At 70.7% G+C, this 227327-nt stretch carries 217 protein-coding genes, 7 tRNA genes, 1 other RNA gene, 2 pseudogenes and 1 riboswitch (2 of these 228 only partly in view); of the genes and pseudogenes, 83 read left to right on the forward strand and 144 right to left on the reverse strand.

The window, feature by feature from the left end; genetic code table 11:
• Window positions 1-924, forward strand: partial view of a 4-hydroxyphenylpyruvate dioxygenase gene (gene hppD / locus ACXDC7_RS00510; protein WP_459220828.1) — the 3' portion only. The gene continues 282 nt to the left of window position 1, outside the view; 924 of the gene's 1206 nt are visible here — the last part of the coding sequence; its start codon lies beyond the left edge, outside the window; its stop codon occupies window positions 922-924.
• A 24-nt stretch (window positions 925-948) separates the two neighbouring features.
• Here hppD and ACXDC7_RS00515 read toward each other — a convergent pair whose 3' ends face one another.
• The 3 genes from ACXDC7_RS00515 to ACXDC7_RS00525 all read right to left on the reverse strand — a co-directional run bounded on the left by ACXDC7_RS00515 (window position 949) and on the right by ACXDC7_RS00525 (window position 3811).
• The gene (locus tag ACXDC7_RS00515; protein WP_459220829.1) at window positions 949-1710 is read right to left on the reverse strand and encodes a sulfite exporter TauE/SafE family protein; all 762 of its coding nucleotides are present in this window, start codon (window positions 1708-1710) and stop codon (window positions 949-951) included.
• 86 nt (window positions 1711-1796) lie between these two features.
• A complete protein-coding gene (gene fahA / locus ACXDC7_RS00520) occupies window positions 1797-2999 on the reverse strand; it encodes a fumarylacetoacetase (protein WP_179445326.1) in 1203 nt (400 codons plus the stop codon).
• Entirely contained in the window at window positions 2996-3811 is an 816-nt protein-coding gene (locus tag ACXDC7_RS00525; RefSeq protein WP_459220830.1) for a hypothetical protein, read from the reverse strand. The genes fahA and ACXDC7_RS00525 overlap by 4 nt, the downstream gene beginning before the upstream one ends.
• Window positions 3812-3899: 88 nt before the next feature.
• On the opposite strand from ACXDC7_RS00525, the gene ACXDC7_RS00530 reads away from it, so the two are divergent.
• On the forward strand, window positions 3900-5147 hold the full coding sequence (locus ACXDC7_RS00530; RefSeq protein ID WP_459220831.1) for a homogentisate 1,2-dioxygenase domain-containing protein: 1248 nt from the start codon (window positions 3900-3902) through the stop codon (window positions 5145-5147).
• A gap of 16 nt (window positions 5148-5163) precedes the next feature.
• Here the strand turns inward: ACXDC7_RS00530 and ACXDC7_RS00535 are convergent, their stop codons facing one another.
• The gene (locus tag ACXDC7_RS00535) at window positions 5164-5553 is read right to left on the reverse strand and encodes a VOC family protein (RefSeq protein ID WP_179445323.1); all 390 of its coding nucleotides are present in this window, start codon (window positions 5551-5553) and stop codon (window positions 5164-5166) included.
• 226 nt (window positions 5554-5779) lie between these two features.
• Here ACXDC7_RS00535 and ACXDC7_RS00540 point away from each other — a divergent pair, with 226 nt between their 5' ends.
• Complete coding sequence (locus ACXDC7_RS00540) at window positions 5780-7489, forward strand: MFS transporter (protein ID WP_459220832.1); 1710 nt, start codon at window positions 5780-5782, stop codon at window positions 7487-7489.
• 6 nt (window positions 7490-7495) lie between these two features.
• Here ACXDC7_RS00540 and ACXDC7_RS00545 read toward each other — a convergent pair whose 3' ends face one another.
• Entirely contained in the window at window positions 7496-7717 is a 222-nt protein-coding gene (locus ACXDC7_RS00545) for a hypothetical protein (RefSeq protein WP_179445321.1), read from the reverse strand.
• Window positions 7718-7755: 38 nt separating this feature from the next.
• Between ACXDC7_RS00545 and ACXDC7_RS00550 the strand changes: the two genes are divergently transcribed.
• Window positions 7756-8514, forward strand: a complete 759-nt coding sequence (locus tag ACXDC7_RS00550; RefSeq protein ID WP_459220833.1) for an SDR family NAD(P)-dependent oxidoreductase — start codon at window positions 7756-7758, stop codon at window positions 8512-8514.
• Window positions 8515-8735: 221 nt separating this feature from the next.
• Here the strand turns inward: ACXDC7_RS00550 and ccsB are convergent, their stop codons facing one another.
• From ccsB to ACXDC7_RS00645, 19 genes are all read right to left on the reverse strand, one after another.
• Window positions 8736-9719: a c-type cytochrome biogenesis protein CcsB gene (gene ccsB, locus ACXDC7_RS00555; protein WP_459220834.1), complete on the reverse strand. Its 984-nt coding sequence runs from the start codon at window positions 9717-9719 to the stop codon at window positions 8736-8738.
• Window positions 9716-11287 carry a cytochrome c biogenesis protein ResB gene (gene resB, locus ACXDC7_RS00560; RefSeq protein WP_179445318.1) on the reverse strand — a complete coding sequence of 524 codons (1572 nt, stop codon included), beginning with the start codon at window positions 11285-11287 and terminating at the stop codon, window positions 9716-9718. Before resB ends, ccsB begins: the two co-directional genes overlap by 4 nt.
• Window positions 11287-12045, reverse strand: a complete 759-nt coding sequence (locus tag ACXDC7_RS00565) for a cytochrome c biogenesis CcdA family protein (protein WP_459220835.1) — start codon at window positions 12043-12045, stop codon at window positions 11287-11289. The genes resB and ACXDC7_RS00565 overlap by 1 nt, the downstream gene beginning before the upstream one ends.
• A gap of 2 nt (window positions 12046-12047) precedes the next feature.
• Window positions 12048-12602 carry a TlpA family protein disulfide reductase gene (locus tag ACXDC7_RS00570; RefSeq protein ID WP_459222787.1) on the reverse strand — a complete coding sequence of 185 codons (555 nt, stop codon included), beginning with the start codon at window positions 12600-12602 and terminating at the stop codon, window positions 12048-12050.
• Between the two features lie 8 nt (window positions 12603-12610).
• Window positions 12611-13279, reverse strand: coding sequence for a histidine phosphatase family protein (locus ACXDC7_RS00575; RefSeq protein ID WP_459220836.1), 669 nt, complete (start codon window positions 13277-13279; stop codon window positions 12611-12613).
• Window positions 13272-14597, reverse strand: coding sequence for a glutamate-1-semialdehyde 2,1-aminomutase (gene hemL, locus ACXDC7_RS00580; protein ID WP_459220837.1), 1326 nt, complete (start codon window positions 14595-14597; stop codon window positions 13272-13274). The genes ACXDC7_RS00575 and hemL overlap by 8 nt, the downstream gene beginning before the upstream one ends.
• Window positions 14598-14661: 64 nt before the next feature.
• The gene (locus ACXDC7_RS00585; protein WP_459220838.1) at window positions 14662-15453 is read right to left on the reverse strand and encodes an alpha/beta hydrolase; all 792 of its coding nucleotides are present in this window, start codon (window positions 15451-15453) and stop codon (window positions 14662-14664) included.
• A 109-nt stretch (window positions 15454-15562) separates the two neighbouring features.
• On the reverse strand, window positions 15563-16042 hold the full coding sequence (locus ACXDC7_RS00590) for a DUF805 domain-containing protein (protein WP_179445312.1): 480 nt from the start codon (window positions 16040-16042) through the stop codon (window positions 15563-15565).
• A 71-nt stretch (window positions 16043-16113) separates the two neighbouring features.
• Window positions 16114-16995: a DUF805 domain-containing protein gene (locus tag ACXDC7_RS00595; protein ID WP_459220839.1), complete on the reverse strand. Its 882-nt coding sequence runs from the start codon at window positions 16993-16995 to the stop codon at window positions 16114-16116.
• A 56-nt stretch (window positions 16996-17051) separates the two neighbouring features.
• Window positions 17052-18044, reverse strand: a complete 993-nt coding sequence (gene hemB / locus ACXDC7_RS00600) for a porphobilinogen synthase (RefSeq protein ID WP_218843817.1) — start codon at window positions 18042-18044, stop codon at window positions 17052-17054.
• 2 nt (window positions 18045-18046) lie between these two features.
• Window positions 18047-19663, reverse strand: coding sequence for a bifunctional uroporphyrinogen-III C-methyltransferase/uroporphyrinogen-III synthase (locus tag ACXDC7_RS00605; protein WP_218844125.1), 1617 nt, complete (start codon window positions 19661-19663; stop codon window positions 18047-18049).
• A gap of 193 nt (window positions 19664-19856) precedes the next feature.
• Complete coding sequence (gene hemC, locus ACXDC7_RS00610; protein ID WP_459220840.1) at window positions 19857-20837, reverse strand: hydroxymethylbilane synthase; 981 nt, start codon at window positions 20835-20837, stop codon at window positions 19857-19859.
• Entirely contained in the window at window positions 20834-22102 is a 1269-nt protein-coding gene (locus tag ACXDC7_RS00615) for a glutamyl-tRNA reductase (protein ID WP_459220841.1), read from the reverse strand. Before ACXDC7_RS00615 ends, hemC begins: the two co-directional genes overlap by 4 nt.
• Entirely contained in the window at window positions 22099-22830 is a 732-nt protein-coding gene (locus ACXDC7_RS00620; protein ID WP_179445308.1) for a redox-sensing transcriptional repressor Rex, read from the reverse strand. The genes ACXDC7_RS00615 and ACXDC7_RS00620 overlap by 4 nt, the downstream gene beginning before the upstream one ends.
• Window positions 22831-23027: 197 nt before the next feature.
• The gene (locus ACXDC7_RS00625) at window positions 23028-23273 is read right to left on the reverse strand and encodes a glutaredoxin family protein (protein ID WP_459220842.1); all 246 of its coding nucleotides are present in this window, start codon (window positions 23271-23273) and stop codon (window positions 23028-23030) included.
• A gap of 30 nt (window positions 23274-23303) precedes the next feature.
• Entirely contained in the window at window positions 23304-24320 is a 1017-nt protein-coding gene (locus ACXDC7_RS00630) for a lysophospholipid acyltransferase family protein (protein ID WP_459220843.1), read from the reverse strand.
• Window positions 24313-25350 (reverse strand): NAD-dependent epimerase/dehydratase family protein, encoded by a 1038-nt coding sequence (locus ACXDC7_RS00635; protein WP_459220844.1) that lies wholly within the window; start codon window positions 25348-25350, stop codon window positions 24313-24315. Before ACXDC7_RS00635 ends, ACXDC7_RS00630 begins: the two co-directional genes overlap by 8 nt.
• A 19-nt stretch (window positions 25351-25369) precedes the next feature.
• Window positions 25370-25471 (reverse strand): 30S ribosomal protein bS22, encoded by a 102-nt coding sequence (locus tag ACXDC7_RS00640; protein ID WP_042842924.1) that lies wholly within the window; start codon window positions 25469-25471, stop codon window positions 25370-25372.
• A gap of 172 nt (window positions 25472-25643) precedes the next feature.
• The gene (locus ACXDC7_RS00645) at window positions 25644-26186 is read right to left on the reverse strand and encodes a CGNR zinc finger domain-containing protein (RefSeq protein ID WP_179445305.1); all 543 of its coding nucleotides are present in this window, start codon (window positions 26184-26186) and stop codon (window positions 25644-25646) included.
• Window positions 26187-26322: 136 nt separating this feature from the next.
• Here ACXDC7_RS00645 and ACXDC7_RS00650 point away from each other — a divergent pair, with 136 nt between their 5' ends.
• Window positions 26323-27273, forward strand: coding sequence for an EamA family transporter (locus ACXDC7_RS00650; RefSeq protein WP_246293346.1), 951 nt, complete (start codon window positions 26323-26325; stop codon window positions 27271-27273).
• Here the strand turns inward: ACXDC7_RS00650 and ACXDC7_RS00655 are convergent.
• From ACXDC7_RS00655 to purU, 5 genes are all read right to left on the reverse strand, one after another.
• Entirely contained in the window at window positions 27258-27446 is a 189-nt protein-coding gene (locus ACXDC7_RS00655) for a helix-turn-helix domain-containing protein (protein WP_459220845.1), read from the reverse strand. The genes ACXDC7_RS00650 and ACXDC7_RS00655 overlap by 16 nt on opposite strands.
• A gap of 175 nt (window positions 27447-27621) precedes the next feature.
• Window positions 27622-28776 carry an acetoin utilization protein AcuC gene (locus ACXDC7_RS00660; RefSeq protein ID WP_459220846.1) on the reverse strand — a complete coding sequence of 385 codons (1155 nt, stop codon included), beginning with the start codon at window positions 28774-28776 and terminating at the stop codon, window positions 27622-27624.
• A gap of 2 nt (window positions 28777-28778) precedes the next feature.
• Entirely contained in the window at window positions 28779-29594 is an 816-nt protein-coding gene (proC, locus tag ACXDC7_RS00665) for a pyrroline-5-carboxylate reductase (RefSeq protein ID WP_343045927.1), read from the reverse strand.
• Window positions 29591-30622 (reverse strand): aspartate-semialdehyde dehydrogenase, encoded by a 1032-nt coding sequence (locus ACXDC7_RS00670; protein ID WP_179445301.1) that lies wholly within the window; start codon window positions 30620-30622, stop codon window positions 29591-29593. Before ACXDC7_RS00670 ends, proC begins: the two co-directional genes overlap by 4 nt.
• Before the next feature lie 69 nt (window positions 30623-30691).
• A complete protein-coding gene (purU, locus tag ACXDC7_RS00675) occupies window positions 30692-31570 on the reverse strand; it encodes a formyltetrahydrofolate deformylase (RefSeq protein WP_179445300.1) in 879 nt (292 codons plus the stop codon).
• A 272-nt stretch (window positions 31571-31842) separates the two neighbouring features.
• Between purU and ACXDC7_RS00680 the strand changes: the two genes are divergently transcribed.
• Together ACXDC7_RS00680 and ACXDC7_RS00685 are read left to right on the forward strand one after the other, a co-directional pair.
• On the forward strand, window positions 31843-32709 hold the full coding sequence (locus ACXDC7_RS00680) for a bifunctional 5,10-methylenetetrahydrofolate dehydrogenase/5,10-methenyltetrahydrofolate cyclohydrolase (protein ID WP_459220847.1): 867 nt from the start codon (window positions 31843-31845) through the stop codon (window positions 32707-32709).
• 143 nt (window positions 32710-32852) lie between these two features.
• A complete protein-coding gene (locus tag ACXDC7_RS00685; protein ID WP_459220848.1) occupies window positions 32853-34292 on the forward strand; it encodes a hypothetical protein in 1440 nt (479 codons plus the stop codon).
• A 31-nt stretch (window positions 34293-34323) separates the two neighbouring features.
• Here ACXDC7_RS00685 and ACXDC7_RS00690 read toward each other — a convergent pair whose 3' ends face one another.
• The 4 genes from ACXDC7_RS00690 to ACXDC7_RS00705 form a co-directional block, all read right to left on the reverse strand.
• Complete coding sequence (locus ACXDC7_RS00690; protein ID WP_459220849.1) at window positions 34324-35106, reverse strand: CPBP family intramembrane glutamic endopeptidase; 783 nt, start codon at window positions 35104-35106, stop codon at window positions 34324-34326.
• Window positions 35093-36022, reverse strand: a complete 930-nt coding sequence (locus ACXDC7_RS00695) for a proline dehydrogenase family protein (RefSeq protein ID WP_459220850.1) — start codon at window positions 36020-36022, stop codon at window positions 35093-35095. Before ACXDC7_RS00695 ends, ACXDC7_RS00690 begins: the two co-directional genes overlap by 14 nt.
• A 64-nt stretch (window positions 36023-36086) precedes the next feature.
• Window positions 36087-37022, reverse strand: coding sequence for a sugar phosphate isomerase/epimerase family protein (locus ACXDC7_RS00700; protein ID WP_459220851.1), 936 nt, complete (start codon window positions 37020-37022; stop codon window positions 36087-36089).
• Between the two features lie 9 nt (window positions 37023-37031).
• Complete coding sequence (locus tag ACXDC7_RS00705; RefSeq protein ID WP_179445294.1) at window positions 37032-37949, reverse strand: Ppx/GppA family phosphatase; 918 nt, start codon at window positions 37947-37949, stop codon at window positions 37032-37034.
• Window positions 37950-38009: 60 nt separating this feature from the next.
• Between ACXDC7_RS00705 and ACXDC7_RS00710 the strand changes: the two genes are divergently transcribed.
• The 3 genes from ACXDC7_RS00710 to hisC all read left to right on the forward strand — a co-directional run bounded on the left by ACXDC7_RS00710 (window position 38010) and on the right by hisC (window position 40605).
• Window positions 38010-38771, forward strand: coding sequence for a hypothetical protein (locus ACXDC7_RS00710; protein ID WP_459220852.1), 762 nt, complete (start codon window positions 38010-38012; stop codon window positions 38769-38771).
• 119 nt (window positions 38772-38890) lie between these two features.
• The gene (locus ACXDC7_RS00715; RefSeq protein ID WP_179445293.1) at window positions 38891-39526 is read left to right on the forward strand and encodes a VOC family protein; all 636 of its coding nucleotides are present in this window, start codon (window positions 38891-38893) and stop codon (window positions 39524-39526) included.
• On the forward strand, window positions 39523-40605 hold the full coding sequence (hisC, locus tag ACXDC7_RS00720) for a histidinol-phosphate transaminase (RefSeq protein ID WP_459220853.1): 1083 nt from the start codon (window positions 39523-39525) through the stop codon (window positions 40603-40605). The genes ACXDC7_RS00715 and hisC overlap by 4 nt, the downstream gene beginning before the upstream one ends.
• A gap of 28 nt (window positions 40606-40633) precedes the next feature.
• On the opposite strand, the gene ACXDC7_RS00725 is transcribed toward hisC, so the two are convergent.
• The 8 genes from ACXDC7_RS00725 to ACXDC7_RS00760 are packed head-to-tail and all read right to left on the reverse strand — an operon-like array spanning window position 40634 to window position 47544.
• Window positions 40634-40969, reverse strand: coding sequence for a hypothetical protein (locus ACXDC7_RS00725; protein WP_179445291.1), 336 nt, complete (start codon window positions 40967-40969; stop codon window positions 40634-40636).
• A gap of 12 nt (window positions 40970-40981) precedes the next feature.
• On the reverse strand, window positions 40982-41431 hold the full coding sequence (locus ACXDC7_RS00730; RefSeq protein ID WP_179445290.1) for a type II toxin-antitoxin system Phd/YefM family antitoxin: 450 nt from the start codon (window positions 41429-41431) through the stop codon (window positions 40982-40984).
• Between the two features lie 56 nt (window positions 41432-41487).
• Window positions 41488-42888, reverse strand: coding sequence for a DNA repair protein RadA (gene radA, locus ACXDC7_RS00735; protein ID WP_179445289.1), 1401 nt, complete (start codon window positions 42886-42888; stop codon window positions 41488-41490).
• A gap of 60 nt (window positions 42889-42948) precedes the next feature.
• Complete coding sequence (locus ACXDC7_RS00740; protein WP_459220854.1) at window positions 42949-43770, reverse strand: carbohydrate ABC transporter permease; 822 nt, start codon at window positions 43768-43770, stop codon at window positions 42949-42951.
• Entirely contained in the window at window positions 43767-44690 is a 924-nt protein-coding gene (locus ACXDC7_RS00745; RefSeq protein WP_179445287.1) for an ABC transporter permease subunit, read from the reverse strand. Before ACXDC7_RS00745 ends, ACXDC7_RS00740 begins: the two co-directional genes overlap by 4 nt.
• An 8-nt stretch (window positions 44691-44698) precedes the next feature.
• Window positions 44699-45937: an extracellular solute-binding protein gene (locus ACXDC7_RS00750; RefSeq protein ID WP_459222788.1), complete on the reverse strand. Its 1239-nt coding sequence runs from the start codon at window positions 45935-45937 to the stop codon at window positions 44699-44701.
• Window positions 45938-45973: 36 nt separating this feature from the next.
• Entirely contained in the window at window positions 45974-46867 is an 894-nt protein-coding gene (locus ACXDC7_RS00755) for a dihydrodipicolinate synthase family protein (RefSeq protein ID WP_459220855.1), read from the reverse strand.
• Complete coding sequence (locus ACXDC7_RS00760) at window positions 46864-47544, reverse strand: FCD domain-containing protein (protein ID WP_179445284.1); 681 nt, start codon at window positions 47542-47544, stop codon at window positions 46864-46866. Before ACXDC7_RS00760 ends, ACXDC7_RS00755 begins: the two co-directional genes overlap by 4 nt.
• 99 nt (window positions 47545-47643) lie before the next feature.
• Here ACXDC7_RS00760 and disA point away from each other — a divergent pair, with 99 nt between their 5' ends.
• Genes disA through ACXDC7_RS00790 form a run of 6 tightly spaced genes read left to right on the forward strand, consistent with a single transcriptional unit; the run spans window position 47644 to window position 51936 of the window.
• Window positions 47644-48702, forward strand: a complete 1059-nt coding sequence (disA, locus tag ACXDC7_RS00765; protein WP_459220856.1) for a DNA integrity scanning diadenylate cyclase DisA — start codon at window positions 47644-47646, stop codon at window positions 48700-48702.
• A gap of 37 nt (window positions 48703-48739) precedes the next feature.
• Window positions 48740-49600: an EamA family transporter gene (locus tag ACXDC7_RS00770; protein WP_459220857.1), complete on the forward strand. Its 861-nt coding sequence runs from the start codon at window positions 48740-48742 to the stop codon at window positions 49598-49600.
• A gap of 57 nt (window positions 49601-49657) precedes the next feature.
• On the forward strand, window positions 49658-50041 hold the full coding sequence (locus ACXDC7_RS00775; RefSeq protein ID WP_459220858.1) for a hypothetical protein: 384 nt from the start codon (window positions 49658-49660) through the stop codon (window positions 50039-50041).
• Entirely contained in the window at window positions 50038-50385 is a 348-nt protein-coding gene (locus ACXDC7_RS00780) for an ABC transporter permease (RefSeq protein ID WP_459220859.1), read from the forward strand. The genes ACXDC7_RS00775 and ACXDC7_RS00780 overlap by 4 nt, the downstream gene beginning before the upstream one ends.
• Window positions 50372-51226: an ABC transporter ATP-binding protein gene (locus tag ACXDC7_RS00785; protein WP_179445265.1), complete on the forward strand. Its 855-nt coding sequence runs from the start codon at window positions 50372-50374 to the stop codon at window positions 51224-51226. Before ACXDC7_RS00780 ends, ACXDC7_RS00785 begins: the two co-directional genes overlap by 14 nt.
• Entirely contained in the window at window positions 51223-51936 is a 714-nt protein-coding gene (locus ACXDC7_RS00790) for a DUF6270 domain-containing protein (RefSeq protein WP_459220860.1), read from the forward strand. Before ACXDC7_RS00785 ends, ACXDC7_RS00790 begins: the two co-directional genes overlap by 4 nt.
• A 7-nt stretch (window positions 51937-51943) precedes the next feature.
• Here the strand turns inward: ACXDC7_RS00790 and ACXDC7_RS00795 are convergent, their stop codons facing one another.
• Entirely contained in the window at window positions 51944-52858 is a 915-nt protein-coding gene (locus ACXDC7_RS00795) for a hypothetical protein (protein ID WP_459220861.1), read from the reverse strand.
• A gap of 127 nt (window positions 52859-52985) precedes the next feature.
• On the opposite strand from ACXDC7_RS00795, the gene galE reads away from it, so the two are divergent.
• Entirely contained in the window at window positions 52986-53981 is a 996-nt protein-coding gene (gene galE, locus ACXDC7_RS00800) for a UDP-glucose 4-epimerase GalE (protein WP_459220862.1), read from the forward strand.
• Window positions 53982-54102: 121 nt separating this feature from the next.
• On the opposite strand, the gene ACXDC7_RS00805 is transcribed toward galE, so the two are convergent.
• From ACXDC7_RS00805 to folP, 7 genes are all read right to left on the reverse strand, one after another.
• Complete coding sequence (locus ACXDC7_RS00805) at window positions 54103-56646, reverse strand: ATP-dependent Clp protease ATP-binding subunit (protein WP_179445261.1); 2544 nt, start codon at window positions 56644-56646, stop codon at window positions 54103-54105.
• A 262-nt stretch (window positions 56647-56908) separates the two neighbouring features.
• Window positions 56909-57238, reverse strand: a complete 330-nt coding sequence (locus tag ACXDC7_RS00810) for a histone-like nucleoid-structuring protein Lsr2 (protein ID WP_179445260.1) — start codon at window positions 57236-57238, stop codon at window positions 56909-56911.
• A 145-nt stretch (window positions 57239-57383) separates the two neighbouring features.
• Entirely contained in the window at window positions 57384-58064 is a 681-nt protein-coding gene (locus ACXDC7_RS00815) for an intermediate filament family protein (protein ID WP_179445259.1), read from the reverse strand.
• A gap of 57 nt (window positions 58065-58121) precedes the next feature.
• Window positions 58122-58640, reverse strand: a complete 519-nt coding sequence (locus ACXDC7_RS00820; RefSeq protein ID WP_179445258.1) for a DUF3180 domain-containing protein — start codon at window positions 58638-58640, stop codon at window positions 58122-58124.
• 1 nt (window position 58641) lies between these two features.
• The gene (gene folK / locus ACXDC7_RS00825; protein ID WP_179445257.1) at window positions 58642-59202 is read right to left on the reverse strand and encodes a 2-amino-4-hydroxy-6-hydroxymethyldihydropteridine diphosphokinase; all 561 of its coding nucleotides are present in this window, start codon (window positions 59200-59202) and stop codon (window positions 58642-58644) included.
• Window positions 59199-59591: a dihydroneopterin aldolase gene (gene folB / locus ACXDC7_RS00830; protein WP_459220863.1), complete on the reverse strand. Its 393-nt coding sequence runs from the start codon at window positions 59589-59591 to the stop codon at window positions 59199-59201. Before folB ends, folK begins: the two co-directional genes overlap by 4 nt.
• 34 nt (window positions 59592-59625) lie before the next feature.
• Complete coding sequence (folP, locus tag ACXDC7_RS00835; protein ID WP_179446545.1) at window positions 59626-60444, reverse strand: dihydropteroate synthase; 819 nt, start codon at window positions 60442-60444, stop codon at window positions 59626-59628.
• A 159-nt stretch (window positions 60445-60603) separates the two neighbouring features.
• Here folP and ACXDC7_RS00840 point away from each other — a divergent pair, with 159 nt between their 5' ends.
• Window positions 60604-61680 (forward strand): DUF7691 family protein, encoded by a 1077-nt coding sequence (locus ACXDC7_RS00840; protein WP_459220864.1) that lies wholly within the window; start codon window positions 60604-60606, stop codon window positions 61678-61680.
• A 32-nt stretch (window positions 61681-61712) separates the two neighbouring features.
• Here ACXDC7_RS00840 and folE read toward each other — a convergent pair whose 3' ends face one another.
• From folE to ACXDC7_RS00865, 5 genes are all read right to left on the reverse strand, one after another.
• Window positions 61713-62285, reverse strand: a complete 573-nt coding sequence (folE, locus tag ACXDC7_RS00845) for a GTP cyclohydrolase I FolE (RefSeq protein ID WP_179445254.1) — start codon at window positions 62283-62285, stop codon at window positions 61713-61715.
• Window positions 62285-64387, reverse strand: coding sequence for an ATP-dependent zinc metalloprotease FtsH (ftsH, locus tag ACXDC7_RS00850; protein WP_179445253.1), 2103 nt, complete (start codon window positions 64385-64387; stop codon window positions 62285-62287). The genes folE and ftsH overlap by 1 nt, the downstream gene beginning before the upstream one ends.
• Window positions 64388-64500: 113 nt before the next feature.
• A complete protein-coding gene (gene hpt / locus ACXDC7_RS00855; protein WP_179445252.1) occupies window positions 64501-65052 on the reverse strand; it encodes a hypoxanthine phosphoribosyltransferase in 552 nt (183 codons plus the stop codon).
• A 6-nt stretch (window positions 65053-65058) separates the two neighbouring features.
• Entirely contained in the window at window positions 65059-66036 is a 978-nt protein-coding gene (tilS, locus tag ACXDC7_RS00860; RefSeq protein WP_459220865.1) for a tRNA lysidine(34) synthetase TilS, read from the reverse strand.
• 29 nt (window positions 66037-66065) lie between these two features.
• Window positions 66066-67553: an MFS transporter gene (locus tag ACXDC7_RS00865; protein WP_459220866.1), complete on the reverse strand. Its 1488-nt coding sequence runs from the start codon at window positions 67551-67553 to the stop codon at window positions 66066-66068.
• 92 nt (window positions 67554-67645) lie between these two features.
• Between ACXDC7_RS00865 and ACXDC7_RS00870 the strand changes: the two genes are divergently transcribed.
• Window positions 67646-68281 (forward strand): TetR/AcrR family transcriptional regulator, encoded by a 636-nt coding sequence (locus tag ACXDC7_RS00870; RefSeq protein ID WP_459220867.1) that lies wholly within the window; start codon window positions 67646-67648, stop codon window positions 68279-68281.
• Here ACXDC7_RS00870 and ACXDC7_RS00875 read toward each other — a convergent pair whose 3' ends face one another.
• Window positions 68282-69286 (reverse strand): zinc-dependent metalloprotease, encoded by a 1005-nt coding sequence (locus ACXDC7_RS00875; RefSeq protein ID WP_179445248.1) that lies wholly within the window; start codon window positions 69284-69286, stop codon window positions 68282-68284.
• An 86-nt stretch (window positions 69287-69372) separates the two neighbouring features.
• A complete protein-coding gene (gene dacB, locus ACXDC7_RS00880; RefSeq protein WP_459220868.1) occupies window positions 69373-70854 on the reverse strand; it encodes a D-alanyl-D-alanine carboxypeptidase/D-alanyl-D-alanine endopeptidase in 1482 nt (493 codons plus the stop codon).
• A 183-nt stretch (window positions 70855-71037) separates the two neighbouring features.
• Here dacB and ACXDC7_RS00885 point away from each other — a divergent pair, with 183 nt between their 5' ends.
• From ACXDC7_RS00885 to ACXDC7_RS00905, 5 genes are read left to right on the forward strand one after another with little or no spacing between them, the layout of a single operon-like run.
• On the forward strand, window positions 71038-71550 hold the full coding sequence (locus ACXDC7_RS00885; RefSeq protein WP_179446544.1) for an inorganic diphosphatase: 513 nt from the start codon (window positions 71038-71040) through the stop codon (window positions 71548-71550).
• An 11-nt stretch (window positions 71551-71561) separates the two neighbouring features.
• Complete coding sequence (locus ACXDC7_RS00890; RefSeq protein ID WP_179445246.1) at window positions 71562-71966, forward strand: fluoride efflux transporter FluC; 405 nt, start codon at window positions 71562-71564, stop codon at window positions 71964-71966.
• Window positions 71966-72325, forward strand: coding sequence for a fluoride efflux transporter FluC (locus ACXDC7_RS00895; RefSeq protein ID WP_459220869.1), 360 nt, complete (start codon window positions 71966-71968; stop codon window positions 72323-72325). The genes ACXDC7_RS00890 and ACXDC7_RS00895 overlap by 1 nt, the downstream gene beginning before the upstream one ends.
• A complete protein-coding gene (locus ACXDC7_RS00900; protein ID WP_459220870.1) occupies window positions 72325-73293 on the forward strand; it encodes a TRM11 family SAM-dependent methyltransferase in 969 nt (322 codons plus the stop codon). The genes ACXDC7_RS00895 and ACXDC7_RS00900 overlap by 1 nt, the downstream gene beginning before the upstream one ends.
• 45 nt (window positions 73294-73338) lie before the next feature.
• Window positions 73339-73818 (forward strand): SixA phosphatase family protein, encoded by a 480-nt coding sequence (locus ACXDC7_RS00905; protein WP_459220871.1) that lies wholly within the window; start codon window positions 73339-73341, stop codon window positions 73816-73818.
• On the opposite strand, the gene ACXDC7_RS00910 is transcribed toward ACXDC7_RS00905, so the two are convergent.
• Complete coding sequence (locus ACXDC7_RS00910; protein WP_459220872.1) at window positions 73819-74871, reverse strand: LLM class flavin-dependent oxidoreductase; 1053 nt, start codon at window positions 74869-74871, stop codon at window positions 73819-73821.
• Between the two features lie 247 nt (window positions 74872-75118).
• Between ACXDC7_RS00910 and ACXDC7_RS00915 the strand changes: the two genes are divergently transcribed.
• The 7 genes from ACXDC7_RS00915 (at window position 75119) to ACXDC7_RS00945 (ending at window position 82205) form a co-directional block, all read left to right on the forward strand.
• Window positions 75119-76564 (forward strand): MinD/ParA family ATP-binding protein, encoded by a 1446-nt coding sequence (locus ACXDC7_RS00915; RefSeq protein ID WP_459220873.1) that lies wholly within the window; start codon window positions 75119-75121, stop codon window positions 76562-76564.
• 31 nt (window positions 76565-76595) lie between these two features.
• Window positions 76596-77837: a low temperature requirement protein A gene (locus tag ACXDC7_RS00920; RefSeq protein WP_459220874.1), complete on the forward strand. Its 1242-nt coding sequence runs from the start codon at window positions 76596-76598 to the stop codon at window positions 77835-77837.
• Between the two features lie 48 nt (window positions 77838-77885).
• The gene (locus ACXDC7_RS00925) at window positions 77886-78965 is read left to right on the forward strand and encodes an ATP-dependent DNA ligase (protein WP_459220875.1); all 1080 of its coding nucleotides are present in this window, start codon (window positions 77886-77888) and stop codon (window positions 78963-78965) included.
• A gap of 96 nt (window positions 78966-79061) precedes the next feature.
• The gene (locus ACXDC7_RS00930) at window positions 79062-79913 is read left to right on the forward strand and encodes a fumarylacetoacetate hydrolase family protein (protein WP_459220876.1); all 852 of its coding nucleotides are present in this window, start codon (window positions 79062-79064) and stop codon (window positions 79911-79913) included.
• A 7-nt stretch (window positions 79914-79920) separates the two neighbouring features.
• Window positions 79921-80799, forward strand: coding sequence for a DUF4031 domain-containing protein (locus ACXDC7_RS00935; RefSeq protein ID WP_459220877.1), 879 nt, complete (start codon window positions 79921-79923; stop codon window positions 80797-80799).
• 36 nt (window positions 80800-80835) lie between these two features.
• A complete protein-coding gene (locus ACXDC7_RS00940) occupies window positions 80836-81312 on the forward strand; it encodes a GatB/YqeY domain-containing protein (RefSeq protein WP_459220878.1) in 477 nt (158 codons plus the stop codon).
• An 86-nt stretch (window positions 81313-81398) separates the two neighbouring features.
• Window positions 81399-82205 (forward strand): LLM class F420-dependent oxidoreductase, encoded by an 807-nt coding sequence (locus ACXDC7_RS00945; protein ID WP_459220879.1) that lies wholly within the window; start codon window positions 81399-81401, stop codon window positions 82203-82205.
• Between the two features lie 27 nt (window positions 82206-82232).
• Here the strand turns inward: ACXDC7_RS00945 and ACXDC7_RS00950 are convergent, their stop codons facing one another.
• The 24 genes from ACXDC7_RS00950 to ACXDC7_RS01065 form a co-directional block, all read right to left on the reverse strand.
• Complete coding sequence (locus tag ACXDC7_RS00950; RefSeq protein ID WP_179445236.1) at window positions 82233-83501, reverse strand: sn-glycerol-3-phosphate ABC transporter ATP-binding protein UgpC; 1269 nt, start codon at window positions 83499-83501, stop codon at window positions 82233-82235.
• A 14-nt stretch (window positions 83502-83515) separates the two neighbouring features.
• Complete coding sequence (locus ACXDC7_RS00955; protein ID WP_179445235.1) at window positions 83516-84352, reverse strand: carbohydrate ABC transporter permease; 837 nt, start codon at window positions 84350-84352, stop codon at window positions 83516-83518.
• Window positions 84352-85284: a carbohydrate ABC transporter permease gene (locus tag ACXDC7_RS00960; protein WP_343045923.1), complete on the reverse strand. Its 933-nt coding sequence runs from the start codon at window positions 85282-85284 to the stop codon at window positions 84352-84354. Before ACXDC7_RS00960 ends, ACXDC7_RS00955 begins: the two co-directional genes overlap by 1 nt.
• Entirely contained in the window at window positions 85281-86630 is a 1350-nt protein-coding gene (locus ACXDC7_RS00965; RefSeq protein WP_459220880.1) for an extracellular solute-binding protein, read from the reverse strand. Before ACXDC7_RS00965 ends, ACXDC7_RS00960 begins: the two co-directional genes overlap by 4 nt.
• Window positions 86631-86716: 86 nt before the next feature.
• On the reverse strand, window positions 86717-87139 hold the full coding sequence (locus tag ACXDC7_RS00970; protein ID WP_459220881.1) for a hypothetical protein: 423 nt from the start codon (window positions 87137-87139) through the stop codon (window positions 86717-86719).
• 155 nt (window positions 87140-87294) lie between these two features.
• Complete coding sequence (locus ACXDC7_RS00975; protein WP_459220882.1) at window positions 87295-87768, reverse strand: OsmC family protein; 474 nt, start codon at window positions 87766-87768, stop codon at window positions 87295-87297.
• A gap of 35 nt (window positions 87769-87803) precedes the next feature.
• A tRNA-Thr gene (locus tag ACXDC7_RS00980) sits at window positions 87804-87879 on the reverse strand.
• A 115-nt stretch (window positions 87880-87994) separates the two neighbouring features.
• On the reverse strand, window positions 87995-89596 hold the full coding sequence (locus ACXDC7_RS00985) for an alpha/beta hydrolase (RefSeq protein WP_459220883.1): 1602 nt from the start codon (window positions 89594-89596) through the stop codon (window positions 87995-87997).
• A 61-nt stretch (window positions 89597-89657) separates the two neighbouring features.
• Complete coding sequence (locus ACXDC7_RS00990) at window positions 89658-90809, reverse strand: DoxX family membrane protein (protein ID WP_459220884.1); 1152 nt, start codon at window positions 90807-90809, stop codon at window positions 89658-89660.
• Between the two features lie 89 nt (window positions 90810-90898).
• Complete coding sequence (locus ACXDC7_RS00995) at window positions 90899-92101, reverse strand: DNA polymerase III subunit delta' (RefSeq protein ID WP_459220885.1); 1203 nt, start codon at window positions 92099-92101, stop codon at window positions 90899-90901.
• Complete coding sequence (gene tmk, locus ACXDC7_RS01000) at window positions 92098-92760, reverse strand: dTMP kinase (RefSeq protein ID WP_459220886.1); 663 nt, start codon at window positions 92758-92760, stop codon at window positions 92098-92100. The genes ACXDC7_RS00995 and tmk overlap by 4 nt, the downstream gene beginning before the upstream one ends.
• Window positions 92730-94118 (reverse strand): hypothetical protein, encoded by a 1389-nt coding sequence (locus tag ACXDC7_RS01005; RefSeq protein ID WP_459220887.1) that lies wholly within the window; start codon window positions 94116-94118, stop codon window positions 92730-92732. Before ACXDC7_RS01005 ends, tmk begins: the two co-directional genes overlap by 31 nt.
• A gap of 2 nt (window positions 94119-94120) precedes the next feature.
• Complete coding sequence (gene topA, locus ACXDC7_RS01010; protein WP_459220888.1) at window positions 94121-96889, reverse strand: type I DNA topoisomerase; 2769 nt, start codon at window positions 96887-96889, stop codon at window positions 94121-94123.
• Window positions 96890-96978: 89 nt separating this feature from the next.
• A complete protein-coding gene (locus ACXDC7_RS01015; RefSeq protein ID WP_459220889.1) occupies window positions 96979-98457 on the reverse strand; it encodes a DUF7059 domain-containing protein in 1479 nt (492 codons plus the stop codon).
• A 570-nt stretch (window positions 98458-99027) separates the two neighbouring features.
• Complete coding sequence (locus ACXDC7_RS01020) at window positions 99028-100905, reverse strand: propionyl-CoA synthetase (RefSeq protein ID WP_459220890.1); 1878 nt, start codon at window positions 100903-100905, stop codon at window positions 99028-99030.
• Window positions 100906-100951: 46 nt separating this feature from the next.
• Window positions 100952-103336, reverse strand: coding sequence for a sodium-translocating pyrophosphatase (locus ACXDC7_RS01025; protein WP_179445222.1), 2385 nt, complete (start codon window positions 103334-103336; stop codon window positions 100952-100954).
• Between the two features lie 180 nt (window positions 103337-103516).
• On the reverse strand, window positions 103517-103912 hold the full coding sequence (locus ACXDC7_RS01030) for an Rv3654c family TadE-like protein (protein ID WP_459220891.1): 396 nt from the start codon (window positions 103910-103912) through the stop codon (window positions 103517-103519).
• Window positions 103909-104298 carry a TadE family type IV pilus minor pilin gene (locus tag ACXDC7_RS01035; protein WP_459220892.1) on the reverse strand — a complete coding sequence of 130 codons (390 nt, stop codon included), beginning with the start codon at window positions 104296-104298 and terminating at the stop codon, window positions 103909-103911. The genes ACXDC7_RS01030 and ACXDC7_RS01035 overlap by 4 nt, the downstream gene beginning before the upstream one ends.
• A 102-nt stretch (window positions 104299-104400) precedes the next feature.
• Complete coding sequence (locus ACXDC7_RS01040) at window positions 104401-104709, reverse strand: DUF4244 domain-containing protein (protein WP_459220893.1); 309 nt, start codon at window positions 104707-104709, stop codon at window positions 104401-104403.
• Window positions 104710-104964: 255 nt separating this feature from the next.
• Window positions 104965-105708 (reverse strand): type II secretion system F family protein, encoded by a 744-nt coding sequence (locus tag ACXDC7_RS01045; RefSeq protein ID WP_459220894.1) that lies wholly within the window; start codon window positions 105706-105708, stop codon window positions 104965-104967.
• Window positions 105705-106538, reverse strand: coding sequence for a type II secretion system F family protein (locus ACXDC7_RS01050; protein WP_459220895.1), 834 nt, complete (start codon window positions 106536-106538; stop codon window positions 105705-105707). The genes ACXDC7_RS01045 and ACXDC7_RS01050 overlap by 4 nt, the downstream gene beginning before the upstream one ends.
• Window positions 106535-107674, reverse strand: a complete 1140-nt coding sequence (locus ACXDC7_RS01055) for a TadA family conjugal transfer-associated ATPase (protein ID WP_459220896.1) — start codon at window positions 107672-107674, stop codon at window positions 106535-106537. The genes ACXDC7_RS01050 and ACXDC7_RS01055 overlap by 4 nt, the downstream gene beginning before the upstream one ends.
• Window positions 107671-108720, reverse strand: coding sequence for a septum site-determining protein Ssd (ssd, locus tag ACXDC7_RS01060; protein ID WP_179445215.1), 1050 nt, complete (start codon window positions 108718-108720; stop codon window positions 107671-107673). The genes ACXDC7_RS01055 and ssd overlap by 4 nt, the downstream gene beginning before the upstream one ends.
• Before the next feature lie 369 nt (window positions 108721-109089).
• Complete coding sequence (locus tag ACXDC7_RS01065; protein ID WP_459220897.1) at window positions 109090-109797, reverse strand: oxidoreductase; 708 nt, start codon at window positions 109795-109797, stop codon at window positions 109090-109092.
• Window positions 109798-109851: 54 nt separating this feature from the next.
• Here ACXDC7_RS01065 and ACXDC7_RS01070 point away from each other — a divergent pair, with 54 nt between their 5' ends.
• From ACXDC7_RS01070 to ACXDC7_RS01080, 3 genes are all read left to right on the forward strand, one after another.
• Complete coding sequence (locus ACXDC7_RS01070; RefSeq protein ID WP_459220898.1) at window positions 109852-110604, forward strand: class I SAM-dependent methyltransferase; 753 nt, start codon at window positions 109852-109854, stop codon at window positions 110602-110604.
• 140 nt (window positions 110605-110744) lie between these two features.
• On the forward strand, window positions 110745-111095 hold the full coding sequence (locus ACXDC7_RS01075; protein WP_179445212.1) for a DUF485 domain-containing protein: 351 nt from the start codon (window positions 110745-110747) through the stop codon (window positions 111093-111095).
• A gap of 11 nt (window positions 111096-111106) precedes the next feature.
• The gene (locus ACXDC7_RS01080) at window positions 111107-112702 is read left to right on the forward strand and encodes a solute symporter family protein (RefSeq protein WP_179446539.1); all 1596 of its coding nucleotides are present in this window, start codon (window positions 111107-111109) and stop codon (window positions 112700-112702) included.
• Window positions 112703-112741: 39 nt separating this feature from the next.
• Here ACXDC7_RS01080 and ACXDC7_RS01085 read toward each other — a convergent pair whose 3' ends face one another.
• From ACXDC7_RS01085 to ACXDC7_RS01110, 6 genes are read right to left on the reverse strand one after another with little or no spacing between them, the layout of a single operon-like run.
• Window positions 112742-113875 carry an ABC transporter ATP-binding protein gene (locus tag ACXDC7_RS01085; RefSeq protein ID WP_459220899.1) on the reverse strand — a complete coding sequence of 378 codons (1134 nt, stop codon included), beginning with the start codon at window positions 113873-113875 and terminating at the stop codon, window positions 112742-112744.
• A complete protein-coding gene (locus tag ACXDC7_RS01090) occupies window positions 113872-115002 on the reverse strand; it encodes an ABC transporter ATP-binding protein (RefSeq protein ID WP_179445210.1) in 1131 nt (376 codons plus the stop codon). The genes ACXDC7_RS01085 and ACXDC7_RS01090 overlap by 4 nt, the downstream gene beginning before the upstream one ends.
• Window positions 115002-115871 (reverse strand): carbohydrate ABC transporter permease, encoded by an 870-nt coding sequence (locus tag ACXDC7_RS01095; RefSeq protein ID WP_459220900.1) that lies wholly within the window; start codon window positions 115869-115871, stop codon window positions 115002-115004. The genes ACXDC7_RS01090 and ACXDC7_RS01095 overlap by 1 nt, the downstream gene beginning before the upstream one ends.
• A 2-nt stretch (window positions 115872-115873) precedes the next feature.
• Entirely contained in the window at window positions 115874-116842 is a 969-nt protein-coding gene (locus ACXDC7_RS01100; RefSeq protein ID WP_459220901.1) for a carbohydrate ABC transporter permease, read from the reverse strand.
• 39 nt (window positions 116843-116881) lie between these two features.
• Window positions 116882-118276, reverse strand: coding sequence for an extracellular solute-binding protein (locus ACXDC7_RS01105; protein WP_459220902.1), 1395 nt, complete (start codon window positions 118274-118276; stop codon window positions 116882-116884).
• Complete coding sequence (locus tag ACXDC7_RS01110) at window positions 118273-119397, reverse strand: alcohol dehydrogenase catalytic domain-containing protein (RefSeq protein ID WP_246292599.1); 1125 nt, start codon at window positions 119395-119397, stop codon at window positions 118273-118275. Before ACXDC7_RS01110 ends, ACXDC7_RS01105 begins: the two co-directional genes overlap by 4 nt.
• 129 nt (window positions 119398-119526) lie before the next feature.
• On the opposite strand from ACXDC7_RS01110, the gene ACXDC7_RS01115 reads away from it, so the two are divergent.
• Window positions 119527-120516, forward strand: a complete 990-nt coding sequence (locus tag ACXDC7_RS01115) for a sugar-binding transcriptional regulator (protein ID WP_459220903.1) — start codon at window positions 119527-119529, stop codon at window positions 120514-120516.
• A 9-nt stretch (window positions 120517-120525) separates the two neighbouring features.
• Here the strand turns inward: ACXDC7_RS01115 and ACXDC7_RS01120 are convergent, their stop codons facing one another.
• From ACXDC7_RS01120 to ACXDC7_RS01160, 9 genes are all read right to left on the reverse strand, one after another.
• Window positions 120526-122022 (reverse strand): FGGY family carbohydrate kinase, encoded by a 1497-nt coding sequence (locus tag ACXDC7_RS01120; RefSeq protein ID WP_218843812.1) that lies wholly within the window; start codon window positions 122020-122022, stop codon window positions 120526-120528.
• Between the two features lie 84 nt (window positions 122023-122106).
• Complete coding sequence (locus ACXDC7_RS01125; protein ID WP_459220904.1) at window positions 122107-123261, reverse strand: VWA domain-containing protein; 1155 nt, start codon at window positions 123259-123261, stop codon at window positions 122107-122109.
• Window positions 123258-125519 carry a DUF5682 family protein gene (locus ACXDC7_RS01130; RefSeq protein WP_459220905.1) on the reverse strand — a complete coding sequence of 754 codons (2262 nt, stop codon included), beginning with the start codon at window positions 125517-125519 and terminating at the stop codon, window positions 123258-123260. Before ACXDC7_RS01130 ends, ACXDC7_RS01125 begins: the two co-directional genes overlap by 4 nt.
• A complete protein-coding gene (locus ACXDC7_RS01135; RefSeq protein ID WP_459220906.1) occupies window positions 125519-126595 on the reverse strand; it encodes an ATP-binding protein in 1077 nt (358 codons plus the stop codon). The genes ACXDC7_RS01130 and ACXDC7_RS01135 overlap by 1 nt, the downstream gene beginning before the upstream one ends.
• Window positions 126592-127839 carry a DUF5691 domain-containing protein gene (locus tag ACXDC7_RS01140; RefSeq protein WP_459220907.1) on the reverse strand — a complete coding sequence of 416 codons (1248 nt, stop codon included), beginning with the start codon at window positions 127837-127839 and terminating at the stop codon, window positions 126592-126594. The genes ACXDC7_RS01135 and ACXDC7_RS01140 overlap by 4 nt, the downstream gene beginning before the upstream one ends.
• The gene (locus tag ACXDC7_RS01145) at window positions 127836-129137 is read right to left on the reverse strand and encodes an SWIM zinc finger family protein (protein WP_179445202.1); all 1302 of its coding nucleotides are present in this window, start codon (window positions 129135-129137) and stop codon (window positions 127836-127838) included. The genes ACXDC7_RS01140 and ACXDC7_RS01145 overlap by 4 nt, the downstream gene beginning before the upstream one ends.
• 105 nt (window positions 129138-129242) lie before the next feature.
• Window positions 129243-130055 (reverse strand): zinc metalloprotease, encoded by an 813-nt coding sequence (locus tag ACXDC7_RS01150; RefSeq protein WP_179445201.1) that lies wholly within the window; start codon window positions 130053-130055, stop codon window positions 129243-129245.
• A gap of 213 nt (window positions 130056-130268) precedes the next feature.
• Window positions 130269-130952, reverse strand: a complete 684-nt coding sequence (locus tag ACXDC7_RS01155) for a potassium channel family protein (protein WP_343045920.1) — start codon at window positions 130950-130952, stop codon at window positions 130269-130271.
• An 8-nt stretch (window positions 130953-130960) separates the two neighbouring features.
• Window positions 130961-132283 (reverse strand): TrkH family potassium uptake protein, encoded by a 1323-nt coding sequence (locus ACXDC7_RS01160; RefSeq protein ID WP_459220908.1) that lies wholly within the window; start codon window positions 132281-132283, stop codon window positions 130961-130963.
• A 144-nt stretch (window positions 132284-132427) separates the two neighbouring features.
• Between ACXDC7_RS01160 and acs the strand changes: the two genes are divergently transcribed.
• On the forward strand, window positions 132428-134395 hold the full coding sequence (gene acs, locus ACXDC7_RS01165) for an acetate--CoA ligase (RefSeq protein ID WP_459220909.1): 1968 nt from the start codon (window positions 132428-132430) through the stop codon (window positions 134393-134395).
• 79 nt (window positions 134396-134474) lie between these two features.
• Here the strand turns inward: acs and ACXDC7_RS01170 are convergent, their stop codons facing one another.
• Window positions 134475-135410: a hypothetical protein gene (locus ACXDC7_RS01170; RefSeq protein WP_179445198.1), complete on the reverse strand. Its 936-nt coding sequence runs from the start codon at window positions 135408-135410 to the stop codon at window positions 134475-134477.
• Between the two features lie 318 nt (window positions 135411-135728).
• Between ACXDC7_RS01170 and nhaA the strand changes: the two genes are divergently transcribed.
• Both nhaA and ACXDC7_RS01180 read left to right on the forward strand, forming a co-directional pair.
• On the forward strand, window positions 135729-136949 hold the full coding sequence (gene nhaA, locus ACXDC7_RS01175; protein WP_459220910.1) for a Na+/H+ antiporter NhaA: 1221 nt from the start codon (window positions 135729-135731) through the stop codon (window positions 136947-136949).
• 100 nt (window positions 136950-137049) lie between these two features.
• On the forward strand, window positions 137050-137601 hold the full coding sequence (locus ACXDC7_RS01180; RefSeq protein ID WP_459220911.1) for a phage holin family protein: 552 nt from the start codon (window positions 137050-137052) through the stop codon (window positions 137599-137601).
• Here ACXDC7_RS01180 and ACXDC7_RS01185 read toward each other — a convergent pair.
• From ACXDC7_RS01185 to nth, 5 genes are all read right to left on the reverse strand, one after another.
• Window positions 137592-138203 (reverse strand): HdeD family acid-resistance protein, encoded by a 612-nt coding sequence (locus ACXDC7_RS01185; RefSeq protein WP_179445195.1) that lies wholly within the window; start codon window positions 138201-138203, stop codon window positions 137592-137594. The two genes, ACXDC7_RS01180 and ACXDC7_RS01185, sit on opposite strands and share 10 nt — an antisense overlap.
• 48 nt (window positions 138204-138251) lie before the next feature.
• Complete coding sequence (locus tag ACXDC7_RS01190; protein WP_459220912.1) at window positions 138252-139979, reverse strand: glycerol-3-phosphate dehydrogenase/oxidase; 1728 nt, start codon at window positions 139977-139979, stop codon at window positions 138252-138254.
• 93 nt (window positions 139980-140072) lie between these two features.
• Window positions 140073-140714 (reverse strand): NUDIX hydrolase, encoded by a 642-nt coding sequence (locus ACXDC7_RS01195; RefSeq protein WP_459220913.1) that lies wholly within the window; start codon window positions 140712-140714, stop codon window positions 140073-140075.
• A complete protein-coding gene (locus tag ACXDC7_RS01200) occupies window positions 140714-141346 on the reverse strand; it encodes a TlpA family protein disulfide reductase (protein ID WP_459220914.1) in 633 nt (210 codons plus the stop codon). The genes ACXDC7_RS01195 and ACXDC7_RS01200 overlap by 1 nt, the downstream gene beginning before the upstream one ends.
• Complete coding sequence (gene nth, locus ACXDC7_RS01205) at window positions 141343-141996, reverse strand: endonuclease III (RefSeq protein WP_218844106.1); 654 nt, start codon at window positions 141994-141996, stop codon at window positions 141343-141345. Before nth ends, ACXDC7_RS01200 begins: the two co-directional genes overlap by 4 nt.
• A gap of 190 nt (window positions 141997-142186) precedes the next feature.
• On the opposite strand from nth, the gene ACXDC7_RS01210 reads away from it, so the two are divergent.
• Both ACXDC7_RS01210 and ACXDC7_RS01215 read left to right on the forward strand, forming a co-directional pair.
• On the forward strand, window positions 142187-142864 hold the full coding sequence (locus ACXDC7_RS01210; protein ID WP_343045919.1) for a Crp/Fnr family transcriptional regulator: 678 nt from the start codon (window positions 142187-142189) through the stop codon (window positions 142862-142864).
• A 91-nt stretch (window positions 142865-142955) separates the two neighbouring features.
• On the forward strand, window positions 142956-143813 hold the full coding sequence (locus ACXDC7_RS01215) for an endonuclease/exonuclease/phosphatase family protein (protein ID WP_459220915.1): 858 nt from the start codon (window positions 142956-142958) through the stop codon (window positions 143811-143813).
• Here the strand turns inward: ACXDC7_RS01215 and ACXDC7_RS01220 are convergent.
• Genes ACXDC7_RS01220 through ACXDC7_RS01235 form a run of 4 tightly spaced genes read right to left on the reverse strand, consistent with a single transcriptional unit; the run spans window position 143806 to window position 145874 of the window.
• Window positions 143806-144570: an MBL fold metallo-hydrolase gene (locus ACXDC7_RS01220; RefSeq protein ID WP_459220916.1), complete on the reverse strand. Its 765-nt coding sequence runs from the start codon at window positions 144568-144570 to the stop codon at window positions 143806-143808. The two genes, ACXDC7_RS01215 and ACXDC7_RS01220, sit on opposite strands and share 8 nt — an antisense overlap.
• The gene (locus ACXDC7_RS01225; RefSeq protein ID WP_459220917.1) at window positions 144567-145232 is read right to left on the reverse strand and encodes an NUDIX hydrolase; all 666 of its coding nucleotides are present in this window, start codon (window positions 145230-145232) and stop codon (window positions 144567-144569) included. The genes ACXDC7_RS01220 and ACXDC7_RS01225 overlap by 4 nt, the downstream gene beginning before the upstream one ends.
• A 12-nt stretch (window positions 145233-145244) precedes the next feature.
• Entirely contained in the window at window positions 145245-145706 is a 462-nt protein-coding gene (locus ACXDC7_RS01230; RefSeq protein ID WP_179445187.1) for a RidA family protein, read from the reverse strand.
• Between the two features lie 12 nt (window positions 145707-145718).
• The gene (locus tag ACXDC7_RS01235; protein WP_179445186.1) at window positions 145719-145874 is read right to left on the reverse strand and encodes a DUF4177 domain-containing protein; all 156 of its coding nucleotides are present in this window, start codon (window positions 145872-145874) and stop codon (window positions 145719-145721) included.
• A gap of 44 nt (window positions 145875-145918) precedes the next feature.
• Between ACXDC7_RS01235 and ACXDC7_RS01240 the strand changes: the two genes are divergently transcribed.
• The 4 genes and pseudogenes from ACXDC7_RS01240 to ACXDC7_RS01255 all read left to right on the forward strand — a co-directional run.
• Entirely contained in the window at window positions 145919-146887 is a 969-nt protein-coding gene (locus ACXDC7_RS01240; protein WP_459220918.1) for an ArsA-related P-loop ATPase, read from the forward strand.
• Complete coding sequence (locus tag ACXDC7_RS01245; protein ID WP_179445184.1) at window positions 146884-148011, forward strand: ArsA family ATPase; 1128 nt, start codon at window positions 146884-146886, stop codon at window positions 148009-148011. Before ACXDC7_RS01240 ends, ACXDC7_RS01245 begins: the two co-directional genes overlap by 4 nt.
• Before the next feature lie 34 nt (window positions 148012-148045).
• Window positions 148046-148552, forward strand: coding sequence for a helix-turn-helix domain-containing protein (locus ACXDC7_RS01250; protein WP_459220919.1), 507 nt, complete (start codon window positions 148046-148048; stop codon window positions 148550-148552).
• Between the two features lie 63 nt (window positions 148553-148615).
• Window positions 148616-149116: pseudogene (locus tag ACXDC7_RS01255) on the forward strand (PIN domain-containing protein); the annotation flags it as partial.
• Between the two features lie 25 nt (window positions 149117-149141).
• Here ACXDC7_RS01255 and ACXDC7_RS01260 read toward each other — a convergent pair.
• Window positions 149142-149402 (reverse strand): WhiB family transcriptional regulator, encoded by a 261-nt coding sequence (locus ACXDC7_RS01260; protein ID WP_179445181.1) that lies wholly within the window; start codon window positions 149400-149402, stop codon window positions 149142-149144.
• A 192-nt stretch (window positions 149403-149594) separates the two neighbouring features.
• Between ACXDC7_RS01260 and ACXDC7_RS01265 the strand changes: the two genes are divergently transcribed.
• From ACXDC7_RS01265 to ACXDC7_RS01290, 6 genes are all read left to right on the forward strand, one after another.
• A complete protein-coding gene (locus tag ACXDC7_RS01265) occupies window positions 149595-152042 on the forward strand; it encodes a transglycosylase domain-containing protein (RefSeq protein WP_179445180.1) in 2448 nt (815 codons plus the stop codon).
• Entirely contained in the window at window positions 152035-152961 is a 927-nt protein-coding gene (locus ACXDC7_RS01270) for a metallophosphoesterase (protein ID WP_343045918.1), read from the forward strand. Before ACXDC7_RS01265 ends, ACXDC7_RS01270 begins: the two co-directional genes overlap by 8 nt.
• A 75-nt stretch (window positions 152962-153036) precedes the next feature.
• A tRNA-Pro gene (locus tag ACXDC7_RS01275) sits at window positions 153037-153110 on the forward strand.
• Window positions 153111-153238: 128 nt separating this feature from the next.
• Window positions 153239-154069 carry a glycerophosphodiester phosphodiesterase family protein gene (locus ACXDC7_RS01280; RefSeq protein ID WP_179445179.1) on the forward strand — a complete coding sequence of 277 codons (831 nt, stop codon included), beginning with the start codon at window positions 153239-153241 and terminating at the stop codon, window positions 154067-154069.
• Window positions 154070-154129: 60 nt separating this feature from the next.
• Window positions 154130-154945 (forward strand): CoA transferase subunit A, encoded by an 816-nt coding sequence (locus tag ACXDC7_RS01285; RefSeq protein ID WP_179445178.1) that lies wholly within the window; start codon window positions 154130-154132, stop codon window positions 154943-154945.
• Entirely contained in the window at window positions 154945-155574 is a 630-nt protein-coding gene (locus tag ACXDC7_RS01290) for a CoA transferase subunit B (RefSeq protein ID WP_179445177.1), read from the forward strand. Before ACXDC7_RS01285 ends, ACXDC7_RS01290 begins: the two co-directional genes overlap by 1 nt.
• Before the next feature lie 157 nt (window positions 155575-155731).
• Here the strand turns inward: ACXDC7_RS01290 and ACXDC7_RS01295 are convergent, their stop codons facing one another.
• Together ACXDC7_RS01295 and ACXDC7_RS01300 are read right to left on the reverse strand one after the other, a co-directional pair.
• Window positions 155732-156076: a hypothetical protein gene (locus ACXDC7_RS01295; RefSeq protein ID WP_459220920.1), complete on the reverse strand. Its 345-nt coding sequence runs from the start codon at window positions 156074-156076 to the stop codon at window positions 155732-155734.
• Window positions 156077-156101: 25 nt separating this feature from the next.
• Window positions 156102-157370 (reverse strand): aspartate kinase, encoded by a 1269-nt coding sequence (locus ACXDC7_RS01300; RefSeq protein WP_459220921.1) that lies wholly within the window; start codon window positions 157368-157370, stop codon window positions 156102-156104.
• A gap of 86 nt (window positions 157371-157456) precedes the next feature.
• Between ACXDC7_RS01300 and ACXDC7_RS01305 the strand changes: the two genes are divergently transcribed.
• Together ACXDC7_RS01305 and ACXDC7_RS01310 are read left to right on the forward strand one after the other, a co-directional pair.
• Entirely contained in the window at window positions 157457-157933 is a 477-nt protein-coding gene (locus ACXDC7_RS01305; RefSeq protein ID WP_459220922.1) for a DUF1707 SHOCT-like domain-containing protein, read from the forward strand.
• Window positions 157911-158594 (forward strand): DUF998 domain-containing protein, encoded by a 684-nt coding sequence (locus ACXDC7_RS01310; RefSeq protein WP_459220923.1) that lies wholly within the window; start codon window positions 157911-157913, stop codon window positions 158592-158594. Before ACXDC7_RS01305 ends, ACXDC7_RS01310 begins: the two co-directional genes overlap by 23 nt.
• On the opposite strand, the gene ACXDC7_RS01315 is transcribed toward ACXDC7_RS01310, so the two are convergent.
• Window positions 158591-159364 carry an IclR family transcriptional regulator gene (locus tag ACXDC7_RS01315; RefSeq protein WP_459220924.1) on the reverse strand — a complete coding sequence of 258 codons (774 nt, stop codon included), beginning with the start codon at window positions 159362-159364 and terminating at the stop codon, window positions 158591-158593. The genes ACXDC7_RS01310 and ACXDC7_RS01315 overlap by 4 nt on opposite strands.
• Before the next feature lie 135 nt (window positions 159365-159499).
• On the opposite strand from ACXDC7_RS01315, the gene ACXDC7_RS01320 reads away from it, so the two are divergent.
• Window positions 159500-160420 (forward strand): MBL fold metallo-hydrolase, encoded by a 921-nt coding sequence (locus ACXDC7_RS01320; protein ID WP_459220925.1) that lies wholly within the window; start codon window positions 159500-159502, stop codon window positions 160418-160420.
• 87 nt (window positions 160421-160507) lie between these two features.
• Entirely contained in the window at window positions 160508-161512 is a 1005-nt protein-coding gene (locus ACXDC7_RS01325; protein ID WP_179445170.1) for a Gfo/Idh/MocA family protein, read from the forward strand.
• Between the two features lie 857 nt (window positions 161513-162369).
• Here the strand turns inward: ACXDC7_RS01325 and ileS are convergent.
• The gene (ileS, locus tag ACXDC7_RS01330; RefSeq protein WP_459220926.1) at window positions 162370-165522 is read right to left on the reverse strand and encodes an isoleucine--tRNA ligase; all 3153 of its coding nucleotides are present in this window, start codon (window positions 165520-165522) and stop codon (window positions 162370-162372) included.
• A 248-nt stretch (window positions 165523-165770) separates the two neighbouring features.
• Complete coding sequence (locus ACXDC7_RS01335; RefSeq protein ID WP_179445168.1) at window positions 165771-167177, reverse strand: MFS transporter; 1407 nt, start codon at window positions 167175-167177, stop codon at window positions 165771-165773.
• Window positions 167178-167320: 143 nt separating this feature from the next.
• On the opposite strand from ACXDC7_RS01335, the gene ACXDC7_RS01340 reads away from it, so the two are divergent.
• Complete coding sequence (locus tag ACXDC7_RS01340) at window positions 167321-168220, forward strand: helix-turn-helix transcriptional regulator (protein ID WP_179445167.1); 900 nt, start codon at window positions 167321-167323, stop codon at window positions 168218-168220.
• On the opposite strand, the gene ACXDC7_RS01345 is transcribed toward ACXDC7_RS01340, so the two are convergent.
• The 7 genes from ACXDC7_RS01345 to ACXDC7_RS01375 all read right to left on the reverse strand — a co-directional run bounded on the left by ACXDC7_RS01345 (window position 168160) and on the right by ACXDC7_RS01375 (window position 175699).
• Window positions 168160-169140 (reverse strand): bile acid:sodium symporter family protein, encoded by a 981-nt coding sequence (locus ACXDC7_RS01345; RefSeq protein ID WP_179445166.1) that lies wholly within the window; start codon window positions 169138-169140, stop codon window positions 168160-168162. The genes ACXDC7_RS01340 and ACXDC7_RS01345 overlap by 61 nt on opposite strands.
• Before the next feature lie 64 nt (window positions 169141-169204).
• On the reverse strand, window positions 169205-169804 hold the full coding sequence (recR, locus tag ACXDC7_RS01350; RefSeq protein WP_179445165.1) for a recombination mediator RecR: 600 nt from the start codon (window positions 169802-169804) through the stop codon (window positions 169205-169207).
• A gap of 85 nt (window positions 169805-169889) precedes the next feature.
• Window positions 169890-170267 carry a YbaB/EbfC family nucleoid-associated protein gene (locus ACXDC7_RS01355; RefSeq protein ID WP_179445164.1) on the reverse strand — a complete coding sequence of 126 codons (378 nt, stop codon included), beginning with the start codon at window positions 170265-170267 and terminating at the stop codon, window positions 169890-169892.
• 107 nt (window positions 170268-170374) lie between these two features.
• Complete coding sequence (locus ACXDC7_RS01360) at window positions 170375-172630, reverse strand: DNA polymerase III subunit gamma and tau (protein ID WP_179445163.1); 2256 nt, start codon at window positions 172628-172630, stop codon at window positions 170375-170377.
• 97 nt (window positions 172631-172727) lie between these two features.
• Window positions 172728-174221: a metallophosphoesterase family protein gene (locus ACXDC7_RS01365; protein WP_179445162.1), complete on the reverse strand. Its 1494-nt coding sequence runs from the start codon at window positions 174219-174221 to the stop codon at window positions 172728-172730.
• A gap of 123 nt (window positions 174222-174344) precedes the next feature.
• An RNA gene (gene ffs, locus ACXDC7_RS01370) (signal recognition particle sRNA small type) lies at window positions 174345-174440 on the reverse strand.
• A gap of 8 nt (window positions 174441-174448) precedes the next feature.
• The gene (locus tag ACXDC7_RS01375; RefSeq protein WP_459220927.1) at window positions 174449-175699 is read right to left on the reverse strand and encodes a DUF418 domain-containing protein; all 1251 of its coding nucleotides are present in this window, start codon (window positions 175697-175699) and stop codon (window positions 174449-174451) included.
• A gap of 140 nt (window positions 175700-175839) precedes the next feature.
• Here ACXDC7_RS01375 and ACXDC7_RS01380 point away from each other — a divergent pair.
• Window positions 175840-175927, forward strand: a tRNA-Ser gene (locus tag ACXDC7_RS01380).
• Between the two features lie 53 nt (window positions 175928-175980).
• Here the strand turns inward: ACXDC7_RS01380 and metE are convergent.
• From metE to ACXDC7_RS01405, 5 genes are all read right to left on the reverse strand, one after another.
• The gene (gene metE / locus ACXDC7_RS01385) at window positions 175981-178266 is read right to left on the reverse strand and encodes a 5-methyltetrahydropteroyltriglutamate--homocysteine S-methyltransferase (protein ID WP_459220928.1); all 2286 of its coding nucleotides are present in this window, start codon (window positions 178264-178266) and stop codon (window positions 175981-175983) included.
• 152 nt (window positions 178267-178418) lie between these two features.
• Window positions 178419-178559: riboswitch (cobalamin riboswitch) on the reverse strand.
• A gap of 380 nt (window positions 178560-178939) precedes the next feature.
• Window positions 178940-180256, reverse strand: coding sequence for an ISL3 family transposase (locus ACXDC7_RS01390; RefSeq protein WP_459222789.1), 1317 nt, complete (start codon window positions 180254-180256; stop codon window positions 178940-178942).
• Window positions 180257-180571: 315 nt separating this feature from the next.
• Window positions 180572-181450, reverse strand: coding sequence for an SDR family oxidoreductase (locus tag ACXDC7_RS01395; protein WP_459220929.1), 879 nt, complete (start codon window positions 181448-181450; stop codon window positions 180572-180574).
• 41 nt (window positions 181451-181491) lie between these two features.
• On the reverse strand, window positions 181492-182256 hold the full coding sequence (locus tag ACXDC7_RS01400) for an ABC transporter permease (protein WP_459220930.1): 765 nt from the start codon (window positions 182254-182256) through the stop codon (window positions 181492-181494).
• A complete protein-coding gene (locus tag ACXDC7_RS01405; protein WP_459220931.1) occupies window positions 182253-183251 on the reverse strand; it encodes an ATP-binding cassette domain-containing protein in 999 nt (332 codons plus the stop codon). Before ACXDC7_RS01405 ends, ACXDC7_RS01400 begins: the two co-directional genes overlap by 4 nt.
• A 61-nt stretch (window positions 183252-183312) precedes the next feature.
• Here ACXDC7_RS01405 and ACXDC7_RS01410 point away from each other — a divergent pair, with 61 nt between their 5' ends.
• The 3 genes and pseudogenes from ACXDC7_RS01410 to ACXDC7_RS01420 all read left to right on the forward strand — a co-directional run bounded on the left by ACXDC7_RS01410 (window position 183313) and on the right by ACXDC7_RS01420 (window position 184703).
• Entirely contained in the window at window positions 183313-184272 is a 960-nt protein-coding gene (locus ACXDC7_RS01410) for a helix-turn-helix transcriptional regulator (protein ID WP_459220932.1), read from the forward strand.
• Between the two features lie 48 nt (window positions 184273-184320).
• A pseudogene (locus ACXDC7_RS01415) lies at window positions 184321-184569 on the forward strand (transposase); the annotation flags it as partial.
• Window positions 184566-184703, forward strand: a complete 138-nt coding sequence (locus ACXDC7_RS01420; protein ID WP_459220933.1) for a hypothetical protein — start codon at window positions 184566-184568, stop codon at window positions 184701-184703. The pseudogene ACXDC7_RS01415 and the gene ACXDC7_RS01420, both read left to right, overlap by 4 nt.
• A 220-nt stretch (window positions 184704-184923) precedes the next feature.
• On the opposite strand, the gene ACXDC7_RS01425 is transcribed toward ACXDC7_RS01420, so the two are convergent.
• Together ACXDC7_RS01425 and ACXDC7_RS01430 are read right to left on the reverse strand one after the other, a co-directional pair.
• Window positions 184924-185799 carry a siderophore-interacting protein gene (locus ACXDC7_RS01425; protein ID WP_179445158.1) on the reverse strand — a complete coding sequence of 292 codons (876 nt, stop codon included), beginning with the start codon at window positions 185797-185799 and terminating at the stop codon, window positions 184924-184926.
• 71 nt (window positions 185800-185870) lie between these two features.
• Entirely contained in the window at window positions 185871-187478 is a 1608-nt protein-coding gene (locus tag ACXDC7_RS01430) for a helicase HerA-like domain-containing protein (RefSeq protein WP_218843810.1), read from the reverse strand.
• Between the two features lie 139 nt (window positions 187479-187617).
• On the opposite strand from ACXDC7_RS01430, the gene ACXDC7_RS01435 reads away from it, so the two are divergent.
• Together ACXDC7_RS01435 and ACXDC7_RS01440 are read left to right on the forward strand one after the other, a co-directional pair.
• Window positions 187618-187911 (forward strand): type II toxin-antitoxin system VapB family antitoxin, encoded by a 294-nt coding sequence (locus ACXDC7_RS01435; RefSeq protein WP_133755753.1) that lies wholly within the window; start codon window positions 187618-187620, stop codon window positions 187909-187911.
• Between the two features lie 2 nt (window positions 187912-187913).
• The gene (locus ACXDC7_RS01440) at window positions 187914-188468 is read left to right on the forward strand and encodes a LytR C-terminal domain-containing protein (protein ID WP_459220934.1); all 555 of its coding nucleotides are present in this window, start codon (window positions 187914-187916) and stop codon (window positions 188466-188468) included.
• 9 nt (window positions 188469-188477) lie between these two features.
• On the opposite strand, the gene ACXDC7_RS01445 is transcribed toward ACXDC7_RS01440, so the two are convergent.
• A complete protein-coding gene (locus tag ACXDC7_RS01445) occupies window positions 188478-190007 on the reverse strand; it encodes a potassium/proton antiporter (protein ID WP_179446532.1) in 1530 nt (509 codons plus the stop codon).
• A 128-nt stretch (window positions 190008-190135) separates the two neighbouring features.
• Between ACXDC7_RS01445 and ACXDC7_RS01450 the strand changes: the two genes are divergently transcribed.
• From ACXDC7_RS01450 to ACXDC7_RS01460, 3 genes are all read left to right on the forward strand, one after another.
• Window positions 190136-190223 (forward strand) — tRNA-Ser (locus ACXDC7_RS01450).
• Window positions 190224-190547: 324 nt separating this feature from the next.
• Window positions 190548-191093: a CHAP domain-containing protein gene (locus ACXDC7_RS01455; RefSeq protein ID WP_459220935.1), complete on the forward strand. Its 546-nt coding sequence runs from the start codon at window positions 190548-190550 to the stop codon at window positions 191091-191093.
• A 61-nt stretch (window positions 191094-191154) separates the two neighbouring features.
• Window positions 191155-191694 (forward strand): hypothetical protein, encoded by a 540-nt coding sequence (locus ACXDC7_RS01460; RefSeq protein WP_179445154.1) that lies wholly within the window; start codon window positions 191155-191157, stop codon window positions 191692-191694.
• A 54-nt stretch (window positions 191695-191748) separates the two neighbouring features.
• Here the strand turns inward: ACXDC7_RS01460 and ACXDC7_RS01465 are convergent, their stop codons facing one another.
• The 6 genes from ACXDC7_RS01465 to ACXDC7_RS01490 are packed head-to-tail and all read right to left on the reverse strand — an operon-like array spanning window position 191749 to window position 195991.
• Window positions 191749-192774 carry a sulfate/molybdate ABC transporter ATP-binding protein gene (locus ACXDC7_RS01465; protein ID WP_459220936.1) on the reverse strand — a complete coding sequence of 342 codons (1026 nt, stop codon included), beginning with the start codon at window positions 192772-192774 and terminating at the stop codon, window positions 191749-191751.
• Window positions 192775-192818: 44 nt separating this feature from the next.
• Window positions 192819-193595 (reverse strand): ABC transporter permease, encoded by a 777-nt coding sequence (locus tag ACXDC7_RS01470; RefSeq protein ID WP_343045916.1) that lies wholly within the window; start codon window positions 193593-193595, stop codon window positions 192819-192821.
• Window positions 193596-193651: 56 nt separating this feature from the next.
• A complete protein-coding gene (gene modA / locus ACXDC7_RS01475) occupies window positions 193652-194434 on the reverse strand; it encodes a molybdate ABC transporter substrate-binding protein (protein ID WP_459220937.1) in 783 nt (260 codons plus the stop codon).
• Window positions 194431-194844 (reverse strand): TOBE domain-containing protein, encoded by a 414-nt coding sequence (locus tag ACXDC7_RS01480; protein WP_459220938.1) that lies wholly within the window; start codon window positions 194842-194844, stop codon window positions 194431-194433. The genes modA and ACXDC7_RS01480 overlap by 4 nt, the downstream gene beginning before the upstream one ends.
• A gap of 52 nt (window positions 194845-194896) precedes the next feature.
• On the reverse strand, window positions 194897-195328 hold the full coding sequence (tadA, locus tag ACXDC7_RS01485) for a tRNA adenosine(34) deaminase TadA (RefSeq protein WP_459222790.1): 432 nt from the start codon (window positions 195326-195328) through the stop codon (window positions 194897-194899).
• Between the two features lie 30 nt (window positions 195329-195358).
• Window positions 195359-195991, reverse strand: coding sequence for a tRNA adenosine deaminase-associated protein (locus ACXDC7_RS01490; RefSeq protein WP_459220939.1), 633 nt, complete (start codon window positions 195989-195991; stop codon window positions 195359-195361).
• A gap of 109 nt (window positions 195992-196100) precedes the next feature.
• On the opposite strand from ACXDC7_RS01490, the gene upp reads away from it, so the two are divergent.
• From upp to ACXDC7_RS01530, 8 genes are all read left to right on the forward strand, one after another.
• Window positions 196101-196742 (forward strand): uracil phosphoribosyltransferase, encoded by a 642-nt coding sequence (upp, locus tag ACXDC7_RS01495; protein ID WP_459220940.1) that lies wholly within the window; start codon window positions 196101-196103, stop codon window positions 196740-196742.
• 81 nt (window positions 196743-196823) lie between these two features.
• Window positions 196824-197669: a MurR/RpiR family transcriptional regulator gene (locus ACXDC7_RS01500; protein ID WP_459220941.1), complete on the forward strand. Its 846-nt coding sequence runs from the start codon at window positions 196824-196826 to the stop codon at window positions 197667-197669.
• Window positions 197666-198547 (forward strand): ABC transporter permease subunit, encoded by an 882-nt coding sequence (locus tag ACXDC7_RS01505; protein ID WP_179445147.1) that lies wholly within the window; start codon window positions 197666-197668, stop codon window positions 198545-198547. Before ACXDC7_RS01500 ends, ACXDC7_RS01505 begins: the two co-directional genes overlap by 4 nt.
• Window positions 198544-199356, forward strand: coding sequence for a carbohydrate ABC transporter permease (locus ACXDC7_RS01510; RefSeq protein WP_459220942.1), 813 nt, complete (start codon window positions 198544-198546; stop codon window positions 199354-199356). Before ACXDC7_RS01505 ends, ACXDC7_RS01510 begins: the two co-directional genes overlap by 4 nt.
• A gap of 92 nt (window positions 199357-199448) precedes the next feature.
• A complete protein-coding gene (locus ACXDC7_RS01515) occupies window positions 199449-200726 on the forward strand; it encodes an extracellular solute-binding protein (protein ID WP_459220943.1) in 1278 nt (425 codons plus the stop codon).
• A gap of 2 nt (window positions 200727-200728) precedes the next feature.
• Window positions 200729-201754, forward strand: a complete 1026-nt coding sequence (locus ACXDC7_RS01520; protein ID WP_179445144.1) for an ABC transporter ATP-binding protein — start codon at window positions 200729-200731, stop codon at window positions 201752-201754.
• On the forward strand, window positions 201744-202589 hold the full coding sequence (locus tag ACXDC7_RS01525) for a Cof-type HAD-IIB family hydrolase (protein ID WP_459220944.1): 846 nt from the start codon (window positions 201744-201746) through the stop codon (window positions 202587-202589). The genes ACXDC7_RS01520 and ACXDC7_RS01525 overlap by 11 nt, the downstream gene beginning before the upstream one ends.
• Window positions 202586-203395, forward strand: a complete 810-nt coding sequence (locus ACXDC7_RS01530) for a metallophosphoesterase family protein (protein ID WP_459220945.1) — start codon at window positions 202586-202588, stop codon at window positions 203393-203395. Before ACXDC7_RS01525 ends, ACXDC7_RS01530 begins: the two co-directional genes overlap by 4 nt.
• A 57-nt stretch (window positions 203396-203452) precedes the next feature.
• On the opposite strand, the gene ACXDC7_RS01535 is transcribed toward ACXDC7_RS01530, so the two are convergent.
• A complete protein-coding gene (locus ACXDC7_RS01535; RefSeq protein WP_459220946.1) occupies window positions 203453-204364 on the reverse strand; it encodes a 1,4-dihydroxy-2-naphthoyl-CoA synthase in 912 nt (303 codons plus the stop codon).
• Between the two features lie 56 nt (window positions 204365-204420).
• Here ACXDC7_RS01535 and ACXDC7_RS01540 point away from each other — a divergent pair, with 56 nt between their 5' ends.
• Window positions 204421-205740: a DNA polymerase IV gene (locus tag ACXDC7_RS01540; protein ID WP_459220947.1), complete on the forward strand. Its 1320-nt coding sequence runs from the start codon at window positions 204421-204423 to the stop codon at window positions 205738-205740.
• 76 nt (window positions 205741-205816) lie between these two features.
• Window positions 205817-206857, forward strand: coding sequence for an ABC transporter substrate-binding protein (locus ACXDC7_RS01545; protein WP_459220948.1), 1041 nt, complete (start codon window positions 205817-205819; stop codon window positions 206855-206857).
• Window positions 206858-206876: 19 nt separating this feature from the next.
• Here ACXDC7_RS01545 and ACXDC7_RS01550 read toward each other — a convergent pair whose 3' ends face one another.
• Together ACXDC7_RS01550 and ACXDC7_RS01555 are read right to left on the reverse strand one after the other, a co-directional pair.
• Entirely contained in the window at window positions 206877-208625 is a 1749-nt protein-coding gene (locus tag ACXDC7_RS01550; RefSeq protein WP_179445138.1) for a BCCT family transporter, read from the reverse strand.
• A gap of 164 nt (window positions 208626-208789) precedes the next feature.
• Window positions 208790-208862: transfer RNA gene (locus ACXDC7_RS01555), tRNA-Arg, on the reverse strand.
• 364 nt (window positions 208863-209226) lie between these two features.
• Here ACXDC7_RS01555 and ACXDC7_RS01560 point away from each other — a divergent pair.
• The 4 genes from ACXDC7_RS01560 (at window position 209227) to ACXDC7_RS01575 (ending at window position 214316) form a co-directional block, all read left to right on the forward strand.
• The gene (locus tag ACXDC7_RS01560) at window positions 209227-211068 is read left to right on the forward strand and encodes a phosphoenolpyruvate carboxykinase (GTP) (RefSeq protein WP_459220949.1); all 1842 of its coding nucleotides are present in this window, start codon (window positions 209227-209229) and stop codon (window positions 211066-211068) included.
• 110 nt (window positions 211069-211178) lie between these two features.
• Window positions 211179-211269 (forward strand) — tRNA-Ser (locus ACXDC7_RS01565).
• A 106-nt stretch (window positions 211270-211375) separates the two neighbouring features.
• A complete protein-coding gene (locus ACXDC7_RS01570) occupies window positions 211376-212557 on the forward strand; it encodes a cutinase family protein (RefSeq protein ID WP_459220950.1) in 1182 nt (393 codons plus the stop codon).
• Between the two features lie 73 nt (window positions 212558-212630).
• Window positions 212631-214316: an LCP family glycopolymer transferase gene (locus tag ACXDC7_RS01575; RefSeq protein ID WP_459220951.1), complete on the forward strand. Its 1686-nt coding sequence runs from the start codon at window positions 212631-212633 to the stop codon at window positions 214314-214316.
• 7 nt (window positions 214317-214323) lie between these two features.
• On the opposite strand, the gene ACXDC7_RS01580 is transcribed toward ACXDC7_RS01575, so the two are convergent.
• Together ACXDC7_RS01580 and ACXDC7_RS01585 are read right to left on the reverse strand one after the other, a co-directional pair.
• The gene (locus tag ACXDC7_RS01580) at window positions 214324-214818 is read right to left on the reverse strand and encodes a hypothetical protein (RefSeq protein ID WP_459220952.1); all 495 of its coding nucleotides are present in this window, start codon (window positions 214816-214818) and stop codon (window positions 214324-214326) included.
• A 24-nt stretch (window positions 214819-214842) separates the two neighbouring features.
• Window positions 214843-214929: transfer RNA gene (locus ACXDC7_RS01585), tRNA-Ser, on the reverse strand.
• Window positions 214930-214985: 56 nt separating this feature from the next.
• Between ACXDC7_RS01585 and ACXDC7_RS01590 the strand changes: the two genes are divergently transcribed.
• The 3 genes from ACXDC7_RS01590 (at window position 214986) to ACXDC7_RS01600 (ending at window position 217400) form a co-directional block, all read left to right on the forward strand.
• Complete coding sequence (locus ACXDC7_RS01590) at window positions 214986-215957, forward strand: NAD(P)H-quinone oxidoreductase (RefSeq protein WP_459220953.1); 972 nt, start codon at window positions 214986-214988, stop codon at window positions 215955-215957.
• Between the two features lie 46 nt (window positions 215958-216003).
• The gene (locus ACXDC7_RS01595; protein WP_179445132.1) at window positions 216004-216615 is read left to right on the forward strand and encodes a bacterial proteasome activator family protein; all 612 of its coding nucleotides are present in this window, start codon (window positions 216004-216006) and stop codon (window positions 216613-216615) included.
• A gap of 200 nt (window positions 216616-216815) precedes the next feature.
• A complete protein-coding gene (locus tag ACXDC7_RS01600; RefSeq protein WP_459220954.1) occupies window positions 216816-217400 on the forward strand; it encodes a WhiB family transcriptional regulator in 585 nt (194 codons plus the stop codon).
• Window positions 217401-217409: 9 nt separating this feature from the next.
• Here ACXDC7_RS01600 and ACXDC7_RS01605 read toward each other — a convergent pair whose 3' ends face one another.
• Window positions 217410-218216: an HAD family hydrolase gene (locus ACXDC7_RS01605; RefSeq protein WP_459220955.1), complete on the reverse strand. Its 807-nt coding sequence runs from the start codon at window positions 218214-218216 to the stop codon at window positions 217410-217412.
• Window positions 218216-219490: a serine--tRNA ligase gene (gene serS / locus ACXDC7_RS01610; protein WP_459220956.1), complete on the reverse strand. Its 1275-nt coding sequence runs from the start codon at window positions 219488-219490 to the stop codon at window positions 218216-218218. Before serS ends, ACXDC7_RS01605 begins: the two co-directional genes overlap by 1 nt.
• A 45-nt stretch (window positions 219491-219535) precedes the next feature.
• Between serS and ACXDC7_RS01615 the strand changes: the two genes are divergently transcribed.
• Window positions 219536-221152, forward strand: a complete 1617-nt coding sequence (locus ACXDC7_RS01615; protein WP_459220957.1) for a bifunctional phosphatase PAP2/diacylglycerol kinase family protein — start codon at window positions 219536-219538, stop codon at window positions 221150-221152.
• On the opposite strand, the gene pheA is transcribed toward ACXDC7_RS01615, so the two are convergent.
• From pheA to mptB, 3 genes are read right to left on the reverse strand one after another with little or no spacing between them, the layout of a single operon-like run.
• A complete protein-coding gene (pheA, locus tag ACXDC7_RS01620; protein WP_459220958.1) occupies window positions 221153-222058 on the reverse strand; it encodes a prephenate dehydratase in 906 nt (301 codons plus the stop codon). It abuts the gene before it with no gap.
• A 53-nt stretch (window positions 222059-222111) separates the two neighbouring features.
• Window positions 222112-223047, reverse strand: coding sequence for a DUF2510 domain-containing protein (locus ACXDC7_RS01625; RefSeq protein ID WP_459220959.1), 936 nt, complete (start codon window positions 223045-223047; stop codon window positions 222112-222114).
• Window positions 223048-223050: 3 nt separating this feature from the next.
• On the reverse strand, window positions 223051-224781 hold the full coding sequence (mptB, locus tag ACXDC7_RS01630) for a polyprenol phosphomannose-dependent alpha 1,6 mannosyltransferase MptB (RefSeq protein WP_459220960.1): 1731 nt from the start codon (window positions 224779-224781) through the stop codon (window positions 223051-223053).
• Window positions 224782-224958: 177 nt separating this feature from the next.
• On the opposite strand from mptB, the gene ACXDC7_RS01635 reads away from it, so the two are divergent.
• Window positions 224959-226236: an arginine deiminase gene (locus ACXDC7_RS01635; RefSeq protein WP_459220961.1), complete on the forward strand. Its 1278-nt coding sequence runs from the start codon at window positions 224959-224961 to the stop codon at window positions 226234-226236.
• A gap of 134 nt (window positions 226237-226370) precedes the next feature.
• Here the strand turns inward: ACXDC7_RS01635 and ACXDC7_RS01640 are convergent, their stop codons facing one another.
• Window positions 226371-227327: the 3' portion of a purine-cytosine permease family protein gene (locus tag ACXDC7_RS01640; protein WP_179445126.1), read on the reverse strand. It continues 393 nt past the right edge of the window; 957 of the gene's 1350 nt are visible here — the last part of the coding sequence; its start codon lies off the right edge, out of view; its stop codon occupies window positions 226371-226373.

A 227327-nucleotide genomic window follows, 5' to 3' on the forward strand; every position in this document is an offset into this window, starting at 1 on the left:
AACGGCGCCGTCGATCCGGACTCGGTCCTCGCCGATCATCATCGCCGGCACGGCGACGGAGTGATCGACATCGCGCTCGAGGTTCCCGACGTCGACAAGTGCATCGAGCAGGCCCGCCGCGCGGGAGCCACGGTGCTGGTCGAGCCGCACGACGCCTCCGACGAGCACGGCACCGTGCGTACCGCCGCGATCGCCACCTACGGCGAGACCCGGCACACCCTGGTCGACCGGAGCCGCTACGACGGCCCGTATCTGCCGGGCTACCGGCCGGCCGAGTCGAGCCGGGTACGCCGGCCAGGCGAGCCGAAGCGACTCTTCCAGGCCCTTGATCACATTGTCGGCAATGTCGAGCTCGGCAGGATGGACGAGTGGGTCGGCTTCTACAACAAGGTGATGGGCTTCGTGAACATGGCGGAGTTCGTCGGCGACGACATCGCCACCGACTACTCCGCGCTGATGAGCAAGGTCGTCGCCAATGGCAACCACCGGGTGAAGTTCCCGCTCAACGAGCCGGCCGTCTCCAAGCACAAGTCGCAGATCGATGAGTACCTGGAGTTCTACCGAGGCCCCGGCGCCCAGCATCTGGCCGTCGCCACCAACGACATCCTCGCCACGGTCGACGCGCTGCGCGCGAACGGCGTGGAGTTCCTCGACACCCCGGACTCCTACTACTCCGACCCCGAGCTGCGCGCCCGGATCGGTGAGGTACGCGTACCGATCGAGGAGCTGCAGTCGCGCGGCATCCTGGTCGACCGCGACGAGGACGGCTACCTGCTGCAGATCTTCACCAAGCCGCTCGGCGACCGGCCGACCGTGTTCTTCGAACTGATCGAGCGGCACGGCTCGCTCGGCTTCGGCAAGGGCAACTTCAAGGCGCTGTTCGAGGCGATCGAGCGCGAGCAGGAGCGCCGCGGCAATCTGTGAGGCGTACCCCACTGGTGTTGCGCGTCAGGTGATCACCAGATAGACGATCGCGGCAATGCCGATGATCACGATCAGGATCCGCAGCGCCAGCGGGGGAAGCTTGCGTCCGAACTTCGCGCCGAGCAACCCGCCGACGATCGAACTCACCGCGATGATCGCCACGACACGCCAGTCGACCGGCGCGACGAAGGCATAGATCACGCCGGCGACCAGATTGACGATCGCCGAGAGCACGTTCTTGATCCCGTTCAGCCGCTGCAGTGGCTCGCTCAGGAACAGGCCGAGCGCACCGATCAACATGATCCCCTGGGCGGCGGTGAAGTAGCCGCCGTAGATGCCGATCAGGAAGATCAGGAAGTACACGATCGGAGAGGTACGCCCCGGCGCAGCCGCCTCGCCCTGCCGCTTCTTGGTCCAGCGCGAGATCAGCGGCTGCACGGCCACCAGCAGCACCGAGAAGCCGATCAGGAACGGCACGATCGCCTCGAACCAGGTGTGCGGCAGCAGCAACAGCAGGGCGGCGCCGCAGATCGCGCCGAGGAAGGACGCCACGCCGAAGCGGATGATCCGGGAGCGCATCCCGGTCAGCTCGTGCCGATAGCCCCAGGCACCGGTCATCGAGCCGCTGATCAGCCCGATCGCGTTGGAGGTGGTCGCGGTCACCGGCGGATAGCCGAGCGCCACCAGCGCGGGGAAGGTGACCAGGGTGCCCGAACCGACGACGGTGTTGATCGCGCCGGCCCACAGCCCGGCCAGCGCGATCAGGACGATGTGTTCGATTGGCACCGGCCCAACCTAGGGGATCGCCGCCGCGGCGCTCACCCGGAGGTACGCTCGCCCGGCGCCCGCACCCTCCGAGCCTCCCGCCCGTCTCAGCGGGCCGGCAGGATCGTCCCGCTGACCTCGCCGAGGCCGATCCGCGCGCCGTCGGGGCCGGGCGCCCAGCCGGTGATGGTGACGGTGTCGCCGTCGGCGAGGAAGCTGCGGGTCTCGCCGCCACCCAGCTCGATCGGCTCGGTGCCGTTCCAGGCCAACTCGAGCAGGCTGCCGCGCTCGCCCGGCCGGCCGCCGGAGATCGTGCCTGAGGCGAACAGGTCGCCGGGCCGGATCGAGGCGCCGTTCACGGTCAGATGGGCGAGCATCTGCGCCGGCGACCAGTACATCTCGGCGTACGGCGGCCGGCTGACCACCGTGTCGTTGATCCTGACCTCCAGCCGCAGGTCGAGGCCGAACAGCCCCTCGCCCCGCAGGTAGTCCAGGGGTTCAGGCTCCTGTGCCGGCAGCGGCACCCGGGCGTAGCGCAGCGCCTCCAGCGGCGTCACCCACGGGCTGATCGAGCTGGCGAACGACTTGCCGAGAAATGGCCCGAGCGGCACATACTCCCAGGCCTGGATGTCGCGCGCCGACCAGTCGTTGAACAGTGCCACCCCGAACAGATGATCTTCGGCGGCGGCCACGCCGACCCGCGAGCCCAGCTCGGTGCGCCCACCCACCACGAAGCCCAGCTCGGCCTCGATGTCGAGCCGGACGCTCGGGCCGAAGACCGGCGCCGGGTCGCTCGGCGCCTTGCGCTGACCGACCGGCCGGGCGATCTCGGTGCCGCTGACCACGACGGTGCCTGACCGGCCGTGGTAGCCGATCGGCAGGTGCTTCCAGTTCGGCGTCAGCGCGTCGGCATCCGGCCGGAAGATCGAGCCGACATTCGTGGCATGGGCCTCGCTGGCATAGAAGTCGACGTAGTCGCCGACCTCGATCGGCAAGATCAACTCGACCTCGGCCAGGTCGAGCAGGTGCGGCTCGATCTCCGCGCGCCGCGACTCGTCGGCGAACGCGGTGATCAACCACGCGCGCGCCGCCCGCCAGGTCTCGGGATCGGCGGCCAGGAAGGCATTCAGGCTGGGGTACGCCCAGGCCTGCGCGAACGGCGTACCCTCCGCCGCCCGGGAGGCATCGAGCACCCGATCGCCGATCCGCACCCCGACCCGGGGCTCCTGCCCCGGCGCGCGGAACACCCCGTAGGGCAGGTTGTCGACGCCGAAGAGATCGTCGGCGGGCAGGTCGAGCCAGGTCTTCACGAAAGCTCCTCAGGGGTGGGGATCAGGTCGAGCCGACGCAGCGCGCCGATCGGGTCGGCCACCTCGCAGCAGCCGTAGGAGGTGAATCGCGCGCGCACCGCGCCGGCACGCTCGGCGCCCAGGCCGGCCACCTCCGCGGCCAGCGCGCGGGCGTCCTCGCCGACGAGCGCCTCGGCCACATCGCCGCCGGTCAGCGCGGCGTCAACCGCCAAGATCAGATTCAGGAAACCGAACTCGTGGGTGCCGTCCGGCAGCCGGCGGTACGCCGGGTGGTGCAGCCCGCCGGTGAACTTCACCGTCGCGCCGCTGCCGACGGTCGCGACCAGGAACCGGGCAACCTCGCTCGCCGGGGGAACCGCGTACGCGGGGGTGGCGCCGAGTCGCAACTTCGCCCTGGCGCCGGCCGCGGCCAGCGCCGGCACGTGCTGCAGGTCCTCGGCGGCGATCTCGACGGCAAGCGGTACGCCGAGGTCGAGGCCACGCCGCCACTCCGAGTCCGCTGCCAGCTCGATGCCCGCCAGGGTGTGCACGGGCGAGCCGGCCGCCGCGCGGGCGGCGCCCAGCACTTCATCCAGGTCGGAACCGGGCCGCCCGATCACGCCGATCGCCAGTGGTTCGGGGGCGGCGAGGGCGTCGGCGACCAACGCCGGCGGAAGCAGCAACGGCCCGACCAGCGCCGCGTCCGCCGTGCCCTGCCGGGCCAGCCACGCTCGTACCGCCTCGGGCCCGGGATGATTGCCGGGCGGGAACACCGCGGCATCGTCCAGCAGCCTCGCGAAGAGGACGTCGTCCGGCGTTGACATGGCGCTCACGCTACTGCATCCTGACCGCGAAATCATTACAGCTTCGTCCGATTACCGGACATCCGCCGGGACCGGGCGATCACCCGAGGAGGGCGCCGTGGCCCACTACCTGACCCAGGGAGCCGTGCCGCCGAAGCGACACACCCAGCACCGCACGCCAGACGGTGCCCTCTACTTCGAGGAGCTGATGGGCGAGGAGGGCTTCTCCTCGGACTCCTCGCTGCTCTACCACCGGGCGATCCCCTCCGCCCTGGCCGAGGTCGCCGCATGGGACCTCGGCGACTCCCTCGCCACCACCCCGAACCACCCGCTCAAACCGCGCCACCTGCGCCTGCACGACCTGTTCGAGGTCGGCGACGACGGACCGGCCGATGATCATGACGTGGTCACCGGCCGGCGGCTGGTGCTCGGCAATGCCGATGTCCGGATCTCCTATGTGGTGGCGAACCGGCCCAGCCCGTGGTACCGCAATGCCATCGGCGACGAGTGCCTCTTCGTCGAGCGCGGTCACGCCCGGGTGGAAACGATCTTCGGCGCATTCGAGCTCGGCCCCGGCGACTACTTGATCATCCCGCGCGCAACCACCCATCGCTGGCTCCCGCGTACCCCGGAATCCGACGGGTACGCCGAGCCCCTGCGGGTGTACGCCATCGAGGCCAACTCCCACATCACGCCGCCGAAGCGCTATCTCAGCCGGTTCGGCCAGCTTCTCGAGCACGCCCCCTACTGCGAGCGTGATCTTCGGCAACCGGCCGGCCCGCTGCTCGCCGAGGACATCGGCGCCGACCCGGCCGAACCGACCGAGGTCCACGTCAAGCACCGCGGCAACGGCCCGTCCGGCATCGTCGGGTCGATCCACACCCTGCCGCAGCATCCGCTGGACGTCGTCGGCTGGGACGGCTGCCTCTATCCGTACGCCTTCAATGTCGCCGACTTCGAGCCGATCACCGGGCGCGTGCACCAGCCGCCGCCGGTACACCAGGTCTTCGAGGGGCAGAACTTCGTGATCTGCAACTTCGTGCCGCGCAAGGTCGACTACCACCCACTGTCGATCCCGGTGCCCTACTACCACTCCAACGTCGACTCCGACGAGATCATGTTCTACGTCGACGGCGACTACGAGGCGCGCAAGGGCTCCGGGATCGGCAAGGGCTCGATCTCCGTGCATCCCGGCGGCCACCCGCACGGGCCGCAGCCGGGGGCGTACGAGAAGTCGATCGGCGTCACCGAGTTCGACGAGCTGGCCGTGATGGTCGACACCTTCCGCCCGCTGGAGCTGGGCGAGGGCGGCGCCGCCGCGGACGACGGGGTCTATGCCTGGAGCTGGGTCGGCGGCCGGTCCTGAGCGCGCCGCGAGGTGATCACTCGTCGACGTGGCTGACGATGTTGATCACGTTCCCGTCCGGATCCCGGACGAAGAACCGGCGTACCCCCCACTCCTCGGTGGTCAGTGGGTGGACGATCTCCAGGCCGAGCCGGCCCGCCTCCTCCCAGGCCAGATCGATCTTGTCCCCCACGTGGACCGAGATCACCGAGTCCTCCGTGGCTGTGGCGTCGCGGCTGACCAGTTGCACCGACGCGCGGCCGTCGGGGGTCTGCAGGTTCACCACCCAGCCCAGGTCGAAGGCGTCAACGTCGAGGCCGAGGAAGTCGGCATAGAAGGCTCGTGATCGGGCCGGGTCGCTCGTCGGCAGGTTCGCCACGATGCCGGTCGCGCGTACTCGATTGTTCGCTGTCGTGTTGTCGCTCATGGCCCCACTGTTCAACGATCCGGGGCCGCCTGCGTGGACATTTGGGCGCTCCGGCCGACGGATCGGCCGACGCTTCGGCATCTGCGCCCAGGGCCGCCGAAAGTTTCCTGTCGAGCGATTCATCTGGTGATCCGCGAGCTGTCGACGGTGTTCGTGGCGCATGTCACAGTGACCCGTCGTATCAGTGTGCGGGCGCCCGCCCGCTTGGCAAAGGAGCCGACAAGACATGACCGCTGCACCGTCCGCCGAGCGGGCATCGCACGACGCGGCGACGCCCAGCTCGCCGCTGTCCGCGCTGTGGAAGCGCCAACTCCCGCACTATCCGTCGAACGGCCGGCGCTACCTCTATCTGGGCGTGACGGTTCTCGCCACGATCATCTTGTACTACGAGCTCTACATCCAGGGCGCGGTCGCGACGCAGGTGATCACGGCCTTCGGGATGTCGTTCATGCAGTTCGTCTATGTCTCCGTGATCGGCAACTTCGTCGGCGCGTTCGGATCGCTCGGCGCCGGGCTCGCCGACCGCTGGGGGCGCGCCAACCTGGTGGTGGTCGGGCTGTTCATCACCGCCGCGATCGTCCTGTTCGCGTTGCCGCATGCGGGCAGCGCGGTCGTCTACACCTTCTGGTTCGCGGTGCTGAGCATCGTCGAGGGTGTCATGCTGGTGGCCACTCCGGCGCTGATCCGCGACTTCTCGCCGCAGCTCGGGCGGGCCAGCGCGATGGCGTTCTGGACGATGGGCCCGGTGCTCGGCAGTCTCGCGGTGACCATGATCACCAGCAGCACGCTGGGCGTCCTGCCGAGCTGGCAGACCCAGTTCTACCTGTGCGGCATCATCGGTCTGGTCGTCGCGGTGATCGCGGCGTTCACCCTGCGCGAGCTGTCGCCGGCCCTGCGCGACCAGTTGATGGTCAGCCTCCGCGACCGCGCCGTGCTCGAGGCGCGGGCGCGCAACCTGGACGAGACGAAGCTGCACCGCAACACCTGGCGGCAGATGCTGCGGTTGGACATCATCGGCGCGGCGATTGCCGTCAGCCTGTTCCTGGTCTTCTACTACATCGCGGTCGGCTTCCTGGTCGTCTACTTCGCCTCGATCTTCGGCTACTCGGAGTCCCAGGCGAACAGCCTCGCCAACTGGTACTGGATCGCGAACGCGGTCGGCATCTTGTTGGCCGGCGTGATCTCGGACAAGTTGTTGGTACGCAAGCCGTTCATGCTGGTCGGCGCCATCGGCAGCATCGTCACGTTGTCGATCTTCGCGATGCGGTCGACCGACCTGTCGACCTCCTACGACACCTTCCGGATCCTGTTCATCGTCACCGCCTTCTTCGCCGGCGTCGCGTTCTGCGGGTGGATCGCGTCCTTCACCGAGACCGTGGAGCGGCACAACCCGGCCGCCACCGCGACTGGCCTGGCGGTCTACGGCTGGATCATCCGGACCACCATCACGATCACCTTGATCGCGTTCGGCTTTGCGCTGCCGGCGACCACGACCCTGATGGACAAGGGCACCCGGGTGGCAGAGATCGCCGAGGTGATCGCCCCGGAGACCCTGGCCGAGCTCGCCGCCAACCCGGCCGACAAGGAGGCCGCCGCCGCGGCGATCGACGACCTGATGACCGTGCCCGACCCGAAGACCGGGCAGCCGCTGGCCTCCACCGTGGAGGAGGCGACCGAGGAGCTCACCTACTTCGGCGAGAACGCAGCCGAGGTCACCCAGGCGGCCAAGGACAGCCCCGGCCAGTGGCAGCGCTGGTGGTGGATCTCCGTGCTCTGCCAGGTCGTGTTCATCCCGTTCATCTTCGTGATGAACGGCCGATGGCGGCCATCGCGGGCGCGGCGCGACGTCGAGGCCCACGAGGCCGCGATGGACATCGAACGCAAGGCGCTGGAGGAAGAGGAGGCGGCCAAGTCCTCCGGCAACACGAGCGACTGAGCCCGGTCACGGGGCGGTCCGCGCGACAGGCGTGCGCGATGCCGCGAGCGAGGTCAGGATGCGTACCTGATCTCGCGCCACCGCGGACCGCCCCGGGTGCAGCACCACCAGCCGCTCGGCGATGAGCTCGCGCAGCCGCCGGTCGTCGGGGGGCCGGGCGATCGGATCGGTGAACAAGAACCTGGCCAGGTTGCCCTCGGGTTGCGCGACCAGCTCCGCGCCGCCCACACCGGGGAGTGAGCGTGCCGCTGCCCTAGGCTGCGCGCATGGACTTCGCTCTCGTGACCGGCGCCAGTGGCGGCCTCGGCGAACACTATGCGCGCTATCTCGCCCGCCGGGGCAACAACCTGATCATCGCGGCCCGCAGCGCCGAGCGGCTGGGCGAGCTGGCCGAGGAGCTGGCAACCGCGCACGGCGTACGCGTCGAGCCCGTCGCGGTCGACCTCGCCACCGCGGAGGGACGCGAGCATCTGGTCGCACGGGCCGCCGAGCTCGGCCATGTGCACACCCTGGTGAACAACGCGGGCTTCGCCACGGTCGGTGAGTTCGCCGATGTCGACCCGGCCCGGATGGCCGACGAGATCACGCTGAACTGCGTCACGCTGACCCTGCTCACCCGTGCCCTGCTGCCGGCGATGATCGACCGCCGCGCCGGGGCGGTGATCAACATCGCCAGCACCGCGGCGTACCAGCCGATCCCGACGATGGCCGTCTACGCCGCCACCAAGGCCTACGTACTCAGTCTCACCGAGGCCCTGTGGTCCGAACTGCGCGGTTCCGGGGTACGCGCGATCGCCGTCTGCCCGGGACCCACCGAGACCGGCTTCTTCGCCGCCGCCGGCGACGACTCGCTGATGTCGCGCAGGCGTACCCCCGAACAGGTCGTGCAGAGCACCTTCCGCGCACTGCGCCGCGGTGCCCCGAGCGTGATCGACGGCGCCGCCAACTCGATCATGGCCAACCTGGCCAAGCGGCTGCCGAGCCGACTCGTCCTGCCGGTCTCCCAGCGGGTGATCCGGTACTGAACCCGGACGCACCCACCTGCCACGGATAGCGGTACGCCCGGCCATCCGCGAACCCAACCGGCACCCGCGAACGTTACTCGGCCCGCACCTGCCGATTCAGCCCGCGGATCCAGGTACGCCCGCATCCGCGAACCCAACCGGCACCCGCGAGCGATACTCAGCCCGCACCTGCCGATTCAGCCCGCGGATCCAGGTACGCCCGCGCGGTCAGATGGCGACCGTCACATGGCGTAGGAGTGGAGTCCCGACACCAGGAGGTTGATCCCGACGAAGTTGAACCAGAAGGAGATCGCGCCGATGATCGCGATCACGGCGGGCACCACCGTCCGCCAACCGGCGGTCAGCCGAGCGTGCAGATAGCAGGCATAGATCACCCAGGTCACCAACGCCCAGGTCTCCTTCGGATCCCAGCCCCAGAATCGGGCCCAGGCGTACTGCGCCCAGATCGCCCCGGCGGTGATCGTGAACGTCCACAGCGGGAAGGCGAAGGCCAGGCACCAATAAGAGATCCGGTCCAGCTTCTCCGCCGATGGCAGCCGCGACAGATAGCCCTTGGCCCCGCCCTTGGCGTCCGCGCGCCGGCGGAGCAGGTAGAGGATCGAGGTGATCGCGGCGATGTTGAATGCCGCGGCACAGATCGCCGCCGCGCTGATGTGGAACTCGAACCAGACCGACTGCAACGCCGGAATCAGCGGGACGATGTCGACGTAGAACCAGGTCACCGTCGCGCCCAGCCCCAGGGTGAGCAGCAGCGTCACCGGCAGCCCGAGGAAGGTCATCTTGTAGCGCAGGTTCAACACCAGGTAGAACACCGCGACAACGAGCATCGCCATCGAGCAGAACTCATACATGTTGGACAGCGGCAGCCGCTGCGCGGCCACCCCGCGGGTGATCACCCCGGCCAGCACCAGCGCGGTCGCGACCAGGCTGAGCGCGAGGCCCATCCGACCGAACCGGCCGGTCCGCTCCTCCGCACCGGCCGGGTCCGGACCCGGGTCGTCGCCGCTGTCCGCCTCAGCACCCGGCGCGGAGACCGTCTCGCCCGCCCCGCCTCCGGCCGCGACCAGCGCCGGCTCCCGCAGGGCGGCGGCGCGGCGCTGCCGGCGTACCCCCGCCGACGCCCACTCGACGGCGTGCAGCATGGCAGCGAACAAGAACACCACCGCGGCAGTGATCGTCGCCAGATAGGAATACTCCGCGATCATCGTTCTTCCTTCCCGCCCTCATCCTGCAGTGCGGCCCGCACGGCCGCCAGTTCGTCATCAATGTCGGCCCGACCACCGACGCGGTCCAGGCCCGCGACCTCGACCTCGGCGGGCCCGTCCCCGCCCGCCCGGGCGCGGACCCAGATCCGCCGCGGCCGGACGAACAGCGACACGCACAATCCCGTCACGGCCAGCCCGATCGCCCCCAGCATCCCCACGGCGGCGGGGGTACGCGAATACTGCAGCCGCACCCAGCGCGTCCAGCCGTCGAAGGAGATCCGGCCCGCGCCGTTCGGCAGGTCGTAGAACTCGCCGGGCTTCAACCGCAGCCGCAGCGGTTCGCCGTCGGCGCTGCGGAACTGTTCCAGGCCGGTCGGGTTGAGCTGGTAGACGTTCTCCGGGATGCCGGTCTCCACGACCGGGGGCCCGGACCACGCGTTCAGGAACAGTTCGGGTGAGTAGGCGTCCGGGAAGACCGAGCGCGGGCCCGCCTCGTCCACCGTCGCCGTCGGCAGGAAGAACCCCTGGAAGGCCAGCCGCTGCGGGCGGGCATCGGGGACCTTGATCACCCCGGCCGAGGTGAAGTTGCCGTCCTGGGGCAGGAAGATCACCGGGCCGGAGTAGCCGACATTGCCCCGGGCATCGGTGACGGTGACGATCGGGGCGTACCCGTAGCCGAGCAGGTGGACATCGATACCGTCGATGGACAGCGGCTTGTTCACCTCGATCGAGGCCTGCCGGGGCGGTTCCCCCGGCCCCTCGATCACCGTGGTGTCCGCGCGGAAGGACAGTGGGCGGCCGGCGGTCGCGGGGTCCAGCCCGTACCTGACGTCGAAGCCGTCGACGCGCACGGTGAACGGCGGCAACTGGTCGGTGCGGAACAGCGCGCCGGCGCTGACATCGTCGTAGAAGCTCAGGTTGTTGGAGAAGCCGCGGCCGATCAGCGTCGCCGAGGTGCCGCGAAAACCCCACAGCACGCTGATCGCGACCGTGACCAGGATCAGCACCAGCGCGACGTGGAAGACCAGATTGCCGGCCTCGCGCAGATAGCCGCGTTCGGCGCTCAGCTCGTCACCGCGCCGCAGCACGCGGAACCGCTTCTTCCGCAGGTACGCCTCCGCGCGCTCGAGCGCCTGCGGGGCATCGGTCACGGTGCCCGCCAGATGCCCGGGCAGGCGGTTCAGATTGCGCGGGGCACGCGGCGGCTCGGCGCGCAGCGCGCGGGCGTAGGTGCCGATCCGCGGCACGATGCAGCCGACCAGCGAGATCAGCAGCAGCAGATAGATCGCGGAGAACCACGGCGAGGTGTAGACCGAGAACATCCCGATCGCGTCGTAGAACGCCCCGAGCTGCGGATTGTCGGCGATGAACTGGTCCACCTCGAACGGGCGGATCGAGCGCTGCGGCACGAACGAACCGGGGATCGCGGCGAGCGCGCCGAGGAAGAGCAGGGCCAGCGCGGTCCGCATGGCGGTCAGTTGGCGCCAGATCCAGCGCACCCAGTCCACCAGCCCGAACTTCGGGCCGGTCGGCGCGCTGCCGACCCGTTCCGGTGCGTCGACGACCATCAGATCACCGTCATCCCGAACGCGCCGACCCATTGCCGGACCAGGCCGAGCAGCCAGCCCCAGACGCCGCTCACCATCAACAGCCCGATCGCGATCATGGCCACACCGCCGATCCGCTGGATCAGCCCGCTGTGTAGGCGCAGCCAGGCGACAGAGCGGTTGAACCTGGCGAAGGCGAGGCCGGCGATCACGAACGGTACGCCCAGCCCGAGTGCGTAGATCGCCGACAGGGCGGCCCCGCGTACCGCCGAGGCTTCCGTGTAGGCCAGCGTCAGCACCACCGCCAGGGTCGGCCCGATGCACGGGGTCCAGCCGAGCCCGAAGAGCACCCCGAGCAACGGCGCGGAGGCCAGCCCGATCGCGGGCACCCGGCTCAGCCGCAGGTCGCGCTGCCCGAACGAGACGAATCCGGCGAAGATCAGCCCGACGATGATCATCACCACTCCGAGTACGCGGGTGAGCGGATCGGCGAAGCGCTGCAGCGCCAGCCCGACCCCGCCGAAGGCGGCCCCGGCGCTGACGAAGACGAAGGCGAAGCCCGCGACGAAGAGCACGGTACCGACCAGGATGCGACCGCGCGGCGCCTCTCCGCGGACCACCTCGCTCGCCGACATGCCGGAGGCATAGGACAGATAGCCGGGCAACAACGGCAGCACGCACGGCGAGAAGAAGGAGACCACCCCGGCAAGCAGCGCGATCGGCACGGCGACCAGCAGGCTGCCCTGCGCGAGCTCCTGGGCGATGGCGCCGAGCTCCATGATCAGCGCCCCGCCGCGGTGTCGTCGATCAGTCCGACCAGGGTCGCCTTGGTGGTCGGACCCAGCACCCGGGCGGCGATCCTGCCCTCGGCATCGATCACCAGGGTGCTCGGGATGCCGTTCGGCGGCAGGGTTCCGGCGAAGCTGACCACCGCGACGCCGTCGCCGTCGAAGATCGACGGGTAGTTCAGCCCGAACGCGCGTTGGAAGGCAAGGGCGGCCTGCGGGGCCGGGTCGCGCGTATTGATCCCGATGAACTGCGCCCGGTCCTTGGTCGCTGCGGCTGCCTCGACCAGCTCCGGCGCCTCCTTGCGGCACGGCGCACACCACGAGCCCCAGACGTTGATCACGATGATCTTGCCGGGATAGTCCGCGGTGGAGATCGGCTTGCCGTCGAGCGTGGTGCCGCTCACCACGGGCGCCGGCTCCCGCTCGCCCGGCGGCACGCGGGTCAGGCCGGGTTCGGCGGAGACGAAGCCGGTCGTACCGGAACCCGACGAACAGCCGACCAGCAGCAGGGCGGCGGCGACGGCGAATGCGGCGGCGCGGGAAACGATCGCGCTCATCAGGCTCCCGCGACGAACTTCCGCCGGGAACGCTTCACCGGCAACAGATCGGCGGCCGGCTCGGCATAGCTGACCGCGGCGATCCGGCCGTCGCGCAGCACGAACGACGTGATCGAGGCCAGGCTGGTCTCGCGGCGGCGCGGGTCATGCACCAGCCGGCGGCCCTCGGCCGCGCTGCGGGCCATCCAGATCGGCAACTGGTGGGAGACGATCAACGCCTGCCCGCCGGGCCCGGCGGCTTCCGCGGCATCGCGGATCGCCGTCCGCATCCGGGCGACGATCGAGCGGTACGCCTCGCCCCAGGACGGGCGCAGCGGGTTGCGCAGGTGCCACCACACTCGCGGATCGCGCAGCGCGCTGGCGCCGGCGGAGAACACGCGACCCTCGAGTCGGTTGGCCGCCTCGATCACCCGGTCGTCGGTGACCACCCGCAGGTCGGGGCGCAGGGCGGCGATCGGCGCCATGGTCTCCTGGGCCCGCTCCAGCGGCGAGCTGCGCAGATGGGTGATCGGCCAGTCGGCGGTGTGCTCGGCGACCCGCTCGGCCATCTCCCGGCCCCGCCCGGACAGGTGGTAGTCCGGCAGCCGGCCGTAGAGAACGCCGTCGGGATTGTCCACCTCGCCGTGCCGGACGAGGTGGACGACGACGCGATCGCCGGCATCAGTCATGATCATTTCCTTGCTTCGGCTGGGGGTCCTCGGCGGCCCGGGCGGCGGCCCGGGCGGCCTCCGGCAGGGCCGTGATCACCTTGTCGATGGCCGCGTCGTCGTGCGCGGCCGACAGGAACCACGCCTCGAAGGCGCTCGGCGGGAGGTGGACCCCCGCGTCGAGCATGGCGTGGAAGAACGCCGCGAAGGCGGCGGTGTCCTGACCGCTGGCGCCGGCATAGTCGACGACCTCGTCGGCGTCGGTGAAGAAGAAGCTGAACATGCTGCCGGCGGACTGCACCAGGTGAGGTACGCCGGCGCCGCGCAGCGCCTCGGAGACCGCCGCGCGGAGCTGGTCGGCCCGGGCCCCGAGGCCCGCATAGACCTCGTCGGTGGCCAGCCGCAGCGTGGTCAGGCCGGCGGCGGCCGCCACGGGATTGCCGCTCAGCGTACCGGCCTGGTAGACCTCGCCGACCGGCGCGAGGTGGCCCATCAGCTCGGCCCGGCCGCCGAATGCGGCGCACGGGAAGCCGCCGCCCATCACCTTGCCGAAGGTCATCAGGTCGGGCGCGACACCGTCCAGCCCGAACTGCCCCGAGCGGGAGACCCGAAACCCCGTCATCACCTCGTCGGAGACGAACAGGGCGCCGTGCGCGCGGGCGGTCTCGGCGAGGAAGGCGTTGAAGCCCTCGGCGGGCGGGACCACGCCCATGTTGCCCGGGCTGGCCTCGGTGATCAGCGCCGCGATCTCGGGCCCGTGCTCGGCGAAGGCGGCGGTGACGGCCGCGCGATCGTTGTAGGGCAGCACGATGGTGTCGGCGGTGGTGCCCGCGGTGACGCCCGGCGTACCCGGGATGCCCAGGGTGGCCAGGCCCGACCCCGCGGCGGCCAGCAGCGAATCGGCATGCCCGTGGTAGCAGCCGGCGAACTTGACGATCTTGTCCCGGCCGGTGATCCCGCGGGCCAGTCGCAGCACGCTCATCGTGGCCTCGGTGCCGGAGTTGACCAGCCGGGCCTGCTCGACCGGCGTCCGGTCGACGATCTCGGCGACCAGGTCGATCTCGGCCGGCGTCGGCGCACCGTAGCTGGTGCCGCGGGCGGCGGCCTCGGTGATCGCCGCGACCACCTCGGGGTGGGCGTGGCCGAGCAGCATCGGCCCCCAGGAGCAGATCAGGTCGACCAGTTCGTTGCCGTCGGCATCGGTCAGGTACGCCCCGCTGGCCGAGGTGATGAAGCGCGGCGTACCGCCCACGGAGTTGAAGGCCCGGACCGGCGAGTTCACGCCGCCGGGGATGACCCGGCGCGCAGCATCGAAGAGGGCTGCGGAGCGCGCGGTCATGGTCCCCATTTCTACGCGCTGTAGTGGAAAACGCCAAACCCGGCAATGACACCGGGCATCGGCTTCAGCGATGCGCGTCGGTGAAGGCCAGCAGGTCGGCGAGGACCTCGTCGCGATTGGTCTCGTTGAGGATCTCGTGCCGAGCGTCGGGATAGGTCCGGGACTCGGAGTCGTCCGGCGCGATCTGCTCCCAGCCGGCCCGGGTGGCCTCGATCGGGACGAGCTGGTCGTCGGATCCGTGCAGCCAGATGGTGGGGACGCGCAGGCGGCCGCCGTCGTTGATCCGGTCCAGCGAGGTCTGCAGCGCGTCGAGCATCGGCCGCTTGAACGGGCCGTGGTAGACGAGCGGATCCTCGGCATAGGCCCGACCGATCTCGGGGTCGCGCGACAGGGTGTCCGGATCGATCGGAAGGTCGGGGATGTCGTCGACCCCGCGCAGCTGGTCCAGCACCGGCCAGGAGCCGAGCACCGGCCCGGTCAGCGCGGCGGCGGCGATGTCGTCGGGATGCAACTGCAGGTAGCGGGCCGCGATCATGCCTCCCATCGAGTGGCCGATCAGCACCACCGGCAGCCCGGGGTGCTCGGCGCGGGCGGTCTGGACCAGGCTGCGGACATCGCCCACGACGGCGTCGAAGTCATCGATCACGGCCCGATCCCCGGAGGACTTGCCGTGGCCCTGGTGGTCGACCCCGTAGACGGCGGCGCCGTGTTCGGCCAGCCGCCCGGCGACCCATTGGTAGCGGCCCAGGTGCTCGCCGTAACCGTGCACCAGGACCGCGATCCAGGTCGGTTCGTCGCCGTTGTGCCAACGGTACGCCGTGAGCTCCCCCGCATGCCCGTGCTGGCTGAACTCCATCGTTGCCTCCCCGTCGCGGCCGCGCCGGGCGGAGACGCGCCGCGCCCGGCGGGGCCCACGCTAGCGGGCCCGCGCCGGGCGCGGTGTGCGAAACGCTCAGGTCAGCGGCTCAGCGGTCGAAGCGCGCCCCGGCCGGGTTGGAGCCCATGGCCAGCAGGATCAGCAAGATGATGCCGCCGACGAAGGGGATCAGGCCGATCAGGATGAACCAGCCCGACTTGTCCGTGTCGTGCAGCCGGCGCACGGTCACGGAGAGATTCGGGATCAGGATGGCGAGGTAGATCAAACCGAAGATTCCGGAAACGGCAACCGCGGCCGCGGGCATCGCTCCGTTCGACATCGCCTCGGCGTTGGTCGCCCCGGTCGCGGTGAGCAGAATGTTGAAGAGGATCCCGAGGAGGAGGATCGCGAGGAACACCCACCAGTACTCTCCGCGGCTGGCGCGCCCGGTGAACACGGCGTACTTGGCGAAGAAGCGCTTGATGGCGGCACCGAAGCCGATGCCGTACCACGGGAGAGCGAGGTTGCCCGGATCGCCGGTGGTGGCGGGCACGTCGCCGCCGGTGTAGCCGCCGTATGCCTGGCTCATGGTTTGTTTCTCCTTGATTGTCGGGACGTCTGGACAACGGTAGAGCGCGCCGGGGTCACCGGCGCCGGGCGTCAGCGCCAGGTCTCGGGACCGCGGCCCGGATCACCTTGTCCGGGCTCGCCCTGCCCCGACTGCCCGTAGCCGGACTGGCCCGAGCCGTACTGCCCGTAACCGGGCTGGTTGTAGTCCGTCGGCCCCGACTGCCCGTAGCCGGACTGGCCCGAGCCGTACTGGCCGTAGCCCGACTGCCCGTAGTCCTGCTGCTGCCCGTAACCGGTCTGCCCGTAGTCGGGCTGCTGCCCGTAACCCGGCTGCTGGTCGTAGCCGGACTGGGCGTACCCCTGCTGGGCGTAGGGATCGCCGCCATACTGCGAGATCGCCCGGGTCGCGCCGACCGGATCGAACCGCGTACCGGCGGGATGGGTCGGCAGCAGGCCGAAGACGATCGGGGCGATGCCGCCGACATAGGGAATCAGGGCCAGCAGGTACAGCCAGCCGGACTGGTTCGCGTCGTGCAGGCGCCGGATGGTGAGCCCGATGCTGGGCAACACGTTCGCCAGGGCGAAGAGGATGAGCAACCCGAAGCCGAGCACGGCCCCGACCGGCATGTCGTCGGAGCTGCTGCTGTTGGCGGCGCCCACCGCCAACCCGATCATCGCCACGACATACAAGACGGTCATCACGACGCCGATGAAGAGCATCACCCACCAGAACTCGCTCTGACTGGCGCGCCCGTTGAAGTTCACGTAGTTGCCGTAGTAGCGCTTGACCGCGTCCACGGGACCGATCCCGTACCAAGGGAGGTCACGGGTGCCCGGATCGCCCTCCGGCTTGAAGGGGGCCGACATCCCGTAGCCGGACGGCGGGTAGGCGGGCTGGGCCGGGTAGGCCGGCTGCTGCTGGTAGCCCTGTTGGCCGGGCTGTTGCCCGTAGGGGTCGAACTGCTGACTCACCGATTCCTCCAGATTGCGTGGAACGACACGAACACACTAGGCGCGCGGGGGTCCGCTCAGGGGCGATTCCGCAGGGCATATTCCAGCGCCCAATAGGTCAGGATGATCGAGGCGCCGGACCGCCGGATCGACAACAGCGTCTCGTCGATCGCGCGTTCGCGATCCAGCCAGCCGTTCGCGGCGGCCGCCTCGATCATGGCGTACTCGCCGGAGATGTTGTACGCCGCGACGGGCACGTCGACGTGGTCGCGGACCGCGCGGATCACATCCAGGTACGCCAGCGCCGGCTTGATCATGACGATGTCGGCACCCTGTTCGAGATCGAGGTCGACCTCGCGCAGCGCCTCCCGGGCATTCGCCGGATCCTGCTGGTAGGCCAACCGGTCGCCGGTCAGCGAGGAGTCGACGGCCTCGCGGAAGGGGCCGTAGAACGCGCTGGCGTACTTCGCCGAGTACGCGAGGATCACCGTGTCGAGATGACCGGCGGCATCCAGCGCCGCCCGGATGGCGCCGACCTGGCCGTCCATCATCCCGCTCGGGCCGACCACATGGGCACCCGCATCGGCATGCCGGACCGCCATCTGCGCATAGAGCTCGACGGTCGCGTCGTTGTCGACCCGGCCGTGATCATCGAGCACCCCACAGTGGCCGTGGTCGGTGAACTCGTCGAGACAGACGTCGCTCATCACCAACAGGTCGTCGCCGACCTCCTCGCGTACCTCGCGCAACGCGACATTCAGCACGCCGTCCGGGGCCAGCGCACCGGATCCGGTGGCGTCCTTGTGTTCGGGTACGCCGAAGATCATCATCCCGCCCAGGCCGGCCTCGACGCAGCGCCGGGCCTGCGCCCGCAGGCTCGCCATCGTGTGCTGGACGACGCCGGGCATGGACGAGATCGGACGCGGTTCGGCCGCACCCTCGGCGACGAAAGCCGGCAGGATCAACTGCTCGGGCCGCACCGCGGTCTCGGAGACCAGCCCCCGCAGCGCCCGGCTGGTCCGCAGCCGGCGCGGCCGGATCGCGCCTTCCATGATCAGCGACTCGTCCATGATCAACGGCGGCGCTGGCGGCTGCTGCGGACCTCCGACGGCCGCAACACCGGCTCGCCGTCGGCCACCAGCGCGTCGCGCCGCTCCGCCGCGAAATTGGCCAGGGCATCGGCCAGTTCGATCGCCGACGGCTTGCCCGCCATCACGTCGACGGCCAGCCCGTGCTCCTCACAGGTCTGCGCGGTGGCCGGGCCGATCGCGGCGATCACGGTCGACGGATGCGGCTTGCCGGCGATGCCGACGAGATTGCGTACCGTCGAGGACGAGGTGAAGACGACCGCATCGAACCGGCCGGTCTTGATCGCCTCGCGGACCTCCGGCGCGGGCGGCGCGGCCCGGACGGTGCGGTAGGCCGTGATGTCCTCCACGGCCCAGCCGAGCCGGGTCAGCCCGGCGGTCAGTGTCTCGGTGGCGATGTCGGCGCGCGGCAGGAAGACGCGGTTGATCGGGTCGAGCACCTCGTCATAGGGCGGGAACTCCGCGGCCAGCCCGGCCGCCGACTGCTCGCCGGCCGGCACCAGATCGGGCTCGATTCCCCAGGCCTGCAGCGCGGCACCGGTGGTGTTGCCGACGACGGCGACCTTCAGGCCGGAGAAGGCGCGGGCATCCAGGCCGTAGGACTCGAAGCGCTCGCGAACCGCCCGGACGGCATTGGCGGAGGTGAACACGATCCACTCGTAGCGGCCCTCGACCAGCCCGCGTACCGCCTTGTCCATCTGCAGCGGGCTGCGCGGCGGCTCGACCGAGATCGTCGGCACCTCCTCGCTGTGCGCGCCGTAGGTGCGCAGCCGGGTGGTCATCGGGCCGGCCTGGTCCTTGGTCCGCGGAACCAGCACCCGCCAGCCGAACAGCGGCTTGGTCTCGTACCAGGACAGGTCCTCGCGCAGGCTGACCGCCGGCCCGACCATCACATGCACCGGATCTTCGGGATCGGTCCCGGCGTCGGCGATCGCGGCCGTGATGTCCTCGGCGAGCTCGGAGAGCACGCTGGTGATCGAGTTCTGCTTCGTCGAGCCGCCGTCGAAGGTGACCAGCACGGCGTCCTCGCCGGGTCGCCCGGCGGCCAGCGCCGATTCCGCCAGTTCGGCGACCAACCCGGCGACGGTGGAGACGACCATCGTGCCGGTCGTCGACCACTGCGCGGCCTGGGTCTTGGTGATCTTGTCCGGGGCGGAGGCGAAGTGGATGCCGCCGGCGTGCTGCATGGCGATGCCGGCGTACTCCGGCACGGCGGTCAGGCTGGACACGCCCGGGACCACCTCGAAGTCGATGCCCCCGCGGACACACGCGGCCGCCTCGTCGGCGATACCGCCGTCCAGGAAGGGGTCCCCGGCGACCAGCCGGATCACCCGCTTGCCGCCGGTGGCCAGCTTGAGCACGGTCCGGGCCCGCGCGGACGGCGGCTGGAGCTTGCCCGAGGGCTGACGGCCGACAACGGTGACGGCGATGTCGTCGGCGACCGTCACGGAGGGGTGGTCGAGGATCGCGCGCAGATCGTCGTGATCGAGCACGACGGCATCGGCATCGGCGATCGCGGCGACCGCGCCGAGCGTCAGCAGGTCGGGGTCGCCGGGACCGGTGCCGACGAAGATCACCCGGCCGCGGGCCGGCGGGGCCAGCGCGGCATGGTCGGTGCCGGCCTTGGCCTTGCCGCGCGACGGCGTACCGTTACGGCCGTTCGCGGTCGAGGAACTCCTCGTCTGCTTGCGCGCCGCGGACCGGGAACCGTTCGAAGCCGCCTTGCGGGCCGTGCTGGTCACTTCAGGTCACGCTTCCTTTCGCCCGCCGGGAGGTCTCAGACCTCGCGCCGGATCACGGAGTTGGCCGGTCGAGTCGAGCCAGCAATTCGCCCGCAAGTGTTGCCCCCAGGGCGGTTGCCTCGCCCGCCGGCGCGGTGCCGTCGACCCGCAGGAGCGGATCGGCCGGGGCCGCCTCGTCGAACGTGCTCGGATACGTTCTCCCAATTACGGCGGCGAGAGTCAAATCGGGCCCACTATCACGCCGCCTGATGAGACTCGCGAGCACCCCCACCGGTGCCGTGCATCCCGCCTCCAGCGTCGCCAGCAGCGCGCGTTCGGCGCCGACCCGGGCGCGGGTCTCGGCATCGTCCAGTCCGGCGGCGGCCGTGGCGGCGGCGGTGCCGGGCACCGCCTCGACCGCGAGCGCGCCCTGGGCCGCGGCGGGCAGCATCACCTGCGGCGACAAGATCTCGGCGGGTACGCCGGACACCTGCGCCCCGTCCTCACCCTCTGCCAGGTCCAAGCGGTCCAGGCGGCGCAGGCCGGCGGCCGCGAGCAGGGTCGCCGCGAGCTCGCCGTCGCGGACCTTGCCGATCCGGGTGTCGACATTGCCGCGGATCGGCACGATCTCGAGGGTGATGCCGCGCCCGGCCGCCCAGGCGGCGAGCTGTGCGGCGCGGCGCGGCGATCCCGTGCCGATCCGATCCCCGTCGCGCAGCTCCTCCAGCCGGGCGCCGACCAGGACATCGCGCGGGTCCTCGCGGGCCGGGTGGGCCACCACCTCGAGTCCGGGCTCGGGGACCGTCGGCAGGTCCTTGGCGGAATGCACGGCGAGGTCGATCTCACCGTCGCGAAGGGCCCGGCGTACCGCCCCGGCGAAGACGCCGGTGCCGCCGATCTGGGTGAGTTCGCGTGGGTCGGTGTCACCGTGGGTGGTGATCCCGACCAGCTCGGTGGCGATCCCGCGGTCGGCGAGCCGGTCGGCGACCCAGCGGGCCTGGGCCACGGCGAGCGGGGAGCGGCGGGCGCCGATCCGCAGCGTCCGGTCGGTCATCGCGGCGGGGGTTCTGCGTCGCTGACGGCGCGTACCGCGTCCGCATCCAGTGCGAACAACTCACGCAGCGCGCCCGCGTAGTCCATCTCCGCGGTGTCGGTGGCGAGCTGGCGGACCCTGACCGTCGGCTGGTGCAGCAGCTTCTCCACCACCCGGCGCATCGCCTGGGCGACCTCGGCGCGCTCGGTCTCGCCGAGACCACGGGTCCGCGCGTCGAGGCGGGCCAGCTCGGTGTCGAGGATCTCGCCCGCCATGGTGCGGAGCGCGACCACGGTCGGCGTCACCGCGGCCGCATGGCGGGCGGCGAGGAAGTCGCTGACCTCGTCGGCAACCAGGCGCTCCGCGTCGGCGAGCTCGGCATCGGAGGCGGTGTCGAAGCCGCCGTGGGCCAGGCTCTCCAGGTTGATCAACTCGACCCCGGGCAACTGCGCGACTGCCGGGTCGATGTCGGCCGGCAGGCCGAGGTCGATCGCATGGCGGACGGCGCTGCCGGCAAGATCATCGGGGCGCAACAGCGGGTCGCGGCCCCCGGTGCAACTGATCAGCACGTCCGCCTGTGCGACGGCGGTGCGCAGCTCGGAGAGCGCGAACACCTTGCCGGCAACGGATCCCGCAAGGTTCTCGGCCTTGCTGCGGGTGCGGTTGACCAACCCGATCTCGGCGCCGCGGGCGTAGGCGGTGCGAGCGGCAAGGGAGGCCATCGCACCGGCGCCGACGATCAGGACCCGACGGCCGGCGACGGTCGGTACCCGGTCGAGCGCAGCCGTGATCAACGATCGGCCGGCCGAACCGGCCGACGTCTCGTGCTGGACCCGCTTGCCGACGCGCAGGGCCTGCTGGAACAGGGCGTTCAAGGCGGTGCCGACCGTTCCGGCTTGCTGGGACTCGGTGAGCGCGGCCCGTACCTGGCCGAGGATCTGCTGCTCGCCGCGGACCATCGACGCCATCCCGGAGGCGACGGAGAACGCGTGTTGCACGGCACGCTCGTCGTAGGAGACCGCGCAGGCGTCCTGCAGGCGGTGCAGGGGTACGCCGGAGACGGTCGCGAGCGCGGTCGTCACCTCCTCGAGGCCGCCGTGGAACTTCGACACCGCCGCATAGATCTCCGTGCGGTTGCAGGTGGACAGGACCAGCACCTCGTCCACGAACTCGCTGGCATACACCTCGGTGGCGAGCTTGCCGCGGGCGGGCGCGTCGAGGGTGAGCGCGGAGAGCAGCTCCACCGACGCGGTGTGATGGGAGGCGCTGAGGACGAGGACGCTCATGGCTTCGGCACGCTCACGTTCTGGCTCGGTTCGACCTGGCTCGCCGCGACCGGTGGCAGGCTGGCGGTGATCGGTTCGACGGCGGTACGCGAGGCGGGGCCGCGCCGATGGTGGTAGGCGAGGATCTGCAGCTCGGAGCCGAGGTCGACCTTGCGTACCGTCACGGAATCGGGAACGGACAGCGCCGCCGGCGCGAAGTTCAGGATGCCCGTGATGCCGCTCGCGACCAGCCGGTCGGTGACCGACTGGGCCGCCTGCCCCGGCGTCGTGATCACGGCGATGCTCGCCCCGGTCTGGGCGATCAGCTCCTCGAGCGCGGACTCGGGCGCGATCGGCAGCCCCTCGACCCGCTCGCCCGCCAGCGCCGGATCCGAGTCCACCAGGCCGACCACCCGGAAGCCCCGGGACGAGAAGCCCGCGTGGTTGACCAGCGCGCGGCCGAGATTGCCGACGCCGACGATGATCACCGGGACATCCGGGCCGGCGCCGAGATGCTGGTCGAGCTGGACCAGCAGGTACGCCACGTCGTAGCCCACCCCCCGGACCCCGTAGGAGCCGAGATGGGAGAGGTCCTTGCGCAACTGCGCCGGGTTGGCGCCGGCCGCCTCGGCGAGCTCATTGCTGGAGACGGTGGTGACGCCCTGGTCGGACAGCCGGGTCAGCACCCCGAGATAGGCCGCGAGTCGGGCGACCGTGGCATCCGGGATGTGCGCATCCGGCTCGCTCACCCGGCGCCTCCTCGACCTGCTGACGTCACCCGGGTCATGGGCACCGGGCCGCTTGCCATGTTATGACCTTGTGAACGCGGGAACAAAGCAGGGCGCCCTGTCCTCCCGCCGCAACCGCGAACCGAACCGGCAGATGCGAACGTTGCACCACCCGCGGCTGCCGATTGAGACCGCGGCTGCCGGTTCAGCCCGCGTCGTCAGGGAGCCAGTGCGGCGCGCAGGCGGGCGGGGTCGACCCGCCAGTAGTCGTGCTGGGTCCCGTCGACGAAGGTCACCGGGACCAGATCGGTGAAGCGGTCCGCGAGCTCGGGGTCGGCGTCGATGTCGGTCTCTGCGTACCGCTCCCCCAGCTCGGCGCACACGTCCCGGACGATCGCCAGGGCGTCCTCGCACAGGTGACAGCCGACGCGCGTGAAGATCTCGACCCGGGGTGCCTCGCTCACGTTTCGCGAGGGTACGCCGGGCGCCGCCGGTCAGGTGAAGGGGTTCCCGCGTTCGGCGAGCAGGACGTGCAGCCGGCTCTGCACCAGCTCCCGCACCCGATCGGTGGTCTCGAACACGGTCGACGGGTCGTCGGCGTCGGCCGGATCGAAGGCATCGCCCGGGAGCGGTTCGCCGAACTCGATGATCCACTTCGACGGCAACGGGATCATCCCGAGCACCCCGAGCCACGGGAAGAACGGGGTGACCGGCAGATAGGGCAACCCGAAGGCCCGCGCCAGGGCCGGCGCGCCGGTGATCATCGGATAGACCTCCTCGGAGCCGACGATCGAGACGGGCACGATCGGTGAGCGGGTACGCATGGCCGTCGCCACGAACCCGCCGCGCCCGAACCGCCGCAGCCGGTAGCGATCGGCGTACGGCTTGCCGAGTCCCTTGAATCCCTCCGGGAAGACGCTGACCAGCTCGCCCGTCTCGAGCAACCGGGTGGCATCGGGCTGGCAGGCCACGGTCGCGCCGATCCGACGGGCGAAGTCGTGGCTGAACGGGGTGCTGAACACCAGGTCAGCGGCCAGCACCCGCGGATGTCGCCCGATCGCGTCGTGCACCACCGAATGCAGCACGAGCGCGTCCAGCGGCAGCGCTCCGGCGTGATTGGCGACCAGCAGCGCGGAGCCGTCGCGCGGCAACCGGTCCAGCCCGCGCACCTCGACCCGGAACCACTTCTCGACCAGCGGCCGCAGCATGGGCAAGAAGAACTGCTCGGTGAACTCCGGGTCGAAACCGAAGGTGTCGACCGAATAGTCGCCGGACATCCGGGTACGCGCGAAGGCCAGCAGGTCCTCCCGCGACCGCTCCCACTGCACGCCGAGCTGCGTGGCGATCGCGGCGACCACCCCGAGCGGGTCGTCGCCCAGCCGGGCCAACTCGGCCGGCGGATGGTCGGCGACGTGTTCGGCGAGCCGCTGCCCCGCACGGACCAGATCGACCACCAGCTCTCCGAGGTCGCCCGGTTCGTCGACCGGCCGGGTGCCGTCGCGCTCAGCCATGGCCCCCATCGTTCCACGCGCCCGGCCGGCGCGTCCGCCCCGCCGCCCGGGCGAAATCGGCGACGGCCTCGCGGGAGCTGTAGCGCGGTCGCCAACCGGCCGCCCGGATCGCGGCCGAGTCCAGCACCGCGGGGCTGGCGAGCGCCTGCACCTGGGCCGCGGTGCTGCAGGTCAACCCGAGCCGGCGTCCGATCCCGGCCGCCAGTGGGGCCAGCGGCCCGGGCAGGGCAAGATCCCGCCGGCCGAGAATGATCAACGCCTGGCCGAGCGTGATCACGTCGTCGGGTGCCACGTTGTAGACGCCGTCCAGCTCGCCGCGCACGGCAAGATCAAAAGCCCGCTGCGCGTCGACCGGATGGAGGAACTGCAGCCTCGGCTCGAATCCCGCCACGCTCGGCACCGTGGCCTGGGTCAGATGGTCGGTCAGCGCCGTACGCACGCCGGCCCCGATCAGGGGCGCGGGACGCAGGATGGTCAGCGCCACATCGCTGCGCCGCTGAGCAAGATCACGGGCATAGGACTCGATCTCCAACGCATCGCGCCCGTGTGCGCTCAGGCGTACTCGGGCCGACGGGATCGGCATCCCACCCGAGCGGGCGCCGGCTGCCCCGGCGAGGTTCTCGGTGAAGACGGCCGGGGCGAGCGGCCCGGCCGGGTACACCTCGGGGCTCGAGGCCAGCACGACGCGCCGGATGCTCGGCGCGCGGTGCGCGGCGGCGAGCAACTGCATCGCGCCGATGACATTGGCCTCCTTGACGGCCGCGCGCTGGCCGCCGCCGACATGGCCGTGGCCCGTCGAGCCGTCGGCCGTGGCCAGGTGCACCAGGGTGTCGACGTCGTTGGCGGCCAGCACCCGCCGCATGGCGGGGCTGCGGATGTCGACGCGAATCGTCCGGATCTCCCGGGCAGGGCCCGCGGGTGCGGCCAGATCGGCGCCGATCACCTCGACATCGGGCAGCCGCGACAGGGCGCGCGCGCAGGCCAGCGCGGCGGGACGCGCGACTCCGGTGACCAGGACTACCCGCGACATGGCCGCCCGCGAGGGGGAGTTACTTGCCGGCGCGGCGGCGCTGGATGCGGGTGCGCTTGAGCAGCTTGCGGTGCTTCTTCTTCGCCATCCGCTTGCGGCGCTTCTTGATCACAGAACCCACGTGGAGCCTCTTTCGTATCTTCGATGTGCGGGGTACGCCGGGATCGGCGCGCGCCGCAGGGTCGGTGTCGGCTGCCGGTGCCTCGCGCCGGGGTGCCCCGGGCGTCGGCGCCGACCGGCCGATGCGCAAGCGTACCCGCGCCCGGCGCGGATCGCCCAATCGCGGGCCGCTCTCAGCCGGCCGCGGCGGAGCGTCGCGCGCGATAGGCGGCGACATTGACCCGGTTGCCGCAACCGCTCTCGCAGTAGCGTCGCGACCGGTTGCGGGACAGGTCGGCGACCACGCCGGAGCAGTCATCGGCGGCGCAGAATCCGAGCCGGTCCCGCTCGCCGGCACGCAACACATCGGTCATTGCCATGGCAAGTTCCACGGCGATCCGGGCGGCCAGGGGGCGATCGGCGGCGGTGGCGTGGATGTGCCAGCCGAATCCGTCGTGGCGGGTCAGTTGCGGGAGCGCGGCGTACTCGGCCAGCACGGCGTTGACCCGCTCGACCAGCAGCTCCTCGTCGTCGACCCAGAATCCGCGCAGCACGGGTCGCAGCGCGCGGACCTCGCGCAGTTCGGCGTCGGTGGCGTCGCGCCGACCGGTGAACGGGTGCTGGGCCAGAAAGGCGTCCAGGTCGTCGAGGTCGGTCAGCGTGTCCGGCGGTTCGGCGGAGTTGACCAGCGCCGCGCCGGCCCGCAGCGCGAGCATCGTGTCGTGGGCGAATGTCATCGGTCCTCCTCGCCGCCCCAGCGTACCCGGCGACAGGGGCAACCCGCCCATTGACTCATGACCGGCGGCCGCCTAGCGTTAGCAGTCAACAGCGGTTTTGCTCCTGACATCCGGCCCCGAACGAGACGAGGTGACCATGCGTGCGGCGTCCCCACACCCCGCGACCTGGCTGGTCGTGGCCCTGGTCTCGGCGGCCGGCTTCGGCACCGCGGGCAGCTTCGCCTCCGCGCTGATGGAGGCCGGCTGGACGCCCGCCGCCACGACGACCGTCCGGCTGGCGCTCGGCGGCCTGCTGCTGGCTCCGATCGCGGCCTGGCAGCTGCGCGGCCGGTACGCCACCCTGACCCGGCACTGGCGGACGATCGCCGCCTTCGGCCTGATCGCCTGTGCCGGCACCCAGTTGCTGTTCTTCCTGGCGATCACCCGGCTGCCCGTGGGCATCGCGCTGCTGATCGAGTACCTGGCACCGGTGCTGGTCGTCGGGTGGACCTGGGCGACGACGCGGGTCCGGCCGGGCGTGCTGGTCGGCGTGGGCACGCTGCTCGCGATCGCCGGCCTGCTCGGAGTGATCGACGTGTTCGGTGAGGTACGCGTGGACCCGCTCGGGGTGCTCTTCGGGCTCGGCGCGGCGGCCTGCCTGGGCGCCTACTTCGTGATCTCGGCCGACAGCCCGGTCGAGCTGCCTCCGCTGACGCTGGCCGCGGGTGGGCTGCTCGTCGGCGCCGCCGGCGTCGGCCTCGTCGGCGCGCTCGGGCTGCTGCCGATGCGTGCCTCACTGGACCCGGTGACGATCGCAGACACCACCGTTCCGGCCCCCGTGTCGGTGCTCGGGCTCGGCCTGCTCGCGACGGCGCTGGCGTACCTGACCGGGATCATCGCCACCCGGCATCTCGGCTCGCGGCTGGCTTCGTTCGTCGGGCTGACGGAGGTGCTGTTCGCGGCGGCGTGGGCGTGGTTGCTACTCGGTCAGTCGCTGCGCCCGACCCAGCTCGCGGGCGGGGTCGTGATCATCGTGGGCGTGTTGCTGGTCCGCCTCGCGGAACCGCGGGCGCGCGAGACTCCGGTCGACGTTCAGCCGACGTCGTAGTACGCGCCGCGCAGGTAGGCGTCGACCGCCGTCTCGGGGACCCGGAAGTTGCGGCCGAAGCGGACCGCCTCGAGCTCGCCCGCGTGGATCATCCGGTAGACCGACATCTTCGAGACCCGCATCAGCGATGCGACCTCGGCCACCGTGAGGAACTTGGCATTGATGCCACTCACGGGCTCACGGTCAGTCATCGGCTCCCCCTGGGTGCGTGGTCCGGATTGCATGCTCGTCGTGCAAGGCGGGCAGAGCCGGAACGACTCGGTCTGCAGGCGTGAGCCTAGTGGCCCGTGTGAACAGATGGAAGAGGAAAGATCACAGATTCGTCACGAACCGGCGTGTCTGCGCGATTCAGAAGACGTCCGGGTCCAGGCCGAGCTCCGGGAAGACCGCTCGGCGGGTCGCCAGGATCGCCTGATCGACCCGGCTCGACGGGTCCAGCCCCTCGGTGATCGGGGTGAACTCCGGCGCCGGATCGCCGACGGTCGCCGGCGGCGGGCCGGAGCGCTCGCGCCAATCCTCGGGCAGCCAGCCGCTCGGCAGCGGCGTCGCCGGGTCCACCTCGACGTCGGCGGCCACCCCGAGCAGTTGGGCCCAGGCCTGCGGCAGCACCCACGGCATCGCGTACCCGCCGCCGCCGGTGATCACCCACCTTCCGTGGGCGTACCGCTCGGCCAGTTCGGCCAGCCGCCGATAGCTGGCCACCTGGCCGCCCAGGGTGAGCTGCAGATCGGTCAGCGGATCGGCGGCGTGGGAGTCGCAGCCGTGCTGGGTGATCAGGATGTCGGGCGCGAAGGCCTCCAGCACCGGCGGCACGACCGCCTCGAAGGCCCGCAGCCAACCGGCATCGCCCACCCCCGGCGGGAGCGCCACGTTCACCGCCGACCCCTCGGCGCCCGGACCGCCGGTCTCGGTCGGGTAGCCCGTGCCGGGGAAGAGGTACGCCGGGGACTCGTGCAGGCTGACGGTCAGCACACTCGGGTCGTCGTAGAAGATCGCCTGCACCCCGTCGCCGTGGTGGGCGTCGACGTCGACATAGGCGATCTTCTTCGCACCGGCCGACTGCAGCCAGCGGATCGCCACGGCGATGTCGTTGTAGACGCAGAACCCGCTGGTGCCCATCGGCATCGCGTGGTGATGTCCGCCCGCGATGTTGATCCCGCGCGCGACCTCGCCGCTCCAGACCGCACGCGCCGCCTCGGTGGTCGCAGCGCTGATCCCGGCGGCGATGTCGTGCATCCCGACCACGAGCGGGTTGTCCGGCGTACCTATCCCGAAGATCGTCGAGGTCCGATCCGCCTTCACCGCGGCGATGTAGAGCTCGTCGTGCACCGCACGCAACAGATCCTCGTTCGCGGCCGGCTCCGGCGCCACCTGGAGTTGATCAAGGATGCCGAGCTCGCGGGCGAGCGCCAGGGTGAGCTGGACCCGGCCCGGCCCCATCGGATGGTCCGGACCGAAGTGGTAGCGCTCCAGATCCGGGGAGTGGATCAGCCGGGCGACCATGATCAGGATCCCGGTTCGGTGCGGCCGAGCTCGCGGCTGCGGTCGCGGGCGGCCTCGATCGCGGTGATGAAGGCCGCGCGTACCTTGTGGTCCTCGAGCTGGCGGATCGCCGCCGCGGTCGTTCCGCCGGGCGAGGTGACCTGCTCGCGCAGCACCGTCGGGTGCCCGCCGGACTCGCGCAACAGCTTCGCCGAACCGAGCATCGTCTGCACGACCAGCTCCGTCGCGGTCACCCGCGGCAGGCCGAGGTGCACACCGGCCTCGATCATCGCCTCCACGACGAAGAAGAGGTACGCCGGTCCCGAGCCCGAGATCGCCGTCACCGCGTCCTGATAGGACTCCGGGACCGTGACGCTGCGGCCGATGGCATTCAGCAGCTCCTCGACGCGGGCGACATGCGCGGCATCGGCGTACCGACCCGCGGAGATGGCCGCCATGCCCTCGTCGACCTGCGCGGGCGTGTTCGGCATCACCCGCACCACCGGCTGACCATCGGGCAGGCCCGCCTCCAGCCGGGCGGTGGGTACGCCCGCGCACAGCGAGACCAGCATCGCGCCGGGGCGGATCCGGCCGGCCAGCTCGGCGAGCACGGCGTCGGCGTCCTGCGGCTTGACCACCAACACCACGGTCTCGGCCTGTCCGGCGGCGTCGAGGCCGGCGAGCGCCTCGATCCCGTGCCGCTCGGCCAGCTCGGCGCGTCGTTCGGGGCTGCGTTCGCTGGCCAGGATCCGCTCGGTCGGCCAGCCAGCGCGCAGCAGGCCCGAGATCAGCGTCTCCCCCATCACGCCGCCGCCGACGACGAGCAGGCGATCGGTCACGCCGAGACCCGGGCGGCGATCAGCTCCGCGATCTGCACCGCATTCAGCGCGGCACCCTTGCGGAGGTTGTCGTTGGACACGAAGAGCACCAGCCCGCGGCCCTCGGGGGCGGACGCGTCGGTGCGGATCCGGCCGACATAGACCGGGTCGGCGCCCGCGGCCTGCAGCGGCGTCGGGATGTCGGACAGCTCGACGCCGGGCGCGCTCGCCAGCAGCTCGGTCGCCCGGGCCGGGTCGATCGCGTCGGCGAACTCGGCGTGGATGGCGAGGCTGTGCCCGGTGAAGACCGGTACGCGAACGCAGGTGCCGGCGACCGGCAGGTCCGGGATGTGCAGGATCTTGCGCGACTCGTTGCGCAGCTTCTGCTCCTCGTCGGTCTCGCCGGACCCGTCGTCCACGAGCGATCCGGCCAGCGGCAGCACGTCGTGGGCGATCGTCCGGGCGTACTTCTCCGGCGCCGGGAAGTCGATCGCCGAGCCGTCGAAGGCGAGCGGCGTCGGATCGGGCGCGGCCGCGAGCTGGGTCGCCAGCTCGGCGACACCGGCGCCGCCGGAGCCGGAGACCGCCTGGTAGGTGGCAACGACCAGCCGGCGCAGCCCGGCCGCGTCGTGCAGCGGCTTGAGCACCGGCATCGCGGCCATCGTGGTGCAGTTGGGGTTGGCGATGATGCCCTTCGGAGCGACGTCGATGTCGGCGCCGTTGACCTCGGCGACCACCAGCGGCACCTCGGGATCGCCGCGCCAGGCCGAGGAGTTGTCGATCACGGTCGCGCCGGCGGCGGCGACCTTGGGGGCGTACTCCAGGCTCATCGTCTTGCCCGCGGAGAACAACGCCAGGTCGAGGCCGGTGAAGTCGGCGGTCGCGGTGTCCTCGACGAGCACCTCGCGGTCGCCGAACGGCAGCGGCGTGCCCGCCGATCGCGCCGAGGCGAAGTAGCGGATCTCGTCGACGGGGAAGTCGCGCTCCGCGAGCAGCGTACGCATCACCCCGCCGACCTGACCGGTGGCACCGAAGACTCCAACACGCATGGGCACGAGCCTACGTGCTGGGCGGGCGCGGCGCCTCCTCGTTCGGCGGCCGAGACCCGGCGGCGTGGATCAGAGCACGACGGTGCTGTTGCCGTCGCGGAACACCCGGTCCTGGCAGTGCCAGGTGACCGCGCGGGACAGCACGGAGCGCTCCACGCCGGCGCCCTTGCGCCGCAGGTCGGCAACCGTGTCCTCGTGCGAGGCGCGTACCACGTCCTGCTCGATGATCGGGCCCTCGTCGAGGTCCTCGGTGACGTAGTGCGCCGTGGCGCCGATCAACTTCACGCCGCGTTCCTTGGCCCGTTGGTAGGGATTGGCGCCGACGAACGCCGGCAGGAAGGAGTGGTGGATGTTGATCACGGGTACGCCGACGCGCTCCAGGAAGTCGCCGGACAGGATCTGCATGTAGCGGGCCAGCACCACGAGGTCCACCTGGCCGTCGAGCAGCCGGAGGTGTTCGGCCTCGGCGGCCGCCTTGTCGCCGCCCACCGGGACATGCACGAAGGGGATGCCGAAGCCGCGGACGTCGTCGCCGAGATCGGGGTGGTTGGAGATCACCAGCGGGACGGTCATCTCGATCTCGCCGCGGCGCTGGCGCCAGAGCAGGTCCAGCAGGCAATGATCGGACTTCGAGGCGAAGATCGCCACGCGCTTGCGTTCGCCGGCATCGACGAGCCGTGCCTGCATGCCGAGGCCGCCGACGATGCGCCGCTCGATCGCGTCGGCCACCTCGTCGCGGCGCCGGGCAAGTTCGGGCAGGTAGAACACCGTCCGCTGGAAGAACCGGCCGCCCGAGCGGTCCGAGCTCGCCTGGTGCAGCGCGACGATGTTGCCGCCCAGCTCGGTGATCAGGCCGGAGACGGCCGCGACGATGCCCGCCCGGTCGTCGCCGGAGACGACCAGCCGCGCGTGGTCGACCTGCTCGGCGCCCGCGGTCTCCCCTGCCATGCCCGTGCCCTTCGTCTCGTGCGTCTTGTTCGTCTCGTGCGCCCGGCGTCCGGATCGGCGGGCCGCTCGGATCGTAGGCGCCCGGGCCGGCGCGGGGCGAACGGGTCCGCGATGCGGGGTCGGTCGTCGCGGTCGCGGCGCACCAATCTGGCGCTCGCGCGCCTTCCCGCGGCCTGCGACCGCGCGGTGGCGCGGGATCGACCGACCGGCCGGTCCGCGAGAGTCAGGATGGTGCGGAGCCGGGGCGCCGAGGCCCCGATATCCTGCCCGCGATGCCTGCTCAGTTGCTTTCCGGCCGCCCCGTCGCCGATGCCGTCTTCGCCGAGATCCGCCCCCGCATTGCCGCCCTGCGCGAGGCCGGTCATCCGGTCGGGCTGGGCACCCTGCTCGTCGGTTCGGACGACGCCTCGGCCGGCTACATCCGGATGAAGATCGACAAGGCCGAGGAGCTGGGCATGACCGCCCCGCACATCCACCTCGGCGACGACGCGAGCCAGGCCGAGGTCGAGGATGCGGTACGCGCGCTGAACCAGGACCCCGAGGTGACCGGCGTACTCGTCCAACATCCGACCCCGCCGCAGATCGACTTCGAGGCCGCCATGCTGCGCGTCGACCCGGACAAGGACGTCGACGGCCTGCACCCGGTGAACATGGGCCGGCTCGCGCTCGGCATGCCCGGCATGGTCGCGTGTACGCCGGCGGGGATCGAGCGCCTGCTCGCCCACCACGGGATCGAGGTCTCCGGACGCGATGTCTGCATCCTCGGCCGCGGCACGACGCTCGGCCGGCCGCTCGCCCTGCTGTTGTCGCAGAAGCGGCCGACGGCGAATGCGGCGGTGACCGTGGTGCACACCGGCGTACCGGACTGGGCCGAGCACACCCGCCGGGCCGACATCGTGATCGCCGCCGTCGGCGTGCCGGGGATCGTCCGGCCCGAGCACGTGCGGCCGGGTGCGGTGGTCGTCAGCGGCGGAGTGCGGTACGCCGGTCGCAAACTGCTGCCCGACGTGGACGAGTCCGTCGCCGAGGTGGCCGGCGCGATCACCCCCCGGATCGGCGGCGTCGGCCCGACCACCATCGCCATGTTGTTCAAGAACTGTGTGGACGCCGCGGAGCGGCTGGCCGCAGGCGGTGCGTAGAGCCGGGACGGGCCGGCGCCGGGTCCACCCGATCGCCTGCTGATCACGGAGTCGGACAACGCCGTCGAGGCCCACGGGAAACGCGGAGCTATCCCGCGTGGCGACGATGTGCTGAACGATCGGGCTGGCATAGCATCCTGCCCGTGGGCGACGACGATGCGCTTGAACGCCGCTCAGTCGTGGCGGGAGCACATGGCGGGGTGGTGCCCTTCGCCCGAAGCTGGGTTCTCTCGCTCGGGCCTCCCGCGATCTTGTCCAAGTCGATCGGCTCGTTCTGGGTCCAGCGGGCGCTCGGCCCCGCCGCCTTGTGGCACGATCCGTGCCTCGAGGTCCGGGTCGCAGGAGATCACGACCGCGGGATGGCACTGCTCGGACTGGCCATCGATCCCGACCTCACCGATCAGACCGACCTGATCGACCGCCTGTCGGCGGCCTGGCGCGCGGGCAGCCTCGATGATCATCTCGACCGGCTCAATGGCCGCTGTGTCTGTGCGTACTGGAACGCAGACGGCTTCTGGCTCCAGTCGGATGCGGTCGCCATGCGCGGGATCTACTGGCACGCACACGAACCCGTCGCCGGCGGCAACTCGCGATTGGTCGCCGAAGCCGTCGATGACGTGCGGCCCTCCTACTACGGCCAGCGGGAGACCTCACCCAAGGTGTGGACCACGCCGGGACGGCGCACCCAGATGCTGAATGTCTGGCGCCTCGGCCCGAACGTGGAACTGGAGCTCCGCGGCCGCACGGCGAGGCGGGTCGGCCCCGTGCCCCACACGCCATCCACGGTCGACGACGCCGCCGACAAGGTGCGGGACGAAGCGGGCCGGTTCCTTGATCAACTGTGCCGCACGGAACGGCCGATCGTCGCCTCGCTCACGGCGGGGTTCGACAGTCGGGTCACCTTGGCACTGACCAGACGCACGGCGGAGCGGATGTCGTGGTTCACCTACCAGCTCGAGCGGCCCACCATGCAGGCCGACGTGGACCGTGACGTGACCGTGGCGACCGAGCTGGCGGCGCGATTCGGGCTCGACCATCGGGTCCTGGACCTGTCCGACTCCTGGCCGACGAAGGCGCAAGCGGCCATCTTCGCGAGAAACACGCATCGCCAACACGGCCGACAGGTGTCGGTGAAGTACGCGGCGACGTTCCCGCTGGACGCGATCCACGTGCGATCGAACCTCTACGAGCTCGGCCGTTTCTACTACGGCGCGTTCCCGATCGACGCACCGATCGCGGAATGGATGGCGACCCGCTTGCTCAAGGGACGGTCGGTCGACGCCTCCATCATCGCCGACTACTCCGACCAGTTGCACTTCTCCGACTACGCCGCCGTGCCCGAGGAGTACGCGGTGCAGGACATGTTCTACTGGGAGACCCGCCTGGGCGGCTGGATGCAGAACATGCTGATCGAGTCCGACGTCGCCTTCGACACCGTCATCCCGATCAATTCGCGTCGAATCATCCGCACCCTGTTGTCCGTGCCGACGAAGCAGCGTGCCGAGTGGGAGACCTTCCACGCCATCATCCGCGGCGCGTGGCCCGAGGTTCTCGAATACCCGATCAACGGGCGTCGGATCTGATCCCCGCGATCGTGATCGTTCGACGCCGGGGTCACAGCCAGTCGAGGTGCGGCGCGGCGAGGGCGTACCCGACGAAGGAGGCGATGTCGAGCAGGGTGTGCGCGACGACGAGCGGGCCGATCCGCTTCCAGCGGTAGTAGAGCAGCCCGAAGATCAACGCCATCAGGAAGTTCGCGACGCCCTGCCCGAATCCCTGATAGAGGTGGTACCCGCCGCGGATCACCGCGGCCAGCAGCCACATCTGCCACCACGCCCAGCCGAGCTGGCGGGCCCGGATCAGCAGGTAGCCGATCATCACGACCTGCTCGAGTACGCCGTTCTGGGCCGCGGCCAGTACCAGCACCGGAATCGACCACCAGGCATCGGACAGGTTCGCTGCGGCGATGGTGGTGTTCAAGCCGAGCTGGCGCGCCGCGAGATAGAACCCCAGTCCGGGGATGCCGATCGCGGCGAAGATCAACACGCCACGACTGAGATCGAAGCCGGGCCGACGAAGATCAAATCCCAGCGCGCGGCGCGGAGTCATGCCCCAGACCATCGGTCCGGCACGGAATACCAACAGATAGAGCACCAGCGCCACCGGCGCCAGCGCGAAGATGATCTGGGCGAGCTGATAGGCAAGATCGAGCCACGGCCGGTCCGGAGTGATCGCCTGGTTCATCGACGTCGTCTGCTCCGACAACGCCTCCGGCCGGGTCAGGCGCTCGATCAGGTTCAGGACGGCATAGGTCGCCGAGCGCCCGAGCGACAGCGCCAGGACGATCGCGATCTCGATGCCGAAACCGCGGGTGGCGCGATCGTCAGTTGCGGTCAACGAGGCCCCGCACGAAGAGCCCGAGATTGGCGGGCTTCTCGGCCATCCGGCGGACCAGATAGCCGTACCAGTCCGTGCCGTAGGGCACATAGATCCGCATCCGGTGGCCGAGCCCCGCCAGCTTGGCCTGGGCATTCGGGCGTACCCCGCGCAGCATCTGGAACTCGAAGTCGTCATTGCCGCGACCGGCGCGCTGCGCGATGTCCTGGGCGACCGCGATCAGCCGCGGCGAGTGGGTGGCGACCATCGGATAGCCCTCGCCGTACATCAGCACCTTCAGGCAGCGCACATAGGACAGCTCGACATCGCGTTCATCGGGGTAGGCCACGGACTCCGGCTCGGCATAGGCGCCCTTGCACAGGCGTACCCGCGAGCCGGCGTGGGTCAGGTCGCGGCAGTCGGCCTCGCTGCGCCGCAGGTACGCCTGGATCACCGCCCCGGTGTCGGGAAAGTCGGCGCGCAACTCGCGCAGGATGCCCAGCGTCGAGTCGGTGGTGGTGTGGTCCTCCATGTCCAGGGTCACCGTCGTGCCCGCCTCGCGGGCGGCCTGACAGATCTGGCGGGCGTTGTCGAGCGCGACCTTCTCGCCGTCCCGACCGAGGAACTGTCCGATGGCCGACAGCTTCAGCGACACCTCGACCCGATCGGCGATGCCCGCCTCGGCCAGGGCGGCCAGCGCGCCGACATACTCCCAGGTGACCGCCGCGGCCTGCCCCAGATCGGCGGTGTCCTCGCCCAGGTAGTCCACGGTGCCCAGCAGCCCGTCGTCGGTCAGCCGCCGACACACCTCCACCATCTGCGGTGTCGTCTCGCCGGCCACGAATCGATCCACCACGGACCGGGTCATCGGCAGCCGGGTGGCGATATCGCGCACACCCTTCGCCCGGGACAACATGATCAGAAACTGGTTGGCCACCTCAGTCCTTCCCGGCCGGGCCCGCGGCCTGTGTCGTACTCGGCCACGCGCCGACCGGCGGATGCTAGCGCGCGGCGGGAACCTTCGGGGGTGCACCCGCCGCGAGATGGGTACGCGTGAACGCCAGCGCCTCGCCGAGGTCATTCTCGCGCTGCTCGCGGCTGCCGCTGCGGCGGGTGTTCACCTCCAGCACCACCTGCCCGGCGTACCCCTCCGCGGCCAGCAGTTGCAACACCCGGTCGGCCTGCTGGTCGCCGTGCCCGGGCAGCAGGTGCTCGTCCTTGATCGATCCGCGGCCGTCGGTCAGGTGCACGTGCTGCAGCCGCGGGCCCCAGGCGCGGGCCAGCTCGACCGAGCTCTGATGGGCGGTCGAGGCGTGCGACAGGTCGAGTGTCAGGTGATCGAAATCGTGGTGGGTCGGATCGAAACCGGGCTTGTAGGCCTTGAACTTGCGGCCGCCGTGCAGCCCCTGTTTCGGCGCCCGCCACGGGTACATGTTCTCGACGCAGAACTTCACGCCGGTCTCCTCGTGCAGCTCCCGAACCCCACGAACGAACGTCTCGGCGTACCCCCGCTGCCAGCGAAACGGCGGATGCACCACGACCACGTCGGTGCCGAACCGCTGCGCGGCGCGCGCGGATCGGCGCAGCTTCTCCCACGAATCGGTGCCCCAGGTGCGGACGGTGAAGATCAGACAGGGCGCATGGATCGACAAGATCGGCACCTGGTGGTAGTCGCGCAGCCGCTCGACCTCGTCCTCGCTCACCGACGCGGCGTCGATGCCGACCATGATCTCCACGCCGTCGTAGCCGAGCCGGCCCGCCAGCTCGAATGCCGTCGCGGTGCCCTCGGGGTAGACCGAGGAATTGGAGAGCCCGACCGGATTCGGCCGGCGCCGGGGAACCGAACCGTTGCCCGCGGCCGTGGCCGTGGCCGGTGCCGCACCGTCCGGGGTTGCCGCGGTGTCGCCGGCGCTGTCCGGGCCGTAGCTGTGGCTCACCGGTCCAGACTAGCCCGCGCCGTTGGTCAGGTGATCCATGTGCCGCAGCAGTACGCCCTCGCGCAGCGCCCACGGGCACAGCTCGAGCCGATCCACGCCGGCGAGGTCCATCACGGCGTCGGCCACGACCGCGCCGGCCAGCAGTTGGCCCGCCCGGCCGGCGGAGACGCCGGGCAGCTTGGCCCGCTCGGCCGGCTTCATCTCGGCGAGCCTGGGCAACCACTCGGCGAGTTCGGCGCGATCCAGGAACCGCGGCACGAACGGCCCTTCGCTGCTCGGCGCCGCTCCGGTCAGCCGCCCGAGGGTTCGGAAGGTCTTCGACGTGCCGACCGCACGGTCGTAGGGGCCGCGCCGCGACAGATCGCCGATCACCGCCCCGATCCCGGCCCGCACGTGGCGGCGCATCCCGGCCAGGTCGGTGCCGAACTCCCGGGTCAGCCGGCCGGCACCGAGCGGCACCGAGAGGGCGATCTCGGGATCCTCGTCGGGGCCGCCGGCGATCTCCAGCGAGCCGCCGCCGATGTCGAAGACGGCGAGCCGTCCGGCCGACCAGCCGAACCACCGGCGTACCGCGAGAAACGTCACCCGCGCCTCGTCCCGGCCGGTCATCACCTCCAGGTCGAGCCCGGTGCGACGGCGTACCGCCTCGAGCACCTGCTCGCCATTGGTCGCCTCCCGGATCGCCGAGGTGCAGAACGCGAGCAGGTCGGCGCAGCCGGAGTCCTCCGCGCGTCGCTGGGCCTGCTCGATCGTGGCGACGAGGGCGTCGACGGCGGCCGGGGCGATCCGGTTGTCGTCATCGATGTGCTCGGACAACCGCAGCACCCACTTGTCGGAGGCCGCCGGGGCGGGCGCACCGCCGTGGCGCGCGTCCACCACAAGAAGATGCACGGTGTTGGAACCGACATCGAGTACGCCGAGCCGCATGGCCGCTCACCCTAGCGTTGATCATCGGCGACGGGGCTGGGCACCGTTACGCTGGCCGGCATGCCCGAGGTGTCGTCCAACTTCCCCCGCGCCTTCGTCGAGTTCGCCGACCCGGCCGATGACGAGCAGGTGTTCCGGTGCGACCTGACCTGGCTGACCTCGCGCTGGAACTGCATCTTCGGGCAGGGCTGTCCCGGGATCTATGCCGACGCGCCCGATGTCGGGTGTTGCACGCTCGGCGCGCATTTCGCCGACCGCGACGACGAGCGGCGGGTGGCGAAGGCGGTGAAGCGGCTGACACCGGAGCTGTGGCAGTTCCGCAAGGAGGGCAGGCGCGGCGGCTGGGTCGAGGAGGAGGCCTCCGACGACGGCTCGGTCGAGCGCAAGACGCGGGTGGTGGACGGCGCCTGCATCTTCCACAACCGCCCGGGTTTCCCGGCGGGCTCGGGCTGTGCGCTGCACCTGCTCGCGATCGAGGAGGGCCGCAGCTTCGTCGAGACGAAGCCGGACGTCTGCTGGCAACTGCCGATCCGCCGGCAGTTCCGCGAGGTCGAGCGCAATGACGGAACCTCCTACACCGAGGTCTCGATCGGTGAGTACGTCCGCGAGGGCTGGGGTCCCGGCGGCCACGACCTGGACTGGTACTGCACCTCGAACACCGAGGCGCACGGCGGCAAGGAGCCGGTCTATCTGGCCAATGCCGACGAGCTGACCGAGCTGATGGGTTCGCAGGGGTACGCCGAACTGGTCGGGCACTGCGAGCGCTTCGAGGCCGCCCGCGGTGCCGGGATGCGCCATCCGGCCACCGTCCGGCGCCGCTGATCGGCCCGGCCGGCGGGCACCGTCGGGCGCCGCGAGAACGTGGCGCGTATCACATCGCTCCGCCGGCTCGAAGCGACCCCGGAAATCTGGCCGAAACGTTCCCGGCCACAATGACGGTCATGCGTGTGGACCATCTTTCCTTTGCCGCCGGTCCGGACGGTCTCCAGGCCACGGCGGATCAGCTCAGCAAGACACTCGGCACCGACTCCCGAGACGGTGGTTTCCACCCGCGGTTCGGCACCCGGAACCGGCTCATCCCGCTGACCGACTCCCGCTACGTCGAGGTCGTGGAGGTCCTTGATCATCCGGCGGCGGAGAAGGCGCCCTACGGCCAGATCGTCCGCGCCCGCTCCGAGCTCGGCGGCGGCTGGATCGGCTGGGTGGTCTCGGTCGACGATCTCTCCCCCTTCGAGGACCGGCTCGGCCGTGAGTCCGTGCCGGGCAGCCGCCACCTGCCGGACGGCCGCAAGCTGGAGTGGCGCCAGATCGGCGTCAAGGGCACCCAGGCCGACCCGCAGTTGCCGTTCTTCCTGAGCTGGTTGAGCGAGGCCTCGGTGCTGCCGAGCGCGCTGCACAGCGAGGTGAAGCTGATCAAGCTCGACATCGCCGGCGATCGGGCGCGGCTGGAGGACTGGATGGGCGGCCCGGTCGACTCGTTGATGGCCGATCTGGAGATCGACTGGGTCGCGCCGAACGGGCAGCCCGGGATCCTGGCCGCGCACTTCGAGACCCCTGCCGGGCCGGTCCGGCTGTGAGCGGAGTCCGGATCCGGCCGGCGATCGCCGCGCTGCCGCCCTACCGCCCGGGCAAGCCCGCCCCGCTCGGGCCGGGCGGGGTGTCGTGGAAGTTGTCCAGCAACGAGAATCCCTATCCGCCGCTGCCGGGAGTGCTCACCGAGGCGCATGCCGCGCTGGAGCGGATGAACCGCTACCCGGACATGGCGAATGTCGACCTGACGGCGGCGCTCGCCGAGGATCTTCGCGTCGCGCCGGACCAGTTGGCGCTCGGCACGGGGTCGGTGTCGGTGATCGGACACCTGGTCGGCGCGGTGTGCGAACCGGGCGACGAGGTGATCTTCGCGTGGCGGTCGTTCGAGGCGTATCCGATCACGGTGCTGAGTCACGGCGCGGTGCCCGTGCAGGCGCCGCTCGGCCCGGGAGCCGTGCATGATCTTGACCGAATGCGCGAGGCGATCACCGACCGGACCAGGGTGATCATGATCTGCACGCCGAACAACCCGACGGGTCCGACGGTGCCGCAGGCCGAGTTGGAGGCGTTCATCGCGGATGTCCCCGATCACGTGTTGATCATGATCGACGAAGCCTATGTCGAGTTCGTCACGGACCCGAAAGCGGCGCGCGGGCTGGAGCTGGCCGAGCGCTACCCGAATGTGGTCGTGCTGCGGACGTTCTCCAAGGCATACGGCCTGGCCGGCCTGCGGGTCGGATTCTGTGTGGGTACGCCGGAAGTCGCCGCGGCGGCGCGGGCGCTGACCCCGGCCTTCTCGGTGTCCCTGCCGGCCCAGGTCGCCGCGGCGGCATCGCTGGCCGCGAAGGCGGAGTTGTTGGAGCGGGTGACGGCGATCGTCGCGGAGCGGGAAACGCTCGGCGCCGGCCTGCGCGATGCGGGCTTCGAGGTCCCGGACAGCCAGGGCAATTTCGTCTGGCTGCCCGCGGGTGAGCGGACCGCCGAGTGGGGCGAGACGTTCACCGCCGCCGGGATCATGGTCCGCAGCTACCTCGCCGGCGATGCGTTCGACGGCATCCGGATCACGGTCGGCGAGCCCGAGGCCAACCGGCTCGCCGTCGAGGTGGCCCGCACGCTGCCGCGCTGACCGGGCGAGACGAGCACGGCCGGTATCGCTACTTGGTCTGGTTGGGATGCCGAGTGTGCACGTTCTCGAGCACGACGGTGCGCTCGGTCACGAAGTACCAGATCCGCGCACCTCCGGAGAGCTCATATTGTCTGCGTTGGTGTGCCCGGCCGTCCCGCTCGATGTCGGCCAGCGCACCCCTCAGCGGGTGCATCGTGGGCGTGATCGCGTTCGGGTCCCGGACCAGGTCATCCCAGGCTTCCGCCAACCTGTTGCGCTGGTTGGCCAGCAGCGCCTGCCACCCGCGCTCGGCCTGCCGCGTGCCGAACACGATGGCGTACTCGGTGGTCCGAACCGGCCTGGGGACCGCGCCCTTCCTTCCCACGTCGGCCCCTGCTCAGGGCCGCTCGACCGGCAAGGGCTCGGCGAGCCAGTCGAGTTCCGTGGCGCGCAGGCCTTCGGCCAGGGCAATCGCGGTGGATCGCCACGAGGCCAGCTCGGCTACGGCCAGATGCGCGCGTCCCGTCGCGAACGCCGCCCTGGACGCCTCGACCAGAGCTCCGGCGCACCGCTCCCGATCGTCCGCATCGAGGGCGAGCATCCAGTCGAAGCGCTCGGCGAACCGATCCCCGAGCGAATCTTCGCCGGCGCGGGTGGTGATCGCGATGATCTGCCCGGCCAGGGCGAGCAACTCATCGCGCTCGTCGGACTCGTCGGCAGACATCAGCACCAGCGGTCGCCCATCGCGACGGGTCACCTCCACGGGCGCGTCTTCGGCCGCGTCGAACACGGGCGCGGGATGACGGGACAACTCAGACGACTGGAACATCTTGCGGCGACCGGACATGGCATCACCTTACTTCAGAACACAATCAGAAGATGAATCGCATCGGGGCCAGCGGGTCATGACGCGCGTCGCCGCCCCGGGAAGCCGAGCTCCTCCATCGCCTCCATCACGGTGGCGACCGGCTTGATCGTGATGCCGAGGCGCTCGTCGCGGTGACCGCGGCCGGGCGGCAGGTCGAGGCTGGCGGGCACGATCGCGGTGTCGAAGCCGAGCCGGCCGGCCTCGGCGATCCGCCGCTCGAGCCCGGGCACCCGGCGCAGCTCGCCGGCCAGCCCGATCTCGCCCAGCGCGACCACCCGGCCGACCCCGACCGGCGCGGCGTCGACGTAGCTGGAGGCGATGGAGACCGCGAGCGCGAGGTCGGCGCTCGGCTCGGTGACCCGCGCCCCGCCGACCGACGAGGCGTGGCAGTCCTGGTTGTGCAGCGGCATCCGGCAGCGCTTCTGCAGCACCGCCAACACCATCGCCAGGCGCTGCCGGTCCAGGCCGGCACTGACCCGGCTGGGATTCTGCTGCGGGGTCGGGGTGACCAGCGCCTGGACCTCCGCCAGCAGCGGCCGGCGGCCCTCCATGGTCACCGTGATCGCCGTGCCGGGCACCGCCACCGACTGCGAGACGAACAGGCCCGAGGGATCGGGCACCTCGGCGATCCCGGCGTCGACGAGCTCGAAACAGCCGACCTCGTCGGCCGGCCCGAAACGGTTCTTCGAGGCCCGCACCATCCGGAAGCCCGAGTGCCGGTCGCCCTCGAACGCCAACACGACGTCGACCAGGTGCTCCAGCAGCCGCGGACCGGCGATACTGCCGTCCTTGGTGACGTGACCGATGATCAGCACCGCCATCCCGCGCGACTTGGCGATCCGCACCAGCGCGCCCGTCACCTCGCGGACCTGGGTCACGCCGCCGGGCGAGCCGTCGGCATCCGGCGTACCGATCGTCTGCACCGAGTCGACCACCAGCAGGCTCGGGTCGGTCTGCTCGATGTGGCCGAGCACCGTGCCGAGATCGGTCTCCGCGGCCAGATACAGCTCGTCGGCGAGGGCATCGGTACGCCCCGCGCGCAGGCGCACCTGCGCCGCCGATTCCTCGCCCGAGACATAGAGGGTGCGCCGCCCGGCGCGCGCCCAGCGCGCCGCAACCTCCAGCACCAGCGTCGACTTTCCGACGCCGGGCTCTCCCGCGAGCAGCACGACCGCCCCCGGCACCAGGCCGCCACCGAGCACCCGGTCCAGTTCGCCGACGCCGGTCAGCGCCCGGGCCGACCCCTCGCTCGGCACCCGGGCGATCGGCACCGCGCCCGAGGTGGGCGCCTGGGCGCGCACCTCACGCAGCTTCGGTGCGCCGACCTCCTGCACGCTCCCCCACGCCTGGCACTCCCCGCACCGACCGACCCAGCGCACGGTGGCCCACCCGCACTCGCTGCACCTGAAACCCGGTTTCGCCGCTGCCTTCGCCATGGGTTGCACCCTAGGTCGTGCCACCGACATCGCCGGCCGCTCGGCGCGCCGGGCGCCGCGTCAGTCCTTGATGGCGCCCTCGGAGATCCCCGCCACGACGAAGCGCTGCAGCACGATGAACCCGATCACGATCGGCAGGGCGATCACGGTCGACACCGCCATCAGATTCGTCCACTGGGTGCCGAACTGTGCGATGAAGCGGTTCAGTACCACCGTGACCGGCTGGGTGGCGTCGCTGGTGGCCAGGGTCAGGCCGAAGACGAACTCACCCCAGGTCATCACGAAGGTCAGCGTCGCGACCATGATCAACCCCGGCCGGACCAGCGGCAGCCCGATCTGCAGGAATGCCCGCCACCCGGTGCAGCCGTCCAGCATCCCGGCCTCGATCAGATCCTGCGGAATGCCCAGCATGTAGGGCCGCAGCATGATCACCGCGAACGGCAGCGCCAGGGAGGTGTTCGCGATCACCAGTCCGGCGTAACTGTCGACGAGCCCCCATTCGCTGAAGATCGCGAACATCGGCAGCGCGAGGCTGATCGTCGGCAACATCTGCGCCAGCAGCATCAACAAGATCACCGCCCCGGCGGCGCGCAACCTGAAACGGGCCAGGCCATAGGCGGCGGGCACGGCCAGCAGCAGGGTCAGCACCAGGGTCGGCACGGTGATCGCGATGGAGGACCGGATCCCCTGGAGCACCGCCTCGTTGTCCAGTACCGCATCGACGTAGGCCTGGGTCGTCGGGGGGTTCGGCACCAGGGCCGGCGGGATGGCGAACACGTCCTCGCTGCGTTTGAGCGACGTGGCGACCATCCAGTAGACCGGCACCAGGTACACCAGCGCGACCAGCAGTCCGACGACCTGCACCACGCGGGCGCGCATCATCGGACGTCCTCGCTACGGGTGGCGCGGAAGTAGAGCAGCGCGAGCACCGTCGGGATGATCAGCATCAGCGTGTTGATCGCGGCGCCGCTGCCGAGATCGAAGCTCACGAACGCTTGCTGGTACGCCATGATCGGCAGCACCGTCGTGGCATCGCCCGGGCCACCGCGGGTCATGATGAAGATCGTGTCGAAGGTCCGGAAGGTGTAGATGAAGCCGAGCAGCGCGACCACCAGGGTCACCGGGCGCAGCAGCGGCAGCGTCACGGCGAAGAACCGCCGGATCGCCCCGGCGCCGTCCAGCGCGGCTGCCTCGTGCAGGCTCGCCGGGATGCCCTGCAGCCCGGCCACCAGCAGCAGCATCGCGAAGGGCGCCATCGTCCAGGCCGTGGCGATGATCACCGCGAGCAGCGCGGTGTCGGGGTTGCCCAGCCAGAACACGGGGGCGCGGATGATCCCGATCCGCAGCAAGAGCTCGTTGAACAGGCCGTAGGAGCCGTCGAGCAGCCATCGCCAGACATTGGCGCCGACCACCGACGGCAGCACATACGGCAGGAACAGCATGGCTCGGATCAGGTTGCGGCCCGGATAGGGGCGCTGCAGCAACAACGCCAGTGCCATCCCGATGATCAACATCAAGACGATGGTGCCCAGGGTGTAGATCAGCGATGTCCGCAGCCCGACCCACAGGCTGCCGTCGGCCAGCACCGTGGCGTAGTTGGCGGCGCCGATGTAGGAGAGCCGACCCGCGACGAAGTTCTGCATCGTCGCGTCGTAGAGGCTCAGGCTGACGTTGTAGTAGAGCGGGTAGATCGTGGTGGCGGCGACGAACAGCACCGCCGGCGCCAGATAGAGATAGCGGCCGAGCCCGCGCGTTCGCGGCCGCCTGCGGCGCTCGGGCACTGCCGGCGCTGTGCTGGTCACCGCAGACCTCAGGCCAGCGCCTTGTCCACGGTCGCCTGCGCCCGCGCGAGCGCATCCGCCGGGGAACTGCTACCGGAAAGGGCCGCCTGCAAGGCGCCCTGGGCCGCGGTGAAGATCTCGGCGGATGCCGGCGCGGTCTCCTCGTCCGGCGCCCAGGCGACATCCAACTGATCCACGAAGACCCGGATCGTCGGGTCGGACCACTGCGGGTCCTCGGCAGTGTCCGAACGCACCGGCAGCTTGTTGCGTTCCGGCAGGTATTCGTTCATCACCTCCGGTCGCTGCAACCAGGTGATCAACTCCCAGGCGGCGTCGGGATTGCCCGAGTCGCGGGTGATCGTCAGATTCTCCGCGGAGAGGAAGGACACCTGCTCCCGATCGGCCGGCATCGGAGCCACCCGCAGGTCGACGCCGGCTTCGCGCAGTCCCGACAGGTAGGACGCGCTGTTGATCATCATCGCCGCCGTGCCGTTCTGGAACTGGGTCGTGACATCGTCCTCGATCCAGGTCAGCACGCCCTCGCTCACCGCCCCGGACTCGACCATGCCGCGCAGCGACTCCAACGCCGCCAGTCCGGCCTCGGAGTCGAGCTTGCGGATGTCGCCACCCGCGGCCAGGAAACGCAGGATGAACGCGGTCGAGCCCTCGACACCCTCGATCCCGCTGAACGCGAGCCCGCTCACGCCGTCCTTGGCGACCGAGCCGGCGGCGCGCTCGACGTCGGCCCAGGTCTCGACGCCCGCATCCGGCAGCAGCTCGTTGTTGATCCACAGCGAATAGGTGTCGGCCACGTGCGGGACGGCGTAGGTCGCCCCACCGACCTGGGTCGTGGCCCACGGGCCACTGAAGTACTGGTCGCTCTGCCCCCATGTGTTCACCCGGGAGGACAGGTCGGTGATCATCTCCGACTGGGCGAACAGTGCGGTGTCGAAGGCATTGACCAGGGCGATGTCCGGCAGCCCGGCGGCCGTGGCCGCCTGCAGCAGCGTCCGGTTGAAGTCACCGAACGGGATCAGCCGGGGCGTGACCTGCACCCCGGTCTCCTCGCTGTAGCGCGCCAACAGCTTCTCCAGCGGCGCGGTCGCCCCGCCGCCGTAGTAGTGCCAGAAGGTCAGCGAGCCATCGCCCTCGCCGGCGGGCGCCGGGGCGCTTCCGCCCCGCGGCGCGCAGGCACCGAGTGCGCCCGCGGCGGCAGCGCCGAGGGTGGCGGCGAGCAGGGTGCGTCGAGACATGGCAGACAACGGCATCGGGTTCACGTCAGACTCCTTCGGTTGGCGTGGTGATCAGGCGCGCAGTGCGCGCCACAGGTCGGCGACCTGTTCGCGTTGGGGTGCACCGAGGCCGCGGTGCGGAGGACGGGGCTCGCCCATGGCGTACCCGCTGAGGCGGAGCAGTTCCCGCAGGCCGGGCATCACTCCGACGCCGACGAGCGCGGCGACCAGGTCGGTGACACGGCCCTGCAGGGCCCGGGCGGTGGACAGATCTCCGGCGCGGTACGCCCGGAGCAGCTCGGTGTACAGCCCGGGGGCGACGCCGAACGTCGAGCCGATCGCGCCGGCGGCGCCGGCCACCAGGCCGCCCAACAAGACCTCGTCGTGGCCGTTCCAGACGATCAGCGAGCCGCCGCGCAGCCGGGTCAGCCGATTCAGCGTGTAGAGGTCCAGTGAGGTGAACTTGACGCCGGCCACCGACGCCGGAGCGACCATTTCGGCGAGGAACGCCAGGTCGAACTCGACCCCGGACCGCTTGGGGAAGTAGTAGGGGATGAACGGCACCGGCGCCGCGTCGGCCACAGTGGTGAAGTAGCCGAGAAGTTCGGCGCGCTCCAACGGGATCGGCGGTGCGATCGCGGACACGGCGCTCGCGCCCGCGTCAGCGGCGGCCTCGGCGAGTCGAATCGTCGAGGCCGTGTCCGGCGTACCGACATGGGCGATGACCGGCACCTGACCCCCGCATTCGGCGGCCACCGCCGCGATGCAGGCGACGCGCTCGTCGTGGGTCTGCATGATGCCGTCGCCGGTGCTGCCCCCGACGTAGAAGCCGTCGACGCCGGCGTCCAGCAGGTCGCGGGTCAGCGCAGCCAACACGCGCAGGTCGGGCGCACCGTCCGCGGCGTACGGCGTCGGCAGCGCCGGAACGATGCCCTTGGCGCGATCCAGCGGGGCCGGAGCGCTCACGAGGCGTCCTCCCCCGACGTCATCTCGGTCACCCGGGCCTGGATGTCGGTGAAGTGCTCGTCCATTGCCCGGACCGGGTCTCCGTCGCCCCGGAGCGCGCGGACGATCGCGCGGTGCCGCTCGGCGAGATCGTCATAGCGCAGCGGCGGGAGCTCTCGGCGCATCCGGGTGCTGAGCTCCCAGAAGGTGTCGAGCACGTCCAGCACCAATCGGTTGCCGACGACCACATAGAGCGCCCGGTGAAAGCGGCGGTCCTGCTCGGGGAAGGCACGGCCGGCCCGCTCGAGGGCATCCATCTCGTCGACGATCGCGTCCAGCTCGGCCAGTTTGTCGTCGGTCAGCTCGGCGGCGACCCGGTCGATCAGCCCGCGCTCGAGGGCCGCTCGCAGCTCCAGTAGTTCCTTGAGCTCTGCTCCCGAGGCGATGGCCCGGTAGGGCAGCATCCGGATCACCGGATGCAGCGAGAAGGCCTGCACGAACAGGCCCTTTCCCGCGCGGGCCTCCAGCACGCCCATCGACTGCAGGCTCCTGGTCGCCTCGCGCAGCGACCCTCGGCTGACGCCGAGCCGGACCGCCAGCTCGCCCTCCGGCGGGAGCGCGTCACCGGCCCGCAGCCGCTCGTCGGCGATCAGCTCCAGGAGCTGGTCCTGGACGGCCTCGAACAACACCTTCGTCACGCCGTGAACCTATCACATATCTGACAGGTCAGACAGGTCAGACCGGCCGGTCGCCGATTCCGTCCGGGGCGGACCTGATCCGCTGCTACGTTCGATCGCGTGGAGACCCCCGACCCCGAGACGCTGCATCGATATCTGGCGATGCTCGCGCCGGGTACGCCGCTGCGCGACGGCATCGAACGGATCCTCAAGGGCCGCACCGGCGCACTCATCGTGCTCGGCCACAACCGCGCGGTGGACCAGGTCTCGACGGGCGGGTTCAGCATCGATGTGTCCTTCACCCCGACCAAGCTGCGCGAGCTGGCCAAGATGGACGGCGCGATCGTGTTGTCCGGGGAGGCCGAGCGGATCGTCACCGCCGGCGTGCACCTGATGCCCGACGCCTCCTACCCGACCGAGGAGACCGGGACCCGGCATCGCACCGCCGACCGGGTCTCCCAGCAGACCGGCAAGCCGGTGATCACGGTCTCGGCGGCGATGTCGACGATCACGCTCTTCCTGCGCGGAACCACCCGGGTGCTGGAGCGCAGCGAGGTGCTGCTCGCCCGGGCCAATCTCGCCCTGCAGACGATGGAGCGCTACCGCGCCAGGCTGTTCGAGCAGACCAACAAGCTGTCCTCGCTGGAGGTGCAGGACCAGGTCACGGTCAAGGACGTGACCTTCGTCACCCAGCGGCTGGAGATGGTGCGCCGCCTCGACGCCGAGACCGCGGCCTACGTGATCGAGCTCGGTACGCTCGGCCGGCTGCTGGAGATGCAACGCCAGGAGTTGACCGGTCGCCTCGACGAGCTGGGAGACCTGCTCGAGCTCGACTATTCCGATCCGGAGCACCGCATCCACCTGGACGGCCTCACCGAGCTGTCCGCGGCCGACCTGCTGGAACCCGTGCAGGCCGCCCGCGCGCTCGGCTTCGGCGGGAATGATCATCTCGACACCCGGGTGAGCACGCACGGCTACCGCCAGCTCGCCCAGATCAACCGCCTGCCGACCTCTTTCGCGAGCCGACTGATCGATCACTTCGGCAGCCTGCAGGAGCTGTTCGCCGCGACGATCAACGACCTGTTGGCCGTCGAGGGCATCGGCGAGCAGCGGGCCCGGGTGATCCGGGACGGGCTGGTCCGGCTGGCCGAGTCGGCCTATGCCGACCAGATGGACTGACCACCGGAGGACCGGCGCCGTCTGCGAGGCTGTCCGGGTGTCCCGATTCGCCGCCCTGCGGCGCATACCCGCGACCTGGCTGGTGATCGCCGGGATCTGCTCGGTGCAGCTCGGCGCCGCGCTCGGCAAGGGCCTGTTCGGGGTGACCAGCCCGGATGTGATCGTCTGGCTCCGGCTGGCGACCTCCGCGACGCTGCTGCTGCTCATCGCCCGCCCCGGGCTCTCTCGGCGTACCGGTCGGGACTGGCTGCTCGTGCTGGCCTTCGGCGCCTGCCTCGGCACGATGAACTGGGCGATCTACCAGAGCTTCGCCCGAATCCCGCTCGGGCTGGCGGTGACCATCGAGTTCCTCGGACCGCTCGGGGTCGCCCTGATCGGCTCGCGACGGCTGCGGGACGTGACCTGGGTCGTGCTGGCCGCGATCGGCGTCGTGCTGCTCGGCTTCGGCCCGGTCCGGCTCGACCCGATCGGGGTGGGGTACGCCGCACTCGCCGGCGCGTGCTGGGCGGGCTACATCCTGCTCGGCGCCCGCCTCGGCCGCGGCTGGTCGGGGCTGTCCGGGCTGACGGTGGCGAGCGCCTTCGCCGCGCTCGGGATGACCGTGCTGGTGACCGTCCGGGGCGAGCTGACCGAGCTGCAACTGTGGGTCGTCGGCATCGGCATCGCGATCGGCATCCTCTCCTCGGTGATCCCCTACTCGTTGGAGATCACCGCGCTGCGGACCATGCCACCCAAGGTCTTCGGCATCCTGATGAGCCTCGAGCCGGCGGCCGCGGCCGTGTTCGCGCTGGCGCTGCTGGGCGAGGTGCTCGGCGTGATCGAGTGGGTCGCCATCGCCTGCGTCGTGGCCGCAAGCATCGGCGCCACCCGATTCTCTGGCCGATCGAAGTCGATATAGGTATAGTTCGCTCGCCGGTCCCGCGCAGTGTGGCGCGACGGACGGAGGGGGCTCGACATGCGGATGATGCGGGTGGCCGCGATCGCGCTGGTCTGTGCCCTCGTTGCGACCGCCTGCGGCACCCGCGGGGCGCGAAATCCGGACGACAACACGCTGCTGGTCTGGTCGATGGAGGTCCAGCCCGACCGGATCGAGGCGACCGAGCGGGTCTTTGCGCGGTTCACCGAACGGACCGGCATCAGCGTCGATCTCGTGCCGGTCGAGGACGCCCAGGTCGGCCAGTTGCTGGCCTCCGCCGCACTGGCCGGAGAGATGCCGGACGTGATCACCGCGCTGCCGCTCGGCCTGGCCTGGTCATTCGCCGAGGACGAGTTCCTGGACACCGCGGCCAGCACGCGGGTGATCGACTCGCTCGGGCCGCAGACCTGGACCCGGCGGTGATCGCCATCCAGACCGTGTTCAACCTCGGTCTGAGCTTCATCGTTGCCCGGATCACCGACGCGATACCGGACCTGCGCAAGATCATCGGCTTCGTGACCCGGCTGTGGTTGTTCGTCTCCTGCGTCATGTTCGGGCCCGAGCGCGTGCTGCGACTTCCTTACGGCGAGATCATCCTGAACATCAATCCCGCCTTCCAGGTGCTCGACATCTCGCGCAAGTTGTTGATCTACGACACGATGCCCGAGCCGCGGTCGTGGATCATCCTGGCGGCGTGGTCGGTCGTCTTGTTCCTGATCGGCTTCGTCTACTTCTGGCGGGGCGAGGTGAACTATGGCCGAGCGTGACGTACGCCTGCACCGCACCGTCGAGGTGGACAACGTCAAGGTCACCTACAGCAGCCGGACCACCTCGCTTTCCCAGGTGGCCAAGCGCCACCGGATCCGGGCCCGGATCGGTCGGACGTTCGGCATCTCACCCACCACCCAGGTGCACGCCGTCAAGGGGGTTTCGTTCGCCGTGCACGAGGGCGAGCAGGTCGGGATCATGGGCCAGAACGGCTCCGGGAAGAGCACCCTGCTGCGCATCATCGCGGGCGTGGAGCCGCCGACGAGCGGTGAGGTTCGTTCGACCTCGACTCCGGTGTTGCTGGGGGTGAACGCCGCGTTGATCAACTCGCTGAGCGGAGAGGGCAACATCCGGCTCGGGCTGTTGTCGCTGGGCATGTCGCCGCCGCAGGTCCAGGCTCTGATGCCGGCGGTGGCCGACCTCGCGGGCATCGGCCCCGCGTTGAAGCGCCCGATGGGCACCTACTCCTCCGGCATGGCGGCGCGGCTGCGGTTCGCGATCGCGGCGGCGTACAACCCGCACATCCTGTTGATCGACGAGGCCCTCGGCACCGGCGACGCGGCATTCGCGAACCGCAGCCAGAAGGTGATCGAGCGGCTCCGGGAGAGCGCCGGAACGATCTTCCTCGTCTCGCACGCGGCGAAGACGGTCGAGGACACCTGCACCCGCGCGATCTGGTTGCACAACGGCGAGATGATCGCGGACGGGCCGGCGCGCGAGACCGCGCGAAAGTACCGCTGGTGGGCGCACAACATCGCCCAGGACAAGCCGGAGGTGGCCGACAAACTGCTCGCCGATGCCCGGGCGCAGTTCGCGGCCGAGCAGGAGATCGAGGCGTGACGCGCACCTTCATCATGGGCTCGTGCGTGTCCCGGGACACATTCGAACACCTGCCGGAGCGGTTTCGCCTGGCCGGTTACGTCGCCCGCCAGTCGCTGGTCAGTGTGGGCCGCCCGGTGCCCGATTCGACGCTGCCGTACGCCGAACTGGACAGCGCCTTCCAGCGCCGGATGCTCGCCGGTGACCTGGCCGGGAATGCCATTGATCAACTGGACGCCGCGAGCACCGTCGACCTGGTGCTGTGGGACCTCACCGACGAGCGGCTCGGCGCCCATCGTGCGGGGGACGGGTGGTTCACCCGGACCATCGAGGGCATCGGCGCCGACTTCTACCCGGCCGGACTGCCGCATGTCGCCTACGGGACCGATGAGCACTTCGCGGCCTGGTCACGCGCGCTGCCTCGTTGGATCGGCGCCCTGGCCGACCGCGATCTGCTCGGGCGGACCGTCTTCCTGCAGGTGCCGTGGGCCGCGATCACCACGGAGGACCATCCCACCCCGGTCAGCTTCGGGCTGTCGGCGGAGGCGGCGAATGCCGCGACGTTTCGCTATCAGCGCGCGATCATGGACGCCGCGCCGGAACTGACGATGATCCGTCCGCGGGACCGGGTCCGCGCCCGCCCGGGACACCAGTGGGGCCTCGCGCCGTTCCACTACACCGAGGACGTCTACCGCGACCTGACCGACCAGTTGGATGCCCTGACGCGCTGACCCGGGTTCAGGGAGTCGGCGCCACCATCTCGTCCGTGGCCCCGGGCTCGCCCGGGCCAGCCCCGCCGGTCTCACCGGTGCCGGGGTCGCCGCCGTCGCCCGGGTCCGGATCCCCGCCGCCATCGCCGGGACCGGGATCGCCGCCGCCCGGGTCCGGGGCGCCGCTGCCATCACCGGAGCCGCCGCCATTGCCCGAACCGCCGTCGCCGTTGCCGGAACCGGAGCCGCCGTCACCATTGCCGGAGCCACCGTCGCCGTTGCCCGAGCCGCCGCCGTTCCCCGAGCCGCCGTCACCGTTGCCCGAACCGCCGCTGCCCTTGTCGTCATCGGAGTTGCGGTCGCCGCCACCGTTGTCGGGCCGCTGGGAGTCCGGCTGCCGCGGCCGCGGCGCGGGCTCGCCGTAGTCGCCCTGGCCGCCGGAGCCCGTGCCGGAATCGGCATCGGCCTCGTCGTCGCCCCCGCCCGAGTTGTCCGAGGTCTGGCTGGGGCTCGGAGTCGGGCTGGGGGTCGGGGTGGGAGTCGGGGATTCGCTCGGCGTCGGCGTCTCGCTGGGGGTCGGTCGCGGGGACGGCGTCGCGACGACCGCCGGGATCGGCGCCGCCTGGCCGAGACCGAGGCCGAGGGCCGAACTGGCGACGAGCATCGCGAGCCCCACGCCGATCAGGCCGACCTGCACGGGGCCCGGACGTCGTCCACCCTTCGCGGCACGGCGCGCCCAGGTGAAGATGCCGAGCCCGAGCGGGATGATGGCGAGCATCAGCAACGCGAACCAAGGACCGACCAGCCACCCGCAGGCCGCGGCATAGGCGACCAGCGCGAGAAGACCCAGCGCGATCTTCCATCCCGAACCGCGTGCCAGGACGTCAGGGTTGGCGAGCCGGTCGAGGATCTCGTCCGCCTCGTCCCTCGTCTCCTCCGTCACGGCCCTCCCCGTGGTTGATCCCCGATCCGAAATCCCGGCGATTCTACCCCAGCGACCCTCAATCTCCGATCGACAGTCGCCCGGGCCGTAGGCTGACCGGCGTACCCGAACGGCCGAGAGGACCCCGATGACCCCCGATCCGAACCACACCTGGCTGATCACCGGCGGCGCCGGCTACATCGGCGCGCATGTCGTCCGCGCGATGCGTGACGCCGGCCTCGGCGTGGTGGTGCTCGATGACCTGTCGAGCGGGTTCGCGGCGTTCGTGCCCGACGGCGTACCGCTCGTCCGCGGCAGCATCACCGACACCGATCTGGTCCGCGACACGCTGCGCGAGCACGACGTGGCCGGCGTGATCCACATCGCGGGTTACAAGTACGCGGGCGTGTCGGTCGAGCGGCCGCTGCACACCTACACCCAGAACGTGACCGGCACGGTCAGCCTGCTCCAGGCGATGGCCGACGAGGGTGTCGACAAGATCGTCTTCTCCTCCTCGGCGGCCACCTACGGCACCCCCGACCCCGATCTGGTCACCGAGCAGACGCCGACCCGGCCCGAATCGCCCTACGGCGAGTCGAAGCTGATCGGTGAATGGCTGCTGGCCGACGCGGCGCGGGCGACGGGGTTGCAGCACACCTCGTTGCGCTACTTCAACGTCGTCGGATCGGGTACGCCGGAGATCCACGACGCCTCCCCGCACAACCTCTTTCCCAAGGTGTTCGAGGCGCTGCTCGCCGGGCGTACCCCCATGATCAACGGCGACGACTACCCCACCCCCGACGGCACCGCGGTCCGCGACTACCTACACGTCGCCGATCTGGCGCAGGCCCACGTGGTGGCGGCCCAGCGGCTGGCGGCCGGTGATCAGCTCGAGCCGGTCTACAACCTGGGCAGCGGCACCGGCTCGTCGGTGCGCGAGATCATGACCGCGATGGCCCGGGGCACCGGCATCGACTTCACGCCCGAGATCGCGCCGCGACGCCCGGGCGACCCGGCCCGGATCGTCGCCAGCGGCCAGCTCGCCGCCCGCGATCTGGGCTGGAAGATGCGCCACACCCTCGATGACATGGTCGCCAGCGCCTGGGCGGCCGCCGAGGCAGCAAAGTCCGCGACCGCTTCCTGAGGGTTGTACCGACGTTTGCGTCACTATTGACGCAAACGTCGGTACAAACACTTCCCAATCCACGGACGAGAAAGGGCCCCGCGGAGCTGCTGCTCCGCGGGGCCCTCCTCGCGCTCGGTGATCAGGCCGACTGCTCGCCCTCGTCGCCGCCGGAGCCCTCCAGCTCCACCGGGGGGCTGTCCGGCAGCTCGCTGCGCGGATTGCCCGTGAAGGTGAACGGCTGGTCCGACTGCGGGTCGTCGACATCGACCACGACGATCTCGCCCGACTTCAGCTCGCCGAACAAGATCTTCTCGGCCAGCACGTCCTCGACGTCGCGCTGCAGCGCGCGGCGCAGCGGGCGTGCACCCAACACCGGGTCGAAGCCGCGCTTGGCGACCAGCTCCTTCGCGGCCTGGGTGAGCTCGATGCCCATGTCCTTGTCCTTCAACCGGGTCTCGATCTCGGCGACCATCAAGTCCACGATCCGCTCGATGTCGGCGGGCGTGAGCTGGTGGAAGACGACGATCTCGTCGATCCGGTTCAGGAACTCGGGACGGAAGTGGGTCTTCAGCTCGTCGGCGACCTTGGCCTTCATCTTCTCGTAGCTGGACTCCTCGTCCCCCGCGCGGGAGAACCCGAGGTTGACCGCCTTGGAGATGTCGCGGGTGCCGAGGTTCGTGGTCATCACGATCACGGTGTTCTTGAAGTCCACCGCGCGGCCCTGCGCATCCGTCAGCCGCCCCTCGTCGAGGATCTGCAGTAGCGAGTTGAAGATGTCCGGGTGTGCCTTCTCGATCTCGTCGAAGAGCACCACCGAGAACGGCTTGCGCCGCACCTTCTCGGTCAACTGGCCGCCCTCCTCGTACCCGACGTAGCCGGGCGGGGAGCCGAACAGCCGCGAGGCGGTGTGCTTCTCGGAGTACTCGGACATGTCGAGCGTGATCAGCGCGTCCTCGTCGCCGAACAAGAACTCGGTCAGCGCCTTGGTCAGCTCGGTCTTGCCGACGCCCGAGGGTCCGGCGAAGATGAACGAGCCGCTCGGCCGCTTCGGGTCCTTCAACCCGGCACGGGTACGCCGGATCGACCGGCTCAGCGCCTTGACGGCGTCGTGCTGGCCGATGTAGCGCTTGCCGAGCTCCTCCTCCATGTGCAGCAGCCGGCTGGACTCCTCCTCGGTCAGCTTGAAGACCGGGATGCCGGTGGCGCTGGACAGCACCTCGGCGATGGTCTCCTCGTCGACCTCGGCGACCACATCCATGTCGCCGCTGCGCCAGGCGCGCTCCTTCTCCTCGCGCACGCCGATCAGCTTCTTCTCGTCATCGCGCAGCGACGCGGCCTTCTCGAAGTCCTGCGCGTCGATCGCCGCCTCCTTCTCCAGGCGTACCGTCGCGATCTTCTCGTCGTACTCGCGCAGGTCCGGCGGCGCCGTCATCCGACGGATCCGCAGCCGGGCACCGGCCTCGTCGATCAGGTCGATCGCCTTGTCCGGCAGGAACCGGTCCTGGATGTAGCGGTCGGCCATGTTGGCCGCCGCGGCCAGCGCCTCGTCGGTGATCGTCACCCGGTGGTGCGCCTCGTAGCGGTCGCGCAGGCCGCGCAGGATGTCGATCGTGTGCCCGATCGACGGCTCGGCGACCTGGATCGGCTGGAACCGGCGCTCCAGCGCGGCGTCCTTCTCGATGTGCTTGCGGTACTCGTCGAGCGTCGTCGCGCCGATCGTCTGCAGCTCACCGCGGGCCAGCATCGGCTTCAGGATCGAGGCCGCATCGATCGCGCCCTCGGCCGCGCCCGCGCCGACCAGCGTGTGGATCTCGTCGATGAACAACACGATGTCGCCGCGGGTCTTGATCTCCTTGAGCACCTTCTTCAGGCGCTCCTCGAAGTCGCCGCGGTAGCGCGACCCGGCCACCAGCGCGCCCAGGTCGAGCGTGTAGATCTGCTTGTCGCGCAGCGTCTCCGGCACGTCGCCGCGGACGATCGCCTGGGACAGGCCCTCGACCACGGCGGTCTTGCCGACGCCGGGCTCGCCGATCAACACCGGGTTGTTCTTGGTACGCCGGGACAGCACCGTCATCACGCGCTCGATCTCGGTCTCCCGGCCGATCACCGGGTCGAGCTTGGCCTCGCGCGCGGCCTGGGTCAGGTTGCGGCCGAACTGGTCGAGCACCGTCGAGCTGGAGGGGGTCGAGCCGGACTCGGCGCCGACGCCGGCACCCACCGGGCCGCCGCCCTCGGCCTTGCCGCCCTGGAAGCCCGACAGGAGCTGCAGCACCTGGTTGCGGACGCGGTTGAGGTCGGCGCCGAGCTTGACCAACACCTGCGCGGCGACGCCCTCGCCCTCGCGGATCAGGCCCAACAAGATGTGTTCGGTCCCGATGTAGGTGTGATTGAGCTGCAACGCCTCACGCAAGCTGTATTCGAGCACCTTCTTGGCGCGCGGCGTGAAGGGAATGTGGCCGGTCGGGCTCTGCTGTCCGTGGCCGATAATCTCCTCGACCTTCTCCCGGACCGCCTCCAGCGAAATCCCGAGTGACTCGAGCGCCTTCGCGGCAACACCCTCGCCCTCGTGGATGAGACCCAACAGGATGTGTTCTGTTCCGATGTAGTTGTGATTGAGCATGCGAGCTTCGTCTTGAGCCAGCACGACGACCCGTCGCGCCCGGTCGGTAAATCGCTCGAACATCTGGTCTCCTCATCGGTTGCCGGGGGACTTCCGGCCCGCCCCACTCGGCGGCGGCCCGGTCCCGGCAGCGTACGAACAGTCTAGTGAGCGCTCCGGTCCGCCGAAGTGTTCCCGGATGCCGGAGCCGTTCGCCCTTGGCGCAATCGCGACCGGGCGCGCCCGCGGGCGGTCGGTACGCCAAACGGCCGGCCCCTGTCCGGGACCGGCCGCCGTGGCGTACCAACTGCTCAAGAGCTCCAACTGCCAAAGACTGTGCGCCGCCTCAGTGCGCGCGGTCGTAGGCCTCCTGGATCTCGGCGGAGATCCGCCCGCGGGCCGAGACCTTCATGCCCTGGGCCTGGGCCCATTCGCGGATCTCGCCGGCCCGCGAATTCCGCGAGCCGGACGATGCCGTCGAGCGGCCGGTGCGGCGACGCCCGCCGGTCCGCCGACCATGGGCAACCCACGGCGCCAAAGCGTCGCGCAGCTTGCCAGCATTCTTCTCCGAAAGATCAATCTCGTAATCGACGCCATCGAGACCGAATCGCAAGGTCTCGGCGGCCTCGCCGCCGTCGATGTCGTCTTCGAGGATTACCTGCACACGCTGAGCCATCTTTTCCTCCCCATCTCGGAGCCCCCCGAGATCGTTTGTCCGCGGCAAACATAACACGCGTCATCCGAACCACCACAAATCGGAAGGTACGCAAAAACTCCCGCCCGTTGTGGGCGGGAGCTATTGCTGAATTGGGTCGACGGGCTCAGGCTTCGCGGGCCCGCGGCTGCTGCGCCGCTTCGCGCTCGGCATCCTTCACCGCCGCCATATTGGCAACGGTCGGATGCTCCTCGTCCCCGTCCTCGTCCGTCGCCGGCGCGGCCGCGATGGCCAGCACGGCACCGGCCGGCCCGGGCTCCTCACCGCGCATTTCGGCGAGCTCGGCCTCCTTGGCGACGAGCGCGTCCTGCAGCGCCTCGAGGTTGGCGATGCGGTCGGCGAGCTCGATCTTCAGCGCCGTGTTGTTGCCGCGCAGGCCGGAGACCTCCGACTGCAGGCTGCCGATCCGGCGCTTCAACCCGGTGATCTCCTGGTGCGCCCGGCGACGCTGGTCCTCAAGGCGGTCATTGCTCGCCGCCAGCTCGTCGTTGTAGGCCGACATGGTGTCGAGCACCTCGCGAGCATCCTTGCGCTCGGCGCTGCGGGCGGCGACCTCGGTCCGGATCGCCTCGCGACTCGCGTCGGCCGAACGCTTCAGGGCCGCGCGGGCCTGCCGGGCAGCGAGCCAGAGGGCGGCGGCACCGGCGATGATCGCGATCGCGACTCCGGCCCGGACCACCCAGACCTCCCCGATCGCGGCGACGGCGGCCAGGATCGCGCCGGCGGCAAGGACGACCAGCGCCGTCCATCGGATGGCTGCGGGGGCACTGTTGCGTGGTGTGCTCACGAGTGCATTGTGTCACGTGATTCACCGAACGACAGCGCGACTCGGCCTCGCGCGGGCTCAATTTTCCTGATTGTTCGCTGAGTCGTCATCGGGTACGCGGCAGGCCCGCTCCAGCACCAGCCCGGCGATCATGATTCCCACTCCCCCGACCACGGCGACCAGCGAGGTGATCACCCGAAGTCGCGGGGCCGGTGCGGCAATGGCGCCCAGCGACAGCAGCGCGAACACGAGATAGCCGCCCGCCAGCAGCGCCCCGGCGAGGGCGGCGGACTTGCCCAGCGCCAGCAGGGCGACGGCACGCTCGGGCTCGACCGGCCGCCGATCGGTCCGCAGCCGCCGCCACGCGCCGATGGCGATGGCCGCGACACAGCCGGCGATCGCCAGCAGCGCGACCGGGCCGGCCCACGACAGTTGCAGGGGTACGCCGGTGATCAGCTCGGCGAGCTTGCCCAGCGCGAACGCTCCCGCCCCGCCCAGCACCGCGGCGATGATCAGCACCCGCGTGGACGTGGGCTGCAGCCGGCCGCCCTCCGGGCCCGGCTCGGGCCCGCCCGGTGCCGAGCCCGGGTCCGTCATCTCAGCGATCCAGCTCCACGTCGTCGAGCCGGCGTACCCCGGAGGCGTCCAGCGACGTCAGGAGTTCGGCGATCGCACCGTGACCGGGCAGCTCGCCCGCCGGCTCGATCTCGGCCCACGGCACCAGGACGAAGGCGCGCTCGTGCGCGCGCGGGTGCGGCAGGGTCAGCGTGTCGTCGTCCACCCGGTCCTTGCCGACCATGATCAGATCCACGTCGAGGGTGCGCGGCGCGTTCTGCTCGTCCTCGCGGGACCGGCCGAACGCGTCCTCGATCGCGTTGGCGCGTTCCAGCAGCGTGCGCGGCTCCATCGTGGTGTCGGCGATCACCACGATGTTGTAGAAGTCGGGATCGCCCTCCCCGCCGCCGACCGGCGTCGTCTCATAGACCGACGATATGTCGACCACCCGCAGGTCGGGCGTGTCCTCCAGCGCCTGCACCGCGCCGGAAAGAGTCGCCTGCCGGTCCCCCAGGCTGGAACCCAGCGAGAACACCACCTGTCGGATGGGCTTCATCCCGCTCAACGTGTCGGCGTCGATCGCGAAGGGATTGGGGCTGGTCATCGATCGGCACTCCTCTGAATCGTGACGGCGACGTCGGTCACCGGCACCGGCATGTCGACATCCGGTTTGTGGACGGTCACCGAGACCCGGCGTACCCGGGAATCGGCAAGACAACTCGCCGCAATCCGCGCGCCGAGAGCTTCCAGCAGGTCGAGCGGCTCGCCTTCGATGTCTGCCACCACGGCCTGCGCCAAGCCAGCGTAGTCGATCGTGTCGGCAAGATCATCGCTCGCGGCGGCCGGCGAAAAGTCCAGCCAGCAGGTCACATCGGCGACAAATCGCTGCCCGTCGCGGCGTTCGTGCGGATGGACGCCGTGGCGGCCGAAACCGGTGATCCCGCGCAGCTCGATCCGGTCGGTGAGCGCCGGGTCGGCGACGAAACCGGTCACTGATCACCTCCTGGTCGGCCGGGCGTCCCCGACCCTAGCGGAGCCCGCCGCCACGGCCCGAGGCGGCCGTTCGCCACGCCTGCCCGACCGCCACGGCGTCGCGGTGCTCCGCGACCGTGTGCGTCCGCACCCCCCAGATGCCGCGTTCGGCGAGCAGTGCGGTGATCGCGGCGGTGGCGGCATCGCGCTCGGCCGGCGGCCGGTCGCCGGCGCGGTCGGCGAGCAGCGTACCCAGGAAGCGTTTCCGGGAGGCGCCGACCAGTAGCGGGTGACCAAGATCGGCAAGGGCGTCGAGGTGGGTGAGGAGTTGCCAGTTGTGTTCGGCGGTCTTGGCGAATCCGAGCCCGGGATCGAGGATGATCAACTCACCGGGGATGTCGGCGGCGAGAGCCGCGTCGCGGCGGCGGGCGAGCTCGTCGCGTACCCGGGCAACGACGTCGTCGTAGTCGGCCAGATCGGCCATCGTCGCCGAGTGTCCCCGCCAGTGCATGCAGATCAGCGGTACGCCGAGATCGGCGACCGTCGGCAGCATCGCCGGATCGGCGAGGCCGCCGGAGACATCGTTGACGATCCGCGCGCCGGCGGCGACGGCGGCCCGCGCCACCTCGGCGCGCATGGTGTCGATCGAGATCGGTACGCCGGCCGCGGACAGCTCGCGGATCACCGGCAGGACCCGGCGCAGCTCCTCGGCCGGATCCGCGCGGGTGGCGCCCGGGCGGGTGGACTCGCCGCCCACGTCGACCAGGTCGGCCCCGTCGGCGGCCAGGCGCAGCCCGCGCTCGATCGCCCGCGGGTGGTCGAACCACATGCCGCCGTCGGAGAACGAGTCCGGCGTGACGTTGACGATGCCCATCACCCGGGTCGGGCCCGGGGTCAGCAGCGGATCGAGGCTCGGCACCCGGGCATTGTGTCCCGAGTCCGGACGCCGGTCGAGCCGGGGCGCGCCGCGGCGTCGTGCGGATGGGCACCGGTTCTGCGAACCGTTCGCCCGGCGGTGCCCTACGGTGTCGCCATGGGCGAGATGCTCCGGGTGTATGCCGCATCGGCGGCGGAGGTGCGCTCGCTGGTGCTGCGGGCCGGCGAGAGCAAGGCCATCGCGGAGCGGCTCGCCGCAACGGTCCGGCCACACCTGGACGACGATGTCGCGCCGGGCGTGCTCGACGAGCTGCTGTCCGGCGAGCGCCTCGAGGCCGGCGAGGACCCGACGCCGCGCTGGCGTGCGCTCGAGACGGTGATCGCCGCCACGGCCTGGGCCGCCGGGGCGACCGGCCCGTACAACCGATCGTGGCTGCCCGACTTCGACCGGCAGCTCGCGCGCGGCGGCGTACCGGCCGACCTCCGGCTGGAGTCGTTGATGGAGCTCGCCGGATTGCCCGGCCTGGATCTGCGCCGCGCACCCACCGGCGTCGCGACCGTGCTGCCGGCCGCGGCGGCCGACCGGCTGGTCAGCACCTGGGCCGCGGCGCGGGAGCGGATGACCGAGCCCGATGTCACCGACGACGTGCTGGCCGTGGCCCGCCAGGTCACCCCGCTGGCCGAGCGCGCCGCCACCCTCGGCCGCCCCGCCCCCGATCTGATCCTCGTCTTCGGCGGCGCCGGGCCGCACGCCGAGCTGGGCCGCCCGGAGCGTTGGGCCGATCATGTACGCCGGGCGGCATTCGAGCCCGAGCGGCTGGCCGGCGTACCGGAGACCGAACTCGGCACCTACGCCTTCGCCGACGGACCGGACCGGCAGTACATCCTGCAGTGGCGGTTCACCAACGGCGACGTGTCCGCGCGCTGGCAGACCCGCGACGCCGCCCAGACCTGGGACGGTCAGCTCGCCCCGGCCTGGGGCGCGCAGTTCGAGCAGGCGATGGCCGCCACGCGGTTCCCGACACCCCCGGCGGACCCGGGCCCCCGGAACTTCCTGCTCCGGTTCGGCGCCGTCGACACCGGCCGCGAGGTCGTCAGCGATGTCGACGCGACCCTCGCCGACCCGGCCTGGGCCCGCGTCCTGGGCCTGCTGGACGGAGCCATCGCGACCCTGTGCGGGCGCGAGGTGAACGGCGCCCGCGGCGACCGGAGCTGGCTCGAACCGCTGCAGTAGCCGACGGTTCCCGCGACCGGGGTACGCCCGGACTAGCGTCGGCCGTGGATCAGCGCGAGCGCCTCGGCGCGGGTGGTGGCATCGCGCAACTGGCCGCGCACCGCGCTGGTGATCGTCTTGGCTCCGGGCTTGCGGACGCCGCGCATGGTCATGCACAGGTGCTCGGCCTCGATCACCACGATCACGCCCCGCGGCTGCAGCCCCTCGACGAGCGCGTCGGCGATCTGGGTGGTCAGCCGCTCCTGCACCTGCGGCCGCTTGGCGTACAGGTCCACCAGGCGGGCCAGCTTCGACAATCCGGTGATCCGGCCGTCCGGGGCCGGCACGTAGCCGACATGCGCCACCCCGGTGAACGGCAGCAGGTGATGCTCGCAGACGCTCCACAACTCGATGTCGGTGACCAGCACCAACTCGTCGTGGCCGAGGTCGAAGGTGGTGCTCAGCGCCTCCTCCGGCTCGGCGCCGATCCCGGCGAACATCTCGACATAGGCCCGGGCGACCCGCCCCGGGGTCTCTCGCAGGCCCTCGCGGTCGGGGTCCTCGCCGATGCCGATCAGGATCTCGCGGACCGCGGCGACGACCCGCTCGTGATCGACCTGCCCCATCAGTTCACGCCGGTCGGGCCCTGCGGGCCGCCGCTGCCGGGCGGGCCGGGCGGGCCCGGCTGCGGACCGGGATAGGGACCCGGGTAGCTCGGCCCCGGGTGGTCGCCACCCGGCGCTCCGCCACCGATCCCGTGGCCGGGCGGCAGCGGGGCGCCGGCCGGCACGTGCTCGATCTCGGGCTGCACCGGCCGCGGCGGCGGCTGCACCGGCGGGATGTCGCTCGGCTGCCGGTCCTCCGAACCGGTCCAGGCGGGCCGGGTGGGCCAGCGCCGCAGCCGCTCGAACACCGCGGCGACCTGGGCCTTGTCCAGGGTCTCCTTCTCGAAGAGCTGGCGGACCAGCTCGTCCAGCACATCGCGATTGGCCTCCAGCACCCGGAACGCCTCGTTGTGCGCGGTCGAGACCAGGTTGGCGACCTCGGCGTCGACGATCGCCGCGATCTGCTCGGAGTAGTCGCGGCCCCCGCCGCCGCCCATCTCGCGGCCGAGGAAGGGCTCGTGTTCGCCCGAGCCGAGACGGATCGCGCCGAGCCGCTCGGTCATCCCGTACTCCGTGACCATCGCCCGGGCCACCTTGGTGGCCTTCTCGATGTCATTGGACGCGCCGGTGGTCGGGTCGTGGAAGACCAGCTCCTCCGCGGCGCGGCCGCCCATCATGTAGGCGAGTTGATCAAGGAGCTCGTTGCGGGTGTTGGAGTACTTGTCGTTGTCCGGCATCACCATCGTGTAGCCCAGCGCCCGCCCGCGCGGCAGGATCGTCACCTTCTGCACGGGGTCGGTGCCGGGCATCGCGGCGGCGACCAGCGCGTGGCCGGCCTCGTGATAGGCCGTGATCAACTTCTCCCGGTCGTTCATCAGCCGGCTGCGCTTCTGCGGGCCGGCGATCACCCGGTCAATGGCCTCGTCCAGGAACTCGTTGGTGATCATCTGTCGGTTGGACCGCGCGGCCAGCAGCGCCGCCTCGTTCAGCACATTGGCAAGATCAGCACCGGTGAATCCGGGGGTACGCCGGGCCACCGACGCAAGATCGACCGCGTCCTCGATCGGCTTGCCCTGGGAATGCACCTGCAGGATCCGGGTACGCCCGGCCAGGTCCGGCGCCTCGACGGCGATCTGCCGGTCGAAGCGGCCCGGCCGCAGCAGCGCCGGGTCGAGCACGTCGGGCCGGTTGGTCGCCGCGATCAGGATCACGCCGCCGCGCACGTCGAAGCCGTCCATCTCGACCAGCAACTGGTTCAGGGTCTGCTCGCGCTCGTCGTGGCCGCCGCCCATGCCCGCACCGCGGTGCCGGCCGACGGCGTCGATCTCGTCGATGAAGATGATCGCCGGCGCGTTCTCCTTGGCCTGCTCGAACAGGTCGCGCACCCGGGAGGCGCCGACACCGACGAACATCTCGACGAAGTCGGATCCGGAGATCGAGAAGAACGGGACCTTCGCCTCGCCGGCCACGGCGCGGGCGAGCAGCGTCTTGCCCGTCCCGGGCGGCCCGTAGAGCAGCACGCCCTTGGGGATCTTGGCGCCGACGGCCTGGAACTTCGCCGGCTCGGACAAGAACTCCCGGATCTCCTGCAGCTCCTCGATCGCCTCGTCGGCGCCCGCCACGTCGGAGAAGGTGTTCTTCGGGGTGTCCTTGTTCGCGACCTTGGCCTTGGACTTGCCGAACTGCATCACCCGGCTGCCGCCGCCCTGCACGGAGTTGATCAGGAAGAAGAACAGCACGCCGATGATCAGCAGCGGCAGCAACCACGGCAGCACGGCGGTGAAGAAGTTGGGCTGCGGGTTGGTCACCCGCCAGGTCTGCAGCGTACCGTCGCTGACCCGCTGCTCCAGCCGCTGCACGATCTGGTCGGCCTGCCCGCCGACCCAGTTCGTCTTGATCTTGCGCGGCTCCGGCCCGGCCGTGGTCACCCGGATCTCCTGCTCACCGTTGATGAGCTCCACCTCGGCGAGCGGCTCGGGCGAATTGATGATCTGCACGACCTGGGAGGTCGGCTGTTCCTCGAACCCGGTGGCCCGGCCGGCCAGATCGAACACGATGACCAGCGCCAGCAGGGCGAGCAGGATCCACAGGATGGGACCCCGGAACAGCTTGGAAAGATTCATGGGCAGCCTTGACGGTGACGGGTGAGCACCACGAGACTACCCGGCCGCGCGGGCCCGACCCGCATCGCTTCGCCCACGGCTGACAAGAGCCGCGGCGGGCGATCCGGCCCGGGTCAGGAGTAGACCTCGGGCTTCAGCGTGCCGAGGCCGGTGTAGTTGCGGTAGCGACCGTCGTAGTCCAGCCCGTAGCCGACGACGAACTCGTTGGGGATGTCGAAGCCGACGTACTTCACGTCGACGCTGTTCTGCAGCGCCTCCGGCTTGCGGAACATGGTCATGATCTCGAGGCTGTTCGGCTCGCGCGAGCGCAGGTTCGAGACCAGGTAGGACAGCGTCAGGCCGGTGTCGATGATGTCCTCGACGACCAGCACGTCGCGCCCGGAGATGTCGGTGTTCAGGTCCTTCAGGATGCGCACGACGCCGGAGCTCTGCGTACCCGACCCGTAGGAGGAGATCGCCATCCAGTCCATCGTGCAGTGGGTACGCAGCGCGCGCGACAGGTCGGCCATCACCATCACGGCTCCGGTCAGCACGCCGACCAGCAGCGGGTCGGAGTCGGCGTAGTCGGAGTCGACCTGCTCGGCGAGTTCGCGCAGCCGCTCCTGGATCTGCTCGGGGGTGTAGAGCACGTGTTCGATGTCACCGGAGATGTCGGAGATGTCCACGAAGGCTCACTCTGGCACAACCTGCAGCATTCCGGCACTGCGCCCGATCCGCAGCCCCGGGACCTCGACGAAACGCTGCCCGGACCAGTCGGTGACGAGCCGGTCGACGGCCGCGATGTTGGTCGCGGACAGGTCCGCCGCGCCCCGGCGCAGCAGCCAGGCCCGCAGCATCCGCCGCCGGATCGCGGGGTGCTCGCCGGCGAGCAGCGCGACGGGCAGCACCTCGATCTCGGCGAGCTCGCCCGCCCGGCCGCCGAGCAGGTCCTCGTCCTGGGCGAGCTGATCGGCGGTACGCGCGAGCGCCTCGGCCACCCCGGGCCCGAGCTCGGCCTCCAGGACGGGCAGGACGCGGGTACGCACCCGCACCCGGGCAAAGCTCGGGTCGGCGTTGTGCGGGTCGTGCCACGGCTCGAGCCCGAACTCGGCGCAGGCGGCCTCGGTCTGCGCGCGCCGCAGGCCGAGCAGCGGGCGGCGGTAGGGCCCGCGGGCCGCGGGCATGCCGGCGAGCGAGCGCGTCCCCGAGCCGCGGGCGAGGCCGAGCAGGACCTGTTCGGCCTGATCGTCGAGGGTGTGGCCGAGCAGCAGTACGCCACCGCTCAGCGCGAGCGAGTCCTCGAAGACACGGTAGCGGGCCCGTCGCGCCGCGGCCTCCGGCCCGCCCCGTCCGCCGGTGCCGGTGACCCGGGCGAGCAGGATCTCCAGCCGCGGGGGCCCGCCGGGGGCGTCGGCCAGCGGCCCGTCGGCCTGCCAGGCGCGGAGCTGTCGGCGTACCGCCTCCGCGACGGCGTCCGAGCCCGGCTGCAGGCCGTGGTCGACGATCAGCACCCGCAGCTCGCGGACCGCATGCGCGGCGGCCGCGGCCAGCGCGAGCGAATCGGGGCCGCCGGAGCAGCCGACGGTGACCGGGCCGGGCTCGCCGTCCAGCCCCGCGCGGACCGCCTGCACGACCGCCAGCGCGTTCGGTCCGAGCGCCCGGCGAGCCATGCCGACCATTGTGCCGCCCCGGCCTCGCCTCAGTCCCGGCCGACCGGATCGCGCGGCAGGATGCGGGATGCCAGCGCCAGCGCCGCGAGCACCAGCACCAGGCTGACCCCATACGCCGCGGCGGCCCCCGCGGCGTAGCCGGCGAGGCCCGAAACCGCGAACAGCACGGTGCCCAGCACGGCCACCCCGGTGGCGCCGCCGATCTGCTGGGTGGCGTTGAGTACGCCGGAGGCCGAGCCGGTCTCGGCCTCGTCCACGCCGCCGATGATCACATCGAAGATCGGGCCCATCGCGGCTCCGGAACCGATGCCGGTGATCAACAGGCCGGGCGCGAGCCACCATGCCTGCAGGGCCGCGCCGCCGAGCAGCAGGGTGGCGGCCAGGGTCGCCTGGCCGAGACCCGCCACGGCGAACCCGGCGAGCAGCCGGGAGCGGCCGGAGACCAGCTTGCCCGAGCCCTTGAGCCCGACGATCATGCCGACGGCCTGCGGCAGCATGGCGAGCGCCGAGAACAGCGGGGTCAGCCCGAGCCCGATCTGGAACAGCACCGCCAGGACGAACGACGAGGCCATGAAGGCGGTGAAGAAGAACATGCTGATCCCCAGGCCGCCGGTGAAGGCGATCTTGCCGAACAGCGACGGCAGGACCAGCGGATCGCGCCCGGCCGCGGAGCGCCCGCGCTGCTGGACCACGAAGATCACCACGGCCAGCGCGGCGGCGCCGAACAGGGCGAAGCACCACCACGGCCAGCCGAGCTCGGGCCCCTCGACCAGGGGGAAGACGAGGCAGACCATGGCGAGCACGCCGAGGGCGCAGCCGAGGTAGTCGATGCCGAGCGTGCGGTCGGGCCGGGACGCGGGCAGGAAGCGCGTACCGATCAGCAGGCCGGCGATGCCGAGCGGGATGTTGATCGCGAAGATCGCGCGCCAGCCGAGGCCGAACAGGTCGGCGCTGACCAGGGCGCCGGCCAGCAGCGGCCCGGCCAGTGCCGACAGCGCCATGGTCACGCCGAACGCCCCGAATGCCGCGCCCAGGCGCTCGCGGGGGACGACATCGCGGATCAGCCCGAAGCTCTGCGGCAACATCAGCGCGCCGAGCAGCCCCTGCACGCAGCGGGCGCCGAGCAGCACGTCGAGACTGGGCGAGAGCGCCGCAATCAGCGAGGCGGCGACGAAGCCCGCCATGCCGATCAGGAACAGCCGCTTGCGTCCGAACCGGTCGCCGAGCCGGCCACCGATCAGCACGCCGCCGGCCAGGGCGAGGGTGTAGCCCGCGGACAGCCACTGCAGCCCGGCGGGCGTCCCGCCGAGGTCGCGCAGGATCGGCGGCCCGGCGACGGTGGTGACGAGGGTGTCGAGGAGGTCGAGGATCTCGCCGAGCAGGATGCCTGCGAAGGCGAGCCAGAACACGGCGCCGAGCCCGGCGCTCCTGGCCGACGTGGCTTCGGGGGCCGGCGGTGCCGCTCGGCCGGGAAGCTCGTCGTTGGTCAGGGAATCTGTGGTGTCGGATGCGTTCATGGGATTCTCCGGGTCGATGTTTCCTAACGCTGTTAGGTTGACGCTCATCACTATGCACCTAACAGCGTTAGGAGGCAAGTACGATGTCGGTCATGGCCCGAGAGACCCGCGAACCGGTGACGCGCGACCGCATCGGCCGCGTCGCCCTGGCGGTGATCGACGCCGAGGGCACCCGCGCCGTGACCATGCGGCGGGTCGCCGGCGAGCTCGGCATCCAGGCCCCCAGCCTGTACGCCCACGTCACCGGTCGCGACGAGATCCTCGGACTCGCGCATGCGGTCGTGATGGCCGAGGTCGGCCCATTCCGGGGCACGGGCGACTGGCGGGGCGATCTCGAGGACTACTACCGGCGGATGCACCGGGTGCTGGTCGCCCACGGCGACATCGCGTCGGTGCAGTTCGGCTCGATCATCACCACGGAGCGTTCCCTGGCGGCCTTCGAGCAGACCATCCGCATGCTCGTCGACGCCGGCCTGCCGAGCGGCATCGCGGCGGCCGCCATCGAACGGCTCTCGCTGTATGTGACCGCCGACGCCTACGAGCAGTGGGAGTTCCGCCAACGCGGCGGCGATCCGGCGGCACAGGCCAGCGAGTTGATCTCCGAGGCGGCGCCCGGGCTCGCCGAGCTGCTCGGCGACTTCGACCTGGGCGAGCACGGGCCGTTCGGGTTCGGCCTGGAGTTGATCATCGCCGGAATCGGCGCCCTCGCCGACCGCGCGGCCGACTGATCAGGCACGCGGCAAGTGCCGCATCCGATCCAGCCACAGCTTCGGATCGGCGATCTCGGCCGCGCCCGGCAGGGTGTTCGGCGACGTCCAGACGTGATTCAGCCCGGCCATGCCGACCTCGGCCAGCACCGCTCGGCAGAAGGCCGCGCCCTCGGCGTACTGGCGCATCTTCGCCTCCATGCCGAGCAGTCGTCGGGCCAGCCCGGACCAACCGCCGGCGCTGCGACGCGCGTCGAAACGGCGCCGGATGGTCGCGACGGAGGGGACCACCGCCGGACCGACCTCGTCCATGATCACGTCGGCATGGCCCTCGACCAGCGACATCACCGCGATGATCTGGTCGAGTTGGCGCTGCTGGCGCTCGTCGGTGACCAGATCCAACAGGGAACCGGTCGCGCCGGCGCCGCGGCGTACCCGTTCCATGATCATGGCGATCATGGACGCGTCGACGTCGATCCCGTCGAGGAAGGAGCGCAGCAGCCCGCGCAGGTGATCGGCGAGCCACGGCGCGTGGGCGAACTGCACCCGGTGGGTCTCCTCGTGCAGGCAAACCCAGAGCCGGAAGTCCGCCGGATCGACCTCGAGCCGGCGCTCGACGTGCACGACATTCGGGGCGATCAGCATCAGCCGGCGCGGACTGCCGAACGGGTCGAACTGTCCGAGCACCCGCGTGGACAGCCAGGCCAGCATCGCGCCGACCTCGACGGCCGACAGCTTCGCCACCAGGCCGCCGGGCTCGCCGTCGCCCTCGCCGAGCAGACCGCGCAGCGTCGCCAGATTCGCCCGCAACCAGCCCGGCCGGTCGATCACCACCACCGGCGGATCGCCGGCCGGCACCCGCAGGCCGGTGGTCTCGCCGACGTGCGCGCCGGCCCGCCCGGCCGCGTCGCGCAGCTCGGCGACCACGGCCCGCGCCTCCGCGGCACCGAGTGCCGGTCCCGGTGGAACGAGCCGCAGCGCCGTCGCCAGCGCCGCGTCGTAGTCGATCGCCCCGGCGATGTCCATCCGTGCTCCGTTCGGCGCAGTCCGCCCGCGTGCGGTTCCGCGGGCCGGGCAAGAACGGGGTACGCCGAGGCGTACCCCCGGCCAACCTAGCGACAGCCGCAACCGGCCAGCGCGGCGGACATCTTCTCCAGCCAGGTCCGGTTGGCGTAGTCGTTCTGCACGGCGTCGTTGTTGACCATGAACGCGAAGACCAGCAGGGTCCCGTCGCGGGCCACCACATAGCCGGCCAGCGTGTGCACCTGACGCAGCGTGCCGGTCTTGGCACGCACCTCGCCCCGTCCGGCGCTCGTGCCGTCCTCGACGAAACGCTGGCGCAGCGTGCCCTCGGCGCCGGCCACGCTCATCCCGGTCAGCAGGCTGCGGAACTTCGGGTCGCCGGAGACGCCCAGCCCGAGCGCGCGGGTGAGCACCTCGGTCGGCAGCCGGTTCTCCCGCGACAGCCCGGATCCGTCGCGCATCCGCACGGCATCGGACCAGGCGCCGAGCGGGCGCAGCACCCGGGCCGCCGCGGCCTCCCCGTCGGCGAACGAGCCGTCTCCCCCGCCCGCGACGGAGACCTGGCGGAGCAGGATCTCCGCGGCATTGTTGTCGGAGGTGCTGATCACCCGTTCGACGATCAGCGCCAGCGGCATCGACTCGACCCGGGCGATCGCCTCGGCCCCATCGGGGGCGGCGCCGGCGGCGACCTTGCCCACCTCGATCCCGCTGCCGCGCAGGGCCTTCGCGAACGCGTCGGCGGCCTCCTTCGCGGGATCGCCGGGCCGCGTACCGTCCGACCGCACACCGCCGTCCAGCCACAGCGCGCTGATCGGAGTGACCTGGTCGCGATAGCCGTCCGGCCAGGTCTCGTTCCACGCCGGCCCCGCGAACAGCGACGTGTCGAAGTCCAGGTCGACCTTCGTCGCCCCCGCCGCCTTGAGCGCCTCGGCGGTCTCACCGGCGAGCTCGCCGATGCTGCCGCGGTCGGTGCGCGGGTCGCCGCCGGCGAGATAGGGGTCTCCCCCGCCGACCAGCACGATCCGGCGCGGCGGTGCGGGCGTTGCGCCGGGAGTGGCATCGGCGGCCGGCTCGGCGCCGTCGCCCAGCACCACCGACGTGGCGAACCGGTGCTCGGGCCCGAGCGCGCCGAGCACGGCCGCGGTGGTCAGCAACTTCAGGGTGGACGCCGGGATCATCGGCCGGTCGCCGTCGGCGGCATACACCTGCTCGCCCGAGCCGGCATCGATCACCACCGCGCCGGTCTGGCCTCCGGTACGCCCGGCGGCCGCCAGCCGCTCGCGTACCCGATCGGCGTCGGGCGGCCCCGCGGGGGTGACGGCCGGCAGCACCGGATCCGGGGTGGCCGCCGCGGACGGGCCGGGCGCCGCCTCGTCGAAGAGCGTCGGCGCCACGGTCGGCGCACCCCGCGGGGCGACCAGGCCGGCGGCGCGCGCTGCGCCCTGGATGCCGGCCGGCAGCGCACCGGTCGCGAAACCGACCAGCAGCGCGATCGCGAGCACCGAGGCGGCGGCGAGCGACGCGGCGCGCAGGGCCCAGCGCCCGGCGGATCGGGTGGCGGGATCGGGCACGGCGGTCCTCTCGGGTGCGGCGCGACGGGCGGGCGCGGGACTGATCACCGCGGCCGCCATTCTGCGATAGCACAGTCGGCCCGCTACTCTCGAGCCGGAGACCAGAATGGTAGAGAAAGGTTACGGGTGACCGAAGAATACGAGTCCAGCGAGTCCGACGAGCAGCAGGCTCCGCCGACGGCGATGACCTTCGATGTGACCATCGAGATTCCCAAGGGCACCAAGAACAAGTACGAGCTGGATCACCAGACCGGCCGGATCCGGCTCGACCGGACGCTGTTCACCTCGACCCAGTACCCCTCGGACTACGGATTCATCGAAGGGACCCTCGGCGAGGACGGCGACCCGCTCGACGCGCTGGTGCTGGTGCCCGAGCCGACCTTCCCCGGCTGCCTGATCGAGTGCCGCGCCATCGGCATGTTCCGGATGAAGGACGAGGCGGGCGGCGACGACAAGGTGCTGTGCGTGCCGACCGCCGACATCCGCCGCAACCACCTGCGCGATCTCGACGACATCCCGGAGCTGGCCCGGCTGGAGATCGAGCACTTCTTCACGGTCTACAAGGACCTCGAGCCCGGCAAGTCGGTCGAGGGCGCGCACTGGGAGAACCGCGAGTCCGCCGAGGGTGAGATCCGCAACAGCGTCGAGCGGGCCAAGGGCACGTCCTTCGAGCACAAGCACGTCAACCACTACTGAGCGGCGCTGCGGTGGACGGCTCCGGCTCGGCCGGGTCCGGTGACCGGCCGGGCCTGCCCGTCCGGACGCTGGCCCTCGTCGGGATCGGCGGCGCCGCGGGCGTGGTCGCCCGGCAGGCACTGAGCACGCTCGGCGACCCGACCCTGGTGGTCGCCGCGATCAATGTGGTCGGCGCCTTCGGGCTCGGTCTGCTGGTCGGCGCGCTGCGTGATCACCGGGCTGCGGCGTGGGCGCTGCCGCTCGCCGGCACCGGCTTCCTCGGCGCCTTCACCACCCTCTCGGGCATGACCGGCCTGTTCGCGGCCCGCCCCGACCCCTGGTTGCTGCTGTTGATCATCGGCCAGGTGGTTCTCGGTGTGATCGCGGCCTGGGGCGGGCTGGAGGCCGGGTTGCGACTGCGCGGTCGGGGGCGTTGATGGCGTTCTGGATCCTGCTGGCCGTGTGCGGCGCATTCGGCGCGATCTGCCGGGCGATGCTGGACGCGCGCTTCGCGAGCGATGATCCCGGCGTACTCCCCCGCGGAATCCTGATCGCCAACCTGCTGGGGAGTCTGATCTTCGGCGCAGCGGCCGGGATCTCGGACCTGAACGGCTACTACCTGCTGACCAGCGGTTTCTGCGCGGCGCTGACCACGTGGTCGACGTTCTCGCTGGACAGCGCGCGGTTGCTGCGCAGCGGGCGCCACCGACTCGCGTTGATCAACATCGCGCTGAACCTGGTCGGCGGCTGGCTGGCGGCGCTGGTCGGCATGGGGCTGGCGGTGATCATCTTCTGATGCGGTACGCGATGCTGCTCTCCCCCTCGGCGAACCGGGCCTACGGCGAATCCGTCGCCGAGCTGGCCGCGGCCGAGCTGGAGATCTGCCGGCCCGAGGCACGCGAGGTGCACACCCGGGCGATCGGCGGGGTGGACTATCTGATCTTCGATCTGGAGGACGTGCCGACCCGGCTGTCGGGGACCTTCGCCATGTTCGCCCTGCTGCCGGACGATCTGTTGCGCCCGGTGACGCTGGAGCGAGACGGCGTACTCGACGAGGACCTGGTGACGATCCCGAAGTACCAGGGCAAGACCAACGAGCAGTTCACCCGGCTGCTGCTCGACGTCACCCTGGCCGCCGTCGACCGACCGCCCGGCCCGCGCAGCGTGCTGGACCCCATGTGCGGGCGCGGCACCACGCTGACGACGGCCTGGCGGGCCGGTCACGATGCGGCCGGGGTGGAGGCGGACCCGAAGTCCGTGGAGCAGTTCTCGGCCTTCCTGCGTACCTGGCTGCGGCGCAAGCGGCTCAAGCACCGGGTCGAGCAGGTTCCGGTACGCCGGGAAGGCCGGTCGCTGGGCAAGAAGCTGGAGGCGACGGTGCGGCCCGAGGGCACGCGGGAGCTGTCGCTGACGGTGTTCACCGGTGACACCCGCGACTCGGCGGCGCTGTTCGGCAAGCGGCGGTTCGACGCGGTGGTGGTGGATGCTCCCTACGGCGTCGTGCACGGGTCGAGCACGGGCCGCGACCGGGAACGCTCGCCGGCCACCCTGCTGGGCGAGGCCGTCGGGGTCTGGGCGGGACAGTTGCGGGCCGGCGGCGCGCTGGGCATCTCGTGGAACACCCACGGGTTGCGGCGCGAGGACCTGGCCGGCCTGGTCGCCGCCGCCGGTCTCGAACCGCAGGACCACGGCCCCTGGCGGCGCCTCGCCCATCGGGTGGACGCCTCGATCCGGCGCGACGTGCTGGTGGCGCGCAAGGCCTGACCCGCCCGTCGCACGCGCCCGATCGGGCCCACATAGGCTCGGGCCATGGCACGACTGCACCTGCTCCGCCATGCCAAGGCCGCGGAGTTCTCGCCGGGCCGCACCGACCATCAGCGGCCGCTGACCGAGCGCGGCCACGCGCAGGCCGCGGCGCTCGGCGAGTACCTGCGCGACTCTGGGATCCGGATCGATCAGGTGCTCTGCTCGACCGCCACGCGCACCCGCGAGACGCTGGCCGGACTGGGTCTCGGCGCGCCGGTCGAGTTCAGCGACGCCGTCTACCAGGCCTCACCCGACGAGCTGCTGGCCGAGATCGCCGCCATGCCGCCGGGCTCGCTGCTCGTCATCGGGCACGCGCCGGGCATCCCCGGACTGGCCCACCAGTTGGCCGGCCCCGGCTCGGACCCGACCGCCCTCGGGGCGATCGACAGCCGCTACCCGACGGCGACGCTGGCCACCCTCGACACCGACGCCGATTGGGCCGGGCTCGACTCCGCCCGGCTGACCGGTGTCCGGATCGGCTGATCACGCGCCGGCCAGCAGCTCCAGGGTCCGCTCGCGATCGGGCACCCGATCGGCGGGCGCTTCCGCGCTCGCCCCGGCAATCGGGTTGATCATCACCTCGTCCACCCCGTAGCGCTCGGCGAGGTCGGCGATCCGGGCCCGGACCTGCTCCGGCGTACCGATCAGCCACGACTGCGCCATCGACTCCGCGAGCGGCGTGTGCGCCGACGGGATCGCCGTCAGCAGCGCCTCCTCCACGCTCAGTTGCGCGCGCAGCGGCTGATTGGTCCGCAGGGCGATCATCGACAGCAACTGCGGCCGAGCCAGGCGTACCGCCTCCTCCTCGGTCTCCGCGACGACCGCATTCACCGTCAGGAACGTCTGCGGCTCCGCCACCTCGCCCGGGGTGAACAGCGAGCGGTAGAGATCGAGCGCCTCCCCGGTGCCGCGGCCCGCGAAGTGGTGGGCGAACACATAGGGCAGGCCGAGCTTGGCGGCCAGCCGCGCGGAGTAGTCCGACGACCCGAGCAGCCAGACCGGCGGGGCGGTGCTGGCGCTGGGCGTGGCGCTCAGGTGGTACGCCCGCCCGGCGAGGTCCAGGCTCACCCCGCCCGGCTGCAGCCAGGCGATGACGTCGTTGACATAGGAGTCGAACTCGGCGACGGCCTCGTCACTGCGCCCCTGCCGCAGCGCGTAGCTGGTCACCGGGTCGCTGCCCGGCGCCCGCCCGATGCCGAGGTCGATCCGCCCGGGGTAGGCGGCCTCCAGCAGCGCGAACTGCTCGGCGACGACGAGGGGCGTGTGGTTGGGCAGCATCACGCCGCCCGACCCGACGCGGATCCGTTCGGTACGCGCGGCGATCAGCGAGATCAGCACGGGCGGGTTGGTGGCGGCGACCGCCGGCATGTTGTGGTGCTCGGCCACCCAGTAGCGCCGGTAGCCGAGCCGGTCGGCGACGCGCGCCAGCTCGGTGCTGGCAGCGACCGCCTGGCCGCTGCTCTGGCCCTGCCGGACCGGGACCAGGTCGAGAACGGACAGTGCCGGAGAAAGTTCGCCCATGTCGGGAACAACCATCCTCCCCGTTCGTTATTCCAAGCAAGGAATCCCCTCCGTCGGAGTCCCCCACTCCGACACCCCTTGCGGGGCCCGCCCGAAGGATCGGGACGTCACTCGGGCGGGCCCCACCCCTTTCCTTCCTTCCCCCTCCTTCCCGCCCCCTTCTTTCCCGCCGGATGCACCGTTGCGCGGCCCGGGTGCGCGCAGGCATTACGGTTGGCGAAGCACTCGGACCGGTACGCACGGAAGCGGGAGGCCCAACCAGATGACCCAGCCGAATCAGCCGAACTCGCCCTGGCCCCAGACGCCCTGGGGCGATGACGGACCGGCGGCTGGTCGGCGCGCCCTCCAGGACCCGGCACAGCCGCCGCGCCCCGACGACCAGCCGCGTTCGCAGGACACGCCGTCGCGGGCGCCGGAGGATCGCTCGCCCCGCTCGCACGCCTGGCCGCCCGGCCCGCAACAACAGCCCCAGCAGCCGGCGCCGCCCCGCCAGGGTGCGTCGTGGCAACCGGGGCCCCAGCAACCCCGGCACGTCGCGCCGGGCCCGGTCCCGCACCGGCAGCCCTCGCCGCCGGACCCGTCGCCGACCCCGTCGCCGCGGCACGGCTTCGACCAGGCGCCCACCACGCCGGTCGGTGAGCCCGATCCGCCGCCGCCCTCGCCGTTCGGCCCGCCCTCCCGCCAGCCGCAACGACCGACCGCCGAGCCGGCCGCGCGCCGCGGATTGTTCGACCGGATCGCCGATGCCTTCGGCGGGGGGCGTCGCCGGCGCGAGGAGGAAGAGGCCCAGGCCCGCGCCCTCGCCGACCAGCGCGCCGCCGAGCAGCGCCGGCGCGAGGCCGAGGCCGCGGCCGCCCGGGAGGAGCGTCGGCGGGTGATCGACACCCCGGTCGATCATCACCTGATCACCGTGTCGTCGCTCAAGGGTGGCATCACCAAGACCACCATCGTGCTCGCCATCGGCACCGCGCTGGCCCTGCACCGGCGCGATCTGGTGCTGGCGATCGACGGCAATGCCCATCGCGGTACGCTCGCCCGCCGGCTCGGCGAGGAAACCGGACTGACCGTTCGTGATCTTGTCGCCGACGCCGAGGATGTGCGTACCGCCAAGGACTTCCGGCGGTTCACCTCCCAGGCCGCGAGCCGCTTCGAGGTGCTGGCGTCCGAGCCCAACCCGGCCGAGGCGCAGGGCTTCTCCGCCGAGGAGTACGCCACCGTCCTGGACATCGCCAAGACCTTCCGCAGCGTGATCATGACCGATACCGGCACCGACCTGACCCTGCCGCTGATGTCGGAGGTCTACGGCAATACCGACACCCTGGTGGTACCGGCGACGACGGCCCATGACGGCGCCGACCTGGCCTGGGAAACCCTGGACTGGTGGGAGGAGCACGCCGATCCGGCCCTGGTCCGGAATGCGATCGTGGCGATCACCCAGATCGAGCCGTTCTCGCTGCCGCCCGCCGAGCAGATGCCCGCCGAGCGGATCGCCGAGCTGCGCGCCGCGTTCATCCGCCGACAGCGTCAGCGCGAGGCCGAGCTGACCGAGCGATTCGCCGGCCGGGTCGGTGAGGTGATCTTCGTCCCCTACGACCCGTCGCTGCACGTCGGCGGCCTGTTCGCCTGGGATCGACTCTCCCCGGAGACGGCCGCCGCCTACGAGGACCTGGCCTACGCCGTCGCCCGCCGGTTCGCCGCCCGCGACTGACGGCATACCGCACACGATCGAGGGGGACCCGATGACCGAGACATCCGGTACGCGGGGCCTGTCGCACCGGCTGGTACCGATGCGCGGGCGCGATCCCGAGGAGCCGCATCGCGCCGCGACCCCGTTGGAGCTGCTCTTCGACCTCGTCTTCGTGGTCGCGGTGGGGATCGCGTCGTCGACATTCGCGCACTCGCTCGGCGAGGCACACTGGGCCTCGGCGATCCTCGCCTTCGCGTTCGTGATGTACGCGATCGTCTGGGCGTGGTTCGGCTGGACGACATTCGCGTCGGCCTTCGACACCGACGACTGGCTGTACCGGTTGTTGACCATGCTGCAGATGTGCGGCGTGGTGGTGCTGGCGCTCGGCGTACCGCCCGTGTTCAGCTCCCTCGACGCCGGCCAGGTCGTCGACAACCGGGTCCTGGTGCTCGGCTACGTGATCATGCGCATCGCGATGGCGCTGCAATGGCTGCGGGTCAGCCGCGGGCCCTACCGGCGGGTCGCGCACACCCACATCGCGACCATCGTGATCGCGCAGGCCGGCTGGATCCTGACCGCGATCCTGCCGCTTCCGCTGCCGGCGCTCCTTGCGCTGATCGCGGTCCTGTACGCCGTCGAGCTGGGCGGCCCGGCGCTCGCCGAGCGGCGCCAGGCCACCCCGTGGCACGCCCATCACCTGGCGGAACGCTTCGGGCTGCTGACGATCATCATGCTCGGCGAGTGCGTCGTCGGCACGATCGCCGCGGTGAGCGCGGCGGTCGGCGAGCAGGGCTGGACGCTCGATGCCGCGCTGGTCACCTTCGCCGGGGTCGGTCTGACGTTCGGCATGTGGTGGATCTACTTCATCGTGCCGCACGCCGAGACCCTGGAGCGGCGGCGCGGCGCGGCGATCCGGTGGGCGTACGGCCATTTTGCGATCTTCGCCCCGATCGCCGCGGTCGGCGCCGGGCTGGACGTCGGCGCGTACGAGATCGAGGGCAAGAACGTGATCGGACCGATCGAGTCGATCCTCACCGTCGCGGTGCCGCTGGGGATCTATCTGATCGTGCTGTTCTGGTTCTACCGGATGCTTTCGGGGTCCTCGGGCCCCTACGCCTGGATGCTGGTCGGCGCGCTCGTGGTGATCGCGGCGGCGGTGGCGATCGTCGCTGCGGGCGTACCGTTCACCGTCGGGCTGGCCATCCTGACGCTCGCGCCGGTCGTGGTGATCGTCGGCGACGAGGTGATCGGGCACCGCCACCGCGAGGCCCACGTGGCCCGGCTGGAGTCCTGAGCCGGTCGATTCGGCCCACTCGCCGGCACCGTTCACTACCGTGGTCACATGGACCTGCCCGTGATGCCGCCGGTGAAGCCGATGCTGGCCAAGCCGCAGAAGACGATCCCGGCCGGCATGGCCTACGAGCCGAAGTGGGACGGCTTCCGGTCGATCATCTTCCGCGACGGCGACGAGGTGGAGATCGGCTCGCGCAACGAGCGGCCGATGACCCGCTACTTTCCCGAGGTCGTCGAAGCGGTACGCCGCAACTTTCCCGAGCGCGCGGTGATCGACGGCGAGATCGTGATCATCGACCCCGACCGCGACGGCCTGGACTTCGAGGCGTTGCAGCAGCGGATCCACCCGGCCGAGTCCCGGGTGCGGCTGCTGGCCGAGCGCACGCCGGCCGGCTTCGTTGCCTTCGACCTGTTGGCGCTGGGCGATCGCGACCTGATGGGCGAGCCGTTCAGCACCCGTCGGGACCTGTTGGAGCAGTGTCTCGCCGACGCCCGGCCGCCGATCTGGGTGACCCCGGCGACCGATGATGTCGAACGGGCCCGGGACTGGTTCGACCGCTTCGAGGGCGCCGGCCTGGACGGCCTGATCGCCAAGTCGCCGGGCAGGGCGTACCAACCCGACAAGCGCGTGATGACCAAGATCAAACACGAGCGCACGGCCGACTGCGTGGTCGCCGGATATCGCACCCACAAGAGCGATCCGGAGGCGATCGGCTCGCTGCTGCTCGGCCTCTACGACGACACCGGGAGCCTGTCCAGCGTCGGCGTGATCGGCGCGTTCCCGATGGCCCGGCGGCGCGAGCTGTACGCCGAGCTGCAGCCGCTGGTGACCAAGATCGAGGATCATCCCTGGAACTGGGCCGCCGAACTGATGACGACCGATTCCGGCGCCCGCTCGCCGCGCAAGTCCGAGGGCAGCCGGTGGAATGCCGGCAAGGATCTGAGCTTCACGCCCCTGTCGCCGGATCTGGTGGTCGAGGCGCGCTATGACTACATGGAGGGCACGCGTTTTCGGCACACCGCGCAGTTCGTCCGCTGGCGGCCCGACCGCGACCCCGCGTCCTGCACCTTCGACCAGCTCGAGCGCCCGCTGCGCTTCGAGCTCGGCGACATCCTGCCGCCGGGATGATCCGGGCGTACCGGCGTACCGGCCGAAGGCGTAGCCTCAGGCCTGCGACCGCGCCGGACCTGACCCAGCCGGACCCGACCTAGGAGAGATGGAATCGTGAAACTGGCCAACCTCGGCGGACGCGCCGCGCTGATCACCGGCGCCGGCCGAGCCCTGGACGTGCACGCGGCGAGCGACGGGCGGTTCGGTCCCGAGCCGGCCGGCATCTACGACGCGTGGCCGGAATTCGTCGACTGGACGCGCGAGATCGGCGCCGGCCGCGATGACCAGGCCGTGGAGTTCGATCCGGCCGAGCTGGGCCCGCCGTCGCCGCAGCCGCGGCAGATCCTCGCCATCGGGCTGAACTACGCCGAGCATGCCACCGAATCCGGCTTCGACTCCCCCACCGGCCTGCCGCCGGTCTTCCCGAAGTTCCTCAGCGCGCTGTCGGGTCCGGTCACCGAGGTGGCGCTGCCGGAGGGCGGCAATACCGATTGGGAGGTCGAGCTGGTGGCGATCATCGGGACCGAGGCCTCGGCGGTGTCCGAGGAACAGGCGTGGGACCATGTCGCCGGCCTGACCGTCGGCCAGGACCTGTCGGAGCGGGTGATCCAGCTCGCCGGTCCCGCGCCGCAGTTCGGCCTCGGCAAGTCCTATCCCGGCTTCGCCCCGACCGGGCCGTGGCTGGTCACCCCCGACGAGCTGCCCGACCGCGATGATCTTGCCCTGCGGGCCGAGCTGGACGAGGAGGTGGTCCAGGACGCGCGTACCCGCGAGTTGATCGTCTCGGTGCCCGGGTTGATCGCCGGGCTGTCGAAGATCATCACCCTCTACCCGGGCGATCTGATCTTCACCGGTACGCCGTCCGGGGTCGGCCTCGGCCGCGATCCGCGGCGCTGGATCCAGCCCGGCCAGACCCTGGTCAGCACCATCGAGGGCATCGGCGAGCTTCGGCAGCGCTTCACCTGAGCATGTCGTGGCCGTACTGATCGACCGGCCGATCTGGCCCGCGCACGGGACGCTGTTCTCCCACCTCGTCTCCGACGCCTCGCTGGCGGAGTTGCACCGCTTCGCCCACCATGCCCGGGTGCCGGCCCGGGCGTTCGACCGCGACCACTACGACGTTGCCGAGCATCGTCATGCCGAGCTGGTCGCGGCGGGGGCGGTGCCCGTCGCGGGCGGTGAGCTGGCGGCCCGGCTGCGGGCGTCGGGGTTGCGGGTGACGAAGCGGCGGCATCGGGCGCAGGCGCAGCAGCGGCGTACCCGGTTGTCCGAGCAGTGGCGGCGGCTGCTGCCGGACCGGGCCGCGCTGGGCGGCGAGCTGATCGACCGGTGGGCCGAGCCGCGGCGGCGCTATCACGACCAGCAACACCTGGCCGAGTGCCTGGCCGCGGTCGATGAGCTGTGGCCGGGGCATCCGCGGACGCTCGGGCTGGCGGTGTGGTTCCACGATGCCGTCTATCTCGGCATTCCCGGTTCGGACGAGGAGGCCTCCGCGCTGCTCGCCGAGCGGCGGCTGGCGGGTGTGGTGGGCGAGGACGAGGTGGCCGAGGTGGCGCGGCTGGTCCGGTTGACGGCGGGCCACGACCCGGAGCCGGGCGACCGGGCCGGGGTGACGCTGAACGATGCCGACCTGAGCATCCTCGCCGCGCCGGCGGATCGCTATGCGGGCTATCTGGCCGGCGTCCGCGCCGAGTATCACCAGCTCACCCCGGAGGTGTTCGCCGAGGGGAGGCGGGCCGTGGTCGCGGGCCTGTTGGAGCGGCCGGTGTTGTTCGGTACGCCGGCCGGGCGCGAGCGCTGGGAGGCGGCGGCCCGGGACAATCTCGCCGCCGAGCTGGCCGGAGAATTCTGATCGGGTCGGCGGGGGCAGGTCTGCAAGGATGAGGGCATGGCTGAGCTCAAGGACCGGATCCGCGCCGACCTGACGGCGGCGATGAAGCAGCGCGACAAGCAGATGACGACCGTGCTGCGGTCGGTGCTGACGGCGATCGGCACCGAGGAGGTCTCCGGCGAGGCCGCGCACGAGCTGACCGCCGAGGCCGAGCTGGCGATCGTTAATCGTGAGGTACGCAAGCGCAAGGAGGCGGCGGAGGGATTCGCCTCCGGCGGGCGCGAGGAGCAGGCGGCGGCCGAGCTCGCCGAGGCCGAGCTGCTCTCGGCGTACCTGCCGGCCCCGCTGACCGACGACGAGCTCGCCGCGCTGGTCGAGGCCGAGATCGCCGCGGTCACCGAACAGCTCGGCGAGCGGCCGACCATGAAGCAGATGGGCCAGGTGATCAAGGGCGTGAATGCCAAGGCGCAGGGCCGGGCCGACGGGTCGGCCGTCGCCGCCCGCGTACGCGCCGCGCTCTCTTCCTCCTCCTGACTCGCGATTGTTTCCGTAGTTATGCCCGCTCTGATACGTCCAGAGCGGGCATAACTGCGGAAACAATCGCGGGTTAGGGTCGGTGCATGAGCGAACGGCCCACCCGGATCGGAATCCAGCTACAGCCCCAGCACGCCGACTATCCCCAGATCCGCGATGCCGTGGCGCGGGCCGAGGACGCCGGCGTCGACATCATCTTCACCTGGGACCACTTCTTCCCGCTGACCGGCGACCCGGACGGCAAGCACTTCGAGTGTTGGACGGTGCTCGGGGCGTGGGCCGAGCAGACCTCGCGGGCCGAGATCGCCGCGCTGGTGACCTGCAATTCCTATCGCAATCCCGACCTGCTGGCCGACATGGCCCGCACGGTCGATCACATCAGCGACGGGCGGCTGGTGCTCGGGATCGGGTCGGGCTGGGCCGGGCGCGACTACGAGGAATACGGCTATGAGTTCGGTACGCGCGGCAGCCGCCTCGACGACCTTGCCGAGGCGCTGCCCCGGATCGAGCGGCGATTCGAGGGGTTGAATCCCCGGCCGACCCGGAAGATCCCGATGCTGATCGGTGGCCAGGGCGAGAAGAAGACCCTGCGGCTGGTGGCGAAGCACGCCGACATCTGGCACAGCTTCGCCGATCTTCAGTCGCTGCGGCACAAGCTCGGCGTGCTCGACGAGCACTGCGCGGCGGTCGGCCGCGATCGGTCGGAGATCGAGATCTCGGTCGGCGTGAACGCGCGCGGCCGCGACGGCCAGCCGATCGGCCCACCGGACGAGAAGGCCGATGCGTTGCACGATGCGGGCGCGCGGCTGTTCACGATGGGTGTCGGAGGCCCGGACTACGACCTCGGCGGCCTCGAGCGCTGGATCGCCTGGCGCGATCAGCGCAACGCCTGAGCGGCGTCACCCACCGGCCGGCGCGACCTACCCGACGGCCTGCGCCGCCTTGGCGTCGCGCTCCTTGGCCTGCGCGATCTCCTCGGCGCGGTCCTCGGCGGCCTCCTGGGTCAGCCGGGCGCCTTCCTCGGCGTCGCGGGTCAGGTTCTCACCGGTCTCGGGATCGAACAGGTGCACCCGCCGGGTGTCGACCCAGATCGTGCCGGTCTTCCCACCCTTGAGCCGGCTGTTCGCATCCAGCGACACGACCACCTGTACGTTCAGCTCGTCGGCGTCGAGGTCCTTCGCGAGCTCGTCGAGCACCTTGCGTACCCCCTCCTCGGGCTCGAAGGTCAGGTACCCGTACTGCTCGTTGCCGAGCCATTCGGTGTGCGTCAGCTCCGCGGAGAACTCCGACCCGTGCTGTTTGAGCGCCGCATCGGCGAAGGCGGCATCCTCGAACGCCTCCGGGCGTACCCCCAACATCACGACGCCGCGTCCGCGCCCCTTCTCGGCCTTCTCGGCCGGAATCTCCCAGTCCCCCAAGGGGGTACGCGCGACGGTGCCGTCGATCTCGGCCGGCAGGAAGTTCATCGACGGCGAGCCGATGAAGCCGGCGACGAAGAGATTCACCGGCTGCTCGTACAGCTCGCGCGGCGACGCCACCTGCTGCAACACCCCGCGCTTCAGCACGGCCACCCGGTCACCGAGCGTCATCGCCTCGGTCTGATCATGGGTCACGTAGACGCTGGTGATGCCCAGCCGGCGCTGCATCTGGGCGATCTCGGTACGCATCTGCCCGCGCAGCTTGGCGTCCAGGTTCGACAGCGGCTCGTCGAACAAGAAGGCATCCGCCTGCCGGACGATCGCCCGGCCCATCGCCACCCGCTGCCGCTGGCCGCCGGACAGATTGCCGGGCTTGCGGTCGAGATGCTCGGTCAGCTCCAGCGTCGCCGCCGCGCGGTTGACCCGGTCGCGGATCTCGTCCTCGGACAGCTTGTGCTTGTTCAGTCGCAGCGGGAACGCGATGTTCTCGAAGACCGTCAGGTGCGGGTACAGCGCGTAGTTCTGGAACACCATGGCCAGGTTGCGATCCCGCGGCGCCTTCTCGTTCACCCGCTGGCCGTTGATCATCAGATCGCCGGACGTGATGTCCTCCAGGCCGACGATCATCCGCAACAACGTCGACTTCCCCGAACCGGACGGCCCGACCAGGATGATGAACTCCCCGTCGGGGATGTCGATGCTGACGTCGTTGATCGCGGGAAAGCCGTCCCCGTACTTCTTGACGAGATTGTTCAGCTCGATCGATGACACGATGGCATTCCTTCCTAGCCCTTGACGGCGCCCTGGGTGAGACCCGAGATGATCTGCCGCTGGAAGAGCAGCACGAGAATCACCACCGGGATGGTGACGATGATCGCGGCGGCCGAGATGGCGCCGGTCGGTTCCTCGAACTGCGACGCCCCGGTGAAGAAGGCCAGCGCCGCCGGTACCGGCCGGGCGGCCTCGGTCGAGGTCAGCGAGATGCCGTACACGAAGTCGTTCCAGGCGATGAAGAAGGCGATGATCGCGGTGGTGAACACGCCGGGTGCGGCGAGCGGAACGATTGCCTTCCGGAAGGCCTGCCAGGTCGTCGCGCCGTCGACCTGGGCGGCCTGCTCCAGCTCCCACGGGATCTGCCGGAAGAACGCCGCCAGCGTCCAGATCGAGATCGGCAACGTCAGCGACAGGTAGGGAATGATCAACCCGGGCCAGGTGTCGTAGAGCCCGATGCTGCGCCACAGGTTGAACAGCGGCGTGACGATGGAGATCACGGGAAAGATCGACACGGCGAGCGCGGTGGTCAGGATGATCCGCTTGCCGGGGAAGTCGAGCCGGGCGATGGCGTACGCGCAGAGGGTGGCCAACACGACCGCGATCAGCGTCGACAACAGCGTGATGCCGATCGAGTTGCGCAGCGCGGTGAGGAACAGGCTCTGCGCATCGCCGACCAGGATCAGCTCGTAGTTGTCCAGCGTGCCGCCACTGGCCGGCAGGAAGCCCGGCGTGGTCAGGTCGCCCGAGGACTTGAACGAGGTGGCGAGGATCGAGGCCACCGGCCCCAGCGCGTAGACCAGCACCAGGACGGTGATCACGGCCCAGCCGATCTTGACCCGGGTAGGCATCAGTTCCCTCCCCTGCTTCCGGCCAGATCGACCTTGAAGACCTTGATCGCCAGAAAGGCGATCAGCAGTACGCACAAGAAGAGCAGCACGGAGATCGCCGAACCCATGCCTATCTCCAGTCGACCGATCGAGGTCCGGTACGCCAACAGCGACAAGACCTCTGTGTTGTTGGCCCCGTTGGTCATGATGAACACATTGTCGAAGATCCGGAAGGCATCGAGCGCCCGGAACAGCACCGCGACCATGATCGCCGCCTTCATGTTCGGCAGGGTCACCTTGCGGAACAGCTCCCAGCGGGTCGCGCCGTCCACCTTGGCCGCCTCGGTCAGCTCGCCCGGCACCTGGGCCAGGCCCGCCAACAGCAGCAGCGAGATGAACGGGGTCGTCTTCCAGATCTCGGAGGCGATGATCACGAAGATCGACGTGCCGAACTCGGCGAACCAGTTCAGGTCCGGCGAGATCCCCGGCACCCAGGCGAACCACTGGTTGACGAAGCCTGAGTTGATGTCGAAGGCGTAGAACCAGGCAAAGGCGCTGACCACGGTGATGATGCCATAAGGCACCAGGATTGCCGTGCGCAACAGGCCGCGGAGCTGCTTGATCGCGCCGTGCATGACCAGCGCCAGGGCGAAGCCGAGCACCAGCTCGACGGCCACGGTGATCACCGTGATCAGCAGCGTGACCAACAGGTCGCGCCACCACACCCAGTCCGACAGGATCACCGCGTAGTTGGCCAGGCCGACGAACTGGCGCTCGTCGGGCGCGGTCAGCCGGAACCGGAACAGCGATTCATAGATCGCCTGCAGGATAGGGTACGCCGTGACCAGCAGCATGATCACGAATGCCGGTCCGGCGAGCAGCCAGCCCAGGCGGGCCTCGGCCCGCGCCCGCTCGCTCATCGCCGGCTTGCCTGTCGCCGCCTGGCTGCTCACAGCAATCGCTCCCCTCGCAGGACGGCCGTGATGAACTCCTGGGAATCGCGCGGTGTCGTCGCCGGGTCGACATCGGCCGGCGGGGTCCAGGTCTGCTGGATGCCCGTGGACACCTCGTTGTAGTAGGGCGTCTGCGGCCGCGGCACCGCGATGTCGAGGGAGTCGCGGATCGTCGGGGCCATCGGGAACTTCTGGCGTACCTGCGGATCGTCGAACGCGGCGAGGGCGGACGGCGGATTGCCGTTGGTGACGAAGTACTCCGCCTGGTTCTCCGGCGAGACGATGCACTCGATTGCCCGGTAGGCAAGGTCGGGATGCGTGCTGCGGGCACCGACCCCGAGGTTGATCCCGCCGAGCGGTGGAGCGGTCTCGCGATCGGGCGAGACCCGCGGGTAGAGCGCCCAGCCGATGTCGTCGACGACGGCCTGGTCGAGCGAACCGTCCTCGACCGACCCCTGCATCGCCGGCCAGACGAAGTTGTAGTTGACCATGAACGAACCGCGGTCGGACTGGAACAGGCTCATCGACTGGTTCTCGTCCATCGTCGGCAGGCCCGGACCGCCGAGCCCCTCGCGGCCGATGGTGCTGACGATCCGCGCGGCATCGACACCGGCCGGGCTGTCCAGGCCGAGCTGGATGTCGCGGGCGTTGGCGTCGGGATTGACGATGATCTCGCCGCCGCCGGAGGCGATCAGCGCATTCACCCAGACCGTCATCGACTCGGCCCGCGCGCCCTGCACCGCGAGCTCCTTGTCCTGGGTCTGCGCTGCCTGGATCAACTGGTCCCAGGTCACCGGCTGGCCCAGATCGAGCCCGGCCGCCTCCGCGACCGACTTGCGGTACCACAGGATCTGGGTGTTGGCCCAGAACGGGACGGTGACCAGCCGATCGTTCCAGGTCGCGCCGTCGAGTGCGCCCTGCACGACGCCGCGGCTGGTGCGCTCGGCGACGTCGGGCGGGACCGGCGCGAGGAACCCCGGCTCGGCCAGCTCCGGAATGTAGGGCGGGTCCAGGCTCATGATGTCCATGCTCGGATCGCCCGCGGCGAGTCGGCGGGCGAGCTGTTCGCGCTGGCTGGCCGCGTCGTTGGGCAGCAGCGAGGTCTCGATCCGGTACGCCCCGCCGGCCTCGGCCGTGCACTTCTCCGCGAGCGCGGCCTGGCCGCCGTCGTCGGGATTGATGTACCAGGTCAGGGTCGGCGGGCCGCCGTCACCGGCGCACGCGCCGAGGCTGAAGCTGAGGGCGGCGAGCGCCGCGACCGCCCCGAGGCCCCTGGCGCGCCGGCCGGTTCGTGCTGCGCGCGCACTCGCCCCACGATCGTTGCGGACATCTGTCAAGACGATCACCCCGCTGCGATTCAGGTCGACTCACTGAATCGAGCGTCCCGCGGATGAGACGATAAAGCAACCGTTGGGGCGGGATCCGGGCGGCGTCAGCGCCGCGGGGCAAGCAACCCGGACCGGCGTACCGAGTCGAACGGCCTCGCCACGACGTGGCCGCCCAGCAGCGCGATCAGTACCGACGATCCGAGGAAGAACGGCAGGTACCAGCGCCAGGCCGAGGCCAAGGCGCCCGGATCGCCGGCGGCGAGTGCGCCGGTCGGGACGGCCAGCAGCGCGGTCAGCAACCAGGTGACGAGCGCGATCACGGTGCCCGTACGGCGATGCTCCGATCGACGGGACCATCGCCGGATCGCGGCGGTGAGCAGCACGCCGATCGCCAGCGAGGCACCGACGAAGTAGAGCGCGACCATGAGTCGGCGGGCATCCGGTGGGTGACCGCCCGCGAAGATCAACAACCCGGGGGTAGTCGCTGAGAGCGAGCCGATCGCCCAATGGACGGCAAACCGACGCATGATCGCACCCTTCACCCGAACCGTGCGGTGCGGGCACTTTGATCATGGTCGCTGCGGCGCTCACGATCAAGCGTGAGCGGTGTCAGGCTGGTGCCATGACCGCTTGCTGACCTCCGACGCGCGTGAGGCGAAGTCCTTCGAAGGCGCGGCCGGACTCAGCCGTCCTGCCCCTCGACCAAGATCGTCACCTCATGATCGACGGGGAAGTTGACGCTGTTGGCGATGAAGCAGTCGGCCGAGGCGGGGCCGTGGGCCGCGATGGCAGCATCCACCATGGAGGCGTCGGGGACGGTGACCACCGGGTGCAGCACGACCCGCGCGAAGCGCCCGCCGGACCCTTCTTGGGTCATCTCCCCGTGGGCCCGGTCGGCATAGGCCGTCACCACGACGCCGGTCAGCACCGCGCGATGGAAATAGCTCAGCATGTGGCACTGCGCGAGCGCCGCGACCAGCAGCTGTTCCGGATTGTGCCGCTCGCGATCACCGCGGAACGCCGGATCCGCCGTGCCGGCGATGTCGGGCAGCCCGTCGACCCGAACGATGTGCTCGCGCCCGTAGTCGCGATGCCCGGTCGTGCCCGCACCCCGGTTGCCCGTCCACTCCACCTCGACGTCGTAGCTGTGCCGCACGGCAGAAGGCTAGCCGGGAGAGGCGGTGTGCACGCTGGAGCCACCTACCGGAATCGAACCGGTGACCTACGCTTTACGAGAGCGTCGCTCTACCGACTGAGCTAAGGTGGCGCGACCTGCGGCCGGTGCATGACTATAGCGGCTCGGGCGCGCCCGCCACGAATCGGCGGGCGTGCGTACCGACGTTTGCGTCAGATATGACGCAAACGTCGTACAGACGGCGCCGTCACTCCTTGCAGACCGTCTCCCCCTCGGGGATGCGGTCGCGGAAGTAGTTGACGACGGTACGCCCGACGCACGAGCTGCGGCCGTAGGCGACGTGCCCCGCCCCCTCGAAGGTGACCAACCTGCCGACCCCGAGCTGCTTGGCCATCGTCACGGCGTTCTCGTACGGCGTGGCCGGGTCGCCGGTCGTACCGACGACCAGGATCGGGCGAGCGCCCGTGGCGGGCTCCAGCGGCCCGGGCGCGGGCACGGCCGGCACCGGCCACGACGGGCACGCGTAGTCCGGGCCCATGAACCTGCCCGCCCAGGGCGCCGCCGCCGCGGCCTCGGCCGCCTTCGCGTCGGCTCCCGCGTACCCCTCATCGGCCTCGTCCAGGCAGCGGATCGCCGGGAAGGCCTTCATCAGCGACCCGAAGGACCCGTCCTCCTCGCGCTGGTAGTAGCCGTCGGCGAATGCGAGCATCAGCTCGCCGTTGCCGCTGCGCGCATCGGCGATGCCCTGCGCGAGATAGGGAAACGCGGTCTCATCGGCATACAGCACCGCGGAGATCCCGGTGACCAGACCGGTCTGGGTCAGCTCGCGCGAGCCGGCTCGGATCGGGCGGGCATCCGCCTGCTCCGTGAGCTCGGTGATCGTGGCTCGCACCTGGTCGGGATTGGCGCCGAGCTGACAAAGCTGCTGCTGACCGACGCACCAGTCGACGAAATTGCCGAGGGCCCGCTCGAAGCCCTGGGCCTGGCTGACCTCCTCCTCGCCGGTCACGTCGACGGCGCCGTCCAGCACGAGCCGGCCCGACCGCTCGGGGAACAGCTCGGCGTAGCGGGCGCCGACCTGCGTGCCGTAGGAGGCGCCGAAGTAGTTCAACCGCTGGTCGCCCACGATGCCGCGCAACATGTCAAGATCACGAACGGTGTCCTCGGTCGAGATGTGTTGCAGCAGCGCGCCCGACTGCGCCAGGCAGGACGCGCCGAGGTTCACCTCGGCCTGCATCAGATCGGTCCGCTCGCCCTGGTCGTCGGGGGAGGCATCCTGGTTGATCAACATCTGCAACGCCGCATCATCACAGCGAACCGGCGTGGAGTCACCGACGCCGCGAGGATCCCAACCGACGATGTCGTACTGCTCGAGCCCCTCGCGGGAGAAGCTCGTCGCATAATCCGTCCCGTCGCCGCCCGGCCCGCCCGGGTTGACGAAGATCGTGCCCAGCCGCGGCGACTGGCTGGCCGGCACCTTGAGCAGGCTCAGGGTGATCGCCGTGGGGCCGTCGGGGCTGCCCCAGTCCAGCGGCGCCAGCACGGTCGCGCACTGCCCGCCCTCGCAGGTCTGCCAGGCGGGCCGCTGGGTCTGCCAAGCTCCGCCGGCCAGCTCCTGGGGCCGCGGCACCATCCCCGGCGGGGTGACGTCCGGCACCGGCTGCAGGGGGCGGCCGTCGGGATTGATCTGATTGGTACGCGGCGGCGTGGACGCCGAGCTCTGCACGAACACCACGCCGCTCAGTGCCGTCCCGACCACCAGCACCACCGCGGCGGTCACGGCTACCGCCGCGACGACCGCCCGGAACAGTGGCGAACGGCGGGGCGTGGATTCGGACGCGGCGCTCACCCGGCCAAATCTATCGACCGGGACAACCGCGGCGCGCCGCACGCATCACCGCGCGCCCGGCTCACCGCTCGTCGGCGGCATTCTCCTTGGCCCGGCGCCGGCGGGCGCGGAATCCGCCGTCGATGCCCCAGCGACCGCCGCCCACGCAGAGGAACAGGATGCCCACCGCTCCGAGCAGGAGCTCCAACTCGCCCGCCAGTTCGTAGCCATTGCTGAACGGGAAGGTCGTCCACTTCACGAACACCAGCGCGCCGATACCGATCAGCGCCACGCCGAGGCCGGACAGCCGGACCAGCAGGCCGAACAGCAGCGACAGCGCGATCAGCACCTCGCTGATCGCCAGCACCAGGGCCATGATCTCCGGGTACGGGATGACCGTGCCCGCCAGCATCGTCTGCACGTCGGTGATCGCCATCAGCTTGGCGACGCCGTGCAGCCCCATGATCGCCGCGACGACCAGCCGCAGCAGGAACAGACCCAGCGAAGCGAGGAATCTGTCCGTCGTGCGGGCCGAGCGACCGGCGCCGGCGGCGGGCGCCACCGCTTCGTCGCCGACGACGACCGGGGGCGGTGTGCGCTTGCCCAGCGCCTCGTCGCGGGCGCGGCGGCGCTCCTCCCAGTCGGTCTCCCCGGCCGCAGTGCCGGCGGCGAGCGGCATCACCTGGGTGCCTTCGGACTCGCGGTCGCGGAATGCCGCCATGGTCTCGGTCGGCTCGGAGTCGGCATCGCGTCCCGCCTCGTCGCGGTAGAGGGGCCTGCGGTCGTCGGGCCGCTGCTCGGTGAGCAACTCGGTGCGCTCGCCGTCGGCGGGATCATTGGAAGTCACCTCGGTCGCCTCCCCGTCCTGTGCGGACCCGGCGGGCCGGGTCTCGGTGGATTCGTCGGTCCTGTCGTCCGCAGTCGTGTCCTTGGCGCCGGCGGTTGTGTCCTTGGCGCCGGCGGTTGTGTCCTTGGCGCCGGCGGTTGTGTCCTTGGCGCCGACAGTCGTGTCCTTGGCGTGCCCGGACCTGTCCTTGCCGGGCCGGTCGACGAGTTCGGTCGCCTGCTCATCGGCAGCGGCCGGCCCCGGCGCCTGGGACGCAGGCTTCGCCTGGTTGTCGTCGGCGTGGCTCGATCGGCGCATCGCGGACGAGCCCGACCGCGACGGTTCCTCGGGCGCGCGCTCGTCGCCGGAGTCACCGCGATCGTTCGCGTCATCGGACCTGGTGGCCACGAGCCTCTCCCTTCACCTGTGTCACACGGGATTCTCGCACCGCCAACCCCCGTGACGGCGTATCGACACGGCGTTTCGGCCCGCCGGACTCAACCCTCGCCGTCGGCCTCGACGATCGCCACCAGCATGGCCTCCGTGGCCAGCAGCGGCGGCACGTTGGTCTCCAGCGCCTCCCGACAGGCCAGCAGCGCGTCGATCCGGCGCAGGGTCGCCTCCGGGCGGGTACGCCGGGCGAGCGCCCCGATCTCTGCCGCCAGCTCGGGGTTGATCAGCTCGACCCCCGAACCCGTCTGCACGCTCAACACGTCGCGGTAGTACGCCGTAAGCTCGGTCAGGGCCCGGTCGAGCGCGTCGCGCTGCAGCCGTTTGCCACGCGCCTTCTGCTGCTCCTCCAGCTCGCGCAGGGCCGCCGTCGCCGAGCGATTGCGTACCCCCTTGGTGCCCATCCCGAGCGCCTGCTCCAGCTCGGCGCGCTCCTTGCCGTCGAGCTCGCCGGTGATCTGGGCGGCCTCCTCCGCAGACGACTTCACCAGCGCCTCCGCCGCCTCCAGGCACGCGCCGAGCCCCCGCAGCCGGCCCGGGATCTGCAGCACGGCGCTGCGCCGCTGCCAGGCGTCGGTACTGCGCGCCAGCACCCGCGCCCGGCCGATGTGGCCCTGGGCGGCCCGGGCGGCCCGGGTGGCGGTCTCGGCATCGATGCCGTCGCGGCGCTGCAACAGGTCGGCGACCGCCGCCGGGGTCGGGGTGGTCAGGTGCAGCAGCCGCGACCGGGACCGGACGGTGGCCACCACATCCTCGGCCGTCGGCGCGCAGAGCAGCCAGACCGTGCGCGGCGCGGGCTCCTCGATGCTCTTCAGCAGCGCGTCGGCGCCGCGCTCGGTGATCCGGTCCGAATCCTCGATCACGATCACCTGGTGGCGCCCGACGGACGGGCTCATCGATGCGCGCCGGACCAGGTCGCGGATCTCATCGACGCCGATCGACAACAGCTCCGTGCGGACCAGCGTGACATCGGGATGCGCGCCGCTCAGCGCCGTGCGACAGGCCCGGCACTCGCCGCACCCGGCCGGGGTGCGCTCGCACTGCAGCGCCGCGGCGAAGGACCGGGCAACATTCGACCGGCCCGAACCGGGCGGGCCCGTGATCAGCCAGGCGTGCGACATCGCGTGCGGGCCCCCGGCGACGGCGCGACGGAGCACCGACACGGCGGCCTGCTGACCGACCAGGTCGGACCAGACCCCGGTCAACGGCTCGGCCCGCGCGACGCCGGTGTCCGTGCTGGGAGCGCTCACGGGTCCAGTCTGCCCGCCGGCTCGGACAACAGCTCTGCCAGCCGCCGCCACACCTGCTCGGCGATCTGCTCGCGCGAGTGCCGCGCGGGCAGCACCAGATAGTGCGCCGGGTGCGCGGCGGCGAGGGCGAGGAAGCCCTCGCGTACCCGCTCGTGGAAGGCATCGCCGGCGGCCTCGATCCGGTCCTTGTCGGCCTTCGCGCCGACGCCTGCGCCCGGCTCCAGGTCGAGCAGCACCGTCAGGTCGGCGCGCAGCCCGTCGGTCGCCCAGGCCGCGACCGCGGCCACCTCCTCGGCGCGCAGCACCCGGCCGGCGCCCTGGTAGGCCAGCAACGAATCGACGTAGCGATCGCTGACCACGACCTCGCCGCGCTCCAGCGCCGGCCGGATCACCTCACCGACGTGCTGGGCCTTGTCGGCGGCGTAGAGCAGCGCCTCCGCGCGCGGATCGAGATCGCCCGTCGTCGGGTCGAGCAGCAACTCGCGGATCCGCTGGCCCGCGGCGGTGCCGCCGGGCTGGCGAGTGACCACGTGCGGTACGCCGGCAGCCGCCAGGCGCTGCGCGAGCAGCTTCTGCTGCGTCGACTTGCCGACGCCGTCGCCGCCCTCGAAGACGACGAACACCCCGCTCACGCGAACCGCTCCCGCGCCCGGCCCCATTTCCGCAGGAACTCGTGGCGGGCATGACGGACGACGATGCGCGCCCGCTCGTGGGCCCGGCCGGCCTCGAAGGCCTCCGCCGGGCTCAGCTCCTCGACCCGATCGGTGATCGCCGGCGGCTCGCCGACGCACTGTTCGAGATCGGCCATCAGCCGTTCGGTACGCCGCCGCAGCCGCGCGGCCCGCTTCGGGCGTACCAGCTCCGTGATCGTCGAGCTGTGGATGAGTTGATCACCGGCGAGCAGTGCCGCGCGCCAGGTAGCGTCCGGCCCGTCGGCACCGAAGACGTCGCAGGCCTCGACGAAGTCGGCCACCACCCGCTCCAGCAGCGCGCCGAATGCGTCGCCGGCCGACAACGCTCCCGAGGTGTCGATCCCGCCCACCACCCGGGGGGCGCGTACCTCGCGGACCAGCGCGTCCAGCAACCCGAGATAGCGCCCGCTGTTGATCAGCGCGATCGCATCCAGCTCCGCGGCGTCGTCGAGCCGATCGGCCAGCGATCGCCACTCGGCGACGCCGGCCTGATCATGGACAAGCAGCGGGCCGAGGCCACGCAGCTCGACGGCCAGGGCGCGGAGCTGTTCGGCCAGGTCACGGGCGGCCCCGGAGCCGCCGCGCAGCGCCAGATCGGCGGTCATGATCATCCGCAGCCGGCCGGCCAGGATCGCCGTGATCGCCGCCTCGGCGGGACAATCGCGCTGCCAAGCCGTCGGCGCGGGGAAGTCGGTGTGGCCGGTCGCGGGGGAGCCGATCCGCTGGGCGATGCTCGGGAACTCCTCCACCACGGTGCCGCCGGCGAAGGCGAGCATCTCGCTCACCCAGTCCCGCTGGGCAGCATCGATCCCGTCACCGGTCAGGGTGCCCTCGCGGTAGCGCGAGGTGATCACGCCCGCGGTGCGTACCGTGACCAGTTGATCATGTAGGACACCGAGTCGGGTCTCGCCGTCCTGGCCGGCACCGTGCAGCGCATAGGTCCACCGGTCGTACTCCAGCGCGGCGACCGGGCCGAGGGCGGCCGAGCGGCGGAACGGTCGGACCAGCGCGGCGAGCTCGGTCGGTAGGTCGCCGTCGGCCATCGGCTCGACCCGCTCCCCCGGCAGCCAGGGCGCCCAATCGGGTGCGGCGAGGAACCAGTCGCCGCGCCCATCGGCGACGCGGTGGGCGAGCAGCACTCCGGCGCGCAGCAGCCGATGATCGGGGGTGTCCAGCACGGTCAACTGAGTCGTCGAGCGCCGCCCGGCGCCGCGCAGCACCAGCACCCGGTCGATGCCGAGCTCGGGGTTGATCAACCGCGGCGCGCGGGCGGTGAACGGCAGCTCGACCCGCAGTTTCACCGCGGCCGGCGCCGGGGTGGTCATGCTCAGCTCCCGCCGGCCGACGATCCGGACCGGCCCGGGCTCTTCTTGGCCGTCGACTTCTTGGCTGTCGCCTTCTTGGCCGTGGACTTCTTGGCCGTCGACTTCTTGGCGGTCGACTTCTTGGCGGCGGCCTTCTTGGCCGGCGCCTTCTTCGCGGCCTTCTTGGCGGGACCCTTGGCACGCTTCTCGGCGAGCAGTTCGACGGCCCGCTCGGCGGTGATCGTGCCCACGTCATCGCCCCGGCGCAGTGTCGCGTTGTACTCGCCGTCGGTGACATAGGGCCCGAAGCGGCCATCCTTGATCACCATCGGCCGGCCCGTGTTCGGGTCGGCGCCGAGCTCCTTCAGGGGCGGCTTGGCGGCGGCCCGGCCGCGGCGCTTCGGCTGGGCGTACAGCTCCTTGGCCTCCGGCAGCGTGATCGTGAAGATCTGCTGCTCGGTGTCGAGGGAGCGGGAATCGCTGCCCTTCTTCAGATAGGGACCGTAACGCCCGTTCTGCGCGGTCACCGTCTCCCCGTCGATCTCGCCGACGACCCGCGGCAGGGACAGCAGCTTCAGCGCCGTCTCCAGATCGATCGTGTCGATCTCCATCGACGCGAACAGCGAACCGGTACGCGGCTTGACCCCCTTCGGGGCATCCTCGCCGAACACCTCGGTGACGTAGGGGCCGAACCGTCCGTTGCGCGCCACGATCGGGGTGTGCGTCTCCGGGTCCAGGCCCAGCTCGCGCTCCTCCCCCATCGGCCGCGCCAGCAGCTCGCGCGCCTTCTCGACCGTCAGCTCGTCGGGCGGAAGATCATCGGGAACTGCGGCGCGGTTGCCCTCGGCGTCCTCGACCATCGTCCCGTAGCGGCCGACCCGCACGCTGAGCCCCGAGTCAAGATCACCGATGCCGAAGGTGCTGATCTTGCGCGCATCGATGTCGCCGAGCTCGGTGGTCAGCGCCTTCAGCCCCACCGCATCGCCGCCACCGAAGTAGAACTCCGACAACACCGCGACCCGGTGCGCGTCACCCTTGGCCACCTCGTCGAGGGTGTCCTCGAGCTCCGCGGTGAAGTCGTAGTCGACGAGCTGGGTGAAGTGCTCCTCGAGCAGCCGGGTGACCGCGAAGGCCAGCCAGGTCGGCACCAGCGCCGAGCCGCGCTTGAACACGTAGTCGCGTGCCGTGATCGTCCGGATGATCGAGGCATACGTCGACGGCCGGCCGATCTCCAGCTCCTCCAACTTCGCGACCAGCGACGGCTCGTTGTAGCGGGCCGGGGGCCGCGTCTCGTGACCGGCCGGGGTCACCTCGACCGGTTCGACCACCTGTTCGGCGACCAGTTGCGGCAGCCGGCTCTGCTGATCGTCCGAGGCGCCGTCGTCGACGGATTCCACATAGGCCTTCAGGAATCCGTGGAAGGTGATCGTCCGGCCGGATGCGGTGAGCAGCGCGTCGGGCGCGTCGTGGCGATCACCCGTCGCCAGCTCCAGGCGTACCGGCTGATCAAGGTCGGCGCGGATCCGCACACTGATCGTCTCGCCGCGCGCATCGGCCATCTGGGAGGCGATGGTGCGCATCCAGATCAGCTCGTAGAGACGGAACGCATCGCCGGACAGACCGGTCTGCGCGGGGGTGCGGAAGCTGTCGCCGGCCGGTCGGATCGCCTCGTGCGCCTCCTGGGCGTTCTTCACCTTCGAGGAGTAGATCCGCGGCTTGTCGGGCAGATACTGCTGCCCGAAGAGCTGGCGGACCTGGTCGCGCGCCGCGCCGATCGCGCTGTTGGACAGATTCACCGAGTCGGTACGCATGTAGGTGATGTAGCCACCCTCGTACAGATCCTGGGCGACCGACATCGCGCGCTGGGCGGAGAAGCCGAGCTTGCGGCCGGCCTCCTGCTGCATGGTCGTGGTGCGGAACGGCGCATAGGGCCGGCGGGTGTAGGGCTTGGCCTCCACGCTTCGCACCGAATGCGGGGCGGTACGCAGGGCCGCCGCGGCGGCAGTGGCCGAATTCTCGTCCAGTTGCAGCAACTGGGCGCCGGTCAGCCGGCCGCTCGCGTCGAAATCGCCGCCGCGGGCGATCCGGCGACCGCCGAGCTCGGTGACCCGGGCGGTGAACTGCCGCGGCTCCGCGTCGGCGCCGGCGTCCAGCAGCGCGTCGAGATCCCAGTAGGACGCGGTCCGGAACGCGATCCGCTCGCGCTCGCGGTCGACGACCAGCCGGGTCGCCACCGACTGCACGCGGCCGGCGGACAGGTTCTTGGTCATCTTGCGCCACAGCACCGGGGAGACCTCGAAGCCGTAGAGCCGGTCCAGGATCCGGCGGGTCTCCTGGGCGTCGACCAGGTCCATGTCGAGATCGCGGAGCTGGGTCAGCGCCTCCCGGATCGCGGACTCGGTGATCTCGTGGAAGACCATCCGCCGGGTCGGCACCTTCGGCTTGAGCTGGCGCTGCAGGTGCCAGGCGATCGCCTCGCCCTCGCGGTCACCGTCGGTGGCGAGCAGCAACTCGTCGGCATCGGCAAGCGCATTGCGCAGAGCGGTGATGGTGGACTTCTTGTCGGCCGGGACGACGTAGATCGCCTCGAAGTCGTGGTCCACGTCGACGCCGAGCCGCGCCCACGGCTGACCCTTGTACTTCGCCGGGAGCGACGACGCATTGGTCGGCAGATCGGAGATGTGACCCCGGCTCGACTCGACGATGTACTCATCGCCGAGAAAGCCCGCGATCTTGGTCGCCTTGGTCGGCGACTCAACGATCACGAGGGTCCTGGTCGCTCCGTTAGCCACGTCTTCCTCTCCGATCGCGCACCCCAGCGGCGGGGCCGCACCGCCGAAGCGTACCGGAGGCGTCCAGCGGGCCAAGCCCGTCGGATGCCTCAGCCGCGCAGGAAGCCGTCGGCGATCAGGCCGCGCAGCCGCGGGGTGAGGTCGGTACGCAGGTCGCCCGCGTCGGCGTCGAGCAGCCCGGCGACGGCATCGACGATCACCCCGAGCGGCAGGTCGCCGTCGCAGGCACCCGCGACCGCGGCGAGCGCCGTGTCGGTCCGCACCGCGCGGCGCAGCCCGGCCCTGCGGCGCAGCAGCAGATGCTCGGGATCGGCGGCCCCGGGCCGGCCGATGGTCTCGGCATCGACATCGGGTGCGATGGTGAAGGTACGCCCGAACAGCTCGGCCTCGCCGAGCTGGGCCACCGGCGCCGCGTCCAGCCATTCGGCCAACGCACCGCCGACGGGCTGCTGGACCGCATGCGGCCAGGATTCGATCGCGATGTCGGAGGGCGTGGCGTCGTCGATCCGGCGGATCGTGATCCAGCCCATCCCGACGGCGGTGATGCCGAGCTCGGCGAAGTAGTCGAGCCAGCGGGCATAGGCATCGGCATAGCCCGGCGTACCGAACAGGCCGGCATCGGTGAGCCAGAGCTCGACATACTCAAAGGGGTCCAGCAGCTCCCGCTCGATGATCAGCGCCCGGACGCCGGCGGCGGGCAGCCAGTCGCGGAGCCGGCCGGCCCAGTCGCCGTCACGCTGGTGCGCCCAGTTGCCGAGGATCTGCAGGGTGCCGCCCGGGGCCAGGTGCTCCAGCCCGGCGGTGATCACCTCGCGGACCAGCTCGTCCCCGGTGCGGGTGGCCTCGCGGTAGGTGAGGCGGCGGTCGTCGTCGGCCGGCGGGGCGATCACATAGGGCGGGTTGGTGATGATCAGGTCGAAGGTCTCGCCGGCGACCGGTTCGTACAGATCGCCCTCGCGCAGATCCACCGCCACCTGGTTGAGCGCGGCGGTCCAGGCGGCCAGCCGGATCGCGCGCGGATTGAGATCGGTGGCGATGATCTCGTCGGCGTGCGCGGCGAGGTGCAGGGACTGCACGCCGCAGCCGGTGCCCAGATCGAGGGCCCGGCCGATCGGGCGCCGGATGGTGAGCTGTGCCAGCGTGGTGGAGGCCGAGGAGACGCCGAGCACGTAGTCCGGACGCATCGGGCCGGCCGGTCCGTCGAGACCCGGGGTGAGATCGGAGACGATCCAGCGCGGCTGCTCGTCGTCGGTGGCATATGGCCGCAGGTCGATCGCGGCGCGGAGGCCGTCGGGGGCGCAGCGGACGATGTCGAGAGCGAGCAGGGTGTCCGTCAGACCGGGCAGCGCCCGGTCGACGTGCTCGGCCGGTGCCGGCTGCTGCAGCAGGAACAGCCGGATCAGCGTGGCGAGCGGGTCGCCGGCCTCGCCGAGCGCGCGCCGGGCGGGCATCGTCTGGTTGCGCCCGAGGCCGGCCTGTCCGGCCTCGCCGATCCGCCGCAGCACGCCGTCGACGGTGTAGCCGGCGGCCTCGAAGGCCTCCCGGAGCCGCTTCGCGGGAAAGTCCATGCGCCAACCGAAGCGGATGCGCGCCGGTCGGGCAAGCGGGCGGCGGTGGAGGTGGCGGGTCGGCTCGCGCCTCCCGGGTGGACTCGCGCCTGCCGGGTCGGCTCGCGCCCGGGATCTGTCATCGGCCGAGCGGACGGCAACCTCGCCGAAACCGACCACTCGCACGGGTAATGGCGAGGATCGGGCCAGAGCGACAGCACAAACTCCGGCGAGTGGTCGCTTCCGGCGGGGGTGCCAGCGCGCCGCCAGTCCCAGGCCCGCCGCCACAACCCGGGCGAGTGGTCACTTCCGGCGCGAACACACCCAACCCGCCCGCCACAACCCCGGCGAGTGGTCACTTCCGGCGCGAATACGCCCAACCCGCCCGCCACAACCCCGGCGAGCGGTCGCTTCCGGCGCAGTAGGCCGAGTCCGGCCGCCGGCCACAGCCCAGTCGCCACAACCCGGGCGGGCGGTCACTTCCGGCGCGAATACGCCCAACCCGCCCGCCACAACCGGGGCGAGTGGTCGCTTTCGGCGCGGACAAGCCGAGCCCGGCCGGCCACAACCCCGACGAGTGGTCGGGTGCGATCAGGAGGTGAGTACGTCGCGCAGGTCGTCGACGACGGCGGGATCCTCGATGGTGGAGGGCACGACGGCGTCCTTGCCGTCGGCGATCTCCCGCATCGTCTTGCGCAAGATCTTGCCCGAGCGGGTCTTCGGCAGGGCCGCGACCACATCGACCCGGCGCAGCGCGGCCACGGCGCCGATCTCGTCCCGGACGAGCTGGACCAGTTCGGCGGCGAGTTGATCAGGCTCGACCGACTGCCCCTCCTTCAACACCACGAACCCGCGCGGCACCTGACCCTTCAGCTCGTCGGCGACACCGATCACCGCACACTCGGCCACCGCGGGATGGGTGGCGAGCACCGCCTCCATCGCCCCCGTGGACAGGCGGTGCCCGGCAACATTGATCACGTCATCGGTGCGGCCGAGGATGGTCAGGTAGCCGTCCGCGTCGATCACGCCGCCGTCGCCGGTGGAGTAGTAGCCGGGATAGGCCTTCAAATAGGAATCGATCATGCGTTGCGGGTCGCGCCACACCCCGGCCAGCGTGCCCGGTGGCAGCGGGAGCCTGATCGCGATCGCGCCCTCGGTGTCCGGGCCCACCCGCTCGCCATCGGGACCGAGGACCGCGACGTCGTAGCCCGGCACCGGGACCGACGGCGAGCCCGGCTTGATCGGCATCGGCTCCAGCCCGCGCAGGTTCGCCGCGATCGGCCAACCGGTCTCGGTCTGCCACCAGTTGTCCACCACGGGTACGCCGAGCTTCTCCCCCGCCCAGGTCAGCGTGTCGGGATCCGTCCGCTCACCCGCCAGGAACAGCGTCTGCAGGCTCGACATGTCGTGCGCGGCCACCAGTTCGGCGTCGGGATCGACCTTGCGGATCGCCCGGATCGCCGTCGGTGCGGTGAACAGCGCCTTGACGCCGTGTTCGGCGACCACCTTCCAGAAGGCGCCCGCGTCGGGCGTACCGACCGGCTTGCCCTCGTACAGCACTGTCGTCGCACCGGCGATCAGCGGGCCGTAGACGATGAACGAATGCCCGACGACCCAGCCGACGTCGCTGGCGGTGAACATCACCTCGCCCGGCCCGATGTCGTAGATGGTGCGCATCGCGTAGGCCAGGGCGACCGCGTGTCCGCCGTTGTCGCGGACGATCCCCTTCGGCTTCCCGGTGGTGCCGGAGGTGTAGAGGATGTAGAGCGGATCGGTCGCGGCGACGTCGGCCGCCGGAGCGGGCTTGATCGCGGTGGAGCGCATCAACTGGGCGAAGTCGAGATCGCGACCCTCCTTGAGCTCGGCGGGCGCCTGTTCGCGCTGCACCACGATGCAGTGCTCGGGCGCATGGTCGGCCCGTTCGAGCGCCTTCTCCAGAATGGGGTGGTACTCGACGACGCGGCCGGGCTCCAGCCCGCAGGAGGCGGAGATGATCACCTTCGGCTCGGCGCCGTCGATCCGGGCGGCCAGCTCGCTCGGCGCGAACCCGCCGAAGACCACCGAGTGGATCGCCCCGATCCGCGCGCAGGCGAGCATCGACATCACGGCCTCGGGGATCATCGGCTGGTAGATGATCACCCGGTCACCCCGCTCCACGCCGAGCGCGCGCAGCACCCCGGCGAGCTTGGCGGTGTGCTCGAGCAGTTCGGCGTAGGTATAGGTACGCCGGGCACCGGTCATCGTCGAATGCTGGATCAGCGCCGGCGCATCGGCGCGGCCGTTGATCACGTGTCGGTCGAGGGCGTTGTAGCAGGTGTTCAGGATCCCGTCGGCGAACCAGCGCGGCACCGGCTCCTCGTCGGTCAGCACCTGCTCGGGCGGCCGGAACCAGTCGATCGCTCGGGCCTGCTCGCCCCAGTAGCCCCGGGGATCGGCCAGGCTCTGGTCGAACTCCTCGCGATAGCCCATCGGTACGCTCCTCTCGCCCGGCCCGGTCCGGGCGTCCGGCCGGGTGTCAGTCCAACCGGCGGGCCGGGGTCTCGTAGTCGATCTCGACATCGACCTCGACCACGTCGACCTCGGCGACCGCACCCTCGCCGGCTCCGCCGCCCGGGCCGACCGGCGGCGATCCCTGATCGGAGTCGTCGGCGATCGCGATATCGCGGCGGCTGGAGATCACGACGGCGACGATGATCACGGCCAGCGCCGCGAGGGCGATGGCGTACCGGATCGGATTGTCCTGACCGGCGAGCGCCGAGAGCCCGACCACGGCGGGGGCGATCAGCAGCGCCACCAGGTTCATCACCTTGATCAACGGGTTGATCGCCGGGCCAGCGGTGTCCTTGAAGGGGTCGCCGACGGTGTCGCCGATCACGGTGGCCTCGTGGGCGGGGCTGCCCTTGCCGCCGTGATAGCCGTCCTCGACCAGCTTCTTGGCGTTGTCCCAGGCACCGCCGGAGTTGGCGAGGAAGACCGCCATCAACGTGCCGCAGGCGATGGTGCCGGCCAGGTAGCCGGCCAGCGCCGGTGCCCCCAGGCCGAAGCCCACCGCGATCGGGGCGAAGATCGCCAACAGGCCCGGGGTGGCCAGCTCGCGCAGCGAGTCCCGGGTCACGATGTCGACGACGCGCCCGTATTCGGGCTTGCCGGTGCCCTCCATGATCCCCGGGATCTCGCGGAACTGGCGGCGTACCTCCATCACGACCGCGCCGGCCGCCCGACCGACGGCGCTGATCGCCAGGCCGGAGAACAAGAAGACCACCGATGCGCCGACGATGATGCCGACGAGGGTGGACGGCACGTACACCGCGGCGCTCTCGACGAAGGCGGCATAACGATCACCGAGCACCTTGCCGATGGAGTCGGTGTAGGAGCCGAACAGCGCGGTCGCGGCCAACACGGCGGTGGCGATGGCGATGCCCTTGGTGATCGCCTTGGTGGTGTTGCCGACGGCGTCCAGGTCGGTCAGGGTCTGCGCGCCGGCGCCGTCGACCTCACCGGACATCTCGGCGATGCCCTGGGCGTTGTCGCTGACCGGCCCGAAGGTGTCCATCGCGACGATCACGCCGACGGTGGTCAGCAGGCCACAGCCGGCGAGGGCGATGGTGAACAGGCCCGTCACCCCGACCCCGCCGAGCAGGAACGCGCCGAGCACGCCGGCCGCGATCACCAGCGCGGTGTAGACGGCCGACGACAGCCCGAGCGAGATGCCGGACAGCACGACCGTGGCGGCGCCGGTGAGCGAGGTCTTGCCGACGTCACGGACCGGGCGCTTGTCGGTGCCGGTGTAGTAGCCGGTCAGCGCCAGAATCACCACGGCCAGCAAGATCCCGATCAGCACGGCGCCGAAGGCGACGACCCGCGGGTCGTCGATCGGCCCGGCGAACTCGGTGACGCCGAGATCGGCGAAGCGCGCCGGCAGATAGGTCCAACAGGCGATCGCGGTGAGGGCGGCCGAGACCAGCGCCGAGAGGTAGAAGGCGCGGTTGATGGTGGTCAGGCCGCTGACTCCCTGCCGCGGCCGGGTCAGGAAGACGCCGATCAGCGCGGTGATCACGCCGATCGCCGGGATGATCAGCGGGAAGACCAGACCCTCGGAGCCGAAGGCCGCCCGGCCGAGGATCAGCGAGGCGACCAGGGTCACGGCATAGGACTCGAACAGGTCGGCCGCCATGCCCGCACAGTCGCCGACGTTGTCGCCGACATTGTCGGCGATGGTCGCGGCATTGCGCGGGTCGTCCTCGGGGATGTTCTGCTCGACCTTGCCGACCAGGTCGGCGCCGACATCGGCGGCCTTGGTGAAGATACCGCCGCCGACGCGCATGAACATCGCGACCAGCGCCGCGCCGAAGCCGAAGCCCTCGAGCACGATCGGCGCATCGCCCCGGAAGATCAACACGACGAGCGCGGCCCCGAGCAGGCCGAAGCCGACGGTCGCCATCCCGACGCAGGCTCCGGTGCGGAAGGCGACCCGCATGGCGTCGGCCGGCTTGTCGGTACGCGCGGCCTCGGCGACCCGGACGTTGGCCCTGACGGCGAGCCACATGCCGAGGTAGCCGATCATGGCCGAGGCGAAACCGCCGACCAGGAAGGCCGCGGAGCGCGAGATCCGCAACACCCACTGCATCCCCGGATCCTCGGCCTCGGCGGGCAGCGCCAGCAGCAGTACGAATGCCACCACCGCGAAGACGCCGAGGGTGCGGAACTGCCGGGCCAGGTACGCCGCCGCGCCCTCCTGCACCGCGGTGGCGATGGCGCGCATGCCCGGTGTGCCGTCGGGGGCGCGAAGCACCTGCCCGCGGAACACCAGGGCCATCGCGATGGCGATACAGGCGATCACCGCCACGACGACCACGATGGTCAGGTTGGCGCCCTCGAGGACTGCGATTCCCGGCTCCACGTCGACCTCCCCTGGCCGGCCACGTTGCCGGCGTTGGTGTTGAGCTGTCTCCTGGCCCCCAATGACTGGTCCGGAGTATAGGAGTCACAGCCTGCCGCCGCTGTGACCGAGGTCACGCGGCGGCAGGCACGCAGTCTGGCGCATGGCGCGGCCGGCCACAAGCCGGGCCGCCGCGTGCCGTCAAGGTGGCGCGGAGGCGGTCTCCAGCCGGCCGGCGTGGGCGGTGGCGACGACCTCTCGCGGCAGGCCGGCGAACGGTGCGCGGACCGCGACCGCGACCCGCACCGAGACGACGTGGTCGATCGAGTCGCCGGCCATCGAGCAGTCGAGCAGTCGAACGGCATTGGCGCTCGCCGCCCGCTGGGCGGCCGCGCAGGCGTCGCCGCCGGATCGGACGGCGATGGCACCGGACAGCGCGACCGCGTCCGCGGCGGCCCGGGCGTGCGCCTGCGGGATGCGGTAGCCCGTCGCGACGGCGAGGGCCGCGGCGAGCATCAGCGCGACGATCATGGCCGCCAGCAGCAGCATCGTCCCGGAGCCGCGCTCGTCGCCCGGGCGCCCCGGCCCGCGCCTCATTCGCCCGGCTCCAGCAACACGACCGAACGCGCCCGCAACGAGACTGGCGGCGCCGCTTCCAGCGGCCGGTAGTCCAGGCGCACCGTGGTGACCACCTGACCCCCCTCGCGCACCGTCTCCACGCTGGCCCCGCGCGGCGCCCGGCCGCGCGCCCGGTCGGCGGCGGCGCGGTCGCCGCGGGCCTCCTGCCGGGCCACCTCCGAGGCCACGTCCGCACAGCGCACCTGCTGGGTGAGACCGCCGATCAGCCAGGCGATGGCGACCGCGACCATGATCACCGCGAGCGTGCCCAGCGCGATCTCCGCGGTGACCATGCCCCGCTCGCGGCGGTCGGGCGGGCGTCGCGTGGGCGCGAGCGGTGTCGCGTTGCCTCGGTGCGGGATCATCTCGCTGCCTTCCGTCGTGGTGGGAGGTCGCGCGTGCCGGTGTGGGCGCCGCGACGAGTTGCCGCGGGGTCGCCGTCGTCGGCGCCCCGCGGCTTCGCTCGCTCAGGGGCGGGTCGTCGGCGGCGCACCCGTGCCGAACGGATCGAGGCCCGTGAAGAGCCCGATCAGCCAGATGATGAACTCGACGAGCATCCGCTGCACATTGGGATCGGTGAGCACCTTCAACAGCACCCCGGCGAACGAGACCGCCGCCACCGTGCCCACCGCGTACTCCGCCGTGCTCATGCCACGCTCGTCGCGCCCCGGGCGCGGGTGAACGGCCACCAGCTCCCCTCCGGCCGCGGGACGCTCACCGACGGCGTCGGCGACGCCGTCGGCCCCGCGGTTGATCTTCTCCGCTTCGTTGATCATGATCTTCCTTCCCTGATGTCCCCGGACCCCGGGCGCCATCGCCGCGCCCGACGCCTGACCCGATCGGGTCGTTCAGACAGTCGGATCCGGGCGGAGTGTTTTGTCGCCGACGGCTGAATCTGTGGATGACCGGGGGCGGTTGCCGAGCTGTGGACAACGCCGCGGTCGGCGCGGACATCGCAACCGGTGGCTGACGGGAGCGGGTGATCATCCGCACGGCCGCAACGCCGGGGCGGCCATCTCGGGCGCCGCCGATCAGGCGGGCAGCAGCATCATCACGGCACCGGCCACGATGGGCACGACGCCGATCAGGAAGAACGCCGGCAGGAAGCACAGCGCCACGGGCAGGACCGCGCGCACGCCGGCCGTGCGTGCCCGCTCCTCGAGCGCCGCCCGGCGATCGGCGCGGGCATCGTGGGCGTGCTGGCCGAACAACTCGGCGAGAGGTGCGCCGGATTCGGCCGAACGAGCGGCATCGCGGGCCAACCGCCCGAGCTGATCATGGTCGACCAGCGCGCGCCAGGCGGCGGCGTCGCCCTCGCCCAGCTCCAGCCGGGCGGTGACTCGGCCGAGCTCGCGACCCAGCGGCCCCGGCAGCATCGCCGTCACCTTCGGCAAGGCGCGGCGCAGCGGCAGCCCGGCCGCCAGGCAGCTCGCGAGCAGGTCGAGCGCGACGGGCAACTCCAGCACGATGCGATGGCGCTCGCGCGCCAGGGCGGCCGGTTCGAGGCGACCGAGGGCGACGATGACGGCGACGGCCACCAGCCCGCCGACCGCCACTCCGGGAGCCGCGCCGAGGCCCGACGCGAGCCATGCCGCGACCGTGCCCGCGCCGACACCCGCCGCCAGCCTGGTCGGCAGGGCGATCCGCGGCCCGCCGTCCGCCGTGGCATCCGAGACCGCCGGTCGGAGCCGACCGCGTGCCCGGTCGGGGGCCGGCACGCCGAGCCACAAGAACGCACCGACGGCAGCGGCGGCGACCAACCAGCTCGCACTCATCTGTCCTCGCCTCCACCTGTCGGGGCCCCGTCCTCCCCGGTGCCGGCAATCCGCTCGCTCCACAGCACACCCGCCACGGCGAGGACCACCCCGCCGAGCAGGCACGCCTGGCCGGCCAGCGTCCCGGTCAGAAAGCCGAGCGGGTCGCCACCGACCGCGAAGCCGATGGCCAACCCGGCCGCCGGAAGCACCGCCAGCAGCCGGCCGGTCAGCCGGGGCGCGGCCAGCTCCGAGCGAACGGACCGGTCGAGGTCTCGCGCCTGCCGGACGTTCTCCGCGATCCGCTCCAACAACGGCCCGGCGGGCGCACCCAGGCTCGTGATCAGCGACCACGCGCGTGCCAGATCGGCCAGCCCGGCCGCCCCCGGCGCGCGGGCCGCCGCGAACAGCACCCGAACCGGATCGCCGCCGAGCCGCGCGGTGGCCGCGGCGGGCCCGAGCACCGCGTACTCCGCCGCGGCGTCCTCCAGTGCGCTGCCGGGCATGGCGCCGCTGCGCAGATGCTGCGCGATCACCTGACAGGCCTCCGCCACCTGGTCGCGACGGGCGGCGGCACGCCGGGCACGAAACTGAGCGCGCGCCACCAGCACGACCGCCGCCACCACCAGCACCGCCGACAGCGACAGCAGCACCGCGCCGGGGCCGGCGGCGGCATACCCGGCGACCATGATCACGGGTGCTGCGATCCCCAACCATCGCCAGCGGCCCGCTCGCCGCACGCGGCCCGGCAGCGGTGCCGTGAGCCGATCGGTCGGCGCCCGCGCGCCGCACCAGCCGATGGCTGCGAGCGCGGCCGCGAGCGCCGCGAGACCGACCAGCACCGGGCTCATCGGCCGAGCACCCGCTCCAGCCGGGCGCAACCCGGGCCGCGCCGCGCGCCGGTGTCGTCGAACAGCAGCGCCGGCTCGGCGCGGACGAACTCGCCGTCTCGCCGCGCCACGCTGATCTGGGCCACCTGCCGGTGTCCGCTCGGCCCGCGGCGGATGTGCACGAACACCTCGACCGCGGAGGCCAGCTGCGCGTGCACCGCATTGCGGTCCAGGCCGCCCAGGGCGGCCAGCGCCTCGATCCGGGCCGGCACGTCGTCGGCGGAGTTGGCGTGCACGGTGCCACAACCGCCCTCGTGGCCGGTGTTCAGGGCGGTCAGCAGATCGCAGATCTCGGCACCGCGGGCCTCCCCGAGCACAACCCGGTCGGGCCGCATCCGCAGCGCCTGGCGGACCAGGACGGCGAGCTCGACGGCACCGATCCCCTCGCCGTTCGGTGGCCGAGCCTCGAGCCGCACACAGTGGGGATGGTCGGGGGCCAGCTCGCGGGAGTCCTCGACGATCAGCAACCGCTCGCGGTGCGGCACCAGTCCGAGCAGTGCGGCGAGGAGGGTCGTCTTCCCCGTACCGGTGCCGCCGCTGACCAGGTACGCCACACGCACCGCGACGACCTGCCGCAAGACATCGGCCGCCACGGGATGCAGCGAGCCGCGCTCGACCCACTCGTCGAGGGACAGGTGGATCCGGGACGGCACGCGCAGGGACAGACAGGTGCCCGGCGCGGCGAGCGAACCGAGCACGGCGTGCACCCGGACCCCGTCGTTCATCCGCGCGTCCACGTACGGGCTCGCGTCGTCGAGCCGGCGCCCCGCGGAGGCGGCGAGACGGGCCGCCAGGCGCCGGACGTCGGCATCGGAACCGAACCGGATGGCGGTCTGCTCCAGCCCCGATCCGCGGTCGACGAACACCTGATCCGGACCGTTGACCAGCACATCGGTCACGCCCGGCTCGCGGAGCAGGGCATCGAGCGGGCCGGCACCGAGGGTGTCGCGGCGCAGCTCGGCGACGGTCTCCAGCACCGCGCTGTCGGTGACCGCCATCCCGCAGCGCCGCATCGCCGAGGCGACGTCGGCGGCCGTGGGGGCACGCCCCAGCGTGGCCAGATCGGGCCGGAGTCGATCAAGATCAACGGCGCTCACGGGACCGCCCCGATACCGGCGGCGAGTTGCTCGACCCGCCGCCGCCAGCGCCGCCCGGCAGCGCCGAGCGGCCCGGCGCCGTGCTCGATCCCCGGCCCGAGCTGACGGTCCTCCGGCACCGACCCCAGCCACGGCGCACCCAGCAGTTCGGCCACCTGGCGACCCCCGAGATCGCTCCACGGCCGCTCACGGGTGATCACACGCACCGCGGCCGATCGCCCGAGCCGCTCGCCGGCGCGCCGCGCCGCGGCGACGGACCAGACATCGCAGCCGGCCAGCAGCCACACCTCTCCCGCGTGACGCAACACCTGCTCGGCCAGCGGCCCGCCCCCGCGACCAAGATCGACGATCACCGCGTCGTGTCCGCGAGCGGCGGAGCGCAGGACCGCGGAAACCGCCGCGCCGTCGGGCTCGCCCGCGCCCGACCGACTGGCGGCCAGCACACCGACGCCCTCACGGCGCGGCAGCTCCCGACCAAGATCGGCAACGAAGCCGCGCGCCGTCGCAAGCCGGTCCCAGCGCCAGCCGGGCTCCTGCTCCACACCGAGGACAAGATCAAGACCGCCACCGTCCGGGTCGGCGTCGATCACGATCACCGATCCGCGCGCGGCCAGACCCTGCGCCAGCCCGACGGCCAAGGTGGACGCGCCGACCCCGCCGGAGCCGCCCGCGATGGCGAGCACCGAGGCGCCGCCGGACTCGACGACGCCGTCTCCGGCGAGCACCGAGCTCAGCCACTCCACCCCCGCGGGCAGGGCCAGCGTGGTGGCTCCCAGAGGCTGTGACCACCCGCACAGTGCGGCGCGATCCGCCTCGTGGCCGAGCAACACCACGCCGGGCCGCCGGGGCAGCAACTGCTCGGTCACCCCGCGCGCCTGGTCCAGCCCCACCAGCACCGACGGGCTGGCGTGCCACAGGCGCCGCGCCGCGCCCGGCTCGTCGACGACGGCCGGCTCGACACCGGCCACGGCCGCGGACGCCAGGACTTGATCAAGCAACAGCGGATCGGCGGTGATCACCAGCGGATCGGCCTCGGCAACACCCATGTGACCACGCTGCGGCGCCCGTCAACCGGGCACCAGACCCGCCGCCCGATCTGTGGACAATTCGGCGCAATCCGTTGCCTGTGGACAATTCACAGCGATCGGGGTCTTCCCTTCCGGGCGGCGGAGGGGTACAACTGGTGCAAGGCCTTCACAACGGAACAGGTACCCACGCGGCGACCAGAACCATCCATGGGTTGCTGAGTTCCGAGGCTTGCCTCGGCCAGCATTGATGAACTGCACGCATGGTCACCTCGGTTCCCATGTGCAGGGCGGCGCCCGTCGTGAGACGGGCGCCGTTTCTTGCGCGAGCCCGGCTTGACCTCCCGTGACACGCCAGCTCCGGCGTACCGATGAATCAGCTCCGGTGAGTCAGTTCTGGCGTACCGGCGACACTTCGACCCCGTGGGCGAACGCGTCCGCGCAGTGCAGGATCCACGCGCGTACCCCGGTCCCGCCGGCCGCATAGCCGGCCAGTGCCGCGTGGTAGCTCGCGCCCGCGGCCAGATGCCCGGCCTCGGGGACCAGCACCCCCGCGGGGTCGAGGCCCGATCCGATCTGCACCAGCCGCTCGGCGGCGCGCGCCACCAGGCCGCTGCCCGGCCCGAACGCGCGCGTGCTGGCGATCTCGGCGTGGACCACCGCGCCGAGCACCAGGGCGGGGGCGGCGGTGCGCCCGGCGATCAGCGCGTACAGGTCGGCCATCCGGCCCGCCGCGGGGCGTTGCAGCCGCCCGAGAGCATCGTCGTCCAGCACCCCACGCGCGGCGAGGGTGTGCAGCCGTGCCAGCACCCGGCCGGGCTCGCCGCGAAACTCCGCGGCCAGCCCGACCAGTTCCGTGCTCAACCGGACCGATCCCGCGGTCCAGTCGCGGCCGTCGTCGGCCTCGATCGCGGCCGACGCGCGGGCGGCAGCCAACAGCGCGCGCGCCGAGACCTCCGGCGAGATCGCGCGCAGGCCGCGGTCCCGCAACACGGCGTCGGCGGCGTCGCGGGCGGACGCGACCGCGGACGGTACGCCCTCCGCGCGCGCGAGCCGCCCGAGCGGGTCGTCGGGCCTCGGGCCATCGGTGTGAGCCATCGCGCCGAGTCTGCCAGCCCGCCTCGGGGGTCGGCGGACGACTAGGGTTTCGGCATGAGCACCCGGCCTACCCCCTTCGGAGCCGACAGCGTCCGTTGGGCCCTTCCGCACGAGGGGATGCGGGTGCTCGCGCTGGGCCGGCTCGGCGGCCTGGCGGAGCTCGCGTCGGCTGCCGGTTGCCTGGTCACCGCGCTCGAGGGGACCGCCGCCGAGGCCCAGCGGATGGCCGGACGGGTGAACGGCGGGGCGGTCCGGGCCAGCGACGAGGACCTGCCCTTCGCCCCCCACACCTTCGACCGGGTGCTGATCGGCGAGGGCTTCGCCGCCGGCCGTTCCCGCGCCCGCGCGCTGCCGGAGATCGCCCGGGTGCTGCGCGCCGGCGGCCGGGTCGTGCTGGCGCTGAACAGCCGCGACGACACCGTGCCCTGGGTGAAGCGCCTCGCGCGACTGGTCCAGCAACTCGACTCCACCGCGATGCGCGGCGACTACGGCACGGACGCGATCGAGGCCATCGAACGCAGCGAGCATTTCGCCCCGGCCGAGCACCGGACCTGGCGCAACTGGGTGCCGATCGACCGCGGCGGCCTGCTGGACATGGTCGCCAGCCGGCCGACGGTGCAGCGCCAGCCCGAGGCCGAGCGGGACCGCGTGCTCGGCGAGATCGCGGCGCTCTACGACAGCAGCGCCCGCGTACCCGATCCCCTCCTACTCCCCTTCCAGACCGTCGCCTGGGCGGCCACCGTCGACCATTCGCGGCTGGATCTCAGCCACGTCACCGAGAGCGTGCAGATCCGGATCGACCACTGAGCGGCTCGGCGACGGCGGGTACGCGACCCAGGTAACGGAATCACAACGAACCCGCGAGCCGACATACCGACCGCCGATCGGGGCATGCGATGCTGCCCGGGGCCGACAGGGCTTCCCCGGGGCCGACAGGAGGGTCGACGATGACTGATCCGGCATACGAGGCGGAGAGCCCGCGCGAGCATCAGGCGTACCAACGCATCGCCGAGAGCGCGGAGTTTGCCACTCTGCGCAAGCGATATCTGTCCTTCGTCGTACCGGCCACGGTGGTGTTCATGGCCTGGTACATCCTCTACGTGATCTGCAACAACTGGGCCCGCGGCTTCATGAACACGCCGGTGATCGGTCACATCAACGTCGCGGTGGTCTGGGGCCTGCTGCAGTTCGTCTCGACCTTCGCGATCGCGGCGCTGTACGCCAACTACACCAAGAAGAAGCTCGATCCGCTCGCCACCGAGCTGCGCGAGGGCTTCGAGCGGGAGGTCGAGCGGTGAACACCAGCAGCATGCTGACGATCGGGCTGTTCCTCGCCGTCGTCGCCCTGACCATCGGGATCACGATCTGGGCCTCGCGCAACACCAAGGGCGCTGCGGACTACTACGCCGGCGGTCGCGGCTTCTCCGGATTCCAGAACGGCCTGGCCATTGGCGGCGACTACATGTCCGCGGCGTCGTTCCTGGGCATCTCCGGCGCGATCGCGCTCTACGGCTACGACGGCTTCCTCTACTCGATCGGCTTCCTGGTTGCCTGGCTGGTGGCGCTGCTGCTGATCGCCGAGCTGTTGCGCAACTCCGGGCGCTACACGATGGGTGACCAGCTCGCCTACCGGATGCGGCAGGTGCCGGTGCGTACCGCCGCCTCCGCCTCCACGATCGTGGTGTCGATCTTCTATTTGCTGGCCCAGATGGTCGGCGCCGGATCGCTCGTCGCCCTGCTGCTCGGGGTGACCGGCAACCAACTCCTGCAGAACATCGTGATCGTGATCGTCGGCGCACTGATGATCATCTATGTCACCTTCGGCGGGATGAAGGGCACCACCTGGGTGCAGATCGTCAAGGCCGTGCTGCTGATGATCGGCTCTTTGTTGATCACGATCCTGGTGCTGGCGATGTTCCGGTTCAACATCTCCGACCTGCTCGCCGCCGGCGCGGAGAATGCCGGCAAGGGCGAGGCCTTCCTGCAGCCCGGCCAGCTCTATGGCAAGGACCTGGTCGGACAGTTCGACTTCTTGTCGCTCGGCCTGGCCCTGGTGCTCGGCACCGCCGGCCTGCCGCACATCCTGATCCGCTTCTACACCACGCCGACGGCAGCCGCGGCGCGCAAATCGGTGTTGTGGGCGATCGGTCTGATCGGGGCCTTCTACCTGATGACCCTGGTGCTCGGCTTCGGCGCCGCCGCGCTGCTCGACACCGGTGACGGATCGGCGGTACGCAAGTCCAGCGGCAATGTGGCATCCCCGCTGCTCGCCGAGGCCGTCGGCGGTGGCCCCGGCAGCATCGGCGGCGCGGTGCTGCTGGCCCTGATCTCCGCGGTCGCCTTCGCGACCATCCTGGCGGTCGTGGCCGGCCTGACGCTGACCTCGGCGACCTCGGTCGCTCACGACCTGTACGCGACGGTGATCAAGAAGGGCCGGGTCAGCGAGGGCCAGGAGGTACGCGTGGCGCGGATCGCCGCCATTGTGATCGGCGCGATCGCGATCGGTCTGGCGCTGCTCGCCCAGGGCCTGAACATCGCCTTCCTGGTGGCGTTGGCCTTCGCGGTCGCCGCGTCGGCGAACCTGCCCGCCCTGCTCTACAACCTGTTCTGGAAGCGGTTCAACACGCTCGGCGCGGTGTGCAGCATCTACGGCGGGTTGATCATCACCGTCGGCCTGGTGATCTTCTCCCCGGTCGTCTCGGGCTCGGAGAAGTCGCTGATCCCGTGGGCCGACTTCGCCTGGTTCCCGTTGAACAACCCGGGTCTGGTGTCGATCCCCGCGGGCTTCCTGCTCGGTTTCATCGGCACGATGCTCGGCAAGGAGTCCGCCAGCGAGGAGGGTTACGCCGAGCTGTCGGTGCGCTCTCTCACCGGCGCCGGTGCCGAGAAGGCCGTCAAGCACTGACCGTCCCGCGCCGTCCCGGCCCGCCGGGCCGGGACGGACTCAGCGGATCCGGTCTCCGGACCGGGAATCGAAGAGGTGTACGCGGTCCGGGCGCGCCCCGAAGCGCACGGTGTCCCCGGGCCGCCAGTCGACCTCCGGCGGGGTCTGTACCAGCAGCGGCTGTTCCACTCCCCTGACCCGGACCGACGCCTGACCGAACTCGAGCAGGTCCTCGAAGTTGATCACGGCACCGCCGAGGCCGCCCGTGGCGTCGTCGCCGAGGACCTGGGTGTCCTGGGGACGCAGGCCGACCATCACGGTGTCGCCGAGCCGGGCATCGACCGCCGCGGTCTCCAGCACCCCGTCGCCGACCCGGACGGCGAGCCCGCCGTCTGCCCTGACCACCTCGCCGGCGAACATGTTGATCGCCGGCTCGCCGACGAACTCGGCGACGAAACGGTTGGCGGGGTCGTCGAAGACCTCGTCCGGCGTACCGAACTGCTGGATCACGCCCGCGTCCATCACCGCCATCCGGTCGGCCAGGCTCAGCGCCTCCAACTGATCATGGGTGACGACGATCGTCGTGTAGCCGAACTCCCGCTGCAGGAGCTTCAGCTCTCGCCGCACCCGCTGCCGGGCCGAGGCATCGAGGTGCCCGAGCGGCTCGTCGAGCAGCAGCACCGGGGGCTTGCGGATCAGCGCCCGGGCCAGCGCGACCCGCTGCTTCTGCCCGCTGGACAGCCCGGCCGGGCGTTGGTCGAGCAACTCGGTCATGTCCAGCCGCTTCGCGATCTCGTCGACCCGCGCATCGGCATCGGCGACCTTGCGCGCCCGGAGCCCGTAGGCGAGATTCTCCCGCACCGTCAGGGGCGGATACAGCGCGTAGCTCTCGAATCCCACGCCGACATTGCGCTTCCCCGGTGGCAGGTCACCGACCGAACGCTCGCCGATCAGGATCTCGCCCGACGTCACCGTCTCCAGCCCGGCGATCATCCGCAGCGTGGTGGTCTTTCCGCAGCCGGACGGGCCGAGCAGGGCGATCAGCTCGCCCGGCGCGATCTCCAGATCGATCGACTTGACGGCCTCGAACGACTCGCGACCGCGGCTGGCATAGATCTTGCGCAGCTTGTTCAGCACCAGCCGCTGCGGCGCGACACCCGATCCGGTCGCCCGCGACGTGACCGCCGTGCTCATCGTGCCTCCTTCGCCGGTCGCGGCGCCGCCGCCCCCAGCCGCTCGGTCTCCTCGCCGTCCCCGCCGGCGGCGAAGACGTGTACCTGGTGCAGCGGGACGCGCAGGCGTACCTGATCTCCCTCGGCGGGCCGCAACTCCGCGGCGTCGACGACAATCAGGTCGGTACCCGCGACATCGACGGTCAGTTCGATCTGCCGGCCGAGCCGCTCGGCCAGGCGTACCCGACCGGTCAGCTCGAGCGCCTCGCCAGGGCCCTGCTCGCCATGATCGACCTGGATCTCGCTCGGACGGAGCCCGAGCCGCACCCGATCACCCCGGCCGAGATCAAGATCGGCACCGGGCGTGAAGCTCGAACCCAGGGTCGATATCCGACCGTCGCTCACCTCTGCGTCGACGATGTTGATCTCCGGCTGGCCGAGGGCCTTGGCGACGAAGGTGTCCGCCGGCGTACGCCAGACCTCGGCCGGGCTGCCGATCTGTACCAGCCGTCCCGACCGCAGCACCGCGATCCGGTCCCCGAGCGCCAGCGCCTCCTGGTAGTCGTGGGTGACATACAAGGTGGTGGTGTCGGACATCTGGCCGAGCGACTTCAGCTCGGCCCGCATCGCGGCCCGCAGCTTGGCGTCCAGGTGGGACAGCGGCTCGTCCAGCAGATAGATGTCGGCCGGCCGGACCAGCACCCGGCCGAGCGCCGTGCGCTGCCGCTGACCGTTGGACAGCTCGCGCGGCAACCGTTCCAGCAGGTGATCGATGCCCAGGGTCTGGGTCACCGCGGCGATCCGGTCGCGCTGCTCGGATTCGGAATAGCGACCGGTACGCCCGGAGCGCAGCGGCGAGGCGAGGTTCTGCGCCACGGTTCGCTGCGGGTAGAGGGCATAGGACTCGAACGCCATCGCCACATTGCGGTGGTAGGGCTCGATCCCGGTCATGTCCCGGCCCGCGATCTCGACCGTGCCCTCGTCGGTCTCGACGAGCCCGGCGATGCCCTTCAGGGTCGTCGTCTTGCCCGCCCCGGAGGGCCCCAGGATGACGAAGAACTCGCCGTCGCCGACGGAGAAGTCCACCCCGTCCACCGCGGCCGTCTTTCCGTAGTGCTTGCGCAGTCCGCGCACCTGCAAGGTTGCCATCAGCTCTTCACCGCCCCGAAGGAGAGTCCGCGAACCAGGTAGCGCTGGATCGTCAGTGCGAGGATCAGCGGCGGGAGCGCCCCGAGCAGGGCCGCGGCCGCCGTGAGGTTGTAGTACGCCTGACCGCCGCCGCCGAGATAGCTGGTGATGGCCACGGTGACCGTCGATGCGGCGGAGTCGGCGAGGATCAGCGGGAACATGTAGTTGTTCCAGGCGAAGATGAAGGCCAGCAGCGCCGCGGCGGCGATGCCGGGCCGCACCATCGGCAGCGCGATCATCCAGAACGCCCGCCGCCGGGTGTAGCCGTCCAGCAGGGCCGCCTGCTCCAGGTCCTCGGGCAGGTCAGCGAAGTAGGACCGCAGGATCCACACCACCAGCGGCATGGTGACGAGCTGCAGCACCCAGATCATGCCGACCGAGGTGTCGAACAGCCCGATCTGGTTGTAGATCACGAACAGCGGCACGATCACCATCAGCTCGGGCGCGAACCGGAAGGACAACATCGTGAACATCAGGTCGTCGCTGCCGCGGAACTTCCAGCGCCCGGCCGCATAGGCCGCCGGGATGCCGATCAACAGCGACACCAGCACCGCGCCGCCGCAGTTCAGCAGGCTGGTCAGGATCGCGGTCTTGAAGTCGACGCTGGTCAGTTCGGTGCCGCGGTCGGTGAGCACGGTGACGAAGTTCTCGAGCGTCGGGGAGAACACGAAGTAGGTCGACGTCTGTTCCGCGGGCGTCTTCAGCGCCAGCAAGATCATCCACAGGATCGGGAACAGCGCGAAGACGAACCAGGCGATGATCGCCAGGTCGGCGACGATCCCGCCGCCGGTGATCCGACGCTGGCCGGGTTTGAGCTCTCGGGTTGCCATGATCACTCCTCCGCCCCGGCCGCGCGGCGCTGGGCCTTGCCGAGCACCGACACCAGGTAGCGCGCGGTGATGAAGACGATCACCCACAACAACAGCATGTAGGTGCTGCCGCGGGAGTAGTTCTGGAAGATGATCGAGTCCTCATAGGCCCCGATCTGCAGGGTACGCGTGGCGATGCCCGGGCCGCCCGCGGTGAGGACGTAGATGTGGTCGAAGACCTTCAGGCAGTCCATGAAGCGGAAGATCACGGCGACCAGGATGTAGGGCCACATCATCGGCAGCATGAGCCGGCGGAAGGAGTACCACCAGCCCGCACCGTCCACGTCCGAGGCCTCGAACGGTTCGCGTGGCAGCGACCGGATCCCAGCCAGCACGAGGATCGCGACGAACGGCGTGAAGATCCAGACATCGACGATGATCGAGGACCACAGGGCCATGTCGCGGCTCAACCAGTCGAAGGACGAACCGAGCCCCAGCACGTAGTTCAGGACGCCGAACTGCGGGTTGAACATCAGCTTCCAGATCACGCCGGCGATCACCGGGGCGATCATCAGCGGCAGGATCAGCACCCGCTCGAAGATCCGCCCGACCAGCGAGGACCGGTTCAGCAGCAGCGCGATGATCACGCCGAGCACGGTCTCGACGACGGTGGCCACCACCGCGTAGGTCAGGGTGATCCGGACCGACGCCCAGAAGTCGGTGTCGCCGAGCACGGAGACGAAGTTGGCGAATCCGACGAACCGTGGGTCGGGGTTGGCCGCCGAGTAGTTCAGGAACGCATAGATGGCCCCGAGCACGAACGGGTAGAGGATGCCGATGACGACCAGCACGGCCGGCACGGACAGCAGGTAGGGCCGCATCCGGCGGCGCCAGCCGGGGACCGGCGTACCGGAATCGCCGGCACGGCCGGATCCGGCCCGATGATCATCGGGCGATCCGGTGTCGGGCTTTTCGCCCGCGGGGGCAGTCATCGTCGACTCCCTTCCATGGTTGGGTCGGCGCGCGGCCGCTCAGACGTTGACCTTGGAGGCGGCGGTCCGGGCGAACGACTCCAGCCGTTCGACCGGATCGCTGCCGGAGTAGATGTCCTGGAGGGCGACCGCCCAGCCCTGGGTGGTCTCGAAGAACTTGGTCTGCGGGGTGAACTGGATGGTCGAGGAGTCGATCACGGTCTCGAACGCCTCCAGATAGCCGGGGAACGCGCCGAGGGTCTGCTTGAAGGCGCCGTCGAAGACCGAGGCCCGGGTCGGGTCGGCGAAGGCGGAGCGGGTGGCGGCCGACATCGCCTCCTTCCCGGTGGCCCACTGGATGAACAACCAGGAGGCCAGCTTGTTCGGCGAGGCCGAGTTCATCGCCAGCGACCAGGTCCACAGGTTGGTGGCGTAGCTGCCGCCGGGGCCGGCCGGCCCCGGGTGCCAGGCCAGGTTGCCCGCCTCGGCGCTCGCGCCGGGCAGGTTCTGCGGATAGGTCGCGCTGTCGGCGTCGTAGACCATCATGGCGCTGCCGTTGCCGAGGTCGCGGGTGCAGTCGGGGTACTCATAGGTCGTCCAGGACACGGGCCCGGCGAGCTGGGCCAGCTCGACCCACTGCTTCTGGAACTCGATCGCCTCGGGCGTCGCCATCCCGGGCCGCAGCGTGCCGTCGACCACCTCGTAGTCCTTGGCGCCCATCCGCGAGTACTGGGTCATGAAACCCGGGTGGATGGTCGCCCACGACTTCGAGCCGCGGAACGAGACCCCGTAGTGGCCGTTGGCCCGATCGGTCAGGTCGACCGCGAGCTGCCGGAAGTTGTCCCAGTCGTCGGCAGGCTTGATCCCGCGGGAGTCGAAGAAGGCCTTGTTGTAGCAGATCACATTGTTCTCGAAGCCCCACGGGATGGCCCACTGGCCGCCCGTGCCGAGCGGTGAGCCGAGCCGGAAGTCCCACGACGTGGCGCGGCGCAGTCCCTCGTAGATGTCTTCGAAGTCGTACTCCGCGCTGGTCGCGGCGCTGTTGTCGATCCACGGGCGCAGATCCTCCAGCCACCCCGGCGGCCCGTACTGCCAGATGAAGTAGGCACCCAGCATGAACACGTCGGGGTTGCCGGCGCCGCCGGCGAGGGCGGTGTTCAGTTTGGTGAAGTACGCCGACTCGGGCACCAACGTGACCTCGACCTCGATGCCGGTCAGCTCGGTGAACTCCGCGAGCAGCGGCTGGAAGGCCTGCTGGTAGGGGTGCGGGGTCTGCAGCAGGCGGATGGTCTGGCCGCTGACCTTCTTCCAGTCGAATCCGCCGGTGACGGCGGCGGCGCCGTTGGGATGGTCGACGCTACCGCCGATGCCGCAGCCGGCGAGCGCGCCGGGCAGCGCCGCCCCCATCCCGGCGAGCCCCGCGGCCCGCAGCACATTGCGGCGGGTGATGGTCACGGCTGACCGCCCGGGATCAGGCTGACCTTGATCGACTCGCGTCCGGAGTCGACCAGGTCGATGCCGCGCTTGAACTCGGTGATCGGCAACTGGTGGGTGACGATGTCGTCCAGCGGCAGTCGGCCCTGCTCCACCATCCGGATCGCCGCGGGCCAGCAGCGCGGACCGAGATGGGCGCCGAGAACGTCGAGCTCCTTGTCGTCGGAGATGATCGACCAGTCGACGCTGACGTCGTCCTTGAACACCGAGTACTCGACGAATCGGCCGAGCTTGCGCAGCAGGTTCAGGCCCTGCGGCACCGCCGACGGGTGTCCGGTGCCCTCCAGATAGACGTCGGCGCCGTAGCCGTCGGTCAGCTCCTTGATCTTCGCGACGGCGTCCTCCTCGGCGATGTTGATCGTCATCGTCGCACCGGTACGCTTCGCCAGCTCGAGCTTGCGCTCGTCCATGTCCAGGGCGATGATCTCCGCCGGGAACTTCGCGGCGGCACCGGCGATCATGCCCAGGCCGATCGGGCCGGCGCCGGCAACCACCACCACGTCGTCGAAGGTGATCTGGGCCCGCTCCACCGCGTGCAGGGCGCAGGAGAGTGGTTCGGTGAAGGCGGCATGCGCCGCCGGCAGATCGGAGCTGATCTTGTGCACGATCGACCGCTGCGGGTAGACCATGTACTCGGCCATGGCGCCGTTGAAGTGGCGGAATCCGAACATGTCGTGCACCTGGCACATGTGGTAGTTGCCCGTCGTGCAGTAGCGGCACTCCCAGCAGGGGACGATCTGCTCGCCGACGACGCGGTCGCCGACCTCGACCCCCCAGTGCTCGCGCGCGGCATCGTCCAGCTCGACGACGGTCCCGGTGAACTCGTGGCCGGGAACGACCGGGGTGACGATCCACTGCTCGCGGTTGGCGTCGCCCCAGAACTTCGCGGCGCCGTGGTAGCACTTCAGGTCCGAGGCGCAGATGCCGACTGCTTCCACCTTGACCAGGAGCTCGCCCGGTCCGCGGGTCGGGACCTCGATCTCCTCCAGCCGGTAGTCCTCCGGCCCGTAGCAGACGACCGCCTGCATGGTCTTCGGCAGGGTCGCCGTCTGCTGCTCCTGCGCGCTGACTCCGTTGTCCATCCGAGAACTCCCTCGACGCTGGGTGGGTTGATCAGACCGTAGCCAGACTCCTGCACCAATGTCCAGAACATTGGTTCAGACAATCTTGCCGGCGGAACGGATGTTCACACCGAGCGGTACGCTCCGCCCATGGCGCAGCGTCACAAGCCCCATGCGCGGCACGTCCCCACCGAGCGGCAGCCGACGCGCTTCTCGCCGTCGCAGCTCTACGAGGCGGCCCGGCTGTACTGGAACGAGGACGCGACCCAGGCCGAGATCGCCGAGGCGCTCGGCACCAGCCGCCCGACGGTGAGCCGCCTGCTGGCCGAGGCCAGGGAGGCCGGCATCGTGCACATCGAGATCCGCAAGCCGAGTGCCACCGGCCTCAGCGCGCTCGCCCGCGAGCTGACCCGCTGCCTCGGCATCCGCTCGGTCCGGATCACCCCGCCCGGCAAGGGCCTGCCCGCGGGCCGCGTACTCGCCGGCGCCGTCGGGGAGGCGCTGCGCGATGCCGGCCTCGGTCGCGGCGACGCCCTGCTCGTCTCCTCCGGCTCGACCGTCCACGGCGTCTCCCAGGAGGCCCTGCCGAACCTGCCGGGCGTACTCGTCGCACCCACCGTCGGCGGCCAGAACGAGATCGACTCCTCCTACCAGACCAACGAGATCACGCGACGGGTCGCGGTCAAGATCGGCGGCACACCGGTGCTGCTGCACGCGCCCGCGCTGCCCGGCCCGGAGCTACGGGAATGGTTGATCAAGGACCCGCAGGTACGCCAGGTGCTCCGGCTGTGGAAGACGGCCAAGTGCGCATTGTTGGGCGTCGGGGCGCCGCCGCTGACCCGCACCTCGCTGCCCTCCGTGCTGCCGACCGATCCCGTCACCCTGCGCAATGCCGTCGGTGACATCTGCGTACGCCCCTACGACGCCCAAGGCACCCCGATCCCCTTCCCCGGTTCGGATCGACTGATCGCGATGGACCTGGCAGCGTTGACCAAGATCCAGCACACCATCGCCATCGCGATCGGCGAGAACAAGATCACCAGCATCCGGGCGGCGGCCCGGGCGGGCTACTTCAACACCCTCGTCACCGACGTCGACACCGCCAATGCGCTGCTCGGCTCGTGCCCCGAACCGGACTGACGTCGCCGATCAGTCGTCGAAGGCCGACTCCTGGTGGCGGGCCAACACGTGCACCAGGTCGCGGGTCGCGGGATAGAGCTCGGTGTAGATGTCGAACAGCTCGGCGTAGGTCTCCCGATTGGCCGGATCGGGTTCGATCAGCGAGCCGATCCGGGTCCAGTCGGTCTCCGGCGGCACGATCTGCGTCCCGATAGCCGCCAGCAGCGCGTCGCCATAGCTCGCGCCGATCGTCTGCTCCGGAAGCTCCTGCGGCCGGCCGAGCACATCGCTGACGATCTGCGTCCACAGCCCGCCCTGGGTGCCTCCGCCGACGGCGACCAGCCGCCCGATCGGGCGTACCGGGTCGTCGAGGAAGTCGACGATCTGACGGATCCCGTAGGCGATCCCCTCGTAGGCGGCGCGAAAGAGATGTCCGCGGGTGTGCCGCAGGGTGAGCCCCGCGATCACCCCGCGGGCACGGGAGTCGAAGATCGGCGTCCGCTCGCCCGCGAAGTAGGGGAGCATGATCAATCCGTCGGCGCCGGGCGGGACGGCGGCCGCCTCCGCGACGAGCTGTTCGAACGGCACGCCACCGGTCAGCTCGGCGAGCCAGCCGGTGAGCGAGCCGGACGTGGCCATGCCCGCGGCCAGGGTGTACTGGCCCGGGTCCACGCCAGCGGTCGTCCACAACATCGGGTGCACCGATCGTTCGGGCAGCACCTGCACGAAGAACATCGTCGAGCCGTACATCAACATCAGGTCGCCGGGATGGCGTACCCCCACCGAGAATGCCTCGGACCAGGCGTCGATGGTCCCGGCGGAGACGGGCACGCCGGCGGGAACCCCGGTCGCCCGCGCCGCCTCGTCGGTGACCGTGCCGACGACCTCGTGCGGCCAGACCAGTCGCGGCGGGGTCAGGTGGCCGATGATCTCTGCGGACCAGTCGTCGGCCCAGGCATGCGCGGCCAGGTCGTAGAGCGGATCGTTCTGGCTGGCGGTGTGGTGATCGAGCACGTAGGCGCCGGTCAGCCTGGCCGCGGCCCAACTGGAGGAGTTGTACCAGCGCCGGGCCCGGGCGAACGTCTCCGGCTCGTGCCGTGCGACCCAGGCGATCTTGGGCCCGACGGCCTGGGTGCTGAGCGCCTTGCCGGCGCGCTCGACGATCGCGTCGGCACCGAACCGCTCGGTCAGTTCCTCGATCTCGGCGGTCGCGCGCATGTCGATGCCGTAGAGGATCGCCGGCCGGACCGGGCGATCGTCGGCATCGGTCAGCAGCAGGCACGGCCCGACGCCCGAGACGCACATGCCGGCGATCCGGGCCGGGTCCACGCCGGCGACGAGCTCGCGGCACACCTCGACCAGATCACCCCACCAGACGGTCTCCGCATCGACCTCGGCCCAGCCGGGCCGCGGGAGCTGCATCGCGTGCCGCCGGGACGCCGTCGCCACGATCTCGCCGTCGGGAGTGGTGAGCACCCCCTTGGTGCTCGCCGTGCCCATGTCGACGCCCAGTAGCAACTTGTCCACGTCCAGCATTATCGCGGCAACCGATCCCCGTGTGGCGTCTCGTCGCCGACACGGCTCACCGGGTTGGGGTGACCGAGCGGTCGATCAGCCCCGACGGTCGGCGCGGTAGCGGTCGGCCCAGCCGGTCAGATCGGCGCCGCGGATGGCCGCGGCGAGCAGATCGGGGAAGGCGTCGGGCGTACACGCGAATGCCGGTACGCCGAGCGCGGCCAGCTCCGCGGCGAAATCATGATCATAGGCGGGCGCGCCGGAATCCGCGAGCGCCAGCAGGGCCACGCACTGCACGCCCGAATCCCGCAGCTCGCGCATCCGGGCCAGCAACTGGGCCTCGTTGCCGCCCTCGAACAGATCGCTGATCAGCACGAAGATCGCGCCGCGCGGGTTGGTGATCAACTCCGAGCAGTACGCGACGGCGCGGTTGATGTCCGTGCCGCCGCCGAGCTGGGTACCGAACAGCACGTCCACCGGATCGTCCAGCAGCTCGGTCAGGTCGACGATCTCGGTGTCGAAGGCGACCACCGAGGTCCGCACCGAGCGGATCGAGGCGAGCACGGAGCCGAGGATCGACGCATGGACGACCGATTCGGCCATCGATCCCGACTGGTCGATGGCCAACACCACCTCCCGCTGCACCGCGAGCGAGCGCCGCCCGTAGCCGATCAACCGCTCGGGGATGATCGTCGCGTGCTCCGGCTGGTAGTGGCGCAGGTTCGCCCGGACCGTGCGATTCCAGTCGATGTCGGCGTGCCGCGGCCGCCTGGTACGCGAGGAGCGGTCCAGCGAGCCGCGTACCGCCGCCCGGGTCCGCTCCCCGAGCCGCTTCTCCACCTCCTCGACGACCCGGCGTACCACCTGCCGCGCGGTCGCCCGCGACTCCTCCGGCAGCGCGTCCGACAGCGAGACCAGCGTGGCGACCAGGTTCACGTCGGGCGTGATCGAGTCCAGCATCTCGGGCTCCAGCAGCAGCCGGCGCAGGTTCAACCGCTCGATCGCATCGCGTTGCAGCACCTGCACGACGGTGTTCGGGAAGTAGCCGCGGACGTCGCCCAGCCAGCGCGCGACCCGCGGTGCCGACGACCCCAGACCGGCCTGGCGCCGCTGACCCGCCTCCCCCGGCTCGCGCGCGTCGTAGAGCTGCCCGAGCGCGGCGTCGAGCCCGCCGTCGGCACCCGCCAGCTCACCGTCGCCCCCGGTCACCAGTCGCCAGCGGCGCCGCCGCTCGGCATCGGCGTCGCTCACGGCCCACCCCCGATGATCATCTTCACCGTTGCCAACACGCCTCCGGCATGATCAGGGTCGACCTCCGTGTCGGCGCGAGCCGCGGCCGGCTCGGCCAGCCGGTCCGCGACGCGGTTCAGCTCGCGCCGCTCGGCCGGCGCGAACCGCCCGAAGGTACGCCGAAGCATCGGCAGGGTCTCGACGAAGTCGTCCTCGCCCAGCTCGGCCAGCCACGCATCCAGCACCCGCAACAGCCGCTCGTCGTGGATCAGCAACAGCGGCCCGCCGGCCAGGAAACCCTCGGCCCACAACGCCTTCTCGGCCGCCGGCGTACCGATCGACAGCGCCGCGTGCAGCCGCCTCGCCGCCTCCTCGCCGTCGATCCGCCCGCCGTCCAGCAGCATCCGCACCACCCGCCCCGCGATCCCGGCGGGCAGGTCGGCGCGGCCGAGCAGGGCGGCCAGGGCGGCGTACCACTCGACGTCCGCGCCGGGCAGCAGCGCGACGACGCGATGCACCCGGTCGATACGTTCCCGGGCGTCGGCGGCCGCGTCCTCGGCCAGGCCGGCGAGCGCGGCGCCCAGGCCCGCGCACGCCCGCGACAGCAGCGCGCGCGCCACCCGCGCCAGCTCGGCGGTGTCGGTGCCGCGGACCGTCCCGTAGCGCTGCGCCTCGGCGAGGGGGACCACCGCGTCCAGCAGGTCGGCCACGTCGTTGGTCTGCGCGGCGCGCGCGTCCAGCTCGCGCAGCAGGGGCGGCAACACCTCGGGCAGCTCGGCCGTCAGCGCCGCCGCGATGGCGCCGGTGATCGACGCGAGGGTGTCGGTCCGCCGCAGCAGCCGCGCGCCGGCCGCACCGGCCACGGTCGTCCCCCACAGCGACGCCTCGACCAGCCGTACGGACAGCTCGGGCCGCCAGGCGATCAGCCAACCCTCCTTGAAGGTGCCGAGGCCCCCGGTCGCGATCGGCTCGCCCCAGTCGATGCCGAGCACCACCAGGCGGTGCAGCAGCACCGAGCGGCGCCGGTCGAGGTCGCCGCGCAGGTCGAGCACGATCTCGCGCTCCTCCGCGGCCGGCTTCAGCCGGGCGGCGCGCGCGGCGGCCCGGAAATCGGCCTCCAGCGGCACCGTCGGCGCCCCGTCGGGCACCGTTCCGAGCTGTTCGCCGATCACCGCCTCGCGAAGCACGATCCCGGCCGCCACCTCGCTGCCCTCGCAGAGCACCGAGCGGACCGCGTCGCCGACCTCGGCGAGCCCCGCCAGCGGCCGGCCGCGCAGGGCGGCGAGCGAGTCGGCCAGGCGTACCGCCTCGATCACGTGCGCGCTGGAGGTGGGCAGGTCATGATCACGCAGTACGCCGGCCGCGCGGGTCATCCACCGCTCAACGACCCGGTCGGGGGCGGTGAACAGGTGGTGGTACCAGCCCGGCGACTCCACCCCGGCGCCGTAACCGGAGTACAGGCCGAGACGCGAATGGGTCCACGGCACCCAGGCCAACGTGACCTTGGCCTTCGGCATCCCGCGCAGCAGTTGGTTGTCGCGGGTGGCCGGCGGCAGCTTCCCGCTCAGCGCCGGCGCGTGCCAGGCCCCGCAGACCACCGCGATCGGGTCGTGCCCCTCCTTGATCACCGCACGCAACACCTTGCGCATGTGCGCCTCGCGGCGGTCCTCGGTGAGCTGGTCCTCGGGATCGCGCTCCGGTGGCGCTGCCTCCCGGACCGCGGCCATCGCCTCGGCCACCGCATCGAACGGGTCGCCGTCGGCGCGGGACTCGATCACGTCGTCCCACCAGCGTTCGGGATCGTCGTAGCCGCCGGCCCGGGCGAGCACCGCGATCGGGTCGGTACGCCAACCGCTGCGCCGATGATCATCCACGCCATGATCATCACCGGGTTGATCATCGCTGGGTTGATCATCAACGGGCAACGCTTCCGGTCCCGGCGCGGGATCGGCCAGCACGTTTGCGGCGGGCAGGTCCATGAACCGCACACCGGCGCCGTTGCGGACCGCCCAGGACAGGGCCTGCCACTCCGGGGAGAAGACCGCCAACGGCCAGAACGCCGCCTTCGACGGGTCGTCATTGCGGTAGCCGAGCAGCGCCACCGGCGGCCGCAGCTCCTCATCGGCGACGAACCGGACCAGCGCATCGGCCTCCGGCGGGCCCTCGATCAGCACCACCCGGGGCTGCAGCTCCGCCAGGGCGGCCCGCACGGCGCGCGCGGACCCGGGCCCGTGGTGGCGTACCCCCAGGACCCGGATCCGCGGACCGGACTCGGCCATCAGCCCACCTCGCGGCAGGCCCAGTAGAAGTCCTTCCAGCCCTGACGGTACCTGACCACCGTCTCCAGGTATTCCGACCAGGCCACCGCATCGGCGACCGGGTCCTTGATCACCGCGCCGACGATGCCGCCCGCGACATCCGCCGGGCCCAGCCGACCGTCGCCGAAGTGCGCGGCCAGCGCGAGGCCGTTGGTGATCACCGAGATCGCCTCGGCGGTGGACAGCCCGCCCGACGGCACCTTCAGGCTGGTCCGGCCGTCCTCGGTCAGGCCGCCGCGCAGCTCGCGGAAGACCGTCACCACGCGGGCGATCTCCTCGCTGGCATCGGTCTGCGGCAGGTCCAGCGTCCGGCCGAGATCGGCCACCCGGCGCGCCACGATGCCCACCTCGGACTCGGCATCGGACGGGAGCGGCAACACGACGGTGTTGAACCGGCGGCGCAGCGCGGAGGACAGCTCGTTCACGCCGCGGTCGCGGTCGTTGGCGGTGGCGATCACGTTGAATCCCTGTACCGCCTGGACCTCGGTGCCCAGCTCGGGCACGGGCAGCGTCTTCTCGCTGAGCACGGTGATCAGCGCGTCCTGCACATCGGACGGGATCCGGGTCAGTTCCTCCACCCGCGCCAGCCGCCCCTCGCGCATCCCCGTCATGATCGGCGAGGCGACCATCGCCTGCTCGGTCGGGCCCTCGGCGAGCAGCCGCGCATAGTTCCAGCCGTAGCGGATCGCCTCCTCCGCGGTGCCCGCCGTGCCCTGCACCAGCAGGGTCGAGTCGCCGCTGATCGCGGCGGCCAGGTGTTCGGACACCCAGGACTTGGCGGTGCCCGGTACGCCGAGCAGCAGCAGCGCGCGGTCGGTGGCGAGGGTCGCCACGGCGATCTCCATCAGCCGGCGCGAGCCGACGTACTTGGGCGTGATCACCGTGCCGTCAGCCAGCTCGGTGCCCATCAGGTAGTCGACCACCGCCCACGGGGACAGCCGCCACCCGGCGGGCCGTTCCCGGTCGTCGGCGCCGGCGAGGGCGGCGAGCTCGTCGGCGTAGGCCTGCTCGGCATGCGGCCGCAGGATGTCGGTCACGGGTTCCCTCCGGGTGGCTGGGGTTGCTCGAACGATGTCGTGGGATCGGGCCGCGCGAGCTGGCGCTCGATCGTGCCGCGCAGGGTGAGCCGCTCGGCGGCGCGACCCCACGCGCTGCGGCCGGCCGGCCCGGGCGCGTCGAAGGACTGGCCGCGGGCGAAATCGGCCGCCTGGCCGATGTCCTCGCCCGGCAGCCGCAGCGCCCACAACTCCCAGGCCGCGGCGGGCACCGGCCGGCTGCCGCGGGAGCGCTCGGCGAGCCAGGCCGCGACCCGGCGGGACAGGTCGCCCGGCCACCACGCGGGCCAGTCGGCGAGCGCCTCCAGCGCCTGGGCCGCCGGCAGCGTGGCGAGCGCCCGGAGCACCCGGTCGGCGCGCTCGTCCTCGGGCAGGAAGCGCCACAGCGGCCAGGTCTCGGGCAGCGTGTTGGCCCGCGGCGTCTCGGCGGCCAGTTCCGCGCGGGCCGCTGCGGCCGCGCGCTCGGCATGGCCGGGTTCGAGCCGGGCGAGCAGCTCGCGCGCGCCTTCGGCGACAGCCCGGCTGCGGTCCTGCGCGGCGGCCTGCAGCAGCTCGCGATCGCCCGGCCCCAGCCCGTCGGCGAGCGCGTCGATCAGGCCGGCGCGGTGCCGCGGCGAGAAGTCCGCCAGGCTGGCCGCCAGCAGTTCGCGGGCCGCGGCGGGGTCCGCTGCTCGGCGACGGGCGAACCAGGCCAGCGCCTCGGCCGGCTGGGCGCCGTCGGGCCACCCGTCGGCGAGCGGCGCGACGAGCCGGCGCCAGTCCGGATGCTGCCGGGCCAGCCACCGACCGCCCTCGCCGAGGACCGGTTCGAGCGCCGCGGCGAGCTCGGCATCCGGCGCCCCGGCGCGCGGCGTCCGCGCCCGCTCCAGCAGGTCCGGTACGCGCACCGAGGGCAGCACGCGCCCGCTGCGGGCCACGGCCGCGAGCGCGATCAGCAGCAGGCCACGGTCGTCGGCGACCCGCTGCAGGGCCTGATCGGCGGCGGGCGGAATCACCGGCCGCGTCTCGGCCGCGGGCGGTGCCGGCGGCGTCACCCGCGCGGTCACCGGCGCCGCCCTGCGCGCGGTGTCCAACATCGCCGCGGCATCGAGCAGCCGCTCGGCCACCTCGCCGGTGCCGGGGCGTACCTCCTCGGGAAGGTCGTCCAGACCCGGATCGCGGGCGGCGACACCCAGCGTCGCCGCGGCGGCCAGGTCGGCGTACCCCGTCACGGTGCCGCCCGTCACAGCGGACGCACCCGGCCGTCGACGATGCTGCCCGGCGCCAGCCCCGCATCGGACCATTCGCCGAAGAGCGTGACCCCGACGCCGGGCGCGAGCGCCAGCAGCCGCCACAGCACCTCCTCCGGCCCGGTCAGCGGCACCGCCGCCCCGGTCTCGTCCACGAGCGCGAAGCGGCGATCCTCGACGCCGACCAGGCCGGTGACCAGCGCCGGGTGCTGCCGGGTCCACGGGTCGGCGGCAAGCGCGTCGGCGTAGGCGCGGGCGGCGCCGGCCGCGTCGTCGCCGCCGATCCGCCAGCCCTGCACCGGCTCGGCGCTGCCGTGCGATTCGCCGAGCAGCGCCCGCAGCGGCGGTCGGCCCGGATAGAAGTGCAGGTCGGCGTCGAGCGCGGTGCCGGGCAGCAGCGGCATCTCCCACGGGGCGCCGTTGGCGGAGAACAGCAGCACCACTGCCCAGCGATCGGTGCGCTGGCCGCGCAGCCAGACCCGGCGGGTGGAGACCTGTTCCTCCTCGAGATCGCGCACGCCGAGCGCGACCCAGCGATCGCGGACCGGCTCGGTGGCGAGCACGTCGGCGCGCGGCACGGTGAACCCGATCCGGGCGCGGACGGTGGCGGCAAGATCGTCGGGCAGCTCGTCGATCCGGGCCCAGGCGCGGGCCAGCAGGTGCAGACCGGCCAGCTCGCCGAGCAGGCGCTCGGGCCAGCCGGGGCCGGAGGCGATCACCCCGGGCAGCCGGCGCAGCCAGTTGGCGACGCCGCTGGCCTGGGCGTCGATCATCCGCGCGGCGACGGGTTCGGCCCAGCCATAGGGGTCGGTCGCCGCGCGGGCGAGTCCGCCGCGAATCTGGTCGGCGAGCCAGCGGTCGAGCTCGATCAGCCCGCCGGTGACGCGGTCGGCGCGGCGCTCGGCGCGCTGCCGGGCCGCGGCGAGTTGTTCCGGGGTACGCCCGGACGCCTCGGCTTCCGGGCCCGTGGCTCGTTCGGCGAATCCCGCGCCGGCGGGCGGGCGTACCGATCCGTCGGGATTCACCTGACCCTGCGCCCACAGGAACAACAGCCCGAGCGCGTGCTTGCAGGGGAACTTCCGCGACGGGCAACTGCACTTGTAGCGCGGCCCGGCGGTGTCCACGCTCACCCGATACGGGGTACGCCCGGAGCCGCGGCACTCACCCCAGAGCAGGTCCTCGTCGACGCCCACGCCCTGCCAAGGTCCCGGGCTGGCGAGCCGTCGACCGGCGACCTCGGAGGCGGAATCCGGCGCGGCGGCGACCACCCGGTCCACACTCCACCGCTGCGCCACGGCGCCCAGCGTAGGCGAGCCGACCGACGCCACGGATCGGTGAGCCGAACGCCGGCGGGCCCGGCCACCAGGTGGCCGGGCCCGCCGGTTCGTGCGGTGAGCTGCTCAGGAACCGTAGACCGCGCGCACGCCCTGGCCGTCGAGGCTGGTGAACGACAAGGTGTTGCTGGTGCCGTTGCACTGCGGGTAGTGCATCACCGAGTCCGAGTCGTACGGCGTCAGCGGGCGCCAGTTGTTGTCCTCGAAGCACACGCCGGACTCCGGGCGGGTGTGCTCATGCCGGAAGCCGAGGATGTGGCCGAACTCGTGGCCGAGGATGTTGCCCGGCGAGGGCACGGTGGAGCGGAAGGTGTCGGACGCGACCAGCACGTTGCGCTGCGACTTCGGCGAGCTGGGGAAGAACGCCCGGGCCAGGTACTGGTTGGTCTGCACCGGCTCGATCGAGAACACCACGTTGGAGTTCGCGGTGGTGCAGTTGCCGTCCTGGGAGGAGACGTAGCGGAAGTCGATCGCGGAGGAGGCGTTCTCCCACATCGCTGCGCCGGCTGCGGCTGCGGCGACTGCCTTCGACTTGTTGGTCCCGAAGCGGTCGCTGACGCAGTAGGTCAGGTTGCCGACCTGCGTGCTGCTCCACTTGTCGTCCACGCCGTTGACGGTGTTGATCACCAGGTCACCCGGCTCGCCGCCCTCGCCCTCGGCGACCATCCGGTCGTAGTAGCGCTTCAGCTCGCCGAGGTTGCGGATGGACTCGTCGCCGTTCACGACATAGGCGCCGTCGACGTCCTGGTAGGTGCTCGCCCGGAACTCGCGGAACGTGGGGACATCGGTGTCCTCGGCCTGCGCGATCGGAGCGGCGAGCGCCAGCGAACTGGCGACGGCGGCCGCACCGACGAACACTGCCTTCATCCTGCCCTTCATGTTTCCTCCTGATGGGGGGTTCAGTTGGCTGGGCGTCAGTCAACAACGGATCATCCCCGCGGTCAGAAGATCAACTAGGACGATTCCTGCCAGTCAGGTTCCTGCAACGCCGGTATTGATCGATTTGTACGCCGAGCCGGGCGCGGGCGTACCGATCACTGCGCAGAATGCAGCGATCGGCGCGCACTGATCATCGCCGGCGGGCGGGCGCACTCAGCGCAGCAGGGCGAAGTTCTTCACGTCGGCGGCCATCCCGGCCACCAGGATGTCGTCACCGCGACGGATGATCGTGTCCGGCACGGCGTACTCGATGTCGCCGTGCGCGGGCTTCACCGCGATCACCGTCACGTGATAGCGGGTCCGCGGCGCCGACTCGGCCAGCGGCCGATCCCAGGTGAACTCCGGGGCGGCGGTGCGTGCGATCGCCATCCCGTCGTCGAACTCCATCCAGTCCTTCATAGTGCCGGCGATGGTGAAGGCGACCCGCTGGCCGGTGTCGCGCTCGGGATAGACGACGTGATTGGCACCGACCCGTTCCAGGATCTGGCCGTGCTTGCGGGTCAGCGCCTTGGCCCAGATCTGGGGTACGCCCGCCTCGGACACCGTCAGCGTCGTGATCACGCTCGCCTCGATGTCGGCACCGATGCCCACGACCACCTGCTCGAAGTCGGCCAGCCCGAGCTGCTTCAGCGCCTGCTCGTCGGTGGCGTCGACCTGCGCGGTGTAGGTGAGTTCGTCGGCCCAGCGCTCGACCAGCTCGGCGTCCTCGTCGACCGCCATCACCTCGACTCCCTGGCGGACCAACTCACCGGCCACCGCGGAGCCGAACCGACCGAGACCGATCACCAGCACCGCACCCGGCGCCACCTTCTTCCTGCCACCCCACACTGCACTCACCTCGCGCCTCAGCCGACGATGGGACGTTCCTCGGGCACACGGTAGTACCGGTGCCGGTCGTTCAGCGCGATCGCCGAACCGACCGTGATGGTGCCGACCCGACCGATGAACATCAGCACCATCAAGGTGATCTTCCCGATCGGATCGAGACTCGGCGTGATACCGGTGGACAGGCCGACCGTGGCGAACGCGGAGATCGACTCGAACGCGACGGCCTGCAACGGATGGTCCCCGTCATTGAGGATGATCAGGGTGCCGAGCACCACCGCCGCGACGCCGAGCAGGGCCACGGTCAGGGCCTGGCGCTGGGTGGCAGGCCCGATCCGACGGTGGCCGATCACCGTCTCCTGTTCACCGCGCAGCTCCGACCAGATCACGAAGGCCAGCAGGAAGAAGGTGGTGATCTTGATCCCGCCGGCGGTGCCGGCGCTGCCCCCGCCGATGAACATCAACACGTACTGGATCGCGTAGGTCTCCTGGTCCAGCGCCCCGTAGTCGACGCTGTTGAATCCGGCGGTACGCGGCATCACGCCGCCACTGATCGACCCGATGATCTTGCCCGCCGTGGACAACGGCCCGAGCGTCCCCGGATTGCTCCACTCGAACCAGGCGAAGCTGGCGATCCCGGCCGCCAGCAGCAGCAGCGTACCGCCGACGGTGATGCGCACATGGATGGACCAGTGGCGGACCGGGATCCGTCGGCCCAGCTCGAACAACACCGGAAAGCCGATCCCACCGAGAATCACCGAGCCGCACAGTGGCAACGTGATCCAACCGTCGTCGACAAAGCCCATCAGATTGTCCGAGTACGGCGCGAAGCCTGCGTTGTTGAACGACGAGATCGCCAGGTAGATCCCCTGCCACAACGCCGATCCCCAGTCGTCGGTGTAGGCGATCCGGAAGCGGAGCGTCAGGATGATCGCCACCACGGCCTCGATGCCGAACATCATCGCCGCGATCCGGATCGGCACCTTGCGCACGTCGGCGATGTCGTTGGTGTGCGACTCGGTGCGCGTGATCAACGTCGTCTGCAGGTTCAGCCGGCCGATCACGAACAGGCTGAGCAGCGTGGCCAGGGTCATGATCCCGAAACCGCCGACCTGGATCAGTGCCAAGATCACGACCTGGCCGAAGGTGCTCCAGTGCAGTTCGTTGTCCAGCACCGTCAGGCCGGTCACGCAGACCGCGGAGACGGCGGTGAACGCCGCATCCAGCAGCGAGGTGTCCCGGCCCCGGGAGGAGACGGGCAGGGCGAGCAGCAGCGTACCGATCGCGATCACCACCGCGAACGCCGCGGGGACCACCCGAGTGGGGTGTACGGCGCGCCGCATGAGGTCTCCTCTCCCGAGCCGTCGGACAGCATAGGACGCAACGAGGGGCAACCCGCGCCGGCGACGCCGCGATGACTAGGCTGGCGAGTAGCCGACGCGGCCGCGCTGGTGCGCGCCGCCCGAGAATCGTCGAAGGAGACTGCGGTGAACGCTGAGGCCGGCAACGACGCACTGGACAACCTGCTCACCGAGGAGCGGACCTTCCCGCCGCCGCCGGAACTGGTCGCGCAGGCCAATGTCACCGAGGACACCTATGCGCAGGCGGCGGCCGACGACGAGGCGTTCTGGGCCGAACAGGCCAAGCGGCTCTCCTGGGCCAAGGAGCCCACCGAGGTGGTCGACTGGTCGAACGCTCCGTTCGCGAAGTGGTACGCCGACGGCGAGCTGAATGCGGCGTACAACTGCGTCGACCGACATGTCGAGGCCGGCAACGGCGACCGGGTGGCGTTCCACTTCGAGGGCGAGCCGGGCGACCAGCGCGACATCACCTACGCGCAGTTGAAGGACGAGGTGTCGCAGGCGGCGAATGCCCTGACCGAGCTCGGGGTGCAGGCCGGGGATCGGGTGGCGATCTACCTGCCGATGATCCCCGAGGCCGTGGTGGCGATGCTGGCCTGTGCCCGGATCGGCGCACCGCACACCGTGGTCTTCGGCGGCTTCTCCGCCGACGCGCTCGCCGCCCGGATCAACGACTGCGGCTGCGAGGTCGTGATCACCGCCGACGGTGGCTACCGGCGCGGCAAGCCGGCCGCGTTGAAGCCCGCGGTGGACAAGGCGCTCGAGTCCACCCCCGGCGTGCGGTCGGTGATCGTGATCAGGCGTACCGGCGAGGAAACGCCGATGACCGAGGGCCGCGATGTCTGGTGGGACGACATCGTCGGCAGGCAGTCCACCGAGCACACCCCGCAGGCGTTCCCGGCCGAGCACCCGCTCTATGTGATGTACACGTCGGGCTCGACCGGCAAGCCGAAGGGCATCCTGCACACCACGGGCGGCTATCTGGTCGGGACGGCGTACACGCATTGGGCGACGTTCGATCTCAAGCCGGAATCGGATGTGTTCTGGACCGCGGCCGACATCGGCTGGGTGACCGGGCACAGCTATCTGGTCTACGGGCCGCTCGCCAACGGGGCGACCTCGGTGATGTATGAAGGCACGCCGGACACCCCGCACCAGGGCCGGTGGTGGGAGATCATCGACAAGTACGGCGTGACGATCTTGTACTGCGCGCCGACCGCGATCCGGACGTTCATGAAGTGGGGACACGAGATCCCCGAGAAGTACGACCTGTCCTCGCTGCGGGTGCTCGGCTCGGTCGGCGAGCCGATCAACCCCGAGGCGTATGTCTGGTACCGGCACTACATCGGCGGTGACCGTACGCCCGTCGCCGACACCTGGTGGCAGACCGAGACCGGAATGCACATGATCTCCCCGATGCCCGGGGTGGCCGACGGCAAGCCGGGCGCGGCGATGCGGGCGGTGCCGGGAATCAGCGTCGAGGTGGTGAACGACGAGGGCCAGCCGGTGGGCAACGGCAAGGGCGGCTATCTCGTGGTGACCAAGCCTTGGCCTGCGATGCTGCGGACGCTGTGGAACGAGGACGAGCGCTACGTCGAGACGTATTGGTCGCGGTTCCCCGGGATGTACTTCGCCGGCGACGGCGCCAAGCGTGACGACGACGGCGACATCTGGCTGCTCGGGCGGGTCGACGACGTGATGAACGTGTCCGGGCACCGGATGTCGACCACGGAGATCGAGTCCGCCCTGGTGTCGCACCCGAAGGTGGCCGAGGCGGCCGTGGTGGGCGCGACCGACGAGACCACCGGGCAGGCGATCGTGGCCTTCGTGATCCTGCGGGGCGAGGCCGGCGACGGCGGCCCCGAGATCGTCCAGGAGCTGCGCAACCACGTCGCCCAGGAAATCGGCGCGATCGCCAAGCCGCGCTCGATCATGGTCGTCGCCGAGCTGCCGAAGACCCGCTCGGGCAAGATCATGAGGCGGCTCCTGCGCGATGTCGCCGAGAACCGCGAGATGGGCGACGTCACCACCCTGCAGGACTCCTCGGTGATGGACCAGATCAAGGGCGGGATGTCGGCCTCCTCGGAGGACTGACTCGTCTCTGCATGCCGAACTTGCAGTTGCATGTCGGGCCCGACATGCAACTGCAAGTTCGGCATGCATCTGGAGGGGGTCACCCTTGCGGGCGGTTGCGCAGCCGGGCCGCCCGGAAGTCATCGAGGTGAACCCCACAGAACTCCAGCTCGGTCAGGTCGGCCCAGATCCAGCGCAGGATCTCCCACCCGGCCCGGATCAGTCTGCGTTCTCGTTCCTTCTCGAGCGCGATCGCAGTGGCCGCATCGGGCCCACCCGGCAGCGAGCCATATTTCGTCATGCCGTCGAACTCCCCCAGGATGCCCAGGTCGGGCCAGGCAAAGTCGGCGCGCCCGAGCAGTGAGCCCCGCACCCACACCTCGTACTGCAGTTGGGGCGGCGGAAAGCCCGCGACCTCCATCAGCCAGCGAACGACTGACTCGCCGGGGCTCTCGGCACCGGCCTGACCGAACTCAACCACCCGTCGCGCCCGGCCGATGCCGGGCCGGGGACCGTCGTCTGCGCAGATCCGCTCGAGCTCGGCGCGCTCCAGGCCAGCGCGCAGCGCCGCATCCACGAGCGCCACGCCCTGCTCCGGGAGGACTTGCCGAGCCAGATCAACCACGGTTCGGGCAAGCGATGTCGTCCGGTGTCCGCCGATCTCCACGATGTCGCGCGGGTCGACATCTGCCATGTGGACCCTCAGGTGACGAGACGATTGACCGCCGCCGCGGGCCCGCGGACGCGACACGGTGACCTTTGTCAGGTCTGTACCGGTACGCCGTTGCCCCGGCAGCACCGTGATCAACGGAAGCCCGTGCAGCACGGCGGCGGACTCGTGACTGACCACGGCCGGCGCACGGAGCTGCGGCAGGGTCCCCTCGATCAGTTGCCTGTGCCGAGACGTCCAGTCGGTCGCCAGTTCTTCGGCATAAGCGCCCCGGCGAACCGATGACAGTGCACCCCCGCGCTTCATCATCGCCAGGTCCCGGTGGGTGACGCCGGCGAGGAGCAGCTTTCGTGTCAACTGGATCACCCACCGATCCCAGCAAGGAACCGGGCGAGGATCACCACCCGAGCCGACATCTGTGGACAACTTCGGGATGCTCCAGACACCTGGCGCGCCGACATCCTCTTCAGCTCGTCACCCGTCTGCATGCCGAACTTGCAGTTGCATGTCGGGCACGACATGCAACTGCAAGTTCGGCAAGCATCGGGAGGGGGCACCGCAAGATGCGAACGGCGATCCCTCGCCCCCTTGATAGGGTCAACGCTGGTGTGCCGGGAAGTCTGGTCGGCGTTGGGTGCGCGATGTCCGCGCGCGCAGCTCCGAAGTTCTTGAGCCGAGGTGAACATGACCGACAAGCCGCGCCGACCGATTGTGCTGTTTCGCTCCAGCGACAATGAGGACACCAGGGCCGTATCCGACATCCTGCGCCACGAGACCACGGGCGGGGCGCTGATGCTCGCTGCCACGGTCGTGGCGCTGATCTGGGCCAACTTCGGCACGGAGATCTACGAGGGCCTGCGCAGCACCTACCTCGGCCCGATGGACATCGCGCACTGGGCCTCCTCGGGCCTGCTGACGATCTTCTTCTTCGTCGCCGGACTGGAGCTGAAGCGCGAGCTCACCTCCGGGTCGCTGGCCAAACCCGCCCAGGCGCTGGTGCCGATCGTTGCCGCGGTCTGCGGCATGATCGTCCCCGCGCTGATCTACCTGGCGATCAACTCCACGGCCCCCGGGGGCGACCCGCGCGGCTGGGCCATCCCGATGGCGACCGACATCGCCTTCGCGATGGCCATCCTGGCCGCGGTGGGCTCGCGTCTGCCGAACAGCCTGCGCGCCTTCTTGCTGACCCTGGCCATCGTCGACGACCTCGGTGCGATCATCGTGATCGCCGTCGTCTTCACCAGCGACCTGAACCTGCTCTGGCTGGCCGGCGCCGGGGTCTGCCTGCTGCTCTGGTGGCTGCTGCAGCGCAAGCACATCACGGGCTGGTACCTCTACGTGCCGCTCGCGATCATCACCTGGTACTGCATGTACGCCTCGGGCGTGCACGCCACGATCGCCGGGGTCGCGCTCGGCCTGCTCTCGCGCTCCACGCCCGACGACCCGCACGATCCGGTCGATCGCTGGCAGCACTTCTGGCACCCGATCAGCGCGGGCTTCGCCGTGCCGATCTTCGCGCTGTTCTCGGCGGGTGTGTTGCTGCCGCCGGAGCTGCTCGCCGACATGGTGACCCGGCCGATGGCACTGGGCATTGCCGCCGGCCTGATCGTCGGCAAGGTGATCGGCGTCTTCGGCGGGGCGTACCTGACCACCCGATTGACCAATGCGTCCCTGGCGCCGGATCTGCGCTGGTCGGAGGTGCTCGCTGCCTCCGTGCTCGCCGGCGTCGGATTCACGGTGGCGATCTTCATCAGTGAGCTGACCTTTGCCGGCGAACCCGTGCTCGTGGACGAGGCGAAGGCATCGGTGCTGTTCGCGTCGGCGACGGCCGCCGTGGTGGCGGCTGTCTTCCTGCGGATCCTCGTCCGGCGCCGCGCCAGGGACGGCGAACTCACCGACGATTGAGGCATTCCGCGTACCCTCCGGGCCGTGCTGGTACGCCATCGCGACGACGGGCACTAGGCTCGGCATGCAACGCACGCCATGCCAACCGGAGGAGCAGTCGATGAGTGATCCCGACACCACGCGCACCGATGCGCCCGGCGCCTGGGCCGATGCGGACGGGCCGGATGCCGCCACCCTCGGCCGCCCGCGCGGGATCGGCGCGCTGGTCACCAATATCGTCACCCTGATCCGGACGCTGCTGAACGATGTCCTCGCGCTCGGCCAGGCGGAGTTGAAGCCGGCGGCCAAGCACGCGGGCGTCGCCGCCGGGCTCTTCGGGGCCGCGGCGTTCTTCGCGCTGAATGCGCTCACCCTGCTCTTCGTGGCGGGAGCCTTCGCCATCGCCCGACTGTTCGGCGCGCGGTTCTTGGTGATCGCTGCGGGTTTCGCGATCATGGGCGTACTGCTGCTGGTGATCGCCGGCATCCTCGGCGCGGCCGGCTACTTCGGTCAGGTGAAGAAGATCAAGGGGCCGGAGAAGACCGTGGCCGCCATGACGCGGGCCACCGAGTCGGTCCAGCAGGCGATCTCGCGCGGCGTGGCGAACGCCAGGACCCACGAGCTCGCCGCGAAGAACTTCAGCGAAGACCCGGAGACCTACGGCTACCGCTGATCCGAGGTGACGGGCCGCCCGCCGTCGACCTTGCCGAGCTGGACGGCGCGGATGATCCCGACGATGCCCCCGGCGACCAGGAAGATGCCGCTCACCCAGATCAGCGTGACGGCGCCCTCCAGCGGGAACATCAGCAAGCTGACGCCGCCCGCGATCGAGATGATCCCGTAGAAGATCGACCATCCGGTCGCGGGGGTGCGCCGGGCCTCGACCAGGCTGACGATGCCCTCGATGATCCAGCCGACCGCGACCAGCGTGATCGCGAACAGCGTGTAGACCACCTCGGTGGCCGACAGGTTTCGCAGACCGATCGCACCGCAGATGATCAACAAGATGCCGATCAGGACGAAGAACACACGCATCCAACCGCTGATCGGCCCGCCGATCACCCCGACGGCGAGCCGGGCGATGCCGAGCACGATGAAGAAAATGCTCAGGACCACCGTGAGCACCGTTGCGGCGACCTGCAACGTCTTGTCCGGCCAGATCAACAACACAATGCCCAGCACCAGTCCGATCACGGAACTGATCAGGAAGAAGCTACGCACCCGGCGCGCGACCTCGGCGCCGATGTCTGCGAGTCCGAACGTTTCCTGTGACATCCCGACCTCCATGCTCGATTGATCAACAACCGACCCCTGGAGGTGATGCTACTCCGGCACGGCGAGCGGCACCAGATCCGGCGCATTCTCCCGGACCCGTGCGGCGTCGGCGTCATCTGTGGTCCGCTGGGCCGCCAGGGTCGCCTGTGCCGATGCCGTGTAGTTGGCGATCTCCGCGGCGACCCGGTCGGCATCCCAGCCCAGTCGCGGCGCGACCAGCCCGGCGATCTCGGGCAGGGCGCCGACGCCCCGGTCGGGGGTTTCGTAGTCCAGGCGTACCCGGTGGGTGAGGATGTCCTCCAGGTGCAGGGCCCCCTCGTGGGTGACCGCGAAGACCACCTCCGCGCCGAGATAGGCAGGCGCCGACCGCAGCGGTCGGGCCAGTGACGGATCCTCCTTGACCAACTCGATCAGCTCGACCACCTCGTCGCCGTAGCGGTCCAGCAGGTGCTCCTGGCGGCCGGCGCTCCAGCCGAACGGGCGGCTCAGGTGCGGCATCCGGCGGGTCACCGAGGTGAGGTCAATGGCCCCGAGCAGCGGTGTCTTGTCGGTGACCGACGGCAGCCGCTCGGCCTCCTCCTCCCCGAGCGCGAAGTCGACCACGTCCTGCGCCATCTTGCGGTAGGTCGTCAGCTTCCCACCGGCGATGGCGACCAGGCCCGGCGCGAGCTCGGCGACGGTGTGCTCGCGCGACACCTTCGTGGAGGAACGCTCATGATCAACGGGCTGCAGCAGCGGGCGCAGACCGGCGTAGGTGCCGATGATGTCGTCGCGGGTCAGATCGGAGTCGAGCACCGCATTGGCGTGTTCCAGCACATAGTCGATGTCCTCGCTGGTCGGCACCGGATGCAGTCGCTCCTGCGCCCACGGGGTGTCGGTGGTGCCGATGATCCAGTAACGCTGCCAGGGAATGATGAACAGCACCGACTTCTCGGTACGCAGGAACAGCCCGGTGCTGCCGTTGATCCGCGACCGGTCGAAGATCAGGTGGATTCCCTTGGAGGCAAGGACCTTCAGCGTCTGGGGCACATCCGACATCGCCTCGGAGTCCTCGGTCCACACGCCGGTCGCGTTGATCACCCGCCGGGCGGGGATCCGCAGCGTCTCGCCGGATTCCAGGTCGACCGCATCGACGCCGATCACGCGCCCGTCGGAGTCCTTGATCATGCCCGTCGCCTGCACCCGGCTGGCGGCCAGCGCGCCGTGATGGGCAGCGGTGCGGACCAGGTCGATCACCAGCCGCGCATCGTCCACCCGGGCGTCGAAGAACCCGATCGCCCCGACGATCTGATCATCTTTGATGTCGGGGAACACGCGCAGCGCATCGGTCTTCGAGTAGTGCTTCTGCACCGGAACGGTGACGCCCTGGTTGGTCAGGATGGACAACGTGTCGTACAGCCCGACGCCGACCGCGCTGTAGGACCGTTCGATCACGGGCGTCTTCAGCGGCCACAGGAACGGCTGCGCCTTGACCAGGTGCGGCGCGATCGTCTCCAGCAGCAATCCCCGCTCGCGCAGCGCCTCCGCCACGAGCGCGAAGTCGAGGTTGTACAGATAGCGCAGCCCACCGTGCACCAGCTTGCTCGACCGCGAGGAGGTGCCCGATGCCCAGTCCTGCATCTCGATGATGCCGGTCCGCAGCCCGCGCGTCGCCGCATCGAGCGCCGTGCCGGCACCGGTCACTCCGCCGCCGATCACCAGGACATCGAGCGGTTCGGCGGCGCGCAGCTCCTGCAGGGCCGCGGTCCGGCTCCGCCCGTCCAGTCGGGTCGTCATCGTGCTCCTTGTCCAGCGCCGCTCCGGGTCCAGCGCCGCTCCGGCGTACCGCTCCATCCCTATCACCCCGCGGCGACGGCTGGGAAACTCCGGTCAGCCGCGCGCGCCGGGCACCGGCAGCTCGCGCGCCACCTCCCATGGGCGCGCCCAGCCGCCCAGGGCGAGCAGCCCGTCCAGAATCGCGGCGGTCAGGCCCCAGACGAACAGCTCCTGGCCGTCGGAGTCGAAGACGAAGGCGGGGCCGCGGAAACCGCGCGGGTGGACGGCGGTGCAGCGGGTCGCCGGATCGGTGAGCACGGATACCGGTACGCGGTGCACGCTCGCCACCTCGGCCGAATCCGCGGCCCGCAGCGGGTGCGGCGCCGCCCACCGCCCGACGATCGTCGTCACGTCGAAGCCACTGACGGCCACGTGCACCGCGGGCAACTCGCCGATCACCTCGACGGTCTCGGGCCGCAGCGCGACCTCCTCGCGGGACTCGCGCAGCGCGGTGGCGACCGGGCCGGCATCGCCTGCCTCCGCCGCACCGCCGGGGAAGGCGACCTGACCGGCATGGCTGCGCATCGTGGCGGCACGCTCGGCAAGCACGATCAGCGGATCCGGATCGTCGGTGAACAGGGCGAGCACCGCCGCCGCGCGACCGTCCACCGCCGGGTGTCGGCGCAGCCGGGCCAGCGCCTCGCCGGGCGTCGCGGCGCCGAGCCCGGCGGCCAGCCGCCCGAGGGGGTCCGGCATCAGCGCACCCCGAGATACTCGGCGCTCAGTGCCCGCAACTCGTCCAGCGAGGCGAACGCGCCGAGCTTGCGGTGGACCACCCGGCCATCGCCGGTGACGAAGAGCGTCTGTGGGATCGCCTGCCCGAGATCGCCACGCAGCGCGCCGCGGCGGTCGGCGAGCTGCGGCCAGGTCCACTGGCTCGCCTGGGCGAAACGGATCGCGCCCGCCGGATCAGGGTCGTCGACATCGATACCGATGAGCTGGACCTCGTCCCCGGCCACGGTGGCGAACGCCGCGAGATGCGGCGCCTCCTCGCGGCACGGGCCGCACCAGGTCGCCCACAGGTTGACGATCATCGGCTTGCCGCGCAGGGCGGACAGGCGCACCTCCCCCGTCCCGTCGATGCACGGCAAGGTGACATCGGGCAGCCCGTCGGGACGGGCGCTGGCCCCGGGATCGATCGTCGGGCATTCCGCGATCCCGGCGTCGCGGCGCGCCGCGACCAGATCGACGGGTGCGGGGGCCGGTGCGGTCGCCTCGCCGGTCGGGGCGCCCGGCGGCTCGGAGCGCGCGATGGCGATCGCGACGCCGGCGATCACCACCAGCACGAGCACCGGCCCGAGCGCCAGCAGCAGAACCCGGCGGCTCATCCGCGCGGCTCCCGGACCAGCTTCGCCGCGACCGCCGGATCGGTCGGCCCCTCACCGTAGGAGGGACACAGCCCGGCCAGCGGACAGGCACCGCAGGCCGGGCGGCGGGCGTGGCAGCGGCGGCGGCCGTGCCAGATCACGTTGTGGGAGAGCTGGGTCCAGTCCTTGCGCGGGAACAATGCGCCGACCTCGGCCTCGACCCGATCGGGATCGGTCGCCGAGGTCCAGCCGAACCGCCGGACCAGCCGCGCGAAGTGGGTGTCGACGGTGATCCCGGGCACGCCGAAGGCATTGCCGAGCACCACATTGGCGGTCTTGCGCCCGACGCCGGGCAGCGTGACGAGGGCGTCGAGCGTACCGGGCACCTCGCCGCCGAAGTCGTCGACGAGCGCGCGGCTCATCCGGATCAGCGCCGAGGTCTTGTTGCGGAAGAATCCGGTCGGCTTGACCAGCTCCTCCAGCTCGGCCGGGTCCGCGGTCGCCATCGCCGCGGCATCCGGGAAGCGGGCGAAGACCGTCGGGGTGACCAGGTTGACCCGCTTGTCGGTCGACTGCGCCGACAAGATCGTGGCCACCAGCAACTCGAACGCATTGCCGAAGTCGAGCTCGGCATGCGCGTCGGGATACAGGTCGCCCAGGATCCGGTTCATCTTCCGCGCGCGGCGGACCAGCGCCACGTCGGGCCTCGGCGCGGCGGCACGGTCGATGGTCGGCACGTCGGCCACCCTAGCCCCGCGTACCGACACCCACCTCGCTCTCTCCCGGCGTACCGCCTCCAACGGGTACGCTGGCGCTGCCCGGGCGGCAGGCGTCCCGGGCCAACGATCAAGGAGGACGTCGGTGGAGCCGGAGGTCTTGCGGCAGGCGCCCTTGTTCAAGGGGCTCGATGACGAGGCCGTGGACGCGCTGGCGGCCGCCATGACGACGGTCCGGCTGGCCCGCGGGGAGGTGCTCTTCCACGAGGGCGTGCCGGGTGACCAGCTCTATGTATTGGTCTCGGGCAAGCTCAAGCTCGGCCGGCAGGGCAGCAGCGGCCGGGAGAATCTGCTGGCCGTGCTGGCGCCCGGACAGATGTTCGGCGAGCTGTCGGCATTCGATCCCGGTCCCCGGTCCACCACCGCGAGCGCGGTGGTGGACTCGGAGGTACGCGTCCTCGAGCATGACGAGCTGATCACCTGGCTGACCGGGCGCCCCGAGGTGTCGCGCGCCCTGCTCGGCCAGCTCGCCGCCCGGTTGCGCCGCGCGAACGATGTCGTCTCCGATCTCGTCTTCTCCGATGTTCCCGGCCGCGTCGCCAAGCAGCTACTGGACCTCGCCGACCGGTTCGGCGAGGAGCGCGACACCGAGATCGTCGTGCACCACGGCCTGACCCAGGAGGAGCTGGCCCAGCTCGTCGGCGCCTCCCGCGAGACCGTCAACAAGGCCCTGGCGGACTTCGCCGCGCGGGGCTGGTTGCGGCTTGAGCCCCGCTCGGTGGTCATCCTGGACCGCGAGCGTCTGCACGGCCGCGTCCGCTGAACCGGTCGAACAGGGTTCACCCGCAGGCACCGCGTTCGTAACCTCGGCCCGAAAGGCTGGCGCCCCACCCGCCGTCGCGAGGAGCCCCGTCATGTCAGCAGCCCCGGACCTCCGCGGCATCGGCCGGATCGTCATCGGCCTGATGCTCGCACTGTTCACCACCGCCGGCATCGCCCCCACCTCCGCGATCGCCGCCCCGCCGGCGCGCGAGCTGCGGGTGATGAGCTACAACATGCACGCCGGGATCGGCGACGACGGCCGGCTCGACCTGGAGCGGACGGCGCGGGTGATCGAGACCTCGGGCGCGGACGTGATCGGCCTGCAGGAGGTCGACCGGCACTGGAGCGCCCGCTCCGACTACGTCGACCAGGCGCAATGGCTGGCGCGCCGGCTCGGCCTGCACTACGCCTACGGCGCCAATCTCGATCGGGATCCCGAACCGGGCCGCACCGAGCGTCGCCAGTACGGCACCGCGGTGCTCAGCCGCTACCCGATCCAGTCGGCGACCAATCACGCGCTCACCTCGATCCCGTATCCGGAGCGGCCGACCGAGCAGCGCGGCCTGCTGGCCGCGCGGATCAACGTGCGCGGCGTGAAGATCGACTTCTACAACACCCACCTTGATCACCAACGCTCGGAGCAGCGAGCCTCCCAGGTCAGGGAGATCCTCGAGCTGACCGCCGGTACGCAGCGTCCGGCCATCCTGGTCGGCGACCTGAACGCCGTCCCCGAGGCGCCGGAGATCCGGATGCTGACCGACGACGCGTTCCGCGATGTCTTCGCGGGAACCGATGCGTTCACCTACCCCGCCGATGCCCCGAACCGGCGCATCGACTATGTGCTGACCCGCGGCCCGCGCTCCTTCACCGACTCCACGGTGATCGACACCCCGGCGTCGGACCACCTGCCGGTGGTCACCACGATCACCGATCTGCGCAAGATCAACTGATCTCGCGCAGGTACGCCAACTGCGCCCGCACCGACGACAGCGCCGCCTCGCGGACAGCCGGGTCGGTGTCGGCGTAGACGGTGTCGACGACCTGCTCGGCCGTCTCCGCACCGCCGGCGAGCGCGGCGCGTACCTGGTCGAGCCGCTGTTCGCGGTGTCGCCGGTAATGATCAAGCACGCCGGCGGGTTCGTCCACGACCGGCCCGTGCCCGGGCAGCAGCGACCGGATCGCATGATCATCGACGGCGGCGCGCATCCGGGCGAGCGAGCCGAGGTAGGCGCCAAGGTCACCGTCCGGGTGCATGATCACGGTCGTGCCGCGGCCGAGCACCATGTCGCCGGTGAGCAGCACCGGCTCCTCGCCCGCGACCAGGAAGCCGACCGAGTCCGAGGTGTGGCCCGGGATGTGCAGCACGGTGGCGGCGAGGCCGCCGGCGGCGAGCCGCTGCCCGTCGGCGAGCCTCTCCCAGCGGTCCAGGGTCACCTCCAACCGGTCCGGATCCCACCAGGAGCGGACCAGCGCGCCCGTCAGGTCGGCGAGCTCCGGCACCGCGTCGAGATGATCATGGTGATGGTGGGTCAGCCAGATCTCGGCGATCCCGCCGGGGGCGGCCGAGGCGATCGCGTCCAGATGCGCGTCGTCGTCGGGGCCCGGATCGACCACCACCCGCGGTCCGGCGGGATCGCCGAGCAGCCAGGTGTTCGTGCCGTCGAGCGTCATCGGCCCCGGATTCGGAGCGAGCACGCGATCGATCATCGCAACTCCTCGTCATGATCATCCGGTGGCGGGTACGCCAACAGCCACCCGTCGCCGTCGCGGACCACCTCCGGGCGTACCGGCTCCACCACGCGCGTGCGGGCGGCCGCGAGCAGGGATGCCAGGTCGTGATGATCGGCCAGCTCCAGCAGCGACGCCCGGGTCGGCGGCATCAGCGCCAGCTCGCCGGCGTCGGCGCGGGCCAGCGCTTCGGCGGGTCGGCACCAGAATGCCGCGTCGGCCTCCCCCGACACGTCCTCGGCCCGGGCGCCCGGCGGCAGCACCGCCAGATAGAACCAGGTGTCATAGCGACGCGGCTCGGTACGCGGGGTGATCCAACGCGCCCACGGGAACAGGTCGCCCGGCGCCACCTCCACTGTCGTCTCCTCGGCCAGCTCGCGGACCGCGCAGGCGCGCAGCGGGTCCGGCCCGGCGACATCGGCCGGCTCCTGCCGGCCGCCGGGGAACACGGCCATGCCGGCCGCGAAGGCCATCCGGGCGTGCCGACGCATCAACCACACCTCCAGCCCGTCAGCCTCCCCGGGCCGCACCAGCAAGACGCTGGCCGACGGGTCGGCGCGCGCGGCGGGATCCGGCAGCACCGGTTCTGCCGGCAGCCGCGTTCGCCGCAGCCGGCTCAGCACATCACGCGAGGACGCCATCGCCAGCACCGCTCAGGCGAGCAGTCCGATCATCTCGACCTCGACCGGCGCATCCAGCGGGAGCACGGTGACGCCGACGGCGCTGCGGGCGTGCCGACCCTGCTCGCCGAACACCTCGCCGACCAGTTCGCTCGCACCGTTGCCCACCTTGGCCTGGTCCCCGAAGGACGGGTCGCTGGCCACGAAGACCGTGAGCTTGAAGATCCGGGCGACATTGTCGATCCCGCCGGCGGCTTCGGCGAGAGCCGCCAGGGCGTTGAGCGCGCAGATCCGGGCCAGCCGTTGACCCTGCTCGACGCCGATCCCGGCGCCGAGCTTCCCGGTCGCGGCGAGCGCGCCGTCGACCATCGGCACCTGACCGGAGGTGTAGAGCTGATTGCCCACCACCACGGCGGGTGTGTAGGCGGCGATCGGGGCGACCACCGGTGGCAGCTCGATGCCCAGCTCGGCGAGGCGTTGCGCGGGCGTACCCATGATGTTCCGCCCTCAGCCGAGCGGTCGCTTGAAGTAGGCGACCAGGTTCTCGGGATTGGGGCCGGGCACGACCTGCACCAGCTCCCAGCCGTCGGCACCCCAGTTGTCCAGAATCTGCTTGGTGGCGTGCACCAGGACGGGCACGGTTGCGTACTCCCACTTGGTCATGGCGTCACCCTAGACCCCGCGCGCGCCCGGTAGCGTTGTGGCCCATGAGCCTCCCGCCGCTGCTCGCGCCCGCTTTGCACGTGATCAGCGGCAAGGGCGGGACCGGCAAGACGACCGTCGCGGCGGGGCTGGCCTGCGCGCTGGCGGCGGGCGGTCGGCGGGTGCTGGTGTGTGAGGTGGAGGGCCGCCAGGGGCTGGCCGAGGCGTTCGGCGTACCGCCGTTGAAGGCGAGCGAGGAACCGCGGCTGGCGCTGTTGCCGGACGGCGGCGAGGTGTTCGGGCTGAACGTGGATGCCGAGGACGCGCTGGCGGAGTACCTGGCGACGTTCTACCGGCTCGGGATCGCCGCGCGGGCGATGGATCGGTTCGGGCTGTTCGACTTCGCCACCTCGATCGCGCCGGGACTGCGGGACGTGTTGCTGACCGGCAAGGTCTACGAGGCGGTACGCCGTCGCGCGCGCGGGCGCCCGAACAGCTATGACGCCGTCGTGCTGGACGCACCGCCGACGGGGCGGATCGGGTCCTTCCTCAATGTGCACTCGGCGATCTCCGGGCTGGCCAAGGTCGGCCCGATCCGCAACCAGGCCGACTCGATCGTGTCGTTGATGCGCTCCCCGGCGACGGCGGTGCATCTGGTGACGCTGCTGGAGGACATGCCAGTGACGGAGACGATCGAGGCGGTCGATGATCTTGCCCCGACCGGGATCCGGGTCGGGTCGGTGATCGGCAACCGGATCCGGGCCACCCCGATGAGCGACGATGATCTTGCCGCGGCGGCCGCCGGAACGCTCGACCTGGCCGTGCCCGGGCTGAGCGAAGCGCAGGACACGGCACTGCGGGCCGAGTTCGCCGAGGACGCCGGGTTGATCATTGACGAGCGGGAGCGCTACGAGCGGCTGCTCTCCCTCGGCCTGCCGTTGGTCACCGTGCCGACGATTCCGGGTGGCATCGACCGCGGCGCGGTGATCACCATCGCCGACCGGCTGCGCGAGAAGCTGGGAGCAGCGGCATGAACCCTCCCGATCGGCTCGACCTGGACGCGGTGATCGCCGACCGCGGCATCGAGGTGCTGATCTGTTGCGGCTCCGGCGGCGTCGGCAAGACGACGACCTCGGCTGCGCTCGCATTGCGGGCCGCCGAGCGGGGCCGCCGGGTGGTCTGCCTGACCATCGACCCGGCGCGCCGGCTGGCGCAGTCGTTGGGGCTCGGCGAGCTGGACAACACCCCGCGCCCGGTGACCGGGATCGACACGAGCGCGGGCGGTTCGCTGGACGCGATGATGCTCGACATGAAGCGCACCTTCGACGAGGTGGTGCTCGCCCACTCCACGCCGGAGAAGGCCCAGCAGATCCTGGCGAATCCGTTCTACGAGGCGCTGTCGACGAGCTTCTCGGGTACGCAGGAGTACATGGCCATGGAGAAGCTCGGCCAGTTGCATGCCGAGGCCCGCTCCGGCGGTCGCTGGGACCTGATCGTCGTCGACACGCCACCGGCACGTTCCGCCCTGGACTTCCTCGACGCGCCGGAACACCTGAGCCGGCTGCTCGACGGGCGGATCCTGAAGCTGCTGCTGGCGCCGGCCAAGGGCCCGTTCCGGCTGATGGGCGTCGGGATGAGCATGGTCACGAACGCGCTGTCCAAGATCCTCGGTGCGCAGGTGTTGGCCGACGTGCAGACCTTCGTGGCTGCCTTCGAGACGCTGTTCGGCGGGTTCGGCGAGCGCGCCCGGCGTACCCGCGCGGCCCTGGCCGGGCCGCAGACGTCGTTCCTGGTGGTGGCCAGCCCGACCCGCGACGCGCTGCGCGAGGCGACCTATTTCGTCGAACGTCTGCGCGAGGAACGGATGCCACTCGCCGGGGTGGTGATCAATCGAGTGCACTCCTCCGAACTCGATCTGTCGGCCGGGCGGGCCGAGGCGATCGCCGAGGATCTCGATCCGGCGACCCACCAGGCGCAGATCCATGCGCTGCGCCGGCACGCCGCCCGGATGACCGAGATCGACACCGAGCGCCGCCTGCTGGACCGGTTCCGGGCCGTCGCCGCCGGCGTACCGATGGCCTATGTGCCCGACCAGGGCAGCGACGTGACCAGCACCGACGACCTGCGCGCGATCCGCTTCGCCGAATGGGCCGGTTGACCCTGATTTCGATTTTTTCGATTACATTCGGTGCATGGGCACTCCTACCCCACGACGCTCCACAACCGTCCGCGGCCCCAAGACCTATGTCCCTTCCCCCGAGTCGGAATCCGCCATCGAGAAGTTCGCCGCACAACTCGAGGCGCTGACCGAGGCCAGTGCCGATCGCCCCGCGCTGATCGGCCCCCACAATGAGCTGATTCCGCTGCCCCCGGAAGCCTTCGAGGTGCTGGCGCAGGTCTATGAGGCAATGAAGCGCGGTCTCGCCATCCATGTGGCGCCCCTGAACGCCCAGCTCACCACCCAGGAGGCGGCCAACTACCTCGGCATCTCACGCCCCACCCTGGTGAAGCTCCTCGAGTCGGGAGCCATCCCGTTCATCAAGCCCGGTCGCCATCGATACGTGCGCATCGACGACTTGATCGAGTACGTCGAGCAGTTGCGCACCAGACGATCCGAGAACCTGGACCAGATGGCACGAGACGCAGAGGACGATGACCTCTACGAGCTGCTCGACGGCCCCCCACCCAAGATGCGGTGAGTTGTGCGTTTTCCTGTCTTCCTCGACACGAACGTCATCTAACCGGTCTCGCTTGCCGACACCCTCATGAGGTTGGCGGAAGTCGACGTGATCCGACCACACTGGTCGGCCGATGTCATGGCCGAGTTGGTTCGAAACCTGGGCAAGCGCCTGCCCCGGGAGAATGCAGCCAAGCGCGCACTCGCGATGGAGGCCGCCTTCCCCGAAGCCATGGTCACCGGCTACGAAAGCTTGGTCGATGGGATGACCCACGACCCCAAGGACAGGCATGTTCTGGCCGCTGCAGTCCACTCCGACTGCCAGGTGATCGTCACCTTCAACACGGGCGGCTTTCCTGACGACTCCCTCGCGCCCCACGACCTTGTCGCGGTTCACCCAGATGCGTTCCTGCTGGATCAACTGGAGCTCTATCCGCAACTCGTCCGCCGGTCGCTGCAGCGACAGTCCGCGGCTACCGCGCGGCCGCGCCTGACGCTGCTGGAACTGATTGAGCACTTCGAACGGATCGGACTGCGCGGGTTTGCCACCGAGCTGCGCCGCAGCTGGCCCGAACTGACAGGTTGAGAGAAGTCGACCGCTGGCCGGCGGATCAATCCCCCGCGAGCATCGCCTTCCAGGATTCGACATCGGTACGCGAGCGCAGCAGATGCCGGCGCTCCCGCTCGGTCATCCCGCCCCAGATTCCCCACTCGATCCGGTTGTCCAGGGCCTCGGCGAGGCACTCCCGGCGGACGTCACAACCGGCACAGACCTGGCGCGCGTCGCGTTGCCTGGCGCCCTCGACGAACAGGGCGTCCTTCGACCCGGCACACTTGGCCTGCAGGGTCCACTCGGCGACAAGCTGGGCCATTGGCTCCCCCTTGCGGTTCGGCAGCACACTTCATTGGGTTCCGCCCCCATCGCCGGGCCCTGGGTGAGGGCCAGACTCTAGGACGCTGGCGACCAACTTAGCGGTTCGTTCACGAACCTGTAACCTCCGACTTCTGCGGTACGTGACCCGCGAGAAGTTCGGATTGCCCGGGCCGTCGCGTACCCTGTCGCCATGCCCAACAGCTCCGAGCGCGGCGCGACGCTGCTGTACTCCTTGGCCATGTTCGGTGTCGTCAGCGTGATCTGCGGCATCCTCGTCGCTGGCCTGATGGTGCCCTATGCCGCGCTGGCGACCGCCGGCGCGAAGGCCGGCGCCTCCACCGTGGAGGACCTGCCGGAGGATCTGGTGATCCCGCCGCAGTCCCAGCGGACCTCGGTCTACATGGCCGACGGCAAGCTGTTGACCAACTTCTACGAGGACTACCGGATCTACAAGCCGCTCGACGACATCTCGCCGACGATGGTCTCGGCGCAGCTCGCGATCGAGGATCACCGCTTCTACGAGCACGGACCGCTCGACCTGACCGGTACGCTGCGCGCCCTGGTCACCAATGTCGGCGGCGGCGACACCCAGGGCGGCTCGTCGATCACCCAGCAGTACGTGAAGATGGCGCAGATCGACATCGCCAAGCGCAACAACGACCAGGCCGGGATCGCTCGGGCGCAGGAGAGCACGATCCAGCGCAAGATCCAGGAGTTGCGCTACGCGATCGCGCTGGAGAAGCAGCTCAGCAAGGACGACATCATCGAGCGATACCTGAACATCGCGATGTACGGTCCGTCGGTCTACGGCGTCGAGGCCGCCGCGCAGGTCTACTTCGACAAGTCGGCGAAGGATCTCGATCTGGCCGAGTCGGCCTTCCTGGCCGGCCTGGTGCAGAACCCGACCCGGACCGACCCGGCGGACAACCCCGACGCCGCCCTGGAGCGCCGCAATGTGGTGCTGAACCGGATGGCCGAGCTGCAGCTCGTCACCCGCGACGAGGCGGCGAAGGCCAAGGAAGAGAAGTTCGACCCGAAGAAGATCGAGCGGCCGACCAACAACTGCGCCAACTCGCGCTATCCCTTCCTCTGCGACTACGTCAAGAAGACGATCACCACCAACCCGATGTACGGCGAGACCCCGGAGGATCGGGAGAACTTGCTGCTGCGCGGCGGGCTTGAGATCCAGACCGAGATCGACCCCAAGGCCCAGGACGCCGCGGAGAAGGCCGTCGCCGACATGATCTCGCCGAAGGACCCGGCCCTGGGCGTGATGAGCCAGATCCAGCCCGGCACCGGCCTCATCATCGCGATGGCCCAGAGCCGCCCGGAGATGGGCAACAAACCCGGCCAGACGTTCTACAACTACGCCGTGTCGCGGGAGATGGGCGGCGCCGAGGGCTACCAGATGGGCTCCACCTTCAAGGCCTTCACCGCCGCCGCGGCGATCGAGAAGGGCATCCCGCTCTCGCAGACGTACGCGTCACCTTCCGGAATGGAGTTCAAGGGACGCACAATGCAAACCTGCAACGGACCGGTGAAGTCCAATCAGTACGACCCGAAGAACTCGACCCGCAGCGGCACCTTCAACATGCGCCAGGCGACGGCGTACTCGGTGAACACCTACTTCGTCCAGTTGCAGCTCGCCGCAGGCAACTGCCGAGTGGCGCAGATGGCCGACAAGGCGGGCCTGCAGCTCTCCCAGGGCGGCACGCTCGTTGATCCTGGGCCGACCGCCAACGAGAAGGATCCGATGGGCTACGATAACTACACGTCGTTGACCCTGGGTATCGCCGATGTCACACCGCTGTCCGTCGCGGAGGCGTACGCGACCTTCGCCGCGCGCGGCAAGCACTGCAAGCCGATCATCATCAAGGCGATGAAGGACTCCAACGGCAAGGACGTCAAGGTGCCGAGCGCCGACTGCAAGCAGGTCATGGACCAGGGAGTCGCCGACGCCACGACCGAGCTGCTGCGCGGCGTGATGAACGGCACCGGCGCGCCGGCCCGGATCCCCGGGGGCTACCCGCAGGCGGGCAAGACGGGCACCATCGACTCCAACAGCGCGGTGTGGTTCGCGGGCTACACCCCGGAGGTCGCCGGTGCGGCGATGATCGCCGTCGACAAGACGAACGACTACTGGGACAACCGCCGTAAGAGCCTCAAGGGGATGCGCCTGCCGGAGAGCGGCACCTACCTCGCCGGTTCGGGCGGTGGCGACGCCGGCCGCGGTATCTACGCCCCGGCGATGGAGAAGGCGCTCGAGGGCAAGCCGCGTACCGGATTCAAGCAGGCGTCGTCGAAGTTCACCCAGGGCAAGAATGTCGACGTCCCGTCCACCAGCGGGATGAGCGCCTCGCAGGCGCGGGAGACCCTGGAGGGCGCGGGCTTCAACGTGGCGCGGCAAAGCGTGTACTCCAGCCAGCCGTCCGGCAGCTACCTCGGGACCTCGGCAAATGGCAGCGCGAAGGCGGGCCAGACGATCTACCTGATGTATTCGAAGGGGCCGCGGCCGAAACCCGCCCCGGCCCCGGCGCCGAAGAAGGAGCCGGAGAAGAAGGACGACAAGAAGCCGGAGAAGAAGGACGAGAAGCCAGCGGACAAGCCGCAGACCCCGAGCGATTCGGGCGGTGGCTGAGCTGCCCCGCGCCCGGAGCAACGTCCTGACCACCGCCGGCCTCGTTCTCGGGGCCGGCGGTGCCTGTCTTGCCTACGGCGCATTCATCGAGTCCCGGGCGTTCCGGCTGCGCGAGGCGACCGCCCGGTGCCTGCCGCCCGGCTCGCCGTCGTTGCGGCTGCTGCACGTGTCCGACCTGCACCTTGCGGCGGGCCAGCGGCACAAGATCGACTGGGTCGCCGGGCTCGCCGAGCTGGATCCGGATCTGGTGATCAACACCGGCGACAACCTGTCGGGCCCGTTCCCAGAACGCGTGCTCGAGGCGTACGCCGGGCTGTTGGGCCGGCCGGGCGCGTTCGTGTTCGGTTCCAACGACTACCTCGCCCCGGTCGCCAAGAATCCGCTGCGCTATCTCGGCGGCTCCAGCGCCACCCACCCGCAGAAGCCGGTCTCGCCCGAACGGCACCTGCCCTGGCGCCCGATGCGCGACGCCTTCCGGGACGCGGGCTGGGTCGACCTGACCAATGCCCGCGGTGAGCTGGAGGTGAAGGGGGTACGCCTCGCGCTCCGCGGCGTCGACGATCCGCACATCGAGCTCGATGACTACGCGGCGGTGGCGGGTCCGGCGGACCCCGCCGCCCTGAGCATCGGCCTCGCGCACGCGCCCTATCGCCGGATCCTCGACGAGATGGCGCGCGACCACGTCGACCTGATCCTCAGCGGGCACACGCACGGGGGCCAGGTCTGCGTACCCGGTTTCGGCGCCGTCATCACCAATTGCGACATCGACCGGGCCCGGGTGAAGGGCCTGTCGACCCACTCGGCCGATGGCTGGACCTCGCTCCTGCACGTCTCCGCGGGCCTCGGCATGTCGCCATTCGCGCCCTACCGGTTCGCCTGCCCGCCCGAGGCCACCCTGCTCACCCTGCTGCCCCGCTGACCCTGCTGCCCCACCGAACGATTGGCTGACCGCGCCGCGGGTGGGCTACACTCTCCCGGTGCCCGCTTGGGCACACGGGGTGTGGCGCAGCTTGGTAGCGTGCTTCGTTCGGGACGAAGAGGTCGCAGGTTCAAATCCTGTCACCCCGACTTTTTGATCATGATCGGCACCTGCTCGGCGCCGGACCCTCAGCACCCGTTCGCGTGTTGTTAACCGTTTGTTGACCGCCCATCCCTAGCTTCGGGACTGTCCACCGACCCCGAGAGCTGGGATCACCGTGACCGCAACCGGTTCCACTCCTGCCCACCCCTGGACCTCAACCACCACCCGCGTCATCGCGCACCGCGGCGCCTCCGCCGACGCCCCCGAGAACACCCTTGCCGCGGTCGAGCGCGCCATCGACGACGGCTCCGCCGTGGTCGAATGCGATGTGCAACGCACCGCCGACGGCGAGCTCGTGGTCCTGCACGATGCGACGCTCGCCCGCACCACCGACGCCGGCTCGGTCTTCCCTCGCCGCAAACCGTGGAACGTGGCCGATCTCACGCTTGATCAGGTACGCCGACTCGACGCCGGCGCCTGGTTCGGCGCCGAGTTCGCCGGGCAGCGCGTACCCACCCTGCGGGAGTGGATCGACGCGATCGGCACCCGCGCCGGAATGTTGATCGAGGTCAAGCATCCCGACCGCAAGCCCGGCATCGAGAACGATCTTGCCGAGACCCTGCGGGCCAGCCAGTGGGCCCGCCGCGCGCTGCACGACGGCCGCCTCGTGGTCCAGTCCTTCGATCATGACTGGCTGCGCCACGCCTACGCGCCCCTCGGCGACGGCGTACCGCTCGGCGCGCTCTGCCTCGCCCGCCCCAGCTCACGTCAGGTGCGCGCGATCTCCGAGTGGGCCGACCAGCTCAACCCCCGGCTCGGTGCCACCGACCGGGCGCTGGTCGACGCCGCCCACGAGTGCGGCTTGTCGATCAACGTCTGGACGGTGAACGGCACCACCGACATGCGCCGTCTGATCGACGCCCGCGTCGACGGCATCATCACCAACAAGCCCGCCAAGCTGGCCGCGCTGGCGCGCAAACACGGCGGGCTCACGGTGGGCGCCTGACCCGGCAACCGGACCACCGCGTCCCGGCGGCTAGGATCACCGGGGACGTAGGAGGAGTGCATGGACAAGGTGGTCTCGTCCGCGGCGGAGGCCGTCGCAGACATCGGGGACAAGGCATCGCTGGCGGTCGGTGGGTTCGGACTCAGCGGCGTGCCGGAGGTATTGATCCAGGCGCTGCACGACGCCGGCGTCACCGATCTTGAAGTGATGTCGAACAACTGCGGCGTCGACCAGCTCGGACTCGGCCGGCTGCTGATGGACAAGCGCGTCGCGCGGGTGGTCGCCTCCTATGTCGGCGAGAACAAGGAGTTCGCGCGGCAGTACCTCTCCGGTGAGCTCGAGCTCGAGCTCACCCCGCAGGGCACCCTGGCCGAGCGGCTGCGGGCCGGCGGTTCCGGGATTCCCGCGTTCTACACCGCGACCGGAACGGGTACGCAGGTGGCCGAGGGCGGGCTGCCGTGGCGCTACGACGCCGAGGGGAACGTGATCAAGGCGTCGCCGCCGAAGGAGACGCGTACCTTCACCAATGCCGACGGCAACGAACAGGAGTTCGTGCTCGAAACTGCTCTCACGCCGGACTTCGGCCTGGTCCGGGCATGGAAGGGCGACCGGCACGGGAACCTGATCTATCGGGAGTCCTCGCGCAACTTCAATCCGCTCGCCGCGATGGCCGGGCGGGTCACCATCGCCGAGGTCGAGGAGTTGGTCGAGCCCGGTGATCTTGATCCCGACTCGATCCATACCCCGGGCGTCTTTGTCCAGCGCGTGGTCGCGCTGACCCCGGAACAGGCCGCGGACAAGCCGATCGAGAAGAGGACGGTACGCCCGCGCGGCGGCGACCCCGGCGACAAGATCGAGAAGGAGGGCGACGTCTGATGCCGTGGACACGCGAGGAGATGGCCGCCCGGGCGGCCCGGGAGCTGACCGACGGATCCTATGTGAACCTCGGCATCGGGCTGCCGACTCTGGTGCCGAACTATGTCGATGACGAGACCGAGCTGGTGCTGCAGTCCGAGAACGGGCTGCTCGGCGTCGGGGCGTACCCCTATGAAGGCGAGGAGGACCCCGACCTGATCAACGCCGGCAAGGAGACCGTCACCCTGCGCCGGGGCGCGTCGACCTTCGACTCGGCGACCTCGTTCGGGATGATCCGCGGCGGCAAGATCGATGCGGCGATCCTCGGGGCGATGCAGGTGTCCAAGGATGGCGACATCGCCAACTGGATGATCCCCGGCAAGATGGTCAAGGGGATGGGCGGCGCGATGGATCTCGTGCACGGCGCCAAGCGGGTGATCGTGCTGATGGAACACGTCGCGAAGGACGGATCGTTCAAGATCGTCAACGAGTGCTCGCTGCCCTATACCGGCAGGGGCGTCGTGCAGCGGATCATCACCGACCTCGGGGTGATCGACGTCACCGAGGCCGGGCTGAAGCTGGTCGAGCTGGCCCCGGGTGTGACCGCCGACGAGATTCGCGCCAAGACCGAACCCGAGCTGGCCGACTGACGCGGCGCGGCCCAACCGACGGCAGCGCGAGGGACCTGTCACCTCCATCCGCGAGCCGAACCGGCAGCCGCGGGTGTTGCGACGTTCGCGCCTGCCGGTTGCGCTCGCGGCTGCGGGCTCACCCCATCAGCCGCGGGCCGAACCGGCAGCCGCGGGATCAGCGCGCGCGGGCGGGCGGCGGGCCCGCCGGGATCGGCTGCGGTGCCCGTACGCAGACGGCGGCGATCAGCAGGGCCACCCCGACCACGCCGGTCACCACCCCGGGCAGCGCCAGCAGCGACACGACCGGGCTCGCCAGGGGCAGATCCAGCGTCGTGACCACATACGGCAGCAGGTACGCATATGCCGTGCCCAGGACGGTGGAAACCAGTAGCGAGGCGCAGCCGATCAGACCAAGGCTGCGGCGCGGGCCCGTCGCCCGGGTACCGATCAGCACCAGCCCCACGACCAGCACGATGACCTCGGGCAGCCGGAACAACACGGCCGACAGAACATTCGTCACCCGCGCAGGCTAGGCCGCGCGCGGGTCACCGCCCGGTGCCGGCGTAGACCGTGGCCTCCTGGTCGCTGTCCAGCCCGAAGGCGGTGTGCGCGGCACGTACCGCCTGATCGACCTCGGCCTCGTCGACCACCACCGAGATCCGGATCTCCGAGGTGGAGATCATTCCGATGTTGACGCCCGCCTCGGCGAGCGCGGTGAAGAACTTCGCGGTCACCCCCGGATGCGAGCGCATCCCGACGCCGACCACGGAAACCTTGCCGATCTGGTCGTCGTAGAGCACGTTCTCGAAGCCCACATCGTCCTTGATCGCGTTCAGGGCATCGACGCCCTTCTTCCCGTCCGCGGTCGGCAGGGTGAAGGAGATGTCGGTCCGGGAGGTGTTCACCTCCGAGACGTTCTGCACGATCATGTCGATATTGATCTCGGCCTCGGCGACCGCCGAGAAGATCTTCGACGCCTCGCCGATCCGGTCGGGTACGCCGACGATGGTGATCTTCGCCTCGTTCCGGTCGTGGGCAATGCCGGAGATGATCGCCTGTTCCACGGGATTGGTCCCTTCGTCGAGTTCGGTCACCCAGGTGCCGTCGAGATTGTTGAAGGAGGAGCGGACGTGCACGGGCACGTTCTCGCGTCGGGCGTACTCCACACAGCGCAGATGCAGGATCTTCGCGCCGCAGGCGGCCATCTCGAGCATTTCCTCGTAGCTGATCCTCGGGATCCGCCGGGCGGCCGGCGCGATGCGCGGATCGGCGGTGAAGACCCCGTCGACATCGGTGTAGATCTCGCAGACGTCCGCACCGAGCGCGGCCGCCAGCGCGACGGCGGTGGTGTCGGAACCGCCGCGGCCGATCGTGGTCACGTCCTTGGTGTCCTGGCTGACCCCCTGGAAGCCGGCGACGATCACGATGTCGCCCTCGCCCACCGCGGACTCGATCCGCCCCGGCGTGATCTTCAGGATCCGCGCGTTGCCGTGCACGCCCGTGGTGATCACCCCGGCCTGGGAGCCGGTGAACGACCGCGCCCGCAGGCCCTGGTCGTGGATCGCCATCGCCAGCAGCGCCGCGCTCATCCGCTCGCCGGCGGTGAGCAACATGTCCAGCTCGCGCTCCGGCGGCTGCGGGGAGACCTCGTTGGCCAGGTCGAGCAGTTCGTCGGTGGTGTCGCCCATCGCCGAGATCACCACCACGACGTCGTTGCCCGCCTGTTTGGTGGCAACCACCCGCTTCGCGACGCGCTTGATGCTTGCCGCGTCGGCCACGGATGAGCCGCCGAACTTCTGTACCACGCGGGCCACGGGTGTCCCTTCTCCTCGTCTGGTCCGGGGCTACTGTAGTTGGCGCGCGGACGCGAGAGGGTGCGCGCCCGAGAACGGAGATGGCAATGACGGACCCGGCGCGGCTCCCGGCGAAGCGGATCGGAGACTCCGAGCGCGACGAGGCGGTCCGGTTGCTCACCGAACACATGTCGGCGGGGCGGATCGATTCGGCCGAGTTCGACGATCGGATGTCCCGGGCTCTGTCGGCCAGGACGATGGGCGATCTGGATCCGCTGTTCGCCGATCTGCCCGGTGCCCGCCCCGACCAACAGGTCGTCCCCTCCGCGCCGGCCGAGCCGCCGGTGCCCGCTCCGCGCGACGACACCCTCAAGCGGGTCGGCCAGGTCATCGTCGCGCTGCTCTGGCCAGCCGCGATCATCGCGATGATCGCGTTCGGCGTCTGGTGGCCGATCCTGATCCCGATCTTCGGCAGCGGCGCGATCGCCGCCGCGTTCGGACTGAACCACGGCGACCGCCGGCCCCGAGACCGCGAGCGGGACCGGCGAGGGGAGCTGCCCGGTGGCGACCGCGATCAGCACTGACCGCACCCGGCGCGGCGGCCGACTCCGCATCGTCGGCCTGACCGCACTGACGATCACGATCCAGTACTTCGTCATCGAGGCCATCGTCGCCGGAGCATGGATCGATCCGGCGTACAGCTACGTCAACAACTACATCTCCGATCTCGGCGCCCCCCGGTGTGCGACATTCGCCGACCGTGCGGTGTGCTCGCCGTTGCACGCGCTGATGAACGCGTCGTTCCTGTTCCAGGCCGTGCTGGTCGCGGTCGCGGTGGCCACGCTGGGTCCCCGGCTGCGGAGCCCCGGGCGTTGGCTGGTGATCATCCTCGGGTCGATCACGGCAATCGGGATGGCGATGGTCGGGATCTTCCCGGGATCGGTCGTCGAGGACCTCGGAAGCGATCCCCTCCTGCACGGGACCGGGGCGATGCTGGCCATCCTGGGCGGCAATCTGACCGTGCTGTGCGTGGGCATCGTCGCCCGCCGCGGGCCGCTGCTGGCGGCCGGTTCCTTCGTGGCCGCCGCGGTGGGCCTGTTCGCGGTGCTGGCCCAGACCGTCTTCGGCACCGATCTTGGCCTTGGTCGCGGCGGGGTCGAACGGCTGATGGTGAATCCCTGGCTCGTCTGGGCCATCGTCGTCGGCGTACTCGGACTGGTACGCCGTCGCCGGCCTCACGCCTAGCGCGCCCCCCGGGCCCGCGGGTTATGCAGTGCCCGCGCGATGGTGATGGCCGCCGCCCTGGCCGCCATGTCGAATCGGGGCAGGCTGATGCGGCCGGCCACGCCGGAGATGGAAACCGCCGCGATCACGTCGTCGGCATCGAAGATCGGCACGGCGACGGCAGCGACGGTGTTGAACGATTCCCGCCGGTCGAACGCGACACCGCGCTTGCGAATCTCCGCCAGCTCCGTCCGGAGTGCATCCGGCTCGGTGATGGTGGCCGGGGTCAATCGGCGCAACGGCTCACCGAGCGTACGCTCGACAATCTCGGCGGGCGAGAAGGCCAGGATCGCCTTCCCCGAGCAACTCGCGTGCGCGGGCCAGCGCGTCCCGCTGCGCTGCGGCAGCCGGGGTGCGTCCCGCCCGCAATAGGTGTCCAGATAGACGACCTCCGGACCGTCCAGCACGGCAAGCCCGACGTTGAGGTTGGTAGCCCGGCTGAGGTCGGTCAGGGTCGGCCTCGCCGCGTCACGAAGCGTCCGCGCGCGCGGCGCCGCCTGCCCGAGTTCGAACACGAAGGTGCCCAACTGCAACCCGTTCGCCGTTCGCTCGACCAGCCCCAGACGCACCAGCTCAGCGACCAACCGGTGCACCGTGGTCTTCGGCAGTTCGGTGCGTCGGGTGAGCTCCTCGACGGTCATCCGTGTTGCCGGCTGGAGGAAGGCTCGCAGGATCTGTACCGAACGACCCATCACCGAGACCTCGCTCGTGTTCCGATGAGTGGGACTCATCCATTGATGATCAAGTCCGTCTCCTGCATTGTCAATGGCACAACGAAGAACTGAAGGAGGAGGATTGCCGGGCTACGTCGGCGGTCAGGAGGACCTGTTGATCGACATCACGCTGGACATCGCGGGGGCCGGGCGATGATGTGGCCGGTCGGGAGTGCCCGAATCCACCGCGTCACCGAGACCGCCCACTGGCCGTTTCCGCCCGAGGAGGCCTTTCCCGACTGGACCGCCGAACACGCAGCACAGGCGGCTCGCCGGTTCCCCGAGGCGTACGACGCGACGACGGGTGAGCTTGTGCTGTCGATCCACACCCATGTGATCGAACTCGGCAATCTCCGAATCGTGGTCGATGCCGGCAATGGGGATCACAAGCCGAGACCGGTGCTGGCGGCCCATCACGGGTTTGCGGCGGGACAGCCCGACCGCCTCCGCGCCAGCGGCTTCCCACCCGACAGCATCGACGTGGTCGCCACGACGCACCTGCATCCCGATCATTGCGGCGGCAACACCGTGCTGCGCGACGGAGGGTGGATTCCGACCTTCGGCAACGCGCAGTACCTGATCGTCCGCGCCGATCAGCACTGGCTGGACCGGCTCGGCGAGCCCGGGGCCGGCACCGTCGAGTCGGACCTGGCGCGGATGCGCGAAGACAGCGTGCGGCCGTTGGCGCGGCAGATCCAGGTGGTCGACGCACCCCACCCGATCGCGGACCACGATGGCACCCGGGTACGCCTGGAACCGGCGCCGGGCCACTCGCCCGGACACTGCGTGGTGACCGTCGAGGCAGCCGACGGGTCGGGTGCGCTGATCGGCGGCGATCTCCTCCATCACCCGTTGCAGCTTGATCATCCGGAGCTGGTACATGTGGGAGACGGCGACCCGGAAGCCGCCGCGGCAAGCCGCCGGGCCTGGCTCGGCCTGGCTGCCGAGCGGCGCTGGCCGGTGCTCACCGCCCACTTCCCCGAGGGAGCTCCGCAATTGATCACCGAGACCGCGGACGGCCCCGCCTGGGTCGAGCGCGCGAGCCAAGACGCGGGGCCGAGCCGGCAGCCATGACCGGGGCCACGCTGATCACCTTGTCGCCGTGGATGCGACAGCGGCGCGGCGAGCGGGTGGGGACTCCATCGGGCTAGGCTCGCCGGCATGAGCACCCCCGACATCGTCCGCTGGGGCATCGCCGGTCCCGGCAACATCGCCAACTCGCTCGCCGCCGACTTCCCGCACACCCCGCATGCCGAGCTGGTCGCGGTCGCATCCCGGTCGGCGGAGCGAGCCCGCAGGTTCGCCGACGAACACGGCACTGCCCGGGCGTACGGCAGCTATCGCGAGCTGATCGACGACCCGGACGTCGACGTGATCTATGTCGCGACCCCGCATCCGCAGCATCTGGCGATCGCCGAGGCGGCGCTGCGGGCCGGCAAGGGCGTACTGGTCGAGAAGTCCTTCACGGCAACCCTGGCCGGTACGCAGCGGCTGGTCGAGGTTGCGCGCGAGACCGGACGGTTCGCGATGGAGGCGATGTGGACCCGGTTCCAGCCGGCCATCGCCAAGGCTCGCGAGCTGGTCGCCGACGGTGCGATCGGGCGACTCGGCGGCGTGCAGGCCGACCTGTGCATCGGCCGGTCGTTCGAGGCGGGCAACCGCCTGTTCGAGCCCGAGACGGGCGGCGGGGCCCTGCTCGACCTCGGCGTCTATCCCGTGTCATTCGCCCAGCACTTTCTCGGCGATCCGGACCGGGTCGAGGCGATGGGAGCCCGCTACGACAACGGCGCGGACAGCTCCGCGACGGTCCAATTGGGGTACGCCGACGGCCGCCTCGCGTCCTTGTACTGCTCCATCGAGAACGCCGGCCCCGGCCGGGCGATGCTGCTCGGCAGCGACGGCTGGATCGAGGTGCCGCCGCGGTTCCATCACCCCGACCGGGTGATCTTGCACCGCAAGGGCGCCGAGCCGGAGGAGTTCGTCGCGCCGCGCACCGGCGCCGGGTATGCCCACGAGCTGATCGAGGTCACCGAGGCGGTGCGCGCCGGGCGTACCGAATCCGAGCTGATGCCGCTGTCCGACACCGTCGCCGTGATGGCGATCCTTCAGCAGGCCGCCGACCAGATCGGTCTCGAGTTCGCCGAGGCCACCGAGATCCCGACCTGATCCGAGGTGGTTCGCCCTGCGCGCCCCCACCCCACACCTACTGGCCCACCCCACAGCTACTGGCGCACCACCCAACACCTACTCGCCCACCCCACACCTACCGGCCCACCACCCAACACTTGCTCGCTCACCCAACAGCTACTGGCGCACCACCCAACACCTACTCGCTCACCCAACAGCTATAGGTGTTGGGTCACCGCGCAGGTGTTGGGTCAGCGGCGAGGGAGGCACCGCCGCAGAGCCGGCGCGGGGCGTGCACGGCTCCCGGAGACCCTGGCCCGAAGGACCCGGTACGCCGTCGATGCGGCGCTGAGTCGAGGCGCCGCCGCACCTGCGTGACTCTCGGCGACGCCGGTGTCGTATTTCGCCGCGTCACCACGCGATCCGTCGGCGTGGCGGGAACTGCGAGAGTCAGGACGGTGCGCCACCCGGGGCCGACAGCGCCTGCCACGCCAACCCCGCCCAACGGTCGCACCCGCTGCTCGCCGTGGCGCCTCACCCCGTGACCCGTGCCTGGCCCTGCCCGCCCGCGCCCACCCAACACCTACTCGCCAGCCACCAACACCTACCCACCAGCCACCCAACACCTACCCACCAGCCACCCAACACCTACCCACCAGCCACCCAACACCTACCCACCAGCCACCCAACACCTACCCACCAGCCACCCAACACTGACCAGCCACCCAACAGCTACTGGCCCACCACCCAACACCTGCTCGCCCACCCAACAGCTATAGGTGTTGGGGCACCGAGCAGGTGTTGGGTGAGCGAGCAGGTGTTGGGTGAGCGGCAAGGGAGGCACGGCAGCAGAGCGGACCCGGGCCGGGCGCGGTTCCCCGAGGAGCCGAACCCGATCAGGCCTTGGCGATGCCGACCGCGAGTCCCAGATCGGCGTCGCGGACGGCGGCGGCGCCCGGATCGGCCTCGGTCATCTCGACCGCCAGCACCTCGTCGGCGATCAAGGCGGCGTGCTCGCGTACCGCCTCGGCCAGCTCGGCGTCCTGCGTCGACCAGGTCAGCGCGATCCGGTCGGAGACATCCAGGCCGGCGTTCTTGCGCGACTCCTGGACGAACCGGACCACATCGCGCGCCCGGCCCGCCCGGATCAGCTCCGGGGTCAGCGCTAGGTCGAGCGCGATCGTCTCGCCCTGCTCGTTGACCACCGACCAGCCCTCGCGCGGCCGCTCGGCGATGATCACCTCGTCCGGCCCGACCTCGACGCTCTCCCCACCGAAGTCGATCACCGCCTTGCCGCCGGCCGCCAGCGCATCGGCCAGCGCCGCCGCGTCGGCGGCCGCGATCGCCGCGGCGACCTGCGGGGTCTGCTTGCCGAACCGCTTGCCCAGCGCCCGGAAATTGCCCTTGGCCTCGTGATCGACAAGATCGCCGGCGCCCGAGAACGGCTCGACGGTGCCGAGATTGAGTTCCGCGGCGATCTCGGCGCGCAGCTCGTCGGTCAGGGTGGCGTACGCCCGGCTGGGCACCAGCGCGCGGCGCAGCGGCTGCCTGATCTTGACCTGCGCATCCGCGCGCGCGGCCCGGCCCAGCTCGACCAGCCGCCGGGTGAGATCCATCGCCGAGTCGAGATCGTCGTCGACCAGCTCGGCATCGAGCAGCGGCCAGTCGGCCAGATGCACCGACTCCGGGCCGTCCGGATCCGAGGCCCGGAAGAGGTCCTGCCACACCCGCTCGGTGATGAACGGCACCAGCGGTGCCATCAACCGGGTCAGCACGTGCAGCGTGTCGTGCAGCGTCTGCAGCGCGGCGGGATTGCCCTCCCAGAACCGACGCCGGGAGCGCCGCACGTACCAGTTCGACAGCTCGTCGACGAACTGCGTCAACAACTGCCCGATCCGCTGGGTGTCGAAGCTCTCGTACGCCGCGGTCACCTCGCGCACCAACACGTTGGTCGCCGAACGCAGCCAGCGGTCGAGCACGTGATCACTGTCGCCGGAATCCCCCTCCGCCGGGGACCAGCCCGCAGCTCGGGCGTACAGGGCCTGGAAGGCGACGGTGTTCCAGTAGGTCAGCAACACCTTGCGGACGGTCTCGGTGATCGTCTTGTCGCCCACCCGCCGCGCCAACCACGGCGACCCGGCGGCCGCCATGAACCAGCGCACCGCGTCTGCGCCGTGCCGGTCCATCAGCGGGATCGGCTCCAGGATGTTGCCGAGATGCTTCGACATCTTCCGCCCGTCCTCGGCCAGGATGTGGCCCAGGCACACCACGTTGCGGTAGCTGTTGCGGTCGAAGACCAGCGTGCCGACCGCCATCAGCGTGTAGAACCAGCCGCGGGTCTGGTCGATCGCCTCGGAGATGAAGTCGGCCGGGTAGTGGCCGTCGAACTCCTGCTCCGAACCCTCCGCATGCGGGAATCCCCACTGGGCAAAGGGCATCGAGCCGGAGTCGAACCAGGCATCGATCACTTCCGGTACGCGGCGATAGGTGCCCTCCTCGCCCGGCCGGGTGAAGGTGATGTCGTCCACGAACGGCCGGTGCGGATCCAGCTCGTCAAGATCACGACCGGCCAGCTCGCCCAACTCGGCCAGCGACCCGACGGCGATGATCTTCGTCGGATCGGCGTCATTGCGCCAGATCGGCAGCGGCGTACCCCAGTAACGCCGCCGCGACAGGGCCCAGTCGACATTGCCGCGCAGCCAGTCGCCGTAGCGGCCCCACTTGACGTTCTCCGGGTGCCAGTTGGTCGCCTCGTTCTCCCGGAGCAACTCATCCTTGATCTTGGTCGTCCGGATGTACCACGACGGCAGCGCGTAGTACATCAGCGCGCTGTGGCAGCGCCAGCAGTGCGGGTAGGAGTGCTCGTACTCCAGATGCCGGAACAGCAACCCACGCGAGCCGAGGTCGTCCATCAACGGCTGGTTGGCCTGCCGGAAGTAGGTCCCGCCGACCAGCGGGATACCGTCCAGGAAGCGGCCGCGCTCGTCGATCGGGTTGATCAACTCGACGCCGTTGCGGCGTACCGACTCCATGTCGTCGGCGCCGAAGACGGTGGCCTGGTGCACCAGTCCGGTGCCGTCGTCGGTGGTGACGTAGTCCTCGGTGACGACGAAGTGACCCTTGCCGGTCCACTCGACGATGTCGAACGGGCGCTGGTAGTCCCAACCGACCATCTCCGCCCCCGTGAACGTCGGTCCGGCACTCCACCCCTCCCCCAACGCCTGCCCCAGCAGGGATTCCGCGACCACGACCGGCTTCTCACCGTCCTTGCTCGCGACGGTGTAGGTGACGTCGTCCTTGACCGCGACCAGCGCATTCGACGGCAGCGTCCACGGGGTGGTGGTCCAGATCAGCAGGTCGGCCTCCCCGGCATACGGGCCGGAGGTCAGCGGCAGCCGGACATAGACCGACGGGTCGATGATCGTCTCGTAGCCCTGCGCCAGCTCATGATCACTGAGCCCGGTACCGCAGCGCGGACAGTAGGGCGTCACCCGGAAGTCCTCGGTGAGCAGCCCGGCCTCGAAGATCTGCTTCAGCGCCCACCACACCGACTGCACATAGGACGGGTCCATCGTCCAGTACGCGTCGTCCATGTTGACCCAGTAGCCCATCCGCTCGGTGAGCTCGGCGAAGGCGTCGACGTGGCGCTGGACCGATGCCCGGCAGCGCTCGTTGAACGCCTCGACCCCGAAGGCCTCGATGTCGGGCTTGCCGTTCAGGCCGAGCTCGCGCTCCACGGCCAGCTCGACGGGCAGCCCGTGGCAGTCCCAGCCGGCCTTGCGATCGACCCGGAATCCCTGCATGGTCCGGAATCGCGGGAACACGTCCTTGAAGACCCGCGCCTCGATGTGGTGCGTACCCGGCATCCCGTTCGCCGTCGGCGGCCCCTCGTAGAACGTCCAGTGCTCGCCGTCGCGGGTACGCTCCAGCGACTTCGCGAACGTGTCCTGGGAATCCCACAGCTCCAAGATCTCGTGCTCCATCGCCGGGAGGTCGATCTGGGCGGGCACGGCGGCATAGCTACGGGAGGGCTGCGCGGCGGCGGTCATCGGGTGGTCCTCGGTCGTCAACCTGGTGAAGGGACGACGCCGGGACGTGTGTCCGGGCCGCGGTACCACCCTTCTTGACGGCGTACGCCGCCCTCTTGCTTCGTGCCGCGGCCGGGTCTAGTTGGCTCGCCCCCGGATCGGGGCGGCGGTTCTTCCGGCAGCTCCGGGGTGATGGCCCCATCCGCGCCGTGCGACGCAGGCGAGTCTAGACGATCACGCAAGCCCGGGCGCGCCGGCAGGCGCCGGGCTCAGGCCGGCGCGACCCGACGCAGGGAGCGAACGATCCCGAGCACCACCAGCGCGCTCACCACGTTGACGGCCAGACAGCCGGCCATCGCCTGCGCCGGGGTGAGACCGGCGGTCTGCAATCCGGTCAGGAGGGCACCGTAGACCGCCACCCCGAGGCCCAGGGCAGCCTGCTGCGCGGTCGCGAAGAGCCCGCCGGTCAGGCCCGCCACCGCCAGCGGTACGCCATCCATCACCGTCGCCACCAGCGGGCCGTACTGCCAGGCCTGCGCCAGGCCGAGCAGCACCAGGAGCGGCTGCAGCAGCCACGGGCTCGGCTCGGCCGCGGAGCCACCGATCAGAACGATCAGGGCCAGCAGCGCGACGATCTGGGCGATGGTGCCGACGATCATCACGTTCGGGTTGCTGCCGAGCCAGATCCGGACCCGCCCGACGACCAGCGAGCCCACCACGAAGGCCAGCGCGAACGGCACCAGCGAGAGGCCGGACCGCATCGGGCTGGCATGCCACTGCCCCTGGCTGATCAGCGCGTACTCGTACATGAACGCCGAGAACGCCCCGAAGAACAGCAATGCGATGACCAGTCCGCGGGCGACGGCGGGTTCGGCGAGCACGCTCGGCGGCACCAGCGGTACGCCGCCTCGTCGCTCGAGCCGGCGTTCCAGGCGCCAGAACATCGCTCCGAGGGGAAGCACGGCGATCAGCGCAATGATCATCCAGATCGGCCAGCCGGCGGTCGGGCCGAGGCTCACCGGGACCAGGAAGCAGGCGATCAGCAGACCCAGGGCGATCGTGCCGGGGTGATCATTGGCGGCCGCCTGCGGCGAGCGCGAGCTCGGCAGCGTGATCGCGCCGAACAGCGCGATCGCCCCGAGCAGCCCGAGGACCCAGAGCAGTGGGCGCCAGCTCGTGCCGAACAGGTTCGCCTGCAGCAAGGCCCCGCCGAGCACCTGGCCGGCGGCGGTACCGAGGCCGCCGGCGCCGGCATAGGCCGACACCAGCCGCACCCGCGCGACGCCGTTAGTCGACACCTGGATGATGCTGAGCAGTTGCGGCAGGTACAGGGCGACCGTCGCGCCGAGCAGGATGCGCAGCCCGATCAACGTCCACGGCCCGGGGGCGAGGCCCGCCAGGATCGCCACCAGCAGTGTCGCGGCGTACCCGATGATCACCAGCCGGCGCCGCCCGTAGCGGTCGCCGAGTCGCCCCGCCGGGATCACGAAGACCGCGAGCGCCGTGGCGTACCCGCCCATGATCAGTTTCAGTTGACCGGGATCGGCGCCCAGCTCCGCGGCCAGTTGGGGGAGGGCGACGTTCATCGAGCTGAACACATAGGTCGAGGAGAAGATGCCGATCAGGATCGCCGCGATCCCCCACGGGCGCAGCCCGTCGCCGCTACTGATCCTCACCCGCCGATTGTCCACCCGCTCCGTCACACCCTGTTCGGTCATGTATTCGAGCATCCTCCCGGCGGTATCCAGTTACCAGACGGCGTTCATCCTGGTATTGAGACCACCAGACTCGACCCCGCGCCGGAAGGCAGGATGGGCCCATGCCCACGCTGACGCGCCATCACGAGCTCGGATCGTTCCTGCGCAGCCGCCGCGAACGGCTGCAGCCGACCGATGTGAAGCTACCGGCGGGTGGGCGGCGGCGCACGCCGGGGCTGCGCCGGGAGGAGGTCGCGCAGCTCGCCGGGGTGGGCGTGACCTGGTACACGTGGCTGGAGCAGGGGCGCGACATCAATCCCTCGGCTCAGGTGCTCGGCGCGATCGCGCAGTCGCTGCTGCTGAATCCGGACGAGACCCGGCATCTGTTCACCCTGGCCGGGATTCCGGCCCCGCCGGCCTCGCAGTTGTCCGAGACCATCACCGCCGAGCATCTCGCGCTGCTGGACCAGTTGCTGCCGTTTCCCGCGTGCTTCCAGACCGCGCGCTTCGACGTGCTCGCCTACAACCGCAGCTACCGGTTCCTGATCGGCGACTTCGCCGCGTCGGGCGAGTCGAACTGCCTCGTGCACTGTTTCCTGGATCCCGAATGGGCGGCCGCCTACGGTGCAGAGATTCACCAGGTACGCCGCCGCGTCGCGAGCCGACTGCGCTCCAGCCAGGCCAAGCACCTGGAGGACCCGCTCTGGCAGGAACTGATCGGCCGGCTCGGCCGGGAGTCCGCCGAGTTCCGCGAGCTGTGGTCGTTGCGCGATGTGATGCGCAACGGACCGCACACCAAGACCATCGATCACCCGCGGGCGGGCGTGCTGCGGCTGAAGTTCGGTGGGATGTGGCTCGACGGCGCGCCCGGCGTCCGGTTCACCCCGATGACGCCGGCCGACGGGCCGAGCGCGACGGCGCTGGCCCGCTTCGACGAGTGGTACGCCGAGGAGCCGCGGGTCTACGTGCCCGCCGCGGACTTCGCCGGCTCCGGATCCCCGGTCGGCCGCCGCGACCAGTAGGCGGCGAGCGCCGAGCCGGACAGGTTGTGCCAGACGGAGAAGATCGCGCCGGGCAGGGCCGCGATCGGGTTGAAGTGCTGCGCGGCCAGGGTGACGGCGAGGCCGGAGTTCTGCAGGCCCACCTCGATCGCGACGGTACGCCGGGCCGCCACATCCAGGCCGGTGATCTTGGCCGCGCCGTAGCCCAGCAGGTAGCCGAGCAGGTTGTGCACGATCACCGCGATCAGCACCACGCCGGCCACGGTGAGGATCCGCGACGCCGAGCCGGCGACGATGATCAGCACCGCGGTCGCGATGCCGAGCACCGAGATCAGCGGCAGGATCGGGGCGATCGCGTCGACCACCCCCGGTAGCAGCCGGCGCAGCACCAGGCCGAGCAGCACCGGCACGAGCACGACCTGGACGATCGAGATCAGCAGCGCGGGCGCATTGACCGGGAGATAGCTGCCGCCGAGCAGCAGCACCAGCAGCGGGGTCAGGATCGGGGCGAGCAGCGTGGAGAACGTGGTCATCGCGACCGACAGCGCGACATCGCCCTTGGCGAGGTAGGTGATCACGTTGGACGCCGTTCCGCCCGGGCAGCAGCCGACCAGGATGACGCCGATCGCCAGCATCGGATCGAGCCGCAGCACCACCGTGATCAACCAGGCGACGCCGGGCATGATCACATACTGGGCGACCACCCCGACGGCGAGCGCCCAGGGGCGCTTGGCGACGATGGCGAAATCGGAGCCGCGCAAGGTCATGCCCATGCCGAGCATGATCAGCGCGAGCAGCCACGGGATGGCCGGCGACCAGCCGGAGAAGGTGGCCGGCGAGGCCAGGCCGATGCCGGCGGCGATCAGCACGATCACCGGGGTCAGCGTGGCCGACCAGCGGCCGATCGTCTTCAGGGTCGAGGTCTCACCACGTCGTGCCATCAGTCCTCCCAGGGCGTCCCGGGTGACTCTAGTGGGAATTTCCCGACCGGCGGGCGGCTACCGATCAGACCTCGACGTAGCGGCGGCCCTCGAAGGCCCGCCCGAGGGTGACCTCGTCGGCGTACTCCAGATCGCCGCCCACGGGAAGCCCGCTGGCCAGTCGGGCGACCTGCACGCCCATCGGCAGCAGCAGCCGGCTGAGATAGCTGGCGGTGGCCTCGCCCTCGAGATTCGGGTCGGTGGCGAGGATGACCTCGGTGACGGTGCCGTCGGCGAGGCGCTGGCAGAGCTCGCGGACGTGCAGGTCGCCGGGGCCGATGCCGTCGATCGGCGAGATCGCGCCGCCGAGCACGTGGTAGGTGCCGCGGAACTCCCGGGTCCGCTCGATCGCGACGACGTCCTTGGACTCCTCGACCACGCAGATCACCGTGCGGTCGCGCTTCGGATCACGGCAGACCCGGCAACGCTCGCCCTCGGCGACGTTGAAGCAGACCTCGCAGTAGCGGACGCTGCTGCGCACCTTGTTCAGGGTGTCGGCCAGCCGGGCGATGTCGTCGGGGTCGGCGGCGAGGATATGGAAGGCGATCCGCTGGGCGCTCTTCGGCCCGACGCCGGGCAGCCGCCCGAGCTCGTCGATCAGGTCCTGAACGGGTCCCTCGTACAACGCAGTGCCTCCCTTCGCCGCCGGCTCAGCCTAGCCGCGGCGACCAACACTGCCGGTACGCCGCGCGCGACCCGGACTGGCGGGCTCAGCCGGGCAGGCCGGGCAGGCCGCCACCGAACGGCCCGCCGCCGGCTGGTCCGCCGCCGGCGGGGCCCCCGCCGAGACCGCCGGCCACCGGGCCGAGCTTCTCCTCGGCAAGCTGCTGGGTCTTGGCCTGCGCGTCGCGATAGGCGGCGATGATCAGGTCGCCGAGCGACTCGGTGTCCTCGGGATCGGCGGCCTCGGGCTTGATGTCGATCGCGGTCATCTCTCCGGTGCCGGTCAGGGTGACGGTGACGAGATCGCCACCCGCGGACCCGGTGACCTCGGCGCTCGCCAGCTCCTCCTGCGCCTGCGCGAGCTGTTGTTGCATCGCCTGGGCCTGGGCCAGCAGGCCCTGCATGTCTGCGCCTTCTCCGAACATCTCAGTCCTCTCGGATCGGGAACCTTGTCGGCGTCCCCGGGTGTGCGTACCGGGCCAGCGTAGCCAGCGCCCGGCGCGTTCTCGCGGGAACGCATCGGGTACGCCGGTCAGCGCTCGACGGGCTCCTCCGCGATCAGCTCGGCGCCGAGGTGCTTGGACAACAGCTCGCTGTGCGAGGCGCCCGCGTCCTCGACCGGATCGGATTCGCCCGGCTCGGGCTCCTCCTCGGGCTGGTCGGCCGACGCTACGCCGCCCGCGCGGGTGGGGCGGATCCGCTCCCGGGCCGCGGCGGAGCGATCGCTGGTCGGCGGGGCGGCTCGCCAGGGGTCGTCGTCGGGCGGCGGGGGCTCGCCCTGGGGCGGCGGGCCCTGCCAACCGCCGCCGGGCGGGGCGCTGGACTCGCGGGCGGAGGGTTGCCGCGGGGGCGGGGCCTGGTCGGCCGACGGCGCCGGCCGCTCGGGCGGGGCCGGCCGCGATGCGGGGCGCGACGCGCCGCCCTTGGCCGGGGCCGCGGACGAGTCGACCATGGTGGTGATCCGCAGGTCGACGCCGAGCGCGGCGACCAGCGCCTCCCGGAGCACGTCCTCGCCGCGGCCGCGCCCGAAGCTCTCCCGGGCGCCGGCATTCGGCATCGCCAGGGTCAGGGTGCCGTCCAGCACCTCCGCCACCTGCGCGTTCTGGCTGACCAGGATCCAGGTGAACCGATGCAGGCGCTTGACCTCTTCGAGCACGTCCGGCCACAACCGGCGTACCTCCGCCGTGTTCAGCGCGCCCGGCTGTGCCGGTGGTGTCTCTTCGGCCGGGGGCGGCTCGGGGGTCTTCGCCGCGGGCGGTGCCGGGGTCTCGGCCGGGGGCTCCGCCGCGCGCGGCGCCGGGGCCTCGGCCGGGGGCGGTGACGCCTCGTTGACCCGGCCGGCGTCCTCGGTCGGCGGGGTCTCGACGGAGCCGGGCTCGGGCGCGCCGGCCGGACGGGCATTCTCGGCACCCGACGGCGCCGCGGTCTGCGGCTCGCTCCTGCGTCCCGCGTCCATCCCGATCCGGCGCTCCAGGCGGTCCAGGCGGGCATGCAGGCCGCGGTCGTCGACATCGGCCCCGGGGAGCAGGATCCGCGAGCACATCAGCTCCAGGTGCAGGCGCGGCGCGGTCGTCCCACGCATGTCGGTCAGTCCGCGGGCGATCACCTCGGCACCGCGGGTCAGCTCTCCCGGCCCGAGGGCGGCGGCCTGGGACCGCAGCCGCTCGGCCTGGTCGCCGGCGACATCGATCAGCCCGCTGGCCACCGCGTCGGGCACCTGCGCCACCACCAGCAGGTCGCGCAGCCGGCGGAGCAGGTCCTCGGCGAACCGGCGCGGGTCCTGGCCGACCTCGATGATCTTGTCCACCCCGGCGAAGACCGCCCCGCCGTCGCCGGCGGCGAAGGCGTCGACGATCTCGTCCAGGAGCGAATCCGGCGTGTACCCGAGCAGCGCGGTCGCCTGGGCGTACGAGACTCCGGAATCCTCCGCGCCGCCCAGAAGTTGATCAAGAACCGAGAGCGAGTCGCGCACGGATCCGGCGCCCGCGCGCACCACCAGCGGCAACACGGTGCTGTCGACGGCGATTCCCTCGGCCTCGCACAGCCTCGCCAGATAGGCGCTCAGCGTCTTGGGCGGCACCAGCCGGAACGGATAGTGATGGGTACGCGAACGGATCGTCCCGATCACCTTGTCCGGCTCGGTCGTGGCGAAGATGAACTTGACGTGCGGCGGCGGCTCCTCGACCAGCTTCAGCAAGGCATTGAAACCCGCCGTGGTGACCATGTGGGCCTCGTCGACGATGTAGATCTTGTAGCGGCTCTGCACCGGCGCGAAGAACGCCCGCTCGCGCAGGTCGCGGGCGTCGTCGACGCCGCCGTGGCTCGCCGCGTCGATCTCGATCACATCGATCGAGCCCGGCCCGCCGCGGGCCAGGTCCCGGCACGATCGACACACCCCGCACGGCTCCGGCGCGGGGCCCTTCTCGCAGTTCAGGGCGCGGGCGAGAATCCGGGCCGAGGTGGTCTTGCCGCAGCCGCGCGGCCCGGAGAACAGGTAGGCGTGGTTGACCCGGTTGTTGGCCAGCGCGCGCTGCAGCGGTGCGGTGACATGGTCCTGACCGATCACCTCGGCGAAGGTGTCCGGGCGATACCGCCGGTAGAGCGCGAGCGGCGCATCCGGCGGCGGTTCGCTCGCCTGCTGACCGGCGGCCGCCGGAGCGGGTGCCGCGGGCGCATCGCCCCAGAGCGCCTCCTCCTGCTCGAAGGGCGCCTGCTCGAAGGGCGCCTGTTCGAAGGACGCGGGCGGATCCTCGCCGAAACGGCCCTCGTCGAACTCGTCCTCGCTCACCCGGCAACCCTAGTCGGCGCCACCGACACCGACCACCGATCCGCCCGACCGGCCGGACCGGACGGGGGTACGCCGAGACGCACCCCCACCCGGCGCCTCAGCGCACCCGCAGCCGCGCCGTGCCGGTCGTGGCGGCACTGGCCTTGTCGCCGCCGTAGGCGACCTCGATCCCCAGCTCACCGCTGGCATCGTCGGGCACGGTGATCTCGAGATCCGCGCGGCCCTTGGCCAGGTCGATCCGAGTCTGCGGAACGCCGTCCACGAACACCACGACCCAGCCGGTCGCGTTGTTGCCGGCTCCGGTGATCAGGGAGCGCACGGTCACCTTGTCCCCCGGGCGGGCCTCGGGCCGGGCCAGCCGCACCTGGACGCCGACCTTGCCCGAACCGATCTCCTCGGGCAGCAGGAATGCCGGCATCGGCTGGTCGTTGGCGGTCAGGTCGATGCCGAACTCGCTCGCGAAGCGCACCTCGGACGTCCAGGAGGTGTCCCCGTCGTCCTCGGTGATGTCGAAGACGCGGCCGCCGCGCAGGCGGTTCCGGTCGGAGCCGGACAGGCCGTAGGTGCCGAAGCCGGTGCCCGGCGAGTAGCCGAGGCGTACCCCGTAGTAGTTGCCGAGGTAGCTGTTGACGTGATCATGGCCGACGAAGACGCCGTCCACGTCGCCGCGCTCCAGGATGGCGCTGAACAGGCCGGAGTTGAACGGGCCCGGGCACTCGTCCTCGTTGCGCTCGCCGACGATGCCGTGCCGCGACTTGCCGCGCGCGGCGGCGCCGGATCCGCGGGTGTCCACGCCGCCCCACCACATGAAGCGGTGCTCCCAGAGCGCGATGTGCTGGAAGAGCAGGCCGCGGAGCTTGCGGCCGAGCTCTTGCTCCACCCGCGTGGACTCGTCGCGGTACCAGGCCACCTGATCCATCCGGACCCAGTCCCAGGTCGGGTAGCCGGTGAAGTCCTGCCCGGCGATCCGACCCGGCGCGTAGCGGCCGGAATCGATCAACCAGATGCCGTACGCCGGTGCACCACCCTGACCGGATTCGATGATCAGATGCGTGTTCGAGGTACCGGTGAGGCCGTCGATGTTCGGGCCGTTCAGGTTGTAGTCATAGCTGCGGTAGAAGTCGAGCATCTCCGCCTCGTCGACACCGGATGCGCTGAAGGAGTCCTCGTCGTGGTTACCGAAGGTGACGGCCCAGGGAATCCGCCGGGACTCCATCGGCAGCACGACATTGTTCAAGGCCTGCTTGACCTGGTAGAGCGAGCGCGGGCCGCCGGTGATCACATCACCGTTGATCACCACGAAGTCGGGATGCTCATCGTCGATGATGCGCTCCATCGTCTGCACGGTGCGCTTGTCGGTCAGATGATCATCCTGGGTGTCGTTGAACTGGATGATCTTGAACTTGCCACCGGAGAACTGGAGCTTCTTGCCGGCACGAGTGGTCGAGGGACCGAGATCGACCGGTGCGGCCTCGGCCGGCGTGGCGCCGGCGATGGCGGCCGCGCCGAGGGCGCCGAGACCACCGGCGACGAGCAGGCCGCGGCGGCCGACGGTGAGCGGGGAACCGGGCGGGAGAATGTCATCGGACATGGGGGGCCTCCTTGGCAGGTGGGACGACGGCTGAAGCCATCGAACCTTTGACAGGGAAACTCCCGGCGACGACGGGGTTACATCCGCGCGGCCCCGGTCAGGCCGCGGCGGGAGGTCGGAAAAATAAGGGGCCCCCCGCGCACCCGACAGAGCTCACTGACCCTTGCTGCCTTCCGGCCCTGGGGGATTGGGCGAGGTGACGCCACACGGGGGACCTTCGGAGCAGTCTAGGCGCTCGGTGCGCCGGCTTCCACTCGGCGCCGCGGCCGATAGACGAGCCGCCGGAGCCCGACTTCGGCCGGGCCGCGCAGCCCGGCTCGCTCCGTCAGGTACGCCAGCCCCAGCGTGACCAGCCAGCCGGCGATGGCGACGAACGCCATCGACCAACTGGAGAGGCGCGCGCCGAGGCCGAGACCCCAGGCCGAGAGCAGCGGTGCGAACATGATCGACTGGGCGAGGTAGCCGCTGAGTGAGCGTCGGCCGAGCGCCACCATTGCCACGACGGGAGCGCCTGCGGGCCGGCGGCGCCGGGCGATCGCGTGGGCGGCCAGCCCGAACGCCGCGGCGTACCCGATTCCGGCGAAGACGCCCGTGTAGAACTGCGGCACGAAGTATGCCCAGCCATGCGCCACGCTCGGACCGCCGAGGTGCTCGGCCGCCGTCGCGGCGCCGCCGAGCCAGCCGACGCCGACCCCGATCACGGCGACCCGGCGCAGCAGCGGCAGGTGCCGCCCGGGCTCGTCCAGGATCCGGTGCCGGGAGGCGAGGATCCCGCACAGGAACGCGGTCGGGATCGACAACAACAAGAAGCCCATCATCGGGAGGGTGAACACATAGCCCGTGATCCGAGCGAGCGCCGAGCTGAGATAGTCCGGGTCGCTGATCCCGATCCGCGCCTCGGCCATCGGATTGCCCGAGGGCCCGGCCCCGGCCGGGGCGAATGCCCCACTGAGCAGCGACAGCACGCTCATGATCGCGCCGAAGACGAACAAGATGATCAACCAGACCTTGATCGTGGCGTCCTTGCGCCCGAAGAACAGCGGCACCAGGACCAGCCCGACGAGGCCGTAGACGCCGATGATGTCGCCCGCCCAGAGCAGGAGGGCGTGCGCCGCGCCGATGACGATCATCCACAGGTGCCGGACGCGCAGCAGGCGGCGGGCCTGCTTCGGCGGCGTGCCGGAGGCGGTCTGCCGGGCGTAGAGCTGGCCGATGCCGTAGGCGAACAGGAACGCGAACATCGGGTACGCCCGGCCGTCGGTCGTCGTGATGATCACCGCCTGGACGATCGAGTCCGCGACACTGCCCGGTGTCGGATGCATCTGAACGGCGCCCGGCCGCGTCGCGTAGAGGAACCACGGCGTGTTCGCCAGCGCGATCAGCAGCAGCATCGCCCCGCGGGCCAGGTCCGGCGCGAGTGCGCGCTCGGCGACGGGCGTCGAACGGGCGGGCCCCGCGGCGGCGGGCGGTCGGGACATCGGCTCTCCTGGGGCGGCGATCGGCTGGCTGTCTGCGATCCTGCCGTGCCGCGGGCTCATCGGCATCCGGGAACGCCCGGGGCTCGGCCTCCCCGCCTCGGGTTCGCGTCCGCCGGGCCGCCTCGGCTATCCTGCCCGGCGGAGGATTCGCCTAGTGGCCTATGGCGCTCGCTTGGAAAGCGGGTTGGGTTAACGCCCTCAGGGGTTCGAATCCCCTATCCTCCGCCAGATGCGGCCGATCCGCTCCCGCGGGGCCGCGGTCAACGCCTCGCGATGCCCGGTCACCGCGCCCGGACCTCCCGGGCCGCCGCGACCAGATTCGTCAGCGCGCGGCGTACCTCCGCCTCGCCACGGGTCTTCAGCCCGCAATCCGGGTTCACCCACAACCGCTCGGCGGGCAGGACGTCCAACGCGCGGTGCAGCAGCGTGGTCATCTCGGCCGTCTCCGGTACGCGGGGCGAGTGGATGTCGTAGACGCCCGGCCCGACCGCCCGCCCGAAGCCCGAACCGGCCAGATCCCCGAGCACCTCCATGCCCGAGCGCGCCGCTTCGACGGAGGTCACGTCGGCATCGAGGCCGTCGATCGCCTCGATCACCTCGCCGAACTCCGAGTAGCACAGATGGGTGTGGATCTGGGTCGCATCGGCCACCCCGGAGGTCGCCAGCCGGAACGCCCCGACCGCCCAGTCGAGGTAGGCCGGCTGCTCGGACCGGCGCAGCGGCAACAGCTCGCGCAGTGCCGGCTCGTCGACCTGGATGATCACCGTGCCGGCGGCCTCCAGGTCCGCGCACTCCTCGCGGATCGCCACCGCGACCTGGTCGGCGACCTCGGCGAGGAGTTGATCATCGCGGACGAACGACCAGGCAAGGATCGTCACCGGGCCCGTCAGCATGCCCTTGACGGGCCGGTCGGTGAGCGACTGGGCGTACCCGATCCACTCCACCGTCATCGGTGCCGGCCGCGACACGTCGCCCCACAGGATCGGCGGTCGCACGCAACGGCTGCCGTAGGACTGCACCCAGCCGTTCGCCGTGATGGCGAAGCCGTCGAGCAGCTCGCCGAAGTACTGCACCATGTCGTTGCGCTCCGGTTCGCCGTGCACCAGCACGTCGAGCCCGAGCCCGGACTGCAGCTCGATCACCTCGGCGATGTGCCCGCGCATCACCCGGGCATAGGCGTCGTGATCGAGCCGCCCGGCGCGGTACTCGGCCCGCGCGCGCCGGATCTGCGGCGTCTGCGGGAAGGACCCGATCGTCGTGGTGGGCAGCGCGGGAAGGTCGAGCCGTTCGGCCTGGACGCGCGCGCGTTCGGCGGCATCGCTGCGTCCGGTGCGGCCCGCGCGGGCGGCGGCGACGCGCTCGCGCACCTCCGGGCGCCGGACCCGCGGATCGGCCGACCGGCGCTCCGCAGCGCGCCGGGCTTCGGCCAACCGGGGCGCGACCGCGTGCGGGCCGTCGGCCAGCGCCCGCGCGAGGGTTCCGACCTCGTCGATCTTCTCGGCGCCGAAGGCGAGCCACTCCCGCACGGCGGGGTCGAGCGCGTCCTCACCGTCGAGGCCGTAGGGCACGTGCAGCAGCGAACAGGAGGTGGAGACGGCGAGCGAGCCGGATCGTGCCGCCAGCTCGTGCAGCGTGGCGATGGCGGCATCCAGGTCCGTGCGCCAGACATTGCGGCCGTCGATCACGCCCGCCGCCACGGTCAACCCGGACAGATCGACACCATCGGGTACGCCGCCCGCGACCAGGTCCAGCCCGACCCCGTCGATGCCGCTCGCGGCAAGCGGCCCGAGCGCGGGACCGGGGTCGCCGAAATAGCTCTGGACCATGATCGCGGGACGGTCGGCAACGGCCGCGAGCCGGCGGTACGCGGCCGTGATCTCGTCGATCCTTCCCGCGCTCAGATCGGTCGCGAGGACCGGTTCGTCGAACTGCACCCAGGACGCGCCGGCGGCGGCCAGCTTGGGCAACAGCTCGGCATGGAGGTCGACCAGCTCTGCCAGGCGCGTCCACGGGTCGGCCGATCCCGGGGCGGGCTTGGCCAGCGACAGGAAGGTCGCCGGACCGATGATCACGGGACGCAGCGACACGCCGGACCGGTCCCCGGCGACGGTGCGCGCGAGTGCCAGATCGTCCAGCACCGCCTCGGGATGCAGCGCGAAATCGGTGTCGTCGGCGATCTCGGGCACCAGGTAGTGGTAGTTGGTGTCGAACCACTTGGTCATCTCCAGCGGCGCCAGCCGGTCAGTGCCCCGGGCGGCGGCGAAGTAGCGATCGCGATCATCATCGATCGCGGCGTACCGTCGCGGCAACGCCCCCAGCAGCGCCGCGGTGTCGAGCATCTGGTCGTAGTAGGAGAACGTGTTCGTGGGCAGCGCATCCACTCCGCCGTCCAGCAACCCGCGCCAGGCGGCGCGGCGCAGATCGCGGGAAACTCCGGCGAGCAGGTCGGCGTCGGCCTTGCCCGCCCAGTAGGCCTCCAGCGCCCGCTTCAGTTCGCGGCGCGGCCCGATCCGGGGCAGCCCGGCGACGGTCGCGCGAAAGGCGCCAATCTTGTGGTTGTCGGTCATCGATGTCTCCGGTCGTCGCTGTCATGCCGCCTCGTCGCGGGCGCACGCCAGCGGCGGCCGGCGCACGTCTCGGCAACGGCCGTTCTGGTCGGCGCACGCCCGGTCCACGAGGCGGTCGGCCGCCGGGTCGCTCGGGACCCGGCACGGCTGGCAGGTCTTCGGACTCACGGGCGTCCCTGCCATGGGCAGGATTCCTACTGGCCGTCGCTTCCCGGGCTCGCACCCAGTGCCGATGACGGCGGTCGTTCCCATTCACCGCTGCGGGACAGTCCCGGATTCCCACCGGGTTCCCTCTCGCGCCCGGACGGCTCGCACCGCCCGCGCACTGTCCCCGGCCGGCGCGCCGCCCGGAGAAACCAGTCGCACCTCGATGACAACACACCGATCGTCCGGGGTGCGGCATGATCACTCCGCGGACACCGAATAATCGATTGCCGCACCGGCTCCGACTGCGTAGCGTGATCGTCAGTCACCAACGGAAGGGAGGAAGACGATGATCAACAATACGACCGCCGGCGTCGCCGCCGTCTTCGCCTGTTCCGGGTCCTTGCGCTGACCTTCCCGTCGCGCCGCCCGGAACGATCACCCGGGCCCACGGGCCCAGCCGCCCGAAACGTCAACGCAGCAAGGACCTCTCATGCGACATCTCGATCCCCTGTCCCCCTATGCGGGCTCATCCCAATCGAGGGTGTAGTTGGGGTCTGAATCCGCCTGTCTCGAGCAGGCTTCTGGCGATGTAGTTGGTGAGGTTGCGGAAGCCCAGGGCGGAGCCGCGGAGGTGTTCGAGTCGGCCGTTCGTGGCTTCGGTGGGGCCGTTGCTGGTGCCGGGTCGGTCGAAGTAGGCCAGGACGTCCTCTGCCCGCTTGGACAGAGTGCGGCCGAGGGTGACGAGCTCGGTGAGCGCGGCGGGGACGCCGGAGGTCAGGCTGGTGATGAGGTTGCTCATGGCCTGTCGGCCTGCGGTGCGGTCGGGGTGTCGGTAGGCGGCGATCATGCGCTGGTAGATGCCCCAGGTGGCTTCGACCTGGACGTGGTCGTCGTCCCCGAAGAGGGCGGTGAGGCGTTGGGTCTGGCGGTCGGTGAGCAGGTCGGCGCCGGTGTGCAGGGTGCGTCGGGATCTGTAGAGCGGGTCGGTGTTGCGGCCGCGGTGGCCGTGCAGTTCTTGCTGGACCCGGCGCCGGCAGCGGTCGAGGGCGTCGCCGGCGAGGCGGACGACGTGGAAGGGATCCATGACGGCGACGGCCTGCGGAAGCTCTTCGGTGGTGGCGGTCTTGAAGCCGGTGAACCCGTCCATGGCGACGACTTCGAGGCCGTCGCGCCAGGCCTTGGGCCGGGCAGCGAGCCATGTCTTGAACACTTCCTTGGAGCGGCCCTCCACCATGGCCAGCAGCCGCGATGGCCCGGTCTTGTCGCGGACCGGGGTGAGGTCGATGACGACGGTGACGAACTTGTCGCCGCGGTGGGTGTGACGCCAGACGTGTTCGTCGACGCCGATCACCTTCACGTCATCGAATCGGGTCGGGTCGTCCAGCAGGAGCCGCTGGCCTTCGGCCAGCACAGCGGCGTTGGCTGTGTCCCAGGAGACGGCGAGAGCCTCGGCGAGGCGAGCAACGGTGAGGTGTTGGCAGACGAGTCCGACCAGCGCCCACCGCAGCGCGGTCCGGGACAGCTTCGCTCGGGGCTCGGCGGCACGGGTGGTGTCTTGCCGCCAGACGTGCCCGCAGCCGGTGCACTTGTAGCGGCGGACCGTGAGCAACAGCGTGGTCGGCCGCCACCCCAGCGGTTCGTGGGCCAGCTCCCTGGTGACGGTGTCCCGCGCCCTCCCCTCGCAGCCGCAGCGCCGGCACCAGCGCGCCGCATCGTCCTCTTCGACGCGGCACAGGAGCACCGCGCGGTCCGGCTCCACCTGCTGGCCCACGACCACGAGACCGAGCTCGTCGAGGCGGCAGAAAGTCGTCACATCAGGGGTCGCGAAGGTAGCGTCAGGCACGTCGAGGTCTTCCTGGATGGGCAGTGTGAGAACTTCCATCCTCGGAAGGCCTCGACCACTATCCGGGCACCGACGCGCCGCGCCCTCCCACCACGGCTGCTGCGTCGCCTACACCCTCATCTGGGAAGAGCCCGGATACCGGCGAGACCCGGAGCCTTCTCCCACGATCACCGTAGCGACCACCACCCGCTCACCGGGAGGCCCTCCAAGTCATACAAGCCGGATTGCGGTGTCGAACTAGTCCGACTGCTGTGGGCTTCTGTGGTGGTGGGCCGCCCTGCCGCTCTCTGCGGCGGGGCGGCCCGTTGGGGTGGTTCAGCGAAAGTCGTTGCGGTGGTCTCCGGCCCACCGTTCGTAGTCGCGTCCGTCGTGGCCGATGAGGTCACGGTATGTGGGCGAGGGTTTCATGAGTTCGGAGTAGTCCTGTTCGGAGTATTCCCCGTCGTCGGGAGCCGCGCCGTCGTAGTCGGTGAATCCGAGGAGTAGGTCTGCGGTCTCCGCGGCCTGGCCGCCCAGCTCGTGGAGGATGACGCGGGCTTGTTCACGTGTGACTTCTTCAAATGCGATCTCTGCGCCGAGTGCGCGGCTGATGGCTGCGATTTGTTCGCGGATCGTGTAGGCGCGGGGCCCCGTGATGGTGTATTCCTGCCCCGCGTGCTTCGGGGGATCGAGGAGGGAGATGGCGGCGATGTCGGCGATGTCTGCTTCGTGGATTGGGGCTCCGACGATGTCGTCGGCGAAGGGGTACCGCACGCGGCGGTCTTTTCGGATCATGGGTCCCCAGATGGGCAGCATGTTGGCCATGAACTCGCCGGGCCGGACCATGGTCCACGCGAGCCCGCTGTCCTTGACTGCTGCTTCGACGGCCGAGTGGTGCCCGTAGTCAAAGCCGAGAGTGACTGCTGCCGCGGAGAGGACGACGATGTGCTGGACGCCGACTTCTCGGGCTTGGCGGACGACTTCGGATGCGGTTTCTGGCACGCAAAACAAGAAGAGTGAGTCGATGTCGGTGAAGGCGTCTGCGAGCGTCTGCGGAGCGGCGAGATCGCCGGTGCGTACGGTTGCGCGGTTGCCGAGGAGGTCGCGTGCGCGGTCGGGGTTTCGTGAGAGGGCGACGACGTCGGTCTGGTCTGCGAGGGCGTGGACGAGGTGCTGTCCGACCAGGCCTGTGGCTCCGGTGATGAGAGTACGCATGATGTTGCTCCTGTGGTTGAGGTTGGTGATCGAGGTTCGGGTTAGCGGCTGGTGCTGCGCAGCGCGCGGAGACCAGCGAAGATTCCGAGGCTGGCGGTGAGGAGGGCGGCGAGGAATCCCCAGCCGACGTTGCCGGTTGCTAGCTGGCCGGCGAACAAGTCGCGTTCGGCATTGACGACGTGGGTGAGGGGGTTGGCGGTGGAGAGAACACGCATCCATGCAGGTGCCCCGTCCAGCGGGAGGAGGATGCCGGAGAGGATCATGAGAGGGAAGAGCAGTGTCTGTTGCACGATCCAAAACATCCAGTCGTGTTTACGGGTGGCCAGGGCGAGGGTGTAGCTGAAAGCGCCGATACCCATTCCGATGATGCCCAGCAGGACCATGCCGAGGAGCAGACCGAGTGGGTTCGGGCGAAAACCGAAGAGCACAGTGGCGACGGTGATGACGACGGCCTGGATGACGATGGGGAAGAACTCCTTGAGCGACTTGCCCAGAAATAGCGCGGATCGGCTCAGGGGTGTGACAAGGATGCGCTCGAAGCTCCCGTCGATCATGTCGGCGTGCAGCCCCGACCCCGCCCCCGCGGTGCCGAACAGTGCGATCATGACCAGTATTCCGGGGACGAACCATGCCAGGGACGTGCCCGCTTCGGCGTGCACCAAGGGTCCGAACAGCAGGAGGAAGAAGATCGGCTGGACGAGCCCGAATATCAGGTAGAAGGGGTCAGTCAGAGCTGGCTTCAGCTCGCGTGCGGTCATCAGCACGCTGTCGTGGATGAGGCTTCGCTTGATAGGCGTTGTGGTCACTGAGACTCCTGGGCGGTCGTGGCGGCGTCGCGGAGGCTGCGGCCGGTGAGGATGAGGAAGACGTCGTCGAGGGTGGGCGCGTGGGCATGTGCGCTGGTGATCGAGATGCCCTGCTGGGATGCGTGGCCGATCAGTCCGGGCAGCGCGGACCGCGCATCCCGTACGCGGATGCGGATGCTGCTCGCCTCGGTGGTCACGTCGAGGGCGTCGGGGTGCCCCTCGAGCTGTGCCGCCAGGTTGCGGGCGGTGGATTCGCCGGTGGTCTCCAGGTTGACGTGGCTGCCGACATGGGTCTGCTTGAGTTCGCTGGCGGTGCCGTCGGCGAGGATGCGACCGTGGTCGACGATGAGGATGCGTTCGGCTATGGCATCGGCCTCGTCGAGGTAGTGCGTGGTGACCACGACGGTCATGCCGGTCTCGTCGCGGATCTGACGGATGTGATCCCACAGGTTTGCTCGGTTCTGCGGGTCGAGCCCGGTGGTGGGTTCGTCGAGGAACAGCAGGCTCGGGTGATGTAACAGCCCCATCGCGAGATCGAGACGGCGACGCTGACCGCCGGACATCTCCTGGGTCCGTCGCCGCTCCATCCCCTCCAGGCCGAACGTCTTGAACAACTCGGTCGCCCGACGGGCCGCGGTGGCCCGATCCGCGCCATAGATGCGCGCCTGGGAGATGACCTCGTCGCGGGCGCGCTGTGTGTGTCCTGCACTGTTGCCCTGACCGACGTAACCGATCAGCGACCGCACCTTGCGGGCCTCGCGGGTCACGTCCATGCCCGCCACGCACGCTGTGCCCGACGTGGGCGGCAGCAGGGTGGTGAGCATCTTCATCAGCGTGGTCTTGCCAGCCCCGTTGGGGCCGAGAATCGCGAGCGTCTGGCCGTGGGGCACGCGCATCGAGATGTCATCGACGGCGACCACGTCCTGCTTGTCCGGGCCCGGGTAGACCCGCCGCAGCGCGTCCACCTCGATCATGTCCTGTGTGTCGTGAACCATGACTCCAGCAAACCCGCCATTGTGGTCAGAATATGACCGGAAGGAATCGTAGGGTGATGACATGTCCACGATCAGCGCCCGCGTCCTGGAACTCCTGACGCTCCTGCAAAGCCGACGGCACTGGAGCGGCGAAGGACTCGCACGCCGCCTGGAGGTCAGCCCCCGCACCCTGCGCCGCGACGTCGAGAGCCTGCAAGACCTCGGCTACCCGATCACCACCACCCGCGGCATCGGAGGCGGCTACCAACTCGCCCCCGGCGGCTCCCTACCCCCACTGGTCCTCAACGAAGACGAAGCGGCCGCCGTCGTCATCGCACTGAAGGACGCCGCAACCGGAAGTCACCCGACAGAAGCGAGTGCCGCCGTCACTGCGCTCGCCAAGATCGTGCAGGTACTCCCCGCCAAGATCCGACGCCGGATCGACTCCCTGCAACGAGTGGCGACCCTGCCCGGTCCCTACGGCAGCCCCGCCGCGGTAGACACGACCGTGCTGACGACCTTCGCCCTAGCGGCCCGTGACCACGAAACGCTCACCTTCGACTACACCGACGCCAAGGGCGCATCGACGAGCAGGCGCATCCAGCCCCACCACGTCGTGTCCCTGGACCAGCGGCTCTACCTCATCGCCCATGACCTGGACCGGGCCGACTGGCGCATCTTCCGCATCGACCGCGCCAGCAACCCGCAACGAACCCGGCAAACCTTCACCCCGAAACCCCTGCCCGTGGAAGACCCGGCCGAGTATGTCCGTAGCCGGCTCTACGACGCATGGACGATCTACGAGGTCACCGCGACCGTGCAGGCATCCGCCGAAGATGTGCAGGAGAAGCTCGGTGGATGGGGTGAAGCGACGCCGATCAGTGAGAACGCCTGCGCTGTCCGGATCCCTACCAGCGACCTCGACTGGGCCACCTTCGCCCTCGCCGCACTCCACGCCCCATTCACCATCCACGGACCCGCAGAAGCGATCACCCATGCCGCAGAGTGGGGCAGTCGCCTGACCACGGCATCCAACACCTGATCGAGGGGCCACGCTGGCCGCGTCGAGATGAGCTCCGTGATCAACGCCCTCGCAAACGGCGTGCCCAAGGCGTTGGTCGAGCTGCGCAAGCTCGGTCGCACCTTGGGCAAGCGGGCCGAGGACGTCCTGGCCTACTTCGACCGACCCCGCACCAGCAACGGCCCCACCGAAGCCGTGAACGGCCGACTCGAGCACCTGCGCGGCTCCGCCCTCGGCTTCCGCAACCTCACCAACTACATCGCCCGAGCCCTCCTCGAGGCCGGTGGATTCAGGCCCCAACTACACCCTGGATTGTGAAGAGCCCCTATGCGGCGCTGAGCATCAGCGCCCAGCACGCCCTGGCCAAGAGCCAGTCCCAGCTCAGCCGCGAGGCGGCCCGTAGCTACGAGCGCCGCTCGGCACTGCGTCAGCGCCGCCGCCGCACCCGCTGAGCCGGTACGCCCGCGCGGCACGTCGGACACGACGCGTCGCGCGGGCGTACCCAGGTGATCATTCCGTCGTCGGCACCGTCCGCGGCTCCATGATCAGCCTGGCAAGCGCCTCACCCTGATCGATGCGAACACCGTCGCGCTGGACCTCAGCCCGAATCAGATCGATCCCGCGCCGATGATCAAGGTCATCATCGACGGTCCGCTGCGCGACTCCTGATCATCAACCGACCGCGACGACGCCGTCCTTCCAGTAGCCCATGAAGGACAACTGCTTGCGCGGCAGACCAAGTTCGTTGACGAGGCTGCGGCGCAGGCCCGTCACCCAGCCGGCCTCGCCGGCCAGCCAGGCGTACCGGTCCTCGTCGGCCGACGCCTCTTCCCAGATCAGCAGCCCGTCGCGCTCGCGGTCGGTCTCCTCGACACCCTCGCCCGGCACGCCGGAGGTACGCTGCCGCGCCCACTCGAGCACATGCGGGGTGGCGTCGTCGCCGACCCGCTCGCCGGTTCGGGCGACCCAGCGCACCTCGACGCCGTCCGGCGCCTCGACCGGCTGCGCGTCGTCGGCATGGGGCACCTCGATCACGGCCAGGCCGGTCGCCTCGGCCGGCAGCACCGACAAGATATTGCAGATCGCCGGCGCGGCGGTCTCGTCGCCGACGAGCAGCAGCTCACGCGCCCGCCCGGGCTGCCAGGCGACGCCCGAAGCGTCGTGGCCGGGCACCCGGGCGTCCGGCCCAACCAGTAACACCTGCTGACCCGGCGCGGCGGTCAGCGCGAAGCGCGACGCCGGCCCCGCGTCGCCGTGACAGGCGAAGTCGATGTCCACCTCGCCCGCCTCCGGGCGGACATCGCGCAGCGTGTAGGTGCGCATCGGTGGCCGACGCTCGTCCGGGAGCTCGCGCCACGCGGCGTACCAGTCGTCGGCGCCGGCCAGCGTCTCCGGATCGGTGCTGAAGATCAACTTCACTCGCTGGTCGAGCAGGGTGGCGCCGCAGAAAGCGAGCTCGGGGCCCGCCAGGGTCACCCGGACGAAGCTCGGGCTGATCCGCTGCGCGCGCAGCACCTCGGTGCGGAAGATCCGGTACGGCTTCGACATGGGCCTGCTTTCTCGCTGCGGGTGGGGCCGCAAGCGAGGTTAGGTGAGCCTAAGCAAAATGTCGAGTCGGGTCAGCGCCTCCGCGCATTACCGAAGATGCTGCGGAAGATCTCCCGCGCGGCGGTACGCCCGATCTGGCGGACCATCGTGTTCTTCGACAGCTGCTCCAACAGCCCCGGCTCCGCCTTCGTGTGGCGCTCGCGCGGCGGCTCCGGCGGCGCGTCCGGGCCGGGCGCCGGTGCCGGAGCAGCGGGCGGGGCCGCGGCCTGCGCGCCCGCGGTCAGCCGCGCGGCCAGCTTCTCCCGGGCGGACTCGCGATCGACGGCCTGGCCGTACTTCGCGAACTGCGGCGAACCCTGCACCGCGGCGCTCACGTCCTGCGCCGGCGCCGGCGCCATCAGCGACCGCGGCGCCAGCATCCGGGTCCACGCCACCGGGGTCGGCGCGCCGTCGGGGTCCATCACGGTGACCACGGCCTCGCCGATGCCGAGCGTCTGCAGCACCTCACCGAGGTCGTAGGAACTGGTCGGGAAGGTCGCGACCGTCTGCTTCAGCGCCTTCGCGTCGTTCGGCGTGTGCGCGCGCAACTGGTGCTGGACGCGCGAGCCGAGCTGGGCCAGCACGTCCTCGGGCACGTCCTTCGGCGTCTGGGTGACGAAGAACACGCCGACCCCCTTGGAGCGGATCAGGCGTACCGTCTGGCCGATCGCCTCCAGGAACGCCTTCGACGCATCCTTGAACAACAGGTGCGCCTCGTCGAAGAAGAACACCAGCTTCGGCTTGTCGGCGTCCCCGACCTCCGGCAGCGTCGCGAACAGGTCGGCCAGCAGCCACATCAGGAAGGTCGAGAACAGCGCGGGCCGGTTCTGCACATTCGGCAGCTCCAGCAGCGAGATCACGCCCAAGCCGTCGGGCCCGACCCGCAGCAGGTCCTCGGTGTCGAACTCCGGCTCGCCGAAGAACTCGTCGCCGCCCTGATCGGCGAGATTGGTCAGGCTGCGCAAGATCACGCCGACCGTGGCCTTGGACAGGCCACCGATGGAGCCGAGCTCGTCCTTGCCCTCGTCGCTGGTCAGGAAGGTCAGCACGGCCTGCAGGTCGGACAGGTCGAGCAGCGCGAGGCCGGCCCGGTCGGCATAGGAGAAGACCAGCCCCAGCGAGGACTCCTGGACCTCGTTCAGATCGAGCACCTTCGACAACAGCACGGGCCCGAAGCTGGAGACGGTGGCGCGCAACGGCGTGCCCGTGCCGTCCGTGCCGAGCGCATAGAACTCGACCGGGAAACCCGTCGGCTGCCAGTCCTGGCCGATCTTCGCGGCGCGCGCGGTCAGCTTGTCCGAGGGCTGACCCGGCGCCGAGATGCCCGACAGGTCGCCCTTGATGTCGGCCGCGAATACCGGTACGCCGGCCTCGGACAACTGCTCGGCGAGCACCTGAAGGGTCTTCGTCTTGCCGGTACCCGTGGCTCCGGCGACCAGCCCGTGCCGGTTCATCATGGCCAGCGGGATGCGTACCCGGGCGGCCGGGACCGGCTCGTCGGCCTCGACGAGCACGCCGAGGTCGATCGCGGGTTCGTCGAAGGTATAGCCCTCGGTGATCTGGGTGATGCGTTCGGCATCACCGGAGCGCTCCGGCGCCTTCTCGGTGGCCTCGGGTTGCTGGGCGGCAGGCTCGGTCATGGCCATAGGTTGGCACACTCCCCCGGCGGCCCAGCAGGCAATCTCCCCAGCAATCTCTTGGCAAAGCATCAGGCAATGGACGCCAAATCGTGACCTGGACCGCGCGGGACCGCTGGAGGCGTTGGCTACAGTGTCGGGCGTGATCTTCAAGCGCGTGGGCGACGGCAGGCCGTATCCGGACCACGGCTATGTCCAGAAGCAGTGGGCAGCGATCCCGCCGCATCAGGTACGCCTTGATCAGTTGGTCACCACCAAGCGCAATCTTGATCTCGAGGCACTGCTCGAGGAGGACTCGACGTTCTACGGCGACCTGTTCGCCCATGTCGTGTTCTGGCAGGGAGACCTCTACCTCGAAGACGGGCTGCACCGGGCGCTGCGGGCAGCCCTGCAGCAGCGCCAGACCATGCATGCGCGCGTCCTGGAGCTCAAGTAGCGGTGGACGAACCGACCTCGGACACCGCGATACGCGTACTGCGGGGCCTGAAGACCCCGCTGACCCTGCTCGCGCTGCTGGCGCTGCTGTTCGTCGGGTTCCGCGTCGGCTATGACTGGCTGACCGCGCCGCCGCCACCGCCGGAGGTCGAGCCGTGCGAACCGCAGCCGGTGACCGACGGTCAGTTGAAGGCCGAGCAGGTCACGGTGCGCGTGTTCAACGCGGGCGGGCGCCGCGGCCTGGCCGCCGAGGTGACCAAGGCACTGCAGGACAAGGGCTTCGTCGTGGCCAGCACCTCGAACTACGAGGGCGACGACGCCGGCCGGCCGGCCGGGACGATGATCGTCGGCGCCGCGCCCGACAATCCCGAGGTGCAGCTGGTGGCCGGATTCTTCCGTGATGCCGAGATCGTCGGCGACGGCCGGGCGGATCGCTCGGTCGAGATCCGGGTCGGCGAGAAGTACCCGGGATTCGTCGACGATGCCGCCAATCGGATCGACTACGCCGAGCCGCAGATCTGCCTGCCCCAGCTCATCCAGCCCGGTACCGCCAACTGAGGCGCACCGTCACGGCGTACCGTCTCCGCGGAGGGTACGCCGGGCGGCCCGCCGCCATCCGGCCAGCCGGCCGTGCCGGCTGACCAGCCGGAGCCGATTCTCCACCGCGCCCCGCAGGGCGGCCGGGCTGACGATCAGCAGCGTGTCTCCGGCCCGGATCACCTCGGCGGCGCCGGGAGCGAACATCGCGTCGCCGCGGATCACCAGCGAGATGGCCACATTGCGCGGCAGCCGCAGCTCGCCGACCTCCACTCCCGCGAGGCGCGAGTCGGGCGCGACCCGGAGTTGCAGCAGGTCGGCGGAGATCTCGTCCAGGCTGGAGACCTCGAGGTCCACCTCGTCGGGCTCGGTGTCGGCGAGGCCGAGCCGTCGGGCGAGCCAGGGCAGGGTCGGCGCCTGCAACAGGGTGAAGATGATCACGAAGACGAAGACCACGTCGAACAGCAACAGCGCATTGGGCACGCCCTCGACCAGCGGCACGGTGGCCAGGATGATCGGGACCGCGCCGCGCAGGCCGGCCCAGGACAAGAAGATGTCCTCGCGCCAACCGAGCCGGAACCAGATCGTGCAGACGAGGACGGACAGCGGGCGGGCCAGGAAGGTCAGCGCGGCGCCGGCGACCAGCGCGATCATGATCACGTGCGGGGTGATCCGAGCCGGACTGGCCAACAGCCCGAGCATCACGAACAGGCCGATCTGGGCGATCCAGCCGACCCCTTCCACGAACGAGCGGGTGGCCGTCCGGAAGGGCAGCCGCGCATTGCCGATCAGCACCGCCGCGGCGTACACGGCCGCGAAGCCGGAGGTGTGCAACACCGAGGCGACGCCGAACGCGAGGCAGGGCAGGGCGAGGGTCGCGATCGACTGCAGCCCCGAGGAGGGCAGGTTCACCCAGCGCAGCAGGCGTATCCCCAGCCAGCCGACCAGGCCCCCGCAGGCGACGCCGACGACCAGCTCGAAGACGCCGAGCGCGATGGTGCCGAGCACGCCGCCCGAGCTCTCGAGGGTGGCGCTGCCCGCGGCGATCAACGAGACCATGCTGACCACGAGCACGGTCGGCGCGTCGTTCAAGCCCGACTCGGCCTCGAGCACGGATCGCAGGCGTTGGGGCAGCGGGAGCCGACGCAGCACCGAGAAGACCGCCGCCGAGTCGGTCGGCGAACAGACGGCCCCGAGCAGCACCGCGATCCACCAGTCCAGGCCGAGGGCGAAGTGGGTGATCACGGCAACCACGGCGATGGAGACGACGATGCCCACGGTGGCGAGCAGCGCACCGATCCCGATGGCGCCACGGATCTCGGTCCATCGGGTGGTCAGACCGCCCTCGGCCAGGATCAGCACCAACGCGGTGAAGCCGATCACATTGGCGAGCTCGAAGTTGTCGAATCGGACACCGAGTCCGGAGTCGCCGATCGCGGCGCCGATCGCCAGGAAGATCAACAGCGACGGGAGGCCGAACCGCGAGCCGAACCGGGTGGCGAGGATGGCCACCACGACGACCAAGGACCCGGCGAGCACCGCAATCGACAGCTCGACCATCGCGCTCACCTCCCCACCTGGGCCACAGTCTCTCGCATCACCCCTGGGGCCCGCGGCCGATCCGCGCCGCTGCGCGCGGTGTGGTCGCGATTGGAAATCGCGGGTGAACTGCCGGTATCCTGACCGGCGGTGACGTGTCTGAGCGGCCGAAAGAGCTCGCCTCGAAAGCGAGTGTAGGGAGACCTACCGTGGGTTCAAATCCCACCGTCACCGCCAGCCGGGCCCCGCGATCGCGGGGCCCGTTTGCATGTCGGCCGCGCGAGCGCGCCGGGCGCCATGATCAACTGCGGCGGAGATGATCGCTCCATCTCACGATGTGGAACGTTTCGTAATCAGATCGAGATACGCGCTGATGCCGCCGGGACGCCGCCTGCCCATGATCATCATCGGCGATATCGGCGATGCGACCGGTCGGGCCATTGCACCCGGACCGCGAACTCCGATTACGTGGTGGGTGGATCGACCGGCAACCGCCACCGATCCGAAACGGAACAGACAAAGAGCCACATCAGAGTCCGAATTCAAGGAGTGAACCACCCCATGTTCCGGAAACTGACCATCGCGGCGATACCGCTGACCGCGGTCGGGCTGATGGCAGGCGCGCCGGGCGCTGCACCGGCGGATGCCGCACCCACCGATCCCGAGCGGCAAAAGATCGTCGAGACCGCAGAAAGTCAGGTCGGCACCGTCGCCGGCCCCGATGCGGACAAGTACTTCTACGGCGAGTGGGACTACCTCAACACCAGCGATGACGCGTGGTGCGCGGGCTTCACCTCCTGGGTCACCCAGGACCAGCTCGGTCTCCAGCCGCACAACGAGGTCGGGGTCGAGGCCTATGTCGACCTGGCCGAGGCCAACAACGGCCTGTCCCTGACCACCGAACCGAAGACCGGGGACTTCATCGTCTACGACTGGGACAAGAACGGCGTCTGGGACCACATCGGAATCGTGAAGTCCATCGGCGACGGCACGGTGACGACCATCGAGGGCAACACCTCCGGACCCAAGGCCGACTCGCAGGTCGCGGAAAAGCAGCGCGACACATCGGGCACCGACTTCACGCTCCAATACATCACCATCAATTGAGCACGACCCCCTTTCGACAATTTCAACAATCCGGAAACACAGAAACACAAGGAGAACTGAAATGACCACGCGTACCCACACCCCCGCCGTCCGCGGTCTTGCCGGCCTGGCCGTCGCCGCCGGCGCCACCTTCGGCCTGCTCGGTCCGCTCGCGGGCACCGCCGTCGCGGCCCCGAACGAGGGCACCCACGTGTCGGCGACCGACACCGCGTCCTGCGAGGTCCCGGCGAACGCCGATCCCGAGGTCCTGACGATCATCGAGCGCGAGCTCGACGAGCGCGATGCGTCGGCCAAGGTGCGCCTGTCGGCCTACGAGGCCGCCTGGGTCGAGTCCCACGCCAATAACCTCAACTGTGGCGACAGCGACTCGCTCGGCGTCTTCCAGCAGCGCCCGTCCGCCGGCTGGGGTACGCCCGAGCAGGTGACGAATGTCGAGTACGCCACCAATGCCTACCTCGACCAGGCGATCCCGAACGACGCGAACAACCCGGGCTACACCGCGGGCCAGCTTGCCCAGTCGGTCCAGCGCTCGGCGTACCCGGATCGCTATGACGAGGCCGAGGCCAAGGCCAAGGAGCTGCAGGCCCAAGCCCAGGGCTGACCGGCACCGCAACCAGACGCGAGGGCCCCGCGATCGCGCGGGGCCCTCGTCGTGTCATGCCGCGTAGATCTCGACCTCGCTGGCCTTGACCGACAACACGACCGGCCGGCCGGGCGCGAGCCCGAGCTCGGCCACGGCCGCCGCGGTCACGTCGGCGGCGAACCGATCGGTGTGTACGCGGATCCTCTCGCCCAGCGGCTCCAACTCCGTGATCATCGCCTCGAAGGCGTTGCGGGTGCTCACCCCAACGGGCCGATCCGTCGAGACCACCACCGCGCTGGGCGAGAACACCGCCACGGCCGCACCCGTGCCGAGGCGCTCCTCGTCGATCACGTGCCCGATGATCACCGTGTCGTCCGGAGCGCGTAGATGATCACCCGCGCGGACACCGGACAGCAGGTTCAGGCCGGCGAACCGCGCCCCGAACCGGCTGCGCGGTCGCGCCAGCACCTCCGCGGTCGGCCCGGACTCCGCGATCCGCCCGCCCTCCAACACCACCACCCGGTCGGCGAGCAGCAACGCGTCGAGCACGTCGTGGGTGACGATCACGACGGTACGCTCGGCCAGCACTCGCCGCAGCAACTGCCGAATCCCGACGGCGATGTCGACGTCCAGCGCGGACAGCGGCTCGTCCAACAGCAGTACCCGCGGCTCGGCCGCCAGGGCGCGCGCGATCGCCACCCGCTGCGCCTGCCCGCCGGACAGTGCCCCCGGTCGACGACCGGCGAACTCGACCGCGTCGACCTCGGACAGCCAGTGTCGCGCGCGGGCGGCGGCCTCGGTTCGCCCCGCGCCCGCACTGCGCGGCCCGAAGGCGACATTCTCGGCCACCGTGAGATGCGGGAACAGCAGCGCTGCCTGGGCGAGCAGGCCGACCTCGCGGCGATGGGGCGGCAGCCAGAGGCCCGTGTCGAGATCGAAGATCGCCCGGTCGCCGATCATGCCGCGGCCGTGATCGGGCCGCAGCCACCCCGCGATCACCGACAACAGCGTCGACTTGCCCGCCCCGTTCGGACCGAGCACGGCCAGACACTCGCCCGCGTCCACCTCGAGCTCGAGATCGAACCCGCGATCGGCCACTCCCGCGCGAAGCCGAAGGCCGGGCGGCGACGGCGTACCCGCACTCACCGACCCGCACCCCGGTCGTCCTGCCAGCCGCGGACCAGCCAGATCACGGCGACGGCCAGCACCACCAGCAGCAGTGACAGGGCCACCGCCGCGTCGGGGTCGGTCTCGCGTTGCAGGTAGATCTCCAGCGGCAGGGTCCGCGTCACCCCCTGCAGGCTGCCGGCGAAGGTGATCGTGGCCCCGAACTCGCCGAGCGAGCGCGCGAACGCCAGGATCGCCGCCGAGACCAGGCCGGGCAGCACCAGCGGCAGCGTGATCCGCCACAGCGTGGCGCTCGGCCCGGCGCCGAGCGACATCGCGACCCGCTCGTAGCGCTCACCGGAGCTGCGCAGCGTACCCTCCAGACTGACCACCAGATAGGGCATCGAGACGAACGCCTGGGCCAGCACCACGGCGGTGCTGGTGAAGGAGATGTTGATCCCGGCGATCTGCAGGTACGCCCCGAGCAGCCCGAGCCGGCCGTAGGTGTAGAGCAGGGCGATGCCGCCGACGACCGGCGGCAGGACGAGCGGCAGCAGCACCAGCGATCGCAGCAGGGACTGTCCGGGGAAGCTCGTTCGGGCGAGTACCACGGCGAGCGGTACGCCGAGCAGCACGCAGATGATCATGCTCGCCGCCGATGTCTGCACGCTCAGCAGCAGCGCGGCCCGCGATGATTCACTGGTGATCAGGGCGGGGAACCGCGCCCAGTCGACCTTGATCAGCATCGCCGCCAGCGGCAGCAACACGAAGCCGGCGCCGATCGCGGCCGGAGCCAGCAGCCAGCGCGGCACCCGGACCGCGTCGCCCCGGGACCGCCTCGACGCGCGCCGCCTCGCCACCGCCTCCGTCACGGCCGTGCGAAACCGGCGTCGGCCAGCACCCGCTGGCCGTCGGGGCCGGTGACGTGGGCAATGAACGCGTCGGCCAGGTCGGGCTGGCCGCTCGTGCCGACCCGGGCGATCGGATACACGTTCACGGCGGCGGAGGACTCGGGGAACTCCACACCGGCGACCCGGTCGGACGCCGCGCTGACATCGGTGCGGTAGACCAGCCCGGCGTCGGCCTCGCCGCTGGCGACCTTGTTCAGCACATCGGTGACCGATTGCTCCTCACTGACCGGTGCGATGTCGATGCCGGCGGCCTCCTCGACCGTAACCGACGCAGCGCCACACGGCACCTGCGGCGCGCAGAGCACGGTCACGATCTCCCGATCGGCCAGATCGGCCAATCCCTTGACCTGCAAGGGATTGCCGGGTGCGACCGCGATCTGGAGCGTGTTGCTCGCGAAGTCGACCGGCTCGGCGGCCGTGAGACCGGCGTCGGTCAGCTTGGTCATGTTCGCGGTGTTGGCGGAGGCGAACACATCCGCCGGCGCGCCCTGCTGGATCTGCTGGACCAGGTTGGCCGAACCGTCGAAGTTCAGCGCGACGGTGGTGCCGGGATTGGCCTGCTCGAAGTCGTCGGCGATCGTGGTGAAGGTGGTCTTCAACGAGGCGGCCGCGAACACGGTGAGGGTACGCCCGCCAGCCTCGCCGGTCGTGGGCTGCCCGGTGTTGCCGCCGCAGGCGGCCAGCGATGCGATTGCCCCCGCGACCAGCAGCGCCACCCCGCGTCGCGTCGCGATGATCATGACTTCTCCTCCGGCACCTCGATGACGACATTGGTCGACTTGATGCTCGCCGTGGCGACCACACCGGGTTCGAGCCCGAGCTCGTCCGCGGCCTCGCTGCTCATCAGGGAGACCACCCGGTAGGGCCCGCACTGCAGCTCGACCTGGGCCATCACGGTGTCGCGGGTGACCTTGGTGACCAGGCCGACGAAGCGGTTGCGCGCCGAACTGGTCAGCCCGACCGGTTCGGGTACGCCGGGCGCCCGCTCCCCGGCGAACCGGGCCAGCTCGCGACCGTCGATCACCTTGCGGTTGGCGCCGTCGGTGCCGGCCGACAGCGCGCCGGAGGCGACCCAGCGGCGTACGGTGTCGTCGCTGACGGCCAGCAGGCGCGCGACATCAGCGATCCGCAGTTGCGTCATGTCGAGCATGATTGCACACGATATGCGGGCCTGTGCCCCGCTCGCGCCCGCATCCGCGGCGTCAGCGCCGCCCGGCGAAGAACGCGGTGAGCAGGGCGTCGGATTCTTGGGCCCGTACGCCGCCGATCACCTCGGGCCGGTGATTCAGCCGCGGGTCGCGTACCACGTCGAACAGCGATGCGACCGCGCCCGCCTTCGGGTCATAGGCCCCGAAGACCAACCGCGCCACCCGGGACAGCACCGACGCACCCGCACACATCGTGCACGGCTCCAGCGTGACCACGAGCGTGCAGCCGGACAGCCGCCACTCCCCGAGCCGCGCCGCGGCCCGGCGCAGCGCCAGCACCTCGGCATGCGCGGTCGGGTCACCGGTCAGCTCCCGCTCGTTCCCGGCACCGGCGATCAGCGCGCCGTCGGCATCCAGCACGACCGCGCCGACCGGAATGTCACCATGATCGGCCGCGGCCCGCGCCCGATCCAGCGCCTGCGCCATCGCGGCATCCCAGCGCGACGCCATCGACGATCAGGCGAACTCGGCGTCGACCACCCGGCGCACCTCGCGCCCGACGCCGAGCTTGTCGGCGATGTCGAGAACGACCTCGTCGGAGTCGGCGTCATCGTCCAGTTCGGCGACGAAGCCCTCGAGATCGAGTTCGCTGATCCCCACATCGGCGAGCAGACCAAGATCACCGAGCGGCTCGGCCTCGTCCTCGTCGATGTCGGACTCGCCCAGGTAGTCGGCGATGTCGCGCGCGATCGGCCATTCCGTCGCGGACGCGGCGTCGGAGACGAGCGTCTGCACCATGCGCCCCCGGACCCGCACGATCACGAAGACCTCGCCCACCAGCGAGACGAATCCGATCGCGCCGGCATCGCCCGGCAGCCGGCGGAGCTGGACGATCAGCTCCTCCAGATCGTTGGCCAGCTCCTTCGGCAGCGCGCGGGCGACCGCGACGCCGTCCTCCCGGTAGACCGCGAGGACGAGATCGATCTCGTCGTCCTCGGCATCCTCGGGCTCGTCGTCCAGTTCGTCGTCGTCTTCGTCGAAGTCGGAGTCCTCGGCCGCGGCATCGGTCTCGCGGCGCGACGGCGTACCGGACCCACCGGCACGGCCCAGATCGAACGACTCGTAGTCGTCGACGTCGTAATCGCTCATCTCCGCCTCCCGTTCACCGCCCCATGGTGACAGATCGTGACCGCCAGCGGCACCGGCAAATGCGGCAGGTTCGCTCAGACCTCTCCGGCCGTCTGCCAAAGTGCCACCTGTGGAACTCCGCGTCGTCGACCACCCGCTGGTGGCACACAAGCTGACCCTGCTCCGCGACCGCGACACCGACTCGCCGACCTTTCGCCGGCTGACCGAGGAGCTGGTCACCCTGCTGGCCTACGAGGCCACCCGCGAGGTACGCGTGGAGCCGACCACCGTGCCGACACCGGTGGCGGCCGCTCCCGGGGTACGCCTGCGCGAGCCCCGGCCGATGGTGGTGCCGATCCTGCGCGCCGGGCTCGGGATGCTGGAGGGGATGTCGCGGCTGATGCCGACCGCCGAGGTCGGCTTCGTCGGGATGGTCCGCAACGAGGAGACGCTGCAGCCGGTGACCTATGCCGAGCGGCTGCCGACCGATCTCTCCGGGCGCCAGTGCTATGTGCTGGACCCGATGCTCGCCACCGGCGGTTCGCTCGCCACCGCGGTGCGGTTCCTGGTTGATCGCGGGGCCGACCACATCACCTGCATCTGCCTGCTTGCCGCCCCCGAGGGGATCGACCGGATGCGCGAACTGCTGGCCGAGCTGGAGGTGCCCACGACGCTCGTGGTGGCGGCGGTGGACGAGCGGCTCAACGAACAGGGCTTCATCGTGCCCGGCCTGGGCGATGCCGGCGACCGTCTCTACGGTGTCGCCGACTAGTTCATGTCATGAGAATACATAACATGAATCGTTCATGTTATGGCCATACATGAGTCGCCCGGGGCCCCTAGCGTTCCTCTCGTGACGAAACAGCCCACCGCCATCGCCCGCATCCAGGCGGCGCTCGGCTCGTTGGTGGCGAGCGAGCGGCGCGTTGCCGAGATCGTCCTGGCCGACCCCCGCGCAGTCATCGGCTCCACGGCGGCACAGCTCGCCGCCCGGGCCGACACCTCCGCGACCACCGTCATCCGCTTCGCCCGCAGTGTCGGCTTCGCCGGCTACCAGCAGCTCGCCATCGCGCTGGCCATCACCGAACCGACCCTGGAATCCGCAACGCCGCTCGAGTCGGCCGACACCCCGATCGAGACCCTGCGCAAGATCGCGACGATCGGCTCCCAGTCGCTGCGGAAGACGGCCGAGTCCGTCGACCCCGCCGCGCTGTCCGCCGCGGTCTCCGCGATCGCCGAGGCGCGCCACGTCCTCGCCATCGGGGCGGCGCTCAGTGCGCCGGTCGCCCTGGACGTCGCCTACCGCCTGAACCACCTCGGCATCTCCGCAGACGCGCCGGCCGACAGCCAGATCCAGCGGATCCGGGCGGCGCGGCTCGGGCCGGCCGATGTCTGCCTGGTCTTCCTGCACGGCGGGACCTACCAGCCGGTCATCGACCTGCTGCACGACGCGGCGGCGACCGGCGCCACCATCGTCGGCGTCACCTCGTTCGTGCGTACGCCGCTCGCCGAGCACGCCGATCATGCGCTCGTTGTCGGCGCCGGCGTCGTCGGGGCCGGGGTCGAGGCCTGGGCGTCGCGGTTGTCCTTCCTGGCGGTGGCCGACGCGCTGGTGCTCTCGGTGATCAACATGAACCCGGGACAACATCGCGCGTCGCTGGCCCGCATCCAGGAACTCGTCGAAGGCGGTGGGCTGTGAGCGACGCCCGCAATCGAGTGGTGCCGATGCTGCTCATCGGCCCGGCAGCGCTCGGCATCATCGTGTTCGTGATCGCCCCGCTGATCATCGTGTTGGCGCTCAGCCTGTTCCGGGTGAACCTGATCGGCGGCACGATGACCTTCGCCGGGCTGGACAACTTCGTCACGGAGCTCCAGCACCCGGAGTTCGTCACCAGCATCCGCAACACGGTCACCTACGGCCTGCTCACCGTCCTGCCCTCCCTCGCGCTCGGCCTGATCGTCGCGCTGGCGATCAACGGCCTCACCCGCGGGCAGGGCTTCTGGCGCAGCGTCTACTTCCTCCCGGCGGCTACCACGCTCGTCGCGATGAGCGCGGTCTGGCGCTGGATGTTCCGGCCCGACACCGGGGTCGTCGACACCGTCCTCGGCCCGCTGTTCGGCCTTCGCGACTGGCTCGGCGACCCGAATCTGGCGATGGGCGCGATCGCGATCGTCGGCATCTGGCACCAGTTCGGGCTGATCACCGTCCTCTACCTCGCAGCCCTCGGCACGGTCCCGGGCGATCAGTACGACAGCGCCGCCATCGACGGCGCGCGCGACTGGAGCCGGTTCTGGCACGTGACCTGGCCGGCGCTCGGCCCGACCACGGTGTTCGCCTTCGCGGTCACGGCCAGCTCGGCGCTGCAGGCCTACGACGTGATCGCGGCGATGACCGCGGGCGGCCCGCTGAACTCCACCACCACCCTGACCTATGCCATCTGGTCACGCGGCGTGCACTTCTTCGACATCGGCCGGGCCGCGGTCCTGTCGCTCGCGCTGCTGGCCCTGTCGATCCTGGTCACCGCCGTCCAACGCACGGGGTACGCCCGCCGCCTGGAAGCCGGGGCCGTCCGATGAAGATCATTCCGCAACTCGCCCGTCATGGCCTGCTCGCCCTCGGCGCGGTCTATGTCCTGGGACCGATCGCGCTGATGCTGCTCAGCGCGTTCACCCCGACCGACGACATCCTGGCCGGCCGCTATCTGGCCAACCTCACCCTCGGCAACTTCGTCGAGGTCGCCGAGCGGGTCCCACTGGCCCTGTACTACCGCAACTCGATCATCGTCTGCCTCGCCACATTCCTGCTGCAGGTGGTGGTCTGTGTCCCGGCGGCCTATGCCCTCGCCCGGCTGCGCTTCGCCGGCCGGACGGTCGGGGTCTGGCTGCTCGGCCTGCTCATCCTGTTGCCTTTCCAGGTGATCGCGATCCCGATCTACCTGGTCTTCCGCAATGTCGGCCTGATCGACACCCTGCCCGCGTTGATCCTGCCCTTCGTCGGCAACGCCTTCGCGATCTTCCTGCTCCGCCAGTACTTCGTCTCGCTGCCGCAGTCGATGTTCGACGCCGCCAGGATCGACGGGGCCGGTACGCTCGCCGTGCTGCTGGAGATCGTCGTGCCATCGAGCCGCCCCGCGATCACCTCGCTCGGGGTGTTCACCATCACCGCCGCCTGGAACGCCTACTTCTGGCCATCCTTCGTTCTCACCGACCAGTCCTCGGCGACCATCCCGTTCGGCGTGATCAGCTTCGTCAACTCCGATGCCGTGACCGACTACGGCCCCCAGATGGCGATGGCCACCCTGTCCGTACTTCCGCTGCTCGCGGCGTTCCTGATCGCCCAGCGTCAGTTCATCCGCGGCCTCGCCCTCAAGGGCCAGACCGGCTGACCAGCCCCGACGACCACTCACCCCACTCGCTCGGCCAGCGCCGTTCGAGCTCCTCGCCCTGCCCCCGAACGCTCAGCACAAGGAAGATCATCATGAATCGTTCCGTCCGTATCCCTGCCCTCGCCCTGCTCGCCTCCTCGACCATCGCGGCTCTGGTGCTGACCAGTTGCGCCTCCCCCGACAGCACGGCCTCGACGACCGACAGCCCGGTGATCATCGTCTCCGGCCAGTCGGCCCAGAACGGTGAGCTGCTGCAGCAGCTCTTCGACGACTACAACGCCGCGAACGCCGCGGCGCCCGTCACCTTGCAGATGTCGGCCGACACCGATGTCGACACCGCACAGAAGGCCCTGGTCAACCTCGCCTCCGGCAAGGGCCCAGACGCCGTCCGGGTCACCAATGCCACCTACCAGACCATGATCGACGCGGGCGCCGCGCAGCCCGCCGATGCCTGCCTCACCGAGTCCGGCGCCGAGCTCGACCGCCGCGTCCTCGACGGCATCGCGGTCGACGGCACCAGCTACCAGGTGCCGTGGTACGTCACGCCGAATGCCCTGTTCTACAACGACGACCTCTTCGTCAAGGCCGGCCTCGATCCGGACAAGCCGCCGACGACGATGAGCGAGTTCCACGAGGCCGCCAAGGCGATAGCGGCCACCGGCGCCGCCGGCGGCACGGCGTACTTCGGCAACGACTACAACTTCCAGGGCTATGTCGCCTCGCTCGGCGGCCGGGTGTATGACCCGCAGACCAAGGCGCTCGGGATCGACAGCCCCGGCGGCACGGCGGCCTTTGACCTGTTCGCCACCATGGCGGGCGACGGCAGCAGCCCCGTCTACTCCAACTTCTTCGCCGAGGCCAACGAGGCCTTCGCGGCCGGCAAGCTGGGCATGATCATCACCTCGGCCTCGGGCTACCCGGCGCTGAAGGCCAGCGGCAAGGTCTCGATCCGGCTCGCCCCGGTGCCGACGATGGACGGGGGCAAGCAGGTCGCGGTCAGCTCCACCAACGGCTTCGTGATCACCACCAAGGATCCCGCGCGTCAGCGGGCAGTCTGCGACGCGCTGCAGACGCTGCTCAGCCCCGAGGCCGTGACCAGGACGGTAGCTGCCACGGCCACCATCCCGTTGCTGCCGTCGGTCGCCGACGACCCCGCGTACCTCGCGGATGTCTACGAGAAGAACCCCGACTGGGTCGCGGTGCGCGAGCAGCAGACCACCCCCTGGGTGTCGCTGCCGGGCGGCGCGCACGCCGAGTACAGCAAGGCCTACGTGGACAGCCAGCTCCGCGTGCTGCGTCGGGAGACCCCCGCCGCAGAGGCCGTCACTTCGTTGCAGGCGGCCACGGCCGACCTGCTCGCTGCGCAGTGATCATGAGCGCCGCGCTGACCGTGCAATCGGTGACGAAGACCTTTCGTCCCGGCGAGCCCCGCATCCTCGATGACATCACGCTGACCGCCGACGCGGGCCGGATCACCACCATCCTCGGCGAGTCCGGTTGCGGCAAGACCACCTTGCTGCGCATCGTCGCCGGCCTGGAGGAGCCCAGCTCCGGCCGGCTGCTGATCGCCGATCGCGATGTCACCCGGCTGGCCCCGGTCGACCGGGATGTCGCGATGGTCTTCCAGACCTTCGGGCTCTATCCGGCCAAGACCGTGGCGAAGAACATCGAGTTCCCGCTGAAGATGGCCAAGGTGGCCCCCGCGGAGCGGCGTACCCGCGCCGCCGAGGTCGCCGCGATCATGCACATCGAGCACCTGATGAACCGCCTGCCCGCCGAGCTGTCTGGTGGGCAGCGGCAGCGGGTCGGCATCTGTCGGGCGCTGGTACGCCGGCCGCGGCTGCTCCTGATGGACGAGCCGCTGTCCGCGCTGGATCCCAAGCTGCGCAACGAGCTGCGTACCGAGATCGTCGCCCTGCAGCGCGCCATCGGCTCGACCATCCTCTACGTCACCCACGACCAGACCGAGGCGATGACCATGTCCGACACGGTCGTGGTGATGCGGGGCGGGCGGATCGAGCAGGCGGGACCGCCGGACAAGGTGTTCGCACGGCCGGCGAGCACCTATGTGGCCGAGTTCCTCGGCAACATGAACCTCAATCCGGCACCGGATGTCGAGCGTGCTGGCGGGTACGCCGAAACGGTCGGCATCCGGCCCGAGCACTTCGGGCTGGCCGGGACCCGCCCGGCCGCCGAGGACGACTTCGTCGTCAGCGGCCGGCTCGAGCGCTGCGAGCTGCTCGGCGCCGATCGGATTCTGCACGTGCGGGCCGGGGAGATCCTCTGGCGCGCACGGGTCGATGCCGACGCGCCGATCGGCGACGAGATCACCCTGGTCGCGTCGCGCGACCAGGTCCACACCTTCGACACCGAAACCGGAGCCCGACGTGCCACCTGAAGCTCTCTCCCCCAGCCGACCCCGCCTGCTGGTCACCGACCTGGACGGCACGCTGCTCACCTCGCGGCGTACCGTCACCGACGCGACCGTGGCCGGCCTGGCCGCGGCCCGGGACGCGGGGCTGACGCTCGCCGTCGCCTCGGCCCGACCCCTCCGCCTGATCGAGGCCGTGCTCGGTCCGGAGGTGATCAAGCTCTTCACCGCGCTGATCGTGTCGAACGGCGCGGCGGTGCTCGACGCCGCCACCGGGACGCTGCTCGCCGAGCAGGCGCTGTCCCCCGAGCACACCAGGACGGCGATCGAACGGCTGCGCGCGCAGTGGCCCGGAGCCGGGTTCGGCTGGGAGTCGGGCACCGAGTTCGGCTGCGACGCGGCCTTCCTCGAGCTGACCCGGACCGAGCCGATCCTGCGCGACGCCCACCCCGACCGCGTCACGCCGGAGCCCGCCGGCACGGCACACCAGCTCGTGATGTCCGTGGCCGGGATCAAGCCGGCCGAGCTGCTGGCCCCGGCCGCCGCCGTGCTCGGCGGGGCCTACGACGTGACCGACTCCCTCGGTGGCGTCACCGAGGTCGCGCCGGCCGGGGTCAGCAAGGCGACCGCGGCGGCGCTGTGGGCCAAGTCGATCGGCCTGGGGCTCGCCGATGTCGTGGCCTTCGGCGACGAGCACAACGATCTACCGCTGCTCACCGCCGCCGGGCTCGGGGTGGCGATGGGCAATGCGGCCGATCACGTCAAGGCCGCGGCCCGCAGCGTCACCGCCGGCAACGACGAGGACGGAGTGGCCCGGTTCCTGACCGAGCACCTGCTGCCGACCCTTCGAGGGGCACAGTGAGCACGACGATCCTGCAGGTTTCCGATCCCCACCTCGGCGCCTCCGGTGGCCCGGAGCGCGCCGAGCTGGGACGCCGGCACTGGGCCGCCTTCGCCGAGCAGGTCAGCGCCGACCCGCCCGCGCTGGTGGTGGTCAGCGGCGACATCGTCGTCGACGATCCCGACGACGAGGCCGACCAAGCAGAGGCAGCCGCGGCGGTGGCGAGCCTGGGCGTACCCACGCTGGTCCTGCCGGGCAACCACGATGTCGGTGATCATCAGCTGCGGCGGGGCCTGCCCGCCGATTGGCACGGCAAGCTCGTCACCGCCGAGCGGGTCGCCGCGTGGGAGGCGCGCTGGGGGCCGTCGTTCCGGAGCCTGCAGCTCGGCTCGTGGACGATCATCGGGATCAACGCCCAGGTGCTGGGCAGCGGCACCCCGCGCGAGGCCGAGCAGTGGGACTGGCTGGAGCGGACGGCGCTGGCCGCGGGCGACCCGCGCCCGAAGCTGGTGTTCCTGCACGAGTCGCTCGGGCCCCGGCCGGAGGACACCGGGAACGACTCCTGGCTGAGCGTGCCGACGGCGCCCGGGCACCGGCTCGCCGCGCTGATCCGGGACGCCAACGTTGCCCTCGTCGCGGCCGGGCACACGCACAAGTATCTGGCGTGGTCCGGCGACGGAATCGCGCAGGTCACGGCGCCGAGCCTCGCCGGGCCGATCCTGGTCCGCCCCGACATGACCGCCGCGTCGGGCGATCCGGACGCGGGGTGGCTGGCCCACACGCTCCACGACGACGGCACGGTGCGGTCCGTCCGGCGCCTGGTCTGAACACCTCGGGCCCGGCAGGCCGTGGTCCGGCGCGCCGGACGATCTCAACGCGTCGGATCAGTAGTACCAGGGGAATCTCGACCAGTCGGGGTCGCGCTTCTCCAGGAAGGCGTCGCGCCCCTCGACGGCCTCGTCGGTCATGTACGCCAACCGCGTCGTCTCCCCGGCGAACACCTGCTGGCCGATCAGCCCGTCATCGATGGCGTTGAAGGCGAACTTCAGCATCCGCTGGGCGGTCGGGCTCTTGCCGCAGATCTTGCGCGCCCAGTCCAGCCCGGTCGCCTCGAGTTGATCATGGTCGACCACCGCGTTCACCATGCCCATCCGGTGCGCGGCGTCGGCATCGTAGACATCGCCGAGGAAGAAGATCTCCCGGGCGAACTTCTGCCCCACCTGCCGGGCGAGGTACGCCGACCCGAACCCCGCATCGAAGGAGCCGACGTCGGCATCGGTCTGCTTGAAGCGCGCGTGTTCCCGGCTGGCCAGGGTGAGATCGCACACCACATGCAGGCTGTGCCCGCCGCCGGCGGCCCAACCATTGACCAGCGCGATCACGGGCTTCGGCATGAACCTGATCAACCGCTGCACCTCCAGGATGTGCAACCGCCCGAGCCGACCGGCGTCGACCGTGTCCGCGGTCTGGCCGTCGGCGTACTGGTATCCCGACCGACCGCGGATCCGTTGATCACCGCCGCTGCAGAACGCCCAGCCCTGGTCCCGCGGCGACGGCCCGTTGCCGGTGAGCAGCACGCAGCCGACATCGGAGCTCATCCGAGCATGATCAAGTGCGCGGTAGAGCTCGTCCACGGTGTGCGGGCGGAACGCGTTGCGCACCTCCGGACGATCGAATGCGATCCGCACGGCCGGGACGTCGACCGCCCGGTGGTAGGTGATGTCGGTGAAGTCGAATCCCTCGACCTTCCGCCACGCCGCTTCGTCGAGATTCTGCCGTCCCTGCGCATCGTTCACCCGCGCCACGCTACCGCCGCCCGCCCGTGGCGGCGGCGAGGGTGCAGGATGGGAACATGCGTTCGGAGGCCTCGATCATGCACCTTGATCTTGATGCCTTCTTCGCCTCGGTCGAGCAGCGCGACAAGCCGTCGCTGCGCGGCAAGCCGGTGATCGTCGGCGGGCTGGGCCGGCGCGGCGTGGTGTCGACGGCGTCGTATGAGGCCCGGGTCTTCGGCGTGCACTCGGCAATGCCGATGCACGAGGCCCGCCGGCTCGCGCCCAATGCGGCATTCCTGTCGGGCCGCTTCGGCAAGTACCGCGCGACCAGCGCGATCGTGATGGGCATCCTGCGCGAGATCTCGCCGCTGGTCGAGCCGCTGTCGCTGGACGAGGCCTTCGTCGATCTCGCCGCCGGCGCCGACCCGCCGGAGTTCGCCCCGCCGGCGCTGACGAGATTCGGCATCGAACTCAAACAGCGGGTCCGCGAGGCCACGGGCGGCATCGTCGCCTCGCTCGGGATCGGCAGCTCCAGATTCATCGCCAAGCTCGCCACCGAGCTCGGCAAGCCCGACGGGTGCCATCTGGTCGAGCCCGGAACCGAGGTCGAGACCATCGCGCCGCTCGCCGTCGGCGTGATTCCCGGCGTCGGCCCGGTGACCCGCGACAAGCTGGCGCGCCTGGGCGTACTCACGGTCGCCGATCTCCAGCAGCGATCCCTCGCCGAGCTGAACCGTGAGCTCGGCCAGGCCCACGGCACCGGCCTGCACCACCTCGCCTTCGCCCGCGACGATCGCGCGGTCGATCCCGAACGCGAGTCGAAGTCGATCTCGGTCGAGGACACCTTCGAGACCGACATCGCCGACCGGGCCGAGCTGCGCCGGATCGCCGAGCGACATGCCCGGCTGGTCGCCCGCCGGGTGGGCGAGCAGGGGTTGTTCGCCCGCACGGTGGCGATCAAGGTACGCCGCCCCGACTTCTCCACCGTGACCCGCGCGCGTACCCTGCGGGGCGCGACCGACCGTGCGGAGGTGATCATCGGCCAGGCGCACGCGCTGCTCGACGGGCTCGATCTGGCCGACGGCGTGCGGCTGCTCGGGGTGGGCGTCAGTGGATTCTCCGAGTCCGCGCAGGAGGAGCTTTTCGACCTCGGTACGCCGACCGCGGGCGCCGAGCCGGAGGCGACGCAGCAGACCGACTGGGCCGACCCGGAACCGCGCCGCGCGCCGAGCCTGCGCCCGGGTGCCGACGTCCGGCACCGTGAGCACGGCGACGGCTGGGTCTGGGGAGCGGGGCTGGGGCGGGTCACCGTCCGGTTCGAAACCGCGCTGACCGGCCCCGGCCCGGTGCGTACCTTCGCCGAGGACGACCCCGATCTCGAATTGCTTCCGGACTGATCTAGGTTAGGCTCTCCTTCATCGCGCGCGCCGGCCGTGTTGCGACCCCACCGAACGTTCTCTACGAGGAGCCTGCATGCCGACCACCCGCCGCACCTTCCTGACCGGACTGTCCGTGCTCGCCGCCGCACCGGCGCTCGCGGCCTGCTCCACCGGCGGGGCCCCGGCGGACCAACAGCCCGCGGCCGGTCCCGCGGGCGCGGGCTTCCCGGTCACGATCGAGCACAAGTTCGGCTCGACGACGATCGAGCGGGAGCCGCAGCGGGTGGTGCTGGTCGGGCTGACCGACCAGGACACCATGCTCGCCCTGGGCAAGGTGCCGGTCGCGGTGACCGACTGGTACGCAGACGACACCCCGGGGCGGATCTACCCGTGGGCGCTGGACAAGCTGGGCGACGCGCCCCTGCCGGAGGTGCTGAGCGGCGAGGAGATCGAGTTCGAGCGGATCGCCTCGCTCGCCCCGGATCTGATCCTCGGCCAGTACGCCGGCGTTCAGCAGGCCGACTACGAGAAGCTCTCGGCGCTCGCACCGACGGTGGTGCAGCCCGGAAACGTCCCCGACTACGGGGCCCCCTGGGACGTCGCGGCGATCACCATCGGCCGGGCGATCGGCAAGGAGGCGGCGGCGCGCGAGCTGGTGGACGGCGTCAAGCGGCAGCTCGCCGAGGCGGCCGCGGCGAACGGGTTCGCCGGCAGGTCCGGGGCCGTCTTGTCGGCCTGGGAGGGCATGTATGTCTACGGCCCCGACGATCCCCGCTCCCAGATGTTGCGGGAGCTCGGCTTCGCGTTCCCCGAGAAGCTGCTGCAGGGCAAGTCCGATCGGTTCGGCTGGGCGCTGAGCCCGGAGCGGACCACGGACCTGAACGGCGTGGACGTTGCGATCTGGACCGCGACGCCGGACCAGGTGGCGCAGCAGACGGGCGGCGTGTGGGCCAAAACCGACACCGCCAAGCAGGGCCGCGGGCTCTTCATCGAGCCGAAGCCGGCCGACTACGACATCGCGTTCAGCTTCGTCACCCCACTGAGCATCCCGTACGTGCTGCAGCGCCTCACACCGCAACTGGTTGCGGCGATCGACGGCGACCCGGCGACGAAGATCCCGCCGCCGGGCGCCTGATCTCCCGACGGTCTGCCGGTCAGCCGTTCCGCGGCACGGCGCGCGACCCGGTCCGGGTCGGTGCGGGATCGGCGTCATCCTCGGCGAGCGCCTCGGCAACCTCAAGCGTCACCTCGCGGCGGAAGACGTTCTCCTCGATCCGGCGACGCTGGGCAAGATCACGACTGAGCGCCTTCCACAGGCTGATGCAGATGCCGATCATCACCACCGAGAACGGCGCGGCCGCGATGATCGTCATCGCCTGCAGCGAGGACAGCCCCAGGCCCTCGGTACCGGCGCGGTAGCCGGCCCACAGCAGCACCAGCGCGATCGCGCCTTCCATGGCCGCCCAGAACACCCGCGACCAGACCGGCGGGTTCTCGTCGCCGCCGTGGCTGATCATGTCCACCACGAACGATCCGGAGTCGGAGCTGGTGACGAAGAAGATCATCACCAGCAAGATCGCGAGGCCGCTGAGCAGCGCCCCGCCGGGCAGTCGGGACAGCATGTCGAACAGTGCGGTGTTGGTGGAGACCGCGCCGTCGATGATCAGCCCGCCGCCGCCGGCGACCTCCTGCCAGAGCGCGGTGCCACCGATCACCGAGAACCACAGCGCGGTCATCAGGGTCGGCACGAGCAGCACGCCGACCACGAACTGGCGGACGGTACGCCCCCGCGAGATGCGCGCGATGAACACGCCGACGAACGGTGCCCAGGCCATCCACCAGCCCCAGTAGTAGGTGGTCCAACCGCCGAGCCACTCCTCGCCGTTCGTGCCCTGGTAGGGCAGCGTCGCGAAGGACAGCCCGATGAACTGCTGGATGTAGAGCCCGATCGTCTGCACCATCTCGCGCAGCACGAACAGCGTCGGGCCGACGGCCAGCACGACGAGCACGAGCGCCGCGGCCAGGACCATGTTGATGTTGGACAGCCACTTGATGCCCTTGTCCAGCCCGGACAGCACCGACAGCGTCGCGAGCGCGGTGATCCCGACAACCAGCACGAGCTGCACGATCTCGCTGTCGGGCAGCAGGCCGATGTGGGCGAGGCCGGCGGCGATCTGCGCCACGCCGAGACCCAGCGAGCTGGCGACGCCGAACAGCGTGCCGACGATGGCGGCGACGTCAATCACGTGGCCCCAGAATCCCTTCACCACCCGGGTACCGAGCAGCGGCTCGAGCGCCCAGCGGATCGAGACCGGACGGCCGCGCCGGTGCACGGCGTACGCGACACCGAGGCCGACCACCGCATAGATGGCCCACGCATGCACACCCCAGTGCAGGAAGGTCTGGGTGAGCGCCTGCTGCGCCAGGGCCCCCGGCGCCGCCCCGGCCAGGTCGGGTCGCGGGGAGGCGAGGTGATTCAACGGTTCGGCCGCGCCCCAGAAGACCAGGCCGATGCCCATCCCGGCAGCGAACAGCATGGCGATCCAACTGAGCGTGCCGTACGCCGGCTCCTCGTCGTCCTTGCCGAGCTTGATCCGGCCGAGCGGGGACACCGCCACCACGACGGAGAAGATCACGAAGCAGGTGACGATCAACACGTAGTACCAGCCGATGCCATTGGTGACATAGCTGTTCAGGTTGGTGATCCACTCGCTGAACGGACCGCCGCCGACCGCGGCGATGATCACGAACAGTCCGATGATCACCGCCGCCGGGATGAAGACCGGCCAGTACGGCCGGTTGCCCTTCGGGACGACCTCTTCGCGGATCCGGTCGCCGCTCGGGCCCGCCGGCGTACCGGTCTCGGTCGGTGCTGTTTCTTCGGAGTCTGTTCGGATGCTCATCTCATCGCTCTCTGCTGGTTCGCGCGGCTGTCGCGCTGCGTATCGCTCGGGGTACATACAGACCTTTGCGACTGATCAGTCAGATGGCAACTCGGCGCGCGCGCCCAGGATGCCGCCCCGGAAACGCAACGAACCCCGGGCCGGGTGGGCTCGGGGTTCTGCTGCGCGCTCGGAGGGACTCGAACCCCCAACCTTCTGATCCGTAGTCAGATGCTCTATCCATTAAGCTACGAGCGCAGGATCGGTCGACGACCGGGAAGACACTGTACCGGCGCGCCCGCGGCCCGCCAAATCAGGCGGGCGATCCGAGCAGCCCCGATTCCCTCACTGGTTCGTACCAGTTGACGCACGATGCGCCCGCACCCAGGCCCGCGCATCGAAGTGCTCCAGACATCCGATTTTCCGCGTAACTGCGGGAGTGACGTGGGCCACGTGACGATCTTCACAGCAGAAATGTGGTCTGAAATGTGTAATACCAGTGAGTGTGGTGGGCTACCCTCAATGCCACTTGTCCACTGGTACACACACAAGGTTGCCGACGGACCACCCCCGACATCGTTCACCCACCCCAATGACGGGCCGAAGCCCTGGAGGAGCCGATATGACAGCGACCGCCGACCCGCTGACGGAAGCCGCGCCGACCACCCCCGCGCCGACCACTCACAAGGGCCTACTGGCCTGGGTGCGCGAGGTGGCCGAGCTGACCAAGCCGGACGCCGTGGTGTGGTGCGACGGCAGCGCGGAGGAGTTTGCCCGCCTGACCGCCCAGATGGTCGAGGCCGGCACGCTGGTACGCCTGTCCGAGGAGACCCGCCCGAACTCCTTCTACGCCCGCACCGACCCCGACGATGTCGCCCGGGTCGAGGATCGGACCTTCATCTGCTCGGCCCGCGAGGAGGATGCCGGCCCGACCAACAACTGGCGCGAACCCGCCGAGATGAAGGCCGAGCTGACCGAGTTGTTCGACGGCTCGATGCGCGGACGCACCATGTACGTCGTCCCGTTCTGCATGGGCCCGCTGGACGCCGAGGACCCGAAGTTCGGCGTCGAGATCACCGACTCCCCCTACGTCGTGTTGTCCATGGGCGTGATGACGCGGATGGGCGCCGGCCCGCTGGCCGCGCTGACCGAGGGCGGCACCGAGCGCGACTTCGTGCCCTGCCTGCACTCCGTCGGCGCCCCGCTCGAGCCCGGCCAGGAAGACGTCGAGTGGCCGTGCAACACCACCAAGTACATCGTCCACTTCCCCGAGGAGCGCGCAATCTGGAGCTACGGATCGGGCTACGGCGGGAACTCGCTGCTGGGCAAGAAGTGCTACTCGCTGCGGATCGCCTCGGCGATGGCCCGCGACGAGGGCTGGATGGCCGAGCACATGTTGATCATCAAGCTGACCAACCCCGAGGGCAAAGTCTTCCACATCGCCGGCGCCTTCCCGAGCGCCACCGGCAAGACCAATCTCGCGATGCTGGAGCCGAGCCTGCCGGGCTGGAAGGTGGAGACGCTGGGCGATGACATCGCCTGGATGCGCTTCGGTGCCGACGGTCGCCTGTATGCCACGAACCCCGAGTTCGGCTTCTTCGGCGTCGCGCCCGGCACCGGCTGGAAGACCAACCCGAATGCCATGCGCACCCTGGAGAAGGGCAACACGATCTTCACCAATGTCGCGCTGACCGATCACGGCGACATCTGGTGGGAGGGAATGACCGAGCACCGGCCGGACCACCTGACCGACTGGCGGGGCAATTCCTGGACCCCGGATTCCGAGACGCCGGCCGCCCACCCGAACAGCCGGTTCTGCACCCCGATCGAGCAGACCCCGACGCTGGCGCCGGAGTACAACACCCCCGACGGCGTACCGATCGACGCGATCCTGTTCGGCGGCCGCCGCGCCAGCACCGTGCCGCTGGTCGCCCAGGCCCGCGACTGGACGCACGGCGTGTTCATGGGCGCGACCTGCTCGTCGGAGACGACCGCCGCGGCCACCGGCAAGGTCGGCGTGGTCCGCCGCGACCCGATGGCGATGCTGCCGTTCATGGGCTACCACGCCGCCGACTACCTGAACCACTGGCTGACCATCGGCGAGCAGCACGACGACCCCAAGTTGCCCGCGATCTTCTACGTCAACTGGTTCCGCAAGGACGACAACGGCAAGTTCATCTGGCCGGGCTTCGGCGAGAACTCCCGCGTGCTGAAGTGGATCACCGAGCGCCTGGAGGGCAAGGCCGACGCGATCGACACCCCCGCCGGCGCGGTGCCCACCCCGGACGGCCTCGACGTCGAGGGCCTGTCGGTCGGCGAGGAACAGGTCGCGGCGGCGACCAAGGTCGATGTCGAGGAATGGAAGGCCGAGCTGCCCCTGATCGAGGAGTGGTTCGACTTCCTCGAGCGCGTCCCGGCGCCGATCCGCGGCGAGCTGGACAAGCTGCGCAGCCAGCTCTCCTGAGCACGCATCGCCGACGCGGCCCGGGTCGTTCCCCCACGGAATGACCCGGGCCGCGTTTTGGCGAGCCGCCGCCGGAATCGGTAGGGTTCGCTTGACGCGGTACGCGCGTTGGAGGCGTCGCCTAGTCCGGTCTATGGCGCCCGCCTGCTAAGCGGGTTGAGGGCTTCAACCCTCTCGCGGGTTCAAATCCCGCCGCCTCCGCGCAGACCCGCCCCGGGCCGACCGGGGCGGGTTTTCGTCTTCCGGGCCCCGATGCCCGGGCCCACCGCGGCTCCCGGTGCCCGGCACCGATATATCGTCGGGGCACGTGATCATCCGGCCGGCCCGCCGCCTCCTCGCCTCGCTGGCGCTCGCGCTCTGCACGCTGCCCGTGCTCGCCTCCCCGGCGCGCGCCACGATGACCTGGTCCGGGCCGCCGATCGCCGCCAGCACCGCCACCGCCCAGGCCTGCGCCGACCTGCTCTTCGTCGGGGTACGCGGGTCGGCGGAGCCGGCGCCCTACGGACCGACCGTGACCGCCGTCCGCGACGAGCTGGCCCGGCGTACCTCCGATGCCCCGGGCGATGCCTCGCTGCTGGTCCGCGAGGTCTTCCTCGACTATCCCGCGGTCTCCCCGGAGACCCTCGGCGCGACCGGCGCCGACCGGCTGCTGTTCGATCCCGAGATGCCCCCGACGCAGTTCTTCGACTCGGTGCGCGCGGGCCGCGGCGACCTGATCGACCTGCTCGCCGACTCCGGCCGGCGCTGCCCGGGCGAGCGCTGGGTGATCGCGGGATTCTCCCAGGGCGCGCAGGTGGTGACCGAGGCGCTCGCCGATCGTGCGGTACGCGAGGACGCCGACGACCGCCTGCTGGGCGCCGTGTTGCTCGGCAACCCGGCCAACGGCCCCGCCTCCCAGGGCACGAACCTGGCCGGCGACGCACGCCCGGACGCGATGGGGCTGTCAACGAGCCTGCACTACATCCGGGCACGGATCGCCGGTGCGCGCCAACCCGACGACGCAGGCGGTCTCGGCGGCGCCCTGCGGGCGGTGGTCGAGTTGTCCGAGGGCCCGCTCGACGCGGCCCTGGCCGAGCGGGTGCTGCGCAGCCGCGGGCTGGCGATCGATCCGGTGATCGCCGGGCGGATCACCCAGGTCTGCCGGGCAGGCGACCTGATCTGCGACTCCGGCCCGGGCCTCGGCCGGATCGTCTTCGCCCAGGCGCCGCTGCAGGACGAGGTGGACCGGGCCCAGCCGATCCACCTCGGCTATGCCGAGCTGCTGGAGCCCGCGGTCCGGCCGACGGTCGACGCCGTCCGCGGCTGGGCGCCGAGCGTGCACCGGGCCGTTCCGTTCTGGCAGCGGCCGGAGGTGCCGCTCGCCGGCGCGATCCTGCTCGCCCTGGTCGGGACCGGCGCCGTCGTGCTGGTCCGGCGCCGGACCGACCGGGCCCGGCCGGCGGGCGATTCGCAGGCGGACCCGACCACTGGCTCCGGCGATCGGATGTGACCAGCGCCTCAGCCGAGGTGCTACCACGGGCCGATCTCTACGCCCCGGCGGCCGCATATCATGACCGAGGCCCTTGGCGAGCCGCCACGCCGACGCACCCGACCACGAACAGGACGAGATGACCAACGCGAGCACCCCGCGACCCCAGCGCGCGCGCCCGGTCGGTCAGCGCGGGCGTCGGTTCGGTTTCGGGCAGAGCACGTTCTGGACCGTTGTCGGCAGCCTGCTGCCCGGTTCGGGACTGATCGCCGGTCGCCGTCACCGCAGGCTGGGCATCGCCCTGCTCGCCCTGTTCGCCATCGGGATCGCCTCGCTGCTGATCTGGGCCGCCGTCGATCGCCGCAGCCTGCTGCAGCTCGCGGTCCGGCCGGCGCCGTTGATCATCGCGGCGATCGGTCTGCCGCTGGTGGCCCTGGTCTGGGTCGCGGTGATCGTGCGTACCCATCTCGACACCCGGCCCGCGGTGTTGACCACGCTCCAGCGGGTGATCAGTTCGGTACTCGTCGGCGGGCTGGCCTTCGCCGTGGCGGCGCCGCTGGCGGTCGCCGGCCGCTACTCCTACGACCAGTTCGGTCTGGTCAGCCAGGTCTTCCGCACGACCGACGATTCCCAGTCCGGGACGCGACCCGATCTCGGTGGCGACAATCCCTTCCAGGACAAGCCCCGGGTCAATGTGTTGTTGATCGGCGCCGACGATGCCTACGGCGGCGACAAGGGCAACATCCGCACCGACACGATGATGCTCGCCAGCATCGACACCCGCACGGGCGACACGGTCCTGGTCAGCATCCCGCGGCAGACGATGCACATCCCGTTCCCGGCCGATTCCCCACTCGCGCGGTACTACCCCGACGGCTACACCAGCAGCTACGACGAGGCCGAGGGGATGGCCAACGCGATCTACTACAACGTGCCACAGGAGGTGCCGGCCGACATCCTGGGCAAGACCGATGATCTTGGTGCCGATGTCCTCAAGCTCGGCATCGGCGAGGCGACCGGCCTTCCGGTCGACTACTACGTGATGGTCAACTTCCGGGGCTATCGCAAGCTGATCGATTCGCTCGGCGGGATCACGGTCAATATCAACCGGCACGTCCCGATCGGCGGCAACACCGACCGTGGCATCCCGCCGGAGGACCAGCTCAATCCCGGTCCCAACCAGCATCTGGACGGTTTCCAGGCGCTCTGGTTCGCCCGCGGCCGTTACGGTCAGGACGACTACCAGCGCAACATCCGGCAGCGCTGCTCGGTGAATGCGATCATCCAGCAGGCGAATCCGATCAACGTCCTGCAGCGCTACGAGGCGATCGCGAGCGCGTCGGCGAGCATGGTCGAGACCGACATCCCCCAGGAGATGCTGCCCGCGATGGTCGACCTGTCGCTGCGGGTGAAGGACGCGAAGGTACGCAGCCTCGCCGCCTTCGACGGCGACGACTCCCTGAGCACCGCCGATCCCGACTTCGATGCGCTGCGCCAGCGCGTCCAGGAGTCGATCAAGGAAACCGAGCAGGCCGCGCCCAAGAAGCAGGAGCCGGCCCCGCCGGGCGGCGAGCCCGCGCCGCCCGGCGGAGGCGGCACCACCGAACCGCAGCCCGAGGAGTCCGAGGAGCCGTCGACCGCGCCGTCCACGGACGGCGGCGACGGAGGCGGGCAGCCCAGCGCGGCGCCCAAGGAGCGCAGCCAGGATCTCGCCTCGAGCTGCGAGTTCGACCCGAAGGCGGCCGCGGAGTCGCAGCCCTACTACACGACCGGCCGCTGAGGCGCGCTCAGGCCAGCGGGCGATAGCCGCGGTCGGCGTCCAGGCGCTCCTTCAGGTCGGCGAGCATCGCGCGGGCCCGGGGGTCGCTGGCCGGCGCCGGTGACAACACATGCCGATCCGGCTCGCCGAGCAGGCCGATCCGGTGCCCGCCCGCGGACATCGTGACCTGCCGCGTCCGGTCCCAGCGGCCCGCCACCGTCCCGCCCGGTCCGGTGATCCGGTAACCGTCGGCATCGAAGGCGAAACTCGCGCGGGACCGGCGTACCAGGATCAGCGCGGCGAGCGCCAGGACGATGCCGAACGCCAGCACGACACCGCCGAGGGCGACCACCCCGATCGGCCATCCCCCCGAACTGCCGGCGACCAGCAGCACGGCGCCGAGCACGGCACAGCCCGCGGCGATGGCATAGGCCCGGGTCGGCGGCGGCGAGGTGAGCACATGCTCGGTCGGCGGACGGCGCTCACCGGAATCGGCGGGCGGGCGCTGCGGCGCATCGGTCACGGGCTGGCTCCTGGTCGAGGGCGGCGGCGAGGGTGGGATTCGAACCCACGGAACGGTCTCCCGCTCGGCCGCTTTCAAGGCGGCTGCACTAGTCCACTATGCGACCTCGCCCGGCCCCGGGATTCCCCGAGGGCGCCATCATCCTAGCGGGGCCTAGGCTGGCGGACATGTACGCGGTGACGCAGTCCGAGCCCGGTCCCCCGTCGGTTCTCACCTGGTCGCAGGTGCCGACACCCGAGCCCACCGGTGACGAGGTGTTGATCAAGATCCGCTCGGCCGGGGTGAACCGCGCCGACCTGCTGCAGCGTCAGGGCGCCTATCCGCCGCCGCCCGGCGCGCCGGACATCCTCGGCCTGGAATGCGCCGGTGAGATCGCCGCGCTCGGCCCGGACGCCGACGAGTGGGAGGTCGGCGACCCGTGTGTCGCGCTGCTCGCCGGCGGCGGGTACGCCGAGTACGTCGCCGTCCCGCAGGGCCAGGTGGTGGCCCCGCCCGAGGGCGTCGACCCGGTCAGCGCCGGTGGTCTGATCGAGGTGGCCGCGACCGTGCTGTCGATGACCGAGCTCGCCGGGCTGGACAGCGGCGACGTCTTCCTCGTGCACGGCGGTGCGGGTGGCATCGGCTCGTTCGCGATCCAGTACGGCCGCGCGGTCGGCACCGAGGTGATCACCACGGCCGGCAATGCCGACAAACTCGCGTACTGCCGCGAGCTCGGCGCCACTCACGCGCTGGACTATCACGACGACTGGGTCGCCGGGGTGGCCGAGGCCACCGGAGGCGACGGCGCCGACGTGATCCTGGACGTGATCGGCGCGAAGTACCTGTCGGCCAATCTCGGGGCGATGGCCCACGACGGGCGGATCGCGATCATCGGGCTGCAGGGCGGGTCGAAGGCCGAGCTGGACCTGAATGCCCTGCTCCGCAAGCGCGGAGCGGTGATCGCGGCCTCGTTGCGTTCGCGGCCGGTGGACCAGAAGTCCGCGATCTGCGCCGCGGTCGCCGACGACGTCTGGCCGCTGTATGCCGACGGCGCCATCCGCGTACCCAACGAGACCCGGATCCCCATGCCGGAGGCCGCCCGCGCGCACGAACTGCTCGAGTCGGGGGCGAATACCGGCAAGATCGTTCTCACCGTGTGAACCGGCGCCCGGCCGGCCCGATCCGACATCGTCGTATGGTGGCGTCATGACCCAGCAGCCGGATCCGCAGCAGCCCCAGGCCGACCAGCAGCCCGCCGGTGGCGCCGCCGGCGAGGGCCAACCGCAGGTCATCGCCGGTGCGACCGGCGACGGTCGCGGCTTCATCGTCGGCCCGCAGGGGATGGCCGTGGAGCGGGCTCCCGGGACCGAGGGCGAGGAGCCGTCGGTGACCGATCAGGTCGAGGAGCCCGCGAAGGTGATGCGGATCGGCAACATGATCCGCGCGCTGCTGGAGGAGGTACGCTCCACGCCGCTCGACGACCCGAGCCGGGAGCGGCTGCGCGAGGTCTACGGCGCCAGCATCGACGAGCTCAAGTCGGGGCTGTCGGAGGATCTGGCCGCCGAGCTGGAGCGGATCACCGAGCCCTTCACCGCCGACGAGACGCCGTCCAACGACGAGTTGCGGATCGCCAAGGCCCAGCTCGTCGGTTGGCTGGAGGGGCTGTTCCAGGGCATCCAGACCGCGTTGGTCGCCCAGCAGATGGCGGCCCGGGCGCAATTGGAGCAGATGCGCCGGACCCTGCCGGGCGGACCGCAGCCCGGCCAGCCGCAGGCGCCGCAGCGGCCGGCCGGCGGCACCGACGGCATGTATCTCTGAGGTAGCACGGCCGGGCGCGCTCCGGCTCGGCAAATTCTCAACAAATCTTCTGCCGCTGTGCTGGCGGCTGATCGGTCCGTTCGGCTAGGTTCCCGGCAGGTCGGCGCCCCCCAGGCCGATTCCGGTGGTTCGGGAACCGTTCCCCGTAGCCGTCGCGTCGCATGCCATGACCGCATGGAATCACGTTGGGGGGAAACCTCGTGAACACGTTTCGTACCGCACCGATCGCCGATCCGGACGACCTCGGCGCGGGCCGCCACCCGCAGGGTTGCGCCTCGCGCCCGGAGCTTTTCCAGCACCCGCTCGTGGAGGAGCCGCCGACCAGCAGCGCTCCGCAGTCGGTACGTCGCGAGTACTCGGTGCTGGTGAACGAGGCCCGCGCCGTCTGCGCCGCCTGCCCGCTCCGCCGGGACTGCCTCTATGACGCCGTCGTCAAGCACGATGTGGCGGGCTTCGTCGCCGGCACCACCGAGATGGAGCGACGGATGATCCGCCGCCAGTTGGACGTCACCGTCGAGGCCGAGGATCTGGACACGATGGCGGGCGTCTTCCGCAGCGGCCGCCGGATCGACCACGACGAGGTGGTACGCCTGCGCCAGGCCAATCCGCACGAATCGCTGGAGATGCTGGCGCGTCGACTCGACTGCTCGCTGTCGACCGTGAAGCGCCACCTGCGCCGCCATCGGCGCGGCCAGGACCTGAAGCCGAAGCAGACCGTCCCGACCCGCGGTGAGGTGCTGCAGGCGGCGAGCACGCCGCGGCATGCCGGCATCGGCGCCGCCTGAACCGCCGGATCAGAACCAGCGGCCCAGCTCCGCGGGGGTGCCGCCGTCGGCGAATCCTCCGGTGACGGCGTCGGCAGCGGTCCGGACCTCTTCGGGGGCCTCGGCCATCGCGACCCCTCGGCCGGCCCACTCGAGCATCTCGATGTCGTTGCGGCCGTCGCCGAGGGCGAGCACATCGGCGGGATCGACGCCGAGCCGGTGGCAGACGTCGGTGAGACCGCTGGCCTTGTCCACCCCCTCGGGGGCGATGTCCAGCCACGCGCTGTACCCGATGAAATAGGACACCCCGTGCAGGCCGAGCCGCTCGGCCAGCGCGATGAACTGTTGATCATCGGCGTAGGGGTCGCGGATGATCACCCGGGTCACCGGCTCGCCGCGCAGTTCGGCGATGCTCGCCGGGATCATCTCGCCGTGCAGGTCCCCGTCGGGGAAGTCCGCGCTCACCCGGTATCCGCGGCCGATCACCTCGGCGGCGATCAGCGCGCCGGGCGCGAGTTCGGAGACCTTGTCGATCACCCGCGCCGGATCGAAGGTGACCTGCCGGATGATCTCGGCCGGCGGATAGGAGACCACGACCGCGCCGTTGGAGCAGACGGCGTACCCGTCCGGCAGACCCAGCGCGTCGAAGATCGGCTGTGTGCTGTGCCAGCTACGTCCGGTGGCCAGCACGACCGGCACGCCCGCGTCGACCACCCGACGGACGGCGGCGTGGACGTCCGGCGGCAGCACACCCTCGTGATCGACGAGTGTTCCATCGATGTCCAGCGCCACTAGCTTCGGGCGCCACGCCGCATCCTCGGCCCGCGACTGCACCATCACCGGACGGGGGTCAACAGGTCGCGGCCGCCGAGATAGGGGCGCAGTGCCGCGGGCACCCGGACGGAACCATCGGCCTGCTGGTGGTTCTCGAGCAGGGCGATGATCACCCGCGGCACGGCGACCAGGGTGCCGTTCAGCGTCGCGACGGGCGCGATGCCGTCGGCGAACCGGCCGCGGATGCCCAGCCGGCGGGCCTGGAAGTCGGTGCAGTTCGAGGTCGAGGTGATCTCCCGGTAGCGGTCCTGGCTGGGCAGCCAGGCGTAGCAGTCGAACTTGCGCGCCGCGCTCAGACCAAGATCACCGCCGGCCAGCTCGAGCGTCTGGTAGGGCAGCTCGAGCAGCTCGATGAACTCCTTCTCATACCCCAGCAACCGCCGATGCTCGGCATCGGCGTCGGCCGGATCGGTGTGCACGAACATCTCGACCTTGTCGAACCAGTGCACCCGGAAGATTCCCCTGGTGTCCTTGCCGTAGGAGCCGGCCTCGCGCCGAAAGCTCGGGCTGTAGCCCGCGTAGCGGCGCGGCAGCGTCTCCGGGTCGAGGATCTCCTCGGAGTGATAGGCCGCCAGCGGCACCTCGGCGGTGCCGACCAGATAGAGGTCGTCGCGCTCCAGGTGGTAGACGTCGTCGGCCGCCTGACCGAGGAAGCCCGTGCCCTCCATCGCCGCGGGCTTGACCAGCGCGGGCGGCAGGATCGGCGTGAAGCCCCACTCCAGGGCCTTGTTCATGGCCAGATTGATCAACGCCAGTTCGAGCTGGGCGCCGACGCCGGTGAGGAAGTAGAACCGCGATCCCGAGACCTTCGACCCGCGCTCGATGTCGATCGCGCCCAGCAACTCGCCCAGCTCCAGGTGGTCGCGCGGCTCGAAGCCTTCGGCGGCGAAGTCGCGCGGCGTACCCACCGACTCCAGGACGACATAGTCGTCCTCACCGCCCTCGGGCACCCCGTCGGCGACGATATTGCCCACGCCCGCGAGCAGCGCGTCGAAGCGGGCCGAGGCGGCCTCGCTGTCGGCCTGGCGCTGTTTGACCTCGGTGGCAAGTTCCCTGGTCCGGTCGAGCAGTTGCTGCTTGCGCTCGCCGTCGGCGCGGGCAACCTCCTTGCCGAGCGACTTCTGCTCGGCCCGCAGCTCCTCGAAGGCCGCGATCGCCGACCGTCGGGCCGCGTCCGCGGCAAGCAGCTCGTCGACCACCTCGACAGAGGAGCCCCGCCGCCGCTGCGACTCGCGGACGGCCTCGGGGTCGGTGCGGAGCAGTCTGGGATCGATCACGGCGAACAGCCTAGCCGCCGGGTCGCGTGCCAGAATCGACTTGTCATGGCTATCCCCGACCGCCCGAGGCGGCGTCCCCTCGGCCGCCCCTCGATGTATGCGATCTGCTTCTCCGGGATCGCCGTGGCGCTGTTGGTCGCCTGGACCGCGCTGGTCGCCCTCGGCGGATTCGTCGCGACGCTCGACCAGGCCACGCTGGCTCCGGTGCCGGACCCGGCCAACCCTGCGGTACAGGTGGCGGCCGCGCTCGGGGTGGTCTTCTGGCCCGGCGGGTTCATCGCGCTGCTGCTCGGGCTGGCGTGGTGGGCACAGCGCAGACGACTGCGCAATGTCGCCATCGCCCTGGCGGTCGCCGCGCTGCCGGGCTCGGCCCTGGCCTGGCTGATGAAGCTGGTCGGCTCGCGCCCGCGGCCGGACGAGCACCTGCCACAGATCACCGAGATCGGACCCGCCTACCCGTCCGAACACATCGCCACCCTGACCACGGTGGCGATCATGGTCGCCGTTACCGCCGTGGTCACCCGGCAGCGCCGGTCGGTGGTCCGCGCCTGGCAGATCGCCGGTGTCGCTGCGGTGCTGATCATGGCCGCCAGCCGCTGGCTGGTCCGGGCCAACTGGGTCTCCGACCTGGTCGGCGGCCTGCTGCTCGGTGCGACCGTCGCGGCCTTCTCGCTGATGATCGCCGGGGTACGCGTGCTGCCCCGCGCCGGGTTGGCCGCGCTCGCCCAACCCCGCCAGCACGTGACCAGCCCAGCGCACCCACACCGGCGCTGCGCGGTGATCGTCAACCCGAGCAAGATCGCCGACGAGGCGACCTTCCGCCGCCATGTCAGCTACGAGTTGCAGCGCCACGACTTCCAGCGCACGCTGTGGCTGGAGACCAGCGTCGACGATCCGGGGCACGGGATGGCCAAGATCGCCGTCGGCAAGGAGGTCGATCTGGTCGTCGTCGCCGGCGGGGACGGCACCGTCCGTTCGGTCTGCCAGGGGCTGGCCGACAGCGGCATCCCGTTGGGAATCGTCCCGGCGGGCACCGGCAATCTGTTGGCGCGCAATCTCGGCATCCCGCTCGACGAGCGCGCCGCCATCGATGTCGCCTTCGACGGGCGCAACCGGGTGATCGATCTGGTGCAGGTCCGCCCGGATGATCAACCCGAGAGCCTGTCGTTCTCGGTGATGGCGGGGATGGGTTTCGACGCGTTGATCTTCGACCAGACGGCCGACGAGCTGAAGCGGGCGGTCGGCTCCGCGGCGTACTTCGTGACGGCCGCCCGCGCCGCCGGCAACGAACCGTTCCAGGCCAAGGTGTCGATCGACGACCACCTGGCGCTGCGCCGCCGGATCAGCCTGGTGGTGATCGGCAATGTCGGTGAGCTGCAGGGCGGCATCCGACTGTTCCCCGAGGCCGTCCCGGACGACGGGCTGCTGGAGGTGCTGGTCGCCTCACCGCGCAGCCTGGGCGACTGGGCCCGGCTGGCCACGAAGCTGGTCGTGCGCAGCGGAGGCGAGGACGCCCAGTTGACCCGCCTGCGGGGCCGATCGGTCGAGGTGATCACCGAAGAGCCCGAGCCGTACCAGCTCGACGGCGACACCATCGGGCACTGCCGCCGGCTCTCGGCGCGGACCCGGCCGGGCGCGTTGACGGTTCGCGTACCGGGCTGATCAGTCGAGCGAGTCCAGCCACTCCCGGGCCGCGGCGTAGTCGCCGTCGGCGGAGCCGCGCGGCACGTCGGGGGTACGCCCGTCCGCGCGCGGGTAGGAGCCGAGGAAGACGACCCGCTGGCAGACCCGGTGCAGGCCCATCATCGCCTCGCCCAGGCGGGCGTCGCGGATATGACCCTCGGCGTCGATCGAGAAGCAGTAGTCACCCAGGGTCCGCTTGGTCGGCCTCGACTCCAGCCGGGTCAGGCTGACGCCGCGGGAGGCGAACTGCTCCAAGATGTCCAGCAGCGCGCCCGGATGGTTCTCGAACATGTAGGCGACCAGCGTCGTCTTGTCCGCGCCGGTCGGCTCGGGCAGCGCGCCGGCCGGCGCGACCCGCACGAACCGGGTGACCGCATCGGGGTTGTCGGCGATGTCGCCGGCCAGCGCGACCAGCCCGTGCCGTTCGCCGGCGATCGGCGCACAGATCGCCGCGTCGAAGACCGAGTCGGGGTCGGCGACCTCGGCGGCCGCCGCGGCGGTCGAGCCGCCCTCGGTGACCACCGCCTCCGGCAGGTTGGCCACCAGCCAGTCGCGGCACTGCGCGTAGGCATGGGGATGGGTGAGCACCCGGCGTACCGCCGGCAACTCGGTGCCCGGCCGGGCGTAGATACCGAACCGGACCGGCAGGACGACCTCGCCGACGATGACCAGGCCGTTGTCGCGGGCGAGGTTGTCCAGCGTGGCGGTGACGCCGCCCTCGACCGAGTTCTCGATCGGCACCAGCGCGCTGTCGACCCTGTTCTCGCGGACGGCCGCGATGGTTTCGGCGACGGTCGCGAAGGGCTGCGGGTCGCTGATGTCCCGGATGGTCAGCAATGCCTGGTGGGTGAAGGTCCCCTCGGGACCGAGATAGCCGATCGCCACCGCGACAGGCTAGCCGGGCCGCGCGGGCGCGCCCGCTGGGTATCGCGGGCCGATCAGCGGGTGCTGGCCAGCGACTCGTCGAGCGCGGTGCGGATCTCGAGGAATCCCGGGTCCTCGGTCAGGTCGATACGCACGATGGTGGTGGCCGTCCAGACGATCCGGGTGCCGTCCGGCCACACCTCGGCCTGCACGATCTGGGCCGTCTCGAACTCGCCCTCGATCCCGGCGAACCGCATCACCGCGCGCTGTTCGACCAGGGTGCTGCCCGCCCGCTGGCCCGGCCGGACGACGGGCTCGGCGGTGCTCACCACGCGTTCGGCGGCATCGACGGTCCGCTGGTGCCGGGCGGCGGCGACCGCACGGCCGAGCTCCTCGCCGTCGTCGCCGGGAACCGACGGATCGACCAGGCCGACCTGGAAGCTGCCGCCGTACTTGTCCGCCGAGTCCGACGAGGTGATCCCGGACGCTCCGGCCGCGATCAGCGGCGGGATCGGCCGGGCCTTGGTCGAGTCGCCCTCGCTGTTGAACGGGAATGACGGCAGCGACGCGCCCCAGATCCCGTGGATGGAGATTTCGCTGTAGTCGGCGACGACCTCGGGCGCGTCGATGCGGGGTACGCCGAGGTCCGCCGGGGCCACGGCCGCCGGCGGCTGGTTCAGCACCGCCTGCACCCCGCGTACCGTCAGCACGGCGAGGCCGATCACCAGTGCCGCGAGAACCGCCCCGCCGACGATCAGCGCGCGCCGGGCGCGAGGCCCGAGCAGCGGGTCCGGCCGCACGGTCCGCCGGGCGGGCCCCGGTGGCGGGGATTCCGGTTCGGTGGTGAGCCAGTCGGTCCACTCCGCACCGTCCCACCAGCGGTAGGTGCCGGTGAGCCCGCGGGGGTCGTGGTACCAGCCGACATTCCCGCCGTCACGGGCAGGAGACGCGGGGGTTTCGGGACCGGTCGGGTCGGCGGCGCGGGCCGGCTGGCGATACGGCGTCGACATCGATCACTCCCCCGTTCGGGTCTTCGTGGCGACGCTAGCCGCTGCGCCGGGAATCTCGCCAGCAGCTGCCGTGAGCTCGCCCGCGCCTGCCGTGCCGGCCGGCGGCGCAGGATCGGTGCGGGTGCTGATCAGGCTGCCCGCCCGGCGGCAGGCGTAGTACCACCAGATGACGATCGCCGACACCACGCCGAGCATCGCGGTGGTCGTGCCGACCTGCCGGACGCGGGCGACGACCTCCTCCAGCAGCGCGCTCTGCCCGACCACCCGCCCGGGATTGAACGCCAGGTTCAGCACGAGCCCGCGGGCGAGCATGATCACGTCCAGCCGGCTGGCGCCGTAGAGCGCGATCGGCACCCACGCCGCGAGGTCGTACCAGGGCAGCGAGTAGGGCGCGGTGCACAGCCAGGCGACGGTGAGCACCACGGCGGTGCGTACCGCATCGCTCAAAGGATCGCGCCGCGGGTCGAGCTCACCGGAGAGCCCGAACAGGCGCCGGCGCGGCAGCACCCGGGACAGCATCCAGGCGAGCGTGATCATCCCCAGCCAGCCGAGCAGCGAGACCAGGTCGTAGCTGGTCTCGCCCGCGACGAAGGTGACCAGCAGCTTCTGCACCGGCGCGAGCCAGCTCACCTCGGACAGATAGCCGCTGTTGCGGGCGGCCTGGCCGAGCGCCTCCGGCTCGAGGACGAAATAGGCGATCGAGGACGGGATGCCGGCGCCGATGATCGCCCGCAGCATCGCGGGCAGATCGCGTCGGTACGCCCAGACCATCGCGATCCCGTAGAGGCCGAGCGTCGCCTTGACCGAACAGCCGATGCCGATCAGCACGCCGGCCACGAACGGCCGCCGACGCAGGAACCAGAACGCGGCGACGCCGAAGGAGATGGCGATCGCCTCGTTGTGCGCGCTCACCACCACCGCCCAGATCATCACCGGGTTGAGGATCGTCAGCCAGATCACCCGGGCCTGCAGGCGCCGGTCGCCGCGGGCCAGCCCGACCGCGAGCGTGCAGGCGATCACCATGAAGATCATGCAGACGAGCTGCAACCAGAAAACCACGTCGTGCACCGTCTCGCCGCCCAGCCGGTTGGCGCCGATCTGGATCCAGTTCAGGATGGGGCCGTAGACGCTCGGGGTGTCCTGCCAGGGCCGCTCGGTGTAGACGAGGATCGGGTCGTACTGGGTGCGGAACAGCCCGGCCGGCGTGACGGCGTACGGGCTCATCCCGAGCACCGCGATCCGGCCGTAGGCCGCATACATCAACACATCGGCCGAGGTCAGCGGCGGGACGCCGATCGTGATCAGACACAGGGCGACGCCGAGGCCGAAGCAGCGGCGCAGCCGCGGCAGCCAGCCGCGCGCCAGCGCCCGCAGGCCGATCCACATCCCGCCGCCGCCGATCGCGATGGACGCCCACAGCGCGCCGGTGACGAGCCACTCGTTGCGCCACGGCGCGGGGGCAGCGATGTGCCAGGGCGGCAACAGGCTGCCGTTGCGCGGGCCGAGGTCGAGCGTCACCACCGAGGGGCCGAGGAAGCCGACACACAGATAGATCGCCGGTGCGAGCAGCAGCGCGGCCAGCGCGATCCGGGGGCTGGTCGTCCACGATGCGGCGCCGCCGCGATCGGCGCGATCCGGGCTGGTCGGGGCGCTGAACCAGTCCAACAGCGCGAGTGGCCGAGGGACCGGGCGCGGTGCTGCCGGGCTCGGCACCGGCGGGCGTGGGTGGACCACGGCACCTCCTCTCGGCATCTCTCGGCGGCGGGCATCGCGCGGCACCGACGGGTCGGCAAATCGGGGCAAGATTAGTCGACCCCGGCGCGGGCCGGACGCGATGCGGATCGTTCGAACGGCGCCGGGCTGTCGGTCGCCGTCGGTGCCGGGTCGGGCGCGGCGCACTATGGTCGGCACATGGCTGAAGCTTCCACCTCCGACGGCGTTGCGGCACCCGGCGACGCGGCGGGCCCGGGCGAACAGGGTCCGGGCCAGCAGGGTCTGGGCCGGCAGGGTTTGGGCGTACGCACCGAGACCGGGAAGCTGCGCACGGTGTTGCTGCACCGACCGGGCGACGAGCTGCGGCGGCTGACCCCGCGCAACAACGACCAACTGCTGTTCGACGCGATCCCGTGGGTGGACCGGGCGCAGGCCGAGCACGACGCCTTCGCGCAGGTGCTGCGGGACCGCGGGGTCGAGGTGTTGTACCTGGCGAACCTGCTGGCCGAAACGCTCGGCGACGAGCTGGCCCGGTCCCGGGCGATCGACCTGACGCTGAACGATCTTCGACTGGGTGATCAACTGCGTACCCTGCTGCGCGCTCACCTGGCCGAGCAGCACCCGGACGACCTGACGCATCTGCTGACCACGGGCCTGCGCAATGACGAGTTCCCGACGCGGACGCTGGTCACCTCGCTGATGGCGCCCGATGACTTCCTGATCGACCCGCTGCCGAACCTGTTGTTCACCCGCGACTCGTCGGTGTGGATCGGCGACAACCCCGCGGTCACCTCGCTGGCCATGCCGGCCCGGTCGCGCGAGACCCAGCTCACCGAGTTGATCTATGACCATCATCCGCGGTTCGTGGGCAACGAGACCTTGTACGGCTGGGATCGCGAGCATGTGGAGGGCGGCGATGTGTTGGCGCTGGCCGACGGCGTGCTGGCGATCGGGATCGGCGAGCGGACCACGCCGGCGGGTGCGGAGCGGTTGGCCCGGACGGTGCTCGGCGCCGGGCTGGCGCACACCGTGGTCGCCGTGCCGATCGACCAGCAGCGGGCGACCATGCATCTGGACACCGTCTGCACGATGGTCGACGTGGATGCCGTGGTGATGTATCCGAATGTTGCCGACCGGCTGGCGGCGTTCAAGGTCACCCGCGACGGCGACGATCTGGTGATCGGTGAGCGCCGGCCGTTCCTGGAGGTGGCGGCCGATGCGATGGGGATCGATCAGGTGCGGGTGATCGACACCGGCCTGGACCCGGTGACCGCCGAGCGGGAACAGTGGGACGACGGCAACAACACCCTGGCCCTGGAGCCGCGGGTCGCCGTGGCGTACGAGCGCAATACCGAAACCAATGCCCGGCTGGAGAAGTCTGGCATCGAGGTCGTCGCCATCGCCGGCTCCGAGCTCGGTTCCGGTCGCGGCGGACCCCGGTGCATGTCCTGCCCGATCGAGCGCGAACCCGTCTGACGGGGCGGGCTGGGCAAGCGCGGGTCAGGTTCCACTCGGCGCCGTCCCGCACCGCGCGCGCCGCGCCAGCACGGGGCGAGGCCCCGACCCGCGCGGGTCGGGTGGAACATCCCACGCCGACCGGAGAAGTGCGGTTACCTGCGCGCCAGCGCCCGGGACAGGGAGCCGAGGATCACCATCGCCCCGATACTGACGACGATGGCGCCCACCGAGGAGCCGAGCCAGCTCGGCGCGGTGAAGCCGATGGCGTCCCGCACGCTCGTCCACAGTGCCGACCAGCCGGGCACGTCGCCCGGGTAGATCAACTGGTACGCCACGAAGCCGCACGCCCAGGCCAGCACCGGCGCCAACCGGAACGGCGCCCGGTCGGAGACGTCCCAGCGCTGCCGACTGATCCAGAAGAAGTCCGCGGCCGCCACCGAGAACAGCGGCACGAAGACCGAGCCGATCAGATAGAGGAACGACTGGTACTGCCCGAAGTCGAGCAGTGCGGCCAGCAGCATCGCCAACAGCCCGACACCGACGGCGACGACGCGCCGGTCCGCCCGGCCGACCAGGTTCTGCACCGACATGGTGGTCGAGTAGATGTTGGCGAAGGCCTCGTCGACCTCGTCGATCATCAAGATTGCCAACGCGATCCCGCCCGCCGGCAGGGCCACCAGCGCGCCGATCAACCGGTCGCCGTCGGCCGCACCCGGCAGGTGCACCACCGCGAACACCCCGAGCGTGTAGTAGCCGATCGCCGCCAGCCCGTAGCCGATGCCCGCCCCACCGGCGGCGGCCAGCCTGGTCCTGGAGTGCCGCGCATAGTCGGCGGCGAGCGGGGCGAACGAGACGACGCCCGCGACGGCAAGATCGACACCGGGCCAGAATCCGGAGGCGGCACTGGCATCGATCGGTGTCGCCGGCTGCATCAGCACCTGCACGAACAGATAGACCGAACAGGCCAGCACCAACCAGATCATGATCTTGCGCAGCAGCCGCACGGTGCCGAGCGGGCGGATCGCCATCAGCGTCGCCAGCACTCCGCCGATGATCACGAACGGCAACCGCCACTGCGGCCCGAGGATGTAGGCCGCGGTGGTGGCGAT

It is taken from the genome of Naumannella huperziae, assembly GCF_054073625.1.

Coding starts and splice junctions, on each gene's coding strand:
- ACXDC7_RS00535 (WP_179445323.1), bottom strand. CDS start 5,553: ATGAGCGACAACACGACAGCGAACAATCGAGTACGCGCGACCGGCATC.
- ACXDC7_RS00540 (WP_459220832.1), top strand. CDS start 5,780: ATGACCGCTGCACCGTCCGCCGAGCGGGCATCGCACGACGCGGCGACG.
- ACXDC7_RS00550 (WP_459220833.1), top strand. CDS start 7,756: ATGGACTTCGCTCTCGTGACCGGCGCCAGTGGCGGCCTCGGCGAACAC.
- ccsB (WP_459220834.1), bottom strand. CDS start 9,719: ATGATCGCGGAGTATTCCTATCTGGCGACGATCACTGCCGCGGTGGTG.
- resB (WP_179445318.1), bottom strand. CDS start 11,287: ATGGTCGTCGACGCACCGGAACGGGTCGGCAGCGCGCCGACCGGCCCG.
- ACXDC7_RS00565 (WP_459220835.1), bottom strand. CDS start 12,045: ATGGAGCTCGGCGCCATCGCCCAGGAGCTCGCGCAGGGCAGCCTGCTG.
- ACXDC7_RS00575 (WP_459220836.1), bottom strand. CDS start 13,279: ATGACTGATGCCGGCGATCGCGTCGTCGTCCACCTCGTCCGGCACGGC.
- hemL (WP_459220837.1), bottom strand. CDS start 14,597: ATGACCGCGCGCTCCGCAGCCCTCTTCGATGCTGCGCGCCGGGTCATC.
- ACXDC7_RS00585 (WP_459220838.1), bottom strand. CDS start 15,453: ATGGAGTTCAGCCAGCACGGGCATGCGGGGGAGCTCACGGCGTACCGT.
- ACXDC7_RS00590 (WP_179445312.1), bottom strand. CDS start 16,042: ATGAGCCAGGCATACGGCGGCTACACCGGCGGCGACGTGCCCGCCACC.
- hemB (WP_218843817.1), bottom strand. CDS start 18,044: ATGGACGAGTCGCTGATCATGGAAGGCGCGATCCGGCCGCGCCGGCTG.
- hemC (WP_459220840.1), bottom strand. CDS start 20,837: ATGACCGACCGGACGCTGCGGATCGGCGCCCGCCGCTCCCCGCTCGCC.
- ACXDC7_RS00615 (WP_459220841.1), bottom strand. CDS start 22,102: ATGAGCGTCCTCGTCCTCAGCGCCTCCCATCACACCGCGTCGGTGGAG.
- ACXDC7_RS00630 (WP_459220843.1), bottom strand. CDS start 24,320: ATGGCTGAGCGCGACGGCACCCGGCCGGTCGACGAACCGGGCGACCTC.
- ACXDC7_RS00635 (WP_459220844.1), bottom strand. CDS start 25,350: ATGTCGCGGGTAGTCCTGGTCACCGGAGTCGCGCGTCCCGCCGCGCTG.
- ACXDC7_RS00645 (WP_179445305.1), bottom strand. CDS start 26,186: ATGACATTCGCCCACGACACGATGCTCGCGCTGCGGGCCGGCGCGGCG.
- ACXDC7_RS00650 (WP_246293346.1), top strand. CDS start 26,323: ATGCGTGCGGCGTCCCCACACCCCGCGACCTGGCTGGTCGTGGCCCTG.
- ACXDC7_RS00660 (WP_459220846.1), bottom strand. CDS start 28,776: ATGGTCGCCCGGCTGATCCACTCCCCGGATCTGGAGCGCTACCACTTC.
- ACXDC7_RS00670 (WP_179445301.1), bottom strand. CDS start 30,622: ATGCGTGTTGGAGTCTTCGGTGCCACCGGTCAGGTCGGCGGGGTGATG.
- purU (WP_179445300.1), bottom strand. CDS start 31,570: ATGGCAGGGGAGACCGCGGGCGCCGAGCAGGTCGACCACGCGCGGCTG.
- ACXDC7_RS00680 (WP_459220847.1), top strand. CDS start 31,843: ATGCCTGCTCAGTTGCTTTCCGGCCGCCCCGTCGCCGATGCCGTCTTC.
- ACXDC7_RS00705 (WP_179445294.1), bottom strand. CDS start 37,949: ATGCGGCTCGGCGTACTCGATGTCGGTTCCAACACCGTGCATCTTCTT.
- ACXDC7_RS00710 (WP_459220852.1), top strand. CDS start 38,010: ATGCCCGAGGTGTCGTCCAACTTCCCCCGCGCCTTCGTCGAGTTCGCC.
- ACXDC7_RS00715 (WP_179445293.1), top strand. CDS start 38,891: ATGCGTGTGGACCATCTTTCCTTTGCCGCCGGTCCGGACGGTCTCCAG.
- ACXDC7_RS00730 (WP_179445290.1), bottom strand. CDS start 41,431: ATGTCCGGTCGCCGCAAGATGTTCCAGTCGTCTGAGTTGTCCCGTCAT.
- radA (WP_179445289.1), bottom strand. CDS start 42,888: ATGGCGAAGGCAGCGGCGAAACCGGGTTTCAGGTGCAGCGAGTGCGGG.
- ACXDC7_RS00740 (WP_459220854.1), bottom strand. CDS start 43,770: ATGATGCGCGCCCGCGTGGTGCAGGTCGTCGGACTGCTGGTCGCGCTG.
- ACXDC7_RS00750 (WP_459222788.1), bottom strand. CDS start 45,937: ATGCCGTTGTCTGCCATGTCTCGACGCACCCTGCTCGCCGCCACCCTC.
- ACXDC7_RS00775 (WP_459220858.1), top strand. CDS start 49,658: ATGCGGATGATGCGGGTGGCCGCGATCGCGCTGGTCTGTGCCCTCGTT.
- ACXDC7_RS00785 (WP_179445265.1), top strand. CDS start 50,372: ATGGCCGAGCGTGACGTACGCCTGCACCGCACCGTCGAGGTGGACAAC.
- galE (WP_459220862.1), top strand. CDS start 52,986: ATGACCCCCGATCCGAACCACACCTGGCTGATCACCGGCGGCGCCGGC.
- ACXDC7_RS00805 (WP_179445261.1), bottom strand. CDS start 56,646: ATGTTCGAGCGATTTACCGACCGGGCGCGACGGGTCGTCGTGCTGGCT.
- ACXDC7_RS00810 (WP_179445260.1), bottom strand. CDS start 57,238: ATGGCTCAGCGTGTGCAGGTAATCCTCGAAGACGACATCGACGGCGGC.
- ACXDC7_RS00820 (WP_179445258.1), bottom strand. CDS start 58,640: ATGACGGACCCGGGCTCGGCACCGGGCGGGCCCGAGCCGGGCCCGGAG.
- folK (WP_179445257.1), bottom strand. CDS start 59,202: ATGACCAGCCCCAATCCCTTCGCGATCGACGCCGACACGTTGAGCGGG.
- folP (WP_179446545.1), bottom strand. CDS start 60,444: ATGGGCATCGTCAACGTCACGCCGGACTCGTTCTCCGACGGCGGCATG.
- ACXDC7_RS00840 (WP_459220864.1), top strand. CDS start 60,604: ATGGGCGAGATGCTCCGGGTGTATGCCGCATCGGCGGCGGAGGTGCGC.
- folE (WP_179445254.1), bottom strand. CDS start 62,285: ATGGGGCAGGTCGATCACGAGCGGGTCGTCGCCGCGGTCCGCGAGATC.
- ftsH (WP_179445253.1), bottom strand. CDS start 64,387: ATGAATCTTTCCAAGCTGTTCCGGGGTCCCATCCTGTGGATCCTGCTC.
- tilS (WP_459220865.1), bottom strand. CDS start 66,036: ATGGCTCGCCGGGCGCTCGGACCGAACGCGCTGGCGGTCGTGCAGGCG.
- ACXDC7_RS00865 (WP_459220866.1), bottom strand. CDS start 67,553: ATGAACGCATCCGACACCACAGATTCCCTGACCAACGACGAGCTTCCC.
- ACXDC7_RS00870 (WP_459220867.1), top strand. CDS start 67,646: ATGGCCCGAGAGACCCGCGAACCGGTGACGCGCGACCGCATCGGCCGC.
- ACXDC7_RS00875 (WP_179445248.1), bottom strand. CDS start 69,286: ATGGACATCGCCGGGGCGATCGACTACGACGCGGCGCTGGCGACGGCG.
- ACXDC7_RS00885 (WP_179446544.1), top strand. CDS start 71,038: ATGACCTTCGATGTGACCATCGAGATTCCCAAGGGCACCAAGAACAAG.
- ACXDC7_RS00895 (WP_459220869.1), top strand. CDS start 71,966: ATGGCGTTCTGGATCCTGCTGGCCGTGTGCGGCGCATTCGGCGCGATC.
- ACXDC7_RS00900 (WP_459220870.1), top strand. CDS start 72,325: ATGCGGTACGCGATGCTGCTCTCCCCCTCGGCGAACCGGGCCTACGGC.
- ACXDC7_RS00905 (WP_459220871.1), top strand. CDS start 73,339: ATGGCACGACTGCACCTGCTCCGCCATGCCAAGGCCGCGGAGTTCTCG.
- ACXDC7_RS00910 (WP_459220872.1), bottom strand. CDS start 74,871: ATGGTTGTTCCCGACATGGGCGAACTTTCTCCGGCACTGTCCGTTCTC.
- ACXDC7_RS00915 (WP_459220873.1), top strand. CDS start 75,119: ATGACCCAGCCGAATCAGCCGAACTCGCCCTGGCCCCAGACGCCCTGG.
- ACXDC7_RS00920 (WP_459220874.1), top strand. CDS start 76,596: ATGACCGAGACATCCGGTACGCGGGGCCTGTCGCACCGGCTGGTACCG.
- ACXDC7_RS00925 (WP_459220875.1), top strand. CDS start 77,886: ATGGACCTGCCCGTGATGCCGCCGGTGAAGCCGATGCTGGCCAAGCCG.
- ACXDC7_RS00940 (WP_459220878.1), top strand. CDS start 80,836: ATGGCTGAGCTCAAGGACCGGATCCGCGCCGACCTGACGGCGGCGATG.
- ACXDC7_RS00945 (WP_459220879.1), top strand. CDS start 81,399: ATGAGCGAACGGCCCACCCGGATCGGAATCCAGCTACAGCCCCAGCAC.
- ACXDC7_RS00955 (WP_179445235.1), bottom strand. CDS start 84,352: ATGCCTACCCGGGTCAAGATCGGCTGGGCCGTGATCACCGTCCTGGTG.
- ACXDC7_RS00970 (WP_459220881.1), bottom strand. CDS start 87,139: ATGCGTCGGTTTGCCGTCCATTGGGCGATCGGCTCGCTCTCAGCGACT.
- tmk (WP_459220886.1), bottom strand. CDS start 92,760: ATGGGGCCGGGCGCGGGAGCGGTTCGCGTGAGCGGGGTGTTCGTCGTC.
- ACXDC7_RS01005 (WP_459220887.1), bottom strand. CDS start 94,118: ATGACCACCCCGGCGCCGGCCGCGGTGAAACTGCGGGTCGAGCTGCCG.
- ACXDC7_RS01015 (WP_459220889.1), bottom strand. CDS start 98,457: ATGGACTTTCCCGCGAAGCGGCTCCGGGAGGCCTTCGAGGCCGCCGGC.
- ACXDC7_RS01020 (WP_459220890.1), bottom strand. CDS start 100,905: ATGGGCTATCGCGAGGAGTTCGACCAGAGCCTGGCCGATCCCCGGGGC.
- ACXDC7_RS01030 (WP_459220891.1), bottom strand. CDS start 103,912: ATGAGGCGCGGGCCGGGGCGCCCGGGCGACGAGCGCGGCTCCGGGACG.
- ACXDC7_RS01035 (WP_459220892.1), bottom strand. CDS start 104,298: ATGATCCCGCACCGAGGCAACGCGACACCGCTCGCGCCCACGCGACGC.
- ACXDC7_RS01040 (WP_459220893.1), bottom strand. CDS start 104,709: ATGATCAACGAAGCGGAGAAGATCAACCGCGGGGCCGACGGCGTCGCC.
- ACXDC7_RS01045 (WP_459220894.1), bottom strand. CDS start 105,708: ATGAGTGCGAGCTGGTTGGTCGCCGCCGCTGCCGTCGGTGCGTTCTTG.
- ACXDC7_RS01050 (WP_459220895.1), bottom strand. CDS start 106,538: ATGAGCCCGGTGCTGGTCGGTCTCGCGGCGCTCGCGGCCGCGCTCGCA.
- ssd (WP_179445215.1), bottom strand. CDS start 108,720: ATGGGTGTTGCCGAGGCCGATCCGCTGGTGATCACCGCCGATCCGCTG.
- ACXDC7_RS01065 (WP_459220897.1), bottom strand. CDS start 109,797: ATGGCTCACACCGATGGCCCGAGGCCCGACGACCCGCTCGGGCGGCTC.
- ACXDC7_RS01070 (WP_459220898.1), top strand. CDS start 109,852: ATGAGCACCCGGCCTACCCCCTTCGGAGCCGACAGCGTCCGTTGGGCC.
- ACXDC7_RS01075 (WP_179445212.1), top strand. CDS start 110,745: ATGACTGATCCGGCATACGAGGCGGAGAGCCCGCGCGAGCATCAGGCG.
- ACXDC7_RS01080 (WP_179446539.1), top strand. CDS start 111,107: ATGCTGACGATCGGGCTGTTCCTCGCCGTCGTCGCCCTGACCATCGGG.
- ACXDC7_RS01085 (WP_459220899.1), bottom strand. CDS start 113,875: ATGAGCACGGCGGTCACGTCGCGGGCGACCGGATCGGGTGTCGCGCCG.
- ACXDC7_RS01090 (WP_179445210.1), bottom strand. CDS start 115,002: ATGGCAACCTTGCAGGTGCGCGGACTGCGCAAGCACTACGGAAAGACG.
- ACXDC7_RS01095 (WP_459220900.1), bottom strand. CDS start 115,871: ATGGCAACCCGAGAGCTCAAACCCGGCCAGCGTCGGATCACCGGCGGC.
- ACXDC7_RS01100 (WP_459220901.1), bottom strand. CDS start 116,842: ATGACTGCCCCCGCGGGCGAAAAGCCCGACACCGGATCGCCCGATGAT.
- ACXDC7_RS01110 (WP_246292599.1), bottom strand. CDS start 119,397: ATGGACAACGGAGTCAGCGCGCAGGAGCAGCAGACGGCGACCCTGCCG.
- ACXDC7_RS01115 (WP_459220903.1), top strand. CDS start 119,527: ATGGCGCAGCGTCACAAGCCCCATGCGCGGCACGTCCCCACCGAGCGG.
- ACXDC7_RS01130 (WP_459220905.1), bottom strand. CDS start 125,519: ATGGCCGAGTCCGGTCCGCGGATCCGGGTCCTGGGGGTACGCCACCAC.
- ACXDC7_RS01150 (WP_179445201.1), bottom strand. CDS start 130,055: ATGAAGGGCAGGATGAAGGCAGTGTTCGTCGGTGCGGCCGCCGTCGCC.
- ACXDC7_RS01160 (WP_459220908.1), bottom strand. CDS start 132,283: ATGCGGCGCGCCGTACACCCCACTCGGGTGGTCCCCGCGGCGTTCGCG.
- nhaA (WP_459220910.1), top strand. CDS start 135,729: ATGACCGACAAGCCGCGCCGACCGATTGTGCTGTTTCGCTCCAGCGAC.
- ACXDC7_RS01180 (WP_459220911.1), top strand. CDS start 137,050: ATGAGTGATCCCGACACCACGCGCACCGATGCGCCCGGCGCCTGGGCC.
- ACXDC7_RS01185 (WP_179445195.1), bottom strand. CDS start 138,203: ATGTCACAGGAAACGTTCGGACTCGCAGACATCGGCGCCGAGGTCGCG.
- ACXDC7_RS01190 (WP_459220912.1), bottom strand. CDS start 139,979: ATGACGACCCGACTGGACGGGCGGAGCCGGACCGCGGCCCTGCAGGAG.
- ACXDC7_RS01195 (WP_459220913.1), bottom strand. CDS start 140,714: ATGCCGGACCCCCTCGGGCGGCTGGCCGCCGGGCTCGGCGCCGCGACG.
- ACXDC7_RS01200 (WP_459220914.1), bottom strand. CDS start 141,346: ATGAGCCGCCGGGTTCTGCTGCTGGCGCTCGGGCCGGTGCTCGTGCTG.
- nth (WP_218844106.1), bottom strand. CDS start 141,996: ATGAACCGGATCCTGGGCGACCTGTATCCCGACGCGCATGCCGAGCTC.
- ACXDC7_RS01215 (WP_459220915.1), top strand. CDS start 142,956: ATGTCAGCAGCCCCGGACCTCCGCGGCATCGGCCGGATCGTCATCGGC.
- ACXDC7_RS01220 (WP_459220916.1), bottom strand. CDS start 144,570: ATGATCGATCGCGTGCTCGCTCCGAATCCGGGGCCGATGACGCTCGAC.
- ACXDC7_RS01225 (WP_459220917.1), bottom strand. CDS start 145,232: ATGGCGTCCTCGCGTGATGTGCTGAGCCGGCTGCGGCGAACGCGGCTG.
- ACXDC7_RS01230 (WP_179445187.1), bottom strand. CDS start 145,706: ATGGGTACGCCCGCGCAACGCCTCGCCGAGCTGGGCATCGAGCTGCCA.
- ACXDC7_RS01235 (WP_179445186.1), bottom strand. CDS start 145,874: ATGACCAAGTGGGAGTACGCAACCGTGCCCGTCCTGGTGCACGCCACC.
- ACXDC7_RS01240 (WP_459220918.1), top strand. CDS start 145,919: ATGAGCCTCCCGCCGCTGCTCGCGCCCGCTTTGCACGTGATCAGCGGC.
- ACXDC7_RS01245 (WP_179445184.1), top strand. CDS start 146,884: ATGAACCCTCCCGATCGGCTCGACCTGGACGCGGTGATCGCCGACCGC.
- ACXDC7_RS01250 (WP_459220919.1), top strand. CDS start 148,046: ATGGGCACTCCTACCCCACGACGCTCCACAACCGTCCGCGGCCCCAAG.
- ACXDC7_RS01260 (WP_179445181.1), bottom strand. CDS start 149,402: ATGGCCCAGCTTGTCGCCGAGTGGACCCTGCAGGCCAAGTGTGCCGGG.
- ACXDC7_RS01265 (WP_179445180.1), top strand. CDS start 149,595: ATGCCCAACAGCTCCGAGCGCGGCGCGACGCTGCTGTACTCCTTGGCC.
- ACXDC7_RS01285 (WP_179445178.1), top strand. CDS start 154,130: ATGGACAAGGTGGTCTCGTCCGCGGCGGAGGCCGTCGCAGACATCGGG.
- ACXDC7_RS01290 (WP_179445177.1), top strand. CDS start 154,945: ATGCCGTGGACACGCGAGGAGATGGCCGCCCGGGCGGCCCGGGAGCTG.
- ACXDC7_RS01305 (WP_459220922.1), top strand. CDS start 157,457: ATGACGGACCCGGCGCGGCTCCCGGCGAAGCGGATCGGAGACTCCGAG.
- ACXDC7_RS01315 (WP_459220924.1), bottom strand. CDS start 159,364: ATGAGTCCCACTCATCGGAACACGAGCGAGGTCTCGGTGATGGGTCGT.
- ACXDC7_RS01320 (WP_459220925.1), top strand. CDS start 159,500: ATGATGTGGCCGGTCGGGAGTGCCCGAATCCACCGCGTCACCGAGACC.
- ACXDC7_RS01325 (WP_179445170.1), top strand. CDS start 160,508: ATGAGCACCCCCGACATCGTCCGCTGGGGCATCGCCGGTCCCGGCAAC.
- ileS (WP_459220926.1), bottom strand. CDS start 165,522: ATGACCGCCGCCGCGCAGCCCTCCCGTAGCTATGCCGCCGTGCCCGCC.
- ACXDC7_RS01340 (WP_179445167.1), top strand. CDS start 167,321: ATGCCCACGCTGACGCGCCATCACGAGCTCGGATCGTTCCTGCGCAGC.
- ACXDC7_RS01345 (WP_179445166.1), bottom strand. CDS start 169,140: ATGGCACGACGTGGTGAGACCTCGACCCTGAAGACGATCGGCCGCTGG.
- ACXDC7_RS01355 (WP_179445164.1), bottom strand. CDS start 170,267: ATGTTCGGAGAAGGCGCAGACATGCAGGGCCTGCTGGCCCAGGCCCAG.
- ACXDC7_RS01365 (WP_179445162.1), bottom strand. CDS start 174,221: ATGTCCGATGACATTCTCCCGCCCGGTTCCCCGCTCACCGTCGGCCGC.
- ACXDC7_RS01375 (WP_459220927.1), bottom strand. CDS start 175,699: ATGTCCCGACCGCCCGCCGCCGCGGGGCCCGCCCGTTCGACGCCCGTC.
- metE (WP_459220928.1), bottom strand. CDS start 178,266: ATGACCGACAACCACAAGATTGGCGCCTTTCGCGCGACCGTCGCCGGG.
- ACXDC7_RS01395 (WP_459220929.1), bottom strand. CDS start 181,450: ATGCGTACTCTCATCACCGGAGCCACAGGCCTGGTCGGACAGCACCTC.
- ACXDC7_RS01405 (WP_459220931.1), bottom strand. CDS start 183,251: ATGGTTCACGACACACAGGACATGATCGAGGTGGACGCGCTGCGGCGG.
- ACXDC7_RS01410 (WP_459220932.1), top strand. CDS start 183,313: ATGTCCACGATCAGCGCCCGCGTCCTGGAACTCCTGACGCTCCTGCAA.
- ACXDC7_RS01425 (WP_179445158.1), bottom strand. CDS start 185,799: ATGTCGAAGCCGTACCGGATCTTCCGCACCGAGGTGCTGCGCGCGCAG.
- ACXDC7_RS01430 (WP_218843810.1), bottom strand. CDS start 187,478: ATGACCGAGCCTGCCGCCCAGCAACCCGAGGCCACCGAGAAGGCGCCG.
- ACXDC7_RS01445 (WP_179446532.1), bottom strand. CDS start 190,007: ATGGTCGAGCTGTCGATTGCGGTGCTCGCCGGGTCCTTGGTCGTCGTG.
- ACXDC7_RS01455 (WP_459220935.1), top strand. CDS start 190,548: ATGTTCCGGAAACTGACCATCGCGGCGATACCGCTGACCGCGGTCGGG.
- ACXDC7_RS01460 (WP_179445154.1), top strand. CDS start 191,155: ATGACCACGCGTACCCACACCCCCGCCGTCCGCGGTCTTGCCGGCCTG.
- modA (WP_459220937.1), bottom strand. CDS start 194,434: ATGATCATCGCGACGCGACGCGGGGTGGCGCTGCTGGTCGCGGGGGCA.
- ACXDC7_RS01480 (WP_459220938.1), bottom strand. CDS start 194,844: ATGCTCGACATGACGCAACTGCGGATCGCTGATGTCGCGCGCCTGCTG.
- tadA (WP_459222790.1), bottom strand. CDS start 195,328: ATGGCGCAGGCGCTGGATCGGGCGCGGGCCGCGGCCGATCATGGTGAC.
- ACXDC7_RS01490 (WP_459220939.1), bottom strand. CDS start 195,991: ATGAGCGATTACGACGTCGACGACTACGAGTCGTTCGATCTGGGCCGT.
- ACXDC7_RS01510 (WP_459220942.1), top strand. CDS start 198,544: ATGAAGATCATTCCGCAACTCGCCCGTCATGGCCTGCTCGCCCTCGGC.
- ACXDC7_RS01515 (WP_459220943.1), top strand. CDS start 199,449: ATGAATCGTTCCGTCCGTATCCCTGCCCTCGCCCTGCTCGCCTCCTCG.
- ACXDC7_RS01520 (WP_179445144.1), top strand. CDS start 200,729: ATGAGCGCCGCGCTGACCGTGCAATCGGTGACGAAGACCTTTCGTCCC.
- ACXDC7_RS01540 (WP_459220947.1), top strand. CDS start 204,421: ATGCGTTCGGAGGCCTCGATCATGCACCTTGATCTTGATGCCTTCTTC.
- ACXDC7_RS01545 (WP_459220948.1), top strand. CDS start 205,817: ATGCCGACCACCCGCCGCACCTTCCTGACCGGACTGTCCGTGCTCGCC.
- ACXDC7_RS01550 (WP_179445138.1), bottom strand. CDS start 208,625: ATGAGCATCCGAACAGACTCCGAAGAAACAGCACCGACCGAGACCGGT.
- ACXDC7_RS01560 (WP_459220949.1), top strand. CDS start 209,227: ATGACAGCGACCGCCGACCCGCTGACGGAAGCCGCGCCGACCACCCCC.
- ACXDC7_RS01590 (WP_459220953.1), top strand. CDS start 214,986: ATGTACGCGGTGACGCAGTCCGAGCCCGGTCCCCCGTCGGTTCTCACC.
- ACXDC7_RS01595 (WP_179445132.1), top strand. CDS start 216,004: ATGACCCAGCAGCCGGATCCGCAGCAGCCCCAGGCCGACCAGCAGCCC.
- ACXDC7_RS01605 (WP_459220955.1), bottom strand. CDS start 218,216: ATGGTGCAGTCGCGGGCCGAGGATGCGGCGTGGCGCCCGAAGCTAGTG.
- ACXDC7_RS01615 (WP_459220957.1), top strand. CDS start 219,536: ATGGCTATCCCCGACCGCCCGAGGCGGCGTCCCCTCGGCCGCCCCTCG.
- ACXDC7_RS01625 (WP_459220959.1), bottom strand. CDS start 223,047: ATGTCGACGCCGTATCGCCAGCCGGCCCGCGCCGCCGACCCGACCGGT.
- ACXDC7_RS01635 (WP_459220961.1), top strand. CDS start 224,959: ATGGCTGAAGCTTCCACCTCCGACGGCGTTGCGGCACCCGGCGACGCG.